Source organism: Amycolatopsis sp. NPDC033938 (assembly GCF_055575975.1).
The window spans coordinates 243,193-461,581 of record NZ_JBVIRO010000004.1; the positions used below are offsets into that span (position 1 = coordinate 243,193).

The 218,389-nt window shown below is 68.4% G+C and carries 212 protein-coding genes, 1 tRNA gene and 2 pseudogenes; 104 read left to right on the forward strand and 111 right to left on the reverse strand.

Annotated features, from left to right (window positions below):
• Nucleotides 1–108 precede the first annotated feature (108 nt).
• On the reverse strand, nt 109–1,065 hold the full coding sequence (locus ACZ5ZX_RS13965) for an ABC transporter substrate-binding protein (protein ID WP_465502372.1): 957 nt from the start codon (nt 1,063–1,065) through the stop codon (nt 109–111).
• A gap of 191 nt (nt 1,066–1,256) precedes the next feature.
• Between ACZ5ZX_RS13965 and ACZ5ZX_RS13970 the strand changes: the two genes are divergently transcribed.
• The 3 genes from ACZ5ZX_RS13970 (at nt 1,257) to mdlC (ending at nt 6,326) form a co-directional block, all read left to right on the forward strand.
• Nucleotides 1,257–3,959 (forward strand): sensor histidine kinase, encoded by a 2,703-nt coding sequence (locus ACZ5ZX_RS13970; RefSeq protein WP_465502373.1) that lies wholly within the window; start codon nt 1,257–1,259, stop codon nt 3,957–3,959.
• A 16-nt stretch (nt 3,960–3,975) separates the two neighbouring features.
• Complete coding sequence (locus ACZ5ZX_RS13975; RefSeq protein WP_465502374.1) at nt 3,976–4,653, forward strand: copper homeostasis protein CutC; 678 nt, start codon at nt 3,976–3,978, stop codon at nt 4,651–4,653.
• 89 nt (nt 4,654–4,742) lie between these two features.
• Nucleotides 4,743–6,326: a benzoylformate decarboxylase gene (gene mdlC, locus ACZ5ZX_RS13980; protein WP_465502375.1), complete on the forward strand. Its 1,584-nt coding sequence runs from the start codon at nt 4,743–4,745 to the stop codon at nt 6,324–6,326.
• Between the two features lie 77 nt (nt 6,327–6,403).
• Here the strand turns inward: mdlC and ACZ5ZX_RS13985 are convergent, their stop codons facing one another.
• From ACZ5ZX_RS13985 to ACZ5ZX_RS14005, 5 genes are all read right to left on the reverse strand, one after another.
• Nucleotides 6,404–7,270 (reverse strand): ABC transporter ATP-binding protein, encoded by an 867-nt coding sequence (locus ACZ5ZX_RS13985; RefSeq protein ID WP_465502376.1) that lies wholly within the window; start codon nt 7,268–7,270, stop codon nt 6,404–6,406.
• 21 nt (nt 7,271–7,291) lie between these two features.
• A complete protein-coding gene (locus tag ACZ5ZX_RS13990) occupies nt 7,292–8,125 on the reverse strand; it encodes an ABC transporter permease (protein ID WP_465502377.1) in 834 nt (277 codons plus the stop codon).
• On the reverse strand, nt 8,122–8,892 hold the full coding sequence (locus ACZ5ZX_RS13995; protein ID WP_465502378.1) for an ABC transporter permease: 771 nt from the start codon (nt 8,890–8,892) through the stop codon (nt 8,122–8,124). The genes ACZ5ZX_RS13990 and ACZ5ZX_RS13995 overlap by 4 nt, the downstream gene beginning before the upstream one ends.
• 8 nt (nt 8,893–8,900) lie before the next feature.
• Nucleotides 8,901–9,905, reverse strand: coding sequence for an ABC transporter substrate-binding protein (locus ACZ5ZX_RS14000; RefSeq protein WP_465502379.1), 1,005 nt, complete (start codon nt 9,903–9,905; stop codon nt 8,901–8,903).
• Between the two features lie 246 nt (nt 9,906–10,151).
• Entirely contained in the window at nt 10,152–11,108 is a 957-nt protein-coding gene (locus tag ACZ5ZX_RS14005; protein ID WP_465502380.1) for an ABC transporter substrate-binding protein, read from the reverse strand.
• Nucleotides 11,109–11,816: 708 nt separating this feature from the next.
• Between ACZ5ZX_RS14005 and ACZ5ZX_RS14010 the strand changes: the two genes are divergently transcribed.
• The 6 genes from ACZ5ZX_RS14010 to ACZ5ZX_RS14035 all read left to right on the forward strand — a co-directional run bounded on the left by ACZ5ZX_RS14010 (nt 11,817) and on the right by ACZ5ZX_RS14035 (nt 18,278).
• Complete coding sequence (locus ACZ5ZX_RS14010) at nt 11,817–14,933, forward strand: sensor histidine kinase (RefSeq protein ID WP_465502725.1); 3,117 nt, start codon at nt 11,817–11,819, stop codon at nt 14,931–14,933.
• Between the two features lie 20 nt (nt 14,934–14,953).
• Nucleotides 14,954–15,412 (forward strand): roadblock/LC7 domain-containing protein, encoded by a 459-nt coding sequence (locus tag ACZ5ZX_RS14015; protein WP_085939650.1) that lies wholly within the window; start codon nt 14,954–14,956, stop codon nt 15,410–15,412.
• A 25-nt stretch (nt 15,413–15,437) separates the two neighbouring features.
• Nucleotides 15,438–16,217: a DUF742 domain-containing protein gene (locus tag ACZ5ZX_RS14020; protein ID WP_465502381.1), complete on the forward strand. Its 780-nt coding sequence runs from the start codon at nt 15,438–15,440 to the stop codon at nt 16,215–16,217.
• On the forward strand, nt 16,198–16,806 hold the full coding sequence (locus ACZ5ZX_RS14025) for a GTP-binding protein (RefSeq protein ID WP_061985000.1): 609 nt from the start codon (nt 16,198–16,200) through the stop codon (nt 16,804–16,806). The genes ACZ5ZX_RS14020 and ACZ5ZX_RS14025 overlap by 20 nt, the downstream gene beginning before the upstream one ends.
• Nucleotides 16,807–17,267: 461 nt before the next feature.
• Complete coding sequence (locus ACZ5ZX_RS14030) at nt 17,268–17,690, forward strand: roadblock/LC7 domain-containing protein (protein WP_037318050.1); 423 nt, start codon at nt 17,268–17,270, stop codon at nt 17,688–17,690.
• A 6-nt stretch (nt 17,691–17,696) separates the two neighbouring features.
• Nucleotides 17,697–18,278, forward strand: a complete 582-nt coding sequence (locus tag ACZ5ZX_RS14035; RefSeq protein ID WP_465502382.1) for a DUF742 domain-containing protein — start codon at nt 17,697–17,699, stop codon at nt 18,276–18,278.
• Between the two features lie 49 nt (nt 18,279–18,327).
• Here ACZ5ZX_RS14035 and ACZ5ZX_RS14040 read toward each other — a convergent pair whose 3' ends face one another.
• On the reverse strand, nt 18,328–20,571 hold the full coding sequence (locus tag ACZ5ZX_RS14040) for a helicase-associated domain-containing protein (protein ID WP_465502383.1): 2,244 nt from the start codon (nt 20,569–20,571) through the stop codon (nt 18,328–18,330).
• 93 nt (nt 20,572–20,664) lie between these two features.
• Here ACZ5ZX_RS14040 and ACZ5ZX_RS14045 point away from each other — a divergent pair, with 93 nt between their 5' ends.
• The 5 genes and pseudogenes from ACZ5ZX_RS14045 (at nt 20,665) to ACZ5ZX_RS14065 (ending at nt 25,438) form a co-directional block, all read left to right on the forward strand.
• Complete coding sequence (locus tag ACZ5ZX_RS14045) at nt 20,665–20,847, forward strand: hypothetical protein (RefSeq protein WP_037318042.1); 183 nt, start codon at nt 20,665–20,667, stop codon at nt 20,845–20,847.
• Between the two features lie 101 nt (nt 20,848–20,948).
• Entirely contained in the window at nt 20,949–22,340 is a 1,392-nt protein-coding gene (locus ACZ5ZX_RS14050; RefSeq protein ID WP_465502384.1) for an NAD-dependent malic enzyme, read from the forward strand.
• A 149-nt stretch (nt 22,341–22,489) separates the two neighbouring features.
• Nucleotides 22,490–24,037, forward strand: a complete 1,548-nt coding sequence (locus tag ACZ5ZX_RS14055) for an alpha/beta hydrolase (protein WP_465502385.1) — start codon at nt 22,490–22,492, stop codon at nt 24,035–24,037.
• 17 nt (nt 24,038–24,054) lie between these two features.
• Nucleotides 24,055–24,525 carry a cyclic pyranopterin monophosphate synthase MoaC gene (gene moaC, locus ACZ5ZX_RS14060; protein WP_396563245.1) on the forward strand — a complete coding sequence of 157 codons (471 nt, stop codon included), beginning with the start codon at nt 24,055–24,057 and terminating at the stop codon, nt 24,523–24,525.
• Nucleotides 24,522–25,438: pseudogene (locus ACZ5ZX_RS14065) on the forward strand (molybdenum cofactor biosynthesis protein MoaE). The gene moaC and the pseudogene ACZ5ZX_RS14065 overlap by 4 nt, the downstream one beginning before the upstream one ends.
• 294 nt (nt 25,439–25,732) lie before the next feature.
• Here ACZ5ZX_RS14065 and ACZ5ZX_RS14070 read toward each other — a convergent pair.
• The 4 genes from ACZ5ZX_RS14070 to moaA all read right to left on the reverse strand — a co-directional run bounded on the left by ACZ5ZX_RS14070 (nt 25,733) and on the right by moaA (nt 29,123).
• Complete coding sequence (locus tag ACZ5ZX_RS14070) at nt 25,733–26,368, reverse strand: LysM peptidoglycan-binding domain-containing protein (protein ID WP_465502386.1); 636 nt, start codon at nt 26,366–26,368, stop codon at nt 25,733–25,735.
• A 457-nt stretch (nt 26,369–26,825) separates the two neighbouring features.
• Entirely contained in the window at nt 26,826–27,677 is an 852-nt protein-coding gene (locus tag ACZ5ZX_RS14075; protein ID WP_465502387.1) for a phosphatidylinositol-specific phospholipase C/glycerophosphodiester phosphodiesterase family protein, read from the reverse strand.
• A 125-nt stretch (nt 27,678–27,802) separates the two neighbouring features.
• Nucleotides 27,803–28,057: a MoaD/ThiS family protein gene (locus tag ACZ5ZX_RS14080; RefSeq protein WP_465502388.1), complete on the reverse strand. Its 255-nt coding sequence runs from the start codon at nt 28,055–28,057 to the stop codon at nt 27,803–27,805.
• 1 nt (nt 28,058) lies between these two features.
• A complete protein-coding gene (moaA, locus tag ACZ5ZX_RS14085; protein WP_465502389.1) occupies nt 28,059–29,123 on the reverse strand; it encodes a GTP 3',8-cyclase MoaA in 1,065 nt (354 codons plus the stop codon).
• A 101-nt stretch (nt 29,124–29,224) separates the two neighbouring features.
• Between moaA and ACZ5ZX_RS14090 the strand changes: the two genes are divergently transcribed.
• The 7 genes from ACZ5ZX_RS14090 to ACZ5ZX_RS14120 are packed head-to-tail and all read left to right on the forward strand — an operon-like array spanning nt 29,225 to nt 34,427.
• Complete coding sequence (locus ACZ5ZX_RS14090) at nt 29,225–29,698, forward strand: MarR family transcriptional regulator (protein WP_465502390.1); 474 nt, start codon at nt 29,225–29,227, stop codon at nt 29,696–29,698.
• Between the two features lie 33 nt (nt 29,699–29,731).
• Nucleotides 29,732–30,136 (forward strand): TOBE domain-containing protein, encoded by a 405-nt coding sequence (locus tag ACZ5ZX_RS14095; protein ID WP_061984976.1) that lies wholly within the window; start codon nt 29,732–29,734, stop codon nt 30,134–30,136.
• Nucleotides 30,133–30,894, forward strand: coding sequence for a molybdate ABC transporter substrate-binding protein (gene modA / locus ACZ5ZX_RS14100; RefSeq protein ID WP_465502391.1), 762 nt, complete (start codon nt 30,133–30,135; stop codon nt 30,892–30,894). The genes ACZ5ZX_RS14095 and modA overlap by 4 nt, the downstream gene beginning before the upstream one ends.
• Before the next feature lie 34 nt (nt 30,895–30,928).
• The gene (locus ACZ5ZX_RS14105) at nt 30,929–31,705 is read left to right on the forward strand and encodes an ABC transporter permease (RefSeq protein WP_465502392.1); all 777 of its coding nucleotides are present in this window, start codon (nt 30,929–30,931) and stop codon (nt 31,703–31,705) included.
• A complete protein-coding gene (locus ACZ5ZX_RS14110; protein ID WP_465502393.1) occupies nt 31,702–32,769 on the forward strand; it encodes a sulfate/molybdate ABC transporter ATP-binding protein in 1,068 nt (355 codons plus the stop codon). The genes ACZ5ZX_RS14105 and ACZ5ZX_RS14110 overlap by 4 nt, the downstream gene beginning before the upstream one ends.
• Nucleotides 32,770–32,779: 10 nt before the next feature.
• Nucleotides 32,780–33,574, forward strand: coding sequence for an HAD-IIA family hydrolase (locus ACZ5ZX_RS14115; RefSeq protein ID WP_037318851.1), 795 nt, complete (start codon nt 32,780–32,782; stop codon nt 33,572–33,574).
• Nucleotides 33,575–33,611: 37 nt separating this feature from the next.
• On the forward strand, nt 33,612–34,427 hold the full coding sequence (locus tag ACZ5ZX_RS14120; RefSeq protein WP_465502394.1) for a metallophosphoesterase family protein: 816 nt from the start codon (nt 33,612–33,614) through the stop codon (nt 34,425–34,427).
• Between the two features lie 4 nt (nt 34,428–34,431).
• Here ACZ5ZX_RS14120 and ACZ5ZX_RS14125 read toward each other — a convergent pair whose 3' ends face one another.
• Nucleotides 34,432–34,806 carry a YccF domain-containing protein gene (locus ACZ5ZX_RS14125; protein WP_465502395.1) on the reverse strand — a complete coding sequence of 125 codons (375 nt, stop codon included), beginning with the start codon at nt 34,804–34,806 and terminating at the stop codon, nt 34,432–34,434.
• Nucleotides 34,806–35,567 (reverse strand): PhzF family phenazine biosynthesis protein, encoded by a 762-nt coding sequence (locus ACZ5ZX_RS14130; RefSeq protein WP_465502396.1) that lies wholly within the window; start codon nt 35,565–35,567, stop codon nt 34,806–34,808. The genes ACZ5ZX_RS14125 and ACZ5ZX_RS14130 overlap by 1 nt, the downstream gene beginning before the upstream one ends.
• Nucleotides 35,568–35,706: 139 nt before the next feature.
• Between ACZ5ZX_RS14130 and ACZ5ZX_RS14135 the strand changes: the two genes are divergently transcribed.
• Together ACZ5ZX_RS14135 and ACZ5ZX_RS14140 are read left to right on the forward strand one after the other, a co-directional pair.
• Nucleotides 35,707–37,365 carry an AMP-binding protein gene (locus tag ACZ5ZX_RS14135; RefSeq protein ID WP_465502397.1) on the forward strand — a complete coding sequence of 553 codons (1,659 nt, stop codon included), beginning with the start codon at nt 35,707–35,709 and terminating at the stop codon, nt 37,363–37,365.
• 104 nt (nt 37,366–37,469) lie between these two features.
• On the forward strand, nt 37,470–38,624 hold the full coding sequence (locus tag ACZ5ZX_RS14140) for a hypothetical protein (RefSeq protein WP_465502398.1): 1,155 nt from the start codon (nt 37,470–37,472) through the stop codon (nt 38,622–38,624).
• A gap of 63 nt (nt 38,625–38,687) precedes the next feature.
• On the opposite strand, the gene ACZ5ZX_RS14145 is transcribed toward ACZ5ZX_RS14140, so the two are convergent.
• On the reverse strand, nt 38,688–39,659 hold the full coding sequence (locus ACZ5ZX_RS14145; protein ID WP_465502399.1) for a R2-like ligand-binding oxidase: 972 nt from the start codon (nt 39,657–39,659) through the stop codon (nt 38,688–38,690).
• A gap of 15 nt (nt 39,660–39,674) precedes the next feature.
• Nucleotides 39,675–40,301, reverse strand: coding sequence for a TetR/AcrR family transcriptional regulator (locus tag ACZ5ZX_RS14150; protein ID WP_465502400.1), 627 nt, complete (start codon nt 40,299–40,301; stop codon nt 39,675–39,677).
• A 95-nt stretch (nt 40,302–40,396) separates the two neighbouring features.
• On the opposite strand from ACZ5ZX_RS14150, the gene ACZ5ZX_RS14155 reads away from it, so the two are divergent.
• Nucleotides 40,397–41,050 carry an HAD family hydrolase gene (locus tag ACZ5ZX_RS14155; protein WP_465502401.1) on the forward strand — a complete coding sequence of 218 codons (654 nt, stop codon included), beginning with the start codon at nt 40,397–40,399 and terminating at the stop codon, nt 41,048–41,050.
• Here the strand turns inward: ACZ5ZX_RS14155 and ACZ5ZX_RS14160 are convergent.
• Nucleotides 40,986–41,231, reverse strand: coding sequence for a hypothetical protein (locus ACZ5ZX_RS14160; protein ID WP_465502402.1), 246 nt, complete (start codon nt 41,229–41,231; stop codon nt 40,986–40,988). The genes ACZ5ZX_RS14155 and ACZ5ZX_RS14160 overlap by 65 nt on opposite strands.
• A gap of 132 nt (nt 41,232–41,363) precedes the next feature.
• On the opposite strand from ACZ5ZX_RS14160, the gene ACZ5ZX_RS14165 reads away from it, so the two are divergent.
• On the forward strand, nt 41,364–41,750 hold the full coding sequence (locus tag ACZ5ZX_RS14165) for a cold-shock protein (protein WP_016337551.1): 387 nt from the start codon (nt 41,364–41,366) through the stop codon (nt 41,748–41,750).
• A gap of 635 nt (nt 41,751–42,385) precedes the next feature.
• On the opposite strand, the gene ACZ5ZX_RS14170 is transcribed toward ACZ5ZX_RS14165, so the two are convergent.
• From ACZ5ZX_RS14170 to ACZ5ZX_RS14180, 3 genes are read right to left on the reverse strand one after another with little or no spacing between them, the layout of a single operon-like run.
• Complete coding sequence (locus ACZ5ZX_RS14170) at nt 42,386–42,850, reverse strand: DUF2771 family protein (protein WP_465502726.1); 465 nt, start codon at nt 42,848–42,850, stop codon at nt 42,386–42,388.
• A gap of 28 nt (nt 42,851–42,878) precedes the next feature.
• Nucleotides 42,879–44,825, reverse strand: coding sequence for an MFS transporter (locus ACZ5ZX_RS14175; RefSeq protein ID WP_465502403.1), 1,947 nt, complete (start codon nt 44,823–44,825; stop codon nt 42,879–42,881).
• A 51-nt stretch (nt 44,826–44,876) separates the two neighbouring features.
• Nucleotides 44,877–45,647: a glutaminyl-peptide cyclotransferase gene (locus ACZ5ZX_RS14180; RefSeq protein WP_465502404.1), complete on the reverse strand. Its 771-nt coding sequence runs from the start codon at nt 45,645–45,647 to the stop codon at nt 44,877–44,879.
• Between the two features lie 49 nt (nt 45,648–45,696).
• On the opposite strand from ACZ5ZX_RS14180, the gene ACZ5ZX_RS14185 reads away from it, so the two are divergent.
• Together ACZ5ZX_RS14185 and ACZ5ZX_RS14190 are read left to right on the forward strand one after the other, a co-directional pair.
• Entirely contained in the window at nt 45,697–46,686 is a 990-nt protein-coding gene (locus tag ACZ5ZX_RS14185) for a DUF3027 domain-containing protein (RefSeq protein WP_465502405.1), read from the forward strand.
• Nucleotides 46,676–49,489, forward strand: a complete 2,814-nt coding sequence (locus ACZ5ZX_RS14190; RefSeq protein WP_465502406.1) for a sacsin N-terminal ATP-binding-like domain-containing protein — start codon at nt 46,676–46,678, stop codon at nt 49,487–49,489. Before ACZ5ZX_RS14185 ends, ACZ5ZX_RS14190 begins: the two co-directional genes overlap by 11 nt.
• 6 nt (nt 49,490–49,495) lie before the next feature.
• Here the strand turns inward: ACZ5ZX_RS14190 and ACZ5ZX_RS14195 are convergent, their stop codons facing one another.
• Nucleotides 49,496–49,723 carry a DUF2530 domain-containing protein gene (locus ACZ5ZX_RS14195; protein WP_465502727.1) on the reverse strand — a complete coding sequence of 76 codons (228 nt, stop codon included), beginning with the start codon at nt 49,721–49,723 and terminating at the stop codon, nt 49,496–49,498.
• Between the two features lie 80 nt (nt 49,724–49,803).
• On the opposite strand from ACZ5ZX_RS14195, the gene ACZ5ZX_RS14200 reads away from it, so the two are divergent.
• From ACZ5ZX_RS14200 to ACZ5ZX_RS14215, 4 genes are all read left to right on the forward strand, one after another.
• Nucleotides 49,804–51,261: an NCS2 family permease gene (locus ACZ5ZX_RS14200; protein WP_465502407.1), complete on the forward strand. Its 1,458-nt coding sequence runs from the start codon at nt 49,804–49,806 to the stop codon at nt 51,259–51,261.
• 67 nt (nt 51,262–51,328) lie between these two features.
• A complete protein-coding gene (locus ACZ5ZX_RS14205; protein ID WP_061984941.1) occupies nt 51,329–51,760 on the forward strand; it encodes a MarR family winged helix-turn-helix transcriptional regulator in 432 nt (143 codons plus the stop codon).
• Between the two features lie 110 nt (nt 51,761–51,870).
• The gene (locus tag ACZ5ZX_RS14210; RefSeq protein WP_465502408.1) at nt 51,871–53,130 is read left to right on the forward strand and encodes an MFS transporter; all 1,260 of its coding nucleotides are present in this window, start codon (nt 51,871–51,873) and stop codon (nt 53,128–53,130) included.
• Complete coding sequence (locus ACZ5ZX_RS14215) at nt 53,127–53,564, forward strand: hypothetical protein (RefSeq protein WP_465502409.1); 438 nt, start codon at nt 53,127–53,129, stop codon at nt 53,562–53,564. The genes ACZ5ZX_RS14210 and ACZ5ZX_RS14215 overlap by 4 nt, the downstream gene beginning before the upstream one ends.
• Here the strand turns inward: ACZ5ZX_RS14215 and ACZ5ZX_RS14220 are convergent.
• The 8 genes from ACZ5ZX_RS14220 to ACZ5ZX_RS14255 form a co-directional block, all read right to left on the reverse strand.
• A complete protein-coding gene (locus ACZ5ZX_RS14220; protein WP_465502410.1) occupies nt 53,561–54,574 on the reverse strand; it encodes a hypothetical protein in 1,014 nt (337 codons plus the stop codon). The two genes, ACZ5ZX_RS14215 and ACZ5ZX_RS14220, sit on opposite strands and share 4 nt — an antisense overlap.
• A 178-nt stretch (nt 54,575–54,752) precedes the next feature.
• A complete protein-coding gene (locus ACZ5ZX_RS14225) occupies nt 54,753–55,004 on the reverse strand; it encodes a hypothetical protein (protein WP_465502411.1) in 252 nt (83 codons plus the stop codon).
• Nucleotides 55,005–55,465: 461 nt separating this feature from the next.
• Nucleotides 55,466–56,455 carry a hypothetical protein gene (locus ACZ5ZX_RS14230; RefSeq protein ID WP_465502412.1) on the reverse strand — a complete coding sequence of 330 codons (990 nt, stop codon included), beginning with the start codon at nt 56,453–56,455 and terminating at the stop codon, nt 55,466–55,468.
• 267 nt (nt 56,456–56,722) lie between these two features.
• Nucleotides 56,723–57,481, reverse strand: coding sequence for an arylamine N-acetyltransferase family protein (locus ACZ5ZX_RS14235; RefSeq protein ID WP_465502413.1), 759 nt, complete (start codon nt 57,479–57,481; stop codon nt 56,723–56,725).
• Between the two features lie 103 nt (nt 57,482–57,584).
• Nucleotides 57,585–58,208, reverse strand: a complete 624-nt coding sequence (locus tag ACZ5ZX_RS14240) for a superoxide dismutase (RefSeq protein ID WP_061984929.1) — start codon at nt 58,206–58,208, stop codon at nt 57,585–57,587.
• A 226-nt stretch (nt 58,209–58,434) separates the two neighbouring features.
• Nucleotides 58,435–59,103, reverse strand: a complete 669-nt coding sequence (locus ACZ5ZX_RS14245; RefSeq protein ID WP_465502414.1) for a biliverdin-producing heme oxygenase — start codon at nt 59,101–59,103, stop codon at nt 58,435–58,437.
• 73 nt (nt 59,104–59,176) lie between these two features.
• Nucleotides 59,177–59,779: a TetR/AcrR family transcriptional regulator gene (locus ACZ5ZX_RS14250; RefSeq protein WP_465502415.1), complete on the reverse strand. Its 603-nt coding sequence runs from the start codon at nt 59,777–59,779 to the stop codon at nt 59,177–59,179.
• 35 nt (nt 59,780–59,814) lie between these two features.
• Complete coding sequence (locus ACZ5ZX_RS14255) at nt 59,815–61,314, reverse strand: glutamate-cysteine ligase family protein (protein WP_465502416.1); 1,500 nt, start codon at nt 61,312–61,314, stop codon at nt 59,815–59,817.
• 217 nt (nt 61,315–61,531) lie between these two features.
• Between ACZ5ZX_RS14255 and ACZ5ZX_RS14260 the strand changes: the two genes are divergently transcribed.
• Nucleotides 61,532–62,347: a TrmH family RNA methyltransferase gene (locus ACZ5ZX_RS14260; RefSeq protein WP_465502417.1), complete on the forward strand. Its 816-nt coding sequence runs from the start codon at nt 61,532–61,534 to the stop codon at nt 62,345–62,347.
• Nucleotides 62,348–62,373: 26 nt separating this feature from the next.
• Nucleotides 62,374–63,000, forward strand: coding sequence for a DUF2537 domain-containing protein (locus ACZ5ZX_RS14265; protein WP_465502418.1), 627 nt, complete (start codon nt 62,374–62,376; stop codon nt 62,998–63,000).
• Nucleotides 63,001–63,304: 304 nt separating this feature from the next.
• On the opposite strand, the gene ACZ5ZX_RS14270 is transcribed toward ACZ5ZX_RS14265, so the two are convergent.
• Together ACZ5ZX_RS14270 and ACZ5ZX_RS14275 are read right to left on the reverse strand one after the other, a co-directional pair.
• The gene (locus ACZ5ZX_RS14270; protein ID WP_465502419.1) at nt 63,305–64,561 is read right to left on the reverse strand and encodes an HNH endonuclease signature motif containing protein; all 1,257 of its coding nucleotides are present in this window, start codon (nt 64,559–64,561) and stop codon (nt 63,305–63,307) included.
• A 255-nt stretch (nt 64,562–64,816) separates the two neighbouring features.
• Nucleotides 64,817–65,491 carry a hypothetical protein gene (locus ACZ5ZX_RS14275; protein ID WP_465502420.1) on the reverse strand — a complete coding sequence of 225 codons (675 nt, stop codon included), beginning with the start codon at nt 65,489–65,491 and terminating at the stop codon, nt 64,817–64,819.
• Nucleotides 65,492–65,522: 31 nt separating this feature from the next.
• Between ACZ5ZX_RS14275 and ACZ5ZX_RS14280 the strand changes: the two genes are divergently transcribed.
• Nucleotides 65,523–65,888 (forward strand): MmcQ/YjbR family DNA-binding protein, encoded by a 366-nt coding sequence (locus tag ACZ5ZX_RS14280; RefSeq protein WP_465502421.1) that lies wholly within the window; start codon nt 65,523–65,525, stop codon nt 65,886–65,888.
• A gap of 36 nt (nt 65,889–65,924) precedes the next feature.
• Here the strand turns inward: ACZ5ZX_RS14280 and sepH are convergent, their stop codons facing one another.
• The 4 genes from sepH to ACZ5ZX_RS14300 form a co-directional block, all read right to left on the reverse strand.
• Entirely contained in the window at nt 65,925–66,770 is an 846-nt protein-coding gene (gene sepH, locus ACZ5ZX_RS14285; protein WP_465463923.1) for a septation protein SepH, read from the reverse strand.
• 189 nt (nt 66,771–66,959) lie between these two features.
• The gene (locus ACZ5ZX_RS14290; protein WP_465502422.1) at nt 66,960–68,120 is read right to left on the reverse strand and encodes an ATP-binding protein; all 1,161 of its coding nucleotides are present in this window, start codon (nt 68,118–68,120) and stop codon (nt 66,960–66,962) included.
• Nucleotides 68,117–68,776 carry a response regulator transcription factor gene (locus ACZ5ZX_RS14295; protein ID WP_465502423.1) on the reverse strand — a complete coding sequence of 220 codons (660 nt, stop codon included), beginning with the start codon at nt 68,774–68,776 and terminating at the stop codon, nt 68,117–68,119. The genes ACZ5ZX_RS14290 and ACZ5ZX_RS14295 overlap by 4 nt, the downstream gene beginning before the upstream one ends.
• Nucleotides 68,777–68,822: 46 nt before the next feature.
• Entirely contained in the window at nt 68,823–70,637 is a 1,815-nt protein-coding gene (locus ACZ5ZX_RS14300) for an alpha-L-fucosidase (protein WP_465502424.1), read from the reverse strand.
• 237 nt (nt 70,638–70,874) lie between these two features.
• Between ACZ5ZX_RS14300 and ACZ5ZX_RS14305 the strand changes: the two genes are divergently transcribed.
• The 5 genes from ACZ5ZX_RS14305 to ACZ5ZX_RS14325 all read left to right on the forward strand — a co-directional run bounded on the left by ACZ5ZX_RS14305 (nt 70,875) and on the right by ACZ5ZX_RS14325 (nt 75,703).
• Nucleotides 70,875–71,429 (forward strand): hypothetical protein, encoded by a 555-nt coding sequence (locus tag ACZ5ZX_RS14305; protein WP_465502425.1) that lies wholly within the window; start codon nt 70,875–70,877, stop codon nt 71,427–71,429.
• Nucleotides 71,426–72,526 (forward strand): peptidoglycan-binding protein, encoded by a 1,101-nt coding sequence (locus tag ACZ5ZX_RS14310; protein WP_465502426.1) that lies wholly within the window; start codon nt 71,426–71,428, stop codon nt 72,524–72,526. The genes ACZ5ZX_RS14305 and ACZ5ZX_RS14310 overlap by 4 nt, the downstream gene beginning before the upstream one ends.
• The gene (locus tag ACZ5ZX_RS14315; RefSeq protein WP_465502427.1) at nt 72,523–73,209 is read left to right on the forward strand and encodes an ABC transporter ATP-binding protein; all 687 of its coding nucleotides are present in this window, start codon (nt 72,523–72,525) and stop codon (nt 73,207–73,209) included. The genes ACZ5ZX_RS14310 and ACZ5ZX_RS14315 overlap by 4 nt, the downstream gene beginning before the upstream one ends.
• Complete coding sequence (locus tag ACZ5ZX_RS14320) at nt 73,206–74,420, forward strand: ABC transporter permease (protein WP_465502428.1); 1,215 nt, start codon at nt 73,206–73,208, stop codon at nt 74,418–74,420. The genes ACZ5ZX_RS14315 and ACZ5ZX_RS14320 overlap by 4 nt, the downstream gene beginning before the upstream one ends.
• Before the next feature lie 92 nt (nt 74,421–74,512).
• Nucleotides 74,513–75,703: a glycosyltransferase 87 family protein gene (locus ACZ5ZX_RS14325; RefSeq protein WP_465502429.1), complete on the forward strand. Its 1,191-nt coding sequence runs from the start codon at nt 74,513–74,515 to the stop codon at nt 75,701–75,703.
• Between the two features lie 129 nt (nt 75,704–75,832).
• Here ACZ5ZX_RS14325 and serC read toward each other — a convergent pair whose 3' ends face one another.
• Nucleotides 75,833–76,960, reverse strand: a complete 1,128-nt coding sequence (gene serC, locus ACZ5ZX_RS14330; RefSeq protein WP_044853910.1) for a phosphoserine transaminase — start codon at nt 76,958–76,960, stop codon at nt 75,833–75,835.
• Nucleotides 76,961–77,075: 115 nt separating this feature from the next.
• Between serC and ACZ5ZX_RS14335 the strand changes: the two genes are divergently transcribed.
• Nucleotides 77,076–77,393, forward strand: coding sequence for a hypothetical protein (locus ACZ5ZX_RS14335; RefSeq protein WP_465502430.1), 318 nt, complete (start codon nt 77,076–77,078; stop codon nt 77,391–77,393).
• Nucleotides 77,393–77,902 (forward strand): hypothetical protein, encoded by a 510-nt coding sequence (locus ACZ5ZX_RS14340; protein WP_465496862.1) that lies wholly within the window; start codon nt 77,393–77,395, stop codon nt 77,900–77,902. The genes ACZ5ZX_RS14335 and ACZ5ZX_RS14340 overlap by 1 nt, the downstream gene beginning before the upstream one ends.
• Here ACZ5ZX_RS14340 and ACZ5ZX_RS14345 read toward each other — a convergent pair.
• Genes ACZ5ZX_RS14345 through ACZ5ZX_RS14365 form a run of 5 tightly spaced genes read right to left on the reverse strand, consistent with a single transcriptional unit; the run spans nt 77,899 to nt 82,682 of the window.
• Nucleotides 77,899–79,245: a serine hydrolase domain-containing protein gene (locus ACZ5ZX_RS14345; protein WP_465502431.1), complete on the reverse strand. Its 1,347-nt coding sequence runs from the start codon at nt 79,243–79,245 to the stop codon at nt 77,899–77,901. The two genes, ACZ5ZX_RS14340 and ACZ5ZX_RS14345, sit on opposite strands and share 4 nt — an antisense overlap.
• Nucleotides 79,246–79,259: 14 nt before the next feature.
• On the reverse strand, nt 79,260–79,880 hold the full coding sequence (locus ACZ5ZX_RS14350; RefSeq protein WP_037317909.1) for a response regulator: 621 nt from the start codon (nt 79,878–79,880) through the stop codon (nt 79,260–79,262).
• Complete coding sequence (locus tag ACZ5ZX_RS14355; RefSeq protein WP_044853914.1) at nt 79,877–81,037, reverse strand: sensor histidine kinase; 1,161 nt, start codon at nt 81,035–81,037, stop codon at nt 79,877–79,879. Before ACZ5ZX_RS14355 ends, ACZ5ZX_RS14350 begins: the two co-directional genes overlap by 4 nt.
• Nucleotides 81,034–81,846, reverse strand: a complete 813-nt coding sequence (locus ACZ5ZX_RS14360) for an ABC transporter permease (RefSeq protein WP_465502432.1) — start codon at nt 81,844–81,846, stop codon at nt 81,034–81,036. Before ACZ5ZX_RS14360 ends, ACZ5ZX_RS14355 begins: the two co-directional genes overlap by 4 nt.
• Nucleotides 81,843–82,682, reverse strand: coding sequence for an ABC transporter ATP-binding protein (locus ACZ5ZX_RS14365; protein ID WP_465502433.1), 840 nt, complete (start codon nt 82,680–82,682; stop codon nt 81,843–81,845). The genes ACZ5ZX_RS14360 and ACZ5ZX_RS14365 overlap by 4 nt, the downstream gene beginning before the upstream one ends.
• Nucleotides 82,683–83,070: 388 nt before the next feature.
• Between ACZ5ZX_RS14365 and ACZ5ZX_RS14370 the strand changes: the two genes are divergently transcribed.
• Nucleotides 83,071–84,327: an HNH endonuclease signature motif containing protein gene (locus tag ACZ5ZX_RS14370; RefSeq protein ID WP_465502434.1), complete on the forward strand. Its 1,257-nt coding sequence runs from the start codon at nt 83,071–83,073 to the stop codon at nt 84,325–84,327.
• Nucleotides 84,328–84,946: 619 nt separating this feature from the next.
• Here the strand turns inward: ACZ5ZX_RS14370 and ACZ5ZX_RS14375 are convergent.
• Nucleotides 84,947–85,549: a TetR/AcrR family transcriptional regulator gene (locus ACZ5ZX_RS14375; RefSeq protein WP_465502435.1), complete on the reverse strand. Its 603-nt coding sequence runs from the start codon at nt 85,547–85,549 to the stop codon at nt 84,947–84,949.
• A gap of 78 nt (nt 85,550–85,627) precedes the next feature.
• On the opposite strand from ACZ5ZX_RS14375, the gene ACZ5ZX_RS14380 reads away from it, so the two are divergent.
• The 3 genes from ACZ5ZX_RS14380 to ACZ5ZX_RS14390 are packed head-to-tail and all read left to right on the forward strand — an operon-like array spanning nt 85,628 to nt 89,469.
• Nucleotides 85,628–87,127, forward strand: coding sequence for an MFS transporter (locus ACZ5ZX_RS14380; RefSeq protein WP_465502436.1), 1,500 nt, complete (start codon nt 85,628–85,630; stop codon nt 87,125–87,127).
• Nucleotides 87,128–87,163: 36 nt separating this feature from the next.
• Entirely contained in the window at nt 87,164–88,855 is a 1,692-nt protein-coding gene (locus ACZ5ZX_RS14385) for an SDR family oxidoreductase (RefSeq protein ID WP_465502728.1), read from the forward strand.
• Nucleotides 88,856–88,878: 23 nt separating this feature from the next.
• Nucleotides 88,879–89,469, forward strand: a complete 591-nt coding sequence (locus ACZ5ZX_RS14390) for a TetR/AcrR family transcriptional regulator (RefSeq protein WP_465502437.1) — start codon at nt 88,879–88,881, stop codon at nt 89,467–89,469.
• A 51-nt stretch (nt 89,470–89,520) separates the two neighbouring features.
• Here ACZ5ZX_RS14390 and ACZ5ZX_RS14395 read toward each other — a convergent pair whose 3' ends face one another.
• Nucleotides 89,521–90,672: a citrate synthase 2 gene (locus tag ACZ5ZX_RS14395; RefSeq protein ID WP_465502438.1), complete on the reverse strand. Its 1,152-nt coding sequence runs from the start codon at nt 90,670–90,672 to the stop codon at nt 89,521–89,523.
• A gap of 291 nt (nt 90,673–90,963) precedes the next feature.
• Between ACZ5ZX_RS14395 and ACZ5ZX_RS14400 the strand changes: the two genes are divergently transcribed.
• From ACZ5ZX_RS14400 to ACZ5ZX_RS14425, 6 genes are read left to right on the forward strand one after another with little or no spacing between them, the layout of a single operon-like run.
• Entirely contained in the window at nt 90,964–91,266 is a 303-nt protein-coding gene (locus ACZ5ZX_RS14400; RefSeq protein ID WP_037317886.1) for an urease subunit gamma, read from the forward strand.
• An 11-nt stretch (nt 91,267–91,277) separates the two neighbouring features.
• Nucleotides 91,278–91,571 carry an urease subunit beta gene (locus ACZ5ZX_RS14405; protein WP_465502439.1) on the forward strand — a complete coding sequence of 98 codons (294 nt, stop codon included), beginning with the start codon at nt 91,278–91,280 and terminating at the stop codon, nt 91,569–91,571.
• Nucleotides 91,571–93,292, forward strand: a complete 1,722-nt coding sequence (locus ACZ5ZX_RS14410; protein WP_465502440.1) for an urease subunit alpha — start codon at nt 91,571–91,573, stop codon at nt 93,290–93,292. The genes ACZ5ZX_RS14405 and ACZ5ZX_RS14410 overlap by 1 nt, the downstream gene beginning before the upstream one ends.
• The gene (locus ACZ5ZX_RS14415) at nt 93,292–93,966 is read left to right on the forward strand and encodes an urease accessory protein UreF (protein WP_465502441.1); all 675 of its coding nucleotides are present in this window, start codon (nt 93,292–93,294) and stop codon (nt 93,964–93,966) included. Before ACZ5ZX_RS14410 ends, ACZ5ZX_RS14415 begins: the two co-directional genes overlap by 1 nt.
• Nucleotides 93,956–94,663 carry an urease accessory protein UreG gene (gene ureG / locus ACZ5ZX_RS14420; protein WP_181771962.1) on the forward strand — a complete coding sequence of 236 codons (708 nt, stop codon included), beginning with the start codon at nt 93,956–93,958 and terminating at the stop codon, nt 94,661–94,663. Before ACZ5ZX_RS14415 ends, ureG begins: the two co-directional genes overlap by 11 nt.
• Nucleotides 94,660–95,364 (forward strand): urease accessory protein UreD, encoded by a 705-nt coding sequence (locus tag ACZ5ZX_RS14425; protein WP_465502442.1) that lies wholly within the window; start codon nt 94,660–94,662, stop codon nt 95,362–95,364. The genes ureG and ACZ5ZX_RS14425 overlap by 4 nt, the downstream gene beginning before the upstream one ends.
• 57 nt (nt 95,365–95,421) lie before the next feature.
• On the opposite strand, the gene ACZ5ZX_RS14430 is transcribed toward ACZ5ZX_RS14425, so the two are convergent.
• Nucleotides 95,422–96,513, reverse strand: a complete 1,092-nt coding sequence (locus ACZ5ZX_RS14430) for a lipase family protein (RefSeq protein WP_465502443.1) — start codon at nt 96,511–96,513, stop codon at nt 95,422–95,424.
• Nucleotides 96,514–96,604: 91 nt separating this feature from the next.
• Between ACZ5ZX_RS14430 and ACZ5ZX_RS14435 the strand changes: the two genes are divergently transcribed.
• Entirely contained in the window at nt 96,605–97,225 is a 621-nt protein-coding gene (locus ACZ5ZX_RS14435; RefSeq protein WP_465502444.1) for a TetR/AcrR family transcriptional regulator, read from the forward strand.
• A gap of 659 nt (nt 97,226–97,884) precedes the next feature.
• Here ACZ5ZX_RS14435 and ACZ5ZX_RS14440 read toward each other — a convergent pair.
• The 7 genes from ACZ5ZX_RS14440 to ACZ5ZX_RS14470 are packed head-to-tail and all read right to left on the reverse strand — an operon-like array spanning nt 97,885 to nt 104,711.
• A complete protein-coding gene (locus tag ACZ5ZX_RS14440; RefSeq protein ID WP_465502445.1) occupies nt 97,885–98,478 on the reverse strand; it encodes a GTP-binding protein in 594 nt (197 codons plus the stop codon).
• On the reverse strand, nt 98,456–98,836 hold the full coding sequence (locus ACZ5ZX_RS14445; protein ID WP_465502446.1) for a DUF742 domain-containing protein: 381 nt from the start codon (nt 98,834–98,836) through the stop codon (nt 98,456–98,458). Before ACZ5ZX_RS14445 ends, ACZ5ZX_RS14440 begins: the two co-directional genes overlap by 23 nt.
• Before the next feature lie 20 nt (nt 98,837–98,856).
• Nucleotides 98,857–99,282: a roadblock/LC7 domain-containing protein gene (locus tag ACZ5ZX_RS14450; RefSeq protein ID WP_005156032.1), complete on the reverse strand. Its 426-nt coding sequence runs from the start codon at nt 99,280–99,282 to the stop codon at nt 98,857–98,859.
• Nucleotides 99,279–101,960: a sensor histidine kinase gene (locus ACZ5ZX_RS14455; RefSeq protein WP_465502447.1), complete on the reverse strand. Its 2,682-nt coding sequence runs from the start codon at nt 101,958–101,960 to the stop codon at nt 99,279–99,281. The genes ACZ5ZX_RS14450 and ACZ5ZX_RS14455 overlap by 4 nt, the downstream gene beginning before the upstream one ends.
• Nucleotides 101,961–101,974: 14 nt before the next feature.
• On the reverse strand, nt 101,975–102,751 hold the full coding sequence (locus ACZ5ZX_RS14460; protein ID WP_465502448.1) for an ABC transporter ATP-binding protein: 777 nt from the start codon (nt 102,749–102,751) through the stop codon (nt 101,975–101,977).
• The gene (locus tag ACZ5ZX_RS14465) at nt 102,748–103,707 is read right to left on the reverse strand and encodes an ABC transporter permease (protein ID WP_465502449.1); all 960 of its coding nucleotides are present in this window, start codon (nt 103,705–103,707) and stop codon (nt 102,748–102,750) included. Before ACZ5ZX_RS14465 ends, ACZ5ZX_RS14460 begins: the two co-directional genes overlap by 4 nt.
• Nucleotides 103,704–104,711, reverse strand: a complete 1,008-nt coding sequence (locus ACZ5ZX_RS14470; protein ID WP_465502450.1) for an ABC transporter substrate-binding protein — start codon at nt 104,709–104,711, stop codon at nt 103,704–103,706. Before ACZ5ZX_RS14470 ends, ACZ5ZX_RS14465 begins: the two co-directional genes overlap by 4 nt.
• 394 nt (nt 104,712–105,105) lie before the next feature.
• Here ACZ5ZX_RS14470 and ACZ5ZX_RS14475 point away from each other — a divergent pair, with 394 nt between their 5' ends.
• On the forward strand, nt 105,106–105,477 hold the full coding sequence (locus tag ACZ5ZX_RS14475; RefSeq protein WP_465502451.1) for a hypothetical protein: 372 nt from the start codon (nt 105,106–105,108) through the stop codon (nt 105,475–105,477).
• Between the two features lie 62 nt (nt 105,478–105,539).
• Here the strand turns inward: ACZ5ZX_RS14475 and ACZ5ZX_RS14480 are convergent, their stop codons facing one another.
• Nucleotides 105,540–107,228, reverse strand: a complete 1,689-nt coding sequence (locus ACZ5ZX_RS14480; protein WP_465502452.1) for a purine-cytosine permease family protein — start codon at nt 107,226–107,228, stop codon at nt 105,540–105,542.
• A 241-nt stretch (nt 107,229–107,469) separates the two neighbouring features.
• Between ACZ5ZX_RS14480 and pdxH the strand changes: the two genes are divergently transcribed.
• The 4 genes from pdxH to ACZ5ZX_RS14500 all read left to right on the forward strand — a co-directional run bounded on the left by pdxH (nt 107,470) and on the right by ACZ5ZX_RS14500 (nt 111,865).
• Entirely contained in the window at nt 107,470–108,150 is a 681-nt protein-coding gene (pdxH, locus tag ACZ5ZX_RS14485; protein WP_465502453.1) for a pyridoxamine 5'-phosphate oxidase, read from the forward strand.
• A gap of 338 nt (nt 108,151–108,488) precedes the next feature.
• On the forward strand, nt 108,489–109,772 hold the full coding sequence (locus ACZ5ZX_RS14490; protein ID WP_465502454.1) for an MFS transporter: 1,284 nt from the start codon (nt 108,489–108,491) through the stop codon (nt 109,770–109,772).
• Between the two features lie 24 nt (nt 109,773–109,796).
• The gene (locus ACZ5ZX_RS14495) at nt 109,797–110,387 is read left to right on the forward strand and encodes a DUF3558 domain-containing protein (protein ID WP_465502455.1); all 591 of its coding nucleotides are present in this window, start codon (nt 109,797–109,799) and stop codon (nt 110,385–110,387) included.
• Nucleotides 110,388–110,482: 95 nt separating this feature from the next.
• Nucleotides 110,483–111,865, forward strand: coding sequence for an APC family permease (locus ACZ5ZX_RS14500; RefSeq protein WP_465502456.1), 1,383 nt, complete (start codon nt 110,483–110,485; stop codon nt 111,863–111,865).
• A 6-nt stretch (nt 111,866–111,871) separates the two neighbouring features.
• On the opposite strand, the gene ACZ5ZX_RS14505 is transcribed toward ACZ5ZX_RS14500, so the two are convergent.
• From ACZ5ZX_RS14505 to ACZ5ZX_RS14520, 4 genes are all read right to left on the reverse strand, one after another.
• A complete protein-coding gene (locus ACZ5ZX_RS14505) occupies nt 111,872–112,699 on the reverse strand; it encodes an MBL fold metallo-hydrolase (RefSeq protein ID WP_465502457.1) in 828 nt (275 codons plus the stop codon).
• A complete protein-coding gene (locus ACZ5ZX_RS14510) occupies nt 112,696–113,526 on the reverse strand; it encodes an MBL fold metallo-hydrolase (protein ID WP_465502458.1) in 831 nt (276 codons plus the stop codon). The genes ACZ5ZX_RS14505 and ACZ5ZX_RS14510 overlap by 4 nt, the downstream gene beginning before the upstream one ends.
• Nucleotides 113,526–114,089, reverse strand: a complete 564-nt coding sequence (locus ACZ5ZX_RS14515) for a TetR/AcrR family transcriptional regulator (RefSeq protein WP_465502459.1) — start codon at nt 114,087–114,089, stop codon at nt 113,526–113,528. The genes ACZ5ZX_RS14510 and ACZ5ZX_RS14515 overlap by 1 nt, the downstream gene beginning before the upstream one ends.
• Nucleotides 114,090–114,921: 832 nt before the next feature.
• Nucleotides 114,922–116,442 carry a fatty acyl-CoA synthetase gene (locus ACZ5ZX_RS14520; RefSeq protein ID WP_465502460.1) on the reverse strand — a complete coding sequence of 507 codons (1,521 nt, stop codon included), beginning with the start codon at nt 116,440–116,442 and terminating at the stop codon, nt 114,922–114,924.
• A 73-nt stretch (nt 116,443–116,515) separates the two neighbouring features.
• Between ACZ5ZX_RS14520 and ACZ5ZX_RS14525 the strand changes: the two genes are divergently transcribed.
• From ACZ5ZX_RS14525 to ACZ5ZX_RS14540, 4 genes are all read left to right on the forward strand, one after another.
• Nucleotides 116,516–117,421 carry an aldose 1-epimerase family protein gene (locus tag ACZ5ZX_RS14525; RefSeq protein WP_465502461.1) on the forward strand — a complete coding sequence of 302 codons (906 nt, stop codon included), beginning with the start codon at nt 116,516–116,518 and terminating at the stop codon, nt 117,419–117,421.
• Entirely contained in the window at nt 117,388–117,912 is a 525-nt protein-coding gene (locus tag ACZ5ZX_RS14530) for a GNAT family N-acetyltransferase (RefSeq protein ID WP_465502462.1), read from the forward strand. Before ACZ5ZX_RS14525 ends, ACZ5ZX_RS14530 begins: the two co-directional genes overlap by 34 nt.
• 11 nt (nt 117,913–117,923) lie before the next feature.
• The gene (locus ACZ5ZX_RS14535; RefSeq protein WP_465502463.1) at nt 117,924–119,153 is read left to right on the forward strand and encodes an amidohydrolase; all 1,230 of its coding nucleotides are present in this window, start codon (nt 117,924–117,926) and stop codon (nt 119,151–119,153) included.
• A gap of 69 nt (nt 119,154–119,222) precedes the next feature.
• A complete protein-coding gene (locus ACZ5ZX_RS14540; protein ID WP_465502464.1) occupies nt 119,223–119,810 on the forward strand; it encodes a hypothetical protein in 588 nt (195 codons plus the stop codon).
• Nucleotides 119,811–119,829: 19 nt separating this feature from the next.
• On the opposite strand, the pseudogene ACZ5ZX_RS14545 reads toward ACZ5ZX_RS14540, so the two are convergent.
• Nucleotides 119,830–120,191, reverse strand: a pseudogene (locus ACZ5ZX_RS14545) (Uma2 family endonuclease); the annotation flags it as partial.
• A gap of 67 nt (nt 120,192–120,258) precedes the next feature.
• Nucleotides 120,259–121,404: an acyl-CoA dehydrogenase family protein gene (locus ACZ5ZX_RS14550; protein ID WP_465502465.1), complete on the reverse strand. Its 1,146-nt coding sequence runs from the start codon at nt 121,402–121,404 to the stop codon at nt 120,259–120,261.
• A gap of 103 nt (nt 121,405–121,507) precedes the next feature.
• Between ACZ5ZX_RS14550 and ACZ5ZX_RS14555 the strand changes: the two genes are divergently transcribed.
• From ACZ5ZX_RS14555 to ACZ5ZX_RS14570, 4 genes are all read left to right on the forward strand, one after another.
• Nucleotides 121,508–122,098, forward strand: coding sequence for a TetR/AcrR family transcriptional regulator (locus tag ACZ5ZX_RS14555; protein ID WP_465502466.1), 591 nt, complete (start codon nt 121,508–121,510; stop codon nt 122,096–122,098).
• Nucleotides 122,099–122,141: 43 nt separating this feature from the next.
• A complete protein-coding gene (locus tag ACZ5ZX_RS14560; RefSeq protein WP_465502467.1) occupies nt 122,142–123,083 on the forward strand; it encodes a carbohydrate kinase family protein in 942 nt (313 codons plus the stop codon).
• A 192-nt stretch (nt 123,084–123,275) separates the two neighbouring features.
• Nucleotides 123,276–124,592, forward strand: coding sequence for a citrate synthase (locus ACZ5ZX_RS14565; protein ID WP_465502468.1), 1,317 nt, complete (start codon nt 123,276–123,278; stop codon nt 124,590–124,592).
• Between the two features lie 112 nt (nt 124,593–124,704).
• Complete coding sequence (locus tag ACZ5ZX_RS14570; RefSeq protein ID WP_465502469.1) at nt 124,705–126,054, forward strand: cryptochrome/photolyase family protein; 1,350 nt, start codon at nt 124,705–124,707, stop codon at nt 126,052–126,054.
• A gap of 63 nt (nt 126,055–126,117) precedes the next feature.
• Here ACZ5ZX_RS14570 and ACZ5ZX_RS14575 read toward each other — a convergent pair whose 3' ends face one another.
• The 8 genes from ACZ5ZX_RS14575 to ACZ5ZX_RS14610 all read right to left on the reverse strand — a co-directional run bounded on the left by ACZ5ZX_RS14575 (nt 126,118) and on the right by ACZ5ZX_RS14610 (nt 131,956).
• Entirely contained in the window at nt 126,118–127,308 is a 1,191-nt protein-coding gene (locus ACZ5ZX_RS14575; RefSeq protein WP_465502470.1) for an ABC transporter permease, read from the reverse strand.
• A complete protein-coding gene (locus ACZ5ZX_RS14580; protein WP_465502471.1) occupies nt 127,305–128,246 on the reverse strand; it encodes an ABC transporter ATP-binding protein in 942 nt (313 codons plus the stop codon). Before ACZ5ZX_RS14580 ends, ACZ5ZX_RS14575 begins: the two co-directional genes overlap by 4 nt.
• Nucleotides 128,243–128,473: a hypothetical protein gene (locus tag ACZ5ZX_RS14585; RefSeq protein ID WP_465502472.1), complete on the reverse strand. Its 231-nt coding sequence runs from the start codon at nt 128,471–128,473 to the stop codon at nt 128,243–128,245. The genes ACZ5ZX_RS14580 and ACZ5ZX_RS14585 overlap by 4 nt, the downstream gene beginning before the upstream one ends.
• A complete protein-coding gene (locus tag ACZ5ZX_RS14590; protein ID WP_465502473.1) occupies nt 128,470–128,928 on the reverse strand; it encodes a hypothetical protein in 459 nt (152 codons plus the stop codon). Before ACZ5ZX_RS14590 ends, ACZ5ZX_RS14585 begins: the two co-directional genes overlap by 4 nt.
• On the reverse strand, nt 128,925–129,470 hold the full coding sequence (locus ACZ5ZX_RS14595) for a hypothetical protein (RefSeq protein WP_465502474.1): 546 nt from the start codon (nt 129,468–129,470) through the stop codon (nt 128,925–128,927). Before ACZ5ZX_RS14595 ends, ACZ5ZX_RS14590 begins: the two co-directional genes overlap by 4 nt.
• Nucleotides 129,467–129,736: a helix-turn-helix transcriptional regulator gene (locus tag ACZ5ZX_RS14600; RefSeq protein WP_034308595.1), complete on the reverse strand. Its 270-nt coding sequence runs from the start codon at nt 129,734–129,736 to the stop codon at nt 129,467–129,469. Before ACZ5ZX_RS14600 ends, ACZ5ZX_RS14595 begins: the two co-directional genes overlap by 4 nt.
• 79 nt (nt 129,737–129,815) lie before the next feature.
• Entirely contained in the window at nt 129,816–131,396 is a 1,581-nt protein-coding gene (locus tag ACZ5ZX_RS14605; RefSeq protein ID WP_465502475.1) for a glycerol-3-phosphate dehydrogenase/oxidase, read from the reverse strand.
• Nucleotides 131,393–131,956, reverse strand: coding sequence for a TetR/AcrR family transcriptional regulator (locus tag ACZ5ZX_RS14610; protein ID WP_465464067.1), 564 nt, complete (start codon nt 131,954–131,956; stop codon nt 131,393–131,395). The genes ACZ5ZX_RS14605 and ACZ5ZX_RS14610 overlap by 4 nt, the downstream gene beginning before the upstream one ends.
• Before the next feature lie 97 nt (nt 131,957–132,053).
• On the opposite strand from ACZ5ZX_RS14610, the gene ACZ5ZX_RS14615 reads away from it, so the two are divergent.
• Entirely contained in the window at nt 132,054–133,673 is a 1,620-nt protein-coding gene (locus ACZ5ZX_RS14615) for an FAD-binding oxidoreductase (RefSeq protein WP_465502476.1), read from the forward strand.
• Here the strand turns inward: ACZ5ZX_RS14615 and ACZ5ZX_RS14620 are convergent.
• From ACZ5ZX_RS14620 to ACZ5ZX_RS14635, 4 genes are all read right to left on the reverse strand, one after another.
• Nucleotides 133,651–134,298 (reverse strand): gamma-glutamylcyclotransferase, encoded by a 648-nt coding sequence (locus ACZ5ZX_RS14620; RefSeq protein WP_465502477.1) that lies wholly within the window; start codon nt 134,296–134,298, stop codon nt 133,651–133,653. The genes ACZ5ZX_RS14615 and ACZ5ZX_RS14620 overlap by 23 nt on opposite strands.
• Nucleotides 134,292–135,386 (reverse strand): S-(hydroxymethyl)mycothiol dehydrogenase, encoded by a 1,095-nt coding sequence (locus ACZ5ZX_RS14625; protein ID WP_465502729.1) that lies wholly within the window; start codon nt 135,384–135,386, stop codon nt 134,292–134,294. The genes ACZ5ZX_RS14620 and ACZ5ZX_RS14625 overlap by 7 nt, the downstream gene beginning before the upstream one ends.
• An 80-nt stretch (nt 135,387–135,466) precedes the next feature.
• Nucleotides 135,467–136,732: a peptidase C39 family protein gene (locus tag ACZ5ZX_RS14630; RefSeq protein WP_465502478.1), complete on the reverse strand. Its 1,266-nt coding sequence runs from the start codon at nt 136,730–136,732 to the stop codon at nt 135,467–135,469.
• A gap of 128 nt (nt 136,733–136,860) precedes the next feature.
• The gene (locus ACZ5ZX_RS14635; RefSeq protein WP_465502479.1) at nt 136,861–138,582 is read right to left on the reverse strand and encodes a TIGR03767 family metallophosphoesterase; all 1,722 of its coding nucleotides are present in this window, start codon (nt 138,580–138,582) and stop codon (nt 136,861–136,863) included.
• 177 nt (nt 138,583–138,759) lie between these two features.
• Here ACZ5ZX_RS14635 and ACZ5ZX_RS14640 point away from each other — a divergent pair, with 177 nt between their 5' ends.
• Nucleotides 138,760–139,194 (forward strand): hypothetical protein, encoded by a 435-nt coding sequence (locus ACZ5ZX_RS14640; protein ID WP_465502480.1) that lies wholly within the window; start codon nt 138,760–138,762, stop codon nt 139,192–139,194.
• Here ACZ5ZX_RS14640 and ACZ5ZX_RS14645 read toward each other — a convergent pair.
• Nucleotides 139,191–139,790 (reverse strand): TetR/AcrR family transcriptional regulator C-terminal domain-containing protein, encoded by a 600-nt coding sequence (locus tag ACZ5ZX_RS14645; protein ID WP_465502481.1) that lies wholly within the window; start codon nt 139,788–139,790, stop codon nt 139,191–139,193. The genes ACZ5ZX_RS14640 and ACZ5ZX_RS14645 overlap by 4 nt on opposite strands.
• A 59-nt stretch (nt 139,791–139,849) precedes the next feature.
• Between ACZ5ZX_RS14645 and ACZ5ZX_RS14650 the strand changes: the two genes are divergently transcribed.
• Entirely contained in the window at nt 139,850–140,305 is a 456-nt protein-coding gene (locus tag ACZ5ZX_RS14650; RefSeq protein WP_465502482.1) for a hypothetical protein, read from the forward strand.
• On the opposite strand, the gene ACZ5ZX_RS14655 is transcribed toward ACZ5ZX_RS14650, so the two are convergent.
• Both ACZ5ZX_RS14655 and ACZ5ZX_RS14660 read right to left on the reverse strand, forming a co-directional pair.
• The gene (locus tag ACZ5ZX_RS14655) at nt 140,274–141,536 is read right to left on the reverse strand and encodes an ABC transporter substrate-binding protein (RefSeq protein ID WP_465502483.1); all 1,263 of its coding nucleotides are present in this window, start codon (nt 141,534–141,536) and stop codon (nt 140,274–140,276) included. The two genes, ACZ5ZX_RS14650 and ACZ5ZX_RS14655, sit on opposite strands and share 32 nt — an antisense overlap.
• Before the next feature lie 98 nt (nt 141,537–141,634).
• Nucleotides 141,635–143,272, reverse strand: coding sequence for a long-chain fatty acid--CoA ligase (locus ACZ5ZX_RS14660; RefSeq protein WP_465502484.1), 1,638 nt, complete (start codon nt 143,270–143,272; stop codon nt 141,635–141,637).
• 451 nt (nt 143,273–143,723) lie between these two features.
• On the opposite strand from ACZ5ZX_RS14660, the gene mihF reads away from it, so the two are divergent.
• Both mihF and ACZ5ZX_RS14670 read left to right on the forward strand, forming a co-directional pair.
• Complete coding sequence (mihF, locus tag ACZ5ZX_RS14665) at nt 143,724–144,035, forward strand: integration host factor, actinobacterial type (RefSeq protein WP_005155963.1); 312 nt, start codon at nt 143,724–143,726, stop codon at nt 144,033–144,035.
• A 96-nt stretch (nt 144,036–144,131) separates the two neighbouring features.
• Nucleotides 144,132–145,280 (forward strand): isochorismate synthase, encoded by a 1,149-nt coding sequence (locus ACZ5ZX_RS14670; RefSeq protein ID WP_465502485.1) that lies wholly within the window; start codon nt 144,132–144,134, stop codon nt 145,278–145,280.
• A 12-nt stretch (nt 145,281–145,292) separates the two neighbouring features.
• On the opposite strand, the gene ACZ5ZX_RS14675 is transcribed toward ACZ5ZX_RS14670, so the two are convergent.
• On the reverse strand, nt 145,293–145,982 hold the full coding sequence (locus ACZ5ZX_RS14675; protein WP_465502486.1) for a 4'-phosphopantetheinyl transferase family protein: 690 nt from the start codon (nt 145,980–145,982) through the stop codon (nt 145,293–145,295).
• Nucleotides 145,979–147,319, reverse strand: coding sequence for a cation:dicarboxylate symporter family transporter (locus ACZ5ZX_RS14680; protein WP_465502487.1), 1,341 nt, complete (start codon nt 147,317–147,319; stop codon nt 145,979–145,981). The genes ACZ5ZX_RS14675 and ACZ5ZX_RS14680 overlap by 4 nt, the downstream gene beginning before the upstream one ends.
• Before the next feature lie 126 nt (nt 147,320–147,445).
• Between ACZ5ZX_RS14680 and ACZ5ZX_RS14685 the strand changes: the two genes are divergently transcribed.
• Complete coding sequence (locus tag ACZ5ZX_RS14685) at nt 147,446–148,615, forward strand: acyl-CoA dehydrogenase family protein (RefSeq protein ID WP_465502488.1); 1,170 nt, start codon at nt 147,446–147,448, stop codon at nt 148,613–148,615.
• 211 nt (nt 148,616–148,826) lie between these two features.
• Here ACZ5ZX_RS14685 and ACZ5ZX_RS14690 read toward each other — a convergent pair whose 3' ends face one another.
• Genes ACZ5ZX_RS14690 through ACZ5ZX_RS14705 form a run of 4 tightly spaced genes read right to left on the reverse strand, consistent with a single transcriptional unit; the run spans nt 148,827 to nt 152,149 of the window.
• Nucleotides 148,827–149,168, reverse strand: coding sequence for a hypothetical protein (locus tag ACZ5ZX_RS14690; protein ID WP_465502489.1), 342 nt, complete (start codon nt 149,166–149,168; stop codon nt 148,827–148,829).
• Between the two features lie 58 nt (nt 149,169–149,226).
• Nucleotides 149,227–149,868: a TetR/AcrR family transcriptional regulator gene (locus tag ACZ5ZX_RS14695; RefSeq protein WP_465502490.1), complete on the reverse strand. Its 642-nt coding sequence runs from the start codon at nt 149,866–149,868 to the stop codon at nt 149,227–149,229.
• A complete protein-coding gene (locus ACZ5ZX_RS14700) occupies nt 149,859–151,409 on the reverse strand; it encodes an AMP-binding protein (RefSeq protein WP_465502491.1) in 1,551 nt (516 codons plus the stop codon). Before ACZ5ZX_RS14700 ends, ACZ5ZX_RS14695 begins: the two co-directional genes overlap by 10 nt.
• Entirely contained in the window at nt 151,406–152,149 is a 744-nt protein-coding gene (locus tag ACZ5ZX_RS14705) for an enoyl-CoA hydratase/isomerase family protein (protein WP_465502492.1), read from the reverse strand. The genes ACZ5ZX_RS14700 and ACZ5ZX_RS14705 overlap by 4 nt, the downstream gene beginning before the upstream one ends.
• 48 nt (nt 152,150–152,197) lie before the next feature.
• Here ACZ5ZX_RS14705 and ACZ5ZX_RS14710 point away from each other — a divergent pair, with 48 nt between their 5' ends.
• The 7 genes from ACZ5ZX_RS14710 to ACZ5ZX_RS14740 all read left to right on the forward strand — a co-directional run bounded on the left by ACZ5ZX_RS14710 (nt 152,198) and on the right by ACZ5ZX_RS14740 (nt 157,471).
• On the forward strand, nt 152,198–153,787 hold the full coding sequence (locus ACZ5ZX_RS14710; protein WP_465502493.1) for an amidohydrolase: 1,590 nt from the start codon (nt 152,198–152,200) through the stop codon (nt 153,785–153,787).
• 5 nt (nt 153,788–153,792) lie between these two features.
• Nucleotides 153,793–154,242: a GNAT family N-acetyltransferase gene (locus ACZ5ZX_RS14715; protein ID WP_465502494.1), complete on the forward strand. Its 450-nt coding sequence runs from the start codon at nt 153,793–153,795 to the stop codon at nt 154,240–154,242.
• 22 nt (nt 154,243–154,264) lie between these two features.
• Nucleotides 154,265–154,948, forward strand: coding sequence for a metal-dependent transcriptional regulator (locus ACZ5ZX_RS14720; RefSeq protein WP_465502495.1), 684 nt, complete (start codon nt 154,265–154,267; stop codon nt 154,946–154,948).
• Nucleotides 154,949–155,142: 194 nt separating this feature from the next.
• Nucleotides 155,143–155,547: a transcriptional regulator gene (locus ACZ5ZX_RS14725; protein WP_465502496.1), complete on the forward strand. Its 405-nt coding sequence runs from the start codon at nt 155,143–155,145 to the stop codon at nt 155,545–155,547.
• Nucleotides 155,548–155,557: 10 nt separating this feature from the next.
• A complete protein-coding gene (locus tag ACZ5ZX_RS14730; protein ID WP_465502497.1) occupies nt 155,558–156,622 on the forward strand; it encodes a zinc-dependent alcohol dehydrogenase family protein in 1,065 nt (354 codons plus the stop codon).
• An 85-nt stretch (nt 156,623–156,707) separates the two neighbouring features.
• Nucleotides 156,708–156,845, forward strand: coding sequence for a hypothetical protein (locus ACZ5ZX_RS14735; protein WP_465502498.1), 138 nt, complete (start codon nt 156,708–156,710; stop codon nt 156,843–156,845).
• On the forward strand, nt 156,833–157,471 hold the full coding sequence (locus ACZ5ZX_RS14740; protein ID WP_465502499.1) for an alpha-ketoglutarate-dependent dioxygenase AlkB family protein: 639 nt from the start codon (nt 156,833–156,835) through the stop codon (nt 157,469–157,471). The genes ACZ5ZX_RS14735 and ACZ5ZX_RS14740 overlap by 13 nt, the downstream gene beginning before the upstream one ends.
• Before the next feature lie 157 nt (nt 157,472–157,628).
• Here ACZ5ZX_RS14740 and ACZ5ZX_RS14745 read toward each other — a convergent pair whose 3' ends face one another.
• From ACZ5ZX_RS14745 to ACZ5ZX_RS14765, 5 genes are read right to left on the reverse strand one after another with little or no spacing between them, the layout of a single operon-like run.
• Nucleotides 157,629–158,504, reverse strand: a complete 876-nt coding sequence (locus ACZ5ZX_RS14745) for a 5-oxoprolinase subunit C family protein (RefSeq protein ID WP_465502500.1) — start codon at nt 158,502–158,504, stop codon at nt 157,629–157,631.
• Nucleotides 158,501–159,106 (reverse strand): 5-oxoprolinase subunit PxpB, encoded by a 606-nt coding sequence (pxpB, locus tag ACZ5ZX_RS14750; RefSeq protein ID WP_465502730.1) that lies wholly within the window; start codon nt 159,104–159,106, stop codon nt 158,501–158,503. Before pxpB ends, ACZ5ZX_RS14745 begins: the two co-directional genes overlap by 4 nt.
• Nucleotides 159,106–159,864, reverse strand: coding sequence for a LamB/YcsF family protein (locus tag ACZ5ZX_RS14755; protein WP_465502731.1), 759 nt, complete (start codon nt 159,862–159,864; stop codon nt 159,106–159,108). Before ACZ5ZX_RS14755 ends, pxpB begins: the two co-directional genes overlap by 1 nt.
• A 14-nt stretch (nt 159,865–159,878) precedes the next feature.
• Nucleotides 159,879–160,673 carry a putative hydro-lyase gene (locus tag ACZ5ZX_RS14760; protein WP_465502501.1) on the reverse strand — a complete coding sequence of 265 codons (795 nt, stop codon included), beginning with the start codon at nt 160,671–160,673 and terminating at the stop codon, nt 159,879–159,881.
• 26 nt (nt 160,674–160,699) lie between these two features.
• Nucleotides 160,700–161,944: an MFS transporter gene (locus ACZ5ZX_RS14765; protein WP_465502502.1), complete on the reverse strand. Its 1,245-nt coding sequence runs from the start codon at nt 161,942–161,944 to the stop codon at nt 160,700–160,702.
• 181 nt (nt 161,945–162,125) lie between these two features.
• Here ACZ5ZX_RS14765 and ACZ5ZX_RS14770 point away from each other — a divergent pair, with 181 nt between their 5' ends.
• Nucleotides 162,126–162,770, forward strand: a complete 645-nt coding sequence (locus ACZ5ZX_RS14770) for a GntR family transcriptional regulator (RefSeq protein WP_465502732.1) — start codon at nt 162,126–162,128, stop codon at nt 162,768–162,770.
• A gap of 311 nt (nt 162,771–163,081) precedes the next feature.
• Here the strand turns inward: ACZ5ZX_RS14770 and ACZ5ZX_RS14775 are convergent, their stop codons facing one another.
• From ACZ5ZX_RS14775 to ACZ5ZX_RS14790, 4 genes are all read right to left on the reverse strand, one after another.
• Nucleotides 163,082–164,308: an RICIN domain-containing protein gene (locus ACZ5ZX_RS14775; protein ID WP_465502503.1), complete on the reverse strand. Its 1,227-nt coding sequence runs from the start codon at nt 164,306–164,308 to the stop codon at nt 163,082–163,084.
• 177 nt (nt 164,309–164,485) lie between these two features.
• Nucleotides 164,486–165,721, reverse strand: a complete 1,236-nt coding sequence (locus tag ACZ5ZX_RS14780) for an ROK family transcriptional regulator (RefSeq protein WP_465502504.1) — start codon at nt 165,719–165,721, stop codon at nt 164,486–164,488.
• A 152-nt stretch (nt 165,722–165,873) separates the two neighbouring features.
• The gene (locus tag ACZ5ZX_RS14785; protein ID WP_465502505.1) at nt 165,874–167,046 is read right to left on the reverse strand and encodes an acyl-CoA dehydrogenase family protein; all 1,173 of its coding nucleotides are present in this window, start codon (nt 167,044–167,046) and stop codon (nt 165,874–165,876) included.
• Nucleotides 167,043–169,394 carry a bifunctional salicylyl-CoA 5-hydroxylase/oxidoreductase gene (locus ACZ5ZX_RS14790; protein WP_465502506.1) on the reverse strand — a complete coding sequence of 784 codons (2,352 nt, stop codon included), beginning with the start codon at nt 169,392–169,394 and terminating at the stop codon, nt 167,043–167,045. Before ACZ5ZX_RS14790 ends, ACZ5ZX_RS14785 begins: the two co-directional genes overlap by 4 nt.
• 48 nt (nt 169,395–169,442) lie before the next feature.
• On the opposite strand from ACZ5ZX_RS14790, the gene ACZ5ZX_RS14795 reads away from it, so the two are divergent.
• Nucleotides 169,443–169,850 carry a RidA family protein gene (locus ACZ5ZX_RS14795; RefSeq protein ID WP_465502507.1) on the forward strand — a complete coding sequence of 136 codons (408 nt, stop codon included), beginning with the start codon at nt 169,443–169,445 and terminating at the stop codon, nt 169,848–169,850.
• A 45-nt stretch (nt 169,851–169,895) separates the two neighbouring features.
• Here the strand turns inward: ACZ5ZX_RS14795 and ACZ5ZX_RS14800 are convergent, their stop codons facing one another.
• Complete coding sequence (locus ACZ5ZX_RS14800; protein WP_465502508.1) at nt 169,896–170,750, reverse strand: PaaX family transcriptional regulator; 855 nt, start codon at nt 170,748–170,750, stop codon at nt 169,896–169,898.
• 85 nt (nt 170,751–170,835) lie between these two features.
• On the opposite strand from ACZ5ZX_RS14800, the gene ACZ5ZX_RS14805 reads away from it, so the two are divergent.
• Genes ACZ5ZX_RS14805 through ACZ5ZX_RS14815 form a run of 3 tightly spaced genes read left to right on the forward strand, consistent with a single transcriptional unit; the run spans nt 170,836 to nt 172,355 of the window.
• Nucleotides 170,836–171,510, forward strand: coding sequence for a cytochrome P450 family protein (locus tag ACZ5ZX_RS14805; RefSeq protein WP_465502509.1), 675 nt, complete (start codon nt 170,836–170,838; stop codon nt 171,508–171,510).
• Nucleotides 171,511–171,546: 36 nt separating this feature from the next.
• Nucleotides 171,547–171,906 carry a PLDc N-terminal domain-containing protein gene (locus tag ACZ5ZX_RS14810; protein ID WP_465502510.1) on the forward strand — a complete coding sequence of 120 codons (360 nt, stop codon included), beginning with the start codon at nt 171,547–171,549 and terminating at the stop codon, nt 171,904–171,906.
• 32 nt (nt 171,907–171,938) lie between these two features.
• Entirely contained in the window at nt 171,939–172,355 is a 417-nt protein-coding gene (locus tag ACZ5ZX_RS14815; protein ID WP_465502511.1) for a nitroreductase family deazaflavin-dependent oxidoreductase, read from the forward strand.
• 210 nt (nt 172,356–172,565) lie between these two features.
• Here ACZ5ZX_RS14815 and ACZ5ZX_RS14820 read toward each other — a convergent pair whose 3' ends face one another.
• Entirely contained in the window at nt 172,566–173,750 is a 1,185-nt protein-coding gene (locus tag ACZ5ZX_RS14820; protein WP_465502512.1) for an acyltransferase family protein, read from the reverse strand.
• A gap of 97 nt (nt 173,751–173,847) precedes the next feature.
• Nucleotides 173,848–175,182, reverse strand: coding sequence for an FAD-binding oxidoreductase (locus ACZ5ZX_RS14825; RefSeq protein ID WP_465502513.1), 1,335 nt, complete (start codon nt 175,180–175,182; stop codon nt 173,848–173,850).
• Nucleotides 175,183–175,252: 70 nt separating this feature from the next.
• On the opposite strand from ACZ5ZX_RS14825, the gene ACZ5ZX_RS14830 reads away from it, so the two are divergent.
• Complete coding sequence (locus ACZ5ZX_RS14830) at nt 175,253–176,137, forward strand: LysR family transcriptional regulator (protein ID WP_465502514.1); 885 nt, start codon at nt 175,253–175,255, stop codon at nt 176,135–176,137.
• Between the two features lie 12 nt (nt 176,138–176,149).
• Here ACZ5ZX_RS14830 and ACZ5ZX_RS14835 read toward each other — a convergent pair whose 3' ends face one another.
• The 3 genes from ACZ5ZX_RS14835 to ACZ5ZX_RS14845 form a co-directional block, all read right to left on the reverse strand.
• A complete protein-coding gene (locus ACZ5ZX_RS14835; RefSeq protein WP_465502515.1) occupies nt 176,150–177,232 on the reverse strand; it encodes a methyltransferase in 1,083 nt (360 codons plus the stop codon).
• 121 nt (nt 177,233–177,353) lie between these two features.
• Nucleotides 177,354–178,178 carry an NAD(P)H-binding protein gene (locus ACZ5ZX_RS14840; protein ID WP_465502516.1) on the reverse strand — a complete coding sequence of 275 codons (825 nt, stop codon included), beginning with the start codon at nt 178,176–178,178 and terminating at the stop codon, nt 177,354–177,356.
• On the reverse strand, nt 178,175–178,798 hold the full coding sequence (locus ACZ5ZX_RS14845) for a hypothetical protein (protein WP_465502517.1): 624 nt from the start codon (nt 178,796–178,798) through the stop codon (nt 178,175–178,177). Before ACZ5ZX_RS14845 ends, ACZ5ZX_RS14840 begins: the two co-directional genes overlap by 4 nt.
• A 52-nt stretch (nt 178,799–178,850) precedes the next feature.
• Between ACZ5ZX_RS14845 and soxR the strand changes: the two genes are divergently transcribed.
• Nucleotides 178,851–179,297, forward strand: a complete 447-nt coding sequence (gene soxR / locus ACZ5ZX_RS14850) for a redox-sensitive transcriptional activator SoxR (RefSeq protein WP_465502518.1) — start codon at nt 178,851–178,853, stop codon at nt 179,295–179,297.
• Here the strand turns inward: soxR and ACZ5ZX_RS14855 are convergent.
• Together ACZ5ZX_RS14855 and ACZ5ZX_RS14860 are read right to left on the reverse strand one after the other, a co-directional pair.
• Nucleotides 179,287–180,507, reverse strand: coding sequence for an RNA polymerase sigma factor (locus tag ACZ5ZX_RS14855; protein WP_465502519.1), 1,221 nt, complete (start codon nt 180,505–180,507; stop codon nt 179,287–179,289). The two genes, soxR and ACZ5ZX_RS14855, sit on opposite strands and share 11 nt — an antisense overlap.
• Nucleotides 180,495–180,863, reverse strand: a complete 369-nt coding sequence (locus ACZ5ZX_RS14860) for a YciI family protein (protein ID WP_465502520.1) — start codon at nt 180,861–180,863, stop codon at nt 180,495–180,497. Before ACZ5ZX_RS14860 ends, ACZ5ZX_RS14855 begins: the two co-directional genes overlap by 13 nt.
• Before the next feature lie 163 nt (nt 180,864–181,026).
• On the opposite strand from ACZ5ZX_RS14860, the gene ACZ5ZX_RS14865 reads away from it, so the two are divergent.
• From ACZ5ZX_RS14865 to ACZ5ZX_RS14880, 4 genes are all read left to right on the forward strand, one after another.
• Entirely contained in the window at nt 181,027–181,359 is a 333-nt protein-coding gene (locus tag ACZ5ZX_RS14865; RefSeq protein WP_037317652.1) for a PadR family transcriptional regulator, read from the forward strand.
• A complete protein-coding gene (locus ACZ5ZX_RS14870) occupies nt 181,356–182,168 on the forward strand; it encodes an ATP-binding cassette domain-containing protein (RefSeq protein WP_465502521.1) in 813 nt (270 codons plus the stop codon). Before ACZ5ZX_RS14865 ends, ACZ5ZX_RS14870 begins: the two co-directional genes overlap by 4 nt.
• The gene (locus tag ACZ5ZX_RS14875) at nt 182,165–182,848 is read left to right on the forward strand and encodes a hypothetical protein (protein ID WP_465502522.1); all 684 of its coding nucleotides are present in this window, start codon (nt 182,165–182,167) and stop codon (nt 182,846–182,848) included. The genes ACZ5ZX_RS14870 and ACZ5ZX_RS14875 overlap by 4 nt, the downstream gene beginning before the upstream one ends.
• A 217-nt stretch (nt 182,849–183,065) precedes the next feature.
• Complete coding sequence (locus ACZ5ZX_RS14880; protein ID WP_465502523.1) at nt 183,066–183,833, forward strand: SDR family oxidoreductase; 768 nt, start codon at nt 183,066–183,068, stop codon at nt 183,831–183,833.
• On the opposite strand, the gene ACZ5ZX_RS14885 is transcribed toward ACZ5ZX_RS14880, so the two are convergent.
• Nucleotides 183,824–184,384 (reverse strand): TetR/AcrR family transcriptional regulator, encoded by a 561-nt coding sequence (locus tag ACZ5ZX_RS14885; RefSeq protein WP_465502524.1) that lies wholly within the window; start codon nt 184,382–184,384, stop codon nt 183,824–183,826. The two genes, ACZ5ZX_RS14880 and ACZ5ZX_RS14885, sit on opposite strands and share 10 nt — an antisense overlap.
• Nucleotides 184,385–184,468: 84 nt before the next feature.
• Here ACZ5ZX_RS14885 and ACZ5ZX_RS14890 point away from each other — a divergent pair, with 84 nt between their 5' ends.
• Entirely contained in the window at nt 184,469–184,957 is a 489-nt protein-coding gene (locus tag ACZ5ZX_RS14890) for a DoxX family protein (protein ID WP_465502525.1), read from the forward strand.
• A gap of 51 nt (nt 184,958–185,008) precedes the next feature.
• Nucleotides 185,009–185,170, forward strand: a complete 162-nt coding sequence (locus ACZ5ZX_RS14895) for a hypothetical protein (protein ID WP_465502526.1) — start codon at nt 185,009–185,011, stop codon at nt 185,168–185,170.
• Between the two features lie 17 nt (nt 185,171–185,187).
• Here the strand turns inward: ACZ5ZX_RS14895 and ACZ5ZX_RS14900 are convergent, their stop codons facing one another.
• From ACZ5ZX_RS14900 to ACZ5ZX_RS14925, 6 genes are all read right to left on the reverse strand, one after another.
• Nucleotides 185,188–185,895: a hypothetical protein gene (locus ACZ5ZX_RS14900; protein WP_465502527.1), complete on the reverse strand. Its 708-nt coding sequence runs from the start codon at nt 185,893–185,895 to the stop codon at nt 185,188–185,190.
• A gap of 126 nt (nt 185,896–186,021) precedes the next feature.
• Nucleotides 186,022–187,254, reverse strand: a complete 1,233-nt coding sequence (locus ACZ5ZX_RS14905) for an HNH endonuclease signature motif containing protein (protein ID WP_465502733.1) — start codon at nt 187,252–187,254, stop codon at nt 186,022–186,024.
• 152 nt (nt 187,255–187,406) lie between these two features.
• Entirely contained in the window at nt 187,407–191,390 is a 3,984-nt protein-coding gene (locus ACZ5ZX_RS14910) for a TIGR02680 family protein (RefSeq protein WP_465502528.1), read from the reverse strand.
• Nucleotides 191,387–192,619, reverse strand: a complete 1,233-nt coding sequence (locus ACZ5ZX_RS14915; protein ID WP_465502529.1) for a TIGR02678 family protein — start codon at nt 192,617–192,619, stop codon at nt 191,387–191,389. Before ACZ5ZX_RS14915 ends, ACZ5ZX_RS14910 begins: the two co-directional genes overlap by 4 nt.
• Nucleotides 192,616–194,115 (reverse strand): TIGR02677 family protein, encoded by a 1,500-nt coding sequence (locus tag ACZ5ZX_RS14920; RefSeq protein ID WP_465502530.1) that lies wholly within the window; start codon nt 194,113–194,115, stop codon nt 192,616–192,618. Before ACZ5ZX_RS14920 ends, ACZ5ZX_RS14915 begins: the two co-directional genes overlap by 4 nt.
• A gap of 87 nt (nt 194,116–194,202) precedes the next feature.
• Nucleotides 194,203–194,532 carry a hypothetical protein gene (locus ACZ5ZX_RS14925; RefSeq protein WP_465502531.1) on the reverse strand — a complete coding sequence of 110 codons (330 nt, stop codon included), beginning with the start codon at nt 194,530–194,532 and terminating at the stop codon, nt 194,203–194,205.
• 108 nt (nt 194,533–194,640) lie between these two features.
• Between ACZ5ZX_RS14925 and msrA the strand changes: the two genes are divergently transcribed.
• Entirely contained in the window at nt 194,641–195,135 is a 495-nt protein-coding gene (msrA, locus tag ACZ5ZX_RS14930; RefSeq protein ID WP_037317611.1) for a peptide-methionine (S)-S-oxide reductase MsrA, read from the forward strand.
• A complete protein-coding gene (locus ACZ5ZX_RS14935) occupies nt 195,114–195,599 on the forward strand; it encodes a molybdenum cofactor biosysynthesis protein (RefSeq protein WP_465502532.1) in 486 nt (161 codons plus the stop codon). The genes msrA and ACZ5ZX_RS14935 overlap by 22 nt, the downstream gene beginning before the upstream one ends.
• Here ACZ5ZX_RS14935 and ACZ5ZX_RS14940 read toward each other — a convergent pair.
• From ACZ5ZX_RS14940 to ACZ5ZX_RS14955, 4 genes are read right to left on the reverse strand one after another with little or no spacing between them, the layout of a single operon-like run.
• The gene (locus ACZ5ZX_RS14940) at nt 195,555–196,808 is read right to left on the reverse strand and encodes a TIGR02679 family protein (protein ID WP_465502533.1); all 1,254 of its coding nucleotides are present in this window, start codon (nt 196,806–196,808) and stop codon (nt 195,555–195,557) included. The two genes, ACZ5ZX_RS14935 and ACZ5ZX_RS14940, sit on opposite strands and share 45 nt — an antisense overlap.
• Nucleotides 196,808–200,845: a TIGR02680 family protein gene (locus tag ACZ5ZX_RS14945; RefSeq protein WP_465502534.1), complete on the reverse strand. Its 4,038-nt coding sequence runs from the start codon at nt 200,843–200,845 to the stop codon at nt 196,808–196,810. The genes ACZ5ZX_RS14940 and ACZ5ZX_RS14945 overlap by 1 nt, the downstream gene beginning before the upstream one ends.
• Entirely contained in the window at nt 200,842–202,035 is a 1,194-nt protein-coding gene (locus tag ACZ5ZX_RS14950; protein ID WP_465502535.1) for a TIGR02678 family protein, read from the reverse strand. Before ACZ5ZX_RS14950 ends, ACZ5ZX_RS14945 begins: the two co-directional genes overlap by 4 nt.
• On the reverse strand, nt 202,032–203,576 hold the full coding sequence (locus ACZ5ZX_RS14955; protein WP_465502536.1) for a TIGR02677 family protein: 1,545 nt from the start codon (nt 203,574–203,576) through the stop codon (nt 202,032–202,034). Before ACZ5ZX_RS14955 ends, ACZ5ZX_RS14950 begins: the two co-directional genes overlap by 4 nt.
• A 209-nt stretch (nt 203,577–203,785) precedes the next feature.
• On the opposite strand from ACZ5ZX_RS14955, the gene ACZ5ZX_RS14960 reads away from it, so the two are divergent.
• Nucleotides 203,786–204,499 (forward strand): hypothetical protein, encoded by a 714-nt coding sequence (locus ACZ5ZX_RS14960; RefSeq protein ID WP_465502537.1) that lies wholly within the window; start codon nt 203,786–203,788, stop codon nt 204,497–204,499.
• Nucleotides 204,500–204,551: 52 nt separating this feature from the next.
• Here the strand turns inward: ACZ5ZX_RS14960 and ACZ5ZX_RS14965 are convergent, their stop codons facing one another.
• The 3 genes from ACZ5ZX_RS14965 to ACZ5ZX_RS14975 all read right to left on the reverse strand — a co-directional run bounded on the left by ACZ5ZX_RS14965 (nt 204,552) and on the right by ACZ5ZX_RS14975 (nt 207,537).
• Complete coding sequence (locus ACZ5ZX_RS14965) at nt 204,552–205,022, reverse strand: UPF0158 family protein (protein WP_465502538.1); 471 nt, start codon at nt 205,020–205,022, stop codon at nt 204,552–204,554.
• A 21-nt stretch (nt 205,023–205,043) separates the two neighbouring features.
• Nucleotides 205,044–206,300, reverse strand: a complete 1,257-nt coding sequence (locus ACZ5ZX_RS14970; protein ID WP_465502539.1) for a plasmid pRiA4b ORF-3 family protein — start codon at nt 206,298–206,300, stop codon at nt 205,044–205,046.
• A 76-nt stretch (nt 206,301–206,376) separates the two neighbouring features.
• A complete protein-coding gene (locus ACZ5ZX_RS14975) occupies nt 206,377–207,537 on the reverse strand; it encodes a hypothetical protein (RefSeq protein ID WP_465502540.1) in 1,161 nt (386 codons plus the stop codon).
• Between the two features lie 91 nt (nt 207,538–207,628).
• On the opposite strand from ACZ5ZX_RS14975, the gene ACZ5ZX_RS14980 reads away from it, so the two are divergent.
• Nucleotides 207,629–208,855: a DUF6880 family protein gene (locus ACZ5ZX_RS14980; protein WP_465502541.1), complete on the forward strand. Its 1,227-nt coding sequence runs from the start codon at nt 207,629–207,631 to the stop codon at nt 208,853–208,855.
• A gap of 567 nt (nt 208,856–209,422) precedes the next feature.
• Here the strand turns inward: ACZ5ZX_RS14980 and ACZ5ZX_RS14985 are convergent.
• A tRNA-Arg gene (locus ACZ5ZX_RS14985) sits at nt 209,423–209,495 on the reverse strand.
• Nucleotides 209,496–209,841: 346 nt separating this feature from the next.
• On the opposite strand from ACZ5ZX_RS14985, the gene ACZ5ZX_RS14990 reads away from it, so the two are divergent.
• The 6 genes from ACZ5ZX_RS14990 (at nt 209,842) to lspA (ending at nt 214,304) form a co-directional block, all read left to right on the forward strand.
• The gene (locus ACZ5ZX_RS14990; RefSeq protein WP_061984808.1) at nt 209,842–210,495 is read left to right on the forward strand and encodes a response regulator; all 654 of its coding nucleotides are present in this window, start codon (nt 209,842–209,844) and stop codon (nt 210,493–210,495) included.
• The gene (locus tag ACZ5ZX_RS14995; protein ID WP_465502542.1) at nt 210,495–211,109 is read left to right on the forward strand and encodes a trimeric intracellular cation channel family protein; all 615 of its coding nucleotides are present in this window, start codon (nt 210,495–210,497) and stop codon (nt 211,107–211,109) included. Before ACZ5ZX_RS14990 ends, ACZ5ZX_RS14995 begins: the two co-directional genes overlap by 1 nt.
• Nucleotides 211,110–211,194: 85 nt before the next feature.
• The gene (locus ACZ5ZX_RS15000; protein ID WP_061984811.1) at nt 211,195–211,887 is read left to right on the forward strand and encodes a response regulator transcription factor; all 693 of its coding nucleotides are present in this window, start codon (nt 211,195–211,197) and stop codon (nt 211,885–211,887) included.
• Nucleotides 211,884–213,308, forward strand: coding sequence for a HAMP domain-containing sensor histidine kinase (locus ACZ5ZX_RS15005; RefSeq protein WP_465502543.1), 1,425 nt, complete (start codon nt 211,884–211,886; stop codon nt 213,306–213,308). Before ACZ5ZX_RS15000 ends, ACZ5ZX_RS15005 begins: the two co-directional genes overlap by 4 nt.
• On the forward strand, nt 213,308–213,808 hold the full coding sequence (locus tag ACZ5ZX_RS15010; protein WP_465502544.1) for a carboxymuconolactone decarboxylase family protein: 501 nt from the start codon (nt 213,308–213,310) through the stop codon (nt 213,806–213,808). The genes ACZ5ZX_RS15005 and ACZ5ZX_RS15010 overlap by 1 nt, the downstream gene beginning before the upstream one ends.
• Nucleotides 213,786–214,304: a signal peptidase II gene (lspA, locus tag ACZ5ZX_RS15015; RefSeq protein ID WP_465502545.1), complete on the forward strand. Its 519-nt coding sequence runs from the start codon at nt 213,786–213,788 to the stop codon at nt 214,302–214,304. Before ACZ5ZX_RS15010 ends, lspA begins: the two co-directional genes overlap by 23 nt.
• Here the strand turns inward: lspA and ACZ5ZX_RS15020 are convergent.
• The gene (locus ACZ5ZX_RS15020; RefSeq protein WP_465502546.1) at nt 214,282–214,665 is read right to left on the reverse strand and encodes a VOC family protein; all 384 of its coding nucleotides are present in this window, start codon (nt 214,663–214,665) and stop codon (nt 214,282–214,284) included. The two genes, lspA and ACZ5ZX_RS15020, sit on opposite strands and share 23 nt — an antisense overlap.
• 83 nt (nt 214,666–214,748) lie before the next feature.
• Between ACZ5ZX_RS15020 and ACZ5ZX_RS15025 the strand changes: the two genes are divergently transcribed.
• The 3 genes from ACZ5ZX_RS15025 to ACZ5ZX_RS15035 all read left to right on the forward strand — a co-directional run bounded on the left by ACZ5ZX_RS15025 (nt 214,749) and on the right by ACZ5ZX_RS15035 (nt 218,143).
• On the forward strand, nt 214,749–215,549 hold the full coding sequence (locus tag ACZ5ZX_RS15025; protein ID WP_465502734.1) for a DeoR/GlpR family DNA-binding transcription regulator: 801 nt from the start codon (nt 214,749–214,751) through the stop codon (nt 215,547–215,549).
• Nucleotides 215,546–216,628, forward strand: coding sequence for a galactose-1-phosphate uridylyltransferase (gene galT, locus ACZ5ZX_RS15030; protein WP_465502547.1), 1,083 nt, complete (start codon nt 215,546–215,548; stop codon nt 216,626–216,628). Before ACZ5ZX_RS15025 ends, galT begins: the two co-directional genes overlap by 4 nt.
• A gap of 72 nt (nt 216,629–216,700) precedes the next feature.
• Complete coding sequence (locus ACZ5ZX_RS15035; protein WP_465502548.1) at nt 216,701–218,143, forward strand: S1C family serine protease; 1,443 nt, start codon at nt 216,701–216,703, stop codon at nt 218,141–218,143.
• Nucleotides 218,144–218,389 lie beyond the last annotated feature (246 nt).

Below are 218,389 nucleotides of genomic sequence, written 5' to 3' on the forward strand. Positions count from 1 at the left end.
CCCATTGCGGCGCCCTCCGTGGCTAAAAAACATCCCCCCCCCCCCGCGGTTGGTGTGTGGGGGCTTGTGGTTTACCACACCCCCCCCCCACCACACCACCACCGTGCCTCAACGCGGAACCATCGCCTGGACGTCGAGCCGCGCGCCGATCATCCCGGAGTTGTGCATCAGGTCGGCGACGCGTTGCAGCCGGATGCCGTTGAGGGAGACCGGGTACGTGCCGAGTGAGATCAGTGACGCCGTGGTCCGGTCGATGTCGGAGAACGTCGGCAGCGCGTCGCGGACGATGGCCGGGTCGGCCGCCCGCACCTGCGCTTCGCCGAGCACCTTCCGGAAGGCCGCGAGCGTGCGGGCGTTGCCCTGGCCGAAGGTGCCGGTCGAGACGTAGGACGACATCGGGAAGTCCAGGGTCGCGCCGCGTGCGCCGTCGGCGAGGATGCTCGCCCCGAGTTCCTTCTCGGCCCTGGTGATGTACGGCTCGATCATCCACGCGGCGTCCACGTCGCCGCTCTGGAGCGCCTGCGGCATCCGGTCGAACGCGTGCTGCTTGAACTGAATCCTGTTCACGTCGACGCCCGCGGTGCCGAGTACCGCGCGAGCCGCGAGCACGCCGACGTCGTCGAGCATGTTCACCGCGATCTTCGGCGACTTCTTTTGCGTCGGTTCGGTGTACTCGGAGCCGGGGAGTGTGACGAGCGCCATGGTGTTGCGGCCCGCGGTGTAGGCCTCGCCCTGCAACTGCAGTGCGGTCCCGGCCGCGGCGGCGCGGAAGATGGAGACGTCGCTGGCGAACGCGATGTCGATCTCGCCCGCGGAAAGTTTGGCGATCGCCTGGTCGGCGGGGGTGTCGACGAGGGTCACGGAAAGACCGGCGGCGGTGAACTTCCCGCCGGCGACGGCGACCCTCAACGGCGCCGTGTCGATGGGGCTTCCGACGCCGACACGCAGTTCGGTCCGTTCGAGCGGGGCGTCGGAACCGCGGTCACCACCGGAAAACACTCCGCAACCGGCCATCGCCAGCAGAGCTCCTACCAGCGGAATCGCCAAGACGCGCATCATCGCCACCGCTCACCTACCGAGAGAATGTGCTCCTCCTTCTGGATCGTATGGTCCGGGCCCCATACGATCGCGTGCGGGAGACGCCGGATTGCGCGGCTTTCGATCGTTCTCGAACCTTGTTACTCTACAGTAGGTTCGGGCTCTCGTCCCCGATGTCAGCCATGGGAAAGGGTCCCGTGGTGGGAAAAGGAAACCAGGTGGCCCGTCGCGACAAGCGTCCCCGTGGGGGCGACGCGGCGGAACGGCACCCCCGCGTCGGAGGACGCTGGCGGCTGCGCAACTGGCACCTGCGTACCAAACTCTTCGTAGTGCTGCTGATCCCCGCGCTCGCGGTGGTCGCCCTCGTCGGGCTCCGGGTCGATTCGGATCTGCGCGATGCCCGGCAGCTGGCCGAATTCGCCACCCGCGGCCGGGTCGACAGCACCGTCGCCGAAGCGGTGCATCAGCTTCAGCGCGAACGAGACCTCACCGTCCGGTTCGTCGCGGGCGACCGCAAGGGCGACGTCTCCGAACTGACCGAGCAGCGCAAGCGCGTCGACGATGCCATCGGCACGTTCGATCGCACGCTCGGCGAGAGCAAGAGCAGGCTCGGCGACAAGGCCGCGACCAGTCTGCAGCTCACCAGTGACCGGCTGCGTGTGCTCACCGGACTGCGGTTTTCCGCGGAACACTCCGCTTTTCCCGCCGACGCGGTCCTGCGTTCCTACAGCGAACTGATCTCCGGTCTGCTCGACATCAGCGATTCCACCGCCGCCGACGTGTCCGATCCGGATCTCGGGAAGCTGCGCCTCGCGGGCAACGCGCTCGCGCGGGTCAAGGACCAGATGTCGGTCAAACGCGCGATCATGGCCGCCGCGCTCGCACAGGGCAGCCTCAACCGGGACCGGACGCGCGCACTGCTCGGCGCGGAGGCCGAACTCGCCGCCGCACGCAACGACTACCGCACCTTCGCGACCCCCGAACAGCAGCGGATGTACGACGACACGGTGATCGGCCTGATCGTCGACATCGGCAACGACATGGTGGAGTCGGCGCTCATCCGCGCCGAGAACGACCAGGGGCTCGGTGGCCTGGACCCGAACCAGTGGGACACCGCCGCCACGTACACGGTCAATCTGGCCCACCAGGTGCAGCAGGCGTTGCTCGTCCAGTTGCAGGAACGCACGGACACCCTTGCCGCACAAGCGAGAACGTCCGCGATCTGGGACGGCGGCATCGTGCTCGCGGTGCTCGTCGTCGCCGGGGTGCTGTCGGTGATCATCGCGCGTTCGCTGTTGCGGCCGCTGAGGATCCTGCGCCGCAGCGCGCTCCAGGTCGCCGAACACCAGTTGCCCGCGGCCGTCGAAGGGCTGCTCAGCGATCCCGAGCCCCAGCCGGAGAATCTGCGACGACGGCTGGCCGTCGCGCCGGTCCCGGTGTTCAGCCGAGAGGAACTCGGCCAGGTGGCGCGGGCGTTCGACGCGGTGCACGGCGAGGCCGTCCGGTTGGCCGGGGAACAGGCCATGCTGCGGGAGAACATCAACGCGATGTTCGTGAACCTGTCGCAGCGGAGCCAGGATCTCGTCGAGCGGCAGCTTTCCGTGCTGGACCGCATGGAGGCCGACGAACAGGATCCCGACACCCTCGCCGGCCTCTTCGAACTCGACCACCTCGCGACCCGGATGCGACGCAACAGCGAGAACCTGCTGGTGCTTTCCGGAACCGACGTCGTCCGCGAGGACAGTGGCGCGGTCGTCGCCGACGAGATCATCGGCGCGGCGCTTTCGGAGGTCGAGCACTACCAGCGCATCGAACTCGGTGCGGCACCGCGGATCGCGGTCCGCGGTGAGGCCGTCAACGACCTCGTGCACGTGGTCTCCGAGTTGCTGGAGAACGCGACCCGCTACTCGGACCAGAGCACGATGGTGCAGGTCGAGGGGCATATCACCGAACGCGGCGAATGGCAGATCGAGATCACCGACCACGGCGCCGGGATGCCGCAGGCGGAGATCGACCGGACCAACGCGCGGCTGGCGAATCCGCCGGACGTGGACGTCGAGGTTTCGCGGCGGATGGGTCTGTTCGTGGTCGCGACGCTGGCCGTCCGGCACCGTATCGACGTCCGGCTGCGGTCGGCCGACGGCGGCGGGATCACCGCGGTGGTCGTCGTGCCCGCAGGGCTCATCGTCGAGGCGCCGCAGCCCGCTCCGCTGCCGGAACCACCGCCCGCCGCCGTGGTGCCCGAGCCGGAACCCGAACCACCACTGGAAGTCCCGCCGCTGCCCGAGCCGGAGGAAAGTGTCGAGGAGTCCCGGTTCGCGCCCGTGCTGGACGCCGGGCCGCCGCGGCGCGCGCCCGTCGTCGAACGCGAGACCGCGCCGGAGTGGCCGTCCTCGGACGACGACGCGGGCAACCACCTCGAACTGGACTCGCCGACCGAGCGGATGCCGAAGTACCAGAGCGTGCTTTCGCAGTGGTTCGACCACGGCGGCCCGCGCGAAGGGCCTTCGCCCGCCGAACCCGGCCCGCCGTCTCTGCCTTCGTTCGAGCCGGTGAAAGCGTCTGAAGAGGGCGCCGCCGTCGATGAAACCGCCCCGGATCCGGACGAGCCGACCGAACCGACGCTGAAGCCGGTGACACCGAAGGAAAAGGCGCCTGAGCCCGCTCCGGAACCCGAGCCCGAGCCCGCCTGGCCGACGTCCGCCGAGCTGGAGCAGGAGGACGGCGCGGAGGACACCTGGCCGGTGTTGCCCGCCGTCGTCCCCGAGGCGCGGTCGCAGGACGACAGGCCGGAGAAGCCGCGAGGGGAGAGGCCGATACTCTCACTTTCCCCTGAAGCGGTCCGCGAACGGATGACCAGCCTGCAAGGCGGGTTCCGGCGCGGTCGCCACGCCCGGGGTGAAGACAACCCCTCGGCTTAAGCGAATTGGAAGGTCCATGAGTTCGAAAACCGGCCTGCTGGAAGTGATCGCGCTGACCGCGGCGGACGCGGAGCGCGCACAGGATGGCGGGGCCGATCGCCTCGAACTGGTCAGCGACATGGCCAGCGACGGACTTTCGCCGTCGGTCGAGACGCTGCGTGACGTACTCGCCGCCACCGACCTGCCGGTGCGGGTCATGCTGCGTGACAACCTGTCCTTCGCCGCCGGCGACCTCGACGAGCTTCGTGCGGACACCGTCCGGCTGATCGACGCGGGCGCACGGGAGTTCGTCTTCGGTTTCCTGGACATGGACAGCGAAATCGACGTCGACGCCTGCGAGACGCTGGCCAAGGAACTCGACGGTCTGCCGTGGACGTTCCACCGGGCCATCGACCGCGCACGGGATCCGCTGCGCGCCTACGACCAGCTCGCCGCGCTCGGCTGCGACACGGTGCTCGCGGCCGGGCATCCGCACGGGGTCGCGCACGGCCTTTCGGTACTGCAGCGGCTCGCCCGCCGGTCGGACGGCCCGCGGCTGCTGGTCGGTGGCGGCCTGCGGGCGCAGCAGGTGCATCTGCTGCGGGCGGGCGGGGTGCGTGAGTTCCACGTCGGCAGCGCGGTCCGGCCTGGTGGCTGGGAGTCCGATGTGGACGTCGCGGCCGTTCGCGAATGGGCGGCGCTGGTCAAGGACTAGGCCGGACGCAAGGGGTCAGGTCCAGACCACATACGGTGACTTGAGGTTGCATCTTCAACCAACGGGATCGGACCGGCTAGCGTGGGGGCATGGCTATCCGCACCGTACGTGACGCGACCAGGGAACTGTTGCGTGAACTGGGCCTGACCACGGTCTTCGGCAATCCCGGGACGACAGAGATCGCCTTCCTCACGGATTGGCCGGACGACTTCACCTACGTCCTCGCGCTCCATGAGGCGTCCGTCGTCGCGATGGCCGACGGGTACGCGCGCGCGTCACGGCGGCCGGTGCTGGTGAACCTGCATTCCGCGGGCGGCGTCGGCCACGCGCTGGGTCACGTCTTCACCGCCTACCGCAACAACGCCCCGCTCATCATCGTCGCCGGCCAGCAGACCCGGTCACTGCTGCCGGACGAACCGTTCCTCGGTGCCGTCGAGGCGACGAATTTCCCCAAGCCGTACGTCAAGTGGAGCTGTGAACCGGCCCGCGCCGAGGACGTCCCGGCGGCGCTGGCACGGGCGTATCACATGGCGACGCAGGCACCCATGGGTCCGGTGTTCGTCTCCGTACCTGTCGACGATTGGGACGTCGAGACCACGAAGCCGATCATCTCCCGGCCGCGGATCCCCGGCTTCGCGCCCGACCCGTCCGCTTTGGACGAACTGGTGTCCGCATTGGACGCCGCCGAGCGGCCGGCGATCGTGGTCGGCGCGGGCGTCGACGACGACGCCGCCGTGCCGGACGTCGTCGAACTGGCCGAGAAGGTGGGCGCCGGGGTCTGGGCTTCGCCGATGGCCGCGCGCTGCTCCTTCCCCGAGAATCACCCGCAGTTCTTCGGTTTCCTGCAGCCGGAACGGAAAGCGGTCGCGAACGCGCTGACCGAGCACGACCTCGTGGTCGTCATCGGCGCCCCGGCGTTCACCTATCACGTGTACCGGGGCGAGTCGGAGATTTCGCTGCCGCCGCTGTTCCTGGTCAGCGACGACGACCAGATCCTGGCCAGGGCCGCGGTGGGCACCGGGATCCGCTCGACGCCGAAGCTCGCGATCCGCGCGCTGCTGGACCGCGCCGCGCCGCGGGAGGCACCGAAACCCCGTACCCGGTTGGAAAAGCCCGCCGCGGTCACGCCGATCGCGCCGGACTTCGCCTACGCCACCATCGCGGAAGTCCTCCCGGACAACGCGATCGTCGTCGAAGAGACGCCGAGCCACCGCAACGAACTGCACGACCACCTGCCGATCACGGCCACCGACACGGGTTTCCTCACCGTCGCGAGTGGCACCCTCGGCTACGGTCTCCCGGCCGCCGTCGGCGCGGCGCTGGCCCGCCCGGACCGCAAGGTCGTCGCCATCCTCGGCGACGGGTCGAGCATGTACTGCGTCCAGGCACTGTGGACGGCGGCGCAGCACAACCTGCCGATCACGTTCGTGATCTTCGACAACGCGCAGTACGCCGCGGTGCGCATCCTCGGCGAGGCGGCGGGCGGGGAGAAGGTGCCGGGCGTCGACCTCGGCGGCATCGATTTCCCCGCGCTGGCGAAGAGTCTCGGCCTGCGGACGTCGGTCGTCGAGCGCGCCGAGGACCTCAAGCCCACGCTGGAGGCCGCGCTGCCGGACGAACGGCCGCATCTGGTGCACGTCCGCATCGACGCGAACCCGCGCACGCTCTACTGAGGAGCCGAAGGGCGCTTTCCCCGCATGCGATGCGGGGAAAGCGCCCTTCGTCGCTTCTTATGCGGGGAAAGTCCCCTTCAGCTCTTGGTGTGGGCCTTCGTGGCGGCGTCGGCGGCCGCGTCCTGCTGCGCGAGTTCGTACTCGGCCGCGTCCGAAGCCGCGGTGACGGCTTCCGGGGCACCACCGTGCAGCAGCCGCGCCACCTCACCGCGCAGCGTCACGAACTCCGCCGACTCGCGCGTGGTGATCTGGTCCCGTTCCGCGGGCAGTCCCACCGGCAGGTCCGCGACGATCGTGGCGGGCGACTTCGACAGCACCAGCACCCGGTCCGACAGGTAGACGCTCTCGTCGATGTCGTGTGTGACCACGAGAACCGTGCTCCCGTTTTCACGCTGGACGCGCCTTGTCAGGTCCTCGAGCTCGAACCGCGTCTGCGCGTCGACCGACGCGAACGGCTCGTCCATCAGCAGCAGGGCGGGCCGGCTCGCGAGTGCCCGCGCGATCGACACACGCTGCTGCATACCGCCCGAGAGCTGCCAGGGGTACTTCGAGCCGACGCCGGACAGGCCGACCGACTCCAGCGCCTCCTGCGCCCGTGTACGCCGCTCGGAACGGCTCAAGTTACGCCACCGCAAGGGGAACTCGACGTTCTTCGCCACCGAGAGCCAGGGGAACAGTGAGCGGCTGTAGTCCTGGAACACCACGGCCAGATCCTCCGGCACGCCGGAGACGTCGTCGCCGTGCAGGCTGACGCGGCCGGACGTCGGCTTGATCAGCCCGGCGATGCAGCGCAGGAGCGTCGACTTGCCGCAGCCCGACGGGCCCACGATGCTCGCGAGCTGACCGGCTTCCACGGTGAACGACAGGTCGTTGACCGCGACGTGCGCCTTTTCACCCGCGCCGTACCGGTGGTTCAGCCCGGAGACTTCGAGCATGGTTGACATCTTGCTGACCCTTCGAAAGAGCTAGATACGGCCGTTGCGGGTGGGCTGCCAGCGAAGCACTCTCTGCTCCACCGCGAGGAAGGCCGCGTTGAACCCGAAGCCGAGCAGGCCCAGCAGGACCAGCCACGACCACATGAGCGGGAAGTCGAACGCCTGCTGGGCGTCCATCAGTGACCGGCCGATGCCGTTGTAGGAGCCGACCAGTTCCGAGATCACCATCAGCAGCAGGGAGATGGACAGGCTCAGCCGCAGACCCGCGAAGATCTTCGGCCCGGCGGCGGGCAGGACGACCGAGCGCACCCAGTACGACCGGGGGGTCCGGAACGACTTCGCGGTGTCGACCTTCACCTGGTCCACCGACCGGACGCCGTCCACGGTGTTGAGCAGCACCGGCCAGATCGCGCCGAAGATGATCGACCCGGTCTGCATCCCCGGCCCGAGTCCGAAAAGGACGATGAACACCGGGATCAGCGCGGGCGGCGGCACCGAGCGGAAGAACGCGAAAAGCGGGCCGACGTAGTCCATCCCGGTCTTGGACCGTCCTAACGCGACACCCAGTGCGACGCCGACGACACCCGCGAGCAGCCAGCCGCCGAGCGTCCGGCCGAGACTCGGCAGGACGTTGTCGAACACGGTGTCGGTCAGGAACAGCTGGGACACCGGACCGCTGAACCACAGCTTCGCCGAGGTGGCCACGATTTCGGACGGCGGCGGGAAGAACGGGCTCCCGGCGAGCCGGGTCGACAGCTCCCAGATCCCGACCAGGGCGAAGAACAACAGCCAGTTGCGGACCAGGATGCCGATGCCCCGGCCCACGCGCCTGCCGACGCGGCTGGACAGCGTGAGGGTCGTCACGAGACAGCCTCCCGATCGACCGTGCTCCAGCGGAAGACCCGCCTGCCGATCATTTCCAGCCCGCCGTTGATGAGGAAGCCGAGTACGCCGACCACCACGGTGCCGGCGAGTACGAGGTCGAACCTGGTGGAACCGGTACTGGCCTGCATGATGAAGTTGCCGATGCCGAGTTTGGCGCCTGCCAGGAACTCGGTGCTGACCACCGCGATCAGCGCGATGTTGGCGGAAAGCCGGACCCCGGTGAATACGAACGGCGCGGTATGCGGCAGCGCCACCGACGTCATCGTCCGGAACTTGCCGGTACCGCACGCTTTCGCGGTTTCCATCAGCACGGGGTCGATCTCGCCGAGCGCGTAGATCGTGTTGAACATGATCGGCCACAACGAGGCGTACACGGCCAGCGTGATCTTCGCTTCGGGGCCGCCACCGATCAACAGGAGCACCAGCGGGATCAGCGCGACGGCGGGGATCGGCCGCAGGAACTCGATGATCACCGCGGTCGCGGTGCGCAGCCCGGGGACGCTGCCCAGCAGCAGCCCGGCGGGTACGGCGACGGCGACCGCGATGAGCAGGGCGATCGCCCACGCGAGGAACGTGGCGATCAGGTCGCGGATGAACTGCACCTCGCCGAACTGTTCGAAGATCGTCACGAGGACGACGGACGGCGGGGGGAGGAACTCTTTACGGACCAGGCCGGCCTGGACGATCACTTCCCAGATGAGGAAGAAACCGGCCAGACCGGCCAGGGCACGGAGAAGTCGTGGCACCTTTACCTTTATCCAGCTTGAGGGGCGAGCATCGGAGCGGCGTCGAGCTTCGCGGTCAGCACACCGGTCTGCAGCAGCAGATCCGGCACGCGCTGCAGGCGACGGGGGTCCAGCGTGGCCCCGAACGTCGGCAGCGTGAGCAGTGACGCGGTCTCGGCGTCGACCTTGGCGTACTTCACGATCAGCGGTTCGATCTTGGAACGGTCGGCCGAATCACGCACGGCCTTGGCCAGTGCGCGCTGGAACGCCGCGAGGGTCTTCGGGTTCTTGTCCACAAAGGAGCCGAGTGCGCCGAAGCCCGCCAGGGGGAAGTCCTGGGTGGCACCGGTCGCGATGTCGACGACCGGGGTCGCGCCCACGACCTTGGAGGCCTGGGTCAGGAACGGCTCGGGCAGGTAACCCGCGTCGACCTGGCCCGCACCGAGCGCGCCGGCGATGTTCGGGAGCGCCATCGGCACCCACGTGACCTTGCTGGTGTCGACGCCGTGGTCCTTCATCACCGAGACGGTGAGCAGGTGGGAGGCGGTGTTCTTGTCGGTGATCGCGATCTTCTTGCCCGCGAGGTCGTTGATCGTCTTGACCGGCGAGTTCGGCACGGTGACCACCGCGTTGCTCTTCGGGCTGGCCGACACGGCGTCGGCGACGAGCCGGATGTCGGCCGCGCCCTTGCTCTTCGCGACGAAGAACGGCATGTAGGTGGAGAAGGCGATGTCGACCTCACCACCGATCATCTTGGTCATCGACGCCTGACCACTGGGGGCGTCGACGGCTTCGACCTCGAGGCCTTCGGCCTTGAAGTAGCCGCCTTCCTGAGCCAGCCGCAGCGGCGCGAGGTCGACGACCGGCAGCAAGGCCACCTTGATCTTCGGCTTCTCCAGCCCACCGTCCCCACCGGACGCTTTGGACGAGTCATCGCCCCCGAGGGCACCACAGGCGCCCAACGTGGCCAGCATGAGCGCGCTCAGGGCGACACCGATGGCACCCCGTCCTCTGCGTGCACCACTCTTGCTCATGGCGTTTCGAAACAAAGCCAGCTCCTCGGAAACAATGAATCACCGTTTGGGTTTTCATCCGTGTCTTGGCTTCATTTCGCCAGGCACGCGGTCACCTTAGAGATTTGCCCACCCGCTCACAATGGGTGTCGTGAGCGGGTGATCATTTTAGGCCATTCGCCCTATTACCTGATCACCCGCTTGGACATCGCTACTTTTAGTGATCGAATTCCGGGTGAAACGACAATTCGGCGTAACCGCGTGTCATCAACTGGTGGTCTGCGGCGCGATCATCGGGCCGACGTCGATCTTGGTCTGGATGGCGCCCATCTGCAGCAGCAGGTCCGGGACCCGCTGGATCCGGCGGGGGTCCAGGGTGGACTGGAAGGTCAGCAGCGTGGTCAGCGCGGCGGTGTCCTGGTCGATCTTGGCGTACTTGACCAGCAGCGGCTCGATCTTGGAGCGGTCGGCCGCGTCCCGGGTGGCCTTCTGCATGGCGCGCTGGAAGGCGGCCACGGTCTTCGGGTTCTCCGACACGAACTTGCCGAGCGAGCCGTAGCCGGCGGTGGGGAAGTCCTGGGTGGCGCCGGTGGCGGTGTCCACGACCGGGACGGTGCCTGCCTGCTTCGCGGTCTGGGTGATGAAGGGCTCGGTCAGGAAGCCGGCGTCGATGTCGCCGTTCTTGAGCGCGTTGCCGATGTTCGGCAGCGGGACCGGCACCCACTGGACCTTGCTGGCGTCGACTCCGTGGTCCTTCATGACCGATTTGGACAGCGTGTCGGACACCGTGTTCGGCGCGGTGATGCCGATCTTCTTGCCCGCCAGGTCGCTGACGCTCTTCACCGAAGACGTCGGCAGGGTGACCAGCATCGTGCTCTTCGGGCCCGCGGAGGAGGCGTCCGCGACCAGCTTGATGTCGGCGGTGCCCTTGCTCGCCGCGATGAAGAACGGCGTGTAGCTCGCGTACGCGATGTCGACCTCGCCGCCGATCAGCTTGGTCAGCGAGACCTGACCGGTCGCGGCTTCGATGGCCTCGACGTCCAGGCCCTCGTTCTTGAAGTAGCCACCGTCCTGGGCGAGGCGCAGCGGGGCCAGGTCGATGGTCGACATCACGGCGACCTTGATCTTCGACTTCTCGAGGTTGCCCGAGCCGCCGGAAGAGGAGGAATCGTCTCCGCCGAGCAGGCCGCAGCCGCTGATCGATACCGAAACGACGGCCGCCATCGCGAAGGCGAGGGCTCCACGCCTACCCCGGCTGACGCTCAAGGCGTTCTTCGAGCTTGCAGAGCCAAGCAAGTGATGCTCCTGATCAAGGGAGGGACACGTGATGACGTGGCCGGATGTGGAATTCGGAAGGGACTCTTTGTCGAGTCACGGGCCCACTGTAGAGAACGGACACAGCGCTCACAATGGGTGGTCATCCGATGATCCCAAGTGGTAACGATCACCCGAACAGGTTGTTTGTCAGAAGTGAACACAACTGGGCGTGTTCACTCCCGTGGGTCCTTTGCCAACTGACTGGCTTTAGGTCAAGACCCGTACGGTGCTTCTCGCCGGTCTTGTCCGAAGGGTTACATCTGGGCCTGCCGTTCGCTACCCTCATGCACCGGTAGTGAGGTGTGGACCACTGATGTAGTGAAAGAGAGTGCCTTGGATGGCCGAACGCTCTGGACCTTTCCCGAGGTGCAAGGCACTCTGTGTCGAACACGGTGAACACGACCGTGCTTCACTGGTGCGTACTCGCGCACTGGCGGGTTAGGCCGAAAAGACCAATGACGCCAGGCGGGATTTCGGCCAAGTGCACCTGAGAGACTGCGTCGAAGACGACCCCCTCATTCGGAGGAACGAGCATCCCTGCCGGGCGGCAGGAGTGTGCGGGTAGTGGTCTCCGACGACCGACGCAGACAGCAGAACGGCCAGTTCGAGAACGGCATGTCCAAAATGGGCTTTCCCGGCCCGGATGAAGATGATGGTGGTGCGGCGGTGCCGAACGAAGACACCGCGGGGGTGGGAGGGGCCCCTGCGCGGGATACCGGAGACGGTCCTGGCGGGAAGGCCGGGTCGTTCCTGGGCCTGCGTAACTGGCGTCTGCGATCCAAGCTCGCGGCCGTCCTGATCATTCCGACGCTGACCGCGCTCGCGCTCGGCACGCTGCGCGTGATCGACGACAGCGGTGAGGCCACCCGGTTCCAGGACACGGCCGATCAGGTCGCGTTCGCCGACAAGATCACCCTCGTGGTGCACGAACTGCAGAGCGAACGCGCGCTCGCCGTCGCCAAGATCGCCTCCGGCGAACCGGCGCGCCAGAACGGTCTCGACGCGCAGATCGCCAAGGTCGACCGCGCGATCGACGACCTCCGTGCTTCGGCGAACCAGATCAACCCGGACGATCAGGACACGAGGGACCGCTACTCGCGTGGTCTGCAGCGGCTCGACGCCCTGCGCCCGCTGCGTGGCGCGATGAACACCTCGCTGCTGGGCGACACCCCGGTCCTCATCGCCTACTCCGGCATCCTCGACTCGCTGGTCCAGCTCGGCCGTGAGGTGACCACCGCGGTGGCCAACCGCGACGTGCTCCGGCTCGGCACCACGGTGCAGGCCATCAGTGAGAGCAAGGAGTACATCGCCCGCGGTGACGCGGCGCTGCTGATCGCCTCCTTCCGCTCCTCGTTCCCCGGTGACCTGTTCGACCAGGCCCGGTCGGCGGTGGCCAGTGGCGACGCCTCGACCGCGGCCTTCCTCGCGAACGCCAACCCCGAACAGCGGCAGCTCTACTCGGACACCTTCTCCGGCCCCGAGGTCGACGACCGCCGCCGGATCACCACGATGGCGTTCGCGCTGCACCAGCAGAACGAGCCGCCCGCCATCGACAACGTCGCGCTCGGCAACGACAGCCGCGTCGCGCTCGACAAACTGCGCGCGGTCGAGACCAACCTGCTCGGCCAGCTGCGGGCGCAGGCCGACGACCTGGCCGCCTCGGCGATCACCTCCGCCTGGATCGGCGGCGCGGTCGTGCTGCTGGCCCTGCTCGCGGCGCTCGCCCTGATGCTCGTCATCGCCCGCCTGATGCTGCGCCCGCTGCGGATCCTGCGGAAGACCGCGCTCGACGTCGCCTACACCCGATTGCCGGAAACGGTGCAAGCGATCCTGGACGACCCGGACCCGGTCAACGCCTCGAAGCGGTCGGTCGAACCGGTGCCGGTCACTTCGCGTGACGAGATCGGTGAAGTGGCGCGTTCGTTCGACGTCGTCCACGCGCAGGCCGTCAAGATGGCCGCCGAGCAGGCCCTCCTGCGCGAGAACGTCAACGGCATCTTCGTGAACCTGTCCCGCCGGTCGCAGCGCCTGGTGGAACGCCAGCTCGGCGTGATCGACCGGCTCGAAGCCGACGAGCAGGACCCGGACCACTTGGCCAGCCTGTTCGAGCTCGACCACCTCGCCACGCGGCTGCGCCGCAACGGTGAAAGCCTCCTGGTGCTCTCGGGCGCCGGTCTCGCGAAGTCGGTGCCCAAGCCGGTGCCCGCCGCCGACGTCATCGGCGCCGCGGTCTCGGAGATCGAGCAGTACGCCCGGATCGAGATCGGCATCGTCCCCGACGTCGCCGTCCAGGGCCTGACGATCCACGACCTCGTGCACGTGCTCGCGGAACTGCTGGACAACGCCACCTACTTCTCCGAGCCGGAGACGAAGGTGACCGTCCGTGCGGTGATCACCCGCAAGAAGGCGCTCGCCATCCAGGTCACCGACCACGGTGTCGGGATGACCGAGGACCGGCTCGCCGAGGTCAACCAGCGGCTCGCCGACCCGCCGGACCTGGACGTCTCGGTGACCAGGCGGATGGGCCTGTACGTGGTCGCGCGCCTGGCGCGCCGTCACGGCATCGAGGTCCGGCTCCGGGAGAACGAGGACATCGAAGGCGGCGTGATCGCGCGGGTCGTCGTGCCTGCCGAGCTGCTCACGCAGATGCGGCCCGGCTCCTCGCGCAACACCCCGCCGCCGCCGAACCGCTCGGAAACGTCGATGCCGTCGATGTCCGAGATGTCGACCTCGCTGCCCAGCATCCCGGCGTCCGACCGCGGGCTGGAGATGACTCCGCCACCGCCGTCGAAGCCGCCGTCCCACCAGCCGGTCGCGCAGCAGGGCGGGCTCGTCCCGCTCGATCAGCCGATCAGCCTGGACGACCTGGTCGCGGGCAAGAACGCGGCCGGACCGTTCCTCAGCCCGGCGACCCCTGCCGAGGAGACCCCGGCGTGGCCGACGGCCGAGGACATCTCGCCGGCGAACGGCGACGGGGCCTCCAGCGGTACGGAGACCCAGTTCGCGTCGCTCGTGCTGCCGAAGCGTGAGCCGCGGTACGTGCCGGTGAACCCGGTGGAGTCGCCGCGGCAGCCCGAAGAGTCTCAGGACTCGGGTAAGTCGGCGCTGGAGGACGACGTCCCCACCAGGCGGCTCCCGATCTACCAGTCGGTGCTCTCGCGCTGGTTCAGCGAAGGCGACGAAGCCGGGGAACCCGCGGGCTCGTCCTACGCCGAGGGCACGGAGACCGCCGAGTCGGACGTGCCAGAACAGGGCCGCCACGGCACCGACGAGGTCGCCGAGGCGGACGCGGAGACCGCCGGAGAGGCATTGCCCACTCGGACCCCGCAGAGTGTTCCGCCGGAGACGGTGCTCCAGGACAATGGCTGGCGGAGCGCGTCCGACGACGGCTGGCAGGCGGCGCAGGTCCTGTACGAAGACCGGAACGAGGAGATCACCCCGGCAGGCTTGCCGAAACGGGTGCCGAATCAGTACCTCGTCCCCGGCTCGATCGGCGGGGATGAGCCCAAGAAGGAAGACTCGTTCGCCGACAAGACCTCCGGAATGCCGGGAACGGGTGCGATCGCCCGCTCGGCGACGGCGGCCAGGAGCCGGATGGCAAGCTTCCAGAAGGGCTACACGTCGGGACGGCACGCGTTGAAGGAACGCCCGCTCGATGCGCTGGATGACAACGGCGTTCCGGTGACTGGCAGGGGTGCGGGTTCCCCTGCCGATGACAGCAGTAAGGAGTGAAAGTGACACGGGCGGGTGCGATGCAGCCGGGGGGACCGGCGCAGCCTGGCGGCCAGGCGCAGGGTAAAGGACACACGAGCAGCTTTGCCTGGCTGATCACGGATTTCGTGCACCGGGTCCCGGGCGCGGCGCATGCCGTGGTGGTGTCGGCCGACGGTTTGCTGCTGGCGTCTTCGAAGGGACTTCCCAAGGACAGGGCCGATCAACTCGCCGCTGTCGCGTCGGGGCTCACCAGCCTCGCGCGTGGTGCGGCCAAGGTGTTCGAGGGCGGCACGGTCGCGCAGACGGTGGTCGAGATGGCCAACGGCTTCCTCTTCCTGATGTCGGTGTCCGACGGTTCCTGTCTGGCGGTCCTCGGATCGCCGGAGAGTGACATCGGCCTGGTCGTCTACGAGATGACCTTGCTGGTGGAACGGGTGGGGCAACAGCTGACACCGGAGATGCGCGCGCAGCTGCAGGGCGCGTCGGTCCGCCGCTGAGCGACCGGGAACCGAGGAGAATGCCGTGGACGACGGGCGCTTGAGGGGCGATGGCCGGCTCGGTGACGACTTCTCCGGCGGGTGGTCGGAACGAGACGACGGCCGGGAGGACTGGACGTCCTTCCGGGACCGGGTCGATCGCGAATGGCGATCGCGGCGGGCACAGGGGTCGGACGAGGACCCCGTGTCCCCGGAGGAGGCCTCCCGCTGGCTGACCGAGTCGAACTCGGGAACCGGACCCGCCGATTTCAGTGTCACGGACTACCGGGAACGCCTGCTGGGCGGTCCCGGGGCCGAGCTGTTCGGTGGTGGCAGCGGTCCGCTGTACGACTCGGGCGAGTTCGCCAAGTTCTCCTTCGACAAGGAGGAGGAGCGCCGGGCGGCGGCCGCCGACCCGCTCGCCGCGGCCTTGCCGCAGCAGGCGCAGAACGAGTACGTCGACGAGCCGTACACCACCGACGTCGAATCCTCCGGCCTGGTCCGGCCGTACTTCCGCACGCGGGGACGGACCAAGCCGACGTACGACCTTGCCATCGAGGCGTTGATCTCGACCAGTGAACAGGGACGCGTGCTCGACCGGGTACGCGTTCCCGAACACCGGTCGATCTGCGACCTTTGCCTGGACACCCGGTCCGTCGCCGAAGTCGCGGCGCTGTTGCGCCTGCCGCTCGGCGTGGTCCGGGTGCTGATCGGAGACGTGGCCGGCCTCGGCCTGGTCCTGGTGCACACCGCCAGCCAGAACGTGGGTGACCGGCCCAGTATCGAGTTCATGGAGAGGGTGCTCAGTGGGCTTCGGAGAATTTGACTCCGACGCGAATGCGCCGCAGGTGGCCGGGCCGACTTCGTCGGCCAAGATCGTGGTCGCTGGCGGATTCGGATCGGGGAAGACCACGCTGGTCGGGGCGGTTTCGGAGATCGATCCGCTGACCACCGAGGCCATGATGACCGAGGCCAGTACCGGCGTCGACGACAATTCGGCCACCCCGAACAAGTCGACGACGACCGTGGCCATGGACTTCGGCCGGATTTCGCTGGACTCGGATCTGGTGCTGTACGTGTTCGGTACGCCGGGCCAGCACCGGTTCTGGTTCATGTGGGACGACCTGGCGGTCGGTGCCATCGGCGCCGTCGTGCTGGTCGACACCCGTCGGCTCGCCGACGCGTTCCCGTCGATCGACTTCTTCGAGAACCGGAAGCTGCCCTACGTCGTGGCGATCAACTGCTTCGACCGGCTGCTGCATCACCAGATCGAGGACGTCCGGCACGCGCTGACGATCTCGCCGTCCGTGCCGATCATGGCCTGTGACGCTCGGGAGCGGGAGTCCGCCAAGCAGGTGTTGATCTCGGTCGTGCAACACGCCATCGCCTACGATTCGGCGTTGCGCGCGGGATAGGCAGGACGAACAAAAGTGCCTGCTGGGTAGAAAACAGCACAAATGCCCGGGGCGGATGCGGCCGTTGGAGTGAACTCCGCAGGCTTCACCCGCTTCGGGCATCGGCGCCACCGGCCGGAGTGCACGCGGGGCGATCCCCTCGGCCCGATCCGGTGCCGCCACCGCCCGATCGGGCGGCCGAAATGCCGGTGACCTGCGCGGACACCGATTCACGCCCGGTCGCGCGACGCCACCACGGGGTGACCCACGAATGCGTGGTTCGCGATGAGTCGACGCGGTGAGCGGCTGGACGTTCACGTTCGGTTAGCGCTGTCGGCCGGGTGGCGGGCTCGACACGATCGGCGGGACGAATACGCTGGGTGGAGGCGTCTTTCGGCTCATCGGTGCTTGGTCGGTGCTGGTCAGCGGGAGAGGTCCGGACCACGCCGCCCAGGTGGTCTTGACGCAGCGAGGAGGGACTTGTGACGGCATCCGGGCAGCAGCAGAGCTCGTTCGGCTGGCTCATCACGGATTTCGCGCGCCGGGTTCCCGGTGCCGCGCACGCCGTGCTGGTCTCCGCGGACGGCCTTCTCCTCGCGCCGTCGGAAGGGCTGCCGCAGGAGCGGGCCGAACAGCTGTCCGCGGTCGCCTCCGGATTGATCAGCCTCACCGCCGGCGCGGCGCGCTGTTTCGACGCGGGCGGGGTCAACCAGACCGTCGTCGAGATGGAACGCGGGTACCTCTTCCTCATGTCGGTCTCCGACGGCTCGTCGCTCGCCGTACTGGCCGCGCCGACCTGCGACATCGGCACCGTGGCCTACGAGATGACCCTGCTCGTCGAGCGGGTCGGCCAGCAGATCACCCCCGAGCTGCGGGCGCAGCTGCAGGGCGGCGTCCGTGGGTAGCCGCCGATGAAGATCACCGGATTCACCGAGCCGGAACCGTCCGGCTGGGACTCCCTTTACCAAGGCGCCGAGCGCGAGGCCTTCGACTCCCCGAGCCGGTTCGAGCTGAGCTCGATCAGCACGGTCATGCCGCGGCGACCGCCCGCGCAGCCGGAACCGGTGCCGACGGTCCCTTCGCCGATCCGCCAGTCGCCACCGCGTCCCGCTGCCACGGGTGGCAGCGCGCCCGCTTCGGTCTATCTGCCGTCCTCTGGCTCCCGTGTCCGGCCCTACACGCGCACCGGCGGGCGCACCCGCACCGCGCACGACCTGGCGCTGGAAGCGCTGGTCTCGACCAGCGACGACGGCCGCCGGTATCGCGGCGTGCGGACCCCGGAGCACCGGCAGATCTGCGACATCTGCCTGGACACCCGCTCGATCGCGGAGATCGCCGCGCATCTGCGGCTGCCGCTGGGCGTGGTGAAGGTGCTCGTCGGCGACATGGCGGACGCGGGACTGGTGCTGATCCACCAGACGGAGCTGATCCTCGGGGACTCGTCCTCGCGTGCTTTCATGGAACGCGTCCTTCAGGGCCTTCGCGCCCTCTGACCCCTCCCCGCCGCGTTTCGTCCTCTAAATGCGTAGATCCGAAGGCGGGTCACTCCTCGACGAGGGCGGCCGAGGTGATCCGGTGCAGCGGGTAGCGTTCGTTGTCGGTCCCTTCGAGGACCCCGCCACCGACGCGCATCGGCCGCACCACGCGCTGGCTCGACGTCCCGCGTGAGTCGACGAAGCCGATCCACACCTCGCGGCGCTCCATGGTCGCCTGTGACAGCAACGCCAGCGTCGCGGACGTGTCCCCGGCGCCACCGCCCTGCGGCGCGCGCACCGTCTCACCGCGACGACGCGCCGAAGCGGCGTCACCGGCTCGGACGTGCGCGACGATCTTGCCGACCTGTTCGTCGGTCAGCCCGGCCTGCTCGCCAGGAGCCCGACGTGCGGCACGCGCCTTCGCGGGCAGCCGACGTCCGGACGGCCTGATGTCCATGACGCGCCCGTCGGGCCCTTCGGCGGCCGGAGCGAACCCAGCGGCACGAAGAGCGTCGAGGACCTCGGCGAGCGGGTACACGCTGATGAGCACGGTCGGCGCGATCATGCGCAGGCCGTACTCCGCCGCGACCGGGCTGCCCATGACCTCCGCGAGCAGCGAGGCGTCGTCACAGCGCAGGAACGACTCGGCGGCGCCACCGCGAAGCCGCCCGTGCCGCCGGGCGACGTCGTCGATCAGGTAGGTGAGGCCCTGCGGCACCGGCGTCGCCGACCGGGCCGCGAACAACGCGTGCAGTTCGCCCGCGGTCCGCCCGGTGTCGAGCGCACGCCGCACGGAGGTCTCGGTGATCCGGTAGACGGTCGCGTGCCCGGCCGATTCGATGTCGGCGACGGCGGTCATCTCGGCCGCGAGTTCGGCTTCCAGTGGTCCCGGCGCGACGACGGTCAAATCGGCCTGTACCAGGACGTGGTCCACCGGCCGCGGGAGCGCGTCGAGCATCGCCTCGACCGCGCCGGGCCGGTCCTCGGCCAGCAGGGCCCGCGTCGCCGTCGTGAGCCCGCCGAGCCCGATCAGGCCGAGGGCGGACCCTTCGGCCATCGTCCAGCGGACGGTCTCGTCCCGCAGCCGCCCGCCCCGCCGCGGCGCGCGCCAGGCGAGCGCCGCGACCAGTTCGTCGATGCTCTTCACGCCGGCGCCTTCGGGCAGCGCGGCCAAGGCGAGGAGGATCCGCCGTCGCGAGACCGGCGCCAGCGGCCGTCGCAGATCTTCCGAAAGCGGCGCGATCGGCTTGTCCTTCGCGTCCCGCCCACCGGCGAGGCCGGGCAGCCGGGGCAGTTCGAGCCAAGCCTGCGCGAGCGTCATCCAGCGCTGCGCCGTCGGCGACGCCAGCCACGTGTCCGTGAGCGTCGTCGGCACCCATTCCGGTGAAGTCGTCTCGCTGTCCGCGACCAGCCCGGCGCCGACCGCGAGCTCCGCCAGCAGGGTCACGCGGGTCTCGTCGGCGTCGAGATCCTTCGCGAGCTTCTTCAGTTCGCGGACGCCGAGGCCGCCGGACTTCAGCACCGGCGGCGGCGTCGCCGACCACGCGCGAAGCAGGTTTTCGGTCTGGCGCAAGAACTCCATCGCCTCGCCTGCGGCCGCCTCGTCCACTGTGGACAGATTATGCGGATGTACGGGGAGTTCCGGTTCGCGCAGCGACGCCGGGTCGAACACCGAGCCGCCGCGCAGGGCGATCCCGAGTTCGCGCGGCAGTTCGACGGTCTGATCGTCCCGGCGCAGCAGCAGCCCGCGGGCGAGCAGCCGCTGGACCGGGTTCTGCGCGCGCTCCAGCGGGACGTCGGCCGAGGCGTCACGGGTGCGGCCGATCGGCGGCCCGGCGGCCAGCGTCGTCAACAGGGCGCGTTCGTCCTCGCCGATCTCCGCGAGCGCGGCCGCGATGTCGGTTCCGGCGAGCGTGGACGATGACGCGCCCAGCCCGGCGGGGAACGGCCCGAGCGCGTCGCGGGCCGACGGCGGGACACGCAGTCCGTCGTCCTCGCCCCAGACGAGCGCTCGGGTGCGCAGCAGGGTCAGCGCCTCGCCGATCTCGGCGCCCACGAGCCGCGCGACCTCGGCCGCGGTGACCGGATCGGTGTCCGCTCCGGCCAGCAGCAGGGCGTCGAGCACGGCGAGGGTGAAGGTGTCGAGGTCTTCGCAGGCGCGCGCGACGGAGCCCGGCGTGCCGGCCCGGGTGGCGAGCACGATGGTGTCGGACGGTGGTGGCGTGGACAGGTCGCGACGCGTGCGCAGCAGTGCGGCGAGTGCGTCGTCGGACTCCTGGCGCAGCCAGTCCGCCAGGGAGGGCGCAGGCATAGAAGACCAGGATACCGGGCGGGTGGTGGACCGGCAGCCGCGTTCGGGCAGACTGTGCGTCGAGAACGGCTTGACCATGCTCGGGAGGACGTTGTGGCGAAGGGCGAGAACAAGAAGCGCGCGGGGATCGACCCGACGTGGCCCGGTGAAGACGGGGAGCACCCCGTCACCGAGCTGGCTTCCGACCGGCAGGGTGCGCTGTCCCCGTTCGGTGACGTGACCTTTCCCCTCGAGAGCGTGCCTTACGTGCACCCCGAGACCGAGATCAACAAGTAAGAAGTTACTGGTCAGTCACCCCCTGCGGGGCTTCGTGGCGGTCGTCACGGGAGTAGGTTTTCGATCGACCTATTCGAGCGTTCCTCAGCGGGGGTAGTGCCATGCCGGTTCCCGGTCCCGGATATTCGATCACCGTCCGGGTGGAGGCCCCCGCGTCGTCCACCGCGGCGGGTGATCTGACGACCGCCGTCGGCCGGGTCGGCGGCGTGCTGACCGCGTTCGACGTCGTCGAGTCGCATCCCGACTCGATCGTCGTCGACATCAGTGCCAACGCCCTGTCGGAGAACCACGCGCAGGACATCACGCAGACCCTGGACTCGCTCCCGGGCGTGCGGGTCCGCAAGGTCTCCGACCGGACGTTCCTGATCCACCTCGGCGGCAAGATCGAGGTCACCCCCAAGGTCGCGCTCCGCAACCGTGACGACCTCTCCCGCGCGTACACGCCCGGCGTCGCCCGCGTGTGCCAGGCGATCGCCGCGAACCCCGAGGACGCGCGCCGCCTGACCATCAAGCGGAACACCGTCGCCGTGGTCACCGACGGTTCGGCCGTGCTGGGGCTCGGCAACATCGGCCCGGCCGCCGCGCTTCCGGTGATGGAGGGCAAGGCGGCGCTGTTCAAGAAGTTCGCCGACGTCGACGCGTGGCCGGTGTGCCTGGACACCCAGGACACCGAAGAGATCATCAAGATCGTCAAGGCGATCGCCCCGGTCTACGCGGGCATCAACCTCGAGGACATCGCGGCGCCGCGTTGCTTCGAGATCGAGAAGCGCCTGCGTGACCAGCTCGACATCCCGGTCTTCCACGACGACCAGCACGGCACCGCCATCGTCGTGGTCGCCGCGCTGCGCAACGCGCTGCGCGTGGTCGGGAAGAACATCGAGGACTGCAAGATCGTGGTCAGCGGGGTCGGCGCGGCCGGTTCGGCGATCATCCGTCTGCTGCTCGGCAAGAAGCCCGGCGACGTCGTGGCCGCCGACATCGACGGCATCGTGCACTCCGCGCGCGGCAACCTCGACGAGAACCTCACCTGGATCGCCGAGCACACCAACAAGGAGCAGCAGGCGGGCACCCTGCACGAAGCGCTCGTCGGCGCCGACGTGTTCATCGGGGTCTCCGCGCCGAACCTGTTCGGGGCCGAGCAGGTCGCGACCATGAAGTCCGACGCCGTCGTGTTCGCGCTGGCGAACCCGGACCCGGAGATCGACCCGCTGGAGGCGCAGAAGCACGCCGCCGTCGTCGCCACCGGCCGCAGCGACTTCCCGAACCAGATCAACAACGTGCTCGCGTTCCCCGGCGTGTTCCGCGGCCTGCTCGACGCGCACGCGCACCACATCGACGACTCGATGCTGCTCGCGGCGGCCGACGCCATCGCGGACGTCGTGGACAACGGCAAGCTCAACGCGTCGTTCATCGTGCCGAGCGTCTTCGACAGCGCCGTCGCCCCCGCCGTCGCGGAAGCCGTGAAGAAGGCGGCCAAAGCGGCCGAGCGCTGAGCAAGCGATACCAAAGGTCCCTTGCTCCATTCGGTGTCCGCGTCATCACTGAGGCCGACCTCGTGGCCGACTTCAGGGTGACGACTCCGTACCCGCCCCGCTCATAGGCTCGATTTCGACCAAGAAGTCGATCTTGACGGGGGTTGGGCATGAAGCACTCTGTCCTGAGCAGAATCGGGACACTCACGGCCGCGGCGGTGACCGTGGCGGTACTCGTACCGGCCACGGCGTCCGCCGCGGTTTCGTCGTTGGACTGGGGGCCGTGTCCGGAGGACGTGGCCGCGCCCGGCGTCGAATGCGGCACCTTGAAGGTCCCGCTCGACTACCGGAATCCCGGTGGCGCCACCATCGACATCGCCGTGTCGAAGCTCGCCAGCACCAAACCGGCGAAGCGGCGCGGGATCATGCTGACGAACCCGGGCGGCCCCGGCGGTCCGGGGCTGACCATGCCTGCCGGGCTGCGGGCGGCGGGCATGCCGACGAGTGTGCTCGACGCGTACGACGTCATCGGGTTCGACCCGCGCGGGATCGGGCGCAGCACGCCGGTGACCTGCGATCTCAAACCCGAGCAGCAGACCAGCAACGTCCCGCCGTACGCGCGTGACGCGGCGGCGGTCGCCGAGCGGGCGACGCAGGTGGCCGTGATCGCGAAGCAGTGCGGTGAGTCGAAGACCGCGGCGAACCTGCCCTACATCACCACGGCCAACACCGCCCGCGACATGGACCGCATCCGGGAAGCCTTCGGTGAGAAGAAGCTCTCGTACTACGGCGTCTCCTACGGCAGCTACCTCGGCGCCGTGTACTCGACGCTGTTCCCGCAGCAGACCGATCGCGTCGTGATCGACAGCGTGACGAGCCCGGGCGGCCTCGATCCGGCTACCTCGCGTCGCCTGGCGGAAGGGTTCGAGGACCGCTTCCCGGACTTCGCGAAGTGGGCGGCGGCGCGGCACGCCAGTTACGGATTGGGTCGCACTCCGCAGCAGGTGACGGCGAAGTTCTACGAACTGGCCGCCAAACTCGACGGCGGGGCGGTCCCGGGTGTGGACGGCGCGGCGTTCCGGGCCGCCACCTTCGGCGGGCTGTACTCGACGAGGTCGTTTCCCATGCTCGCGCAGCAGTGGCAGGGGCTCGACGGCGAAGGAGTCTTGAAGCAAGCTGCGGAGACGCCGGGGATCGACGTGGCGCAGCTGCTGTCCGGGCAACTGCACGTGGTCTGCAACGACGCGAACTGGCCGGAGGACGTCGCGACCTATCAGCGCAATGTCGCGAAGGATCGGGTGAAGTACCCGATGTTCGGCGCGGCCGGGGCGAACATCTGGGCTTGCGCGTTCTGGCCGTCCGAGTCGATCGAGCCGCCGGTGCGGATCGGCGACCGGGGACCGTCGAACATCCTGATGGTGCAGAACCTGCGTGACCCGGCGACTCCGCTGAGCGGGGCCAGGGAGATGCGCCGCGCCCTCGGCGACCGGGCGCGGATCGTGACCGTGGACGAGGGCGGGCACGGGGTCTGGCTGACCGACGAAAACGCTTGCGGCAACAACGCCGTCAACCGGTTCCTCGTGGAAGGCAAGCGGCCGGCGCACGACACCGCCTGCGGAGTGGACAAGGGCGGGCTGTTCGACTCGATGTCCCCGCGACAGCGGCAGGACCGCGAGAAGGCACTCGACGAGGTTCGCTCGAAGCAGCGGATGTTCTGAGGACTAACCTCCTGGGCGTGAGTGAACTCAGCCACGTCGACCATACGGGCGCCGCCCGTATGGTCGACGTTTCCGGCAAGACGCCCACCGCCCGCACCGCGCTGGCAGGCGGCACCGTGCACACCACGGCCGAGGTGCTCGGCCTGCTGGCCACGGACGGCCTGCCCAAGGGAGACGCCCTCGCCACCGCGCGGATCGCGGGCATCATGGGCGCGAAGAAGGTGCCCGAGCTGATCCCGCTGTGCCACCAGATCGCGCTGTCCGGGGTGAAGGTCGAATTCGCCCTCGCCGAGACGGCCGTGCACATCACCGCGACCGCGAAGACGAACGACCGGACCGGCGTCGAAATGGAGGCGCTGACCGCGGTCGCCGTCGCCGGGCTGACCCTGCACGACATGATCAAGGCCGTCGATCCCGCGGCGACCCTCGACGACGTCCGCCTGATCCGCAAGGACGGCGGCAAGACCGGGACCTGGGAGCGGCCATGAGCCGGGCCGCGAGGGTGATCGTGGCGTCCAACCGCGCCGCGAAGGGCGTCTACGAGGACAAAACCGGCCCGGTCATCACGGCCTGGCTCGCCGAGCGGGGCTGGGACGTGCCGGACCCCGTCGTCGTCGAGGACGGCGACCCCGTCGGCGAGGCCCTGCGCGAGGCCGTCGCGACCGGGGTCCAGGTGATCGTGACCACCGGCGGCACCGGCATCTCGCCGACCGACCGCACCCCGGACGTCACGCGCGCGATCCTCGACTACGAGCTCCCCGGCGTCGCGGACGCGATCCGGGCCGCCGGATTGCCCGCTGTGCCCACGGCCGTGCTCTCGCGCGGAGTCGCCGGAGTGGCCGGGCGGACGCTGGTGGTGAACCTCCCAGGCTCACGCGGTGGTGTGAAGGACGGCCTGGGCGTACTGGACGGGATCCTCGACCACGCCGTCGACCAGCTGGCGGGCGGCGACCACCCACGGGAGGCACCACAATGAGCGTTCGGGTCGCACGGGTCGCGGTGGTCGACGAGCCGCTTTCGGTCGAGGAGCACGCCCGGCTGGTGGACGACGCGGCCGCGGGCGCCGTCGTCACCTTCGGCGGGGTCGTGCGGGACCACGACGGCGGGCGGTCGGTGGACCGGCTCGCCTACGAGGGACACCCCACCGCTTCGGAGGTGCTCGCGGAGGTCGTCGCGGACCTCTCGGCGAAGTGGACCGGCGTTCGGGCCGTCGCGGTCAGCCATCGGCTGGGCGCGCTGGCGATCGGAGACGTCGCGCTGGCTTGCGCCGTGGCCGCCGAGCACCGTGGCCAGGCCTTCGCGGCGTGCTCGGAGCTGGTGGACGAGGTCAAGGCCCGGCTGCCGGTGTGGAAGCACCAGCACTTCACCGATGGCAGCGACGAGTGGGTCAACTCGCCGTAGCGGTCGTGAACACCCTGACTCGCGCGTGGGGCCATCTCGCGCGCGGTGAGCTTGGGACTCGGCGGGGGCTGAAGGGCGCTTTCCCCGCATCGCATGCGGCGAAAGCGCCCTTCGCCGCATGCGATAAGAGGAAAGGCCCCTTCAGCCCCTGCCGCACCCTGGGCACCTTGATCGGGTACCCCTGGACGCGACAGAGCCCCACCGCCGGGGGAATGGCGCGGTGGGGCTCTGTCAGTCGCGACCTGGCCACGCGGGGAATCCCGCGGGCATCACGACTTACTGGTGCTCATGAGCTCACTTGGTGGCGAGCTTCTGACCGACGACGATGAAGTCGGCGTTCGGCACGTATTCCTTGTTCAGCTCCTGCAGCTTCTGGAAGCCGCCCTGGACGTTGAACTTGGAAGCGATCTTGGACAGCGTGTCGCCGGCCACGACGGTGTAGTCACCCGCCGGGTTGGAGTTCGCGACGTTGGTCGCGACCGGGGCCGGAGCCTGCTGCTTGGTGACCGGGGCGGTCGACTTCTTCGGGGTCACCTTCTTGGTGACCTTCGGGGCGGCCGACTTCGCCTTGGCGGGGCTGGCGGAGCCGCCCTTCTTGCCACAGTGCGGCCACGCGCCGATGCCCTGGCCCTGCAGGACCCGCTCGGCGACGGCGATCTGCTGCTCACGCGACGCGTTGGCGGCGCTACCGGTGCCACCGTAGGCACGCCAGGTGCTCTGCGAGAACTGCAGACCACCGTAGTAGCCGTTACCGGTGTTGGTGTTCCAGTTGCCGCTGCTCTCGCACTGCGCGATGGCGTCCCAGTTGGTCGCCGACGCGGGGGTCGCGGCGATGGCGAGGGGGGCGCCGACCGCGACGCCCGCGATGGCAACGCGAGCGATGTGGCGGGTGGCGGCGGACATCTTGCGGTGCTTGCCTCGGTACGACATGTGAGTAAATCTCGCTCCCTGCGCCTACGAGTCTGTGCTGAGGGAAAGACCCGTGTGGGCCTGGCCGGCCGTCTCAGGCCGGCTGACTTCGCCTGACGCACGCCGCGTCGGCTCGGTCCCCTCGTCCCTGTCCGGAAATGCTTTCGCTCGGGGTTGGGTCCGGGAATCCGTTGGACAGGGCTCGGCGCTACGGGTTCCCGGTGTTGCGTGGTCGGTCGGGGCCAACCGAAAAGCGACGGTACGTAACGAACGGCCTGATCGGAAATTATTCGAGGCGTGACCTACATCACAGTAACAGCACGCAACCCATAACGATTCGGCCGTTTATGCAGGTCAGAGGGCCGTTATCTGGCCGTTTCCTAGTCGAGATAATTCACGGATCGTGAGGCTTGCATCACGTGGATTAAGGGATGACTGGCCCATTCGTGCGCCTTCGCGCGCTATTGGGCCGCGCACTTTAGCGAGCCCTCAAGAAGTTCGCCAGTCCTGCCAGGTCGTCCGTATTCAGGTGGTCGACCCCGGCGACGACCAGCTCTTTCCACAACGCCTCGCGTGCCGGACCGGCGGCGTCCGGGGTGGCCCAGAAACGCACCCGCTGACCCGCCGCGTGGGCCCGCTTGACGATGTCGTGCAGTCTCGCGCGCTCCGCGGCGGGGAAGGGACCGTCGCCGGTCCAGGTGAACAGCCCGGTCCAGGAATCGGAGACCAGCGGGGTCAGCCGGGGGTCCGAGCCGATGTTCAGGTCGTTCTCGTCCTTGATCCGGCCGTCGTAGAAGGCGAGCCGGACCCGCTGCCCGAGCATGACGTCCTTCGGCCGTCCACCGGAGATCACCGCGGTGACCGCCCGCTTCTGAACGTGTCCGAACGCGTACAGAGAGAAGAGGAAGGAGTAGCGCGGGTCGTACAGCCGCTTCTCCAGGGCCGCGTAGGTGCTGTTCGCGTCGCCCTTGACGTCGATCAGCAGCTGGAACTCCGTCCGTTGCCGGTAGACGCCCACGCCGTGGTTGGCCAGGACGCGCTTGCGAAGCGGCTCCAGGTAGAGCGACTCCAGGGTGCGGTCCGGCCGTGTGTCCGCGAGGTCGTGCGCGACCAGCAGTTGCCCGTCCACGAGGAAGATGTCGGCCTCGACGCTGGTGAAGCCCTGGTCGAGCGCGTCGTGGAGGGGACGGGCGTGCTCGTAGTCGTTGTGGCTGTGCGCCTGTGGCAGCGGCCGGACGCCGTGTCCGTGAGCGGAGGCGGGGGCGGTCGCCAGACTCGTGGCGGCGACGGCCGCGAGCAGTGCGGCGAGGACACGGCGGGGAGTGATCACTGGCGCATCCTCGGCGGCTTCGGCGTCCGGATGGTGAATTCGGAACGGACTGCAGGTCAAAGGCCCTGGAACGCCTCGCGGGGGAGCAAGGGACCTTTGCTATCGTTTTCCCCCGTTTCCGCAGGTCAGCCGCCCGCGAACGGGGGAAGGACGTCCAGTTCGGCGGCTTCGGTCAGTGGTCGCGTGAGATCCCGCACGGCGACGCCGTCCAGCAGGTACGAGACGGCTTCGAGCAGCTTCGGCAGCTTCTCGGGGTGTAGTTCGCGGAGGCGGGCGACGGCGTCGGCGACGCGCGCGCCGTCCGGCAGGGTCACCTTCTCCTCGTCGACGCCGACGGCCGCGCGAGCCGAGGCGAAGTACCGCACCACGATGGTCACCATGTCAGCCGCCGATCGCGCTCATCGGCCGGATCGGCTGCGCGAAGCCGGCCTCGTTGATCTCGTGCCCGGCGAGCTTGCCCCACATGGTCGCCCGCCACGCGTCCGCCACCTCTTCTTCGCGCGCGCCCGCGCGCACGAGGGCGCGGAGGTCGGTTTCGTCGTTGCTGAACAGGCACGAGCGCACCGCGCCGTCGGCGGTAAGCCGCGTCCGTTCGCAGGCGCCGCAGAAGGGCCGCGTCACCGACGCGATCACGCCGACGTCGCCGGGACCGCCGTCGACCAGCCAGCGTTCGGCGGGCGCCCCACCGCGGGCGGCGGGGTACGGCGACAGCGAGAACTCCTCGCCGAGCATGCCGAGGATCTCCTCGGCGGTGATCATGTCGCGCCTGCTCCAGCCGTGCTGCGCGTCCAGCGGCATCTGCTCGATGAACCGCAGGTGGTAGCCCTCGGCGAGGCAGAACCGCAGCAGCGGCACGGCCTGGTCCTCGTTCAGTCCGCGCATCAGCACCGCGTTGACCTTCACCGGATCCAGTCCGGCCTCGCGGGCGGCGGCCATCCCGGCGAGCACGTGCGAAAGCCTGTCGCGCCGGGTGATCGTCTCGAACAGCGCGCGATCGACGGTGTCCAGCGAGACGTTGATCCGGTCCAGCCCGGCGTCGGCAAGGGACTTCGCGCGCTTCGCGAGCCCGATCCCGTTGGTGGTCATGGAAAGCCGCGGCCGCGGTTCGAGTGCGGCGACGCGCTCGACGATATGCTCCAGGCCCTGTCGCAGCAGCGGTTCACCGCCGGTGAGCCGGATGTCGGTGACACCGAGCCGTTCGACGGCGATCCGGAGCAGGAACACGAGTTCGTCGTCGGAGAGCACGTCCGCGCTCGGCATCCACTCGAGCCCTTCGGCGGGCATGCAGTAGGTGCAGCGCAGATTGCACTTGTCGGTGAGCGACACCCGCAGATCGGTCGCGACCCGGCCGAAGGTGTCGATCAGGGCGGGATTGTCCGGCCTGGGCACGGTTGGGCCGCCGCGTGTACCGGGGACACGGGGAAACCCGAGATCGACTGCTGTCATTACCACCAGACTAACCCCGAAGCGGGAAAAACCGACTGTCTAGAATGCCTTTCGTACCGGATCGCCGCTTGGCCTGGTTTCTTCCCCGAAGGGTTTTCCGGATGGCGAAATATCCGCTCTCGGCGGAGGAATTGGCCAGATTCGCCCATCTCGGCCGCGAAGGCAGCACGCTGACCGTCCTCCGGCACGCGCGCATCGCCGAACGGATGGGCCTGTCGGCCACCGACCACAAAGCACTCGAACTCATCGGACAGGCGCCGGGACCGTTGACGGCGGGCAGGATCGCTGAATTGACCGGCCTGTCGACAGGTGCTGTGACCGGCGTCATGGACAGACTCGAGAAGGCGGGTCTCGCTCGCCGCGTCCGCGACGCCGTCGATCGCCGGAAAGTGCTGATCGAGGTCGTTCCCGGTGCCATGGAACGGCACGCGCCGCTCTTCGAATCCGCGTACACGAGCATGAAGGCGCTCCTCGAACAGTTCTCTCCGGACGAGCGGAAAGTGCTCGAACGATTCCAGAGCGCGATGCTCGACGAGCTCCGCCATGAACTGCTCGGCGATTCCCCGCGTCCGTAGCTTTTCCGCATCTGCGGAAGTAGCCTCCCAGGCATGCCGCAATTCCGGTTGTCCGAGGCCGCTCGTCTGCTCGGCGTCAGTGACGACACCGTCCGCCGCTGGGTCCGCGCCGGCCAGTTGACCGCTTTCGACGACTCGGCGGGCCGCAAGGTCGTCGACGGCGCCGAACTCGCCGCGTTCGCCAAGGCGCAGGCCGAGCAGCCCGAGGACCCCTCCGGCGTCGGCCGTTCCGCGCGCAACCGGTTCGTCGGCCTGGTCACCGAGGTCGTCACGGACAAGGTGATGGCACAGGTCGAACTCCAGTGCGGCTCGCATCGCGTGGTCTCGCTGATGAGCGCCGAGGCCGTCCGCGAACTCGGGCTGCGGCCCGGCGTGCTCGCGGTCGCCGTCGTCAAGGCGACCACCGTCGTGGTCGAAACCCCGGAGGGAAGCCGATGAGGAGACTCGTCCCCGCCCTGCTCGCGCTGGCACTGGCCGCGACGGCCTGTGGTCCGGGACAACCCGTCACCGCGACGATCGAGTCGAGGACGCTCACCGTGTTCGCGGCGGCGTCGCTGACCGAGTCGTTCGGCGTGCTGGGCAAGCGGTTCGAGGCGCAGAACTCCGGCGTGACCGTGAAGTTCAGCTTCGAGGGTTCTTCGGCGCTGGTCCAGAAGCTGACCCAGGGCGCGAAGGCCGACGTGTTCGCCTCCGCCGACCAAGCCAATATGGACAAGGCCACCAAGGGCGAGGTGATCGACGGGCAGCCGTCGGTGTTCGCCACCAACCGGCTCGCCATCGCCGTCGGCAAGGGCAATCCCCAGGGCATCAAAGGCCTGGCGGACCTCGCCAAGAACGGGCAGACCGTGGTCGTCTGCGCGCCACAGGTGCCGTGCGGGGCGGCGGCGAAGAAGGTCCAGCAGGCCTCCGGGGTCACGCTCAAGCCCGCCAGCGAGGAGCAGGACGTCAAGTCGGTGCTCGCGAAGGTGCGGTCCGGCGACGCCGACGCCGGACTCGTCTACGTCACCGACGCGACGTCGGCCGCCGCGCAGGTCGACAAGGTCGACTTCCCGGAGTCGGCGGATGCGGTCAACAGCTATCCGATCGCGGTGGTGAAGGACGCTCCCGAGACCCAGCTCGCCCGGCTGTTCAGGGACTTCGTCCTCGGCGCGGAGGGCAAGCAGGAGCTGGCGAAGGCCGGTTTTGGCGCGCCCTGACCCCGCGTTCAGAGGACGAAACGCGGCGACCAGGGTGCCGTGGGTGCTCTGGCCGCCGGCGGTCTGCGCGCTGGCGCTGGTGGTGCTGCCGGTCGTCGGGCTGCTGGTGCGCTCGGACCTCGCCCGCTTCCCGAGTCTTATCGCCTCGTCGTCGTCGCTGAACGCGCTCAAGCTCTCGCTCACCACCGCCGGACTGTCCACTGTGGCCTGTGTGCTGTTCGGGGTCCCGCTCGCCGTGGTGCTCGCGCGGTCGGGGGCGCGCGGCGTCCGCGTGCTGCGCGCGGTGGTGCTGCTGCCGCTGGTCCTGCCGCCGGTGGTCGGCGGGCTCGCCCTGCTGTACCTGCTGGGCCGCAAGGGTTTCTTGGGCATCCTGGTGACCACCCTGACCGGCGAGCAGGTGCCGTTCACCACGGCCGCGGTGGTCATCGCGCAGACGTTCGTCGCGATGCCGTTCCTCGTGGTCAGTCTCGAAGGCGCGCTGCGCGGCGCCGGTGACCGCTACGAGCGGGTCGCCTCGACGCTCGGCGCGAAGCCATGGACGGTGTTCCGCCGGGTCACGCTGCCGCTCCTGATGCCTGCGCTGGGCTCGGGGATCGTGCTCAGCTTCGCGCGGGCCTTGGGCGAATTCGGCGCCACGATCACCTTCGCCGGCAGTCTGGAAGGCGTCACCCGGACCCTCCCGCTGGAGGTCTACACCCAGGCCGAGGTCGACGTCGACAGCGCCGTCGCGCTGGCCCTGCTGCTGATCCTGGTGGCCGTCGCGGTGATCGCGCTCGCCCGGCCGCGCGCGCTCGAAGGAGTCCGGTCGTGACCCTTTCGGCCGAGATCGGCCTCCGGCGCGGCGACTTCGAACTGTCCGTCGAGTTCGAAGTACCCGACGGCGGTGTGCTCGCGCTGCTCGGACCGAACGGTTCGGGAAAGTCCAGTGTGCTCGGTTGCCTCGCCGGGCTGCTCCGGCCCGATCGGGCGCGGATCACCCTGGCCGGCCGCGGTCTGACGGGTCTGCCGCCGCACGCGCGCGGCATCGGCCTGCTCTCCCAGGACGCCCTGCTCTTCCCGCATCTGTCCGCTTTGGACAATGTCGCCTTCGCACCCCGGTCGACAGGTGCGGGGCGCGCCGAGTCGGGAAGGCGCGCGCGGGAGTGGCTGACCGAAGTGGACGCACTGGAACTCGCGGACCGCAAGCCCGCGCAGCTCTCCGGCGGCCAGGCTCAGCGGGTCGCGATCGCGCGGGCGCTGGCGGCCGAGCCGGGACTTCTGCTGCTCGACGAGCCTTTCGCCGCACTCGACGTCGACGCGGCGCCCGCCATCCGTGGGCTGCTCCGGCGAGTGCTGCGCTCGGGGCCGCCGACCGTGCTGGTCACCCATGACCCGCTCGACGCCCTCGCGCTGGCCGATCACGTCGCGGTCCTCGACGACGGCCGGATCGTCGAACGCGGAGAGACCCGCAAGGTGCTGGCCGCGCCGCGGACGGCGTTCACCGCGCGGATCGCCGGGCTGAACCTGGTGCCCGGCGTCGCGGTCGAAGGCGGTTTGCGCACGTCAGGCGGGTTGCCGCTGGCCGGGATCCCGGCGGAGGACGTCGACGGCGGTCAACCGGCGGTCGCGGTGTTCGCGCCCAGCGCCGTCGCCGTGTACCTGAAGGACGGTGCGCATCGGGGCAGCCCGCGCAACACCGTCGAGGGAGTCGTCGACGCGCTCGAACCACACGGACCGGTGATCCGCGTCCGGACGCGCGGGGACGACTGGGCGGCCGGGCTGGCCGCCGATCTGACCCCCGCCGCGGTGGCCGAACTGGCGCTCGAACCCGGGACACCGGTCAATCTTTCGGTCAAGGCGGCGTCCGTGGCTGTTCACGCGGCTCCCGATCACTAGGGTGGAAGACATGAACGAGCGCCGTTGGACGTACCTCAGCGACATGGATGGCGTGCTGGTCAAGGAGGAGCACCTCGTGCCCGGCGCGGACGAGTTCCTCAAGGAGCTGCGCGCCAACGACATCGGGTTCCTGGTGCTGACCAACAACTCGATCTATACCCCGCGTGACCTGCGGGCGAGGCTCGAGCGGACCGGTCTGGACATCCCCGAGGAAGCCATCTGGACCTCCGCGCTGGCGACCGCGAAGTTCCTCGCGTCGCAGCGGCCGAACGGCTCGGCGTTCGTGATCGGCGAGGCCGGGCTCACCACCGCGCTGCACGAAGTCGGCTACGTGCTGACCGAACGCGACCCGGACTACGTCGTCCTCGGTGAGACGCGCACGTACAGTTTCAGCGCGATCACCCGCGCGATCCGGCTGATCGAGGGCGGCGCGAAGTTCATCGCCACCAACCCGGACGCCACCGGCCCCAGCGTGGAGGGTTCCATGCCCGCCACCGGCTCGGTCGCCGCGCTGATCGAAAAGGCGACCGGCCGTTCGCCGTACTACGTCGGCAAGCCGAATCCGCTGATGATGCGCTCGGCGCTGCGGCGGCTCGGCGCGCATTCGGAGTCGACGCTGATGATCGGCGACCGGATGGACACCGACGTCCACTCGGGAATCGAGGCCGGGCTGCAGACGATCCTGGTGCTGACCGGCATCTCCAGCCGGGAGAGCGCCGAGCACTATCCGTACCGGCCCACCATGATCATCGACTCGATCGCCGATCTCGTCGGCCGCACCGGCGACCCGTTCGGCGAAGGCTGAGGGGCGCGGCGGCGAGCGGAGGGCTTATCGTCACAAGATGCACGACGATCAGCCCGCGTCCCCGACCTACGTGGTCGGTGACGTGCACGGACACCGGGACGAGCTGGCCGAAGCGCTCCGGGAGAAGGGGCTGCTCGACGCCGACGACGATTGGGCCGGCGGTGAAGCCACCCTCTGGTTCCTCGGCGACTTCGTCGACCGGGGGCCGGACGGCGTCGGCGTCATCGACCTGGTGATGCGGCTGGAACGCCAGGCGGCCAAAGCGGGCGGGCACTGCGGGACGCTGCTGGGCAACCACGAGATCCTGCTGCTCGGGATGTACCACTTCGGCGACACGGAGGTGCCGTCCGACTTCGGGCCGCGCAGCTTCGCCCGCAGCTGGGAGATCAACGGCGGGCTGCTCGGCGACCAGGACAGACTCACACCGCAACACATCGAATGGCTGACTTCTCGCCCGATGCTGACGCTGGCCGCGGACCACCTGCTGATGCACTCGGACACGCTCGAGTACCTCGGCTGGGGCGACGACATCGAAGAGATCAACACACGCGGCCGCGAAATCCTCGAAGGCAGCGACATCCAGGCGTGGTGGGACGTGTGGCGGCGGATGACCACGCGGTACGCCTTCCGCGGGCCGGAAGGCGCCGACGTCGCGCAGCAGCTGATGGACCGGCTCGGCGGCGAGCGGATCGTGCACGGGCACAGCGTCATCGCCGACCAGCTCGGCATCCACCCGGCGCAGATCGAGGGACCGTACCTCTACGCGGGCGGGAAGGCGCTGGGGATCGACGGCGGATTGTTCGTCGGCGGCCCCTGTCTCATCGTTTCGCTGCCGTGGGAGCCAGAGGACTGAGCCGTTATGGCAGCTCGACGATCTCCTTGCCGAGCGGCATCAGCGAGACCCGGATCATCTTGAAGTTCGCCACGCCCAGCGGGATCCCGATGATCGTGATACACAACGCGACACCGGTCAGCACATGCCCGATCGCGAGCCAAAGCCCGGCGAAGATGAACCAGATGACGTTGCCGATCGTCGACGCGGCGCCGGCGCCGCGTCGGTCGACCACCGTCCGGCCGAACGGCCACAGCGCGTAGGCCGCGATCCGGAACGACGCCAGTCCGAACGGGATGGTGACGATCAGGACGCAGCAGATGATGCCGGCGACGAGGTAGCCGAGTGCCATCCACAGGCCGCACAGCACGAGCCAGATGACGTTCAGGATCAAGCGCATCAGACGTGCAACTCCCCACTGGCCACGGTGACCGCCTGCCCCGAAAGAAGGACGCGGTCGCCGTCGAGGTTCATCCGGACGATGCCACCGCGTGCGGAAGCCTGCTCGCCGACGAGCTTCTCCCGGCCGAGGCGAGCCGCCCAGTACGGCGCGAGGACGCAGTGCGCGGAGCCGGTGACCGGGTCTTCGTCGATGCCGACTCCCGGCGCGAAGAACCGGGTGACGAAGTCGATCCCGTCGACGTCACCCGGCGCGGTGACCATCAGCCGTCCGGTCCAGTGGGCGCGCAGCGCGGCGAGATCCGGTTCGAGGGAGCGGACGACGGAGGCATCGTCCGTCACCGCGAAGAGGTTCTGGTGACTCCGCCCCACGTATTCGAACTCACACCCGGGCAGGATCGACGACAGATCGTCGTCCGACTCGCGGGGCGGATCCGACGGGAAGTCCATCGACACCCAGCCGTCCTCGGCCCGGCAGCGCAATTCGCCGCTTCTCGTCGTGAAAGTCTGCTCGCCGCCCAGGACATGCGTGGTGGCCAGCGTCGCGTGTCCGCACAGGTCGACTTCGGTCTCCGGCGTGAACCAGCGAAGCGACTTCGGGCCTTCGCCGCCGACCTCGACGAAGGCCGTCTCGGCGTGCTTCAACTCGGCCGCGACGGACTGCATCCAGCTCGCGTCGCCCGGCGAGTCCAGGAGCACGACTCCGGCGGAGTTGCCGGCGAAGGCCTCGGAGGTGAAGGCGTCGACGATGTAGAGGCGCATGTCCTCGACGATATCCGGAGCGGGTGAACCCGGCCTCCGGGTTTTCCCTGAGGTGGCGCGGGTCTCCACTTGCAGGTGGCCGGGGTCACCCGCGCTTCTTAAACTCGACGCGTCGCTACCGCCGAACGCAGGAGTTTCCATGGCCGACACCCCCGCCTTGCCAAGCTACGCATCGGGAATCTCGGACGCCCCGCTGCTGGGGGACACCATCGGCGACAACTTCGACCGGACCGTCGCCGCCTTCGGTGACCGAACCGCGCTGGTCGACCGCGTGGCGGGAAAACGCTGGACCTACACCGAATTCGCCGTCGAAGTGAACGCGCTCGCGCTCGGGCTGCTGGACCTCGGCATCGCGAAGGGCGACCGCGTCGGCATCTGGTCGCCGAACCGCTGGGAATGGACCTGCGTCCAGTACGCCACCGCGAAGATCGGCGCGATCCTGGTCAACATCAACCCGGCGTACCGTTCGCACGAACTCGAATACGTGCTGAACCAGGCCGGGATCAAGCTCATCGTGGCCGCGAACTCGTTCAAGACCTCGGACTACGCGGGCATGATCGCCGAGGCGGGGCCGAACTGCCCGGCATTGGAACACGTCGTGCTGCTCGACAGCCCCGCGTGGCCGTCACTGCTGGAGATCGGCGGCAAAGCCGACCACGCGCCACTGGCCAAGCGCCAGAGCGAACTCTCCGCGGACGACCCCATCAACATCCAGTACACCTCCGGCACCACGGGCTTCCCCAAGGGCGCCACGCTCAGCCATCACAACATCCTCAACAACGGCTACTTCGTCGGCGAACTCTGCAACTACACCGAAGCCGACAAGATCTGCATCCCCGTTCCCTTCTATCACTGCTTCGGCATGGTGATGGGCAATCTCGCGGCGACCAGTCACGGCGCCTGCATGGTGATCCCGGCGCCCGCGTTCGAGCCGAAGGCCACGCTGGAAGCCGTCGCGGCGGAGAAATGCACGTCGCTGTACGGGGTTCCGACGATGTTCATCGCCGAACTGGCCGACCCGGACTTCGATTCCCACGACCTTTCCTCGCTGAGGACCGGGATCATGGCGGGTTCGCCGTGTCCGGTCGAGGTGATGAAGCAGGTCATCGACCGGATGGGCATGACGGAGGTGTCGATCTGCTACGGCATGACCGAGACCTCACCGGTGTCCACCCAGACCCGCGCCGACGATTCGGTGGAGCGGCGGGTGTCGACGGTCGGCCGGGTCGGGCCGCATCTGGAGATCAAGGTCGTCGACCCGGAGACCGGGCTGACCGTGCCGCGTGGTGAGCCGGGTGAACTCTGCACACGCGGCTACTCGGTGATGCTCGGTTACTGGGAGCAGGCGGACAAGACGGCCGAGGCGATCGACGCGGCGCGGTGGATGCACACCGGAGACCTCGCGATCATGGACGCCGACGGGTACGTCAACATCACCGGCCGCATCAAGGACATGGTCATCCGCGGCGGGGAGAACCTGTACCCGCGGGAGATCGAGGAGTTCCTCTACACGCACCCGGACATCCTCGACGCGCAGGTCATCGGCGTCCCGGACGAGAAGTACGGCGAAGAGCTGATGGCGTGGGTCCGCATGCGCGAGGGTGCGGCGCCGCTGACGGCCGAGGCGGTGCGCGAGTTCTGCGAAGGGAAGCTGGCGCGCTACAAGATCCCGCGCTACGTCCACGTCGTCGAGGAGTTCCCGATGACGGTGACCGGGAAGGTGCGCAAGGTCGAGATGCGGGAGCAGTCGATCAGCCTGCTGGGCCTGGAAGGGGCGGCCGCCGCGGAACACGCCTGACAAGTTGACACTTAAGGGCAACCTGTCACTTTTCTCGGGCGTGTCCCCAGTGCGGCAGTCGGTCTCGCAGAGCGCGGGGCCATGGGGAGCCGCCTAGGGGAACCATGAACATCCAACAAGGCAAACGTCTGCTCACCTTGGTCGTGGCGGCGGTGGCCCTCCCGCTGTCCGTCCCCGCGGTGGCGGCCGCGGCGACCGGGCCGATCGATCTCGGTCTCCTGCCCGGTGACGAGCGGACCGACGTGACCGCGGTCGGGGACCGAGGTCAGCTCGTCGGAGAATCCTGCAGCACCGAGCCGCACACGCACTGGTGCACGGCGGTGAGATGGGACCGGAGCGGCAAGATCTCCGTGCTGCCGTCGCTGGGCGGCGGCTACGGGTCACCGAAGGCGATCAACGGGAGCGGAGTGGCCGTCGGCACTTCACTCGACCACGGGCTGAACAACCGGGCCGTGCGCTGGGCCCCGGACGGCGCGGTCACGGAACTCCCCGCGTTGCCGGGCGGCCGGACCTGGGAAGCCCACGGGATCAGCGCCCTCGGTGTCATCGTGGGATCGGGGACGGACGACACGGGCAAGGAGCGCGGACTGCGCTGGGACCCGTCCGGAAACGTCACGATGCTCGCCGCCCCACCGGTGGCGGGCAGCTACTCCGCGTCCGCGATCAGCCGCGACGGCCGGTTCATCGGCGGGCGGCTCTACGGGGACGACGGCAGCATCCGGGTCCTGCGCTGGGACGCGTCCGGGGCGGTGACCATGCTCGGTCCGGCGACCGAGGACAGCTGGTTCGGCGGCCTGAACGCCTCCGGCGAGATCGTCGGCCGCACCACGATCAACGACCGGTACGCGGCCGTGAAGTGGACCACCGACGGCCGCATGATCGAACTCGGCTGGGCGAACCCGTATGCCACGGAGGTCTACAAGGTCAACGGTTCCGGGGTCTCGGTCGGAATGGGCTACGTCGACTCCCCGAACGGTTCCCTCTCCACTCCGGTGCGGTGGGCCGCCGACGGCACGATGACCCTGCTCTCCACGGCCGGCACCGGCGGCAACGCCATGGACATCGACGGGCGGGGGCGAGTCGTCGGCATCGCGGGCAACGCCGCGCTCTGGGACGCGAACGGGGTGCGGACCGACCTCGGCACGCTGCCGGGCGGTGGGTACAGCCGGGCGGAACTGATCGGCCTCGACGGGACGATCGCGGGCGGCGCGGTCGCCGCGGACGGCAATTGGCACGCCGTCTACTGGCCGGCCAGGTGAAGGTTGATGGTCCGTGAAGGCCTCCTTGAGGGACTCAGAGTCCCTCAAGGAGGCCTTCACGGACTAAGCCGTCACGGCGGCCGCAGCCGCGGCGATCGCCTTCGCGTCTTCCTCGCCGAAGGTCTCTTCGAGGTTTTCGGGCGAGTAGTCGAGGTCGATCTGTTCCACCGGCATCCCGCGCGCGGACTCGATCGCGCCCAGCCGACGCTGCGCGCGGTCGGCGGCGTACTGGATGATCTCCTGCGGATCGTTGTCGAACGGGATCTCCTCGAACTGGTCCTGTACCCACTGGATCATGTTGAGCGCGTGGGGAAGCAGCTCACCCATCCGCTGCCGCACCGCGTCCCACAGCGAGTCGTCCGCGGCCACGTGGCGGCGGCAAGTGAAGGTTCCCCAGGCCATGTGACGGCGTTCGTCGTCGCCGATGCGGCGTACCAGTTCCTGCATCCCGGGCAGGATGTCGTGCTGGGTGCAGATCAGCTGCCACGAGTAGTACCCGGTCAGCGCGAGACTGCCTTCGATGACGTGGTTGTAGGTGACGCTCGCGCGGATCTGGTTGAGCGGACTGGGATCGTCCTCCAACGCGCGCAGGGATTGCGGCAGCTCTTCGTAGAAAAGCTTGCGGTAGTGGGGATTCTCCGCGACGTACGGATGCAGGTCTTCGGTCAGCCCGACGGCGTCCATCCAGCGGCGGAACACCTCGGTGTGCTTGGCCTCTTCGAAACAGAACTGGGTCAGGTACATCTCGTCGCCGAAGCGGCCGGTCGCGGACATCGCCCGCATGAACGGCTGGATGTCCTCGGTGACCGCCTCTTCGCCCGCGATGAACTGTGCCACCAGGTACGTCGCCGACCGCTGCTGTTCCGGGTTGAGGGAGTCCCAGCCCTCGCGTTCACGGGAGAAGTCGATGTCGGCGGGGTTCCAGAACTTCTTGTTCCCCTTGACGAACAGCCGAAGCGGGAACGAGTCCCAGTTCAGCCCGCCCTTGCGCAAGGAGGAAAAACCTGTCCGCAGCTCGGAAAGCGTATCGGTCATGACGTCCCCTTCGTGTCACTCCATTGTGGACGAATCGGTGGTCAGCATTCGGATGGCGGGTGCCAGGACGGCGACCACTGCGGCCGCCGCCTCGTCAGCCGAATGGGTCGGCATGACGAGATGGGACAGGGAAAGCCGCACGACGGTCTCCGCCAGCAGCGCGGCCGAATGAGCCGAGAGCGACGGTTCGAACTCGCGGTACTTCCCGGCCGCGACCTCGGTGGCCGCGGTCAGGATCGGCTCGCCCTTGGTGGTGAGCAACGGAAGGAGGTCCTCGCCGGCTTCGGTGCCCATCGTTCGAGTACCCAGCGTGGTCGCGACGAGCCGGTTCTCCCGGGCGTGCTCGATCGTGTAGACGACGGCCTCGCGGATCCCGCCGAGGAGGTCTTCCGCGTGCTCGACCCGTCGCCGGATGCCCTCCAGGAACTCCGACGTCGTCCGGAGCACGACGGCCTGGGCCAGCGCCGCCTTGTTTCCGAACTCGTTGTAGACGGTCTGCCTGCTCACCCCGGCGCGCGCGGCGACGTCCGCCATGCGCAGCGCCGTGTAGCCGCGCTCCGGGAGCAGTTCGGTGGCGGCGTCGAGCAGTGCCTCCCGCAGAGAGGCCTTGGTCCGATCGGAGAAGCTCGTGATCTCGCCCACATCTCCAGCTTGACACAGATCAAGCCCATGTCAAAGGAGTTGACGGACAACCGCCCTGTGTAAATCAGTCGGTGGTGGCGGCTACCGTGGCGGGCGTGGGCATCACCGTGGGGTTCGACCTCGACATGACACTGATCGATCCGCGGCCTGGCATGGTCGCGGTGATGAACGCGCTCGGCGTGGAATCCGGCCTGCCGCTGGACGGCGAGTACTTCGCGGCCAACCTCGGCCCGCCACTCGACGACAGCCTGCGGGGGTTCGGGGCGCCGGAGGAGCGCATCCCGGAACTGGTCACGCGGTTCCGCGCGATGTACCCGGAGGTCGTCGTGCCGGTGACGGTCGCGCTGCCCGGCGCGGCCGAAGCGCTCCACGCCGTCCGCGAGGCGGGCGGGCGCACGGTCGTCGTCACCGGGAAGTTCGCACCCAACGCGAAACTCCACCTCGACGCGCTCGGCCTCGAGGTCGACGTGCTGGTCGGGGAGTTGTGGTCGACGGAGAAGGCCGCCGCGCTCACCGAGCACGGCGCCCGTGTCTACGTCGGAGACCACCTCGGTGACGTCCGCGGCGCGCTCGCGGCGGGCGCGGTGCCCGTCGGGGTCACGACGGGCCCGTGCGGCAAGGCCGAACTGCTCGCGGAAGGAGCCGACGTGGTGCTCGACTCGCTGACCGAGTTCCCCGGCTGGTTCAGCTCTTTCGGCGAGCTTCGCGAACCAGGGCGATCAGACCGAGCGCCAGACCCAGCGGGGTGATCACGCCTGCCGCGGCGGAAAGCCACACCGGCAGGTTTTCCAGCCCGAGGGCGAACAGGATGAACACGGCTGTGACGGCGATCATGCCGATCGCGAACAGGCCGATGCCCAGGCGCATGAGGATCGGTTTGCCCGGCTTTCCGGGGACGGCCACAGCGGCCTCCTTTACTGCGGTCTCCATGAAGCAGAGGGTATCCGCCGGTATCCGCTTCTCCACAGGGCATGTGGCGAGATAGGCTTATGGGACGCGCGCCCTGGGTACGCCCCCGGGCGCGTTCGTTGTGAGCGGGACAGCAAAGGACTGGTGAGGGAAGTGCCGACCGGCAAGGTCAAGTGGTACGACGCGGAGAAGGGTTTCGGTTTCGTCACCCAGGATGGGGGCGCCGACGTCTACATCCGCAAAGCCGCGCTGCCGCAGGGCGTCGAAGGGCTCAAGGCGGGTCAGCGCCTCGAGTTCGGTGTCGCCGACGGTCGCCGCGGCCCGCAAGCGCTCTCCGTCCGGCTGTTGGATCCGCCGCCCTCGGTCGCCGAGGCGCGCCGTCGTCCCGCCGAAGAGCTGCACGGGCTCATCGAGGACATGATCAAGCTGCTCGAGCTCAAGGTGCAGCCGGACCTGCGGCGCAACCGCTACCCGGACCGCAAGAACACCAAGCAGATCGCCGAGATCATGCGCGCCGTCGCCCGGGACCTCGATCCCTGATCGGCGCCTCGTCTTAGCGCGTGAAGGCCCCCTTCCCTCGGCTGAGCTGAGGGAAGGGGGCCTTCACGCGTCGATGAAGGACTCGGGACGTTGAGTGTCCCAATTCCTTCATCGACGATCCCGAGCCGACCGACCGGGGCAAGGCCCCTGGCGGTCGTGCGAAGGGTGAACGACGCCGGCGACCAGCCTTGGCTCGCAAGTAGCCGACTAATCGCGAGGGCTTTCACGCGCATCGGCCGCCCGCCGCTTACTCAAGCGCCATGAAAGGTCCTTTCCTTGCAAAATTTGCAAGGAAAGGACCTTTCATGGCACTCACGGGTGGCTGTCGGCCGGGTCGGGTCGGCACGGTCCGTGAAGGCCTCCTTGCCTACCCTGAAGGTAGCGAAGGAGGCCTTCACGGACCGTACCGACGCCTGACCTGGACGAGGGTGGTTCCGCGGGCATCGTCGCCTGGTCTCGTCCCTTGATCAATGGAAGATCCGGGACACTCAACGTCCGGAATGTTCCCCACCCGGACCGCACCGGCAACCCACACAAGCTCCACACCAGTGGATAAGCAAAGGCGAGCCCCTCAAGGAGCCCGCACCTTTCAGCAGAGATCAGGTGCCCGCGCGATAGCAAAGGTCCCTTGCTGCTCAGGCGGCGGACGGTTCGACCTGCAGCGACCAGATCGCGGTGGTGATCGCCTCGGCGTCCTCCGGACGTCCGGTCTGGCTGATCACCGAAGCCTGCGCGACCTCGACGACGAGGATCTGGTCGTCGGGCTTGGGTGTCGTCACGGTGTAGGCGAACCGGTCCAGCGACGTGATGATGTCCTGCTTCAGTTCCTGCGGCTCGCCCTTGCCGTTCACGTACTGCACGGTGACCTTCCACGGTGTTTCCGCGATCGCGCTCGGCACGGAGATCTGCACCGGCTTCCCCGGCCGGACGCGCAGCTTGCCCGCGGCGTCGGGGCGGGTCGTGCACTGGGCGCTCTTGATGTCGCAGGACGCCAGCGGCGTGACGTTCACCGTCTTCCCGTCGGCGAAGAAGGTCACCTCTTCGGGGCCGGGGGCCGAGCAACCGGCCACCACGAAACCACCCGCCGCGAGCAGGGCCAAGATACGAAGTCGCCGCATACGGTGAAGATTACGAGCCCGGCCGCCACCGGGAGTCACCGGCCTCCGACGGGACCGGTGTTTCGCTGGTCGGCTGCGGGCGCAGCGGCCGGTCGCCGCCGAGACCCGGGATCAGCGAGGTCCCGCGCCGGACCATGAACGTCTGCGTGAACCCGACGGCCAGCAGGATCGACAGCACGAGGAACCCGATCCAGTACGTCGGCGGCAGCAGCAGGCCGACGGCACCGCCGAAGCACCAGGACATCTGCAGCACGGTCTCCGACCGTCCGAACGCCGACGCGCGCGACTCCTCCGGCAGGTCTTCCTGGATGACGGCGTCGAGGCTGATCTTCGCCAGCGCGCTCGCGGTGGCGCCGACGAGCGCGACGATCGCCGCCGTCGCCAGCCCGGCCGCCACGGTGGCGATGATCGCGATGCCAAGGCAGGCGCCGACACAGGCCAGGATCACCTGATCCGGTTTGCCGAAGTGCAGCCGCGAACCGAGCGCGTTCCCCAGGAAACCACCGGCACCGGCCGCGGCGCCGATGATGCCGAGCAGCAGCAACTGGTCGAACGGGCTCTGCCCGCTGCCCTCTGCCTGCGCCTTCACCGCGAACGCGGAGAACATCATCAGGAACCCGGTCAGCACGCGGACGGTGCCGTTGCCCCACAACGAGACCACGATCTGCCGCCCCATCGGCTGCCGCTGCTTCTTGACCCGCCGCTCGGGGTGGGCGGACAGCGAAGCGGGCACCTCGCCCTCGGTCTTCTCGACCCACGACGGGATGCGCATCGACTGCACGGCGGCGGCGACGCAGATCAGCATGGTGAACCACAGCGCGCCCTGCGAACCCCAGATCGCGTTGACCCCGCTCGCCAGCGCGCCGAACGCGCCGGCGGCGACCAGACCGAACACCGTCAGCCGCGCGTTGGTCTTGGACAGCGTGATCTCGGGTGGCAGCACCCGCGGGGTCACTGCCGCTTTGAGCACGGTGAACGACTTCGAAAGCACCATCATGCCCAGCGCCGCCGGGTACAGGAGCCAGTCGTCGAAGTGCAGTGCCATCACGATGGCCATCAGCGCCTGACCGGCCGAAGACACGCACATAGCGAGCCTGCGGCCGCGCTGGATCTTGTCCAGCGCCGGGCCGATCACCGGCGCGACCAGCGCGAACGGGGCGATCGTGATGAGCAGGTAGAGCGCGACCTTGCCCTTGCTCTCCCCGCTGGTGGCGGCGAAGAACAGCGTGTTGGCCAGCGCGATCGCCATCGCGGCGTCGCTGGCGTAGTTCAGCATCACCGCGTACGTCAGTGAAGTCAGGCCCGATTTGTCGGCGCCGTCCGCCTTGGTCGCCCGCTGGAACGCGCCGACGGCCTGTCCGGTGAGCTGACGGCTGCGCATCGCCGCGACCCGGGTGACCGTGATCTTCTTCGGCATCCGCGGCAGCGGCCCCGCCTGCGGCGGAACCGCGGTCGTCGGATGCTCCTGCGGGAATTCCTCGGCGACCCGCGGTTCACCCGCGTAACCACCGGTGTCGTAGTGCTCGTATTCGCCGCTGCCGGGCGGGTGCTCGTCGTAGAACCCGCCCGGACGACGCCGGACGGGTTCGGTCTGCCGCTGCGAAGGATCGGGATACGGCCGCGCGCCGCGGGGCGGCGTCCGCGGCGGCGGCGGCGGGGTGCGAGGCGGTGGCTGGTGCCCCATCGGGATCGCGCTGGTGCGCGCCTCGTCGGCGGTCGGCCCGGCCGGATGCGGCTGGTAGTGGGGCTGGTGATTCGGCTGGGGCCGGCCCGCGCTTGGGGTAACGGGCGGAACCGGCTGCTGCTCGACGCGGGTCGGTGGCGGCGTCGCCCAGTCGCGCGCTCGCGCCGCGCCGGGCTCCGGCGTCCACTTGCGCTTGCTCTTGCGGCCACGCTCCTTGCCCGACCGGCCGGAACGTGTGCCGTCGGGTCCAGAGTTCGTGCCGAAGATTCCCACCCTTCAATCCTGCCTTACGCAGGGACCGCTTCGCGCGTTCACCACTGCTTTCTAGGCGACCGGGACGAACTTCACCCGGAACATCTTGGGCCAGAGCTTGCCGGTGATCAGGAATTCGCCGGTCCCCGGCACCGCCGCGATGCCGTTGAGGACGTCGGCGGAACCCCGCTCGCCCGCGTTGAGCAATCCCGAAGCGTCGATTTCGCCGGTGACGCGTCCGGACGCGGCGTCGATCCGCAGGATCTTCTCCGTCTGCCAGACGTTCGCGTACACGGAGTCGCCGACGCACTCCAGTTCGTTCAACTGGTCACGCCCGACGTCAACGCTGCCCGTCGGCGCGAACGTCACCGGATCGCGGAAGGTGAGCTTCGACGAGCCGTCGCTCATCACCAGTTGCCCGGTGCCCTCGCGGTGGCAGAGGCCCCAGCCTTCGCCGGTGTAGGGCACGCGACGGCGTTCGGCCAGCGTCTTGGCGTCGCGTTCGATCGCGACGCCGTCCTGCCAGGTGATCTGCCAGACCGTCGGCCCGAGCACGGTGATGCCCTCGCCGAACAGGCCGGGAAGTTCCTGCCGGACCGACGGCGCCGCACCCGCGGGCCCGGCCCGCATCGACGACTTCCCGACCAGGCCGGTCCCCTCGTACAGCGTCTCGCCGGAGAACTCGAGGCCTTGGGTGAAGGCGGCGGGATCGTGCGGCAGTGAGGAGAGCACCCGCACCTTGAGCTTTTCGGGCGCGGGCGGGCGCGCCTGGGTCACCGGCGCGGCGGCGCAACCACCGAGAACGGCGGCGAGGAGGAGCGATGTGGTCAGCAGCGTGCGCACGCGGACAGCCTGACATGGACGGCGAGAAGGCGTGCGGCAGAATGGGGGTATGACCCTGCTGTTGACCCTGGACGACGGCTCTATCCAGCGCAAACTCGCCGAGGCGGTCGATCTCGCCCGCGACGCGGTGCTGGCGGACGCCGGTCCCGATCAGGTCGGCGCGCACGTCGGCGTCGAACGTGAGGACGCGGTTTCCGCCAGTCACCTGTTCGAGGCGACCGTGTCGGGTTATCGGGGTTGGCGCTGGTCGGTGACGGTCGCGCTGGCCGGTGAGGACCAGCCGATCACGATCAGCGAGGTCGTGCTCATCCCCGGTCCGGACGCGCGGGTCGCCCCGGCGTGGGTGCCGTGGGACCGCCGGGTGCAGGCGGGCGATCTCGGCGTCGGCGACATCTTCCCGACGGAGAAGGACGACCCCAGGCTCGCCCCGGCGTACCTGGCGTCCGACGACCCCGCGGTCGAAGAGGTCGCCATGGAGACCGGGCTCGGCCGCGTCCACGTGCTCTCCCGGTACGGCAGGCTCGATGCCGCCGCCCGCTGGCACGGCGGTGAATTCGGCCCTCGGTCGGATATGGCGCGCAGCGCGCCGGACGTCTGCGGCAGCTGCGGGTTCTTCGTTCCGCTCGCGGGGTCGCTCAGCGCGGCCTTCGGCGCGTGCACCAATGACATCTCCCCGGCGGACGGCCACGTCGTCGACGTCGAGTACGGCTGCGGCGCGCATTCCGAGATCGAAATCGAGGTGACCTCGTCGGTGCCGGTGGCGGAACTGGTCTACGACGACTCGCTGATCGACTACGAGGCCGCGCCGGAAGCCCCTGCCGAGCCTGAGGTCGCGGCCGAGCCCGAGGTCGCGGAAACCCCGGAGCCGGAGCCCGCCGAGGCGCCTGTGGTCGATGAGGCCGAGGCCCCGGTCGCCGAGGTGCCCGAGACCGCCGAGGTCCAGCCCGAGGTCGAACCCGAGGTCACCGAGACCACTGACACCACCGAGGCCACCGCCGACGAGGCACAGGTCGAAGCCGAAAGCGCCAGTGAGCACTGACCCGTTCGGCACCGAGCGGTTACGCGCCGCCGTCCTGCGCGCGTGGGCGGATTCGCCGACGCGGTTCACCGAGGACACCAACACCGAGAACGATCTCCGCGTCGGCGGCTACCGTGACCGGCTGTTCGTCGAACTCGCGCAGAACGCCGCCGACGCCGCCTTGGCCGACGGTGAGCGCGGCAGGCTTCGGGTGTCCGTTGTGGACGGTGAGCTGAGGTTCGCCAACACGGGCGCGCCGCTGGACGCCCGCGGTGTCGAATCCCTTGCCTCGCTTCGTGCTTCCGGCAAGGGCGAGGATACGGTCGGCCGCTTCGGTGTCGGTTTCGCCGCCGTGCTCACGGTTTCCGACGCACCGCGGATCGTTTCGACGACCGGTGGCGTCGCGTTCTCCGCGGCCCGCACGCGAACCGAGGCGGCCCGCGCCGGCGACGTTCCCGTCCTCCGGCTGCCGTGGCCGGTTTCGGCCGGCGAACCGCCCGTGCCGGAAGGTTTCACCACCGAGGTCCGGCTGCCGGTACGCGACGGCGTCGATCTCCCCGCCCTGCTGGCGGAGCTGGCGAGCGCCGTCGGTGATCTCCTGCTCACCTTGTCCTGGCTGGAGAGCATCGAGATCGAAGGCGGTGTCTGGCGCCGGACCGATCTCGGCGACGGCGTCGTCGAACTCTCGTCGCCGGACGGGTCCGCCGACCATTGGCAGGTGCACCGCGGCGAGGTCGTCTGGGCGGTCCCGCTGGACGGATCCGGTTCGCCGCGGCCGCTCGGCGAAGACGTCCTGCACGCGCCGACCCCCACCGACGACGAACTTTCCCTCCCCGCGCGGCTGATCGCGACGCTGCCGATCGAGCCGTCGCGTCGTCGCGCGCTGCCGGGGCCGGAGCTGACGGCGGCACTGAAGAACGCCGCGCGTGAGTACGTCGAGCTCGTGCGTTCCTTGCCAGCCAAGGAACGGCTGGCGCTCGTACCCGGCGGAGGCTTCCCGCGTTCCACTGTGGACGGAACGCTGCGCGAAGCCATCCTCGAGAACCTCACCGACTCGCCTTGGCTGCCCGCGCAAGCGGGTGACGATCTGCCGGGGCGGCAGGCACGAGTCCTGTCGGTCGACGTTCCGGGGCTGGCGCCGCTGCTGGCCGATCTCGTGCCCGGACTGGTTTCCCTGTCCGGTATGGACCTTCGCGCCGTCGGTGCGCGGTCGCTATCGCCTGCCGAAGCCATCGAACTGCTGACCGGGATCCAGCGCGAGCCCTCATGGTGGCACTCGCTCTACGACGTCCTGCTCCCGGCGCTCGAAGCGCACGATCTCACCAAGGACGACCTCGGCGCCTTGCCGGTGCCGATGTCGGACGGCCGCACGTTGCCCGGTGTGCGTGACGCGCTGCTCGTCGGCGGTTCGGCCGAGCTGCTCGAACTGCTGTCCGATGTGGACATTCTCGGGCTGAGGCTCGTGCATCCGGTCGCCGCGCATCCGTTGCTGGAACGCTTGGGCGCCAAGCATGCCGAGGCAGGTGACCTGCTCGAAGCCGACGCGCTGAGCGCCGCCGTCGAGCGCAGTGTCGAAGACGTCCGGTCCGGTTTGGACGGTATGGCGCTCGCGGGCGCGGTACTCCGCCTGATCGCCGAAGTCGGCGACGACGCCCCCGAATGGGCGGGTGCGCTGGCCTTGCCCGGCGAAGACGGCTGGCGGCGGGCGGACGAACTCGTGCTGCCGACTTCACCGCTCGGCGACGTTTTCGACCCCGAGGTCTTCGAAGAAGACGGACCTTTGTCCATTCTGGACGAGGAATTCGCCGAGGATTGGCCGGTGGCCACGCTCGTCGCGGTCGGCGTCCTCGATTCGTTCGCGATCGTTTCCGACGACGATCCGCTGGAACCCGAGCACGGCCTGCCCGACGAACACGACTGGTGGGACGCACGGGAGAAGCCGCCGTCACGGGTGCTCGCCGTCCGCGATCTCGACCTCGTCGCCGACGACGCCTGGCCCGAGGCGCTGCGGCTGCTCGCGGCCCGCCCGGAAACCTGGCGTGCCCTCACCGAACCCGGTGGGCACACCGGCTGGTGGCTCGCGCGGTACGCGCTTTTGGCCGGACACGCGCCGCTCGACTGGCGGATGCCCGAGGCGGCCGCGCTGGCCGGACTCTATGACGTCGTCCCGGATTCGGGGCTGAGCAAGGAGATCCTGCTCGCCGCCGGAGTACGGACCGCGCTGACGGCCGACACCGCCGAAGACGTCGAAGATCTCCTTGAGCGGCTGGGAGACCCGGAGCGCGCGGTGAGCCCTGGTCTCGCTTCACGGGCGCACGCGGCGCTCGCCGAGGCCGAAGTGGACATCGACGCGCCGGATCGCGTCCGGGTCGCGGACGGTTCGGCCGTCGACGCCCGGAACGCCGTCGTACTCGACGTCCCGTGGTTCGCCGCCGTACTGGCGCCGGACCGGATGGTCGTCACCGCGAGCGGTGCCGGGGCGCTGGCGGAGTTGCTGGATCTGCCGGTGGCGAGCGGTCTCGACGCCAAGGTCACCGACGACGGCGAATACGTGCCGTGGAGGGAGCTTTCCGCGTTGCGGCTGGCCGCCGATCAGCTGGGCGTCGAACTGCCCGACGGCGGGATGCTGCTGCACGAAGCGCTGACGGTGGCCTTCGAGGACGCCGAACGCGACGTCGCCTGGTGGTCGGACGGCAGGCTGCACGCCGCCGACACCCCGGAAGGTCTCGCGCGGGCGTTCGCCTGGGCCACGGACCGGTGGGCCGACCGGCACGTCCTCACGGCCCTCCTCGACGATCCCTCGCCCTCCGCCCTCCTGAACTGAAACGCATCAGAAGCGCTGGGCGCCCTTCGAACCGCGACGGGCCGCGGCGCGCTGCCAGGCGATGATCGCGAGACCGATGAAGCCGAGCACGACGCCGGCGAGCGACGTCTGCACCCAGATGCCGTCGGTCACAAAGAACAGGACCACGGTCGCGACGGCCCAGAGCGAGGTACCTACGATCACGACCGGCGTCAGATCGGTCAGCCGCTTCGGCAGCTCCGGCGTATGCCGCAATGAACCGTTTACTTCCCCGGAATTGATCGATTCGCCCACGTGGGGAAGGGTACCCGGCAACGGGCGAAGGGTGGTACGCGATGGCGGAGCAGCGCACCCGGTCCACACTGGACCGGTACTTCAAGATCAGCGAGCGCGGCTCGACACCGGGGCGTGAGATCCGCGGCGGGATCGTCACCTTCTTCACGATGGCCTACATCGTGGTCCTCAACCCGCTGATCATCGGCAGCTTCTCCGCTTCCGACGCCGGTGCGCACAAGGACGTCGTCGGGAACATCCTCCCGGTCCCGCAGGTCGCCGCGGTGACCGCGCTGGTCGCCGGTGTGCTGACCATCATCATGGGGCTGGTCGCGAACTACCCGTTCGCCATCGCCACCGGCCTCGGCATCAACAGCCTGGTCGCGGTCACCCTCGCCTCGCAGATGACCTGGCCCGAGGCGATGGGCCTGGTGGTGATCGAGGGCCTGGTCATCGTCCTGCTGGTGTTCGCCGGGATCCGCACGGCGGTGTTCAACGCCGTGCCACCGCAGCTCAAATCCGCGATCGCCGTCGGCATCGGCCTGTTCATCACGCTGATCGGCCTGGTCGACGCCGGCTTCGTCCGCCGCGTCCCGGACGACGCGAAGACCACCGTGCCGGTCGGGCTCGGCATCAACGGCTCGATCGCCTCGTGGCCGACGCTGGTGTTCGTCGTCGGCCTGCTGGTCACCGGCATCCTGGTCGCGAAGCGGGTCAAGGGCGCGATCCTGATCGGTGTCCTCGCCTCGACCGTGCTGGCGATCGTCGTCGAGTCGATCACGAAGGTCGGCCCGTCCAAGGGCGTCAACCCGCAGGGCTGGAACCTCGGCTACCCGGCGCTGCCCGATCAGGTCCTCGGCCTGCCGGACCTCTCACTGGTCGGTGACATCTCCTTCGGCGCCTGGACCCGGCTGCCGATCATCACCGTCGTACTGCTGGTGTTCACCCTGGTGCTGGCGGACTTCTTCGACACCATGGGCTCGATGACGGGACTGGCCAAGGAGGCCGACCTCCTGCCGCCGGACGGCAAACTCCCGAACGTCGGCAAGGCCCTGTTCGTCGACGGCCTCGCGGGCGCGGCGGGCGGCTTCGCGTCGTCGAGCTCGAACACCGTCTACGTCGAATCCGCGTCCGGTATCGCCGAGGGGGCCAGGACCGGCCTCGCGAACGTCGTCACCGGCGTCCTCTTCATCGCGGCGATGTTCTTGACCCCGCTCTACCAGGTCGTCCCGGTCGAGGCCGCGGCTCCGGCGCTGGTCGTCGTCGGCGCGCTGATGATGAGCCAGGTCAAGGAGATCGACTTCTCCGACTTCACCATCGCGCTGCCCGCTTTCTTGACCATCGTGGTCATGCCGTTCACCTACTCGATCGCGAACGGCATCGGCGCGGGCTTCGTCAGCTACGTCGTCATCCGCGCGGTCACCGGGAAGGCGAAGGGTGTGCACCCGCTGATGTGGGCCATCGCGGTGATGTTCGTGGCCTACTTCGCCGTCGGCCCGATTCAGGCTGTGTTCAACTGACCAGCGGTTTTGCCACCCGTGGGCGATCTCACGGGCTTGAGAGCCGATCGTGAGGTATGCTAACTATATGTCCGGAGACACGCACGAGCGCTCACTGGCGAGCCGCCTGCGTCTCGCGGTGGTACGGCTCAATCGACGGCTACGGGCACAGCGCGCCGGTGACGGCATCTCGCTGACACAGGTGTCCGCTCTGTCCACGTTGCACAAATGCGGTGCGCTGACCCCCGGCCAGCTGGCCGCGAAGGAAGGCGTGCAGCCCCCGTCGATGACGAGGGTGATCGCCGCGCTCGAGGAGATGGACTACGTCGAGCGCAGGCCGCATCCGACGGACGGCCGCCAGGCCATCGTCGAGTTGTCGGACCGTGGCCGGGCCTACGTGATCGAGCAGATCACCGCGCGGGAGATCTGGCTGGACAAACAATTGGCGGAGTTGAGCGCGGGGGAACGCGAAGTGCTTTCTCGCGCCGCCGAGATCATCGACAGGATGGCGGGGAACTAGCAGCGGTGACGACCACGGGTAGCGAAACACAGTGTCCTTCGAAGACCACCGCTACTCGCGAACCCGCTCCACCACCGCCCCCCTCCGGCAAGGACAAGCCGCGCGGGAGCATGTTCTCCTCGCTGAAGGTGCGCAACTACCGGCTCTTCTTCACCGGCCAGGTCATCTCGAACATCGGCACCTGGATGCAGCGCATCGCGCAGGACTGGCTGGTGTTCACCCTCAGCGGCAACAACCCGATCGCGCTCGGCATCGCGGTCGCGCTGCAGTTCCTGCCGACGCTGTTCCTCTCGCTGTGGGCGGGGGTGCTGGCCGACCGCGTCGACAAGCGGCGGCTGCTGATCGGTATCCAGATCGCCGTGCTGGCGCAGGCCGTCATCCTGGGTGTGCTCGACCTGAGCGGGATCGCGACGCTCTGGCAGGTCTACCTGCTGTGCTTCACCCTCGGGGTGACGGCGTCGCTGGAAGTGCCCGCGCGGCAGTCGTTCGTCGCCGAGATGGTCGGCAGGGACAAGGTCACCAACGCCGTCGCGCTCAACTCCTCGATCTTCAACATGGCCCGCATCGTCGGTCCGGCCATCGCGGGTTTCGCGATCACCTGGGTCGGCACCGGCTGGTTGTTCATCGCGAACGCGCTGAGCACGGGTGCCGTCATCGCCGCGCTGGCGATGATGAACCCGGCCAAGCTCTTCCGCGGCCCGGCCATCCCGCGAGAGAAGGGGCAACTGGTCGAAGGGCTGCGATACGTCCGGCGGCGCAGTGACCTGATGACGGTGATGGTGCTGGTGTTCTTCGTGAGCACCTTCGGCATCACGTACTTCACCTCGCTGCCGATCGTCGCGGCGAACGTCTTCCACACCAACGCCGACGGCTACGGCCTCCTGTCGACGCTGGTCGCCGTCGGTACCTTCACCGGCGCGCTGATGTCCGCCCGCCGCAACACCCGCGGTGGTCCGCGCGTGCGGCTGCTGCTGATCTCGGCGTTCCTCCTCGGCGCGTTCGAGGTGGTCACCGCCTTCATGCCGACCTACCTGACCTTCGGTCTCGCGCTGATCCCGCTGGGCTTCGCTACGATCACGTTCTTGAACACGGCGAACGCGCTGGTGCAGACCGCGGTCAGCCCGGAGATGCGCGGCCGCGTGATGGGCCTGTACGTCCTGGTGCTGATCGGTGGCAACCCCGTCGGAGGGCCGATGACCGGCTGGATGGCCGACGCCTTCGGTGGGCGATCGCCGTTCTACATCGGCGGCGCGATCTCGGCGCTCGCCGCCGTGGTCTGCGCTGTCGTGCTGATCCGGCGCGGCGGGGTGCGCCTGCCGGTGCGGCGGTTCGGCAACGGACTGCGGGTGCTGAAGCGGGAGCGGGTGTGAACACGCTCGGGGTCACCCCGGCGGTGACGACGTGGAACGACGGCGAGGCCCGGTTCCTGGACTGGACGATCGACGGCGTCGCCCTGCGGGAACTCGTTCCCATGCAGGAGCAGACGCCGTTGTCCCTGGACGATGATCGATCGCGTGAGTGGGCCGTCGAGAACCTGTCACGTTTGCTGGGCCTGCTGCCCGGTGACTTCGACGACGGGCGGGTCGCGCTGCTCTTCTGCCCACTGTGCGGCGACCTCGGCTGCGGCGGGTACAGCGTGGAAGTCGTCTTCGGTGACGACGAGGTCGAGTGGCGGGCCTTCGGCTGGCAGTACGACTACGAGCCGTTCGAGCCGTCGGAGGAATACCGGTTCACCGGGGCCAGATTCGACCGGAAGGCGTACGAGACACTGCTCGGCGACCTCTTGTCGCGTTACCGGGCCTAACGGCCGAGCAGCGGCGGAACCGCCTTCTCGGCGAGGGCGCTCAGATCGCCGGTGCCCTTGAACTTCAGCGTCTCCCCGGCCGGATCGGCGGTGAGCTGTACGACGACGGTCTCGTCGGTGACCTGCGCCGGCAACCCGGCGATCGTCGTGGTCGGGGGGACGACGGTGGACCGTTCGCTGTAATCCGCGGTCACACCGTTCAGCTCGCAGCCGGCGAAGAAGATCGGTTTCGCTCCGTCCGGCGGCACCCCGAGCGCGCGGCCGAGTTCCCCGCACAGCAGCCACGAGATCACCGGGAGCGGCCGGTCCTTGATCGGCCCCGGCTCGGTCTTCTCCAGTGGGATCTGGCCGTCTTTGCCGATTTTCGGCAACTTCGGTCCCGGCGGGGTCACGACGGCGATGAGCGCTTCGGCGAGCGCCCTCGCCGTCTTCTCGGTTTCGGGGAGCTTGACGATCCTGCCGCGGAGCGACACGTGCAGCACCGGCGTCGCGCCGTTGTGCGGCGCGACCTCGACGAGTTCGACGCTCAGGTTGGTGCCGTCCTTGTCCGTGGCGACGACCGCGAGCTTGCCGGCGACCGTGGTCTTCGTGGGCAGGCCCCGGCTCGAGTCCTCGGGTAACGCCGGGACCATCTGCACACTGACGTCGAGTTTCGTGGTGACCGCGCGGCAGGCCGTGCCCGCCTCCCGAAGCGTCCGCCCGCCGAGGAGCTCCTCCCAGCGCTGCTCCGGGAGCGCCTGGCACAGCACCTGCGCGCCGGTTTCGTCCGTCAGTGCCGCGACCATCTCACCCGTCGGCATCGTGACCGGGCGGAGCGCCAGCCCGGACTTGGACGGCCAGACCGCGGGCAGCTCGGCCCCGGGCTCGTCGTCTTCGTGCAGGACGCTGATCGCGACGAAGATCCCCACACCGAACAGCAAGAGGACACTCGTCAGCGCGCAGCCCGCCCAGATCCACATCGGACGGTCGGTCTTGCGCGCGATGGCGCGGTAGTCGTTCGGGGTGGCCACGGGGTGAAGCTAGCTCTTCGTGGCGCGCCTGTCCTGCGAAACGCCAACTCGATAGGGCAGATCCGGGAGTTGGGCCTTCGAGCCAGGTTGCGGTAGGCTTGAATCAGCGCTGGTTACTAAATCGGCGAAGTGGACCCGGCAGCCTTCCGGACGGTGGGTGGGCCGGGTTTCGTGCATCTCAGACCATTCGGACCTCGTCCACCATCTCTCGTACGCGGTTCTCGACAAGCGCCTCAAGGCAGCCTTCACGCTGACGACGCCGATGATGAGCGGAAGCGTCGTAGATCGTCACCGTCGGCGCGACCCCGGCGATGGTGTCCAGAATGCGTTTCCGGCGTCCGTCGCTCTCGTGAGTGAAATGCAGACGGCGTTGCCCGGGAAGCACCAGACTTCGCATGGCGCGCCGGGCGGACGTGAGGTGGCTGGTCATCCGGTCATTGTTCCGGAGAGGACTGACAAGAAGATCATCGGCTGAGTGTGATGTCCTTGCGTGTAGGCAAAAGCCGAGGGTCGGGAAGCTGCCCGACCAACCTCTCGTGAGTGGGTTCTATTTGAGGGGTAAGCCAAACCTGGCGTGTCCCGGCGCGGAACTGGGCTGACTGACGGAAGCCGGGCCGCGCCCCCCCAGTGTCCACAAGGGACGCTTTTCTGAAGAAGGTTGTCCGACTTGGGTGGTTTGTGCGGTTCCGCGCGGGGTCGTGAGTGGCAAATAGGGTTAGAACCCGAATCGCCACTCACGACCCCACGCGGAACCGCGCATAGCGTCATCAATCGGACACCGAGCGTCCGAAAGACGTCCCTGTGGACAGTCACGCGACGCCCCCACCTCAGCGGGGAGTTCCTCGCCTGCCGCCAGGCAGCGAGCCGATTACGCCACGTTTTCCTTGCCACTCAAGAGCCGAGCAGGGGGACGATCATCTTCTCGGCCAGTTCCCGAAGCTTGGTCTTCGAACCGCCCAGCCACGAGAACTGCAACCCTTGCCGGGAACCGTTGTCCGTCAACAGAACGCTCAATTGCCCGGAGCTCTCCGAAGCGGGACGGCCTGCCACCGGCTCGCCTCGGAGTTCCGAAAGGACAGCGGTGTGCTCGACCCGGACGGCCGTGTCGTCCGCGGCGAGCGCCGTGCATTTCCCGTCGATGTACGGCTCCGGGGCCTCGGCGGTGACTCCCAGCGCGCGCTGGAGTTGCGTGCACAGCTTCCACGAGATCTCGGGCAGCGGAGCGTCGAGGATGCCCGCGCCCGGCTCGACGATCTTCCGTTCGATGACGTCCCGCTCGTCGGCGGCGGGCAGTTTCGGGCCGGGACCGAAAGCTCCGGCGAGGACAGACTCGGTCAGCCCGAGGAGCATGGCTTCGCTCTGGTCGTTCTGCGGCGGCACCCGTGTCCAGCTGGTCTCGATCCGGAGCACGCGCACGTCGGTGTCGGACAGCTTGACCTCCACGAGGGACAGGGAGCCGCCCACGACGACCGTCGCCGGGCGTCCGGCGACGGTCACCTGCTTGCGCGTGCCCAGTCCGGTCGAGTCGGCCACGGGGGTCCGGCTCAAGGACATCCGCACCCAGCTGTCCAGGCCGACGACATGGCACGACTCGCCGTGCTCCACCTCGCGCGCGACTTCGCCGCCCATCAGCTGCTTCCAGCGTTCCGCCGGGGTCGCCTGGCACAGCACCTGCGCGGTGGTCTCCCGCGGCAGCGCCAGCAGGAACTCGCCGGAGGGCATCGGTACCGGGCGCAGCGGACGGCCGTTCGCCGTCGGCCACTGCTTGGGCGGTTCCTTCGGCCCGAGCCCTTCTTCGTAGGTGTCGACCTTCGCCATGCAACCCGCGCTGAGGCCGGCGATCAGGAACACGACCAGACTCTTGAAACCCCATGTGGTCACGCGCGCACGCTAACCGAACAGAGCCGGTCAGGGGTGCTGAACGGCTACATGGGAACAGTCTGCCGTCACTCGGAAGGGTGAGATCGGCGTCTCTCCGCCGAACCCCTTGCCGGGGTAGATGAGGTTAGGCTAACCTCATACATGTCCGCTTCGTGGTGGGAGCGGCAGTCAGTTCGGGAACGGACGAAGCCCCGCAACCGGGTCAACCCCCGGAGGCGGGGCTTCGTTCATGCCGGAGGTTCATGGTCGAGGACCTCACCGGTCTGGTCAAGGCCGTACCGGCACCCGGGAGAGCTCGATGCCGAACTCCTTCCGGTAGATCTCCAGGATCTCCGGATCACTCGAAAGCCTGGTCTCCTCGCGGACGCCGTACGTCGTGACGATGAGCTTGTCACCCGCCAGCGTGACCCGGCCGTGTTTGCCCGGCAGCGAACAAGTCGGCCCCTGGGTGAAATGCGATTCCGGCGACGTCGCCTGCCAGAACGCCGTCGGGACGAACTCGTCCAGCGCACGCGGACGCCGTTCGATCCGGTACTGGGGCTTGCCGTCCCGGAGGACGTCGATGTCGCCGTACGGCGCGTCGAGGATCAGGAACTCGCCCTCCGGGTCGGCTTGCGCCTCGGTGGCGGTCAGCCGCAGCGGGAACCGGCTGAACCGGCCGAAGCCGACGTCGGCCAGCCACGGCTCGTCCAGCTCGACACTGATCGCCGCGTGGTCGAACGGCGGCCCCAGCGAGCCGTCCGGCCGGAACACCTTCGCCGACTTCAGGGTGACGTCGAAACCCAGCTCCCGCAGCAGCTCGGCGAAGAGGCCGTTCAGCTCGTAACAGAAACCGCCGCGACGTCGCCGGACGATCTTGTCGAACAGCGCGTCGGTGTCCAGGACGATCGGCTCGCCGAGATGGATGCTCAGGTTCTCGAACGGCACCACCGCGAGGTGGCGTTCCTGCAGCATCCGCAGCGTGGCGACGTCCGCGGTGGCGGGACGGTCGAGACCGAGGCGATCGAGATATGCGGCGACGTCCATGTGTTCACCTTCGCACCTCGACTTCACTGGAGGTCAAGTTTCCGCCCGGCGACGAAAAACGGGGCCCTCCCGGAAGGGAGAGCCCCGTTTTCGTGGTGAGTGCTCAGCCGAGCAGCAGACCGTTGCCGCCGGCGACGGCGTTGTCGAACCGCTTGGAGATCTCGGCCCAGTTGAAGATGTTCCACAGGGCCTCGACGTACTTCGGCTTCACGTTCTTGTAGTCCAGGTAGAACGCGTGCTCCCAGACGTCGACCAGCAGGATCGGCGTGGTCGGCAGGACCAGGTTGTTGTGGTGGTCGCGCAGCTGCTGGGTGATCAGCGTCTTGCCGATCGGGTCCCAGGAGAGCGCGGCCCAGCCGTTGCCCTGGATCGTGGTGGCGACCGCGGTGAACTGCGCCTTGAACTTGTCGAAGGAACCGAACGCCTCGTCGATCGCCGCGGCCAGCTCGCCGGTCGGCTTGTCGCCGCCTTCCGGGGACAGGATCTTCCACCACACGACGTGGTTGGCGTGTCCCGCGAGGTGGAACGCCAGCGTGGTCTGCAGGCCGACGATGTCGCCGAAGTTACCGGCGTCACGGGCTTCGGCGATCTTGTCGAGCGTGTCGTTCGCGCCCTTGACGTAGGTCGCGTGGTGCTTGCTGTGGTGCAGCTCGTTGATCTCGCCCGAGATGTGCGGCGCGAGGGCCGCGTAGTCGTAGTCGAGTTCGGGCAGCTCGTAGCGGGCCATTGGCCCTCCTTCTGTCTTCGACACAAGTTTCCATTGACGAACTTAGTCGTCTTCACCCGTTCGCGGCGACCGGGGGCGCCGCGTTTCTCCCCAGGTGAAACGACTTGTCCTTAGCGGCTGTACCCGTTGGGGAGGCCGCTTGAAACCCACTCTGCTAGCTCCAGTTTGGTGGAGGTCAATGAGGTGTGACGGCGATCATCGAAGGAAAGCCGGAATTTTCACTCGCTCAGGCAGCCCGATAAGCGTCCAGCTCGTCCGCCAGTTCGTCGAACACCGCGATGTTGCATTCGAAGGCCGTGATCGCCTCGTCGATCAACCGCGCGCGCTCGTCCTCGTTCCAAGGTGCCGAGTTCAGCAGCTCGCGGTAGTCGTCCCGGAACTTGGGCGCGCTGCCCAGCTGGTCGAAGTGGTAGAACAGCGAACCCGCCTCGCTCACCCCGTACTTGCGCTCCAGCAGCCGACGGATGACCTGGCCACCGGCGATGTCGCCCAGGTAGCGGGTGTAGTGGTGGGCGACGAACCCGCCGGACCAGTCCGACGCCTCGGCCACCCGCCGCGCGTACCGCTCGGTCGAGGCCAGCGGGCGGACGGTCTCGCGCCAGTCCGGGCCGACGAGGTGTTCGAGGTCGCGCTCGAGGCTCGGCAGCCGACGCAGCTCCTCGAAGACGAACTTGCCCGCCACCGGGTCTTTCGCCAGCTTGTCGGCGGCCTGCTCGATGGCCTGGTAGATGAAGTAGTACTGGATGGCCAGCCGGGTGTACCCCTCGAGCGACAGTTCACCGCCGAGCAGCGCGTTCATGTACACGGAGTGGTTGGCCCGCTCGTGGGCGGGCAGGGTGGAGGCGCGCAGGGTCGCGGAGAACGGCCCGGATTCGACGTCGGTGGTCACCGGCATGGACAGAGCCTCCAAGCATCGATCTGACATACTGTCAGAAAGAGCGTAAGGCACAAGTGCGGGTTAGGCTACCCTAATTTTCGGGTTTTTCCCGGTCATCCCGCATTCCGACGGCTCTGAGCACGAACCGGACGGCTCCTTCGATGGCGTCATCCAGCCTTTCGGGTGGTACGTCGACGACGTGACGGCTGCCGAGCGCGGCGGTGATCATCGGGATCAAGAGGTCGGGGTCCTCCTCCGGCACCCCCTCGGCCAGGATCTCGCGCAACTGGCCGGTGATGGGGTCGGCGTGCGCGCTGATCCGCCGGTACGCGGCGGGCGCCAGCGCCGAAGCGAGTGCCGTCCCCGGCGGCAGGTGGTACTCGGCCAGCACCCGCAGCTGCAGCCGGACGAACGTCGAGAGCTTCTCGACCGGGGTGTCGGCGGTCGCGACGGCAGCCTTCAGCCTTTCGACGTACCGTGTCGCCTCGTCCTCGACGAAGGCGACCAGCAGGCTTTCCTTGTCGGGGAAGTGGTTGTACATCGCCGTACGGCCGAGGCCTGCTTCGGCGGCGACACCCGCGAGTGTGATCGCGTCGAAGCCGCGCTCGTAAAGCTGCCCGCGCAGGACGTCGAACACCCTGCTGCGGACCTCGCGCCGGTGTTCCTCCAGCGACCGGCCGATGATCTTGGGCAAGAGCCACCTCCCTGGGTGACCACCTTAGGCGCCGGTCAGGCCTCGAGCGACCAGGTGTGCACCGGCGTCTCGGTCGCCGACAGCTCCAGGTACCGGCCCAGCATCCGGTGCAGCGCGGTCTCCCGCTCGGCGCCGCGCTCCTCAGCGCGCAGGACGTACTCGCGCTGCCAAGCCGCGCCGGTCCGCCTGGTCAGGCATCGCTGCTCGATGACACCCAGATAGCGCTCCCTCGCCTCGTCGGAGACATCCGATCGGCGTAAGCCTTCGTGCGCCAGCGGAAGCAGGACCCGCAGCACCAATTCGTCCGGCGGGATCCAGCCGATACCCGGCCAGTACAGCTGCGCGTCGAATCCTCGGCGCGCCCCGGCGTACATGTTCTCCTCCGCCGCCTGGAACGACATCTGTGTCCACACTGGACGGTCGGCTTCGGCCAGCGCCCGCTGCGCGCCGTAGAAGAAGGCGGCGTTCGCGACCATGTCGATGACCGTCGGGCCGGCGGGGAGCACCCGGTTCTCCACCCGCAGATGCGGCAGGCCGTCGACGACGTCGTAGACCGGCCGGTTCCAGCGCCAGACGGTGCCGTTGTGCATCCGCAGTTCGGTGAGTTTCGGGGCCTGGCCGGAGTCGAGCGCTTCGACCGGGTCCTCGCTGTCGGTTTCGGGCAGCAGGCCGGGGAAGTACCGGACGTTCTCCTCGAACAGGTCGAAGATCGACGTGATCCACCGCTCGCCGAACCACACCCTCGGCCGCACGCCCTGGTTCTTCAGCTCCTCCGGCCGGGTGTCCGTCGCCTGCAGGAACAGCGGGATCCGCGTCTCGTGCCAGAGTGCCTTCCCGAGCAGGAACGGCGAATTCGCGCCGACCGCGATCTGCACGCCCGCCAGCGCCTGCGCCGCGTTCCAATGCGCCGCGAACTCCTCCGGCGCGACCTGCAGATGCAGCTGGACCGAGGTGCAGGCCGCCTCGGGAAGGATCGACTCGGAGTAACTGCGCAACCGCTCCGGCTGCCTGCCCGGCAGCGGCGCCCCCTCCATCGAGAGCACGGTGCGCTCGCCGCGCGCGGCGAAGATCCGGTCGTTGAGCAGCGAATACCTGGCGTTGTTCGTGAGCCACTTCTGGTCGAAGTGCTCGTGCCGCAGGGTCGGGAGGATGCCGACCATCGCCAGCGAGGCGCCGGATTCCTCGGCCTTGCGCGAGGCGGCGCCCAGATACGCGCGGAGGTCGTCCTCCAGCTGCAGCGCGGACTCGCCGGCCAGCGGCCGGGGCGGCACGTTGAGCTCCAGGTTGTGCTGGCCGAGTTCGGTGGTGAAGGAGGGGTCGTTCAGCGCTTCGAGCACCGTCGTGTTCGTCATCGACGGGCGCAGTTCGGCATCGACGAGATTGAGCTCGACCTCGAGCCCGATGTTCTTGCGCGGGAACGAAAAGCTCCCGTCGGTGAGCATACGGGCGAGCGTGTCGAGGCAGCGCTGGACTTTCCGGCGGTACCGTCCGCGATCCTGCGGTTTGAACGGGTCCGCCGAAAGGTCCTTACCCATGTTCGTCGAGCTCCTCTTGGCCAAGATCCGCGGGGTTCCAGGCGGGACTGCCAGGCGGCCCAACGGTTTCACGGCTCGTAGTCGCCCGGCTAGCGGCCAAACTGGTGCTCTCTGTCACTAGGGGTTAACTTACAGCAAAAAGCAGCCGTTCGTACCAGCGAACGCTGGACGATCGGACCAGTTCGGCTCGCGGAGAGTGCGATGACACACTCTCCCGGTGGCAGAACTGATCACCATCGACGACCGGGACGATCCCCGGCTCGACGATTTCCGCGACTTGTCCACAGCCGATCGGCGTCCCGATAGGCCAGGTGGGCGGGGCTTCGTAATCGCCGAAGGCACCGTCGTGGTGGAACGGCTGCTCAAATCCCGCTATCCGGTGCGGGCCTTGCTCGGCGTCGAGCGGCGGTTCCGGGAATTGGGCGCCGGACTCGACGGTGTCGACGCCCCCGGCTACGTGACCTCGGCGGAGACGATGGCCGACGTCGTCGGCTTCCACCTGAACCGCGGGATCCTCGCCGTCGCGGACCGGCCCGTTCCACCGCCGGCCGTCGAGGACGTCATCGACGGCGCACGTGTGCTCGCGGTGCTGGAAGGCGTTGGTGACCACGAGAACCTGGGCTCGCTGTTCCGCAACGCGGCCGCGCTGGGTGTCGACGGCGTCCTGCTCGGTGCCGGCTGCTCGGACCCGCTTTACCGGCGAAGCGTCCGCGTTTCGATGGGGCACGTCCTGCGCGTCCCGTTCGCCACGTTCGGAGCCTGGCCCGATGACCTCGATCTCCTGCGGGAAAACGGTTTCCGTATCGCTGCCCTCACTCCTCGTGCGGATTCCGTTTCGCTGCGCCAGTTACGGGACCAAACGCCGCGGAAGGTCGCGCTGATGCTGGGTGCGGAAGGCCCAGGCCTGACCGACGCGGCCATCGCCGCCGCCGACGTCGCGGTGCGGATCCCGATGCCGGAGGGCGTCGATTCGCTGAATGTCGCCACGGCGGGCGCGATCGCGTTCTACGAGACGCGTCCACCGCTATCGTGAGCACCCGAGCGAGCATAGGAGAACCCATGGAATTGCGGATCCGTGAGGGACGCGCGGTGCTGGCCGGGCCGGGCGGCGACAGCGCGCGAGAGGTCGACCCGCATTCCCTCGCGATTGGTTCAGACCTCGCTCAGGCATTGCACGAGTGGGCACGCGTCGCGTCCGCCGTCAGCACCGTCGCCCGCCCCGGCGATCCCGGCGCCGAAGCCGCCTCCGTGGTCTCCCAGCGAGGACGCCAGCTCGCCCAGCGGCTCGCCGCCGCGATGGGCACCTCGGTCCGCTTCGTCGACCCCGTCTCCGGCGACGGTGTCATCGTCGACCCACCCGCCCCGGCCCCTCGCAGCGAACTCGCGCGGCGGCTTTTCGGCACGCCGGACCCCGGCGGGGAACCGACCCCGTGGCTGACCGGCCTGACCGTTTCCGCGTTCGTCGCGGCCGTGGTCGTAGTGGCGATGCTGGCGCTGGCGAACACCCTCGCGAGGGAGACCAACAGCTGGTTCGCGCTGCTCGCTTCCGCCGTCGTGACCGGCGGGATCACGCCTTCGCTGTGGCTCGCGCGGCGGGTGCCGATCGTGCGGTGGGCTTCTTTCGGTGCCGCCGCGGGGATCGGGATCGCGTGGATCGGCGTGTTGATCGTCGTTTTCCAGGGGTGACGACGGTGCGGGGGCGCTAAGGTGACCAGCCTCGTTAAGGTCTCCATGAAGTCTTGCGAAAGTGGCCTTCGCAACATTGAGCCCCCAGGGCACGCCGCGGTTGACTTATTGAGGGTGTCTGGCCGGGCGGTCAGTGATGTTCTCGCGACATGAGAAGCAGCGGGGGCGGCAACATGGCGTCCATAAAGGACATTTGATTTCGCGTCCGCCCCGAAGGAGGGGCGTGTGGCTCGGTGCCGGTCTGTGGGCATGACGAGGGGCCCGTCGCCGGTGTGGCTGGCGGGCTCCTCGGGTCGTGCGGGGGTTAGGCGGCGTGGTGGAGGGTGTTGCGCCGGGGTCTTCGTAGCGGGTCTAAATATTGGGGCGGTGTGAACTCGGGTAGCCCGTCGGCCGCCATGCGGACTTCCCAGTCGCCGTGGTGGATCAGTCGGTGGTGGAAGCCGCAGAGCAGGGTGAGATTCCGCAGGTCGGTGGGTCCGCCGTCGGCCCAGTGATCGATGTGGTGGGCGTGGCAGTGTTTCGGCTGCCGATGACAGCCCGGAAACGCACAACCCCGGTCGCGGATGTTCAGTGCCCGTCGTTGGCCTGAGGTGACGAACCGTCGCAGCCGCCCCATGTCCAACGGTTCCCCGGAAGCGCTCAACACCACCGGCAACATCAAGCAATCACAGGCGGCCAGTCGTGCCTCGCGGGCGGTCATCTCCCCGACGAAATCCAGACACGCCGTGCCGATCCCGGACTTCAACTCTTCGAGCCCGATGGTGACATGGAGCAGGGTCCGGTAGCCGCTGGTGCCGGGCTGGTCCGGGCACGCGATCGCCAGATCCAAGACCTCCGCGAACGCATCACCCTGGCGCTCCGCCTTCGTGCGGAGGTCGGCTTGGTCGAACTCATCGACCGGGCGTGGTTTGGCGTAGGCGTCGAGTACGGCCGCGGTCCGGGCACCCAGCTCATCATCCAGCAACCCCGAGAGTTTCCAGAACCCGTCCTTGCGGCGCTCCAGGCTGACTTCCCGCGACGGTTGGGCCGGTTCGGGATCCTTCGGCTCCTTGCCGTCGGGGTCGAGCCACCCCAGCAGGTTGGCTTCAGCCTTCGTCAGCTCCCGAGGTCCCGCCTCCCGGGCAAGATCAGCCAGGACCTTCTCCGCATACTCCCGATCCTCTACGGCCGTATCCGCCGGGATCTTCTTCAAGATCTCGAGGATCTGATCGATCCGATGCTCCCCGATCACACCCTCCGCAGCCGCCGCCGCGGTCGCCGGAGCCAACGCCGGAATCTCCGTGCCATCCAACGCACGCGTCGGGTTCAACGCGATCGCCCGCCGCACGACCGCGCCCGCCTCACCCCGGGTCAACCCCGCCACATCAGCAAGCCACGACGCCGTCGAACCATAGCCATACAAGTCTTTCGGACCCCGGGACTCGACCTCCGCCACAAACTGCCCCAGGGCGGCGGAGGCAATCCGGATCACCTGCAGGGTCTGCCGCACACCATGGGCAAGCTCCAGCCTGCCGGCACGCCACAACTCCTGCGGGAGTTCAGGAAGAAAAGTCTCGGACACCCCTCAATAATACCAAACAATGCTCGAACAGGTGTTCGTAATTTTACGTAACAATGAACCGGCCGCATTGACCACTGATGGATGATTTGAGAGATCTACGGGAGTCGCTCTCCGTGTCGTCAGGGGTGCCCGGCCGACCGGCGCTGGCTGCGGGGTCGTGCGACTTCGGTGCCATGATGGCGCGCGAATGCCCGTTCGCCTGTGTCGCAGTCTGTCCGTAAAGCGCATAACCGTGAAATTCGGCGATCTGCGTGATCAGCTCAAAGGACATCTGAATTCGCGCGCGAGCCAGCCTGCTCTGGTGGTGCGCGGGAACAGATTGGTGATGAAGGCCGCCGGGATGGCGCCGACGAAGGCCGCCAAGAACAGCAGGGTGGCCATCGGGCTCTCGAATTCGACGGGAGCGCCGACGACCACGCCCGCGATGGTGAGCAGGACGATGACCACGGCAGGCGCGATGTAGTTCAGCCAGTGGTAGCGGAAGCCCCGGAGGCCGGTGGGTGGCGGCAACGGGAGCCGCGGCGGCACGGGACTCCGGCTGAACAACAGGATTCGATCGGTCGAATCGCCGAAATCGGCCGTGACGCGCAGACCTTCCGTCGCGGCGACTTCGGTGGCGCGACGGGCGGAGAGTTTCGCGTGTTTGAGGCTGATCCAGACGTGGTCCGAGCCGGTGAGCTGGTTCAGCAGCCAACGTTCCCGGTCCGCGTCAGGCAGGTCGGGGCCGTCGAAAACGGGGACCGGCGAGGAGAACCGGAAACTCAGGCAACCCTGGAACATCGTCGGGATCTCCAGGTAACCGCGGCTTCTGGCGATCTCACGGAGGCTGTCGGGGTCGACTTGCCATTCCATCGGCGACACGTGGACGTACGGTGCCCCGACGAACACTTCGGAACGTAACCGGTGAGTGCGGACCAGCCAATCCTGCATCGGAATCCCCCTGGCCGAGGATACTGATTCCATGGCCGGTGATCCGCTCATTTCACTCAGGCGTCTGTGTCTCGCGCTGCCGGAGACCTCCGAACGGCTCAGTCACGGCGAGCCGACGTGGTTCGTTCGCGGCAAGAAGACGTTCGTCATGTACGCCGACCGCCATCACGACGACAAGCTGGCCTTCTGGTGCCCGGCCCCGGCCGGAGCGCAGGAGGAACTGGTGGCCGCCGAGCCGGAGCGGTTCTTCCGGCCGCCGTACGTCGGGCATCGGGGGTGGCTCGGGGTGCGGCTGGACGTCGACGTCGACTGGGCCGAGATCGAACGGATCGTCACCGACGCGTATTGCCTCGTGGCGCCGAAATCCCTGATCGCACAGGTCCCCGGACGCACGTAATGGCCCCTCCACCGGAAGGGGCCATTACGTGCGAAGTCAACCTCGCTGGGATCGGACGCCTAGTAAGACGTCCTCCCAGGATGGAACGATGGGGTGGTTCTTCTTCCCCTTCGCCCGGGGGGCTGGTTCGGCCACTTCCTCCGGCTCGTCAGCCGGAAGTGGTGACTCGACATCTTCCTCGGGTTCCGCGATGGGCGCGTCGATCACTTTCGCGACCGGCTCGTCGGGAACCGAATCCAAGGTGGGCTGGATGACCGCGTCCCTGCCGGGGTCCAGCGCCCGCACCGTGCGCGGGGCGCGGTAGGCGTTGGGGTTCAGCAGGACTTCGGCGTTCTCGTCGAGCGCCTGCACGGTGCCGCCGTGCGCGCCGGGGGAGAAGGACCAGTGCGCGCGGTTGTCCGAGCGGCCGGCCTTCCAGCTCAGCACGACGACCCACTTGCCGTCGTCGCCGCGCCAGGAGTCCCAGGTCGCCTGGCTGTAGTCGTGGCCGCGGAGACCGAACGAGTGCGCCATGACCTCGCCGAGCGTCTGCACGTCGGGGCCGTCTTCGCGGATCGGGTGCGCGCGCTGGGCCAGTTCCGCCGTCCGCGAGCGCTCGAGCAGGACCGGGTACGCGAACCGCTCGACACGCTGCACGGAGACGCCGGCGCTGCTCGCGACCTGCTCCACGGACTCACCGGCCCGGATTCGTGCCTGGATCTCGCGTGGCCGCATTTGGCTCTCCAACTCGATCTCGATCTGGCCGAGGCGGGTGATGTCACCCCTCGCCGCCGCTCGCAGCCTTTCGTCCGCGGGGAGCAGGAAACGCGTGCGGCTCGCCGGGTCCTCGCACACGATGGACTTACCGTCCTCGTGCAGCCCGACCACCCGTAGCGCTCGCATTCTCGCCTCCCCTGCTCTTCACCTTTGTGGGTGTCCACGGTAATCCGGCGCGTCGGCTTGACGTGTGAGGCGCGCCGATGTCATGTGTCCTGCTCACTATTTTGTTCATGGCAGCAAGTGCATTCTGCTGGAGCAAGCCGCGGTCCGCCGTGTGACGCGCTGGACACGCACAGTCACGATCGGGGGAATCTACGGCAGGCGCACCCGGACGACCAGTCCGCCGCCCCGGCCGCCGGGTTCCGCGCCCGCGGTCCCGCCGTGCGCCTGGGCGATGGACCTGACGATCGACAGTCCCAGTCCGGCGTTGCGCGAGTCGCCGGTGCGGTCGCCCGAAAGCCGCCGGAACGGCTCGAACAGCGCGGGTACGGCGTCCAGCGGGACCTGCGGCCCGGTGTTGCGCACCACCAGCGCCGGATCGCCGCCGATGTCGACATGGACCCAGCCGCCCTCGCGGTTGTAGGTGATGGCGTTGTGCACGAGGTTCGTGACCAGCCGCTCCAGCAGCACGGGGTCGCCGGACACGGTCCGCGGCCGCAGCCGCGACTCCACGGTGACACCTGCCTCTTCGGCCATGTTCGAAGCAGAGCGGATCACCGTCGCCGCGACCTCGTCCAGCCGGACGGGGCCGCGCGTGGCCAGGCCGCGATCACTGCGCGCGAGGACGAGCAGGCCCTCGATCATCCGTTCGCTGCGTTCGTTGGTGTAGATCAGGTGCTCGCCGAGTTTCCGGAGCTCCGGGCTGACGTCGGGATCGGCCATCGCCACCTCGACCAGCGTGCGCTGCACCGCGAGCGGGGTGCGCAGTTCGTGGGAGGCGTTGGCGACGAAGCGTTTCTGGCTGTCGAACGACACGGCGAGCCGGTCGAGCATGCCGTCGAAGGTGTCGGCGAGCTCCTTGAGCTCGTCGTCGGGGCCGTCGAGATCGATCCGCCGGTCGAGGTTCTCCGCCTCGAGTTTCCGCGCGGTCGAAGTGATCGCGTGCAGCGGCCGCAGCACGCGGCTCGCCATCAGCCAGCCGAGCAGCACGGCGAGCGCGCCGGCGATCGCGAGCGCCACCAGCGACTGCCACAGCAGGGTGGAAAGGACGTCCGAGCGGTACTCGCTGAGTGAGGTCGCGACCAGTTGAGTGGCTTGTGCGCGCTCGGCGGGCAGGAAGCTCGTCGTGTCCAGGGGGTATGCGCGCTGGACCGAGATGCCCGCCATGCTGTCGGTCGCGAACGCGGCCGAATCCGGCAGCGTCGAACTCACCAGCAGGTAGTTGACGATCAGCAGCGCGAGTCCGACGAGCAGGAAGGCACCACCGTAGAGCGCCGTCAGCTTGGTGCGGATCGACAGCCGGAGCGGTTTCACGAGCCGAGCCGGTAACCGGCGCCGGGCACGGTCTCGATCAGCGGCGGGTCACCGAGTTTGCGCCGCAACGTCATCATCGCCACCCGGACGGCGTTCGTGAACGGATCCGCGTGCTCGTCCCACGCCTTCTCCAGCAGGTCCTCCGCGCTGACCACGGTCCCTTCGGCGCGCATGAGCACCTCCAGTACCGCGAATTCCTTGGGGGACAAGGGAAGGAACCGGCCGTCGCGGGACGCCTGGTGCCGGGGCAGGTCGAGGACGACGCCGCCGCGTTCGAGCACCGGCGGCAGCGCCGGCCGCGCGCGCCGCGACAGCGCCTGCACCCGCGCGACGAGTTCGGCGAACGCGAACGGTTTCGTCAGGTAGTCGTCGGCGCCGAGGCCGAGTCCCGCGACCCGGTCGGTGACGTCGGCGGCGGCCGTCAGCATGAGGACCCGCGCCTCGCCGCCGGTTTTGAGCACCGCGGCGCAGACGTCGTCGCCGTGCACGACCGGGAGGTCCCGGTCGAGCACGACGACGTCGTAACCGTGCACCCCCACCCGGTCCAGGGCCTGCTCGCCGTCGTAGCAGACGTCGACGGCCATCGAGAACCGTCGCAGGCCCTCGGCGATCGTGTCCGCCAGGAGCCGCTCGTCTTCCACTACCAGCACTCTCACCAGGTCAGTCTGCCCCGGGAGGGGGTAAGCACGGGATAAGCGTGGATCAGCCTGCCGGGTGCAACTGCCGGGCCGGGATCACCTGCTGGGTGGTGTTCGGGCTGGACCACAGCAGTTTCATCGACGCCTCGCCGCCACGTTCGGTCTGTTCGAGCCGGATCGCGTACGACCTCCCGGCGACCAGGTCGATGGTCGCTTTGTCGACACTCGGGCCGTGCGGGGTCATGTTGTCGATCAGGAGTTTCCCGTCGACCCAGAGCCGAACGGTGTCGTCTGAGACGGTGGTGAACGTGTACTTCCCCGTGTCCCGGGCGGTCACGTCGCCGGTCCACCGCGACGAGAAGGTCTCGGCCGGGATCTTCGCGTCGGGCGACCCGGTGAACTTCCAGTTGTGGTTCACGCCCGGCTCGATCCGGCGGACCGTCGGCGAGCCGGCGAAGTCCGCGTTCGGCCAGTACTCCGCGGTCAGCCCGGTCCCGCGGCCGACGGGTGCCTGCGGCAGCGGATCGACAGTCAGTTCGATGACGGTCGCGATGTCGTTCGTCCGGCCGCCCGACGGCGTGAGCTTCACGCTTCCGGACGACTGCTCCACCTTCACGCGCTGCCCGCTGCCGAGGACCCGTGCGTCGCGAACCCGGAACGGGGCCAACGCGTCGAGGGTCAGCGAACCGCCGGAAGCGGGCCAGTCGAAGACCGACGCGTACAGCTTGTCGCCGCGACGGCTCACCACGCCCCAGCCCGGTTCGGCGACCAGGCCCGGCGCGCTCGCGCCGTAGACCGCGGAGGACTGCTTGGCCGTCCGCAGCCACTGTCCCATCTGCTTCAACCGGTCGACGGATTCCTGCGGGACGCGGCCGTTGCGATCAGGTCCGACATTGAGCAGGAAATTACCGCTGCGACCGGCGATCGAAAGCAGTTTCCTGGTCAGATCCGCCGGGGATTTCCAGTTGTGGTCCCAATCCGTGTAACCCCAGCTACCGTTGAGGGTCATGCACGATTCCCAGAGCTGAGCGTCGACGGGCTTGTCCGGGATCTCCTGTTCGGGAGTCCCGGTGTCGCCGTCGACCACCCGGCGTTTGCCGACGCGGTTGTTGACCACAATGGACGGATCGAGGCCGCGAACGTAGGCCTCCAACTCCTCGCCGTCCTTTTCGGTCCACGGGTTGTTGGGCCGGTCGGCGCTCCATTCGCCGTCGAACCACAGCACCGCCGGATGGTAGTTGTCGACGAGTTCCTTGAGCTGGGCGTACATCCGCTCCTTGTACTTCGGGAAGGTCGCCGGATCCGGGAAGTCGGGATCGTGCCAGTCCCAGATCGAGTAGTAGAAACCGAGTTTGACGTCCCGTGCGGCCGTGGCGCGTTTCAGTTCGGCGAGGATGTCACGGTTCTTGTCGAACGAAGAATGGTCGCGCAGGTTGAACTTGTTGACCTTGGTCGGCCACATCGCGTAGCCCTCGTGGTGTTTCGAGGTGATCACCACGTACTTCTGGCCCGCGTCCTTGGCGGTCTGCGCGATGGCGTTCGCGTCGAATCCGGCGGGGTTGAACTTCGCGGCGATCTGCTCGTATTCGGCGCGCGGGATCTGGCAGTTCCGCTGGATCCATTCCGCGTCCTGGCACACGGTTCCGTCCGGGCGCTGGTACTTCCCTTGCAACTGGGAGTACGCGCCGAAATGGATGAACTGGCCGAACCGGTCTTCGCGCCACCAGCGCGTCCGGTCGGCGGTGAACGGGTCGTCGTAGGCGTAGTCGGTCCCGGGTCCGGTGGGCGGTGGAGCGGCTTCCGCGGCGGCGGGCGTGACGCCCAGCGCGGTGGTCGCGATGACGAGGGCCACGAGGGCCCGGAGTGGCTGGCGGCGCATCTTGCACTCCTCTTCGCTGAGGTGTGGACCGTCGGGACTCTAAGGAAGACATAGATCGGATGTGAACCCCCGGAAGGCTGCTTAAGCCGCTAGTTCACCCGGAAAGACGGCAAATAGATCCGATCTCTGTACCGCTGAGTGGGACTGTAAGCGCGGCATAAGCGACTTCGCTTACCGCCCCGGAATCGCCCGCTCCGTAGAACTCCACCTCACGAAGACGATCGAGGAGGAGCAGCGATGCGGAAACGACCGATGGCGGCACTGGTCGCCTTGGCGGTCCTGACGCTGGTGGCCGGCTGTGGCGGCGACGGGGACGGCGGCGACAAGGTCGCCTCGATCTCCTCCCCGCCGAGTGCCGCGGGCGGAGACGGGAAGCAGCAGGCCGACAACGTGTCCGACGAGGACAAGATGCGCAACTACGCGAAATGCATGCGCGAGCACGGGGTCGACATGCCGGATCCCAAGACCGATGGTGACGGGCAGGGCTCGATCACCATCGAGGCCGGTGGCGAGGGCAGGCTCGGCGACGACAAGCTGAAGGCCGCGGGCGACGCGTGCCGCAAGCTGCTGCCGAACGGCGGCGAGATCAAGCCGCCGTCGCCGGAAGAGCTCGACAAGATGCGCAAGGAAGCCAAGTGCATGCGCGAGCACGGCATCGACTTCCCGGATCCCGACCCCACGGGCAAGGGAGCGATGGCGCTCGGTACCGCGGATCAGGACATGAAGAAGTTCGAAGAAGCGGCGAAAGCCTGTGGTCTCGGCATGAGCATGAGGGCGGCTCCGGCGAAATGAGCGAACACGAAGGACCCGGCGGCGTACGGCGTTCGCGCCGGGCTCGCTGGTACGTCGTCGCGGCGGTCCTCGTCGTCGTGGTCGGGACGACCTCGGTGGTCGTGATGACCAGGGTGACGTCGGAAGCCGGGCAGGTCGGGCAGGCGCCGCCCCCGGTGGAGACCGCGAAGGTCGAGAAGACCGATCTGCAGGAGGAGGAAGAGGCGAGCGGAACCCTGGGCTACGGCGCGGAAAACTCCCTCGCCGCGCGGAAACAGGGCACCATCACGTCTCTTCCGGCCGCGGGCACGGTGCTCTCCAGGGGCAAGGCGGTGTACGGCGTCGACGCGAAACCGGTGCCGTTGTTCTACGGCACCTTGCCGTTCTTCCGCGATCTCGCGGACGGCGCGACCGACGGCCCGGACGTCAAGCAGCTGGAAGAGAACCTGAAGGCGCTCGGCTTCGGCGGGTTCGGCACGCCCGACAAGAAGTTCACCTCGGCCACCGCCGCCGCGCTCAAGAAATGGCAGAAGTCGCTGGGCGCCGAGCAGACCGGCACCTTCGGCCAGGGCGACGTCGTCCTCGCTCCGGGCGAGATCCGGGTTTCGCAGCTCGCCGCCCAGCTCGGCGGCCCGAGCGGCGGCGAACTCCTGAAATACACGGGAACCGGACGCGTCGTCGAGGTGAAGCTCGACGCCGCCAAACAAGCCATCGCCAAGGAGGGCGACAAGGTCGGGATCGACCTCACCGGCGGGAAGGCCGCGACCGGCACGATCACCGAGGTCGGCAAGGTCGCGGAGAACGGCAAGGACTCCGCCGGACAGGACAACGGCAAGCCGACGATCAAGGTGAAGATCACCCTGGACGATCCGGGCGCGGCCGGCTCGCTCGACTCGACGCCGGTCTCGGTGCGGTTCACCAAGGAAGTCCACAGTGGAGTGCTGGCGGTGCCGGTCGGGGCGCTGCTCGCGCTCGCCGAGGGTGGATACGCCGTCGAGGTGGACGAAGGCGTCAAACGACGGCTCGTCGCGGTGAAGACCGGTCTCTTCTCCGGCGGCCGCGTCGAGGTCACCGGAACCGGCCTCTCCGCCGGGATGCGGGTGGTGACGACTTCATGACCCCGGTGCTGGCCGTGCGCGACGCCTCACGCACCTATCCCGGTGAGGTGCGCGCGCTGCACGAAGTGTCACTGTCCATTGAGGACAGGGAGATGGTCGCCATCGTCGGGCCGTCCGGTTCGGGCAAGTCGACGTTGCTGCAGCTGATGGGCACGCTCGACCGGCCGACCACCGGCGTCATCGAACTGCGCGGGCACGACGTCGCTAAACTGCCCGACCGCAAGCTTTCGGCGTTGCGGTCACGCTGGATCGGGTTCGTGTTCCAGCAGTTCTTCCTCAGTGAGGGGGTGAGCGCGGTCGACAACGTCGCCACGGGACTGCTGTACGCGGGGGTGCCGCGACGGAAACGGCGGGAGCGGGCGCTCGCCGCGCTCGACCGGGTCGGTCTCGCGCACCGGGCAGGCCATTTCCCGAACGAGCTTTCCGGCGGGGAGCGGCAGCGGGTGGCGATCGCGCGGGCGGTCGTCAACTCGCCGTCGATCCTGCTGGCCGACGAACCCACCGGGAACCTCGACACGGGCAACGGCGCGGCGATCCTGAACCTGCTCGCCACATTGAGCTCGCAGGGGACGACCGTCGTGATCATCACGCACGATCGGGAGATCGCGGCGGGCGTCCCACGGCGGATCGAGTTGCGTGACGGCCGGATCCGGCTCGACACCGGGACGGGGGAGACGGTGTGAGCGCACCCGTCCTCGACAAGACGCCGGATCCGGCCCGGCTCGGCCCGCGTGACGTGCTGACCCTCGGCGCGCACGGGATGCGGACGCGGCCGATGCGCGCGGTGCTGTCCGCGCTCGGCATCGGGATCGGGATCGCCGCGATGGTGGCGGTGCTCGCGATCCCGGCTTCGGGCGCGAAGGCGTTGCAAGACCAGCTGGCCGCGCTCGGTACCAACCTGCTTTCGGCCGGGCCGGGCAAGACGATGTTCGGCGGCGACGCGACCCTGCCGGACAGCGCGGTGCCGATGGCGAAACGGATCGCCCCGGTGACGGCGGCGTCCGCGATCGGGACCACCGGCGGGACAGTGCGGCGTACGGACAAGATCGCCAAGGACGAGACATCCGGTCTCGGCGTCTACGCGGCGACGCCCGATCTGCTCGACGTCGTCGGCGGATCGGTCCGGGCGGGGCAGTTCCTCCGAGACGCCACCCGCGACTATCCGGTCGTCGTCCTCGGTTCGGTCGCGGCCGCGCGGCTCGGGATCGACCACCTCGACCCGGCCAAGCCGCCGCAGGTGTTCATCGGCGGGCACTGGTTCACCGTCGGCGGGATCCTCGGGCCGATGCCGCTCGCGCCGGAGATCGAGCGGTCGGCGCTGGTCGGCTGGGACGTCGCGAAGCGGCTCCTCGGCTTCGAGGGGCATCCGAGCACCGTGTACGTCCGGGCGAAGGACTCGCAGGTCGAAAACGTCCGTTCGGTGCTCGCGCAGACGATGAACCCGGAGGCGCCCAACGAGGTCGAGGTACGCCGTCCGTCCGAGGCGCTGGAGGCGCAGAAGCTGACGGAGAACACCTACAGCGCCCTGTTCCTCGGGCTCGGCGGGGTGGCGCTGCTCGTCGGCGGTGTCGGGGTGGCCAACACGATGGTGATCTCGGTGCTGGAACGGCGCCGGGAGATCGGCCTGCGTCGCGCGCTCGGGGCGACGAAACGGCAGGTCAGAGGTCAGTTCCTGGCCGAGTCGGTGCTGTTGTCCGGCTTCGGCGGGATCGCCGGGGTGCTGGTCGGGGTGCTGGTGACGTCCGCGTACGCGCTGAGCCAAGGCTGGCCGGCCGTGCTCCCGGTCGGCGCCCTGCTCGGCGGGGTCGGGGTCTCGGCGCTGGTCGGTGCCGTCGCCGGGGCGTATCCGGCGATGCGCGCGGCCCGCCTCCCGCCCACCCAGGCCCTCGCCTAGAACGCGTTTCGTCCTCTGGATGCGGTGGTTCGTGCTGCCGACTACCGCATCCAGAGGACGAACTGCGAGGTGGCGGTGGGTAATCTCGCCAGGTGCTGGTGGGATTGTCGGGGCGGAGACTCGCGGGGGCGCTGATCGCGCTCGAAGTGATCGTGGTCGCCGTGCTGTTCACGCTGAAGGTGTTCGACGGCCAGGACCTCGAGGTCTACGTCGGCGGCGCCCGGCTGCTCCTCGACTCGGGCGACCCGTACGGCACCTGGGTGCAGACGCACGGGGGCTGGCTGCCCTTCACCTACACGCCGTTCGCGGCGGCGGTGTTCCTGCCCGGCACCCTGCTGTCCGCCGCGCTGGCGACGAGGCTGGTCGGGCTCGCGTCGATCATCGCGGGCGGGGCCGTCGTGTACCTCTTCGTCGCGACGCTCAACGGCTCGCTCACCGACCGCGCCGACGTCCGCGGCCGCGCCATCGCCGTACTGGCGGCGATCGGGGCGCAGGCGGCCGGCGGGTTCATGGAGCCTGTCCGCTCGACGCTCGGCTTCGGCCAGATCAACACCCTGCTGATGTTGATGGTGGTGCTCGACGCTCTGCTGCCGGGACGCGCGCGTAGCAAGGGCCTGCTCATCGGCGTCGCAGCCGCGATCAAGCTGACCCCGGCCGTGTTCATCCTGTTCTTCTTGTTCCGCAAGGACTTCCGCTCGGCCGCGCGGGTCGTCGCCGGATTTCTCGGCGCGGGGCTGCTGATGTGGCTGATCGCGCCGGGAGCGTCGGCGAAGTTCTGGACGAACATCCTCTTCGACACCAGCCGCATCGGCGATCGCGGTTACGTCGGGAACCAGTCGCTGCGGGGCATGCTGGCGCGGTTCGGGCTCGGGTCGGCGGAGGACGTCGTCTGGGTGCTGGCCGCGCTGGTGGTGGTCGCGCTGACCGCGTTCGTGATCGTGCGGGTCGCGGAACCGGTGTACGCGCTGACCGCCTGCGCGATCGGCGGGCTGCTGGTCTCGCCGGTTTCCTGGACGCACCACTGGGTCTGGTGTGTGCCTCTGCTGGCGCTGCTGGTGTGGATGCGGTCGGTGGGGTCCTACGTGCTCGCGGCCGTGACGGTGGCGCTGTTCGTCGTCGCGCCGATGTGGCTCGCGCCGCGGCCCGCCGGGAGCTTCGGCTGGTGGCTGGCGACGGAATCCTTTGTGCTGTACGGACTTTTGCTGCTGGTGCTGGCCGCGGTGCGCCCCAAGTCCGTGAAGGCCTCCTTCCCTACCGTCAGGGGCCCGGCGAAGTCGGGATAAGGGCGATTCCGGCCGCCGATCCCGGCATCAGCTGACCCGTCAGTCCCCTGCCCGTAAGCGCGTGAAGGCCCCCTTCCCTCGGCTCAGCCGAGGGAAGGGGGCCTTCACGCGCGAAAAGACAGCTAAAGCTCAGCCCAGGCGCTCGACGACGTACTCGATGCTCTGGGTCAGCTTCGTGATGTCCTCGGGGTCGATGGCCGGGAACAGGCCGACGCGCAGCTGGTTGCGGCCCAGCTTCCGGTACGGCTCGGTGTCGACGATCCCGTTGGCGCGCAGCACCTTCGCCACCGCGGCGGCGTCGACCTCGTCGGCGAAGTCGATGGTGCCGACGACCTGCGAGCGCAGCGACGGGTCGCTCACGAACGGCGTCGTGTAGCTGGTCTTCTCGGCCCATTCGTACAGCCGGGTCGAGGAGTCGCGGGTGCGCGAGGTGGTCCATTCGAGACCGCCGTTCGAGTTCATCCACTCGATCTGGTCGGCCAGCAGGAACAGCGTCGACACCGCGGGGGTGTTGTACGTCTGGTCCTTGCGCGAGTTGTCGAGCGCGGTGGTCAGCGACAGGAACTCGGGGATCCAGCGGTCGCTCGCGCCGATCTCGCCGATGCGCTCGACCGCGGCGGGCGAGGCCAACGCGATCCAGAGGCCACCGTCGGAGGCGAAGGACTTCTGGGGCGCGAAGTAGTAGACGTCGAAGTCCTCGGCCTTGACCGGCAGGCCGCCCGCGCCCGAGGTGGCGTCGATCGCGACGAGCGCGCCTTCGCTGCCTTCAGGGCGGCGGACCGGCACCGCGACACCCGTGGAGGTCTCGTTGTGGGCCCAGCCGACCAGGTCGGCACCGGCCTCGTAGGCGATCTCGGGCGCGCTGCCCGGGTCGGCCTTGACGACGATCGGGTCGGCGAGGAACGGGGCGCCCTTGGTCACCGTGGCGAACTTCGAGGAGAACTCGCCGTAGGTGAAGTGCTGCGCACGCTCCCGCACGAGCCCGAACGCGGCGGCGTCCCAGAATGCGGTCGTCCCGCCGTTGCCGAGGACCACTTCGTAGCCTTCGGGCAGGGAGAACAATTCGGACAGACCCGCACGCACGCGGCCGACGAGGGACTTCACCGGCTTCTGACGGTGCGAGGTGCCGAGGTAGGTGGCACCGGATTTCGCCAGGTTGGCGAGCTGCTCGTCACGGACCTTGGACGGTCCGCAGCCGAAGCGGCCATCGGCCGGCTTGAGGTCCGCGGGGAGGGTCAACTCAGGTGCGTCGGTCATGGGCCCAGTCTCTCAGGTCGGGACGGGCCTGCTGACAGTTGGTGCCGTCTGTCCGGCATATGGGATCGAGGATCTCGCTGTCGCCCTTGCCGACCGACGGGTAGCTTCTCGCCTCATGGCGACAGTGCACGAACGATTCCCCCGGCCCCCCGAGGCGTTGTGGCAGGCCCTCCCGAACGGGGTCACGGCGGTCAAAGGGAAGAACCCCTACTACGACGCGGCCGCGGGCTACGTCACCTTCTCCACCAGCATGGGCCTCTTCAGCTACGGGCAGACCGTCACGGTGAAGGTCGAGCGGACGTCCGAGGGCTCCGGGCTGGCGATCCAGACGAGCTTGAAGTTCGGTTTCATCGACTTCGGTGAGGGCAAGCGCATCGCCCGCAAGTTCATCGCGGCCGTCGGCGCCTCCGTCGGGCACACTCCGGCTGTCTGATGCCTGATCCCTGGGGCCCGCGGTGGGGCTTCCTGCTCTTGTACCTCCTCCTGTTCGTCATCCACTGGGCCTTCCGCGACTGGGACGACACGGCCACCATCGGCGCGATCGTCGGTTTCGTGGCGATGCTGGTACTCGTGTTCGTCCCCGGTCTGCCGCGCTGGATCCACGGCGACCTGCCGGGGGAGGTCTCCGCGCCCAGGTTCGGCCAGTGGTGGACGGCGCTGCGGCTCACGATCCGTCGTCGCAAAGGCGTCACGGACGTCGTGCTCGGTCCTTGGGCACGGGTCACCGCGACGTCCGCGCCGGAGACGGATCCCGTGCGCGGCTGGGCCGTCCTCGACGGGCACCCGGCGAAGTTCGTCATCGAGGACTGCCCTGACGAACTCGCCGAGTCGCTGCGCGGAAGCCGCCGGATGTGGGTCGTCGGCGACGCCCACTACGGCGATGTCCTGGTGTGCGCGGCGGGCGGCCGTGAGTTCACGACCGCCGCGTTCCGGTTCCGCTAGCGCCAGCCGTCGGGGTCGACGCCGCCCGGGATCGGCGCGGCCGGGTCGAACGGCGTGCGCGAGAAGATGAACGTCACGAGGTCGAGGTGGTTCGGCTTGCCGTCCGAGCCCCGCCCGACCTTCAGCGTTTCGCCGGCGTAGTACCCGTCGAGGCCGATCCAGACGTCGTCACCGAGCGGTGTGAACCGCGACGCGCGGCCGGGGCCGTCGGTCGGCGCGAGCGAGAACAGGCCGTCCGGGAGCAGCCGCAGGTGGTACGGCGTCGGTCCCCAGTGCCACAGCCCGGTCAGCTCCAGCAGCTTCGGGTCCACAGTGGACGGTTGCCATTCCGTGGGCATCGCCGGTTCGTGCTCTTCGGTCAACGTCATCAGGTCGAGGCACAGCTGCGTGATGCCGACACCGGCCGTCGAGTTCGTCAGCACCAGCGCGCCGATACCGGCGTCGGCGTCGACCAGCGAGCAGGCGAGGAAGCCCGGCATCGACCCGGTGTGCCCGGCGAGCCGCCTGCCCTGCGTGCGGACCAGCATGACGCCGAGGCCGAATCCGGTCGTCCAGGTGTCGCCGTCGTCCACGGTGACCATTTCGCGCATCTCCGCGACGGTCTCCTCGCTCAGCACGCCGCCGGTGTGGCCGCCGAGGAACGCCGTCCAGCGGCCGAGGTCGGTGACCGTCGACCACAGCTGGCCCGCGGGGGCCATCGCGCCCGCGTCCGGCGACGGTTCCGGCAGGAGGAGGTCGGCGAAGGGGTGCACGGCGAATCCGCTCGCGTGCGCGCCTTCCGGATGCGGCGAGGTCCGGTTCATGCCGAGCGGGCCGAGGATCTCGGCGCGGACGACGTCGAGCCACGACCGCCCGCGGAGCCGGCCGACCAGCTCGCCGAGGACGCCGTAGCCGACGTTGCTGTAGTGGAACCGGCTGCCGGGACGGTGCCGCGTCGCGCCGTCTTCGAGGCTCGCGACGAGCGCGTCCCAGTCGGCGCCCACCGTGCGCTCCCACCAGGAACCGGGCGATTCCGCGGTCAGGCCCGAGGTGTGCGAGAGCAGCTGCGCGATGGTCGCCGAGCCGAACGCGGTACCGGGGAGGTGCCGTTCGAGCGGGTCGTTGAGGTCGAGCGCGCCTTCGTCGCGCAGGCGCATGACGGCCGTCGCGACGAGCGTTTTGGTGATCGACCCGAGCCGGTACTGCGTGTCGTTGCCCGGTGTCTCGCCGTCGACGCGGCCACGCGCCCCTGACCAGGCGATTTCCCCGTCGCGGACGACGGCGGCGACGAGGGACGGGGCACGGCACGAGGATTGCTCGTGCGCCAGGCGGCGAAGCAGCGCCAGTTCGGTCGTGGCAAGCATGGGCTGCATTCTGCCTACCCGAGCAGGCCCAGTCGCATGGCGGTGGTCACCGCGGCCGTCCGGTCCGAAACGTCCAGTTTCCCGAACACCCGCAACAGGTGCGTCTTGACCGTCGCCTCACTGATGTGGAGCGCCCGGCCGATGTCGGCGTTGGTGTCGCCTTGCGCGACCAGCCGCAGCACCTCGATCTCGCGCGCCGACAACGGCGACGACGTCGGATTGCGCACGCGGTTCACCAGCTTCCCGGCGACCGAAGGCGCCAAGACCGTCTCACCGCGCGACGCGGCCCGGATCGCTCCGGCCAGCTCCGTGCGCGAAGCGTCCTTCAACAGGTAACCGGAGGCTCCCGCTTCGACCGCGCGCAGGATGTCCGCGTCCGTCTCGTACGTGGTGAGCACGACGACCCGCTGACCCGGCCTGTCGGCGAGGATCTTCCTGGTCGCGCCGACCCCGTCGAGACCGGGCATCCGCAGGTCCATCAGGATCACGTCCGGCTGTTTGACCCGGCTCAGCGCGACGGCCTCGTCGCCGGAACCCGCTTCGCCGATGACGCTCAGATCCGGTTCGGCCTCCAGCATGCCGCGCAGGCCTTCCCGCACCACGGGGTGATCGTCGACCAGCATGATCGTGATCACGCGGGCACCTCCAGTTCCAGCGTCGTCCCCGCACCGGGTCCGCTTTCGAGCTTCACCCTGCCACCGACCTGATCCGCCCGCGTGCGCATCCCCCGCAGGCCGAAGCCGCCGCTGGGCTCGGCGGGGTCGAATCCCGTGCCGTCGTCGGTCACCCCGAGCCGGACCCGTCCGTCCACAACGGACAGCCGGAGGGAGACCCTGGTGGCGCGGGAATGCTTGCGGATGTTGCTCAACGCCTCCTGCGCACCTCGCAGGAGGACGACCTCGGTGGCCATCGGCAGCGACGGCAGCGGGCCTTCGATCGCTATCGTCGCTTCGATCCCGGCCTCCTCGGTGAGCCGTTCGACCTGACGGCGCAACGCTTCTTCGAGGGACGCGGCGGCGAGGGCCGACGGTACCTCCGCCGCGACCATCGCCCGCGCCTCGGCCAGGTTCTCCCGCGCCGTCCGCGCGGCCAGCTCCAGATGGCGCCGGGCCGCCTTCGGATCGGTGTCCATTTCGGACTCGATGGCCTGGGTGAGCGTGACGATACTGGTGAACCCCTGCGCGAGCGTGTCGTGGATCTCGCGGGCCATGCGCTCGCGTTCGGCGGCCGTGCCCGCCTCCCGCGAGAGCCGGGCGACCTCCGCCTGACTGGCCTCCAGCTGTTCGATCAGCGCGGCCCGGCCTTTGCTCTGCTCGATGATGCCCGTGGTGTAGCGCCCGGCGAGGAGGCTGAAGACGATCAGGATCGCGGTCATCGGCAGCAGGATGCGCAAAGCGGGCTGATCGAGACCGCCGCGGGCGATCGACGACACGGGGCCCAGCAGCACCGCGAACGTGGTGAGGATCGACGCCGTCCTCGTCGTCAGCGTCATGTAGAGCACCGGACAGGCGAAGAACAGGATGAAACTCGACGTGGTGGAAGCGAAGGTGGCGCCCGTGAGGAGGGCCATCAGGATCCCGACGAACAACCAGGGCGTGTACTCGTAGTCCGGGCCCTTGATGAGGTGACGCCCGCGGACGAGGTAGGCCACGCCGACGCCCGCGATGCACAGCACCGCGATCGTCTTGGCGGTGGCCGTCCCCTCTTCGAAGAGCACCAGGGCGATCGTCGCGGCGAAGGTGATCGCGAAGAGGACCTCCCAGAGCCAGAAGAACCGCTCCCAGGCGTTCATTTGCCTTCGTTCGACCAGCGGAACGTCAGTTTCGCCAGCAGCAGACCCGCCACGCACCACGCCCCCAGCACCAGAGCCACCATCGGAAGTTCCCATGTCCCCGCCATTTCCTGTGTCGCCGCCTCGGCCGGCAGGAACACCGAGCGGAAGCCCTGGCAGATCCACTTCACCGGGAAGAAGGAGGCGATGGTGACCATAACCTTCGGCAGGTTGGTGATGGGCGTGACGAACACCCCGGAGATGAACTGCAGCGCGATGTAGATCAGGTTGGTCACCGCGACCGCGCCGCTGACCGACTTGGTCACCGAGCTGAGCGCGATGCCCAGGAGCGTGCAGCTGGTGATGCCGAGCAGGAAGACCCACACCGCGGTGAGGATCTTGGCCGGATCGGTGGGCAGGCTCAGGTCGAACAGAAGGCTGCCGACGATCGACATCAGCACGACCTGCGCGACACTCGAAACACCGACGAGGATGATCTTGCCGATGAAATAGGACGCGGCGGGCATCGGTGTGCCGCGCAACCGTTTGAGCGCTCCGGCTTCGCGGTCGGACGCGAGCCCGATGCCGATGCTGGTGAACGACGTCGAGACGATGCCGGAGCCGATCATGCCCGCGGCCAGCACCTGACCGGTGGTGATCGCCATGCCCGGCATCGAGGAGTTGAGCATCGAGCCGAGCAGGATCATCAGCAAGGACGGGAAGGCGAAGGTGAAGATCACTTGTTCCCGGATGCGGAAGAACTGCCTGAGTTCGGCGGCGCCCCGGATGAGGCCGAGCGAGAAGGTGCCCGGCAGGGTCAGCGTGCTCATCGGGCTTCTCCGATCAGGTCGAGGTAGGTCTCTTCGAGGGTGGGGCGGTGGACGGTCAGCTCCGACGGCTCGCGGCCGTCGGCGGACAGTTCGCGGATGAGCTTGGCCGGGAAATGGGTCCGCTCCTGGTGGCTGCCGTGTTCGTCGGCCCAGCGGACGGTGGCTTCCGCGGTCGCGCGGCCGCCCAGCGTCTGCGGTGTCCCCTCGGCGACGATCCGGCCGCGCGCGATCACCGCGACGCGGTCGGCGAGCGCCTCGGCCTCGTCGAGATAATGGGTGGTGAGCAGGATCGTGGTGCCTTCGTGGGCGAGGCTCTGGATCAGCCCCCAGAACTGGCGCCGGGCCTCGGGATCGAACCCGGTCGTCGGCTCGTCGAGGAACACCAGCTCGGGCCGCCCGATGATCCCCAGCGCGACGTCCACGCGGCGCCGCTGTCCGCCGGAAAGGTTTTTGACGCGGGCGCCCGCCTTCTCGGCGAGCCCGACCTTCTCGATCACTTCGTCGACGTCACGGGGATTCGGGTAGTAGCGGGCGAAGTGCCGGATGGTCTCGGCGACGGTGAGCTCGGCGGCGTCGTTGGCCGTCTGCAGCACGATCCCCAGCTTCGCGCGCCAGGCCCGGCCCGCCTTGCCGGGGTCCTCGCCGAGGACGTCGACCTCGCCGGAGGTCCGCTTACGGTGTCCTTCGAGGATCTCCACCGTCGTCGTCTTGCCCGCTCCGTTGGGGCCGAGCAGCGCGAACACCTCGCCCTGCTCGATGTCGAGATCGAGGCCTTCGACGGCCAGGTGACCCGGGTACTCCTTGCGCAACCCGCGCACCTTCACTGCGGTTTTCATACGTAGATCGTGCTTCGGCGGACCCTGCCCACGGGACGTCCGCTGGACTGAACCCGGCTGTCAACCGTTCGATGGACACCGGTGTCATGTCACGCACGGGGCGGGGTGGTTGCCATCGTCGGTTCGTGTCTAGAAACCGCTCCGGCCTTTTTCGCGGCAGCCATTCCGTCAGCGAAGGAGACCTCACCTGTGCCCAGCTCCGTTCGGGGCCGCAACCGGCTCTTCCAGGCCGCAGCATTTGACTTGCCACTCAATAAGAAAGCGATGCGGTGTCGCGTAACGTGGCCGCCTGACCTGGTGCTACCACTCTTCAGTGGTCAATGTGGCCGGTTCATTGTCGCTTAAAATTACGAACACCTGTTCGAGCATTGTTTGGTATTATTGAGGGGTGTCCGAGACCTTTCTTCCTGAGTTGCCGCAGGAGTTGTGGCGTGCCGGCGGGCTGGAGCTTGCCCATGGCGTGCAGCAGACTCTGCAGGTGATCCGGATTGCGTCCGCCGCGCTGGGGCGGTTTGTGGCGGAGATCGAGTCTCGTGGCCCGAAAGACTTGTATGGCTATGGTTCGACGGCGTCGTGGCTTGCTGATGTGGCGGGGCTGACCCGGGGTGAGGCGGGCGCGATCGTGCGGCGCGCGATCGCGTTGAACCCGACGCGCGCTCTTGATGGCACGGAGATTCCGGCGTTGGCTCCGGCGACCGCGGCGGCGGCTGCGGAGGGTGTGATCGGGGAGCATCGGATCGATCAGATCCTGGAGATCTTGAAGAAGATCCCGGCGGATACGGCCCCAGAGGACCGGGAGTACGCGGAGAAAGTCCTGGCTGATCTTGCCCGGGAGGCGGGACCTCGAGAGCTGACGAAGGCTGAAGCCAACCTGCTGGGCTGGCTCGACCCCGACGGCAAGGAACCCAAGGACCCCGAACCCGCCCAACCGTCGCGGGAAGTCAGCCTGGAGCGCCGCAAGGACGGCTTCTGGAAACTGACCGGCCTCCTCGACGACGAACTCGGTGCCCGGACCGCGGCCGTGCTCGACGCCTACGCCAAACCACGCCCGGTCGATGAGTTCGGCCAAACGGATCCCCGCACCAAGGCGGAGCGCCAGGGTGACGCCCTCGCCGAGGTGCTGGATTTGGCGATCGCCTGCCCGGACCAGCCCGGTACCTCTGGCTACCGCACCTTGGTGCACGTCACCATCGGGCTCGAAGAGCTGAAGTCCGGGATCGGCACGGCGTGCCTGGACTTCGTCGGGGAGATGACCGCCCGCGAAGCACGACTCGCCGCCTGCGACTGCCTCATGCTGCCGGTCGTTCTCAGCGCCGCTGGGGAACCCCTCGATATGGGGCGGCTGAGACGGTTCGTCACCCCCGGGCAACGACGGGCACTCAACATCCGAGACCGGGGCTGTGCGTTCCCCGGCTGTCACCGGCAGCCGAAACACTGCCACGCCCACCACATCGATCACTGGGCCGACGGCGGACCCACCGACCTGCGGAATCTCACCCTGCTGTGCGGTTTTCATCACCGACTGATCCACCATGGCGACTGGGAAGTCCGCATGGCCCCCGACGGGCTACCGGAGTTCACACCGCCCCAGTATCTGGACCCGCTACGAAGACCCCGGCGCAACACCCTCCACCGCGCCGCCTAACCCCCGCACGACCCGAGGAGCCCGCCAGCCACACCGGCGACGGGCCCCTCGGCATGCCCGCTGCCCGGATCGGTCGCTTCTCGGCATCGGTAAGCGTTGTCGGCGGTGAGCTCGCGGTCGTGTCTGGGTTCGAGGATGACGGCTTTGAGGCGGCGCTCGCGCGGGTGTTGTCGGATCGCGCGGGCCGCAGTCTCCGGGCAGCGCATCGGGGAGCCGGGAGCGATCAGCATGGCCAGAGGTGGCCCGCATCCGGCCAAGGGCTTCGGGTCAGGCTTCTCTGGATCGGCAAGCATTGTCGGCGGTGAGTCCGCAGCCGTTTGCGGTGCCCTGCTGGTCTCTGGGTTTGAGGATGACGCGGGACGCATCCGCCTTGTCTCCAGTCAGCGGCATCGGGGAGCCGGGAGCGATCAGCACGGCCAGAGGAAGCCCGTTGTCGTCGACAACCCGCAGCGTCCGACCAAGGGCTTCCGCTTGCGGCTCGCGATCTTGCCAGAGAGCTCCTGCACATGTGCGGGGAAAGGAGACGTAGTGGTCGGTGACGGATAGGGATCATATTGAGGGGTAAGCCAAAAGTGGCTTGTCCTGAGGGCCTTCAGGACATCACGCTTCGCCTTACCCCTCAATAAATGCGGGGACGGCTGGGCGTCAGAAGCGTGCGTACGGACGTTTCCAGCGACGGAAGCAGGGCGGCCGGATCGGCGGAGGTGAGCATCCGGTTCGCGAAGCCGTCCGACAGGGCGAGGACGGCATCGGCCAGGTCGCTCGCCGAGAGATCATCGCGGACATCGCCGGCCGACTGAGCCTCCGAGATGTACTGCGCCGTGATCTCCTGTAGTTCGTCGTAGCCGGTGCGGATGAATTCGGCCCACGACGGCAGGACTGCGGCGCGGGCGGTGAAGGCGTTGACCACGATCACCTCGGCCCGGCGCTGCTCGTCGAGCGGCATCGCCTCGATCAGCAGGCGCAGCAACAGGTCCAGCAGATTGCCGGACTGATCGAGGGTCTTCCAGCGCTGTTCCAGGAACTCGCTTGTCAGGTCGAGGGCGAAGCGGAACAGTTCCTCCTTGGTGGAGAAATACTTCTGCACCGCGCCCGCGGAGACGCCGGCTTCCGTCGCGACCGAGCGAACGCTGACTGCCTCGACGCCGTCGCGCGCGACGATGCGCAGGAGGGCGCCGGCGATCTCTCGGCGGCGCTCGGCTCGGTCCACGATCTTCGGCACTGGCGCATCCTACTTTCGCACGGCTCCTTGCCCGGCTGGCGTCTTTAGAATACGTTTGTACCCTAACAGGGGGTCGGGATGGATGAAGCGTTAAGGAAGCGGCGCGCGGGAGAGAACCACCTCGCGGCCGCGTTGACCAAGGGGCCGGCGGAGGTTCTCGATTTCCTCCTGCCGTTGTGGGTAGGGAGCCAGCTCGGCGCGTCGGCCGCCGAGGTCGGCGCGCTCACCGCGCTGGAGACACTGGTGTCGTTCGTGGTCAGGCCGATCGCGGGTTCGCTCGCGGACCGGTACGACCGCGGGCGGGTCGCGGCGGTCGGTGCGGTCCTCTATGGACTGTCCTTTGTGGTCTATGCCGTGACGCCGGGTATCGGTATCGCCTATCTCGCGGCGGTTCTGGGCGGCGCGGGCGGCGCGTTGTTCTGGGTCGCGTTGCGTGCCCGCGTGGGGGAGGGGCTCGCCGGGGACGACGGCGTGTTCAGCAAGCTCTTCGCGGCCGAGGGCGTCGGGACGTGGATCGCGTTCGTGGTCGCACTGACCGCGATCGCCTGGATCGACTACCGCGGCGTCTTCTGGCTCGGCGCGGCGGCCTGCGTGGTGGCGGCGGTGGTGCTGCTGAACGCGAGGCCCGCGCCGGTACGAGAGGAAGGCGCGCCACGGTTTCTGGAACTGGGCAGGCGCATGCGCCCGATGCTCGCACTCGTCGCGTTGACCGCGATGGCCGAGGCCGGGGTCGCCCTGCTGCTCCTGATGCACCTGCAACGTGGGCACCGGTTGCAGCTCGGCGAGATCACGGCCGTGTTCATCCCGGGGTTCATCGTGTACAGCTTCCTGCCGGACCATCTGCACGGATTCGTCCGCAAGGTCGGCCGGACCAGGGTGCTCTCGTTGGCGATGGTGGCGAGCGCGGTCTTCGCCGCCGGGTTGTCCTTCGCGCCGAACGCGGGGGTGCTCGCGGTCATGTGGATCCTGTCCGCGGCGGCGTTCGCGGCGGCCGTCCCGGTGGAGCAGGCGGTCGTCGCCGAGGCGGCCGGGCTGAGCCTCGGCCGCGCCATGGGGATCTACGAGAGCGCGGCACTACTCGGAGCGACGATCGGGACGTTCCTGGCGGGCCAGCTCTACGGCTCGGACGCCGGTTGGCGCATCGCGTGCTTCGGCGCGGCGGCGCTTTTGCTCTTCGGATCGCTGGTGGTCCGTCGCGCGGTCCGGCGGGTCGGAGTCGCGGAGTTTCCCGTGGAACCAGCGAAAACGCCGTCACAAAAGGAAAAACCGGCCGTCAGCATGGGCGGGGAGAGCTCGCAAGCGGCCGAATCGGTGAAGGCCGATGCGAACAAGCGCGCGAACCCGCTCCGGAATTGGGCGGCGCACGCGGTGATCTACGTCCTCGCGCAGGCGGCACTGGCGACGGCCGGGTACAGCTGGCCCGTCGAGGCGGTGTTCGGCGGACCCCACGCGGCCGAGTGGTACTGGAACTCGAGTGGTCACTGGCTGTTGAACCTCGGCCGGATCTGGACCTTCGTCTTCGTGATCGACACCGTGTGGTCGCTGGGTCGCGCGGCGCTGAAGAAACGACCTTATTGACATGTTGTCTAACATGACACTATGTCTCATACGTGGGTGACGGCCAGTGACGGTGTCCGCCTCTCGGTCCGAGTGACCGGTGTCGACGACGCGCCCACGGTGGTGCTCGTCCACGGTTACCCGGACAACGGCTCCATGTGGGACGGCGTCGCCGCCCTGCTCGAACGCCGGTACCGGGTCGTCGTCTACGACGTCCGCGGCGCGGGTCGGTCGGACAAGCCTTCGGGACGCGCGTCCTACAAATTGGACCAGCTGTCCAGCGACCTCGCCTCGGTCATCGACGAGGTCCGGCCCGAGGGCAAGGTCCACCTGCTCGCACACGACTGGGGCTCCATCCAGACCTGGCACGCCGTCACCGGCGATCGGTTGCGCGGACGGCTCGCGTCGTTCACCTCGATCTCCGGGCCGAGCCTCGACCACGCGGGCGCGTGGTTCCGCGCGCAGCTGCGTCCAAGCCCGAAGCGGCTCAAGAACGCACTGGCGCAGGGACTGCACTCCACGTACATCCTCGGCTTCCAGATCCCCCTGATTCCGCAGTTGCTGTGGCGCACCGGGGTGATGGGCACGCTGATCGGCCGGATGGATCCGGCGGCCGCCGCTCCGTCCACTTCGGACGGTTTGTACGGGCTCAACCTCTACCGCGCCAACATGTTCACCAGGCTCTCGCGGCCGCAGCCGCGTAAGGCCGAGATCCCGGTCCAGGTGCTCGCGCCCACCGGCGACAAATTCGTCACCACGCCGCTGCAGACCGAGGTCGAGCGGTGGGCCCCGGACCTCCGGGTCCGCCGGATCGTCGGCACACATTGGGTGCCCCGGGAGAAGCCGGAAGTGATCGCTTCGGCGGTGGGCGAGCTGATCGACCATGTCGAAGGCGGTGAGGAGAGTCGCGCGCTCAAGCGGGCCCGCTCGACCGGGTTCGCGCACAAGCTTGTCGTGGTCACCGGCGCGGGCAGCGGGATCGGCCGCGCGACGGCGCTCGCGTTCGCGGACAAGGGCGCCGACCTGGTCATCACCGACATCAATGGCTCGGCCGCCGCGGACACCGCGAAACTTCTGCGGGACAAGGGTGTCACCGTCGGTGAGTACACAGTGGACTCTTCCGACGCGGAGGCGGTCGAGAAGTTCGCCCAGCGGGTGAAAGAAGAGTTCGGGGTCCCGGACATCGTCGTGAACAACGCGGGGATCGGCCTGTCCGGCCCGTTCCTCGACACGACGGTCAAGGACTGGGAACGTCTCATCGACGTGAACCTCTGGGGCGTCATCCACGGCTGCCGCGTCTTCGCCGAGCAGATGCGGGATCGCGCCGAAGGCGGCCAGATCGTCAATGTCGCGTCGGCCGCGGCGTACCTGCCCTCGAAGATCCTTTCCGCCTACGCCACCACGAAATCCGCCGTGCTGACGCTGAGCGTGTGCCTGCGCGCGGAACTCGCCGCCGAGAACATCGGCGTCACCGCGATCTGCCCCGGCATCGTGAACACCAACATCACCAACACCACGCGGTTCGTCGGCGTCGACGACATCGAACAGAAGCGGCGCCAGAAGTCGAGCAGCAAGCTGTACGCGAAACGCGGGTTCGGCCCGGAGAAGGTCGCGCGCGACATCCTGCGCGCGGTCGAAAAGGACAAGGCGATCCAGCCGTCGACCCCGGAGGCCAAGGCCGCGCTCGTCCTCTCCCGGCTCACCCCCGGACTGCTGCGGGCCGCGGCGAAACTGGACGTCACCCCGTGACCTCGGCCAGACGACCTCGCCGGATGTCGCCGCAGGCGCGCCGCGAGGACCTGATCCGCGCCGCGCTGGACCTGTTCGGCTCGCGCGCGCCCGAACTCGTCACCGTCGACGACATCATCGCCCGCGCCGAGGTCTCGCGGCCGTTGTTCTACCGTTACTTTTCAAGCCTGCGGGAACTGCAGGTCGAGGCGCTGAAGACGGTCACCGAAGGGCTCATCGACGGCCTCGCCGGCCTGGAGGAGGGCCCGCCAGAGGCGCGGCTGCGTGCCGCGGTCCGCGGGCTGATCGACGTCGCCGATCACTACCGCGCCGGCTACGTCGCCCTGCTGCGAAGTGGTTCGGTGATCGCGACGTCGGAGACGGACGCGGCGATCGACGAGGTCCGCAACCGTGCCGTCGAGCTGATTCTCGACGCGCTGGGAGTGTCGGAGCCCTCGCCTATGCTGCTGCTGACTTTGCGCTGCTGGACCGCCGTGGTCGAGGGCGCCCTGCTGAGCTGGCTGCAGGAACGTGCCTTGCCCCGGGAAGTGCTCGACGGCTGGCTGGTCGATCAGCTCACGGCGATGCTGGCGACGACCGCGCTGCACGATTCCTCGGTCCCGCAGCTGCTATGAAAGGTCCTTTCCTTGCAAAATTTGCAAGGAAAGGACCTTTCATAGCGCGCTTCAGGAGTGCTTCGTGACCAGTTCCCAGCCTTCGACCTCTTCCGGCTGACGCGGCTCCGGGCCGACGTACTTGGCCGAGGGGCGCACGAGGCGGCCGGTCTTCTTCTGCTCCAGGATGTGCGCGGCCCAGCCCGCGGTGCGGGCCGAGCTGAACATCGCGGGCATCATATGCGGCGGCACCTGGGCGAAGTCCAGGATGACGGCCGCCCAGAACTCGACGTTGGTCTCGATCGGGTGATCCGGGCGGCGTTCGCGCAGTTCCTTCAGCGCGACCTGCTCCAGCTCCGCGGCCGCCTCGTAGCGCGACGCGCCGAGCTCCTGGCAGGTGCGGCGCAGCACGCGCGCCCGCGGGTCCTCCGCGCGGTACACGCGGTGCCCGAAGCCCATCATGCGTTCCTTGCGGTCCAGGATGCCCTTGACCAGGCCGACCGCGTCACCGGTCTTCTCGACCTCTTCGATCATCGGCAGCACCCGCGCCGGCGCGCCACCGTGCAGCGGGCCCGACATGGCGCCGATCGCGCCGGACAGCGCCGCGGCGACGTCGGCGCCGGTCGAGGCGATGACGCGGGCGGTGAAGGTCGAAGCGTTGAGACCGTGCTCGGCGGCCGAGACCCAGTAGGCGTCGATGGCCTTGACGTGGGCAGGGTCGGGCTCGCCGCGCCAGCGGACCATGAACCGCTCGGTGATCGACTTCGCTTCGTCGACCCTGGTCTGCGGGACGGCGGGCTGCCCGATGCCGCGGGCGGACTGGGCGACGTAGGAAAGCGCCATCACGGACGCGCGGGCCAGCTGGTCGCGCGCCTCCTCGTCGCTGATGTCGAGCAGCGGCCGGTAGCCCCAGATGGGGGCGAGCATGGCGAGCGCGGCCTGGACGTCGACCCGGACGTCGCCGGTGTGCACCGGCAGCGGGAACGGCTCGGCGGGCGGTAGCCCGTGGCCGAACTGACCGTCGACGAGAAGGCCCCAGACGTCACCGAAGGTCACCTTGCCGGCGAGGTCCTCGATGTCGACACCGCGATAGCGCAGCGCGCCACCGTCACGGTCGGGCTCGGCGATCTCGGTCCGGAAGGCGACCACGCCTTCGAGACCCGGTCGGAAACCGTCGTCGACCTGGTCGGACGGCTGATTGGTGCTGATCGTGGAGGTACTCACTGTGGTGAAACCTTTCGATGCGCATTCCCCGGCTTTGTGTTTCACGCGTGGACGGGATACACGCAGCGAAGGCGCGCCTCATCGCACGGATGGACAAACCTTGCTCCACGTCGGTGCCTGGGGCAATCGAAAGATGTGGTGGTTTCGGTCACGATTACGAGAACGATTCAGTGAAAACCGCCTTCGTACGCGAAGAGTTACGGCTTCGTTCACTTTCCGTGTACCGGCGCGCAGGTAAATCCTGTGTTTCGAGAACCGGCGCCGCCCGGTTTCCGGTGATAGACCTTTGTCATGCACTTGAGCCCCCAGGAGCGGGACAAACTGCTCATCCACGTCGCGGCGGACGTAGCTCGCAAACGCCTGGAGCGCGGGGTCCTCCTGAACTACCCCGAGGCGGTGGCCTTGATCACCGACCACGTTCTCGAAGGCGCCCGCGACGGCCGGACGGTCAGCGAACTCGTCGCCAGCGGGCGATCCGTGCTCAGCCGGGCCCAGGTACTCGGCGGCGTGCCGGAAATGGTCGATTCGGTCCAGGTCGAAGCCACCTTCCCGGACGGCACGAAGCTCGTCACCGTGCACGACCCGATCGTCTAGAAGGGGGACGGGTGCGTCCAGGAGAGATCATCACCGGTGCCGGACCGGTCGAACTGAATCCCGGCAGGCCGCGGGTCCGGCTGCTCGTGCGGAACCTCGGCGACCGGCCCGTGCAGGTCGGCTCGCACTACCATTTCGCGGCGGTCAACCCGGGCCTCGAATTCGACCGTGAAGCCGCGCGCGGGCATCGTCTCGACGTCCCGGCGGGGACGTCCGTGCGGTTCGAACCGGGCGTCGAACGCGAAGTCGACCTCGTCCCGCTGGCCGGGAACCGCGTGGTGCCCGGATTGCGCAAGGAGTCCTGATGCCGTCGATCGACCGTGAGCGCTATGCCGAGCTCTTCGGCCCCACGACCGGCGACAGGATCCGCCTGGCGGACACCGATCTGCTCATCGAGGTCACCGAAGATCGCAGCATGGGGCCGTCCGGCAGCGGCGACGAGGTGCTGTTCGGCGGTGGCAAGGTCATCCGCGAATCGATGGGCCAGGGCATGGCGACCCGGGCCGAAGGCGCGCCGGACCTGATCATCACCGGCGCGGTGATCCTCGATCACTGGGGCATCGTGAAGGCCGACGTCGGGGTCCGCGACGGCCGGATCGTCGGGATCGGGAAGGCGGGCAACCCGGACACGATGGACGGCGTCGACCCGGCGCTGGTCATCGGCCCGTCGACGGAGGTACTGGCAGGCAACGGGAAGATCCTCACCGCGGGCGGGATCGACTGCCACGTCCACTTCATCTGTCCGCAGCTGACCGACACCGCGCTCGCGTCCGGGCTGACCACGCTCGTCGGCGGCGGGACCGGCCCGGTCGAGGGCAGCAAGGCCACCACCGTCACGCCCGGAGCGTGGAACCTCGGCCGGATGCTGCAGGCGATGGACGGCCAGCCGGTCAACGTCCTGTTGCTGGGCAAGGGGAACACCGTCCGCCACGACGCACTGCGCGAACAACTCGCGGCGGGCGCGGGCGGGTTCAAACTGCACGAGGACTGGGGAACCACCCCGGCCGCGATCGACGCCTGCCTCACCGTCGCCGACGAATCCGGCGTCCAGGTGGCGATCCACACCGACACGCTGAACGAGGCGGGCTTCCTGGAGTCCACTGTGGACGCCATTCGTGGCCGGTCGATCAACGCGTACCACACCGAGGGCGCGGGCGGCGGGCACGCGCCGGACATCATCCAGGTGGCCGGGCTGGCGAACATCCTGCCGTCGTCGACGAACCCGACGCGTCCGCACACCGCGAACACCCTCGACGAGCACCTCGACATGCTCGTGGTCTGCCACCACCTGAACCCGTCGGTGCCCGAGGATCTGGCGTTCGCCGAAAGCCGCATCCGGCCGACGACCATCGCGGCCGAGGACGTCCTGCACGACATGGGCGCGATCTCCATGATGAGTTCGGATTCGCAGGCGATGGGCCGGATCGGCGAGGTGATCATCCGGACCTGGCAGACCGCGCACGTGATGAAGCGACGTCGTGGAGCGCTGCCCGGTGACGGCGCGGCCGACAACCTGCGCGCTCGTCGCTATGTCGCCAAATACACGATCAACCCCGCGATCGCGCACGGGATGGATCAGGAGATCGGCTCGGTGGAGATCGGGAAACTCGCCGATCTCGTGCTGTGGGAACCGAAATTCTTCGGGGTCCGGCCGCATGTCGTGCTCAAGGGCGGTTTCCCGGCGTGGGCGGCGATGGGCGACGCGAACGCGTCCATTCCGACACCGCAGCCGGTGCTCGCGCGGCCGATGTTCGGCGCGGCGCCTTCGGTCGCCGCCGCGAGCAGTTTCCATTTCGTGGCTCCGGAAGCTCTGGAAAGCGGGGTCGCCGAGCGGTTCGGCATCACGCGGAAGCTGGTCCCGATCTCGAACACCCGCTCCCGCGGCAAGGCCGACATGGTACTCAACGACGCGACGCCGGACATCAGGGTGGAGCCGGACAGCTTCGCCGTGCACGTCGACGGCGAGCTGATCGAACCGCAGCCGGTGACGGAACTGCCGATGGCGCAAAGGTACTTCTTGTTCTGATGGACCTCTCCGCGATCGTTCTCGCCGACTCCCGGTTTCCCGGGGGCGGCCACGTCCATTCCGGCGGCCTCGAAGAAGCCGTCGCCCGGAAGCTGATCACGCACGAACGCGACCTGCCCGGATTCCTCTCCGGCCGGTTGCGGACGGCGGGTTCGCTGGCGGCGGTGTTCGCCGCGGCTTCGGCGCACGCGGCCGCGCGGAATGTCCAGAGTGGACATTGGCGGCGGCTCGATCTCGAACTCGACGCCCGGACCCCGTCACTCGCGCAGCGGGAGGCGTCCCGTGCGCAAGGGCGGGGGACGGCGCGGGCGGGTAAAGCGGCATGGCCGTCGCCGGTACTTGCTCAGCTGCTGAAGGAGACTCCGCGGCCGCATCATCCGGTGATCGTCGGTGCGCTGGTCGGGGTTCCGTTCGACGCGGCGATGGCGGTGGCCTATCTCGCGATCAGCGGACCGGCGAGCGCGGCCGTCCGGCTGCTGGGCCTCGATCCCTTCGCCGTCAACGCCGTCGTGGCGAGGCTTTCCGCCGAAGTCCGGGAAGTTTCCCTGCGTGCCGCCGAGGTCGCGGGGAGCGATCCGGCCGATCTCCCGGCGCCCGGGTCCCCGGCGCTCGATCTGTTCGCCGAGGCACACGCCCGGCATCACAAGGAAGAGGTGCGTCTCTTTGCCAGCTGAGCATGGCCACGGACACGGTCACGTCCACCCGGTCAACTTCGACCCCACGGCCGCGGAACCCGATCACTACGAGCAGGCGCCGACCGCGGGCCGCGCGTACCGGATCGGCATCGGCGGGCCGGTGGGCAGCGGGAAGACCGCGCTCACCGCGGCGCTGTGCCGGGCGCTCGGCGACGAGGTGAACCTCGCCGTCGTCACCAACGACATCTACACCACCGAGGACGCGGACTTCCTGCGCAAGGCGGGCGTGCTCGATCCGGAGCGGATCGAAGCCGTGCAGACCGGCGCGTGCCCGCATACCGCGATCCGCGACGACATCACCGCGAACCTCGACGCCGTCGAGCGGCTGGAGGAGCGGTTCCCCGGGCTGGACCTGGTGATCATCGAGAGCGGCGGCGACAACCTGACGGCGGTGTTCAGTCGCGGGCTCGCCGACAGCCAGGTCTTCGTGGTCGATGTCGCGGGTGGTGACAAGGTGCCGCGCAAGGGCGGGCCGGGGGTCACCACGGCGGATCTGCTCGTCATCAACAAGATCGACATCGCGCATCTGGTCGGCGCGGACATGGACGTGATGACCTCGGACGCGCACCGGATGCGCGGTGAGCTGCCGGTGATCACCCAGTCCCTTGTGGACACCCCGAACGCGCCCGACGTCGCCGCCTGGGTCCGTTCGCTGCTCCCGGTCCGCGCGGGGTGAAGGCGCACGCACGGCTGGTCGCCCGCTGTGAGGGTGGCCGGACCGTCCTGCGTGAGCTGCGTTCGATGGCGCCGCTCACGCTCCTTCCCAAACGGGGCACCGGCGCGACGGCGATCGTGCATCTGGTCAACTCGGCGACGTCACCCTTGGGTGGCGACGAACTGAAGCTGACCGTCCGGGTCGGGCCGGGTGCCTCGCTGCGGATCTCCGGGGTGGCCGCGACGATCGCGCTCCCCGGCCTGCACGGCGAGGGGAGTTCGTCCCTTGTGGACGTCGAGGTGGACGAAGGCGGTTCGCTGGAGTACCTGCCGGAGCCGACCGTCGTCACCGCCAGGGCCCGGCATTCCGCGGTGCTCACGGCGTCCTTGGCCGCCGGTGCTCAGCTGCACACGCGGGAGGTGCTCGTCCTCGGCAGGGCGGGGGAGCGGCCGGGTTCGCTGGTGACCACGCAACACGTGACGCGAGGCGAGGTCCCGGTGCTGCGGCAGACGCTGGAGATCGGTGACTCCACTTTGGACTCCAGCCTCGCGCATCTGGCCGGGCGGAGGGTGCTGGCGACCGATCTGGTCGTCGGTGGGCCGGAACTGCCCGCGGCTTCCGGTGACTGGTGGTCCCGCACCCCGCTCGCCGGCGGTGGCACCCTCACGACGTCACTGGCCCCGGACGCCGTCACCGCGCTCAAGCCGCTCGAAAATCCGTGAAGGCCTCCTTCCCTACCCTGAAGGTAGGGAAGGAGGCCTTCACGGACCGACTCCCCGTCAGAACTTCGTGCCCAGCCAGGCCATCGCGACCGGGCCGCCGGTGGAGACGCCGCCGATGTGTTCCAGCAGTGGGAATTCCTGCCAGGTGACGTCGGCGCCGAGTGCGCGGTAGCGGTCACGCAGCCCCTTGCCGACCGACAGCGGGATCAGTTCGTCCAGTGACGCGTGGTACAGGTAGACCGGCGCGCCGGGCTTGGTCTTGCCCGCCAGATTCTCGCCGAGCCGGGCCTGCCAGCGCGGGTCGGATGAAACATTCGGCACGGTCGTGAAGTCGTTGAGCCGAGCGAAAGGCGCCGCCGCGCCGAGTTCGACGGTGCACGCTTCCTTGACCTTCGCGACGGCCTGCTCGCCCTTCGCGTTGAGCACGTCGTTGAACGGCAGTTCCGGGTACGCCGTCGAGTAGCCGACAGCGGCACCGAGCACCAGACCGAACGCCGGACCGCCGTCGTTGAACTTCAGGACCGCGTTCAGATCCGCCGGGACCCCGCCTTCCGCGACGCCGACGAGGTTGACGTCGGGAGCGTAGGACGGCTGCAGTTCGCCCGCGAACGCCGCGGCCTGACCGCCTTGTGAGTAACCGAAAACGCCGACCGGGCCGGTCTTGGACAGGCCGGCGTCGGGCACCCTCGCGGCGGCGCGGGCCGCGTCGAGGACGGCCCGGCCTTCGGACTGGCCGACGGCGTAGGTGTGCGTGCCCGGGGTGCCGAGGCCTTCGTAGTCGGTCACGACGACCGCCCAGCCACGCGAAAGTGCTTGGCTCATCAGGAGGACTTCGTTCTCGGACCCGTTCGTCAGCCGGGTCGACGGCGCGCAGCGGTCGCCGAGACCGTGGGTGCCGACGGCGTAGGTGACCAGCGGGCGCGGCCCGTTCGTCCAGGGGGTGTGGGGGACGAGCAGGATGCCCGACACCGTGTTCGGCTGCCCTGTCGCCGAGGTGGAGCGGTAGAGGAGTTTCCAGGCCTTCGCCGGGGCGGTGGCGATGACCGGCTTGTATTCGACCAGATCCCCCGGCGCGCTCGGCGCGGCTTGCGCGGCCGGGGCGCCGATCAGGGCGGCGGTGAGAGCTGCGACCAGAACTGTCCGAAGCACCGTTGCCTCCAGTTTGGTAATTAAGATTTTCGCAATGTAGGCGGTGTTGGTAGCATCTGGCAATCCCTATTACCGAATCGGGGGAGGTCGAGTGGCCCGCACGTACGGCGGGGTCGCACCCGAGCAGCGGCGCGCCGAACGGCGTGAACGCCTGCTTTCCGCGGCCCTGGACCTGTTCACCTCGACGGGCTACCAGCAGGCGAAGATCACCGAGTTGTGCACGCGAGCCGGCGTCTCGACGCGGAACTTCTACGAGGAGTTCGAGAGCAAGGAGCAGGTGCTGCTGACCCTGCACGAGCGGATCAACGCCCTCGCGCTGGAGCACGTCACCGGCGTCCTGGACCGGCTGGAGAACGCCGACGCGGTCACCCGGATCGGGACCCTGCTCGACGTCTTCGTCAGCACGGTGACCTCGGATCCGCGCATGCCGCGGCTGAACTACGTCGAGGCGGTCGGGGTCAGCGCCGCTTTGGAGGCGCAGCACCAGGAATGGGTCGACCGGTGGGCCGCGTTCATCGAAGCCGAAGCCCGGCACGCCGCCCTGCACGGCGTCGCGCCGGACCGCGACTACCATCTGACGGCCGTCGCGCTCGTGGGCGCGGCGACCGGGCTGCTGCGCGAGTGGCAGGCGCACACGCCGCCGTTACCCGTCGCCGACGTCGCAGCCGAACTCCGGGCCCTGATGCTCGCCGCCATCACCCGGCCGGCCTGAGGCGCCCGCGTTTCGTCCTCTGGTGGTCTTGAGTGGCAGGGGTAAGGCAAAGGTGGAGTGGCCGGCTGGCTGCCGTGAAGATTCCCTTACCTACCCCGAAAGTCGTGAAGCCTGGCGTCAGGCGAGGAGCTCCCCGCTGAGGCGCGGTTCTGCGCGGGGGGTCGTGAGTGGCAATGAGGGTTTTATCGAGGGGCATGGCGTGCCCCGGCGCAGGACCGGGCTGACTGACGGAAGCCGGGCCGCGCCCCCCAGTGTCCACAAAGGACGCTTTCGGAAGAAATTTGTCCGACTTGCGCGACTTGCGCGGTTCTGCGCGGGGGGTCGTGAGTGGCAATGAGGGTTCTAACCCTATTCGCCACTCACGACCCCCACGCGGAACCGCACATAGCGCCATCAACCGGACACCGAATCTCCGAAAGATGTCCCTTGTGGACAGTCGCGCGACGTGCCCCGCCTCAGCCGGGAGCTCCTCGCCTGCCATCAGGCAGCGAGCCGATTACGCCAGGTTGCCTTACCCCTCAATTGAGCCCTCGTTGCCACTCACGACCCCCTTCAGGACCGTGCATGCCTGTCGCCAGGTAGTGAAGGCCTCCTTCACTACCGTGAGGGTAGGTAAGGGTCCCTTCACGGCAGCTGAGCCATATTTGCCTTGTCCCTCGTCAGGAGGCGGCGGAGGCCCGGCGGAAGGTGTTGTGCAGGACGGCCAGCAGCGCGTCACGGACCGAAAGCCGCTGCCGCGCGTCGAAGGTGATCAACGGGACGTCGTCGCTCACCGCGAGCGCCCACCGCACATCCTCGAGGTCGTGCTTGAGGGAACCGTCGAACACGTTCACCCCGACGACGAACGGCAATCCGGCCTTCTCGAAGTAGTCGACGGCCGGATAGCAGTCGTCGAGCCGCCGGGTGTCGACGATGACCAGCGCGCCCAGCGCGCCCAGCACGAGGTCGTGCCACATGAACCCGAACCGGTCCTGGCCCGGGGTGCCGAAGAGGTACAGCTTCACCTCTTCGTCGATGGTGATGCAGCCGAAGTCCAGCGCCACGGTCGTGGTGGTCTTCGACGGCACGTCTCCGCCCGCGTCGTCGACGGCCGCCCCGGTCGAGGTCATCGCCGCCTCGGTGGTCAGCGGTTTGATCTCCGAGATCGCCCCGACGGTGGTCGTCTTGCCGACCCCGAACCCGCCGGCGATGACGATCTTGACCGGTGTCGGCGGCTTGGCCGACGCCGGTTCAGCGAATTGCTTCGAGTCCACGAATGACCCTTTCGATCATGCCGAGGTCCTGGGTGAGGGTTCCGGTCGGCCGTCGGAGTACGACGTAGCCGAGTGCGGCGAGGTCCGCCACGAGCACCCTGGCCACGCCGATGTGCAGGCCGAGCATCGCCGCCACTTCGGCGACGGATTTCGTTTCCCGGCAAAGGGAAACGATCTCCCGTCGTTCGAAGGTCAGCCTCGACTGCGAAGCCGCCCCGAGTCTGCTCGTGAGCACCTGAGCCTCGATTTCGAGCGTGCCGTCCACCGGCTGTGCGCGGCCGGCGGTGAGCAGATACGGGCGCAGCAGCGAAATGTCCTGCTCGCCACCCCGGGGGCGAGGTACCTGATCGTCGCTCATTCCCTTGTCCCCTCGTCCTTTCAGCTGCCGACGCTCTTCTTGAGTTCCTCGATCAGCGCGGGGGTGAGCACCTCGGTGGCGCGGTTGGCGAACATCGCCATCTCGTAGGCGATCGTGCCGAGGCTGGCCTGCTTCGTGGCGAGCACGCCGAGCGAGCAGCCGATGCTGATCGTGCAGACCAGCAGGTAACCCTGTTCCAGCTCGATGATGATCTTGTCGGGTGAACCGAGCGGGTGGCTCTCGGAGACACCGTGCGCCAGGCCGAGCATCGCCGAGCAGATCGCGGCCAGCCGGTCGGCGTTGGCGCGCTCCAGCTCGGACGACATCGCGATCAGCAGGCCGTCGGCCGAGACGGCGATCGCGCCCATCGCGCTCGCCGTGTTCTGCGCGAAGCGCGTCACCAACCAGTTGAAGTTCCGGGCTTCGACGCTGACTCCGGTCGTCATTTCTTGCTCTTCTCTCTCTGTTCCATCGCCGGGTTGACGGCTTTCTCCAACCCGTCACTGAAGGCGTCGAACGCGGCACGCTCGGCCTCGGGGTCACGCATGCCCTTGGGCTTGGTGGTGTTCAGTGCCGCCCGCGCGGTCTGGTGGCGCGCGGCCGGTCCCTTCGCCAGGCCCGGTGCCAGCTGGGCACCGGGGACCCGCCGGGTGAGACCGCCGCGCGAAGCGGCGGGCACCGGTGTCGGGGTCGGCATCGGCATCGGGTTGCCCGCCGGTGGACTCACCGGTGGCGGCGAAGCCTGGGGCGGCACGGTGTTAGTTGGAGTCCCAGTGTTCGAAGAAGTCCCAGTGGCCTTCGCGAGCCCTGCTTCGAAGCCGTCGAAGGCCGCTTTGGCCGCCTCCGGATCATGCCTGGACTTCTGCCGCGACGGTGCTTCGGGGGCACCGGGAAGCTGCGCGCCCTTGACCCGCCGCCGCAGTCCGCCGCGGGTCTCCCCGGAATCGGCGGCGGTCAGCGTCGGCGCGGGCGCCTGGTACACCGGGGCCGGGGCCGGGGCTGGAATCGGCGTGGGTTCCGGCATCGGCTCCGCGATCTCCCCGTCGGTCTTACGGAACCACCGGAAGTCCTTGGGGCGCTGGCCGTCGCGCGGGATCATCCCGGCGATCGCCAGCGTCGGCAGCTCCCGGGCGGACGATTTCTCCCGCGCTTGGGGCTGGGCGGGCTCGTCGACCGGTTCCGCCGTCGGCCAAGCGGGCGGCGGAACGCTCTTCTGCACCGGTGCGCGGTAGGTCAGCAGATTCGGCGGGACGGTGATCCGCGCCGTGATGCCCCCGCCCGCCTCGGTCTCGGTCAGCTCGACCTTGAGCCCGTGCCGCCGCGCGAGGCGGCCGACCACGAACAGGCCGAGCACACTGGTCGGCGCCAGTTCGAGCCGCTCGCGTTCGACCAGCCGCCGGTTCTCCTCGGCGAGCCGTTCTTCGGTCATGCCGATGCCCTGGTCCACGATCACGATCAGGCAGGAGCCGTCGGGCAGCACCTTCGTGCCGACGTCCACAAAGGACTCCGGCGGGGAGAACGACGTCGCGTTCTCCAGCAGTTCGGCGAAGATCAGCACCAGGTCCGAACCGAACGGCGACGACAGCAGGACGTCGCCCATCGAGCCGAGCCGGACCCGCTGGTAGTCCTCGATCTCCGCGAGCGCCGAACGCAGCGCCGTCGACAGCTCGATCGGACCGGAGATCCTTGCTTCGTCCCGGTTTCCCGAAACGACGAGGAGGTTGTCCGCGTTGCGGCGCAGGCGGGTGGAGAGGTGGTCGAGCCGGTAGAGGCTCGCCAGCAGGGCGACGTCCTGTTCGTTGCGCTCCAGTTCGTCGACCAGCGCCAGCTGCCTGCCGACCAGGTTCTGCGTCCGCTTCGCGACGTTCGCGAACATGAGACCGACGTTGCGCCGCGTGACGGCCTGCCGTTCCACCAGTTCGGCCGCGGTCGCCTGGACCCGGTTGAACGCCTCGGCTAGCTTCCCGAGTTCGTCCTGGGAGGAGACGTCGATGGTGGCGAGCCGGGGCGCGAGTTCTTCGGCCTGTTCGGTGTCGGAGACGCGGACCAGTTCGGTACTCGCGAGGTCGGCGACCGACGTCGCCGCCGTGGTCAGCTTCCGCAGCGGATCCGCGATCGACCGGCTGACCGCGATCGCGAGACCACCGACCAGCAGGAACAGCACACCGGCGCCGATACCGATCGTCCACGCCAGGTTCTGCGCGGCGTCGGCTCGCGCGGTCGCGGCGTCGGCGATACCGGCGGTGACCTCGTCCTGGACGAGCCGTCGCTGGTTCGACTGGGCTTCGACGGCACCGAGGATGTCCGGCAGTATCGCCTGCACCGCCTGCGGCGTCCTGGCCTGCGGGATCTTGGCTTCCAGCGCGTCGACCCGGCGGCCCGTCTCGCCCTGGTCGACCGAGACGACCTCGGTGGACTGCGTGACGTCGGCCTGCTGCACGAATCGTTCGAGGAACAGCGACGCCTGCTGTTTCGCGTCGTCCAGCACCGGCTCCCCGGATTCGGGAGTGACCAGGACGATGATCAACGCCATACCGCGCAACGAGTACTCCTCGTTCGCGCGCAGCAGCGCGTCGAGCGCCGTCAGCTGACGGGTGCCCTCCGCGTCACTGGTCTGCTGCGGCACCAGGCGAAGCGCGTTGATGACCGCGTCGATCACCGCGTGGTACGTCCGCGCCACGCTGTCCAGTGAGGCGCCGCGCCGGAGCGCGTTCGCGCGGATCTCGTCCAGCGAACCGATCCGGACCAGCGCGGCGGCGAGCTCTTCCGGCGCGTCGGAACTCAGCTGTGCCCGGACCTGGTTCACCGTGTCGGCGACGACACCCTGCTGCCGCACCATCGCCGAACTGCCCGCCGACGTCGACGCGATGTAGTGCGCCGTCAGCAACCGTTCCCGCTGCAGTTCCCACGCCAGCGCGCCCAGCGCGCGAGCCTGCGCCGCCACGTCGGCCGTGGTGCGGGCGGACCGCGCGTCGTCGATTTCCCCGGCGACGTAAGGCACCGACACCAGGACCACCGCGGTCAGCGGCAACATCAGGAGCAGGTTGAGCTTGCCCCGGATGCCGAGTCTGCCGAGAAACCCGGAGCGCGACTTACGCTCCGGCCGCGTTTTCCCGTGCCTCATGGTCACCTTTCTCCTCAACTCCGCCCGAGATGTCCGCGGTGCTGCTCCCGGACGAGGTCTTCGATGGACGCGCGCAGCGCGAGGAACTCCGGCGCGCGTTTGACCGAGAGGTCGCGCTCACCGGGTAGATCGACCACGATATCGGCGGCGACCCTGCCCGGATCCGACGCCAGCACCACGACCCGCCGCCCGAGGAACACGGCCTCTTCGACGTCGTGGGTCACCATCAGCACCGTCGTCTGGGTGTCGGTCCAGATCCGGCGGATCAGGACCTGCATGTCCTCTTTGGTCTGGACGTCGAGCGCGCCGAAAGGTTCGTCGAGCAGCAGCACCGCTGGCTCGCACGCCAGCGCCCGCGCGATCGCGACCCGCTGCTTCTGCCCGCCGGAAAGCTGCTTGGGCAACGATTTCCGCAGCCCTGCGAGCCCCGTCTCCTCGAGATACCAGTCCACCCGGCGAGCGCGTTCGGCCTTGTCGAGGCTCAGCAGTTCGAGTCCGAACGCGACATTGCTCTCCACCGAGCGCCACGGATACAGCGCCCCGTGCTGGAAGACCAGTCCGCGATCCGGGCCCGGCCCGGTCACCGCGTCGCCGTCGAGGGTGATCAGCCCCTCGGACGGTTCGGTCAGCCCGGCGATCAGCGAGAGCAGGGTCGACTTGCCGGACCCGCTCGCGCCGACGACGCAGACGAAGTCGCCGCGCGCGATGTCGAGGTCGATCCCGTCGAGTGCCCGGGTGGTCTTGCCTCCGGCGGTGTAGTCCTTGGCGATGCCCTTGAGTTCCAGTGTCACGCCGCCCACTTCCCGACCCGCGTCCGCAGTTGCCGGAGCGCGACGTCGATGATCAGGCCGAGCAGGCCGATCACGATCAGCAGCGCGAAGATCCGGTCGGTCTGGGTGAACCGCTGCGCCCGCATGATCCGCAGGCCAAGCCCGGCGGTGGCGTTGATCAGCTCGGCGACCACCACGAAGTTCCACGCGGCCGCGGCGTTGACGCGGGTCGCGTCGATCATGCCGGGCAGCGCGTGCGGGACGATCACCTTGCGCAGCACCTCACCGCGCCGCGCCCCGAGCGTGTAGGACACGTCGATCAGCGAACGCGGCACTCCGCGGACCGCGTCGGCCGTCATCAGCGTGTTGAAGAAGACCGTGCCGAGGAACAGGACGGCGACCTTCGACGGCTCACCGAGACCGAGCCAGATCATCAACAGCGGGATGAACGCGCTCGCCGGCAGGTAGCGCAGCATCGCGATGACCGGCTCGAACAGCGCCAGCCCGGCGTTGAAGGTCCCCATCACGATGCCGAGCGGCACCGAGACGAGCACCGCGAGCCCGAAGCCGAGCAGCACCCGCTGGGTGGTCGCCCAGAGGTCGCTGAACAGTTCGCCCGACTCGATCATCTTCACCAGCGCGTCGAACACCGCGACCGGTGTCGGCAGGAACAGGGGCTTGACGACCTGCAGCGCGTTCAGCGTCACCCAGATCAGCAGCGGGATCGCGAACGACAGGACCGCCAGCGTCCACCGCCACCGCGCGGAAATCGGCGTCCTGAGGGAGAACAGCGGGGAGGCGTTCGGTTTGAGGCCTGCCCGGCGGGGCAGCGGCGACCAGTCCGGCCGCGCGCCGCCTCGCCGACGGTCCTCCTGCGCTTCGGCGAGCCGCTGCTCGTCGTCGAGGTGACGCGCTTCGGCCTCTTCGGCGGTCTCCGTCCGCTGAACGGACGAACGCGCCGAGCCCGTGGTGCTCACGGCACCGACTTGACGTACTGGTCGTCGAACAGCCCGTCGATGTTGGGCCGGGCCGGGGCCAGCCCTGTGGAGACCATGAAGTCGGCGATCTTGCCCGCCTGGAAGTTCAGATGCGCGGGGGTGACGCCCGGGGTGAACGCGTCGAGGTTCTGCTGTTTGGTGAAGATCGTGGTGCCGGCGTCGTAGGTCTTGTACTCGTCGGTCGTCACGGCGCCGCGCTTCGCCATGATCTGGACGGCTTCGTCCTTGTTCTGCTTGATCCAGTCGATCGTCTGGAACCAGGTGGTCACCAGCGCCTGGACCTCCTTCTTGCGCTCCTTCGACATCTTCTCGGAAACGACGAGGTGGTCCGGGATGGCACCGGGGAACTCGGCGGACGTCGCGATCGCGCGGCTGCCGGGGCGCTCGAGCGCCTTCGAAGTGAATGGGGCGAACGCGGCGACGGCGTCGACCTGCCCGCCGACGAAGGCGGCCGCGGCGGCGTCGGTCAGCAGCGGGACCAGCTCGACGTCCTTCTCGGTCAGCTTCGCCTCCTGCAGGGCGAGCAGCAGGAGGTAGTGGTCGACGGTGCCCTGCTCGACGGCGACCTTCTTGCCCTTGAGGTCGGCGACACCGGTGATCCCCTCACGGGCGATGATCTTGTCGTTGCCCGTGGAGTTGTCGTTGACCAGGACGACGGACAGCTTCGCGCCACCGCTGACCGAGGCGAGGGTGTCGTTGAGGGTCTGGCTGTTGGCGTCGATCGCGCCGGAGGAAAGTGCGTTGATGCTTTCGGTGTAACTGTCGAACCACTTCAGGTCGACGTTCACGCCGTTCTTCTCGAAAAGGCCTTTTTCCTGGGCCACCGCCCACGGGAACCAGCCCGGCCAAGCGCTGTAACCGATGGTGACCTTGGTGCCGGAAGCGGCTGTGCTGGTGTCCGAACAAGCCGAAAGGGCTGTCACACCGGCCAACGAAATGGCGCACAGCAACGCCGTCATGAGACGGCGGGAACGGGAAATCACAACGCACTCCTGGGGAAGGGGAGTAACACGGGCCTGGAAAGTTCCGGTGGCTCGAGCGCAGGAGTGATCGACCGGCGTCGAACTCCCTGGCGGAAGTACGGCCGGCAATAAGCGGATGGAGCGGCCGCACACCCGGCCGTCCCACCCTGAACCTCTAAACACTCTGGATAGAGGTGATCACCCCGTTGCCCTCGGCGGCGATCCTATCGAGCGGCGCAAGGTCTACCTAGTGTGATCATCGGCTCTTTGCTCGATTTGCTGTCACATTCTGCTAAATCCGGCCCGTTCCGCCCCAAGGGGCGAGGTCTGGACCGGTGGGCAACCCGGGGTACGGCGGCGCGCGTACACCAGGTGGCCGGTGAATCCCAGCCGGCCGATCTGGAGGGAGTGGAAGATGAAAATTCGTTCGGCCGCGTTGTGCGTCGCGGGTGCGGCGCTGGTGTCCACGATGGTCGGAGCGGGACCGGCGAACGCGACGAGACCGTCCAGTCTCGTCATCAGTCCGGGCAGCGTCGTCGCAGGTGGGACGGTGACCGCGGATATCTACTGCCTGCGCCCGTCGGGTGCCGGGGAGCTCGCGACGACCCTCGTCGCGGACGGTCTCGCGGCGCCGATTCCCTTGCGCGTAGTGGGAGACGGCGGCACCGGCGGGATCGGTGTCGCGTTGCGCGGCGACGGTCCCGTGGGGACGGTGCCGGGCCGGTACACGGCGTCCTACGACTGCTGGGGCTGGATTGTTCGCGCGGAGTTCACTGTCACGAACTGACAACGCGACCTCGCCAGAGGTGAAGGCCGCCGCCGGATTCCGGCGGCGGCCTTCACCGCGTCTCACGGACGGGCCGCCGGCATCGTGGGCATCGGCAGGTCCACCGGTCCCGCTGTCCGGCACATGTCGTGGCAGGTCGCGTCGAGCGTGCAGCACAGCGAGCAGATGGCTCCGGACTGCTTCGCGCAGTCGGCGATGTCGGGCAGTTCGAACTCGTCCTGGCACACCGAGCAGATATGTGTCGCGCGGAGTTCCTCCGGCGTTAATTTCTGTCGAATGACAGAATTAGGACGGGCCAGATAGGTCCTGCCCTTCGTGGCGATGGCGATGGCCGGGACGAGCACCATCGCGACGACCAACGCGAGCAACGGGCTGAATGCGGACAGGAATTGTCCGAAAGCGCCGAAATAGGCGGCGATCGAAATGGTGGACGCGACGATCATCGAACCGAATCCGACCGGGTTGATCTTCGGCAGATAAGCCCGTTTGAATTCGATGTACCTCGGTGAGAGGCCGAGCGGTTTCACGATGACGAGATCCGCGCAGACCGCGCCTATCCAGGCGATTGCCACGTTGGAGTAGAAGCCGAGGATCTTGTTCAGGAAGGCGAACGCGCCGAATTCCATCAAGGCGAGCGCGATCCCGCAGTTCACCAGTACGTACCAGACCCGGCCCGGGTGACGGTGCAGAACCCGGGAAAAGAAGTTGGCGAACGACAGCGATCCGGAATAGGCGTTCGTCGTGTTGATCTTGATCTGGCTGACCACGACGAACAGGGCGGCGAAGGTCAGCGCCGCCGGGCCGAGCGCCGGCTTGACCGCCTCCAGGTAGGGCGCGATCGGCTCCAGCGCGTGTGCCTTCCCGACCACGCCGAGGGCGAGGAAGGCCAGCAGCGCGCCGCCGATCTGCTTGGCGGCGCCGAGCACCACCCAGCCGGGGCCTGCCGCGAGAACGGCTCCCCACCAGGCCCGTTTGTTCGAGTCCGTCTTCTCCGGCATGAACCGGAGGTAGTCGGCCTGCTCGCCGATCTGCCCGATCAGCGACAGCGCGACCCCCATGCCGAAGCCGAACCCGATCGCCGAGAAGCCGGAGCCCGCGCCCTCGGTCCCGCCGAACGAGGCGAACTCCGCGAACTTGCCCGGCTCCCGGATCGCGACCACCACGAACGGGAGGACGAGTCCGGCGATCCACAGCGGCTGGGTCCAGGCCTGCATCTTCGCGACCGCGCCCATCCCGTACAGCGCGAACGGCAGGACGATCAGCGTCGAGAGCAGGTAGCCGATCGGCAGCGGGATGCTCAAGGCCAGCTGGAAGGCCTGCGCCATGATCGAGCCTTCGAGCGAGAAGAAGATGACGGTGAAGCTCGCGTACACGAGCGACGTCAGCGTCGAACCGAAGTAGCCGAAGCCCGCTCCGCGCGTCAGCAGGTCCATGTCGACGCCGTACTTCGCGCACGCGTGCGCGATGGGGACGCCGGTCACGAAGATGACCAAGGCCGCCGCGAGGATCGCGAGCACGCCGGAGGTGAACCCGTAAGAGAGGACGATGCTGGCGCCGATCGCGAAGTCGGCGAGGTAGGCGATCCCGCCCAGCGCCGTCGTCGCGACGACGAACGGCGACCAGCGGCGGAACGAGTGCGGGGCGAAGCGCAGTGAGTAGTCCTCGCGGTTCTCGTTGGCGGCGAGCGGGGCGTAGGTGCGCTTCGGCGGAGCGGTCTCCGGAGATCCGGTGGTGGGCAGCGTGCCGGTCATGAACCTGCCTCCGTGGTGGTGGGGGAAGGAGAGCACGCCGAAAGTAGGTCCGGCCTTTATCGATCAGGGTCCGGCAGGTAACCACCGGGTTACGGCTTGCGGTCCAGCGGTTACACACTGATGACCGCGCCCGGGTGGCGGGAGTCACCGTTCAGTGGGTTTCGCCGCCGCGTCCGAGGCAATACCGTCGGCGGCAAAGCCGAAGTCACAGATGCCCCGACCGGGTACGGAGGTTTGGCGGATGATGCCGGAGATCAAGGATGGCGTGGACGACGACGCCGTCGTGCGCCTGCCCGGAATGCGAGTGGCCTACGAAGGAGGCGCCTTCGACGAGTCCGCGCTGGCGGAGACGTGGTTCGCGCAGCTGCAGGACTGGCTGAACCAGGCCGTCTCCGCGGGAGTCGCCGAACCGAACGCGATGGTGCTCGCCACGACCGACCCGGAGGGCAGGCCGTCCTCCCGGACCGTCCTGTGCAAGGGCCTCGACGAACGCGGCGTCGTGTTCTACACGAACTACACGTCGACGAAGAGCCACGACCTGACCGCGACGCGCTACGCGTCGGTCACCTTCCCGTGGTACCCCCTGCAGCGTCAGGTCCACGTACGCGGCGAGGTGGAGAAGGTCAACGTCGCCGAGACCACCGAGTACTGGAGGTCGCGGCCGCGGGGTTCGCAGCTCGGGGCCTGGGCTTCGCCGCAGTCCCGCGTCGTCGACGGCCGCCGTGCCCTCGACACCGCGCTTCACGGCATCGAGCGCCGCTTCGCCGACGTCGAGAACATCCCGGTCCCGCCGCACTGGGGCGGGTGGCGCATCCGGCCCGACGTCGTCGAGTTCTGGCAGGGCCGCGAGGACCGCATGCACGACAGGCTCCGCTACGTCCGGACCGACGACGGCTGGCAGATCGAGCGCGTCGCGCCGTAATTTTTGTCGCGCGCTTCCGCAAACGCGCCGAAGGGGCGCCGTTCCGCATCAACGTCACGTTGAGAGGGAAGGCGCCCCTTCATCGCGTTTCCGGGGGCCTTCGGCCCAAAAGAGGGCGCGCGACGGTGAAGTCTCCCTGTCGCGCTGGCGCGCTCCCGGGAGACCGTGGGGTCGCCGAGTCTCGGTGCGGTTGCGGAGGGGGCTGAAGGGGCCCTTCGCCGCGTGAGATGCGGCGAAAGCGCCCTTCGCCGCGTCTCACGCGGGGAAAGGGCCCTTCAGCCACCCGGTGACTTAAATCGCGCGCGAGTGGTTAGTTAGCGCGGCTAAGCTGTCGGGTTGTGAGTGACGACGTGGGGGTTGACCAGCGCAAGGGTGTCCGCAAGCTGTTCGGTTCGATCGTCGTCGACACCCGCCCGCTCAAGATCCCCGCGTTCCGCCGCCTCTGGCTGTCCACCGCGGTCACCGCCATCGGCTCCCAGCTCACCGCGGTCGCGGTCCCCAAACAGGTCTTCGACCTCACCGGTTCGTCGGCGTATGTCGGCCTGACCGGCCTGGTCGCCCTGGTCCCGCTGCTCGTGTTCGGCCTCTGGGGTGGCGCCATCGCGGACGCCGTCGACAGGCGCAAGCTCCTCATCGTCACCAACGTCGGGGTCACCGTCACCTCGGCGGTCCTGTGGCTCCAGGCGTTCCTGAACGTCGGCTCGGTCTGGCTCGTGCTCGTCCTGCTGGCGGTCAACCAGGCGTTCTTCGCGATCAACATGCCGACTCGCAGTGCCGTGGTCGCCCGGCTGGTGCCGGACAACCTGATCGCGTCCGCGACCGCGCTGAGCAGCACGATGGCCACCTTCGGCGCGGTCTTCGGCCCGCTGCTCGCCGGTTCGCTGATCCCGGTCCTCGGCCTCTCGACGCTCTACCTCATCGACGTCATCGCGTTGACCGCCACCCTCGTCGCGGTCTGGAAGCTGCCCCCGATCCCGCCGCTCGGCGAGATCGCGCGCCGCGCCGGGCTCCGCGACATCATCGACGGCTTCCGCTACCTGGCGACGCAGAAGATCCTGCTGGCCTCGTTCCTCCTCGACATCATCGCGATGGTGGCCGGGATGCCGCGCGCGCTGATCCCCGAGATGGCCGAGCGCACCTTCGGCGACCCGCCGGGCGGCGGCCCGGCCCTGGGCTGGCTGTACGCCGCGCTCCCGGCGGGCGCGATGCTGATCGGTCTCTTCTCCGGCTGGCTGACCAGGATCCGCAAGCAGGGGCTCGGCGTCATCATCGCAGTCTGTGTCTGGGGCGCCGCCGTCATCGGTTTCGGCCTCGCGCAGTCGTTGTGGCTGGCCGTCTTCTTCATGGCGCTCGCCGGCGCGGCCGACATGGTCAGCGCGATCTATCGCATGTCGATCCTCCAGATCGCCACCACCGACGAGATGCGCGGACGGCTGCAGGGCGTGTTCACCGTCGTCGTCGCGGGCGGGCCGAGGATCGCCGATCTCACCCACGGCTGGGCGGCCGCCGGGGTCGGCACGGCCGCCGCGGCTTCCGGCGGCGGCGTGCTGGTCATCGTGCTGGTCATCGCGGCGGCGCTGCTGATCCCGTCGTTCTGGCGGTACCGGGCCCCGGTGGACTGATCGGCCGGGGCTATCGTCGGGCCCATGCGTATTTCACGGGCGATCGTCCTGTTCGCCGCTGTCATCGCGACCGTCACCGCCTGTTCGTCCGGGGACGAGAAGTCGGACAACGCGGCCAAGCCGTCGAGTCAGGCCCCGGCCCCGTCGCCCTCCGCCGCGCCGAGTTCCTCGGCCGCGCCCACCGGTGGCGCCGGTTCGAAGGAGCCGTGCGCGCTGCTGCCCGCCGAGGCCGTCGGGAAGGCCGTCTCGCTCGAAGGCGTCACTTCGGCGCCGGGACCGGTGCAGGACAACGCCGCCAACGGTGGCAAGGCCAAGAGCTGTGTCTATTCGGCCGCCGGCAAGCAGATCGGCGCGCTCGCGGTGACCCGCTTCGAGGGCAACAAGATCAAGCCCGCCGAGATGGTCGCCGCGCTGAAGAAGGCGAAGCCGGGCGCGAAGGACGTCGCCGGTGTCGGCGAGGGCGCCGTCTACTACACCGACGAGAACAAGACCGCGACGCTGGCGGCCGCCGAACTCGTGAACGAGGTTCCGGTGCTGATCAACTACACCGGGCCGACGAAGATGACGCAGGAGATGATGGCCCCGCTCGTGAAGACCGCGGTCGACGCCAACTGAGCGGATTACCCCGAAGCGCGTTTCGTCAACCCGTGACGAAGAACTGACCAAATCGGACTGTCGGCCACAGAGGTGATGCGGCACACTATTGCCGCATGGCGGACACGACAACAGAAGAGACCGGTCCGACCGGTCAGCCGAGCCTCAAACGGGTCATGGGTTCCAAGCTCCTGCTGTTCTTCGTGGTGGGGGACATCATCGGGACGGGCGTCTACGCCCTCACCGGTCAGGTGGCGGGCCGGGTCGGCGGCGCGCTTTGGTTGCCGTTCCTGATCGCGTTCGTGGTCGCGTTCATGACCGCGTTCAGCTATCTGGAACTGGTCGGGAAGTACCCGCAGGCGGCGGGTGCGGCGCTCTATACGCACAAGGCGTTCAAGATCCGCTTCCTCACCTTCATGGTGGCGTTCGCGGTGATGTGCTCGGGGATCACGTCGGCCTCGTCGGCGGCGAAGGCCTTCGGTGACACCTATCTCAAGGAGTTCATCACCGCGCCGATGCCGTGGGTGGCGATCCTGTTCGTGATCGGTCTCGCGCTGATCAACTTCCGCGGGGTCTCCGAGTCGGTGAAGGCCAACGTGGTGCTGACCTGCATCGAGATCGGTGGCCTGCTGATCATCATCGGGGTCGGCGTCTGGGCGGTGCTCAACGGCAACGGGGACGCCTCGCGGCTGGTCGAGTTCGACACCGAGAACCAGACCATGCTGGTGGCGATCACTTCGGCGACGTCGCTGGCGTTCTTCGCGATGGTCGGCTTCGAGGACTCGGTGAACATGGCCGAGGAGTGCAAGGACCCGATCCGGATCTTCCCGAAGGCGATGCTGTGGGGCATGGTCATCGCCGCGACCATCTACATCATGGTCTCCGTGACCTCTTCGCTGCTGGTCCCCGCGGACGATCTGGCGGCGGCCAAGAGCAGCGCGCTGCTGAAGGTGCTCGACGTCGGAGCGCCCGGCTTCCCGCGCGAGGTCTTCTCCGCGATCGGTCTCTTCGCGGTGATCAACTCCGCGCTGATCAACATGCTGATGGCCAGCCGCCTGCTCTACGGCATGGCGAACCAGCGGATCATCCCGAAGCAGCTGGGCATCGTGCACCCGTTCCGCCGCAGCCCGTGGGTGGCGATCGTGTTCACCAGCCTGATCGCGATCGGCCTGGTCTCCTTTGTGGACATCGGCGTGCTCGGCGGCACGACGGCGTTGCTGCTGCTCGCCGTCTTCGCCATCGTCAACGTCGCGGTCTTGGTGCTGCGCAAGGAAAAGTCGGCGCACAAGCATTTCCGCGCGCCGACCATCGTCCCGGTGCTCGCCGCGATCTTCTGTGTCTACCTGGTGACGCCGTTGTCCGGGCGGCCTGCCCGCGACTACAAGGTCGCCGCGATCCTGCTCGGCGTCGGCGTCGTGCTCTGGGGGATCAACTGGCTCATCATGCGGGCCACGCACAAGGAAGAGGACCGGCAGCTCGCCGAGCCGCCGGTCGGCTGACCACTCCTATCCGCGGCTGAGTGACTGGTACTCCACCGGGCTGTGTGCCGAGAACACGGTGACCTCGTCGGCGTGTTCTCGGCTCAGCTCGCGCAGCCGCTCGACGTTCTCCAGCCGCGGTTTGCGCAGGGTCTGCACCATGTTCTGGAACGCGGTCATCCCCGGCGGGCAGTGCGGTTTCACCGGATCCAGCTGACCGTGGAAGAAGTACGCGTCGCCCGCGTGCAGCAGCCAGCCGTCACCGGTGTCGACAGCCACGCCGGTGTGTCCCTTGGTGTGCCCAGCGAGCGGTACGAGCAGGATCTCCGGCGGCAGCCCCTTGAGTTCGCGGACGGCCTGGAAACCGAACCACTCGTCGCCGGCCTCGTCGTACTTGCTCCACAGTGGACGGTGGGCGAACTGGTTGGCGCGGAAGCGGAGTTTCTCGCTCTGATTGGACGGTGACGTCGCCGCGTCGTGTTCCGCGGTGCGGACGTGCACGACGGCGTTCGGGAAGTCCGCGAGCCCGCCGGCGTGGTCGACGTCGAGGTGGGTGCAGATGATGTGCCGCACGTCCTCCAGTTTGTGGCCGAGCGCCTCGACGTGGTGGGCGGCCGTCTCCTCCTCCACCGGCTTCGCGCCGACCATCAGGGTGAACGGCGTGCCGAGCCAGTCGCCTGGCCGGGCGACGCCCTGACGGCCGAATCCAGTGTCCACCAGCACGAGGCCGTCGCCGGTCTCGATGAGCAGGCAGTGCGCCACCAGCTCCGCGCGGCGCAGCAATCCCGGCTGGCCGTCGAGCAGTTTCCCTCCCGGTGCGCGCATCGTGCCGCAGTTCAGGTGGTGGACCTTCATATCCTGCTCCTCTGGCTGAGCCGCTCGAATGCGGTGGCGTCGTGCGCGGCGAAGACCGTCACCTCGTCACCGTTGTTACTCACAAGTTCGCGCAGCCGGCGCTGGTTGTCCAGTCGTGCCGTCTTCTCCGTCTGCATGTACGACTCGAAGAAGCCGAGTGCGAAGGGGATGTGAGGCTTTTCCTCGAGTTCGCCGTTGTGGAAGACGGCGTCCCCGGCGTTGAGCAGCCAGCCGTCGCCGGTGTCGACCGCGACCCCGGCGTGCCCGCGGGTGTGCCCGGCGAGCGGGATGATCAGGACGTCCGGCACCCCATCGAGTTCGCGAACGGCGTCGAAGCCGAACCACGGCTCGCCGTCTGCGCGGTAGGACTTCCAATCCGGGCCGTGGCTGAACTGGACCTTCCGGTAGCGGCTCGCCTCCTTGCGGTCGATCGGCTTTTCCAGCGCCTCGAGCTCCCGCGCGTGGACGTGGACCCGCGCCTGAGGGAAGTCGACGAGCCCGCCCGCGTGATCGAGGTCGAGGTGGGTGAGCACGATGTCGCGCACGTCGGCCGGGTCGAAGCCGAGCTTGCGAATCTGGGTGGTGGCGCTGAGATCGTCGTCGCTGACCGGATTGATCAGGCGGACGAAATCGGCCCCGAGCCATTCCGCCGGGCGGGTGACGGTCGGCGTGCCGACGCCGGTCTCGACGAGCACGAGGCCGGTCTCGGTCTCCAGCAGAAGGCAGTGGCAGATCAGTTCCGCGCGGCGGAAGAGGCCGGGCCTGCCGTCGACGAGTTTGCCGCCGATGGGCCGCAGGGTTCCGCAGTTGAGGTGGTGGACACGCATCAGGGCAGCTCCCGTTCGAGTGTGGTGCGGAGATGAGGGGCCATCGCGCGCAACGGCGCGGTGTCGTGCAATGTCTTGGCCAGCAGCAAGCCACCCTCGATGGCGGCGAGGACGACGGTCGCCAAGTGGTCCGCCCTGTCGGTGTCCAGCGCCTCGGCGATGACGGTGTGCCAGGAGGTGTAGCCGTCGGCGCAGGCCTGGCGGATCGCCTCACTGTCACCCGACGCGTCCAGCGCGATCGTCGCGAGCGGGCAGCCGCGCTGGAAATCCGACTCCTCCAGCGAAGTCGCCAGCGCTTCGACCACGTTCTCGATGCCGGTGACGATGTCGGGCGAGTTCGCGGCGATCGTGCGCAGCTGATCGCAGAGCCGGTCGGCGGACTGGCGGATGGCCTCGGCGGCCAGCTGTTCCTTGCCGCCGGGGAAGTGGAAATAGAGCGATCCCTTGGGCGCGCCGACGGCGGCGACGAGCTGGTTGAGACCGGTGGCGTGGTAGCCCTGCTGGTGGAAGAGCTCGGCGGCGGAGTCGAGCATGCGCTGCCGGGTGTCGGTACGGCGGACCATGCGGCCGACTGTAGCTCAAACTATGACGACCGGTCTAGTAAGTGAAGGGTCCGGACTCCGCGTGTCGTTAGCCCGCCGCGAAGGGCACGGTTGATGGTCTCGCGTCCGGTTGAGGCCGGGTCGTGAGTGTTGGTGATAGAGCCCAAAGGTGGCGTGATCGGCTTGCTGCCGTGAAGGCCCCCTTACTTACCCTCAAGGTAGTGAAGGAGGCCTTCGCTACCTGGCGACAGGGAGGACGGGCGCATCTCGAAACCGCCCAAACTGCTCAAGTTGGACACTTCCCGTCTATTCAGTGTCCAATTGATGCCGGTATACGCAGTTCGCATCGGGGTTGTGAGTGGTAAGTGTCGTTAGGGCGCCCCTCTTTTAGGTACCTACTGGTGGCATGTGGACTTGCTGGCTTGGGGAGCGCGTGAAGGCCCCCTTCCCTCGGCTCAGCCGAGGGAAGGGGGCCTTCACGCGCGGCCGGTGTGACAGGTGGTGCTGCTGAGGCTCGTGACGGCCGTCCGCGACGAGAGGCGACTCAAATGTGGCGTGTCCTGAAGGACCCCGTTGAGACGTTGAAGGTCTCAACGGGGTCCTTCAGGACATCGCGCTTCGAGGCTGGGGCTGCGGTGTTCGCGACACGGGCAGCGGGCGCCGACCGCGCCATATTTGCCTTACCCCTCAATAACACTCATGGCCCACTTGCGGAACCGTGCAAATTAGCCAAATCGAGCGCCTGCACCTCGAAAAGTGTCCCCTGTGGACGGTGGATCTCTTTGGCGAGTACGCCACCACCTCAACTTCAGCACGCCCACCTTCGCCTTATTGGGGGGTGAGGCGAAGGTGGCTATCTAGCGTTCGCGGCCCCGATGGCGGATCCCGAGCCACCGAGCCGCTGCCGCAAGTCACGCTTGAGCAGTTTCCCCGAAGCGTTCTTCGGCAGCTCCTCCACGAAATGGACCGATTTCGGCACCTTGTGCGCCGCCAGCGACTTCTTGGCGAACTCGATCAGTTCCGCTTCCCCGACCGGATCCTTCGTCACGACCACGGCGGTGATCGCCTCGATCCAGCGTTCGTGCGGCAGGCCGACGACGGCGACCTCGGCGACGGCGGGATGCGCGTACAACGCGTCCTCCACCTCACGCGACGCGACGAGCACGCCACCGGTGTTGACGACGTCTTTGATCCGGTCGACGACGAACAGGTAGCCCTCCTCGTCCTGGCGCACCAGATCGCCGGAATGGAACCATCCGCCCACGAAAGCCTCCGCCGATTCCTCTGGTTTGCCCCAGTATCCGGTGCACAGCTGAGGGGAGCGGTAGACGACCTCGCCGAGTTCGCCGGGCGGGACGTCGTTCATCTCGGTGTCCACCACGCGCGTTTCCACGAACAGGACGGCGCGGCCGACGGAATCCGGTCGCGCGTCGTGCTCTTCGGGACGCAGGACAGTCGCGAGTGGACCGATCTCCGACTGGCCGAAGCAGTTGTAGAAACCGACTTCCGGCAGTCGCGAACGCAGTTTCTCCAGCACCGGAACCGGCATGATCGACGCGCCGTAGTAGGCCTTGGTGAGGCTGCTCAGATCCGCGTCCGCGAGGCCGGGGTGATTCGCGAGTCCCACCCAGACGGTCGGCGGGAAGAACAGCGAAGTGACGCCCTGGCGCGGGATCCGTGCGAAGATGTCGCCGAGATCGGGAGACTCGACGAGATGGTTCGTCGCGCCGACAGCGAGGCCGGGCATGAGGAACACGTGCATCTGCGCCGAGTGGTACAGCGGCAGCGCGTGCAGCGGCACGTCGCGGTCGCTCAGGTCGAGCGCGGCGATGCACGACGAGTACTCGTGCACCAGCGCGCGGTGGGTGAGCATCGCGCCTTTCGGCCGTGAGGTCGTCCCGGAGGTGTAGAGAAGCTGCACGAGGTCTTCGTCGGTGACGCCGGATTCCTCATGTGGGACAACGGTTTCGTCGAGGGCCCAAGCCAATGCGTCCATGGTGGACATCTGTTCGGTTCCGGCGTGCTCGGCCAGTGCGGGATCGACGAAGGCGACGGCGGGTTCGGACTGGGTGAGCAGGTACTCGAGTTCCGCGCCGCGCGCGTTGAAGTTCACCGGCACGTGCACCAGGCCGGCCCGCGCGCAACCGAGGTACAGCAACAGATAGGCGTCCGAGTTCTTGCCGAAGGCCGCGACGCGGTCACCGTGGACGAGCCCGCGTTCGAGCAGTTTCGCCGCGACCCGGCCGGCCGCGCGGTCGAGTTCGGCGTAGGTCCACACGCGATCGGCGAACGTGAGCGCGACCCTGTCCGGGACACGCCGCGCGCTGCGCTCCAGGACGCGGCCGACGGTGCTGGGGTAGCCGGGAACGGTCATCGCGGCGGTCTCCTTCGTCCGGGCGTGGCGCTCACACACTACTTCGGACAAGGTCGCCGGTAACCTCGTCCGCATGGCCAATCCCACCGGAGAGCAGTTCGAGATCACCCGCGGCAACGCCCGCGCCGTCGTCACCGAGATCGGTGCCGGGTTGCGCGCGTTCGAGGTCGGCGGGGTGCCGTACGTCGAGGCGTTCGCCGAGGACGAGAAGCCGCCGAAGGGCGCCGGGCAGGTGCTGCTGCCTTGGCCGAACCGCACCAAAGGCGGTCAGTGGGTCTACCAGGGCGAGAAGCAGCAGCTCGCGATCACCGAAGAGGCACGCGGCAACGCGATCCACGGGCTGACCCGGCACGAGGAGTGGGAGCTGCTCGAACACGCCGAATCGTCGATCACCCTGGCCATCGACGTGCCGGTGCAGGAGGGCTGGCCGGTGCCGCTGCGCGCGACGATCACCTACGAGATCTCGCCGCGCGAACTGGTCGTGACGCACGAGATCCGCAACGAGGGCGAGAGCCCGATCGGCGTCGGGCTCGGTACGCACCCCTACTTCCGCATCGGTGACGTGCCCACCGACGAGCTGACCCTGACGCTGCCCGCGAGCCGTGTCCGGCCGTACCTCGGCGACGAGCAGATGCCGTACGCCGACGAGCAGGACGTCGAGGGCACCGAGTACGACTTCCGGTCCGGCAAGGTGCTCGCGGGCGTCGACCTGGACACGGCGTTCGGCGGGTTGAGCGCCGCCGAGGACGGCAACCACCACTACGTTCTCTCGCACGAAGACCAGGAACTGCTGGTCTGGGCCGGGCCGGACTTCCGCTGGGCGCAGGTCTTCACGCCGGACGACCTGGTCGGCCGCGGCCGGGCGGTGGCGATCGAGCCGATGACCTGCCCCGCCGACGCGCTCAACACCGGCACCGACCTGATCGAGCTGGAGCCCGCCACGTCGTGGAGCGGCAGCTGGGGAATCCGGGTGCGCTGATGACCTCATCGCCGCTGCTCCGGCTGGGGCCCGTGGACGCGGGTGAAGTGCTCACGTTGCAACGCGCGGCCTACGTGCCGGAGGCGAGGGCACACGGCACCCTGGACCTCCCACCGCTGCTGGAGACCTTCGAGCAGGCCAAGGACGCGCTGGGCGATCCCGCTTGTTTCGCCTGGGGGATCAGGGAAGCCGGGCGGCTGGTGGCGAGCGTCCGGATCGTCGTGGACGGCGAAGCCGGTCTCGTCGGCAGGCTCATCGTGGCCCCGGATAGGCAGGGGCACGGGCTCGGCAGCTCGTTGCTGCTCGCGGCCGAAGCGGCCTCGCCGCCGACGGTGACCGTGTTCCGCCTGTTCACCGGGGACCGGAGCGTCGGCCCGCTGCGGATGTACGCGAAGCTCGGCTACGTCGAGACGCGCCGGACACCCGAGGCCCACTACGAGCTGGTCCACTTTGAAAAGCCCCGCGCGCGCCCGGCGGGGCCAGTTCGTTAGCGTGTCAAAGTATGTCGAACAAAGCACTGGTCAAGGCCATCGTCGGTGGTTACGTCGTCCCCGTCGACGGTGAACCGATAGACGGCGGCACGGTCCTCATCGAGAACGGGAAGATCGCCGCGGTCGGCACCGACGCCGACGTCGACGTCCCCGACGACGCCGAATTGATCGACGCCGCGGGCGCCTGGGTGCTGCCCGGGTTCATCGACGCGCACGCCCACCTCGGCGTCCACGAGGACGGCGAAGGCTGGTCGGGCAACGACACCAACGAGATGACCGACCCCAACGGCGCGCGGTTCCGGGCGATCGACGGGATCGACCCGTACGAGCCCGGCTTCGACGACGCGCTCGCTGGCGGCGTCACCAGCGTCGTCATCAAGCCCGGCTCGGGGAACCCCATCGGCGGGCAGACGATCGGCCTCAAGACCTGGGGCCGGACCGTACTCGACATGATCTTCGCCGAGGAAGTCAGCGTGAAGAGCGCGCTCGGCGAGAACCCGAAGCGGGTCTACGGCGAGAAGAAGCAGACGCCGTCCACCAGGCTCGGCGTCGCGTCGACCATCCGTGACGCGTTCACCGCCGCGCGCAACTACGCCGCGCAGCGCGAGCACGCCGCCGGTGAGGGCAAGCCCTTCGACGTCGACCTGACCAAGGAGACCTTGGCCAAGGTGCTCGACGGGGAGCTGTTCTGGGACCAGCACGTCCACCGCGCCGACGACATGGTCACCGCGATCCGGCTGGCCGACGAGTTCGGCTACAAGCTGGTGATCAACCACGGCACCGAAGGTCACCTGATCGCGGATCTGCTCGCCGAGCGGGACGTGCCGGTGATCCTCGGCCCGCTGTTCACCACCAAGTCCAAAGTGGAGCTGCGCAACCGCACCCTGCGCGCGCCCGGAATCCTCGCCAGGGCGGGTGTCCGGATCGCGATCACCACGGACCACCCGGTCGTGCCGATCAACTTCCTGGTGTACCAGGCGGCGCTGTCGGTGAAGGACGGGCTCGACCCGGAGACCGCGCTGAAGGCACTGACCGTGAACCCGGCCGCGATGCTGAACCTCGACGACCAGGTCGGCTCGCTCAAGCCGAGCCTCGACGCCGACGTGGTCATCTGGTCGGGTGATCCGCTGGACGTGATGAACCGGGCCATGCGGGTGTTCGTGCGCGGGCGCGAGGTCTACCACTTCGACGAGGCGACCGGGGTGGGTGTCACCGAGGAGCGCCGGTACCGCGAGGGCTGATTTCGGGCCTTGCCAGAAGTAACCCACCTGTGCTGTCATGTGTTACACACTGGGGAGGATGTGTAACACATGAAGCGCTGGGTTCTTGTCCTGGTGATCGGCTTCGGCTTCCTGGGCGTCTGCCTGCTGTGGGCGGGCGAAGACTCGAGCGCCGTCAAATGCGACGGCAGGCTCATGTCGTACGGCGACGTCTGCGAGACCAGACAGGGTGACCGCGTCATCCATACGGAGACCTACGACGAGGCGAAGAAGGGTGCCGAAATCCGTGAGAGGGCCTTCCGCACTCACGGTTGGTGGGTGGGCGGAGTCGGGGTCACGCTGACCGGGCTTGGCATGACGATGTTGATTCGCAGGCGGCGGCGTTTGTCGCGGGCCGGTGCGACGGCACCCCAAGGCGGGCACGGGCGGCCGCAGTGGCAGGCGCAGCAGCAATGGCAAGGTCAGCCTCAGTGGCAAGGTCAGCCTCAGCCGGGATTCCCGCCGCAGCAAGGGAATCCGCAGCCGTACGTGAACCAGGCGGTCCAGCAGTACCCGCAACAGCAGCAGTACCCGCAACAGCCGCAGCCCGTTCAGCAGTATCCGCAGCAGGGCGGCTGGCCGCAGCAACCACCGCAACAGCAACCGCCGCAGCAGCAGTTCGGCCCGACCGGGCACTGAGCCGTTACGCCAGCAGCCGGTCGACGATCCAGTAGTGCGGGATTCCCGCGTCGGCGTACTCGCCGTGTTTGGTCACGTAGTCGGTGCGTTTCGAGCCCGGTGACACGATCTCGACCACGATGACGACGTCGTCCGCGTGATACATCGTGTCCTCTTCGTCGATCCGCTCGCCTGCTTCGCGGTGGGCGATGATCAGATCCGGTCGCCTGGCGAAACCCGGCTCGCCGGACGGCACCAGTCCCAGATCGACGTCGATGTCCTGGACGAATTCGAGGTGATCGGGCAACTGGGCTTCAGTTGTCTCGCCAAGGCGAGCTCGGTGAATCCGGAATCGGGCTCACCGAGCGCCGCGTACTCCGCGACCGACAGCAGGTGTTCCAGGAAGCCGACCTTTCCGAGTGTCTCACGATCATCACGTGACCACCGGTGACGATACCAGCGCGGAGAGTCAGCCCTTGCGTAGTTCCCGCGCGATCACCATGCGCTGGATCTGGTTCGTGCCCTCGAAGATCTGCGGCACCTTCGCCTCCCGCATGTACCGCTCCACCGGGAAGTCCTTGGTGTAGCCCGCGCCGCCAAGCACCTGCACCGCGTCGGTGGTCACCTTCATCGCACCGTCGGTCGCGACGAGCTTCGCGATCGACGCCTGCCGCTGGAACGGCAGCCCGCGGTCGCGGCGGCGCGCGGCGTCGAGGTACATCGCGCGCGACGTCTCGACGGTCGCGGCCATGTCGGCCAGCAGGAACTCCAGTCCCTGGAACTCGATGATCGGCCGCCCGAACTGGGTGCGGCCCTTCGCGTACTCCAGCGCCTCGTCCAGCGCGGCCTGCGCGAGGCCGACGGCGCACGCGGCGATGCCCAGCCGTCCGGAGCTGAGCGACGAGAGCGCGATCTTCAGGCCCCGGCCCTCTTCGCCGATCCGCCGGTCGGCGTCGACGGTGGCGTCTTCGAACATCAGCTGGGCGGTGGTCGAGCCGGTGAGGCCCATTTTCCGCTCGGGCGGCGCGGCCGAGAGGCCCGGCGTCGACGCGTCGACGAGCAGGCAGGAGATGCCCTGTCCGCCGTCGTCGCTCGTGCGCACCATGGTCGTGTAGAAGTCGGCCTCGCCCGCATGGGTGATCCACGCCTTCGTGCCGTTCACGACGTACTGGTCGCCGTCGAGCCGCGCGCGGGTCGAGAGGGCCGCCGCGTCGGAGCCGGCGTGGGTTTCCGACAGCGCGTACGCGCCGAGCAGGTCGCCCTCCAGCATGCCGGGCAGCCAGCGGTCGCGCTGCGCGTCGGTGCCGTGGTGTGCCAGCGCGAAGCAGGACATCGTGTGCACGGAGAGCCCGACGCCGACCGACATCCACGCCGCCGCGATCTCCTCGAGAACCTGCAGGTAGACCTCGTACGGCAGGTCGCCGCCGCCCCAGCGCTCCGAGTACGGCAGCCCGAGCAGGCCTGCCTGTCCGAGCAGCCGGAACTGCTCACGCGGGAAATGCGCGGTCTCCTCGTACTTGCCCGCGATCGGCGCCAGTTCCTCCCGCGAGATCTCCTTGGCCAGGTCGATCAGATCCTGGGCCTCGGTGCTGGGCAGCAGACGGTCCGCCGGCATGGCTCCTCCGAGCTGAGCTGTACTCAAAACAGTACTGTGGGCTGATTCAGAGTACAGTAGAAGCGGCTGGGGGTACACCTTTCGCGTAAGGGATAGTGATCAGATGACCCCTCGCCGCCAGCCAACCGCGCGCCAGCGAGCGCTGCTTTCGGAACTGGAGACGATCTTCCTCGCCGAGGGGTTCTCCCAGTTCACGCTGGACGACCTCGCCGCGAGGCTGCGCTGCTCGAAGTCGACCCTCTACGCGCTCGCCCCCAGCAAGGAGCAGCTGGCGGTCAAGGTCGTCGCCCACTTCTTCAAGGGCGCCGTCGAACTGCTGGAGGAGCGGATCGCCGGTATCGACGACCCGCGCAAGATCCTCGGCGAGTACCTCGCGGGCATCTCCGAATACCTCAATCGCGCTTCGGCCGCCTTCATGACCGACATCGCCGAATTCGCCCCGGCGCGGGACGCGTATCAGCTCAACAGCCGCGCCGCGGCGCAGCGGATCCGGTCGTTCATCGATCGCGGTGTCACCGACGGTGTTTTCCGCGAGGTGCACGCGCGGCTGATCGCGGAAATGGCGGGATTGATCATCGAGGGAATCCAGACCGGGGTGGTCGGTCAGCGCGCCGGGGTGACCGACGCGGAGGCCTTCACCGCTTTGTCGGAACTTCTTCTCGGTGGGCTGGCGACAAAAAATGTCTTGAAATGACAATTCTGGTGGTATGAGTACCGCCTCGGCTAGCATCGCGCCCGTGATCGTGGTGGGTGGAGAGGCGCTGGTCGACCTCATTCCTGGTGAACCGTTGGATTCCACTGTGGACGGTGGGCTGCGCGCGCTGCTGCCGCGAATGGGTGGTGGTCCGTACAACGTCGCGCTCGCCGCCGGGCGGCTCGGTGTCCCGACGGGCTTCTTCTCCCGGGTGTCGAACGACCGGTTCGGGGTCGCGCTGGTGGACCGGCTGCACGCTTCCGGTGTCGACACCGCCTTGCTGCAGCGGGGAAACGAGCCGACGACGCTCGCCGTGGTCGCCCTCGACGAGAAGGGTTCCGCGCAGTACACCTTCTACACCGAGGGCACCGCGGACAGGCTGGTCGGCGATCCCGGCGCGCTGCCGGAAAATGTGACGGCGCTCTCGCTCGGCACCCTCGGCATGGTCCTGGAACCGGGTGCGAGCACGTACGAAACGGTGTTGCGCCGCGAATCCGCCCGAGGCGTCCTGACCGTCCTCGACCCGAACATCCGTGAGGCGTTGATCACGGACCCGGCGGCGTACCGGGCCCGGTTCGAGTCCTGGCTGCCGCATGTCCGGCTGCTCAAGATCTCCGACGATGACACGGAATGGCTCGCCGAGGGTGCCGATCCGGTCGACGCGGCAAAGGTCTGGACCTCTTACGGGGTCGATGCCGTGGTGCTCACCCGGGGCGCGCAAGGGTTGTCCGTCATCACACAGGCGGGCGAAATCGCGCGAGTTCCGTCACGCCGAGTCGCCGTCGTGGACACGATCGGTGCGGGCGACACCGTCCAAGGCGCCCTGCTGGCGTGGCTGTACTCGAACGAGGTGCGCGACCTGTCCACAGTCGACGCCGACGGCTGGCGTTCGGCACTCGAATTCGCGGCGAAAGCGGCGTCGATCACGGTCTCGCGGAGTGGTGCGGAACCGCCGACGGCCGCGGATATGGCGTCCGCCGTGTGAACCTGGTCCCAAAGGGGCTGTTGTGAGCAACTCACCCGCTGCGCGTTGACCCCATTCTCGACTAGCGTGGAGGGGAATTCATACCCCAGCGGGGCGGTGTGCAGCGAGGCCGTGGGTCACGCGCGTGAAAGAGGGCGTACCTGTGGAACCTACAGGCGCCGCCGGCCCGTGCTGAACGTGAGAGGGACTTACATGTCCGACGCGACGACGGCTGCGGGGCAGTCCGGCGAAACCGCGACGCTGCGCCTGCCCAATGGCGAGCACGAGTTCAAGGTGATCCACCCGGTCGAGGGTGCGCCTGGGATCGAGCTGGGGAAGCTGCTGGCGACGACCGGGTACATCACCCACGACCCGGGGTTCGTGAACACCGGCGCCGCGTCCTCGGCCATCACCTACATCGACGGTGACGCCGGCATCCTGCGCTACCGCGGGTACCCGATCGAGCAGCTGGCCGAGAAGTCGACCTTCATCGAGGTCTCCTACCTGCTCATCTACGGCGAGCTGCCCACCGAGACGCAGCTGGCCGAGTTCACCGAGAAGATCCAGCGCCACACCCTGCTGCACGAGGACCTCAAGGCCTTCTTCAGCGGCTTCCCGCGTGACGCGCACCCGATGCCGGTGCTGTCCAGCGCGGTATCGGCGCTGTCGACCTTCTACCAGGACTCGCTCAACCCGTTCGACGAACCGAACGTCGAGCTGTCCACCATCCGGCTGCTGGCCAAGGTCCCGACCCTGGCCGCGTACGCGTACAAGAAGTCCGTCGGGCAGCCGCTGCTGTACCCGGACAACTCGCTCGGCCTGGTCGAGAACTTCCTGCGGATGACCTTCGGCTTCCCGGCCGAGCCCTACGAGGTCGACCCGGACGTCGCCAAGGCGCTCGACCTGCTGTTCATCCTGCACGCCGACCACGAGCAGAACTGCTCGACGTCGACCGTGCGCCTCGTCGGCTCCTCCGAGGCGAACCTGTTCGCCTCCATCTCGGCCGGCATCAACGCGCTCTTCGGCCCGCTGCACGGTGGCGCCAACAGCGCGGTGCTGGACATGCTCGAGGGCATCCAGGCCGAGGGCGGCGACGTCGCGAACTTCGTCACCCGCGTGAAGAACAAGGAAAAGGGTGTCCGCCTGATGGGCTTCGGGCACCGGGTCTACAAGAACTACGACCCGCGCGCGAAGATCATCAAGAACACCGCGGACGACATCCTCTCCAAGCTCAAGGGTGGCGACCAGCTGCTCGACATCGCGAAGAAGCTGGAAGAGACCGCGCTCTCGGACGACTACTTCATCGAGCGGAAGCTGTACCCGAACGTCGACTTCTACACCGGTCTGATCTACCGGGCGCTCGGCTTCCCGACGAAGTACTTCACCGTGCTGTTCGCGCTCGGCCGCCTGCCGGGCTGGATCGCGCACTGGCGCGAGATGATCCAGGACCCGGCCACCAAGATCGGCCGCCCGCGGCAGATCTACACCGGCTACGCTTCGCGGGACTACGCGCCCATCTCGGAGCGCTGATCCCCTCCGGCAAGCGCCATGAAAGGTCCTTTCCTTGCAAAATTTGCAAGGAAAGGACCTTTCATTGCATCCGGGCGTGCGAGGACCGGAGCCCGCGCTTAGGGTTTCCGGGGTGACCAGAGAAGCCCCCGTAGTGCTGTGGTTCCGCCGCGACCTGCGCCTCGGCGATCACGCGGCCCTGCTGGAAGCCTCGAAGCACAGCAAGCACGTCCTCGCGCTGTACGTCCTCGACGACGCGCTCCTCAAGCCCTCCGGCGCTCCGCGTGTCGCGTTCCTGCACGGCTGCCTCAAGGCGCTCGACGAGCAGCTCGGCGGACGGCTGATGCTCGTCAAGGGCGACCCGGTCAAGGAGGTCGTCAAGGCCGCGCGCGAGATCGGCGCCTCCGCCGTGCACGTCAGCGCGGACACCGGACCGTACGGCCGCCGCCGGGACGCCGAAGTCGCGAAAGCGTTGGCGGAACACGACATCGCGTGGACCGAGACGGGATCCTCCTACGCGATCACGCCCGGCCGGATCACCAAACCGGACGGCGACCCCTATCGCGTGTTCACCCCGTTCTACCGTGCCTGGGCGCGCCACGGCTGGCCGCGGCCCGCGGACACCGGAAAGTCCATAGTGGACTGGGTGCAGCCGCCGCGTTCGGTGAAGCTCCCGAAATCGCCGTCCCTGAAGGGAATGGAACTGCCGGAGCCGGGTGAGAAGGCCGCGCTGGAACGCTGGCACGAGTTCCTCGACGACGGGCTCGAAACCTACGACGAGGATCGCGATCGCCCGGATCGTCCCGGCACGACAAGACTTTCTCCGTATCTGCGCTGGGGATGCGTGCACCCGCGCACCTTGCTCGCCGACATCGCGGGTAATGAGGGGGTGGGCGCGAAATCGCTGCGCGGCGAGTTCGCCTGGCGCGAGTTCCACGCCGACGTGCTGTGGCACCGCCCCGAAACCGCGCGGAAGAACTACGACTCCCGGTTCGACGCCATCGAATACGAGAAGGACGACGACGCCTTCGAGCGCTGGTGTGCGGGACGAACCGGCTTCCCCATCGTCGACGCCGGGATGCGGCAGCTGCTCGCCGAGGGCTGGATGCACAACCGCGTCCGGATGATCGTGGCGAGTTTCCTGGTCAAGGATCTGCACCTGCCGTGGTGGCTCGGCGCCCGGCATTTCATGCGGCATCTGGTCGACGGCGATCTCGCGTCGAACCAGCTGAACTGGCAGTGGGTCGCCGGGAGCGGCACCGACGCCGCGCCGTACTTCCGGATCTTCAACCCTACGACGCAGGGGGAGAAGTTCGACCCGTCCGGCGAGTACGTCCGCCGCTACGTCCCCGAACTCCGCTCCCTGCAAGGGAAAGCCGTGCACAAGCCCACGGACGTTCGCGACTACCCCGCCCCCATGGTCGACCACGCCCACGAACGTCAGGTCGCCCTGGAGCGCTACGGCGCCATCAAAGGTTCCTGAACGCGCGTGAAGGCCCCCTTCCCTCGGCTCAGCCGAGGGAAGGGGGCCTTCACGCGCAAAGCGTCAGCCCTTCAGGGCTTCGGTCAGCTTGATCCGGCTGCCGACCCGCAGGACGCTGTTCTGGTAGATCCGCGCGCCAAGCCAGGTGAACAGGGCGATCGCGCCCACGGTCAGCCCGAGCGACAGCGCGACTTCCCAGATCTCGACGGTCCCGGCCGCGATCCGCGCGGGCATCAGCACCGGGGAAAGCAACGGCACCAGGGAAAGGATCTTCGTGCCCGTCCCGTCCGGCGCCTGCGCCAGCAGGTTGAACCCGACGATGAAGCCGAGGATCAGCACGATGTTGACCGGGCCGATGACCGACTGCGTGTCCTCCTGGCGGGAGACCAGTGAGCCCATCGCGCCGTACACCGTGGCGTACAAGAGGAATCCGAGCAGGTACCAGACCACGCCCCACAGCAGCGCGCTCGTCGCGACGCCGGACAGCGTCAGGACGTCGGTGGCCGAAGCGACGATCAGTCCGGCGCCGCCGATGATCACCAGCTGGGCCAGTCCGACCAGGCCGAGTCCGATCACCTTGCCCAGCAACAGATGCCACGGCCGGACGGTGGACAGCAGGATCTCCACGACCCGGCTGGACTTCTCTTCGACCACGCCCTGCGCGACCAGCGTCCCGTAGGTCACGATGCTCATGTACAGCAGCACGGCCACGATCAGCCCGATCACCATCCGCTGCGACCGCTCGGGGTCCGGCGGTTTGATCGAGTCGACCTCGACCTGGGTCTGGTTGACCGTTCGCATCACTTCTTCCGGCGTCCGCTGAGCCTCGGAAAGGATGCCGTTCAGCACTTCCTGCTGGGACACGCCGTTCAGCACGGCACGCAGTTTGGTGTCCAGTTCGGACTTGACGAGCACCTTGAGCTCGGTGGCGTTGCCGGACAGCAGCGCGTCGAGGTCGCCGTTCTCGACCTGCGACCGGCCCTGCGCCGGGTCGGCGACGGTGACGGTCTCGATCTTCTCGCCGAGTGCCGCTCCCGCGGTCTGGAGCTGTTGTGCGATCCCGGCGGTCTGGCCGGTGAGCCCGACCTTGCTCTTGTCCTCGTTGCTGATCAGCGTGGACTGCAGCAGGACGTAGCCCATCAGCATGACCAGCAGTACGGCGGTGCCGATCACAAAGGACCTGGTGCGCAGGCGGGTGTTCAGCTCACGTTTGGCGATGAGCCAGACCGCGCGCCACGAAGAGACGGTGTTCATGCGGAAACTCCTTGTGCGGCAGGCCGTTCGGCGGCGGGCTTCTCGGCGACGGCGTCGCGGAACAGCTCGGTCAGCGAACGCCTGCGCTTGCTGAACTCGGTGACCGGGCCGGTCGCCAGCGCCGCGGCGAGCACGGCCTGATCGTCGGCGTGGTCTTCGAGTTCGAGAACCGTCGTCTGCCCGTTCTGCTCGACGACCCGCGCGCCGGGGACGGCCGACGCCCAGCCGGCTGCCGCGTTCGGCGCGGTGACCACGAGGCCGTTGCCCGCGCCGGCCGTCAGGTCCGCGACGGTGCCGGAGGCGACCATCCGTCCACTTCGGATGATGCCGACCCGGTCGCACAACCGCTCGACCAGATCCAGCTGGTGACTGGAGAACACCACCGGCACCCCGGTCGCGGCCTTCTCCCGCAACACACCGCTCATCACGTCCACGGCCAGCGGGTCGAGTCCGGAGAACGGCTCGTCGAGCACCAGCACCTTGGGGTCGTGCACCAGCGCGGCCGCCAGCTGCACGCGCTGCTGGTTGCCGAGGCTCAGTTTCTGGACCTCGTCCTTACGGCGTTCGCCGAGACCGAGCCGGGAGATCCAGTTCTCCGCGCTGCGGTGGGCGTCGTTGGCCGACATCCCGTGCAGCTCCGCGAGATAGACCAGTTGCTCCAGCACCTTCATCTTCGGGTACAGCCCGCGCTCTTCCGGCATGTACCCGATATGGGTGCGGGTCTCGTGCGTGATCGGCGTGCCACCGAACCGCACCTGCCCGGAATCGGCGGACAGCACGCCGAGGACGATCCGCATCGTGGTGGTCTTGCCCGCCCCGTTGCTGCCGACGAACCCGAACAGTTCGCCGGGCTGGACCTCGAAGCTCACCTGATCCAGCGCGACCTTCGCGCCGTACTTCTTGGAGATCCGGTCGATCTCCAGTTTCCCCTCGCTCATTTCCACTTCCCCTCCTCGAAATACCGCACCAGCGCCGTCAAACCCCGATGGACGCCGGAGAGCGTGCGGTTTCGCTGGATCACTCCATCCAGCTTGACGTTGCCCACCACCGAAGTGGCCCGGTACACCAGGACCGCCCGTCCGGCGCCGGCGACGATCCCGCCCGCCACCAGCGCGACGGCGACCACCCCGATGGACACCTTGTAGCGCTTCCTGTCCCCGGTCATCCCGGAGCCACCCCCTCGTCGAAGTCTTCGGGATCGTCGTCCGGCAGCTTCCAGGCGAGCCAGAGCGCCGGCAGCGACGTTCCGAAGACGAGTAACGCCGCCGTCATCGCGGCCAGCAGGGAACCGGCATCCGGTTGCGCCGCCGCGTAAAGCCCATAGCCGAGGTCCACCACCATAAGGAGGCAGATCCCTTGGAAGGCGCTGTAGTGCGCCCTGTCACGTAAAAGCAGCTCACGTTCGTCGAGGTCGCCCGCCGCCGAACCGGGTCTGCCGACGGCCTTGCGCAGGACCGCCGCGGTGCCGACGCAGAGACACAGTCCCGGCCCCATCAGGCCGACGGCGAACCACAGCGTCGGTTCGCGGAGCAGGGCCGCCCCGGCGATCACGACGAGATGGCCGATCACGGCGGAAACGGCGAGGCGGCGGCGGTCCGACCGCGTCCGGGTGACGGTCACGTGGGGTTCACCTCTTCGAAGTCTTCGGGATCGTCGTCCGGCAGCGTCCAGCCGAGGATGACGCCGGACAGCGTGGTGCCGGTGACCAGCAGCGCACAGGTCATCATCGCGCCGCGGGCGCCGCCGTTGTCGGTGCCGGCGACGATGAGGCTGTAGAGCACCGAAACGAACATCAGCACCACCAGCACCTGGTAGCTGACGAAGGTGACACGGTGGCGCCATTCCCGCTCGCGCTCGTCGAGCCGCAAGGAGAAGCCGCCGCTCATCTTGCCGGTGAGGATCCGCAGCAGGTAGTGGGCGAGCCCGGCGATCACGGCGCCGCCGAACCAGGCCAGGACGAAGTACAGTTCCGGTTGCCGGTGGAACAGGGTCGCGCCGACGATCAGGATCAGGTCGCCGATCACCACGAGCACACTCAAGGTGCGGCGGCGTTTGCGCGTCCGCCAGGCGGGCAGCCGCCGGGCGCGTTTGCGTTCCACTTCCTCCCAGCGTTCCTGCTGTCGTTCCCAGTAGGCCGCGAGACGGCCCTGCTTGTCACTCATGTTCCCCCCTCCCGGTAGACCTGAGTGGACAGTGGCGTGAACGGTTCGCGGCTGAACACGGCCTCGACCGGGAGGTCGAAGACCGCGCAGATGCGGAACGCCAGGTCCAGGCTCGGGTAGTGATCTCCCCGTTCGAGCGCGCCGATGGTCTGCGGGTTGACTTCGACCGCCGCCGCGAGGGCGGCCCTGCTCAACCCGCGCTCCGCCCGGAGCACCGGGAGCCGGTTGTAGATCGGCAGTTCTTTGCCGCGTCTGACCGGGCTCATAGAACATACTGTTGCAAAAACCCAACGACTCGTCAAGCTGAGGGTACAACTCACCCGCGTTTAGCGGGCTAAACGCGGGTCAGGAGAGGCCGGCGAGCGACTTGTCGACAAGTTCCTGGACGCGGGGCCGGGCGGCGTCGGCGTCCGCCGCGACCAGGCTGAGCCGGGTCCGGCGCTCCAGGACGTCCTCGACGTCGAGCGCGCCCTCGTGTCGCACGGCCCAGACGACTTCGGCCGCGCTGATCTCGGTACCGGCGGACAGGGGCAGGCCCAGTTCCGGATCGACCTCGCCGAGCGCCGCGATCCTGGGCGCTTCGGTGCCGTACTTCGCGACCAGCCGGGCCGGCGCGTCCACAGTGGACAAACGACTCCGTGGGGCCGCGCCGAGCAGGGGGAGCCTGGACGTGGTCGACGGCCCGGCATGGAGCCCGGACCGGTTCAACGCGGCGTCGACGGCGTCCTCGGCCATCTTCCGGTACGTGGTCAGCTTGCCGCCGACGACGGTGAGCACGCCGTCGGCGCCGGTCACCACCGCGTGTTTGCGCGAGAGATCGGCACTCCTTCGACGGGCTCTCAGCGGGAGTGAGTGCTTCGAGCCGAGCCCGCCGTCGCCCTCGACCAGCGGTCGCAGCCCGGCGAAGGAGCCGTCGACGTCGGCGCGGGTCAGCGGGCGGGTGAACGCCGTCGACGCCACTTCGAGCAGGAAGTCCACATCGGACTCCGGCACGGTCGGTACGCGCGGGATGGGGCCGTCGATCGGTTCGTCGGTGACACCGACGAAGACGCGCCCGTCCGCTTGCGGCAACAGGAAGACGAACCGGTTGTTCTCGCCGGGGACGGGCACGTTGACCGACGTCGCACCGATTTGGGCGGCCCCCGAAGCCAGGATGAGGTGTGAACCGCGAGAGGGCCGCAGCCGCACCGATTCCGCCAGTTCGCCTGCCCAGACACCGGTCGCGTTGATCACCTGACCGGCGTGGATCTCCACCTCCTGCCCGGTGAGCCTGTCGCGGGCCAGCACCGAACCCGCGTCGAGCCGGAGCGCCTCGACCCTGGTCAGGATCTTCGCGCCGCGCGACGCCGCCGTGCGGGCGAGGCTCACCACGAGCCGCGCGTCGTCGGTCAGCGCGCCGTCGTAGGCGAGCAGCGCGCCGCGCAGGCCCTGTGGTGACAGGCCGGGAGCGAGTGCCAGCGCCTCCGCGGCCGGGATCGACCTCGGCCTGGGCAGCACCGACGCCGGGGTTCCGGCCGCGCGGCGAAGACCGTCACCGGCGACCAGGCCGGTCATGATGAACGCCTGCTGACCGCGGGAGGTCTTGCGGTACATGGGGAACAGCTGCGGGATCGCCCTGGTGAGATGCGGCGCGGTGCGGGTCATCAATATCCCGCGTTCGACGGCGCTTTCGTGCGCCAGCGCCAGGTCGCCCTTGGCGAGGTAGCGGAGCCCGCCGTGGACGAGCTTGCTCGACCAGCGCGAGGTGCCGTAAGCCAGGTCGTACGCCTCGACGAGGGCCACCGAAAGCCCGCGCGCGGCCGCGTCCAGCGCGATCCCCGCGCCGGTGACGCCGCCACCGATCACCGCCAGGTCGACCCGCTCACCGCCGGCCAGTGCCGCGAGTTCCCGCTCGCGGCGGCGGGCGTTGAGCGAGCCCGGGGTCACGGTCGCAGCGCCGCGTCGAGCACCTGCGCGAATTCCGTCATCAGGTCGTTCTCGTTGACGTCCGCGGTCGCGGGGCGCAGCGAGAAGGCGAAGGACTGGATGAGCAGCAACAGGGTGCGCGCCTGCGCGGGCAGGTCGCCCTTGCGGATCGAACCGTCCTCGTGGCCGGACTTGAGCAGGTGCAGGATCACACCCTCGGCGAAACGCTGGGTCTTGCCGAGCCGCTCGACGATGTAGGGCAGGACGAGTTCGGGATCGAGGTCCAGCAGCGTGCGGAACAGCGGGTCGCCCGACAGCGCGGCGACGGCGGCCGCGGAACTGTGCACCAGCCGTTCGCGGAAGTTGGCCGGTTCGGCGCCCGGTTCGGCGGCGCCTTGCAGGAGGCCGCCGAACTCGCGGGTCATGAGGGTGGCGAGCACGCTGCGCACGTCCGGGAACCGGCGGTAGACGGTCATCCGGCTGACCTTCGCGGTCCGCGCGATCTCGGCGAGCGTGGTCCGCCTCACGCCGACGGCGAGTACGCATTTCTTCGCCGCGTCGAGCAGAACGTCGTCGGACACGCGTGTCGAGGCCTGGCGGGATCGGGTATCCGCCAGTGCCGAAACGCCTGTTTCCGCAGGTGAGTGACGTTTTACGTCCATATGTAACACTGTAGTCGTGACGGAGCCTATTGACCACCTGTTAAGACGAGCGTGGACGCCCGAGGCCGGTGACGCGGCCCACCTTCCGGCGAAGGCGCTCAGGTGGCTCGTCCAGCGTATCGGCCCGCTGGGCCCGGCGGCGCCGTTCGCGGGGATTTCAGCCCTGTCCGTGCCGGATTCGGCGCTGGGCGAACAACCGAAACAGGACCTCGAGGCGGTCGTCGGCGCCGAGCACGTGCTGCTGGCGCCCGGGGAACGGCTCGCGCGGGCGAGTGGCTTGTCCTATCTGGACCTGGTGCGGCGCCGGGGGTTCGGTGACTTTCCGGTGCCGGACGCCGTCGTCCTGCCGGGAGATCCCGGCGAAGTCCAGTCGGTACTGGAAATCTGCGCACGGCACGACGTCGGTGTCGTCCCGTTCGGCGGCGGGACGTCGGTGGTCGGCGGGGTTTCGGCGTTGCGCGGGGACAAGAGCGCGGTGCTCGCGCTCGACCTCACCCGGCTCGACGAGCTGGTCTCGCTCGACCCGGTGTCGCGGATCGCGGTCCTGCAGGCGGGGGTGACCGGCCCGGCGGCCGATCGGCTGCTCGCCGCGCACGGGTTCACTCTCGGGCACGTGCCCCAGTCCTACGAACGCGCCACCATCGGCGGATTCGCCGCGACCCGGTCCGCCGGGCAGGCTTCGTCGGGTTACGGCCGGTTCGAGGACATGGTCGCGGGTGTCCGGCTCGCCACCCCGCGTGGCGAATGGAAACTCGGTGTCGCGCCGGCGTCGGCGGCCGGACCCGACCTGCGGCAGCTCGCTGTCGGCAGTGAAGGCACGCTCGGCGTGATCACCGAGGTGGCCCTCCGCGTCCGCCCGGTGCCGGAAGTACGCCGCTATGAGGGTTATGTCCTCGACGGCTGGGAGAACGGCACCGCCGCGGTGCGTGAACTCGCCCAGCGGCACGCGCTCGCGGACGTCACCCGGCTGTCCGACGCGGACGAAAGCGAGGTCTCGCTGGCGCTCAACGGCGGCTGGAAGACCAAGGCGCTGCGCCGGTATCTCCGTGCGCGCGGGGTTTCGAATCCGTGCCTGCTGATCGTCGGCTGGGAAGGCGCGTCGAAACGCGAGGTCGCGCGGCGGCGTCAGGACACCACCCGGGTGCTGGAGCCGTTCGGCGCCGTCCGCATCGGAGCGGCGCTCGGCGAATCCTGGCGGCGTGGCCGGTTCTCCGGTCCACGGCAGCGGGATGCCTTGCTGGACAACGGCGTCTGCGTGGAAACCCTGGAGACGGCCGCGTACTGGGCCGAACTGAGCGACCTGCGCGACGCCGTGCGTGCCGCGCTCACCGCCACGCTCGGCAGGGCGATCATCATGTGCCACGTCTCCCACGCCTACGAAACGGGCGCGTCGCTGTATTTCACCGTGCTCACCGCACGGGACGAGGACGACCCGATCCGGCAGTGGCGGCGCGCCAAGGCCGCGGCGTCGGAGGCGATCACCGGGATCGGCACCATCTCGCACCACCACGCCGTCGGCGTAGACCACGCGCCCTACCTGGCGGCGGAAATCGGGGAGATCGGGGTCGAGGTGTTGCGAGCGGCGAAGAAGGCCGTCGACCCCTCCGGGATCCTCAATCCCGGGAAGCTTCTCTGACCAGCGTCCCGGCGTCGACCAGCGTGCAGTCCAGGCCGTGTGTCTCGGCGGGGATGCCCTGCAGTGCCGCGGCCCGGCGTTGTTCGAGGTCGGCGACGCGGATGTGCCTGCCGTCCACGAGGATCGGCAGCCGGATGTCCGCGGCGCCGACATAGGCCACCACGTCGTCGAGCACGGTGCCGTCGTCGAGGGTGATGGCGGGCGCGGTCAGCCGCACCAGGTTGTAGCGCCGGCCGTTGCCTTCGCATCGGTGGAGGACGGCGAGCTGATCGGGTGTCGCGAACCAGACGGAGTGCTCCTCGACGACACCCGGTGCCGCGGCGAGGGTGGCGGGCCGCTGCCCGTCGCGGAACCGCAGGCCGGACGCCCAGACCGCGGCGAGGTCGCTGCAGCGCGCGTGGCAGACGACGACAGGACCGGTCAGGCCCATGTTCTCCCGCAGCCAGGTGATCTTGGCCGGACACGCGTTCGAGCCGTAGGCGAGCACGGCCTGACGTTCGCGCCAGCCCTCCGGCGCGGTGTCGAGGCTGTGCCCCGCGCCGTCGAAGTGGACGAACGAATGCCCTGGCCGCGCTCCCGGGTACGGGTCGGCGGGGAAATCGGCGTCGGTGAAGAGTTTCACCACGTCACCACGCTACGGAGGACGTCACCGTGGTGCATGCGTTCGAAGGCCTTCTCGACGCCGTCGAGCGGGATCCGTTCGGTGACGAACTTGTCGAGTGGAAGCCTGCCCTGGAGGTAGAGGTCGATCAGCATCGGGAAATCGCGTGAGGGCAGGCAATCGCCGTACCACGACGATTTGAGCGAGCCGCCGCGGGAGAAGAAGTCGATCAGCGGCAGCTCCAGGCGCATGTCCGGGGTCGGGACGCCGACGAGCACGACGGTGCCCGCCAGATCGCGGCCGTAGAAGGCCTGCCGCCAGGTTTCCGGCCTGCCGACCGCGTCGATCACGACGTCCGCGCCGAAGCCGTCGGTGAACCCCTGGAGCGCTTCGACGACCTGGTCTTCGTCGAGCCCCTTGCTGTTCAGCGTGTGCGTGGCACCGAACTCCTTGGCCCAGGCCAGTTTCCGGTCGTCGGTGTCGACGGCGACGATGGTCTTCGCCCCGGCAAGGTTCGCTCCGGCGATGGCGGCGTCACCGACACCGCCGCAGCCGATGACCGCGACGGAATCGCCGCGGCCCACCGCGCCGGTGTTCAGCGCCGCGCCGAGACCGGCCATCACCCCGCAGCCGAGCAGTCCGGCGACGGCGGGTTCGGCGGCGGGGTCGACCTTCGTGCATTGTCCACTGTGGACAAGCGTTTTTTCGAGAAAGGCGCCGACGCCGAGCGCGGGTGACAGGGCGGTGCCGTCGGCCAGCGTCATCGGCCGGTCGGCGTTGAACGTCGAGAAGCAGTACCAGGGCCTGCCCCGGCGGCAGGCCCGGCAGGTGCCGCAGACCGCGCGCCAGTTCAGGATCACGTAGTCGCCGGGTTCGAGGTCCGTGACGCCCTCGCCGACGGCCTCCACGAAGCCGGCCGCCTCGTGGCCGAGCAGGAAGGGGAATTCGTCGTTGATCCCGCCCTCGCGATAGTGCAGGTCGGTATGGCAGACACCGCACGCCTTGACCGAGACGACGGCCTCGCCGGGCCCGGGATCGGGCACGATCACGGATTCCAGCGAGACCGGTGCGCCCTTGGCGCGGGAAACGACGCCTTGGACCTCGTACGGCATGCCCACCTCCGGGTAGTCGACTCCGAAGCTTGCCACGGAACGACCCCGGATCGCGACATCCGCATGGGTGGGGAATTGATTCAGTGCGGAGTGATGATGTAGACGATCCCGCCAGGACCGCCGGAGACGCCGCCATTCGTGTTGTACCGCTTGGTGCGCTGCCAGATCGTCTCGAACTGGTGTCGCTTGTAGACATGCCGGACCCGGTCGTTGCTGCTCGCGGCCGGATCGTTCGCGATCACGTCACCGTCCTTCGTGAAGCCGACGACGACCATGATGTGCCCGGCGGTGCCGTAGCCCGCGCCGTCGAGTTCCTCGGCCTTGAACGACTGTGAGGTGATCACCGGAATGCCGCGCGCGATGTAGTTTTCGAGTTCGTTCAAGGAGTGCAAACGGGTGATGTGGCCGCGCAGACCGAGCGAAGCGGCATACGCGGTGTTGAACGGCCAGTTGCCGGTTCCGTCGTATGCGTAGTCGAAGGTGTAGCGGGCGGCGTACGCGACGGTCGGATCGACGTAACCCTCCGGGATCCACGCCATGTCCTCGCGCTTGGGCCGTTTGCCCCAGTACTCGGCGACCATTTCGGTGGACGTCGGGCTGCACCAGTTCTCCCCGCCGCCGCCGTATTCGGGGAAGTGTCCTTTGTGGAGGTTCTGGGCGTATGCGGGCACCTTGAGCTCGATCCCGGTGGCGCGGCCCGGTTTCGTCGCCTTGACCTCGAACCGGTCCGGGACCAGGGACGTCATCGCCCCGATCGAGGTCACCGACGGCGTGGCGCGCGACCCGGCCTCGCGGTACAGGCTGATCCGCAGCTGGTACGACCGGAGCGCGACGCCGGCCTTCATGACCAGCGTGTCCACGTCGACGGCCGCGTTGGCGTCGCTCTGGCCGTCGACGCTGGTGCGTTTGATGTCGGTGTCGCCGCTCGCCCAGTGGCCCATGACGTACCAGGTGGTCTCGGTACCCGTGGCGGTACGGCCCTTCGCCTCGATCTTGAGCCAGGTCTTGGCCGGTGTCTTCGCGTTCCACGAGGCGACCAGCTGCGAAGCGTCGAAGCCCTGCGTATGACTCCTCGACGTCCATTGGCCGTACTCGTAGGTCTTCGTGGTGCCCAGCACGGGTTCGGTGTGCTCGATGGTGCCGATCGGGCGGCCGATACGCAGTGCGCCGTGTTCGAGGTCGAGCCCTTCCAGCCTGCCGTCACGGAATCCGTGGTGACCGGACCATTCGTGGTAGTCGATCGACTCGTCGTCGTCCGGGCGACCCGGGCTCGCGTCCGCCGTCTGCGCCGTCACCACGGTCATCGTCGCTATCGTCAGCAGTGTGAGCAGCCCTCGCACGCGCATCCCGGCTCCATCCCTCGTGTCCACCCAGTAGGCAAGGGATTTTCGCCGGTCACGCGAAGTATGTAAACACTCGTCCACCGGACGTCGGCATTTCGTCCTCTGAATGCAGGGGCCGGCGAGCGGTCGGATCAGGCGAGGGGGTTCGGCAACAGGAGTTCCGTGTTCTGGTCTTGGGCGGTGCCGACGGCGCCCAGTGAAGCGTGGATGTCGTTGTACGAGAACTCCCGGTACAGCGACGCAAGCGCTTGCGTGGAGGTGTCGGAGTACTCCACCGCGTAGGGCGCTTCGGCCTCGATCAGGGTGGTGAACAGCGACAACGTGCCGTCGGCGTTGTCGGCGACCTCGATGATCCGCGCGTGTTGCGGGAAGTCGATATGCGACGCCGTGTTGATCTCCCAGAAGCCCTGCTTCGCCGTCTTGCCGGGGTGCGGGGTGATCTTGTTGCGATGCGTGTGCCCGTTGACCCACGCCAGCACGTTCGGGAACCGGTGCAACAGCGAGACGAACGTGTCGCCGTTGAGCCGTGGCTCCAGCGGATGCCGCGCGTCCGGCAGCACGTTGCCCATCGTGTCGCTGGTGTGGTGGCTGAACAGGATGAACAGCTCGTCCGTCACGTTCTGCGTGACCTTGCGCCCGAAGAAGTCGTAGTACGTCGAACTGTTGCGCCTGAGCGTGTTCTCCACCCAGGTGAACTGCCCGAGCCCGATCGAGCCGTCGGCCAGTCCGGCCATTGTCGTGGTGTCGAGGCTGATCCCGATGACACCCGGCGCGATGCGGAAGGTGTAGTACACGTTCCGGCCGTCGGCGTTGTCGTCGCTGAACCCGTGGCCCACCGGACCCGGCCCGGTGTTGGCGGCGTCGAGGTGGTGCCGCACGAATTCCGCGGTGCTGAACGGCCGCCGCCGCTCGTCCGGGGTGATCTCGCGGATCGTGCCCGAACCGCCGAACAGCTCCGTGATCGGGACACCGGAGCCGGAGTTGATCGCGTTGGCGAGTTTTCGCGACGTCGTCTCGTCTTTGCCGATCACCTTGAAGCGGCCGGTGTACCAGGCGGCCATCCCCGGCAGATCCGGCAGCGAGCCGACGATGCTGTCGTCGTGGTTGCCGAAGGTGCAGAACCACGGGACGTCGAGACCGGGTGAGGTGAAGGTGTTCGACGCCGCGCCGAGCAGGCCGGGCAGCTGCGGAAAACCCTTCTTCGTGTACTCGTCGTCCAGTGCCTTGCCGGGATTCCAGTAGTGCGAAGACCCGGACGTCTGGACGCCTTCGTGCCGGTTCGGGTCACCCGAGGTCGGATTCACCGTGCCGCCGTTGAGCACCTTGAGGAACCACTCGAGTTCGATCAGTTCGTGGTTGTCGGTGTTGTCGCCGGTGGTCACCATGAAGTCGATCGGCCTGCCGGTGAACGGGCCCGCCTTCAGGCTGTTCACCCGTTCGACGAGCGCCGTCGTCGCGACCGGGCCGAGCGTCTCCTGTGGCCGGTGCGCCGAACCGATGAACGGGTGCAGGTACTCGAACCGTGCCGGGCTCTCGGCGTCGGTGAAGTGCAGGTCGGTGAACTGGGCGAACGTGGCCACCGCGCGGCGGCGGTCGTCGCGGCCGGACTTCGGGGCGGCGAGCTCGCCCCGGACCACGAGCGGCCAGCCGGGACCCGCGGTCAGCCGGGTGTAGCCGGGGCCGCTTTTCAGTGGTGCGGCGGCGGATTCGAGCGTGGTACCCGCGGTGCGCACCGCGCGGCCGGTGGTGAGCGCCAGTGCCCGGTCGAGGGCGTTGGCGGTCGGCGTGCACAGCAGGAGGCCGACGCCGGCGGCGCCCGCCGCGGTGAAGGTGCGCCTGGAGATGTCGGACATGGCGGTGCCCCCAGTCGTCGCGGGTGGATGTCGTGGAAGGACGATGCCGGAAGACGTTAGCCGTGGGGTGAACGCCAGAAAAGGGTAATGCGAAAATTTGTCACGTTCGGCCGAATACCAAAGCATTCCCCGCCGCGCTCGTTACGCTGGTCGCTTGGCGAGTGAGGAGGTGGCCCGGTGGGAGCTTCGGCCTGGTCGGTCCGTGGCCGGTTCGACGGCGATCCGGAAGCGGCGCTGGACGCGATGAAGGCGCGCGTCTTCGAAGAGGGCGATTACCGCTGGGAAGACGACGAGCTCGGCCGCCCGGATTCGCTCGAGGAGCTGTACGAGGTCGAGAGCGTCCAGGAATCCGGGACTCATTCCGTGCTCGACGTCCACGAGTTCATCAGCGCCACGGGTGAGGACGACTTCGGCACGATCCGGCCCTTGACCGACGCCGAACTCCTCATCGCCTTCGGTACCGAGGAGCCGTCCGTGGCCACCTTCGACGAACTCGACAAGGCGGGACGGCTGCCCTACGAACGCCGTCCGCGCTGGAGCGCGAACTGTGCGCTGCTCTACGAGGACGACGTCGCCGTCGAACTCGCGATTTGGGGCTGTTCGGGGGATTAGAGCCGGGCTTCCAGTCCGTCGAGGATCACCTCGACGCCGAGCTCGAACAGGTCCTCGCTGCTCTGCTTCGCGAAAGCCGGACCGAGCCTGCGCACGTGGGGGTAGGCCGCTAGTCGTTCGAGGAAGCCTTCGTCCGGCCGCCGTGCGGGGAGGGTTTCCACCGAGGCGAGCACGTGTGCCGTGAGCAGTCGCGAAATACCCGCCGTGTCCTCTTCGGAGAAGCCGGCCTCCAGCAGGATCCGCGCGGTGGTTTCGATATGGCCCAGCCGATGCGGCCCGGTCGGCGGCCGTTCCCGCAGCAGCGTTGCCGCGTCGCGGTGGCTGAGCAGCAGGGAGCGGAACTGGCGGAGTCCGCTCGCGAGCTGTTCGCGCCATGGCAGGGCCTGGTCGATCTCGAAGGCGTCGGCACAGATGGCTTCGGCGACGAGGTCCAGCAGTTCCGCCTTGTCCTTCACGTGCCAGTACAGCGTCGGTGAGCTGACGCCGAGTTTCGCGGCGAGCCTCCGGGTGCTCAAGTCCGCGAGACCGGTCTCGTTCAGCAGCTCGACGGCGGCTTCGGTGATCTTGTGCTTCTCCAGCGAGCCTTTACGTGCCACCCCGCCGACTCTATCAGTGATAGATTTGTCTCTATCACTGATAGAGATCGGGGGAAGTGATGCTCTGGACACCGAAGACCCGCCTGGTCACCGTGCTCTTGTCGGTCGTGTTCGTACTCGGGACGGCGCTGCAGAATTTCGTCATCATCGATTTGGACCTGATCGAGCGGAGCATGCGGCTCAAGGGCGCGCCGACCGAGGACGCACCGGCCTATCTGAGCGCGTTGCGGCTGGTGGGGAACATCTTCATCGCCGGCAACGCGCTCGGTCTGTTCGTCTGGTTCCGTTGGCGATGGCTGTTCTGGCCGGTGCTCGCGATCAACGTCGGCCAGGCTTGCGGCGTGTTCGTCGTGCCGTTCGAGGTGCACCGGGCGGCGATCGAAGAGTACGGCTGGCCGGGTGTCCTGCCGTCCGTGGTCACCGACGGCGGAGCGGTGGTCCTGTCGATCGTGCTGATCGTCGCCTACGTCCGTTCGCGGTGGTTCACGCGGACAGGCGACCCAGTTCGGCTTTGACGGCTTCGATCGCCGTCTTCGTCTCGGCGGCCGGATCGGCGCCGTCGCGGGCGATCCGGCCCACCGCGTCGACGAGCGCGGTGTTCGCCGCCGGTGTCCACAGTGGACCGGCGGCGCGGCCGTTCTCCTTGACCAGCCGGGCGGCGTCGTTCGCCGGGGCGAGCTTGTCGAGGACGCTCAGCCGTGCGGGCAGGTGGAAGCCGAACTTCGTGGCGAACTCCTGCTGGAAGTCGGTCCTTTCCAGCCACAGCCACTTGACGAAGTCCTTGGCGGCGTTGGGGTTCAGGCTCTTCGAGTGCACCATCGCGCTCATCCCGCCGACCGGGACCGAAGCCGCGCCCGCCGCGTCGAGCCGGGGAAAGGGCAGAACGCCGACGTCGTCCTTCATGGTGTCTTGGATCTTCGGCAGGTTCGCCAGCCAGGTCCACTGCATCGCGGCGAGGCCGTCGATGAACGGGATCGGATCCGCCCAGTCCACCGGGGCGCCCAGCAGCAGCGAACCGTTGAGGTCACGCAGTTTCCCGAACACGGTCGCGGCGCGCGGATCGTCGAAGCCGACGGACTTGCCGTCCTTGACGTAGTCGAGACCCGCGGCCCACAGCAACGGTCCGGCGAGTGCCGCCGCGCCCGCGTCGTTGCCGGCGAACAGGCCCTTGACGCCGTCCTTGGACAGTTTCCGCGCCGCGTCGACGAGTTCGTCGAGTGTCTGCGGCGGCTTTACCCCGGCCTCCTGCAGGAAACTCTTGCGGTAGAAGAGAACCTGGGTGTCTAGCGCCTGCGGGATCCCGTACGTCTTGCCGTCCACAGTCTGGGCCGCGAGCACCGAAGGATTGAAGTCGCCGCGCACGGGCGCGAGGATGTCGTCAAGCGGGACCAGAAGATTCTGCCGGACGCGGTCGAGGGTGACCTGGCCTTCGAAGATGTCCGGAACCGGACCGGCCTGCAGCGCCGCGGCGAGTTTCGTTTCGTAGTCGTCGGGATTCCACTGCACCGCGACCTTGGACTTCTGGTACGCGGCCGCGTACCGCGTGACGGCTTCCTGCACCCCGGGTTCGGGATAGGGGTGGTACCACTGCGAAAGGTCGACAGGCTTCGGCTTCGGCCGGGTCGCGGCGGCGGAGTAGGCCGTGGAGGGCGGTGGTTTTCCCGATTGGACGGTGTTGGACCCGCAGGCGGAGAGCGCGGTCGCTCCCGCCAGCGCAAGGAACGCGCGCCTGCTTGTCTTACGCACCAATGAAACCCTTCGCCAAAGCCGTGAAGCGCATCTTGGGGGACAGCGTCCCTCAAGATGCGCTTCACGGAAGGGCAGGCGCGCGGGAGATTAACCCGTTAGAGCTGACTGATGTCGAGCTTTCCCTCGGAGTGGAAGGCCCGCAGCCGCTTCTTGTCGAACTTGCCGACGCTGGTCTTGGGGACTTCGTCCACAAAGGTCCAGTTCTCCGGCAGCTGCCACTTCGCGACCTTGTCGGCCAGGAAGGCGCGCAGTTCCTCGGCCGTGACGCTCTGGCCCTCCTTGACCACGACGGCGACCAGCGGGCGCTCGTCCCACTTCTCGTCGGGGATGCCGACGACGGCGGCTTCGGCGACCGCCGGATGCGCCATCACCTGGTTCTCCAGGTCCACCGACGAGATCCACTCGCCGCCGGATTTGATGACGTCCTTAGCGCGGTCGGTCAGCGTGAGGTAGCCGTCCGGGCTGATCTTGCCGACGTCGCCGGTGCGCAGCCAGCCGTCGTGGAACTTCTCCGGGTCGGGCTCCTCGTCGCTCGTGCCGCTGTAGTACGACGCCGCGATCCACGGGCCCTGTACTTCGAGTTCGCCGACGCTTTCGTTGTTCCACGGCAGTTCCTCGCCGTTGTCGCCGATCAGCCTGGCGCTGACCGACGCCGGGAACCGGCCCTGCGTGTAGCGGTACTCCCAGGCCTTCTCGCCGGTCGCGGCCGCCGGGGGACGCGCGACGCTGCCCAGCGGCGACGTCTCGGTCATGCCCCAGGCGTGCAGGATCGGCACGTTGTAGCGGTCTTCGAACGCGTGCATCAGCGACGGCGGCGCGGCCGAACCGCCGACCACGACCTCGCGCAGGTGCGAGATGTCCTGGGGGTTCGCGTCGAGGTGGGAGAGCAGGCCCTGCCAGATGGTGGGGACGGCGCCGGCGAAGGTCGGCTTCTCCGCGTCGAGCATCTGCGCGATGGGGGCGGGCTGGAGGAACCTGTCCGGCATGAGCAGCGAAGCGCCGACCATCAGCGCCGCGTACGGCATGCCCCACGCCATCGCGTGGAACATCGGGACGATGGCGAGGGCCTTGTCGTGCTGGGCCAGCCGCATGCTGTCGGACATGGTGACCTGCATCGAATGCAGCCAGATCGACCGGTGGGAGTACGCGACGCCCTTCGGGTCACCCGTGGTGCCCGAGGTGTAACACATCGCGGCGGCCGACCGTTCGTCCACCTCGGGCCAGTCGAAGGTGTCGGGCTGGCCGGCCAGCAGTTCGCTGTAGGAGTGCACCTGGACGCCTTCGGGCGCCGGGAGGGTGGAGGGGTCGCCGTTGGCCACGATGACGTGACGCACCGTCTTCAGTTCCGGGAGCTGCTTGGCCAGCAGCGGGACCAGCGTGCCGTCGACGATGACGACCTGGTCCTCCGCGTGGTTGGCGACGAAGACCAGCTGCTCGGGGAACAGCCGGATGTTCAGCGTGTGCAGCACCGCGCCCATGGCGGGGATGGCCAGGTAGGCGGCCATGTGCTCGGCGTTGTTCCACATGAAGGTGCCGACCCGCTGGTCACCGGTGATACCCAGGCTCCGGAGGGCGTTGGCGAGCCGCGCGGCGTGCTTGCCGAGCTCACCGTAGGTCTCGCGACGGGCTTCTGAACCGGTCCAGGTGATCACCTCGCTCTCGGAGTGCACCGTCGTGCCGTGGCGGAGCAGCCTGGCCAACGACAGCTGTCCGTCCTGCATCGTGCTCAACATCGTGTACTCCCGCGCTGCTCGTTCTCCGGTGAACTGGGGTTGCGCCGACTCTAATCCGGGTGGGGTGAACTGGTCAGTAACGTCGCAGGCAACCGTTCGGTCACAGTGTCGCGCTAACGGGTGGCCGCCGGTTCGGGTCAAGATCGTCAATAATTCGTCTTTTTCTTACCGTCAAACGAAAAATGGCTAACAGTGTGAAGTGGCGGTATCGCTCATAAGGGTGATGAACGCCATCGAATCGCCGCCCGAAAGGCGTGTTTCCGCAGGCTGGGGCGGGTTGCCCAGGGCGTGGTCGAGGGGTAATAAGTGCGTGTCGGTTTCACGGCCACGGAACAGGTGGCGTTTACTGGGGCCGTGGTACAGAGACGGCTGGCCAGCGCTTGCGGCTGCAAGCACGGGTAAATGGCCGTCGGCCGCGAAAGCGGAGACCTGAGATGAAAGGACTACTACGTTGGCTCTGCCCACGTTGACTCCGGAGCAGCGCGCCGATGCCCTCGCCAAGGCGGCTGAGGCTCGCAAGGCGCGCTCCGAGCTGCTTGCGTCGATCAAGTCCGGCAAGGAGAGCATCGACAAGGTGCTCAAGCAGGCCAAGGAGAACAAGACCATCGGCAAGACGAAGGTCACGCAGCTGCTGAAGGCCGTGCCCGGCCTGGGCGCGGTCAAGGTCGCCGCCCTGCTGGAGCAGGCCGGAATCGACCCGGACCGGCGCGCCGCCGGCCTGGGCGAGCGGCAGCGTGAGGCCCTCCTCGAGGCGCTGAAGTAACGCACGCGGGCTGTCCGAGGGAAGGTGTTGCCCGAGAGGCTGTTGCCCGGGCAACACTTTCCCCTGGTCTCAGCCGGAGCCTGGGAGGCTGGTGGGGTGACGACCAGTACCGCACCGGCGACCCCGGCAGACCTGGCCGCCCGCTACGAGCGGGGCGACTTCCTCCTGGCCACCGCGCGGCACGCGCTCCTCGCGAGCGGGGCCGCGGCCACCGCGACCGAAACCGATCCGGCGCGGCTGTCCCGGGCATTGCCCGGGCTGTTCGCCGAGTCGGGTGCCCCGATCGCGGTCGGTGTGCTGCCCTTCGACACCAGCGAGGGCACGTCCACGCCGGGGCATCTGGTCCTGCCGCGCGCGGTCCATCGCGCGTCGTCCGGCCAAGCCGCCGTACCGCCGCGAACTGCGCTTCCGCAGCCGGTGAAGGTCACTCCGGTGCCTGAACCGGAGGCACATCTGGCCGCCGTCCGCGCGGCCGTCTCGGCGCTGCGCGAACGCGACCTGCGCAAGGTCGTGCTGGCCCGTGCGCTCGACCTCGATTTCGCCGGAGCCGTTCCGGTCACCGACGTCGTCCGGAACCTCGCGAACGGCAACCCCCGGCACACCACGTACGCCGTGCAGCTGCCCGGCGGGCGCACGCTCGTCGGCGCCACCCCTGAACTCCTGGTGTCCCGCACCGGCGGCTCCGTCCTGTCGCGGCCGCATGCCGGGTCGATGCCCCGGTCGGCGGACCCGGCGATCGACAAGGCCAATGGTGAGGCGCTTCTGGCGTCCGAAAAGGACCACCTCGAACACGCCGTGGTGGTGGAATCCGTCGTCGAGATCCTGCGGCCGTTCTGCCGCACGCTCGACGTCCGTGGCCCCGAACTGGTCTCGACGCCGGCGATCTGGCATCTCTCGACGACCGTCACCGGTGAGCTGCTCGACCAGGACGTCACCGCGCTGAATCTCGCCGCCGCCCTGCACCCGACGCCCGCCGTCTGCGGCACCCCGACCGACGCGGCCCGCTCGCTGGTGGGGGAGCTCGAACCGTTCGATCGCGCGTACTACGCGGGCGCCGTCGGCTGGGTCGACGCGGCCGGAGACGGCGAATGGGCCGTCGGGATCCGGTGCGCGGAGATCGCCGACACCTCCATGCGGCTGTACGCCGGTGGCGGCATCGTGCCCGCTTCCGACCCCCAGACCGAGCTGGACGAGACGTCGGCGAAGTTCCGCACCCTGCTGGCCGCGATGGGCCTGGAGATCTAGCTCCCCCCGCGTTCAGAGGACGAAACGCGTCTCGCTCACCGAGATTTCGTCGGAAGTGAGGAGTGCGACGGCGGCCCGGTAGCCCTCGGCCGCCTTCAGGTCCACGAGCCGCGTCCGCGCCGGGTCGAGGGCCGGGTCACCCGAAGAGACCAGCCGCGCCTCCTCGTCGTGCCCGGAGAACGTGATGCTCTGCAGCGGGATCTTCAGGCCCTTCCCGGTGGCCTTCATGACGGCTTCCTTGCGCGTCCAGTAGGTGAAGAACGCCGTCGTCCGCTGTTCGGGGAGCAGACCGGACACCGCCGCCCGCTCGGCCGGACTCAGCGCGTACTCGATGAGCGAATCGTCGGCCCGCCTCGTGGCGGTCTCGACGTCGAGGCCGACCGGGGTGCCCGCGGTGGCCGCGACGCCTATGAGGTCGCCGGAATGCGAGATCGACAGCATCAGCGGCGCGCCGGGCACCCTGGGGCGGCCGTGCGGTTTGCCGCAGTCGTCGCAGGTCGCGTCGAAGCTCACGTCCTCGACGGCCAGACCGAGCCGCTCGGCGGTGATGGTCTTCGCCAGCACACGGCCGGTCAGGAACCGGCGTTTGTCGATGTCCTGGCGATAGGTGTCGTACCGGCCCTGCTCGAGCTTGTCGAGCAGGGCCAGGAACCGGGGCTCAGCGGACAGGGGCTCCGACCAGCGGACCGCACATTCGATCACACCTCCTTCTTACCCGATTCCGCATCGGCTTCACTCGAATTCTCATCGAGCAGCGTCGCTTCGTCGAACGGCGACTCGCCGTTCAGGGTCCGGTCCAGCTGGTCGCGGTCGATCTCCTTGGTCCAGGTGCCGATGAGCACGGTCGCGACGGCGTTGCCCGCGAAGTTCGTCAGCGCGCGGGCCTCGGACATGAACCGGTCGATGCCGACGATGAACCCGACCCCGTCGACCAGTTCCGGCCGGTGCGAGGACAGCCCGCCCGCCAGCGTCGCGAGCCCGGCGCCGGTGACCCCGGCCGCGCCCTTCGACGCGATGATCATGAACACCAGCAGGGAGATCTGCTCGCCGATGGTCAGCGGTTTGTCGAGCGCGTCGGCGATGAAGATGGACGCCATCGTGAGGTAGATCGCGGTGCCGTCGAGGTTGAACGAGTACCCGGTCGGCACGGTGATCCCGACGACTGGTTTGGAGACGCCGGCGTGCTCCATCTTCGCGATCAGCCGCGGCAGCGCCGATTCCGACGACGACGTCGAGAGGATCAGCAGGAACTCACGGCCGAGATATTTCAGCAGCTTGAAGATGTTGACCCTGGCCAGCAGGCCGATGATCAGCCCGAGCACCACGAACACGAACAGCGCGCAGGTGATGTAGAAGCCGAGCATGATCACCGCGAGGCTCTGCAGTGCCTTCCAGCCGGTCTCGCCGACGACGGCGGCGATCGCGCCGAACGCGCCGATCGGGGCCGCCCACATGATCATCGCGAGGATCCGGAACACGAGCCGCTGGATGTGCTCGATGCCGCGGCGGATCGGCTCGCCCTTCGTGCCCAGTTTCTGCAGCGCGAACCCGGCGAGCAGCGCGACCAGGAGCGTCTGCAGCACCTCGCCCTCGGTGAACGCCGAAACCAGCGTCTTCGGGATGATGCCGAGCAGGAAGTCGACCGTGCCCTCGCTCTTGGCGATCTGGTCCTGGCCCTTTTCGGCGATCTCCGGGGTCAGGTGCAGTCCGGCGCCGGGCTGCAGCAGATTGCCGACGACCAGGCCGATGACCAGCGCGACCGTCGACATCACCAGGAAGTAGCCGATCGCGAGCCCGCCGACGCGGCCGACCTTCGCGGCCTTCGCCACCGAGCCGACGCCGAGCGCGATCGTGCAGAAGATGATCGGCGAGATCATCATCTTGATGAGGTTCACGAAGCCGGTGCCGAGCGGCTTCAGTTCCTTGCCGACCTGCGGGAACAGGATGCCGACCGCGATGCCGAGGAGTACGGCGGCGATCACGGCCAAATAGAGGTAATGCGTCCGGTCCCGCTTCGTCGCGGGTTCCTTCGTGCTCATGGGTGCCCTTCGACGAGGTGAGAACAGGTTGCGAAAACTTATGACAGGTTCTCGGTGTTCGACAACCGAAGCGGTACCCTTGGCCTAAGCAAGCGCTTAGTAATGTCGAGGAGGAGCGGGCCGACCATGGATTTCTCTCTCAGCGTCGAGGAACGCGAAGTGCGCGACTGGGTCCGCACGTTCGTCCAGCGTGAGCTGATGCCGCGTGAGCAGGAGGTGCTCCGCCGCGAACGCGCCGGTGAGCCAGGGCTCACCTCCGACGAACTGCGCGAGCTGCAGCTGAAGGCCAAGGAGTCCGGGTTCTGGGGCGTGCAGACGCCCGAGGAGTACGGCGGCATGGGCCTGTCCGCGGTGATGACGGCGTTACTGGAGGCCGAACTCGGCCGCACGTTCGTCCCGTTCCGCTTCGGCGGCACGGCGGACAACATCCTGTACTACGCCAACGACGAGCAGAAGGAGCGCTACCTGCTCCCGACGATCTCGGGCGAGCGCAAATCCTGTTTCGCGATCACCGAACCCGGCGCGGGCTCGGACGCCAAGGCCATCCGGACCTCCGCCCGCAAGGACGGCACCGACTGGGTCATCAACGGCGAGAAGACCTTCATCACCGGCGGTAACGAGGCCGACTTCGTGATGGTCTTCGCGATCACCGACCCGGAGAAGGGCGCGAACGGCGGCGTCACCTGCTTCCTCGTCGACCGCGACGCGGGCTGGAAGTCCGAGTACATCGACACCATGGGCGAATGGGGTCCGGCGTCGCTGGTCTTCGAGGACGTCCGCGTGCCCGAGACGCAGATCCTCGGCGAACTCGGCCACGGTTTCGACCTGGCCATGCAGTGGATCGGCGCCGGCCGCTACCTGCTGCCCGCCCGCGCGATCGGTTCGTGCGAGCGGCTGATCTCGATGGCCATCGAGCACGCCAACACCCGGGAGACGTTCGGGCAGAAGATCGCCGAGCGCCAGGCGATCCAGTGGATGATCGCGGACTCCGGCGTCGAGCTGGAGGCGCTGCGCTGGCTGGTGCTGCACGCTGCCTGGCAGGTCGACCAGAAGCTGGATTCCCGGCACGCGCAGTCGATGGCGAAGCTCTACGGCGGGGTGAAGGCGAACGAGATCGTCGACCGCGTCCTGCAGATCCACGGCGGGATGGGCTACACGCGGGAACTGCCGGTCGAGCGGTGGTATCGCGAACTGCGGCTGCTGCGGATCTACGAGGGCACCGACGAGATCCAGCGCCGGACCATCGCCCGCAACCTGCTGAAGGGGCACGTCAAGGTCGGCGGAACCCTGGGCTGAGACGTGGGTACAGGTGGTCGTGAGTGGCGATTCGGGTTAGAACACGAATCGCCACTCACGACCAACCCGGCCCACTCCCCAGCGCCACCCCTGCTGCGCGAAGGCTCCCTTCACGGCCGGCCGCTGCCGGGCTCACCTGCCCGGATGCTATGAAAGGTCCTTTCCTTGCAAAATTTGCAAGGAAAGGACCTTTCATAGCGTCGGTCTCTCTCTAGCTCTCGTCCTCGTCGTCGTCCTTCTGGTTCCGCATCGCGATCGGGACCCCGGCCAGGTCCTCTTCGTTGCAGAGAAGTTTCACGTCGTAATACGGCGAACCCTTGCGGTCGTCATAGTCGAGATGGACGGCCAGTACATCGACCGGTTCCCCGAGCCACTCCTGAGCCTGGCGTAGCCATGTCGCGCACCGTTCGAGCGCCGTGGGCAGGTCGTCGTCGCGGAAGCCCACCGGGCGGTAGGGGACGTCCTGCACCTGATCACGGGGGTTCGAAGGCACCGGCAACGCCGGCGAGAGACCCGAGTCGTCCAGTTCGAGTTGGATCGTTTGCTCAGTCACCCTTCGAGCGTCCCCCAGACAAGCCGTCTGAGCAAGGCGTACGGACCTAAAGTCGCCGCTAAACGGGCACTCGCCACACTCCTGAGACCACTTCACGGCAGTTTTGCAGGTGGGCGGGCCCCAGCGGTTCAGCGCAGCCGAGCGCCCGAAGCGCCAGTTCGGCGTAGTGCGAGGCCAGCTGGTCCAGGGTGAGCGGCCCGTGCGGCGAGTACCAGCGCGCGACCCCGCTGCACATCTCCACCAGCGCGAGCCGGGTGACCGAAGGCTGACCGGTGTGGAAGACACCTGCCGCGACACCGTCTTCGATGGCGTCCGCCCACAGCCGTTCGTAGGCGTCGCGCAGCGCAACCACCTCGGCCCTGGCCGCGGGGGTGAGCGCGTGGACCTCGTTGTCCACCACGCGGGTGTCATCCGGCTGGATGGCGTGCGCGAGGACGTGCAGCGCCACCAGGGATCCGAGCCGCGACACGGGATCGGCCAGTCCGGCGGTCGCCTGCTCCGCCGCGTCGAGCAGCCGCCGCAGCGACTCGTTCATGATGGCCACCAGCAGATCCTCTTTGGTGCCCATGTAGTGGTAGAGGCTGGCGGACGACAGCTCCGCCTCCTGGGCGAGGTCCCGGATGCCGGTGCCGTGGAAACCCTTGGTGGCGAACAGTTTCACCGCCGCCTGGCGGACCCTTTCGCGAGTGCTCACAGCCATGAGCCGGTGGTCCTGTCCCACGACCCGGCACGCGGGTCGGCCACCTTCTTCAGCTCGCCCTTGGCGACCCGTTCCGACGGGGTCATCGGCAGCTCCTCCCGCACCGCCCAGAACCGGGGAACCTTGAAGTAGGCCAGTTTCGCCGAGCAGAACTCCGCCAGTTCGGCCGGTTCGCACTCGTGTCCCTCGTTTTCGTCGAGGACGATGTACGCCTTGACCTCCTCGCCGCGGATCTCGTCCGGTACCGCGACGACGGCGGCGAGCTTGACCGCCGGATGCAGCTGCAGGGCCCGTTCGACCTCGTCGGCGGAGATGTTCTCGCCGCTGCGCCGGATCATGTCCTTGGTGCGGCCCACGTAGTAGACGCGGCCCTGGTCGTCCATTGTGGCCAGATCGCCGGTGTGGAACCAGCCGCCTTCGAACGCGCGTGCGGTGGCTTCCGGGTCGTCGTGGTAGCCGTGCATCAGGCCGACCCCTCGGATCAGGAGTTCGCCGGTTTCGCCGCGTGGCAGGGGTTTGCCGTCCGCGTCGGCGATCATCACCTCGCGGGTGGGCGCGGGCCTGCCGAGGCAGCCGGTGCCGATCGTCTCCTCGTGATCGGGCGGGTACATCCGGATGTCACCGCCGGTTTCGGTCATGCCGAAGGCCTCGTACCACGGCGTGTTCCAGCGGGCTTCGAGCGCGGCGTGCAGGTCGCGCGGGATGGCCGACGCGCAGATCGCGCGGACCTGGTGCGCGGTGTCCAGTTCGCTTTCCGGCTGCCGCAGCAGGAGTGTGGGCATCAGGCCGAGGCAGTAGAACCAGGTGACGCCGTGTTCGCGGACCTTCTCCCAGAACGTGGACGGGTGGAAGCGGTCGAGCACCACCAGCGTCGCGCCGCCCGCGAGCCCCAGCGCGACGTTCCACTGTGGATCGATGTAGTGGAACGGTTGCGCGGTCAGGATGACGTCGTCCGCGCCGACCATGGGGAAGTCCGTCGCCAGGCTGATGGACAGGGTCGTCCAGTAGCGGTTCGGCAGGACGCAACCCTTGGGGGCGCCCGTGGTGCCCGAGGTGTACTGGATGTTGACCGGGCGCTCGCCTTCGGACCAGAAGGTCAGCCAGGCGCCGTCCTGGGGCGCCACGAGTTTGCCGGGGGTCAGCACCCGTTCCAGCGAGGTCTCCGGCGCGATCTTGTTCAGCAGCTCCAGGAACTCTTCGGCGGCGACGGCGAACCTGGCGCCGGAATGCCGGAGTACGTGGGCGCCGTCGAACTCGCGGTAGCCGGTGTTGACCGGGACGAGGACGCCGCCGATCTTGGCCAGCGCCAGCCACAGCAACGGGAACTCCGGCTGGTTCCGCAGCATCACGGCGACCCGGTCGCCCGGTTCCACGCCGAGCTCCAGGAGCGCGAGGGCGAACTCCGTGCTGCGCCTGTCGACGTCGGCGAAGGTGAAGCGTTCGCCGGTGGCGTCGAAGATCCACGCCGTCTTGCCGGGCCACAGTGCCGCGGCGCGGGTGGTCAGTCCGAGGAGGGTGTCGATCCCGGCGAGCGAGGTCATGTGCGGCTCCGGAACGCTTCGGCCGAGGCCGCGACCTCGGCGGAGTGCTCGGTGATCAGCGCGTGGCTGACTTCGAGTTCGAGTGCGGCGTCGAGTGAACTGTCGATGCCGGAATCGAGGGCGCGTTTGGCCATGGTGGCCGCGGCGGCCGGATGCGCGGCGATCCGGCTCGCCCAGCCGAGCGCGGTGGCCATCAGTTCGTCGGCGGGCAGGGCGGCGTTGACCAGGCCCAGTTCGTGCGCCTTGGCGCCGCTCACCCGCTCGCCCAGCAGGAGCAGTTCCTTGGCCTTCAGCGGGCCGACCAGCAACGGCAGCAGCCGTGACGCGGCACCCGTGACGCTCAGGCCCAGCGAGACCTCGGGGAAGGCGAACACCGCGTCTTCGGCGGCGAGGATCAGATCGCAGCCCATCGCGAACTCGGCGCCTGCGCCGATCGCGTAGCCGTGGACAGCGGCGATGACGGGCTGGCGGAGCCCGCGAAGGCGGCGTGTCACGTCCTGTAGCCGGTCGAGTCGCGGGCGTGAATCACCCTCGGGGGTGGGCTCTTTGAGATCGTGCCCGGCGCAGAACGCGCGTCCGCGACCGGCCAGCACCACCGCTCGCGCGTCGGACCGGGCGACCGCGTCGAGCGCCTCCAGCAGGTCGTCCACCAGTTCGGCGACCACCGCGTTGAGCCGTTCCGGACGGTTCAACCAAATCACTGCGGTGCCATCGTCGAGTTCGTAGTCCACGGTGCTCATGACGCCGAGCCTAGACGAGGCGATCGATCGATCGATAGGGTCAAAACCATGCGGGTCGACACGGTCTACGAGAACGCCCGGTTCCTCACTGGAACGGAGGAATCCGCGGCGCTTGCCACCCTGAACGGGCGCATTGTCGCCCTCGGCGACGATGCGGCCGCGCTTTCCGCGAAGCGCCGGGTCGATCTCGGTGGCTCCGTGGTGGTGCCCGGTTTCCATGACGCGCACAACCACATGGCCTGGTTCGGGATGGCGCTCGACGACGTCCCGCTTTCGGATTGCCGCAGCGTGGACGAGGTGTACGAGGCCGTCGCGCGGCGCGCGGCCGGGCTGCCGCCGGGCTCGTGGATCATCGGCAGCGGCTACGACCAGAACAAGCTCGAAGGCGGGCATCCGACGAGGTACGGCCTCGATCGCGCCGCCCCGGGATTCTTGGTGCGGCTGAAGCACACGTCGGGGCATATGACCGTGGTCAACTCGGCGGTGCTGGAGCGGCTGGACCTGGGAAACGTGCCGGTTGGCGGCGACGTCGTCCGCGACGAGGACGGTGCGCCGACCGGTCTGCTGCGGGAGCAGGCCCAGCTGTTGTTGCGGCCGCTGACCTATCCGACGCCGGTCGAGCGGGTCGTCCGCGGGCTGGACAGGGCGAGTGAGCGCTACCTGGCCGAGGGGATCACGAGTGTCCAGGAGGCCGGGATCGGCGGGGGCCTCGTGGGGGAGACCCCCGCCGAACTCGCCGCCTACCAGCTCGCCCGCGACCGCGGGGTGCTGCGGGTGCGGAGCACGGTGATGGTCGCGGCGAGTGTGCTGCATGAGCTGGATGCGGGCGCGGGCTTCGGGCTGGACCTGGGGATGCGCACCGGTTTCGGCGACGAATGGCTGCGGATCGGCGCGATGAAGCTGTTCGCCGACGGTTCGCTGATCGGCCGCACCTGCGCGATGCACGAGCCGTTCGCCGGGGAACCGGACAACGTCGGCTACTTCCAGGTGCCCGAGGACGAGATCGCGCGGACGATCGCCGCCGCGCACCGGGCGGGCTGGCAGATCGCGACGCACGCCATCGGCGACCGCGCGATCACCGTCGTGCTCGACGCCTACGAAGCCGCGCTGAAGACTGATCCGCGGCCCGATCACCGGCACCGCATCGAGCACTGCGCGGTGCTGCGGCCCGAGGAGCTGAAGCGGCTGGCCTCGCTCGGGCTGATCGCCTCACCGCAGGGCCGCTTCGTCAACGAGATCGGCGACGGGATGCGGGCCGCGCTCGGCCCCGGCCGCGAGCCGTGGTGCTACCGGCTCAAGAGCCTGCTCGACGCGGGATGTGTGCTCCCCGCCAGCTCGGACCGCCCGGTCGTCGAAGGCGCACCGCTGCTCGCGCTCGCGGACATGGTGCGGCGGAAGACGGCGTCCGGTGTGGTGCTGGGCCCCGATGAGCGGCTCACGCCGGCCGAGGCGTTGCGTGCCTACACCTACGGCTCCGCGTACGCCGCTTTCGCCGAGAAGGACCTGGGCACGCTGGAGCCGGGCAAGCTCGCGGACTTCGCCGTGCTCTCGGCCGACCCGACCGACGAGTCCACTTTGGATTCGATCCACGTCGTCGCCACCGCCGTCGGCGGCGACATCGTCTACGAACGGAGCTGAAACGGATGCCGGTACGGGACGCCGTCGCGGACGACATCGAGGAGATCTGCGCGCTCATCGAGGAGCACGCGGTCTACGAGGACAAACACGATCTGAAGCTCGACCGCCAGGAGATGGCCGGGTTCCTCTTCGGGCCCGATCCGAAGGCATGGGTGCTGCTCGCCACCCCGCCGGACGAGCCGGGCAAGGTCGCGGGCTTCGCCTTCTGCAGCTGGAACTTCTCCACGTGGGAGGCCAAACCGGGGATCTGGCTGGACGACCTGTTCGTCCGTCCGGAGCACCGCCGCTTCGGCCTCGGGCGGGAACTGCTCGACGAGCTGAGCGCCCGCACGCCGGGCCGGGTCGAATGGGACATGCAGGAGGGCAACGAGAAGGGTGAGGCGTTCTACGCCCAGCTCGGCGCCGAACCCGTCCCCGGCTGGATCCGGTACCGCTGGCGGCCGCACGCGGAGTGAGCCACGCCGTAAACTCCAGGGCATGGGTGAAGGGGCAAGCCGCAGGTCGTCGTCCGTTGAGGACTACGTCCGGGTGATCTACGGGCTGGTGGAGCGCGGTGAGGCCGTCACCAACACGTCGCTGGCCGGACGGCTGGAGGTCAGCCCGTCGTCCGCTTCCGGCATGGTCACCAAGCTGTCCCAGCTGGGGCTGGTCGCGCACGTCCCGTACCGCGGGATCGAACTCACCACCGAAGGCAGGCTGCTCGCCCGCTCGGTGCTCCGCCGCCACCGGCTGATCGAGACCTACCTGGTCTCCGAGCTCGGCTACACCTGGGACGAGGTGCACGCCGAGGCCGACGCGCTCGAACACGCGGTGTCGGACAGGCTCGTCGAGCGGATCGCGGCGAAGCTCGGCAACCCGGTACGAGACCCGCACGGCGACCCCATCCCCGCCCCCGACGGCAGCGTCGAGGAGCTGCCGATGCGCATCCTCGACGACCTCCCGCCCGGCGCGGTCGGCGAGATCGTCCGCGTCTGGGACACCGATCCGGAACTCCTGCGCTACCTCACCGAGCACGCCATCGGCCTCGGCGAGCGGATCGAGGTCGTCGAGCGACAGCCCTTCGGCGGCCCGATGGTGGTCAAGGTCGGCTCGCCGCCGGACGCGGCGACGCACGCCATCGGCAAGGAGATCGCACAGGCATTGTCGGTCGAGCTGCGCTGAACCGCGCCCTGTGTCCACTGTGGACACATTTCGGCCGCGTCGCGCGGTGGGAATTTTCCCTACGTCCCTGCATAATTCGCGTCCGCGACACGTCACCCGCCTGCCGGGCGGATAGGTGATCCAAGACCCTTCCGATCATGTGTTCGCGCGCCTAGGCTGCGCTATTCCGGGTGGCTAGCGAGCGTACGAAGGCGATGACAATGACCGGTCAGCGGACACACACCATCGACCGGGGGGTGGCGGAAGGACGTGAACTCAGGCGGCTGCTGGAGAACGGGCCGTTCGCGGACGCCCTCAGGGCGGCGATCAGGGCGAGGGGTCTCGGTCTCGACCGGATCCGGTACCGGCTGCGCGGACGGGGGTGTTCGGTCAGTCTCGCGACATTGAGTCACTGGCAGTCCGGGCGCTGCCGCCCCGAACGGCCGGAATCCCTGCTGGTGCTCAAAAACCTCGAGGAGGTCCTCGGGGTGCCGTCGGACTCCCTGTCCCGGCTTCTGGGCTCACCGCGGCCCTCGCGCTCGCCGCGCGGACGGGCGGTCCGGTGTACGGTGCCCGGCGAGAGCCTGGTGCCGCAGCGAGGCCGGGAGACGCAGACGTAGAGGAGAGCCGGTGCGGGCGGTCGTCTTCGAAGAGTTCGGGGTGCTGCCCGAGGTACGCGAGGTGCCGGATCCGTCCGTGCCGCCCGGCGGGGTGGTGATCGCCGTCGACGCGACCGGGGTGTGCCGCAGCGACTGGCACTCCTGGCAGGGTCACGACGCGTCGGTGAAGCTGCCGCACGTCGCCGGGCACGAACTCGCCGGCCGGATCGCGTCGCTCGGCGAGGGCGTCCGCGGCTGGTCGGTCGGGGACCGCGTGACCGTCCCGTTCGTCTGCGCCTGCGGCACCTGTGCCCAGTGCGCGGCCGGTGACCAGCAGATCTGCGACCGCGAGTTCCAGCCGGGCGCGACCCACTGGGGTTCGTTCGCGGAGTACGTCGCCATCGAGAACGCCGAGGTCAACCTCGTGGCGCTGCCGGATTCGCTGTCCGCCGCCGAGGCGGCCGCGCTGGGCTGCCGGTTCGGGACGGCGTTCCGCGCGGTGCTGCGCCAAGGCGGGGTCCGGCCTGGCCAGTGGGTCACGGTCTACGGCTGCGGCGGGGTCGGTGTCTCGGCGATCCTGCTCGCCGTCGCGGCAGGCGCTTCGGTGGTCGCCGTCGACCCGTCTCCGCAGGCCAGGGCGCTGGCGTCGCGAATGGGCGCGGCCGTGACCGTGGACGCGTCCGCGTTCGAAGGCCACGAAGCCGTCGCCGCGCACGTCCGCGACCTGACCGGCGGCGGCGCGCACGTCTCGCTCGACTGCCTCGGCTCGCCGACCACGTGCGCGGCCTCGATCGGCAGCCTGCGGAAACGCGGACGGCATGTCCAGGCCGGGCTGATGCCGCCCGCGCAGGGCATCGCGCCGATCCCGATGCACCGGGTGATCGGCGGGGAGCTGGAAATCGTCGGCATCCACGGACTGCAGGCGCACGAGTACCCCGAGATGCTGCGGGTGGTGGAGACCGCCGGGATCGATCTCGCCGGGATGATCGGCAAGCGGGTCGGCCTCGACGACGTCCCCGCGGTGCTGGCTGCGATGAACGACCCGGTCCCCGCTCAGGCCGGGGTGACCGTGGTCGAATTCGGTGATTCGCTGTGACCGGGTGAACGCGGTGTGGTCAACCGGCCGATCGGAGTAGTCCGAAAGGTGGCTTCTCTCGGCTGAATGTGGCAGCTTCCCCGCTGTGACAGCCACGGACACTCCGTCTCGCCCGCGCTTCTTCCCGCGGGTGCTGAGATGGTTCGCCGTGGCCGGGGTCATGCTCCGGGGCCACCGGATCATCGGCGCTCGGCCTGGCAAACTCGACCTGTGGACGCGCTGATCCCTCGCCCGCGCGCCGAAGTCGCGCCCGGTGCCGTGCATATCCCCGACTGGCTCGATTTCGACGCGCAACGCCGGCTGGTCGAAGCCTGTCGTGGCTGGCGTGGCTACCGGCAGACGCGGCTGCCGAACGGCGGCGTGATGTCCGTGCGGACGGTTTGCCTCGGCTGGCATTGGCACCCGTACCGGTATTCGAAGGTGACCGACGACGGCTCCCCGGTGCTGCCGTTTCCCTCGTGGTTGGGCGATCTGGGCAGGCGGGCTGTCTCTGACGCCTACGGGGTTCCGTCGTACGAACCCGACATCGCGCTGGTGAACTTCTACGACTCCGCGGCGAAGATGGGGATGCATCAGGACAGGGACGAGGCGTCGCTGGAGCCTGTCGTGTCGCTGAGCCTCGGGGACGCTTGCGTCTTCCGGTTCGGGAACACGTCCGATCGCGGGCGGCCTTACACCGACGTCGATCTGCGGTCGGGGGATCTGTTCGTGTTCGGCGGGGAGTCGCGGCTGGCCTTCCACGGGGTGCCTCGCGTCTTGCCGGGCACCGCTGATCCGGCGTTGGGGCTGGTGGGGCGGCTGAACCTCACTTTGCGGGTCTCGGGCCTTACGAGTGGTGATTCGGGCTAGAGCGAACCTCTCTTAGGTACCTACTCGTGGCCTGCGGGACCGGCTCGTGGGGGAAGCGCGTGAAGGCCCCCTTCCCTCGGCTGAGCCGAGGGAAGGGGGCCTTCACGCGCAGCCGGTGTGACTGACTGGTGGTGCTGTTGCGGCCGTGCCTTACGGATCAATAACCCTTATTGGCACTCACGAGACGGAACCGGACCCGTTGCCCCGGCCGCACCTGCGCGGCCACATCCAGGTCCGCCTCCTCGACCACCGCGATCACCGGATAGCCCCCGGTCACCGGATGGTCGGCCAGGAACAGGATCGGCTGCCCTGAAGGAGGGACCTGCAACGCGCCGGGCACGGCGGCCTCGGGCGGCAGCTCACCATCGCGCGCCCGCGAAAGCTCGGGCCCTTCCAGGCGTACACCCACCCGATCGACATCGGCGGTGGCCACGAACGCGGAAGTGATCAAAGTGGACAGTGCGCCGGGTACGAACCAAGACATCCGAGGCCCCACGGTCACCCGCAGCACCGGCTCCTCCGCCAGCGGAGCAGCGGGTGCGAGGTCGACGCCGGGATGAGGCAGAACCCGGTGCCCCACCGGCAAGGTCATTCCGGCGGACAGCACGGGCGGGCCCAGTTTGCCGAGGGTGTCGGTCGCCCGGGAACCCAGCACCGGAGCGACGTCGACACCGCCCCGCACGGCGACATAACAGCGCAAACCCTGGGCGGCCGTGCCGAGGACGAGTTCGTCGCCAGTGCCGACCGGGATCGGCGAGTTCGGGCCGAAAGCCCGGCCGCCGACGGTGATCGAGCAGGGCGCGCCGGTGACCGCGACGGTCGCGGGCGCCGGGAAGCGCAGCACGAGGCCGCCCAGGACGCATTCCAGAGCCGCGTTGCCTTCGGGGTTCCCGACCAGCCGGTTGGCCAGCCGCAGCGAGCCCCGGTCGGCGGCGCCGGACCGGCCGACGCCGATCGCGGCCAGCCCCGGCCGTCCGAGGTCCTGAACGGTGGCGAAGATTCCCGGGCGGACGACTTCGATCTTCGCGGTCATGAAGTGAACCGGATCCGCGTGCCCGGCGACAGCAGGTTCGGCGGCTCCCGGTCGACGTCCCACACCGCCAGGGTGGTCCGCCCGATCAGCTGCCATCCACCCGGCGAGGCGTGCGGGTACACCGCCGTGTACTCGCCCGCGATCGCGACCGAACCGGCGGGCACCCTGGTGCGCGGGCTCGACCGGCGCGGCAGGTGCAACGCCGGATCGAGTCCGGTCAGGTAGGCGAAACCCGGTGCGAAGCCACAGAACGCCGAGACATAGGTGCCGTCCTCGTGCCGCCGGACGACCGCTTCGGCCGACATACCCGCCGCTGCCGCGACGTCGGCCAGATCCGGGCCGTCGTAGCGCACCGGCACGACGATCTCCGCCGTCTCGCGCGGTGATACGTCCACAGTGGACCGGTCGAGGATCGCGCCGGCGAGGCGGTCGTGGTGCGTCCGGCCAGGGTCGAACCGGACCAGGAGCGTCCGCGCGGCCGGGACCAGCTCCACGACACCGTCCAGCGGATCCTGCTCCAGTGACGCGTGCAGCCCGAGCACCTCCGACGGGTCGTCGAAGTCGACCATGGCCGCACGCGCCCCGTAGGGCTGCACTCGCATCATGCGGCTTCGAGGAACGAGCCGAGGTGGACGCCCGACGCGCTCAGTCCCGCGCGGATCCGTCGCGCCAGCTCGACGGCGCCGGGCGTGTCACCGTGCACGCACAGCGAATGCGGCCGCAGCGTCAGCTCGCTTCCGTCGTCGGCGATGACCTTGCCGGTGGTGGCCATCGCGACCGCCCGTCCGGCCACCTCGTCGGCGTCGTGCAGGACGGCACCCGGCAGTTTCCGTGACACCAGAAGGCCTTCCGGTGTGTACGCGCGGTCGGCGAAGGCCTCGGCGTACGCGGGGAACCCGGCTTTTTCGGCCTGCTTGGCCATTTCCGAGTCCGGCGGGCACAGCAGCGCGAGCGCGGGGAAGAACCGGCGGATGCCTTCGACCACCGCGGCCGCCTGCTCCGGATCCACGGAAGCGGTGTTGTACAACGCCCCGTGCGGTTTGACGTACCGCACCCGCGTCCCGGCCGCCCGCGCGAACGCATCGAGCGCGCCGATCTGGTAGAGCACGTCGTCGGCCAGGTCGGCGGGGGCGACGTCCATCGCCCGCCGTCCGAATCCGGCCAGATCGCGGTAGGCGACGTGGGCGCCGACGACGACACCGCGTTCCGCCGCGCGCTCGCAGACCCGCCGCATCACCGAAGGGTCACCGGCGTGGAAACCGCACGCGACGTTCGCACTGGTGACGATGTCGAGCATGGCGTCGTCGTCGCCCATCTTCCAGGCGCCGAAGCCTTCGCCCAGGTCACTGTTGAGGTCAATACGGCTGAGATCCATCAGGCCACCCTGAACTCACTGTCGAGTTTGTCGGTCACGAACATGTAGCCCGGCGCGTGCGTGATCGCGAACGGCGGCCGCGAGGCCATCAGCGCCGCCTGCGGGGTCACGCCGCACGCCCAGAACACCGGCACGTCACCGGGTTCCGCCTCGACCGGATCGCCGAAATCGGGTTTGCCGAGGTCGGCGATGCCGAGCGCGCCGGGGTCACCGACGTGCACGGGCGCGCCGTGCACGGACGGCATCGCACGGGTGATCCGCACGGCGTCGTCGACGCGGTCTTCGGGGATCTGCCGCATCGAGACCACCATCGGCCCGTGCAGCCGCCCGGCCGGGACGCACTCGCGGTTCGTCACGTACATCGCCACGTTGCGGCCCTGGTCGACGTGCCGCAGCGGGATCCCCTCGGCGGCCAGCGCCGATTCGAAGGTGAAACTGCAGCCGATCGAGAACGCGACCATGTCACTGCGCCACAGCCCGCTCGCGTCCGAGATCTCGCCGGACAGCGCGCCGTTCTGCCACACGCGGTAACGCGGCAGGTCGGTGCGCAGATCCGCGCCGGGCGCCAGCCGCGTCGACGGGTCGCCCGGATCGCTGACGTCGAGCACCGGGCAGGGCTGTGGATTGCGCTGGCAGAACAGCAGGACGTCGTAGGCCCAGTCCTCGGGCACGGCGATCAGGTTGGTCTGGGTGAACCCGTTCGCCCAGCCGGTGGTCGGGCGGGCGGTACCCGCGCGGAACAGGGCGCGGGCCTCGCCGGGGGTCATCGTCGCCGGTTCGTCGAAGGTGGTCATCGCGGTGCCTCCTCTTCCGATTGTCGTCACAGAAGTTCGCGCCCGCGAGTCTCGGGCAGACCGAGCAGGGCCAGTACGGCGATGCCGTAGCCGACCGCGCCGAACACCATCGCGCCGCCCGCGCCGAGGAAACCGACCACGGCGGGGAAGGTCGCCCCGATGGCCCGGCCGAGGTTGTAGGTGAAACCCTGCCCGGTCCCGCGCAGCGCCGACGGGTACAGCTCGGCGAGGAACGCGCCGAACCCGCTGAAGATCGCGGACATCGAGAACCCGAGCGGGAAGCCGAGGAACAGTACGAGCGTGTTCGCGCCCGCCGGGATCTGCGTGTAGGCGATGATGAGACCCGCCGACAGCACGGAGAACAGCAGGAAGGTTTTCTTGCGGCCCAAGAGATCCGTGAGATAACCGCCGGTGACGTAGCCGATGAACGCGCCGGAGATCAGGAACGCCAGGTAGCCGCCGGTCCCGATGACGGTGAGGCCGCGGGTGGTCTTGAGGTAGCTGGGCAGCCAGGTCGCGAGCGTGTAGTAACCGCCCTGGACACCGGTGGCGAGCAGTGCGGCGAAGAACGTCGTGCGCAGCAGATCCGGTTTGAAGATGCCCGCGAGCGAACCGCGTTCCTTCTTCGTGACACGGGCCGCTTCCGCGACGGGGGCGTCCTGGACGTTGCGGCGGACCCACAGCACCAGCAGCGCGGGGATGACGCCGGTCCAGAACATGACGCGCCACGCGATGTCCGGGCTCCAGATGCTGAAGACGACGGTGTAGACGACGACCGAAAGGGCCCAGCCGACAGCCCACGCGCTCTGCACGAAGGCGACCGTGCGGCCGCGGTACTTCGCCTGCGAGTACTCCGCCACCAGCGCGGCACCGGCGGCCCACTCACCGCCGAAACCGAGCCCCTGCAGGGCGCGGAAGATCAGGAGCGTCTCGAAGTTCGGCGCGAACCCGCAGAGCACGGTGAAGATCGTGTACATCGCGATGGTGATCTGGAGGGTGCGGACGCGACCGATGCGGTCGGCCAGTACGCCGGCGCCGATGCCGCCGATCGCCGAGACCACCAGCGTCGTCGTGCCGAGCAGACCGGCTTCGCCACCGGAGAGGCCGTAGTAGGCGGTGATGGCGGCCAGGCCCAGCGGCAGCGTCTGGTAGTCGAACGAGTCGAGCCCGTACCCGCCGAACGCGCCGACGAAGGCCCGGCGGCCTCGCGAACCGAGCGTGCGGAACCAGGCGAAGGGGCGTGTGTCTTCGGTGGTGGCTGTCGCGTCCATCGGCACCTCCAGTGGGTGAGCTCATCGTGGCACGGGTCACATGGATAGCCACTGTAGGTATTGTTCAACAATTCCACAAGAGTATCCTTGGCTGGCTCTCTTGTGCGCAGGTAGGATCGGTCACGTGACGATCGCGGAGGGTGGTCCTGCATCGGTGCGAGGACTCGAAGCGGATCGCGGCATGATCAGCCGCACCAGCACCGCCGAGCGGGTCGCGGGCGTCCTGCGCACACGGATCGCGGAAGGGTTCTTCCTGCCGGGGGTGCGGCTTTCGGAGCACGACATCGGCTCGGCGCTCGGCGTCTCGCGGAACACGCTGCGCGAGGCGTTCCGGCTGCTCACGCACGAGCGGCTGTTGACCCATGAACTCAACCGAGGCGTTTTCGTGCGGGTGCTCTCGGTCGAAGACGTCGTCGATCTCTACAAGGTGCGCAAGGTCGTCGAGTGCTCGGCGGTCCGCGCGGTGACCGAGAAGCCGCCGACGTTCGCGAAGCTCGCGCGCATGGTCGAGGACGGCAGGCTCGCCGAGCGGAGCGAGCGGTGGCAGGACCTCGGCACCGCGAACATCCGGTTCCATTCGGCGATCGCGGAACTCGGTGGCAGCGAACGGATCGACGAGCTGATGCGCGGCATCTTCGCCGAGCTGCGGCTGGTGTTCCACATGATGGCCGACCCGCGGCGCTTCCACGAGCCGTACCTCAAACGCAACGCGGAGATCCTCGAACGGATCGAGGCAGGCGACGGCGCCGGTGCCGAAGCGCTTCTCGCGCAGTACCTCACCGACGCCGAAAACCAGCTCGTCGAGGCCTACGCGGAACGCGCCTGAACGCGTTTATTGAGAGGTAGCGCGAACATGGGCGGGTTGGTGCCCGCCGGGGCGGGATGAGGTCTTCGTGGCCTGGGGTGTCGTGAAGGCTCCCTTTGGGACGTTGAACGTCTCGAAAGTTCCCTTCAGAACGGGGATCCGGCCGCGTCGCGGAACCGGTGTCCCCAATGTGGCTTTGGGGACACTCAAGGTCTCCAAAGCCACATTGGGGACACCGAACGCGCCCACTAATTGAGACGTAGGGCGAAGTGGCACGCACGCTGTCGCGACATGGCGCATTTAGCGGGCTAAACGCGGGGCATGGGGCTGGGTCAGGGCGTGGTCCACTTCTGGTTGGCGGTACCGGCACAGGTCCAGAGCTGAAGCCGGGTCCCGTTCGCGGAGCTGTTCCCGGTGGCGTCGAGGCACTTGTTCGCCTGCGGGTTGACGATGTCCCTCGCTCCGCTGATCGTCCACTTCTGCGCGCCGGAACCGTTGCAGTCCCAGAGTTGTACCGGCGCGCCGTCGGCGGTCGAGCCGCCGGAGACGTCCATGCACTTGCCCAGTGCGCGGATCGTGCCGTCGCCGCCGACGGTCCAGTTCTGGGCGGCGTTGCCGTTGCAGTCGGTGAGCTGGATCGGCGTTCCGTTGGCGGTGTTCGCCCCGGCGACGTCGACGCATTTGCCGCCGATACCGGTGATCCGCCCGGTGTTCCCGGCGGTGTCGCTGGAGTTGACGCGCACGTAGTCGACGACGAGGCGCTGCGGGAAGACGGTGCTGGAGTTCGGGTCACCCGGCCAGTAGCCGCCGACGGCGAGGTTCAAGATCAGGTAGAAGGGGTGGTCGAAGACCCAGCGGTTACCGTTGAGATCGGCAGGAGTCCTTGTCTGGTAGAGGTTTCCGTCCACGTACCACTTGATCTGGTTCGGCGCCCAGTCCACGGCGTAGGTGTGGAAGTCGTCGGAGAAGTTCGGGCCGTTGTAGGCGGCGCCGATACCGCCCGCGCCGGAGTAGCCGGGGCCGTGGATGGTGCCGTGCACCGTGTTCGGCTCGAAGCCGACGTTCTCCATGATGTCGATCTCGCCGCTGTTGGGCCAGCCCACGTTGCCGATGTCGGCGCCGAGCATCCAGAACGCGGGCCACATTCCCTGCCCGCGCGGCAGTTTCATCCGCGCTTCGAACCGGCCGTACGTCTGCGTGAACTGACCCTGCGTGGACAGTCGGGCCGAGGTGTACTCACAGCGGCCGTACCAGCAGTTGTAGTTGCCGGGGTTCTCCTTCTTCGCGGTGATGACCAGGTTGCCCTGGCCGTCGAGCGCCGCGTTGTCCGTCCCGGACGTGTACCACTGGCGCTCGTGGTTGTTCACGTTGTCGCCGGTCTCGAAGTGCCACTTCGAGGTGTCGATCCCGGCGCCCGCGGGACCGGTGAAGTCGTCGGTGAAGGTGGCGGCCAAGACCGCGGCCTCGGAAACCGGAGCCTGGGTCGTGGCCGGAAGTGAACCGAGGAGGACGCCGACAGCGAGGAGCGCCGTCCAGCGGATTCGCGATGAGATGGACATCGTTGTCGCCTCTCTGACCGTTGGGGACCCCGCGCGGCAGCGGACGCGGGAGAACGGAAAGCGCGTGGCAGAACTACTTTGTTGTGCCTGGCAACAAAGTATGCATGGTCTCTACCACTGCGGCAAGGCATCGGCGTCAGTAATTTTCCACCTCGAATTAAGGCGGCGCGGAAGGGGTCAGGCGGCCGTCCCGCGCTTCGATCCGGCGGTCCGCGGGTCCGCGCCCTGCTCCAGGAGAGCGGCGACCGGGAGCGTGGCGGCTCCTATGGCGACGGCGTCCGGTCCGAGCCTGCCGAGTTCGATCTCGGTCTGGTCGAACACGTGCTTCAGCGCGTGCTCGCCCGCCACGCGCCGGATCTCGGACAGGTGCCCCTCGCCGAGCGCGAGCCCGGCCCAGCCGCCCAGCACGATCCGCTCCGGGTTGAACAGGTTGATCAGGTTGCCGATCCCGGCGCCGAGGTACCCCGCCGTCTCCTCCAGCACCTTGGCCGCCGTCTTGGACTTACCGGCCGACTCCAGCAGGGCGGCGAACTGCGACTGCTCGTCCTCGCCCGCGGCGGTTTTTCCGCCACGTGCCTTGCGATAGCGCGCGAGGACACCCTCCGCGCCGACGTAGGACTCCAGGCAGCCCCGCGATCCGCAGCGGCATTCCTGTCCGCCGTAGACGATCGTCGTATGACCCCATTCGCCCGCGCTGCTGGTGGAACCGCGATAGGTGGTGCCGTCGGTGATCACGGCCGCGCCGACCCCGGATCCGATCAGGACGATCACCGCGTGCCGGGCGCCACGTCCGGCGCCGAACCACATTTCCCCCTGCCCCTGGGTTTTCGCGCCGTTGTCGACGAACAGCGGCAGCTCGACCCCCTCCGCGCGCAGCAGATCCGTCAGCGGGACCGCTTCCCAGCCGATGGTGGGCGCGTGGACGCGGAGTGCTTCCCCTTGCTCGACGGTGCCGGGAACGCCGACGCCGACGCCGAGCACGGTCGCCTCGTCGACACCCGATTCCGTGATCACTTCCCGGAGCCCGGACGCCACCAGGGCGACGGCCGCCGCCGCGTCGGGCCGCGGCGAGGCGAAGGGATGTTCGACGGTGGCGATCCGGTTCATGGTGAGGTCGAACAGTTCGACCTTCACCCCGGTCTCGCCGATGTCCACGCCGGCGACATTGCCGTACGCGGGGTCGACGCGGAGCAGGACGCGCGGCCTGCCGCCGTCGGACTCGACCAAGCCTGCTTCGACGATGAGGCGTTCTTCGCCGAGCTCGGCGGTCACGTTGCTGACGGTCGCGGCGCTCAAACCGGTCAGACCGCTCAATTCGTGGCGGCTGAGCGGGCCGTCGAAGTAGAGTTTCGACAGCAGGAGGGAACGGTTGTGCCGCCGCAGGTCACGGACGGTGGTGCGCTTGGCAGGCATGCGGTACCCATCTTGTGGCGGCGAAGCTTCCAGGATGCCCCACGACCTTAGCCTCTGCCATGTATTAACTGGTGAAATAAGGCGGCGGACCCACCCGATCGAAGCCGCCTGGCGCGATCACGGTCTGGTCGAGCGGACGCTGGTTCTGCTCGTCACGCAGTGGTACCTCGACCGCCGTCCGGCGAAGAAGAAGCCAGCGATCGCGCGATGATCGTCCGCTGCACCTCGGAAGCGCCTTCGTAGATACGCGGCGCGCGGACCTCGCGGTAGAGGTGTTCGAGCAGATGCCCTCGCCGCAGCGCCCGCGCGCCGTGGATCTGCACGGCGGAGTCGACGACGTACTGGGCTGTTTCGGTGGCGAACAGCTTCGCCATCGCGGCCCGCCCGGCGAGGTTCCGCTCGCCCGCGTCGTAGGCGGCGGCCGCCGCGTAGACGAGCAGCCGGGAAGCCTCGGTCCTGGTCGCCATTTCGGCGAGGGTGTGCGCCACGGTCTGCTGCTTGAGCAGCGGTCCGCCGAACGCGATCCGGGTCTGGGCGTGGGAGACGGCGGCGTCGAGCGCGGCCTGGGCCATGCCGACGGCGAACGCGCCGACACTCGGCCGGAACAGGTCCAGCGTCCGCATCGCGACGCCGAAGCCGCGGTCCTGTTCGCCGAGCAGTTCGTCCCGCTCGACCCGGACGCCGTCGAAGACGAGGGTGCCGATCGGGTGCGGGCTGACGAGATCGAGATGCTCGCCGGAGAGCCCGGCGCGATCGGCGGGGACGACGAACGCCGAGACGCCGCGTGAGCCCGCTTCCGGCGTGGTGCGGGCGAAAACGCTGTAGAAATCGGCCTCGGGGGCGTTGGAGATCCACATCTTCTCGCCGGTCAGGCGCCAGCCGTCGCCGTCGGGCTCGGCGGAAAGTTCCAGGGCCGCCGCGTCCGAGCCCGCGTTCGGTTCGGTCAGCGCGAAGGCGGCGACGGCGTCACCCGCGGCCACCGCCGGAACCCACTTCGAGACTTGCGCGTCCTGCCCGGACTGCAGTACCGGATACGTGCCCAAACCCTGCAGGGCCAACGCGGTCTCGGCCTCGGTGCTCTGGCTCGCGAGGGATTCCCGCAGGATGCAGAGATCAGTCGCGGCCGCCTCCCGGCTCGGGCTGCCGCCGTCGACACCGGGGAACAGCCGGGAAAGCAGGCCGAGAGCACCCATTTCCTTGAGCAGCGGCCGGTTCACCGCGCCTTCGGTACCGGATTCGGCCAGCGGACGGAGTTTCTCGGCGCCCAGCCGCCGCACCTCGTCGGCGAAAGCCTGCTGTCGAGGATTCAACGCGAAGGCGGTCATCGATCGCTCCCAGGTCGCCAGCGGGCGTGTGCCGTGCCGGGTTCTCCCGAGCGCAACAGTTCCAGCCGTGGTTTCGGTCCGTCGGTCCGGCCGCCCTGCGGCTTCCTGCTGCCCGCCGCGTACTGCTTCGGCCACGGCATCGGATAGCCCTGTTCGGCGGCGGCATGGAGTGTCCACTGTGGATCGTAAAGATGGGTCCGGCCGAGTGCGCACAGATCCGCGCGGCCCGCGAGGATGAGCGAGTTGACGTCGTCGTAGGAGGAGATCGCGCCGACGGCGATCACCGCGATCCCGTATTCGCGCCCGATCTCGTTGCGGATCCGGTCGGCGTAGGGCGTTTGGTAACTGCGGCCGTACTGAGGTTTCTCCTCGCTGACGACCTGGCCGGTCGAGACGTCGATCCCGGCGGCGCCGTGCTCGGCGAACGCTCGGGCGATCTCGACGGCGTCGTCGATGTCGATCCCGCCTTCGTGCCAGTCTGTCGCGGAGATGCGGACCGTCATCGGCCGCTCGGCGGGCCATGCCGCGCGGACCGCGTCGAAGACTTCGAGCGGGAAGCGCAACCGGTTCTCCAGCGAGCCGCCGTATTCGTCGCCGCGCCGGTTGGTGAGCGGGGACAGGAAGGACGAAAGCAGGTATCCGTGCGCGCAGTGGAGTTCGAGCAGGTCGAATCCGGCGCGCGCGGCGGCACGGGCGGAGTCCGCGAACTGATCGCGGATCTCCGCCAGCTCGGGTTTCGTGAGTTCGCGCGGGGTCTGATTCGCTTCGCTGTACGGGATCGCGGACGGGGCGCAGATCTCCCAGTTCCCCTCCGGCAGCGGCTGGTCGATCCCGTCCCACATCAGTTTCGTGGAGCCCTTGCGGCCGGAGTGGCCCAGCTGGACCCCGATCCGCGCGGGTGTGTTCCCGTGCACGAAGCCGGTGATCGTGGCCCACGCCCGCTCTTGTTCCTCGGTGTACAGACCGCCGCAGCCGGGGGTGATGCGGCCGGTCTCGGAGACGCAGACCATCTCGGTCATCACCAGCCCGGCGCCGCCGAGCGCCTTGCTTCCCAGATGTACCAAGTGGAAATCGGTCGGTACGCCGTCTTCGGAGGAGTACATGTCCATCGGCGAAACGACGACGCGGTTCGGCAGGTCCAAATTCCCGATCCGGAACGGCTGGAACATCGGCGGCCGGACTTCCGTGTCCAAAGTGGACGCGAACCAGGTGTCCAGCTCCGCGGCGAACTCGGGATCGCGCAGCCTGAGGTTGTCGTAGGTGACGCGGCGGCTGCGGGTCAGGATGTTGAACGCGAACTGCGCCGGATCCTGATGCGTGTACTGGCCGAGGTTTTCGAACCACTCCAGGCTCGCCTGCGCGGCGCGCTGGGTCGACGTGACGACGGGGCGGCGTTCGGTCTCGTACGCGCTCAGGGCGCTGCCGGTGTCGGGCTGTTCGTGCAGGCAGGCGGCGAGCGCGAGCGCGTCCTCCATGGCGAGCTTCGTACCGGAACCGATGGAGAAGTGCGCGGTGTGCGCGGCGTCGCCGAGCAGGACGACGTTCTCGTGCCGCCAGCTCGCGCAGCGCACGGTGGCGAACGCGGTCCACTTCGAGTTGTTGGCGAACACCTGGTGCCCGTCGAGGACGTCCGCGCACAGTTCCCGGATGAGGGCGATCGACTTCTCGTCGCTTTCACCCGGGGCGAGCGAGGTCGCGGCGATGCCGCCGAACGCGCGCTGCCAGACGTCCTCGTGCAGTTCGAGGATGAACGTGCTCGCGGTGTCGCTGTAGGGATAACCGTGGATCTGCATGATCCCGTGCGGGGTTTCCAGCACGTGGAACTTGAAGGCGTCGAAGACCAGATCCGTGCCGAGCCAGATGTACTTGCAGCGGCGGGTCTGGATGTCCGGCCGGAAGCTCTCGGCGAAAGCGGTGCGGGTCGGCGAGTTGACGCCGTCCGCCGCGACGACGAGGTCGTACTCCGCGCTCGCCTCGGCAGCGCTCGGCGCCGCGGTGCGGAACCGCACGTCCACGCCGAGTCCGGCGCAGCGCTCCTGGAGGATGCCGAGCAGCCGTTTGCGGCTCATCGCGGCGAACCCGTGCCCGCCGGAGGTGTGCACCGTGCCGCGGAAGTGGACGTCGATGTCGTCCCAGCGCGCGAACTCGCGCCGCATGGCGGCGTGGATGGCCGGATCGGCGTGCTCGATGCCGCCGAGGGTCTCGTCGGAGAACACCACCCCGAACCCGAAGGTGTCGTCGGGCGCGTTGCGCTCCCAGACGGTGATCTCGTGATCGGGATGGAGCTGTTTCGCCAGCGTGGCGAAGTAGAGCCCCGCCGGGCCGCCGCCTAACACCGCGATACGCACGTCGCTCAGGGTATGTCGCGGTATGTACGACCGTCAACGATACGGGATATGCTCACCGGTATGGAGCGCATCAATCCGCCCGAGCTCGGCCGCCCTTCCGGCTTCTCGCACGCCGTCGCGGCGAGCGGGCGGTTCGTCTTCCTCGCCGGTCAGACGGCGTTGGACGAGCAGAACCGCATCGTCGGCGACGGCGTGGTCGAGCAGTTCGAACGCGCGCTGTCCAATCTGCTGACCGCGTTGCGCGCGGCGGGCGGGCAGCCGTCGGATCTGTGCAGCGTGACCATCTACATCGTCGACATGGACGATTACCGCGCCCACGCGCGCGAGATCGGCGCGGTGTGGAAACGGCTGGCCGGGAGCGAATACCCGGCGATGGCGGGGATCGGTGTCAGCCGGCTTTGGGACGCCGAGGCGCTGGTCGAGGTGCAGGGCTTCGCGGTGGTCGCGGACGTGTGATGAACGGGACTTTCATCGCAAAATTTGCCAGGAAAGTCCCGTTCATCACACGTCGGGCAGCGTATGCGAGACGTGCGCGGCCGCGGCCTCGCCCAGCCGCGAATGCAGCGTGAAGAAGAGGTCCGCCGCCCGGATCCCGGCCCAGCCGGACGGGAGCAGCTCGGCAGGCAGGCCAGGGTCGAGGTAAGGCAGCCGCCGCCAGTCGGTCAACACCCGGACGTAGTCGGCGAACGCTTCGGCCTCGTCTGTGGTCTTGCGCCGCTGCCACCGGCGCAGCGCGGGCGTGTGCTCGTCGAGGAAGGCGGTGTACAGCGCCTCGAGCTGGTCGAGGTCCCACCACTCGCGGATCTTCTCCCGCACGTCACCGAACGCGAGATGTTCGGCGTGGAAGAGATCGGCGTAACCCTCCAGTTCGAGCCGTCGCAGCATGTCGGAGGTCGCGTCGCGCAGGTGCGCCGGCGCGATCCAGACGCCGGACGACGCGGTCCCGAAGCCGAGCCGGGCGAGCTGTGTGCGAAGAACGTGCCTTTTGTGCCGTTCGGCCTCCGGAACGGAGAACACCGCGAGCAGCCAGCCGTCACCGGGGGTGGCGCGTTCGCGGCGGAAGATCCGCTCGTCGCCTTCGCGCAGGATCGCCAGCGCGGTCTCGGAAAGTTCGTACCCGGCCGCACCGTTCCGGCGGACCGCGGAAAGGATCCCGCGCCGCTTCAGCCGGGAGATCGACGACCGGACGGCGGGTTCCTCGACGTCCACGCCGGCCAGCAGGTCGATCAGGGACCGGACCGAAAGCCAGCCGCCTTCACCGCGTGAGTACAGGCCGTACACGGTCACGATGAGCTGGCGCGGTTGCGCCGTTCGCCCCGCGCCGTCGACTTCGGTTGCCTCCGACACGGCCGTCACCCGGTCACCATAACAACGAGCCACCCGCTTCCGGTCCCTCGGCGTTTCGGCCGTGACCGAAGTGTTCCGCACTTAACGTCACGGTATGGAGAATCCGCTGATCGAAGCGCCCGTGCCGCCGGTGCCCCACGACGTCGAGCCCGGTGGTGTCCGGTGGCTGCGGGCGAACGTCGCCCGGTTCAGCCGTCCGGAGGACCACTCGCGGCGGCGCGCGTTCGTGCTCGCGGACTTGGCGCCGATGGGGTCCTTGCGGGACAAGGCCTTCACGTTCGCCCGGGAACTACGGCACGAAACGGTCGACCGGATCGTGTGGACGGTCCCGGTCGCCGTGCTGGCGGCCGAACTCGGGCTGCCGGACGTTTCCCGCGACATCGCGACGGTTTCCGCCTGCTACCACCCGCATACCGAACCCGGCCTCGACGCCGACGAGGCCATGGCGCGGCTGATCGAGGTCTGCGGTGGCGAGGCCGACGAGCGGACGGCCGCGCGGATCGGGCTGCTGGTGCAGGCCTGCGACGCCACGGCGAAGCTGATCACCAAGGCGTTGGCCGCGCACCGGCCCGGCGAGGACGCCGCGAGCCTGCTCGATCGTGTCCTCCGGGAGGATCCGCCGGTCCGGATCACCCGACGGTGGGTCGGCGGCGAGGTCGTCGAGGTGGATATCTCGGATCGGCCGTTCGGAGCAGGGCCGAAGCGGTGCCCGGGGCAGGCGCAGGCACTCGCGGTGGCCACGGGAATTCTCGACGTCCTCCTGTGCTAATACTTACCCCGGTCATCTGGAACTGGGGAGTTTTCCATGCTGTATTTCAATGGTCTATTCGGCGTTCTCACACTCGGCCTGTGGATTTTCTGCATCGTCGACGTGATCACCACCGACGAGGGCTCGTGCCGCAACATGCCCAAGGGGATGTGGCTCCTGCTGGTGCTGCTGGTCCCGCTGATCGGCTCGATCGTCTGGCTGGTCGCAGGCCGTCCGCAGCATGCCGTCCGCGCCCCGCGTGGCCGGTACGAACGCGAGTCCCCGGCGTTCCCGGAATACGACCGGCCTGGCCGCTTCGCCGCGACGAGCCCTGAGGACGACGAAGAGTTCCTGCGCAAGTGTCGTGAGCGCGCGGAAGCGCAGCGGCGCAAGGCCCGCGAGAGCGGCTCTGAGTAATCTCGGTGGAGAGAACGACACTGGAGGAAAGAATGTCCGACACGCTCGACTGGAACAAGAACATCATCAAGGAGTTCCGCGAGAACGACGGGAAGGTGGGCGGCCCGTTCGAGGGCGGCTCCCTGCTGCTGCTCACCACCATCGGCGCGAAGAGCGGCGAGCCGCGGACGTCGCCGCTCGCGTACGCGGAGGAAGACGGCAAGTACATCGTCGCCGCGTCGTACGCCGGAGCCGACAAGAACCCGGCCTGGTACCACAACATCCTGGCGAACCCGAAGGTCACCATCGAGGTCGGCACGGAGAAGTTCGAGGCGACCGCGACAGTCGTCCTCGAAGACCGCGCCGAGCGCGACAGGCTCTACGCCAAGATGGTCAGCCTCATGCCGGGCTTCGCCGACTACGAGCAGAAGACCGACCGGGTCATCCCGATCGTCACGATCTCCCGCTGACCCTGGCGGGCAGGGCGAAGGCGTAACTCGCGTGCCTGGATCCGCACTGGGGTGTCTCGGCTCTGAGCACGCGAGTTACGGCGTCAAGCACGCGAGTGCGGTGCCACGTCACCCAGGCCGCATCCCGCCCGAACATGCCACATTCGACTTACCTCTGAATGCGGTGGTTGCCGAACGCCGGCTACCGCGTTCAGAGGACGGACGCGGGGGTCAGCGCGCGGCGCTGGGTGCTTCGACGGCGGCGCTGGGTGCCTTGAGTTCGGCCTCGGCCGCACGCAGGGCCTTGCGTTCCTGGCGGCGCGCGATCAGCTTCTTGCCGGTGGTGATCATCGGCTGCTCCACCCAGCGGTGGATCAGGTCCGCGATCCCCAGCCCGACCGCGAACACGGTCAGCGCGCTGATCATCCGGTGCTCGCCCAGCGGCGGGATCGCCGCGACCACGGCGAAGTGCACCGGACCCTGCAGCAGGTAGAGCGAGTACGACCGTTCACCGACGAAGCGCATCGGCCTGGTCGCCAGCAGCCAGCGCAGCGAGCCCGGCGAGACCAGCACGACCAGCAACATCGCCGAGAGCAGACCGTAGGCGATCAGCAGGCCCAGGTTGCTGTCGGTCTTCCACCACAGGCTTTCCATGTTGACGTGCAGGACGGCGAACGCGCCGAACACCGGGATCGCCGCGAGCGGGTGGGTCAGCGGTTTGATCACCGCGTAGGACCGGCGGTAGTGCATCGCGATCGCCAGCACGCAGCCGATGAGCAGGATCGCGTAGTGCACGGTCGACCGGTAGATCGGCACCTGCGGGCCGTCGAGCACCCAGCCGCTGGTGACGCCGACCAGTCCGGCCATCAGCGCGAAAGCGGCGATCGCCAGTGCCAGCTTGCGCCAGGCCGCGGCCAGCCCGACGGCGCCCGCGACCACCAGCAGGAACGGCCAGACCAGGTAGAACTTCTCCTCGATGCCCAGCGTCCAGGAGCCGCTGAAGAAGTTGTCCGCGCCGTTCGGCTTGCTGCCGGGCAGGAACTCGTTGAAGAACGTCAAGTAGTACTTCAGCGCGTGCGGGAACTCGCGGGCGAAGAACTCGCCGCGCAGCCACACGAACACGATGATCCCGCCGAGGATCACCAGGTACGGCGGCAGGATCCGGAACACGCGGCGCAGATAGAACGCCGAAAGCGAGATCCGTCCCGTCCGGTCCTGCTCACGCAACAGCAGCGTCGTGATCAGGAACCCGGACAGCACGAAGAAGATGTAGACACCCACCCAGCCGGACAGCCAGCTCCACTTCGGACCCGCGAAGTGGAAGAGGATCACGATGGTGGCCGCGATGGCGCGCAGCCCGTCGAGGGCGGGAAAGCGACGCATGGCGAGGAACTCGTCATGGCCCAATGTGCGCACAGTGCCCCCTAATGGCGGTGTCGGCCCGGAAGTATACGGGGACCGCTCACTGTGCCTTCGCCCCGGATGGAGGCCTCCTACCTGCGGATTTCGGAGATCACCCAGCGTCACGCGCCGGTTCGACGTTATGCGTCAGCCGGAACCGGTTCGCCGGGTCGACGGCCGCCTTGATCTCGGCGAGACGCCGCAGATCCGCCGGGGAGTACACCTTGGACGCCTCGTCGCCCGCGCCGCTCTCGCCGTAGACGAAGGTCAGCAGCTTGCCGGTCGACCAGGGCTTCAGTGCGTCGAACAGCTTCCCGTGCGCGACCTTGATCTCGGGCAGCCCGGCGTCATCCACTACGGACAGTGCGCGCACGGTGAAGGCGGCTTCACGGTCCCAGCCGACGCCAGGGTGCTCGGGCGCGTCGGACAGCGCGCCGCCGAGCAGGTCCAGCAGGATGACGGTCGGCACTGGGGCACCGGGGCCGGCGTGTTCGAGGATCGCGTCGAGCATCGCGTCGTTCAGTTCGGACACGGTGACGTTGTCGGCGCGGTAACCGTGCGGGAACGGTGGCTCGTTCGCGATCGAGCCGGATTCGGTGAACGGGATCTCGGCGAGCGTGTCACCCAGCACCGGGGCGGCGGCGCGCAACGGCGCGACGAGGCGTTCACCCTCGGCGGCGTCGCCGAGGTAGGCGATCCGGATCTGGGCGACGTGCTCTCCGCACAAGGGCTCCGGCACCATCGGCAGATCCGGCATCGGGACCATGGCCAGCGACGACGTCATCTCGCGCGGCATCCCGGCCGCCCAGTCGCGCCAGGCGCGGAGCACCGTCGCCAGCGATTCGGTGCCGAACTGCAGGCTTCCGCCATACAGATGGGTGACGGGGACGAGCCGGAATTCGAGCGCGGTGACGATCCCGAAGTTGTCGCGGCCGCCGCGCAGTGCCCAGAACAGGTCCTGCTCGGTGTCCGGGGTGGCGCGCCGGAGTTCGCCGTCGGCGGTCACGACCTCGATGGCGGTGACGTGGTCGGCGGCGAGACCGTATTTCCGCCCGAGCAGGCTGAACCCGCCGCCGAGGGTGTAGCCGACGACGCCGACGCCGGGGAACGAGCCGCTCAGCGGCGCGAGCCCGTGCCCGGCGGCCGCCTCGATGACCGCTCCCCAGCGGACGCCGGCGTCGACCCTGGCGATCTCACCGTCGACGCGGATCCCGGTCATGCGTTGCGTGGTGATCAGCACGCCGCCTTCGAAAGGGACGCCCACACCGTGCCCGGTCGAGTGGACGGCGACCGGCAGATCGTGCTCGGCGGCGTATCGGACCGCCTCGACGACGTCGGCGGCCGAAGCGGCGGCCACGATCACATCGGGACGCCGGGACACCGCGGTCTGGAAGCCGGTGAGTTCGTCGTCATAGCCGGAGTCGCCGGGGCGGAGCATCGTGGTCATGGGACCAGCCTGGTCTCGATCCGACCAGAAGTCCAAGATCTGGTTTGTCTGGCAACTAGAATCATCGGTTATGGAACTGCGCCAGCTCGAATACTTCGTCGCGGTGGCCGAGGAAGCGAACTTCACCCGCGCCGCCGAGCGGCTGCACGTCGCCCAGCCCGGGGTCAGCGCCCAGATCCGCCGTCTCGAACGCGAACTCGGGCAGCCGTTGCTCGACCGGTCGGCCCGTGCGGTGCGGCTGACCGAGGTCGGCGCGGCCGCGCTGCCGCACGCGCGGGCCGCGCTCGCCGCCGTCGCGGGGGTGCGGCAGGCGGTCGACGAACTCACCGGACTGGTCCGCGGCCAGGTCTCGATGGGCATGGTGTCCTCGCGCGGGCCGGTCAACCTGCCGGATCTGCTGGCGCGGTTCCACGAACGCCATCCCGCGGTGGACATCACGCTCGCCGAGGCGACTTCCGACATCCTCCTCGCGGGCGTCGCCGACGGCCGGTTCGACGTCGCGCTGATCGGGCTCGCCGGTGAACCGCCGCCGGGGATCGGCTTCGAGGTCGTCCTTGACGAACCGTTGGTCGCCATTTCCGGGCCGGACGATCCGCTCACCTCGCGAGCCACGATCACCCTGTCGGACTTGGAAAGCCGGTCCCTGGTGAGCCTGCCGAAGGGCACCGGAATGCGTGCGATCGTCGACGCGGCGTTCCTCGCCGACAGCGCGCAACCGAGGGTGACCCTGGAGGCGGGCGACCCGAACGTCGTCGCCGAACTGGTCGGTCGCGGGCTCGGTGTCGCCGTAGTGCCGATGTCGCTGGCGACCTACTACACGAAGCTGCACGCCATGGAGATCACCCGGCCCGCCGGGCTGCGGGCGAAACTGGCGCTGGCCTGGCGGACGGAGGGGCCGGTCAGCCCCGCCGCCCGCGTGTTCATCAGTCAGGCACGGGCGTTGCTCGCGTTGTGAGGCGCCCAGTTGTTAAGCGCCTGTTGTTAAGCGCCACAGCGAAGTCACCTCCTTCGCGCGCGCGGCGTGCAGCGGATCGCGCGGATCGGTGGCCCGCGGATGCTTCGGCCGGGTGTCTTCCCGCCCCCGGACTTCGAGTCCGGAGCGCCGGAACGCCGCGAGCAGCTGGTCACGCGTACGCAGGCCCAGCAGCTCGGCGAGGTCGGACAGGATCAGCCAGGCCTCCCCGCCGGGGGTGAGATGCCGGGGCAGCCGGTCCAGGAAGGCGTGGAGCATCCGGCTGCCCGGGTCGTAGACGGCCCGTTCGAGCGGGGTGTGCGCGCGGGCCGGCAACCAGGGCGGGTTGCAGACGACCAGCGGCGCACGGCCTGGCGGGAACAAATCCGTCTCCAGGGTTTCGATTCCCTCGAAGCCGAGGCGCTCGAAATTCTCGCGTGCGCAGGCGAGCGCGCGAGGTTCGGTGTCCGTCGCCACCACTCGTTCGACCCCGCGACGGGCGAGGACCGCGGCGAGCACGCCCGTCCCGGTGCCGATGTCAAAGGCCAGTTCCGTCGCGGGTAACGGGGTTTTCGCCACCAGGTCGACGTACTCGCCGCGGATGGGGGAGAAGACCCCGTGATGCGGATGGATTTTCGCGCCGAGCGCCGGGATTTCGACGCCCTTGACCCGCCACTCGTGCGCGCCGACCACGCCGAGCAGTTCGGGCAAGGACACCAGCGACGCGGTTTCCGAAGGCCCGTAGACCTCGGTGCAGGCCGCACGGACGTCCGGACCGCGACGCAGCGGCAGGACGTGTCCCGGTTCCAGCGGGACCAGCAGCCTGCCGAGGATCCGCGCTCGGCGTGCTTGGTGATTTCGCTTGTCCTGAAACGATTTCCCGGCCGCCGATGGACAGCGGCGGCCCATCGCGGCGAGCAGGTTCCGTGCGTTCGGGAAATCACCGCGCCAGCTGAGACCGGTGCCTGACACGGCGAGCCGATACGCCTCGTCGGCGGTGAGCTCGTCGCCGACTTCGACGACGCGGCGTGGTGGATTCGTACCGGTGGTGGTCAGCCAGCGCCGACCACCACCGTCCATTATGGACAGGGGGTTCATGGGTTTCCGTTCCTGTTTCCGCCCACGGCGAAGAGACCCGCGGGCGTGTTCCGTCGGGCGTTTCAGGAACGGCGGCTAGTGGACGGCCGCGGCATGAACCGGTGTCGACACGAATCCGATACTACCGGAAGACGGCGGCGTGGTCGGCCGCCCAGACCTCGAAGTCCAGCGCCGGCCTGCCGGTGACGTCCTCGACGGTCGAGGTGACCTCACCGGGTTTTTCCACCAGCGCGCGGAACGCGGTCAGCATCGTGTCGACGACGAAGTCCGGCATGTTCGCGAGCATGGCCGCTCTGGTCTCTTCCACGGGAGTCTCCTCCCACCGCGCCGGGCGCCCCGAGGCCTCGCCGATGATCCGGACCTGTTCGATCTGGGTGAGCGGTCGCGTGCCCGTGAGGACGTACTTCGCCTTCGCGTGCCCGTCGCCGGTCAGTGCCTCGACGGCCACCGCGGCGATGTCGCGTTCGTGGATCAGTGACATCGCCGCCTCACCGTACGTCCCGCGGACGACACCGCCGGAGCGGATCGACGGCGCCCAGGCGAGTGCGTTGGTCGCGAACCCGTGCGGCCGAAGGAAAGTCCAATCCACGCCGGTGTTTTCGATCGCCTTCTCGACGACCCGGTGCCAGGCGCCGATGGGATTTTCCTGTTCCGCCAAGGAATCGTCGACGGCGCCGGTGGAAAGGAAAACCACGCGCCGCACCCGTTCGCCCAGCAGCGACACCGTGGGCAGGAGCGCTTCGGCGGAGCCGGAGAGCATCAGGAACACCGTGTCGACGCCGTCGAGCGCCGGTGCGATCGTTTCGGGTTTGGCCAGGTCGCCGCGGACGCCGTCGCCCGGTGGGTTCCGGCTCAACGCCCGGACCGGAATGTCCCTCGCCCGCAATTGGCCGGTTATCTGTGCGCCGACGTTCCCCGTCGCGCCGGTCACCAGGATCGGCTTCATGCCGCCACCGCCGACATGACCGGGCGGTACCGCTTGACCGTCGAGCTCTTCATGCCCGGGTGCTCGCGGACAGCCTTCCAAGCGTCTGTCGTACCGATGCCACCGTTGTCGCCTGGCGCCTCCAACGCGGCGATATGGGCTGCTTCGCTGACCCATTCGGCGTAGTTCAGCATCCGGCGGCCGTCGGTGCTGAGGTGGAAGAAGCCCGAAACGCCGCCGGGAGCCGGAGTGGGCTCCGAGTCCAGCGCCGCGAAGACGAGATCGACCCACTCGCGCTGCTGGCGCTCGTCGGCACGGTCGAACTCGACCGAGACGACCACGAGCACCCCGGGTCCGCCCTCGCCGCGTCCGCCGCGGTAGAGGCGGTACACCGGTGCGCCGTCCAAGTCCTTGATGGCGTCTTCGCTGGTCCACTGCTCGTAGGTGAAGGCGCCGTCATGGCCGACTCCCTCGTACGCGGTGACGGAGACGAGGCCTTCGGCTCCGTTCGCTCGCGCCTCGAACGCCGCCCGCGCCGCGTCGGCACCCGGGTGTTCCCGCGCCACCGCGACCAGGCCTTCCGCCGGTGTCGGCCAATATCCCTTGTGGATGGTCATTTTCGCGATCCCCTGTTGTGTCATGCCTCCAGCCTGAAACTTAAACAAGGGTTCAAGTCAAGCTAGGATGGCGGACATGACCGAACTGCCGTCCGAACTCACCATCGGGGAGCTGTCCCGGCGCAGTGGTGTCGCCACCTCCGCCCTGCGGTTCTACGAGCGCCAGGGTCTCATCAGCAGCAGGCGTACCAGCGGAAACCAGCGCCGGTACCCGCGGGCGACGCTGCGGTTGGTCGCGTTCATCCGCGCGTCGCACACCCTCGGCATCCCCTTGGAGGTGATCGGCTCAGTGCTCTCCTTCCTGCCGGAGGGTGCCGCGCCGGACCACGCGTTCTGGCGGCGCGCCTCCGAATGCTGGAGCGCCGAACTCAACAAACGCATCGAGCAGCTGGAGTGCATGCGAGACCGGTTCACCGAATGCATCGGCTGCGGCTGCCTGTCGTTCGAGCAGTGCGTGCTGGTCAATCCCGCCGACTTCCTCGCCGCGAAGGGGCCGGGCCCTGCCCGGCTGATCAAGGACTGACCGCGGCCAGTTTCCGTTCCAGCAGACGGCGTTCGGCGCTGTTCTCCGCTTGCCGGATCGCAGCCTCGTACGCCAGCGCCGATTCCGCCTCGCGGCCGAGCCGGTGCAACAGGTCGGCGCGGATGGCGTGGTACAGATGGTATTTCTCCAGCCGCAGGCCGTCGACGACGTCGAGTGCCGCGCCGGGACCGTCCACCTCGGCCACTGCGACGGCCCGGTTGAGCGCGACGATCGGGGTCGGGTTCATCGTCAGCAACAGGTCGTACAGCTGGACGATCTGCGACCAGTCCGTGCTTTCCGCGTCGGCGGCGTCGCTGTGGACGGCGTTGATCGCGGCCTGGATCTGGTACGGCCCCGGCTGATTCCGCCGCAGGCAGGCGCGGACCAGCGTCTGCCCCTCGTCGATCAGCTCCCGGTCCCACCGCGACCGATCCTGTTCGGCCAGCAGTACGACATCACCGTCCGTGCCGGTGCGGGCGGCGCGGCGGGACTCGGTGAGCAGCATCAGCGCCAGCAGCCCGGTGACCTCGGGTTCGTCAGGCATCAGTTCGGCGAGCAGCCTGCCGAGCCGGATCGCTTCGGCGCACAGGTCCTCCCGCACCAGCCGTTCACCGGAACTGGCCGTGTAACCCTCGTTGAACACGAGGTACACCACGGCGAGCACCGAACGCAGCCGATCCGGCAGATCGGCGTCTTCCGGGACGCGGTACGGGATCTTCGCGTCGCGGATCTTGCCCTTCGCCCGGACCAGCCGCTGCGCCATCGTCGTTTCGGGAACGAAGAAGGCGTGCGCGATCTCGCCGGTGGTCAGCCCGCCCAGCAGCTTCAACGTCAGCGCGACCTGCGCGGTGACGGCGAGCGCGGGGTGGCAGCAGGTGAAGATCAGCCTCAAGCGGTCATCACGCACGGAACCCTCCTCCTCTGCTTCGTCGCCCGCATGGATCAGCGCGGCTTGGGCGTGTTTGTCGTCGCGCGCGGCTTCCCGGCGCAACCTGTCGATGCCCTTGTTGCGGGCGGTCGTGATGATCCAGCCCGCCGGGCTCGGCGGCAGACCGGTGGACGGCCACCGGTCCACCGCCGCGGCGAACGCGTCCTGGACCGCCTCTTCGGCGATGTCGATACTGCCGAAGACGCGGACCAGGACCGCGACCGCGCGCCCGTACTCCTCGGTGAAGACCCGGGCGATGTCCTCGCTGGTCAGGGGACGCACGAAGGGTCTTTCTCGCCTTGGAACGGCCGGACCTCGATCGGCAGGTAGGTGATCTCGGCGATCCGGCGGCCCCAGCCGAGCGCGGCGTCCAGATCCGGCGCCTCGACGATGGTGAACCCGCCGAGATGCTCCTTGCCCTCGACGTACGGACCGTCCGTCATCACGATGTCGCCGCTCTCCTTGGCCTGGAGCACCGTCGCGGTGGTCGGCGGGTGCAGCCCGGCGGCGAACACCCAGGCACCCGCTGCCCGCATTTCTTCGTTGAGCGCCTGGAGCTTGCGCGCGATCGGTTCGAGGAACTCCGGTGGCGGGGTGGGGCCGTCGGGCTGGTACAGGCTGATGAGGTACTGGGTCATGGCGTCCTCCTTGCTCGGAGCGGTTTGTCACCCCCTATACGAAGGGCGTCCGGCCGATTCGACAGCGGCGGCGATATTTTCCCGGATTTTTCTTCGCCGACGTATTGTCGCAGGTCAAACTAGCTTGTAGTGCTATCTAGGTAGTACTGCTACATTGCTTGTCGTGGATCAGGACCGGCGAGGCCAGTGGTTGCGGGGAGTGCTGGCGCCCTGCGTGCTGGCGCTGGTCGCCGAGCGCGAGTCCTACGGCTACGAGCTGGCCCAGTCGCTCGACGCCGCCGGGCTCGGCCCCATCCAAGGCGGCACGCTCTACCCGGTGCTGTTGCGGTTGCAGCGGTTCGGCCTGGTCACCGCGAGCTGGCGGGACGGGACGGCCGGGCCCGCGCGCAAGTACTACCGGATCACCGCCGCAGGCCGGGAAACGCTGCGGCACGCCACCGCCGACTGGCAGGAGTTCTCCGCCGGGGTGGCCTCGATCTTGCGGGAGGGAAGATGAACCACGACGCATGGCTTTCCGCGCTGGCGCATGAACTACGCCGTCGCGGCGTCGGGGAGGACGCCGCGCGGCAGGTGGTCGCGGAGGCCGCGGTGCATCTACGGGAAAGCGGCGGGGATCCGATGCGGGTCTTCGGGCCGCCTCCCGCGTACGCCTCGGCCGTGGCCGAAAGCGTGGGGCGTCCCCGGCGCCGTCCAGGCGAGGTGCTGCTGGAAGCGCGCGGCATCACGAAGAAGTACGGCCGCCAGACGGTGCTGAACGGGGTGGACCTCGTCGTGCGGTCGGGGGAGGTCGCCGCGGTGATCGGCGCGAACGGCTGCGGCAAGAGCACTTTCCTGAGTATCTGCGCCGGGCTGACCGGCGCGGACAAGGGCGAGGTCCGCGTCCGCGGTTCGCTCGGCTACTGCCCGCAGGACGGGGGCACGGCGGACTTCCTTGACGCGGGTGAGCATTTCGTCCTGATCGGGGCGGGCCGCGGGATGAGCCGCGAGGAGTCGGTCCGGATCGGCGGTGCCCGCGCCTCGGCGCTGGACTGGACGCCGGGACAGGGAAAACAGGCGCGGCATCTCTCCGGCGGGACACGGCAGAAACTGAACCTGGTGCTGGCCGGGCTCGGCGAACCGGACGTCCTCCTGCTCGACGAGCCCTACCAAGGGTTCGACAAAGGCACCTACCTCGACTTCTGGCACCAGGTCTGGCAATGGCGGGAGGCGGGCAAGGCCATCGTCGTGGTCACCCACCTGCTCAACCAGCTCGACCGGGTGGACACCGTGCTCGAACTCTCCCCGGCCCGGAAGGCTGTCGCGTGAAGAAGGTATTGACGGTCGCCGAAATGGCGCTGCGCGAACTCCTGCGCCGCCGGGCGGTCCTGCTGATCCTCCTGCTCCTGCCGCTGGTGTTCTACCTGAGCAGGCGGGGTGACCATCTCGGTCAGTCGATCCGGTTCGTCTGCCTCGGCCTCGGCTGGGCGCTGAGCACCGCCGCGCTGTTCGCCGGCAGCGCGAGCCGCGCCATGGAACCCCGGCTGCGGCTTTCGGGCTACCGCTCCCACCACCTGTACCTCGGCCGGCTGAGTGCACTGTGGACGGTCGGGCTGGTCTTGTCCGCGCCGTATTTCGGGTTGATCCTCGTCGACCAGCACGATGTCCGGTACGGCTCGGTCGGCCTGATCATGGTGCTGACGGTCGCCGTGGCGGCGCCGTTCGGGCTCGCGCTCAGTTCGGTGCTGCCGCGCGAACTCGAAGGGACACTGGTCCTGCTGGTGGTCGTCGGCCTGCAGATGATGGCCGACCCGTCGGGCCTGATCGCGCGGCTGCTGCCGTTCTGGTCGAGCCGGGAGATCGGGACCTACGCCATCGACCACACCGACTCCGGCTATCTGACCAGGGGGATCGCGCACGGGGTGATCTCGATGGCGGTGCTGCTCGCGGCGGTCGCCCTCGCTTCGGGATTCCGGCTGCGGCGCCGCTCGCATCTCAAGTTCGTTTAGCCGTTTTCTCCAGTAGCCGGGCGGTTTCCCGATGGAGCCGCTCGGCTTCTTCGGGGGTGGCGTTGTCGAGTTCGCCGCTCTCGTACTCGGCGTGCTCGCGGCCTGAGGTCCTGGCTGGTACTGCCGGACCTAGGTTGGGCAGACCGTTCCACCTCTCCGCCCTAGCCGGTTTCCTGGACTCAGAACGCGACAACGAGTCCACTTAGGAGAGACAGAGATGACGAACCCCCCGGCACGGCACGCGAACAGGGTCGCCGTCGTCACCGGCGCCTCCAGCGGTATCGGCGAAGCGACCGCGCGGCGGCTCGCTGCCTCCGGCGCGGCGGTCGCGCTCATCGCCCGCCGGACGGACAGGCTGGAAACGCTCGCCAAGGAGATCGAACAGGATGGCGGTACCGCACTCGTGCTCGCCGCCGACGTCGCCGACGCCGACGCGATGCGGGCCGCGGCGGCCGAGGTCGAAGCGAAGCTGGGCCGTGCCGACCTGCTGTTCAACAACGCCGGCGTGATGCTGGCCGCGCCGATCGACGAACTCGCGACCGGCGACTGGCAGCGCATGATCGACGTCAACATGGCAGGCCTGATGAACGCGATCGGCGCCTTCGTCCCGCAGCTGGTCGCTTCGGCGGACGAAAAGGGTGTGGCCGACCTGGTGAACACCTCGTCCATCGGCGCGCAGGCCGTCTTCCCGTCCTTCGCCGTCTACGTGGCGTCGAAGGCGTTCGTGACGCACCTTTCGAAGAACCTTCGCGCGGACCTCGGTCCGAAGGGTGTGCGGGTCGCGGCCGTCGAGCCCGGTCTGGTCAAGACCGAGCTGCAAGGCCACGTCACCGACCCCGGCGCACTCGAATGGCTGGACGGCGTGCGCGAGACGCTGACCTGGCTGGAGCCGGACGACATCGCCGAGACCGTGGCGTTCCTGACCTCGCTTCCGGCGCGGGTGAACCTCCAGCAGGTCACCGTGATGCCCACCGGTCAGGTCTGAGCCGAGGTTCCGGGGAAGAGGAGCCGGGCGATCGCGCGGGCGGCGGTGTCCGAATCCTCGAGGTGCTCGGCGCGTAGCGCGCCGGTGAGCCACAGGTTCGCGAAACCGTGCATCAGCGACCACGCGGCGACTCCCGCCATCCCGTCGTCGCTGACCGACGACGCTCCGCTGGTCAGCAGGTGCCCCGCGCGATCGCGGGCGGCGACCAGCGCGGCGTCGTCCTCGCGGTGGAGTTCGGGGCGGAACATCACCTCGAAATGCGCGCGATGCTCGATCGCGAACCGCACGTAGGCCACCCCGACCTCCACGAAGTCACGCGTGCCCTCCTCGGCGGTGGTGAGGGCGTCCGCGAGCAGCCCGAACCCCTCGGCGGCCAGTGCGGTGAGCACCCCGGCCTTGTCGCCGAAGTGGTGTACCGGCCCGGCGTGGGAGACACCCGCGCGCCTGGCCAGGTCGCGGAGGCTGATCCCCGCGGGGCCGTGTTCGGTGATGGCCGCGACGGCGGCGTCGAGGACGGCCCGGCGGAGGTCGCCATGGTGGTACGGACTCATGCCGATGAATCTAGTCATTGACAAGATGGGCCGCAACGGCGCATCTTGTCAGTGGAAAGATTCCTCGTCCGGAAGGTGTCGGTCATGGACCCCGGTCTCGTACCCGTACTCATGTTGGTCGTCGTCACGGCGACGTTGTTCCTGCTCGGGGTGGCGGGCGTGCGGCGTCTGCGGCCCTGGCCGGTGGCCGTGCGCGGCGGCGTCGCGGCGCTGTTCGTCACGACCGGCCTCGCGCACTTCATCGGCATGCGCGAGGAGCTCATCGCGATGGTGCCGCCCGCGTTGCCCATGCCCGGATTGCTGGTCACGGTCACCGGTGTCCTCGAACTGGCGGGCGCCGCGGGGATGCTGTGGTCGCGTACGGCGCCGTGGGCGGCAGGCGGGCTGACCGTCCTGCTGCTGGCGATGTTCCCGGCGAACGTGCACAAAGCTCTGAACGGGCCGGTGACCTCGACGATGGACGAACTGGTGCCGCGGAGCCTGATGCAGGTGGTCTTCCTGGTCGCGACGGTCTCCCTGGTGGCGCATTACGCGCGTACGCCGACCAGTCCCTTTGCCCAAAGGAGACCTTAAGTCTTTCCCAAGTGCGGGCCGTGCGGTGGAGTACGGCCCTACCATCTGGGAATGAAGATCTCATTGTGGATCGGATTCTGTGGGCTGTGCATCCTCGCCGGGCACATGCTTCTCGGTGCGGTCGGTCTCGTGCTGCTGATGAGCTGTCTCCCGGCGGGACACGATCACGAATCCGGTGACAGAACAGGGAAAGCGCCCGCGCGGCTGGTCTGAAGGCCGCACGGGAGATTTCACCCCATGGTGCTCGCGAAAGCGAGCGCGCCCAGTGCCGGAATGGCCAGCGCCGTCAACAACACCGTCTTCCGATCCGGTTTGGGACTTTCCAGAAATGCTTGGACACCGGCCGGAACCAACGCGACGCAAAGCCCGGCGGTACCGATGATCGACACGATTTCGGTTCCCTTCAACACGCCCAGCGGCAGAAGCCCCATCGTGGCCAGCGCTGTCGATCGCACGATGTCGAGCACTTTCGCGCGATAAGCGGCGAAGGCGAGCAGATACCAGCCGAACATGATGGTGAACGAAAGAAAACTGAACAGGTGCAGGTCCTGGTACGACTCGCTGACCACGCTCTCGGCGAAGCCGGCGCCGCGTCGTCCGGTGAGGCCCAGGGCGGCCTGGTCGATCCCGGCATGGAAGGTCCGCTCGAAGAGTCCAATAAGGACAAAGATCCCTGCCCACGCGGCCAGCGCCGGTCTGGTCCGCCCGATCTTCGTGGCGAGCGCGACGACCGCGGGCCACAGCAGGACGGTGCCCGCCAGGAAACAGGTGTAGGCGGCGGTCATCAGCGCGGGATGTTCGCTCATCGCCCTGAGCTGGCTGGGGAAGAAGAAGTCGAATCGCGAGCGCAGCAGTGTTCCGGTGAGGAGCAGGATCGGGCCCAGCACCATCGAGACCGCGGCGACGCGGCGGCCGGGGAAGACGAAATCGGTTGCCATACCGGTAAGTCTGTCGATCCGGACGTCCGCGCGGATCGGCCCGCGGTCGGACTCCGGCGGCTCAGACCGTGGGTGGACTGGTCGTTGGAGCCTGCTTGAGCTGTCGCCGTTATCCGGCAACGGGGCTCAGAACGGTGGTGGTTCGTCGTCCAGGGGGCTTTCGGTCCGGGGTTCGTGGAGTGGTGGTGGTGTGCTGTCGTAGCTGTGGCCGGTCGGGGTGGTGATGGTCAGCGTCCCGTCCGCCGCGAGGCGATAACTCCAGCCGGGTTCGTCTTTGAGCCGGTGGTCGCGGCGGCAGAGGTCGACCAACTCATCAGCGTTGGTATGACCACCGAACTGCCACGGCACCACATGATCCAGATCGCAGGCCTGCGCCGGACGACCGCACCCCGGTCTTCGACACTCACGATCCCGCACCCGCACAAACTCACCCAACCCCGCCGTAGGGCGATACCGGTCCCGGCCCAGGTCCAGCACCTGCCCCGACAACGGATCCGTGATGATCCGGCGCAACACCGTGTCCGGCCCCGTCGCGATGTGCCGCGCCAGCCCCGCCGGAATATGGCCATGCCCGGCCAGCTCCGCCGGATCATTGTTCACCCCGAGATAGGTGAACAAGTCCATGTACAGGAACACTTCGGTGCGTTCACTCGTGCCGCCCTGCCCGCCGAGCAGCAGATCGAGCGCGACATCAGCACGCAACTGATCCAGCGTCCGGGTCTCCCCATCCTTCCGCAGGGCGCGGGCTTCACGGTCGATCCGCCGGTAAGCCGCGGTGACCTTCTCGGCGGGACCGTCCTCAACCTCGATCGAGGCGACCCCGGTCTCACCCTGCCGCAACCGGAGACGACGCCCCTCCCGATTCCGCCGAGCACGCTTATCCGCGCCATCACGATCCACCATGTTCGCCGCGTGATTCGCCGCTTTCCGGATCTGGTCGGCATTCCTGCCCGGCAGCCGATCCTCCAGCACAGCATCCACGGCACGCGCGTTCTCATCCGACAACCACGCGGTGGCGGCGGCGACCTTCATCGCACCGAAACCAGACAGCTTCCCCCGATCCATCAACGCCAGCGTGCAAGGCAGACGCGTGGTCAACGCGGCCGCGGCGGAGACCAGCGCACCCGCGTGATTGTCCATAAAGGACAACTCGACCGCGACTTCCTGAACCACACTCCGCGCGCCCCCACGATGCCGGTTCAGCTGGGCCAACGCCCGGAACCGGACCGCCTCCAAGCGCGCGATCCCCGCCGACGCCGCCTTCGCGACAGCGACGGAATCCTTGTCGTCCAACGAATCTACGGAAGCATTGACCAACTCCAAAAGGTCAGGATCAACAATTTCCTCGAGAAGCGCCACAGGCGCCGCCTTGTAGGTATCCACCCGACGAACATACGATCGACCACCGACAGTTTCCGATCACGCGCCCACCGTGAGGCATTACCGATTTCCGGCAATGCCTCACGACCCGCCACCTGTCAGGACAGCCGCTCAGCCTAATACCCGGCAGGCTAATGCCCGGCAGGCTGGAGGTCGTGCCCGTTCCAGGTGAACCGGGCCGTGGTCACCGCGTCGTCACCGTCGCCGCCGGTGATCAGCTGATGGATCCCGACGCCGCTGAGTTCGGCGTAGGTGCACCATTCGTGGTCCGAAGTCAGCATCAGGTCGAGGTCGAGCGCGGACAGCAACCCGAACACCTGCCCCCGGTTGGTGGTGTCGACGCCGACGAACACCTCGTCGAGCAGGATCACCCTCGGTGCCTCCGGCACGGCCTGATAGTGCGCGGCGACGGCGGCGAACAGCGGCAGGTGCAACGCGATCGCCTTCTCCCCACCGGAAAGCGCGCCGTGCAGTTTCTTGGTCAGCAGCTGCCAGCCCGCTCCGTTGGCACGGTCCACCTTGACCACGAACCGGTGCCAGGAGGTGTAGTCGAAGACCTGCGCGAGCTGCTGCTCCCAGCTGGTCGCGGTGTCGTCGGCCTTCGCCTGTTCGACGCGTTCACGGAAGAACTTGTGCAGTGATGCGCGGTCCTCGGTGGTCAGCTGATCCGGATCCTTCAACAGCAGGTCCCGCGCGGTCTTGGTGCCCGGCGGCAGGTCCGGGGAGACCTGCCAGACCAGCCGGACGGCGACCCGCGACGCGGTCCGCACCCGTTCCAGGCGCGCGTTCATCCCGTCGACGAGGTCGTTGGCCTGCCGGATACGGGCGGCGAGATGACGGCGGGTGTCACCGGTCAGCGTCTTGTCGAACAGGTCGCTTTCGCGGTCGGTGATCTCGTGCCTGCTCTGTTCCGCCTCCGCGTAAAGGATCTTCAGCAGTTCGGCCGCGCCGACCCGCAGCCCGTCGACGACGGCGGTGAAGATCTGGACGTCTTCGTCGGTCTCCAGATCGAGTTCCGCGCGCGAACTGAGCGTGTTCCGGCAGGTGTGCACGGCCTCGGAAAGCCGGTGCAGCGCCTCGCCGAGGTTGCTCGGGGCATGCGGCACGGACGGCCACGCCGCGGCGACCAGGCGGGCCGTGTCGAGTGCGGACCGCACCCCTTCGGACGCGGACAGGGTGGCTTGGAACTTCGGCAGGTCTTCGATCCCGCCGTCCGCCGGGAAGACCCCGGTGGCGAGCTTCCGGAACCGGTGCGCGGCCGCGTCCTGTTTGGCCGCGGCGTCTTCGCGGGCGTTCGCGTCGGTCGTGCGCTGGACACCGAGCGCGCCCAGCCGGACGGCCAGGTCCGTGGCCGTCCGGTTCGCGGTACGCAGTTCGTCGCCGAGTTCGCGCAGTTTCGTGCGCAGGGCCTCGATTTCGGCGAGCACTTCGCGCTGCCCGGTGCCGACGGTGCCTTCGATCGCTTCCAGCATCGCGGTGAGCTTGGTGCGTTCGGCCTCCGCCTCGGCGGCCTCCTCCTCGCGCCGGGCCGCGTTCGCCTCCGAGCGTGCCGCCTGCTCGGCGAAGGTCTCGGCCCGCTGGGTCGCCGTGAGCAGGACGCCGTGCTCGTACAACCAGTTCTCACCCTGGTCGGAGTAGGTGCGCAGCGCCGTGGCGAGCGCGGTCAGCGGTGCGCGTTCGGTCGGCAGCCCGCTTTCCGAAGCCTGTGCGGTCAGCTCGTGCAGGGCGGTCTTGGCCTCGACCTCCAGTGCGGAGACGGTCGCCTCGCGCTGCCGGACGGCGGTGTCCGCGGCGGTCAGGTCGGCCTCGGCCCTGGTCAATTCTCCAGTCGCGGCAAGAAGATCTTCGTGACTGGGCCGAGCGGCGCGTTCGATCTTGATCAGCTCACGCCTGCCGCGCAGGGCGGCCAACTCGCCTTCCAGCTCGGCGATCGTCTTCTCCCGGGCGGAAATCTCGTCCCGCAGTTCGGCGATCCGGAGTTCTCGCGCGTGCAGCCGAGCCGAGGAACCGATGTAGGTGGCCCTCTTCTTCTCCCAGCTCCCGGCAAGGCTGCCCATCCGCCAGCTGCCGTCGGCGCCGATCGCGGCGGGCCCCGCGGGCAGCGTGTCGTCGAACGCGATCACTTCCAGTACCCGCCGGATCTTCGCCGGGGAGAGTTCCGCGTCGAGTTCCGGTACGAGGACGTCGGCGAGCGAACGACCCGAGACCACCGGCAGTGTCCCGGTTTCCGCGAGGACGTCATGTCCCTCGACGACACCGTGGGAGTTGATCCAGGCGTCCAGCAGACCGGCGCCTTCGAGCGCTGCTTCGATGCCGGCGTGGGCGTCTTTCCCTACCGACGCGGCGAAATCGACAAGTCGCCACAGCGGTGCGCCGCTCATCTCGGTCCGGTCCGCCGTCCGGGTGCGCGGCGACGCGGGGGTGAGGACGTCCTCCGTTTCGAGCACACCGGCCTCGACGAGGAGTTCGTCGTGCTCGGTGCGCACGGCGGCCAGCGCGGCGCCCGTCACCGTCTCCTGCCGGATGATGTCTTCGAGTACCGTCTCGGCGACCACGCTGACCTTCTCCAGCAACGCGGCTTCCGCTTCGGCCTCCCGCACGAGCGCTTCCACGTCGGGGAAGCGCAGCTCACGGCAGCCGATCGCCCACTCGGCGAGCCTGGTGCGCAGATCGCTCAGCGCGAGTTCGCGGGTGGCCGTCGTGAGATCCAGTTTGTCCTGCGCCGCCGCGAAATCCGACCTCGCCTGGTCCAGATCCGCTTCGGCCTGATGACGACGGCTGACGGCGCGTTCGTGTTTGTCCAGCGTCTTGGCGACGGCCTCGACCTGGTCGCGTTTGCCGCGGATCGCGGCCTGCAGCAACGGACGGAGCCGGGCCGGTTCGGCCAGTCCCGCGACGAGTTCGTCGTGCACCCCGGCCAGATTCGCGCGGGTCGCGGCGGCACGGACCTCGGTCTCCTGCGAGCGGACGAGGTCCGCCTGCCGTTTCGCGAGCTGCCTCGCCGCTCGTGACCGCTCCTCGTCGGCGTCCGCTTCGGCACGGAGCCGGTCGGCGTCCGCGCGGAGCGATTCCGCCTGTTCACGCGCGGAACTGGTCCGCTGCCGCAGCTTGTCGAGTTCCTGACCCTTTTGGTACGACTCGGATTCGGTCAGCCCCGAGATGCGGGCCTCGGCTTCTTCGACGTCCTTTTCGAGCTGTGCCGCGCGTTTCCCGGCGGCTTCCTTTTTCGCGGCGACCTCCTCGTACTCCTCGGCCGACCGGCGGGCGGCCGCGGCGAGTTCGTCGAGTTCGGTGGTCGCGGCGATGAGGTTCGCGGCACCCGCGCGCAGGACACGCTGGGCGTAGGTCTTCTGCCGCGCGGCGAGCGCACGGGTCGCGTCGACCTCGGTCTCCAGCGAACCCAGCCGTTCGCGCTGCGCGTCGAGCCGTTCGAACCCCTCGGCGAGGTCCGCGATCTCCTGCTGCCCCAACGGCGGGAGCGCGCGGGAGAGCAGGTTGGACAGCAGGCTCGGGTCGAGCCGCTGCGAAAGTTTGGGCATCCGCAACTGGAGGAGCGCCGTGATCAACGCGTCGTAGCGCTGTTCGCTCAAGCCGGGGAACAGTTTCGTGCGGATCTCGGTGCGGTATTCGGCCGCGCCGGCGTGCACTGTCCCGCGTTCGCCGAGGTGCTCCGCCAGCGCGTTCTTGGTCAGCGGCTGACCCGCTTCGTTGACGAGCGGAAGGCCGTCACCGACGCGCAGTCCGGTGGTGAAGAAGTCGGCGTGCACCGTGCTGGTGTGCGTGCTCGCCTGCAGCCGCGCGCCGCAGGTGAACCACTTGTCCTCGCCCATCCGGAATTCGAGCCAGACATACCCGACGCGCGTGGCGCCGGAAGCGCCTTCGCCCATCAGGTTCCAGTGCATGCTGCGCTCGCTGGTGCCGAAGGTCGACAGCCGGTTGGCGCGCAGGCTCGCGTCGAACAGGAACGGCAGCAGCAGCTCCAGCGCCTTGGACTTCCCGCTCCCGTTGGGGCCGCGCAACAGCAGGCGCCCGTCGTGGAACTCGAAGATCTCGTCGTAGTAGCGCCAGATGTTGAGGATGCCCGCGCGGGACGGGATCCACCTCGTCACGGTCACGTAGCCTCCTCTTTTCGGCCGGGGTCACGGTCGGTGTATCTCGCGGCGGCCGGGAGCGGACGGACGAGTTCGGCTTCGACGCGGACCAGCCCGAAACCGGTCAGCACCGCGAGCGCGTCCACGGTCAGCCGTCGCACGCCGTCCTTGCCGCGGTAGGTCTTGGCCCAGCGCGGGAACCGTTTCAGCAGTTTCGCGGTGGCCTTCTGCAGATACTCGGTCGTTCTCGGCTCGTCGAGCGCGTCGAGCAGCAGGAGCGCGGCGACCTTGGCGTTGCTGCCGTCGTCCGGGAACTTCTCGTCGGTGGCCAGCCCGTCGACGTCGACGAGCAGCACGCCCTCTGCCCGCTCTTCCAGGACGAATCCGCCCTGTTCCGCGGCGCGCCGCAGCAACTGGCGTCCGGTCGGCGACGCGAGGTACGCGCGCTCCTCCGCGGTCAGTTCGTCGAAGTACAGCACGGGATCGTCGACGAGACGGCGGAAGACCGAATGCCGGAGCCAGAGGTTCCGCTGGACGTCGGACGCGTTCGGCGTGTCCTCGTGGCGCCCTGCCGAAAGGCCGTAGCGTTGCTCGTACGACACCGCGTCCAGCAGTTCCTCGAACCGCAGCGCGACGTCGTCGGCGGGCACGGCGAGCTGCGACGGCCCGACCGGGGCCGCGAGCATCCGCAGCAGCAACGTCGCGTCGACCCGGAACAGCACCTTCGCCGTCGCTTCGTCCACAAAGGACTCCGGATCGCCGTCGGCGACGGCCAGGACGCCGAAGGACTCCAGCAGTTTGAGGACGTCCACGAACGCGATGCGCTCGGCCCTGGCGGCGACGTCGAACGTGGTGACGAGGTCGTCGGCGGCACTCGCACGGCCGACCCGGTCGGCGAGCAGGCCGATGGTGGTCACCGGCACCGTGAGCAGTTCGGCCGCCACCACGCAGAGCAGGACGTAACGGCGCCGGTCGAACGGTGCCCGCCCGGACCGCAGCCGCCGGGCGGGACGGCTGGGATCGGCGGCCGCGCGGACCTTGACCAGCCGGGCGTAGCCGAGCCGGGGTTCGACGGTGAGCGTCCAGCCGCAGTAGTAGTCGAACCATTGCCGGATGGGCTCGCGGCGGCGGCGGACGAGGTCGAAGGTCTCGGGGGAGCCGCGTTCGCCGATCAGCGGCGAGGCCAGCATCGCCCGGATCCCGCGTGCGACCTCTTCGCGCTCCGCGATGACCAGCTGGTTCGTCAGGCTCACGCGCCGCCTCCGGCCGTGCTGATCTCGATCTCGTAGTCGGGTCCGCGGAAGACGCCGCTCGTGGTGGTCAGGCGCGCGACCGCGCCGTTCCGCGGCGGACGCAGGATGATCTCGATCTGACCGTCGGACGTCGTGCTCCGCCGGGCGCCGCCGGTGCCGGGAGTGCTGCCGAGCGCCTGGCCCAGCAGATCCAGCAACCGCTCGAAAACGGTGTGGTCCAGCTTCTCGAACGCCGAAAGCCGCACCACGCCGCCGGTGTCGAGCATGTTCCACGCCGCCTCGAGTTCGGCGCGTTCGGCGATCGCCTGCTGGACCCGCGCCGCCCGGATCGCGGAGACGTCACGGACCCTGCCGGTCCGGGTGAACCGCTCGGTACGGCCTGCGGAGCGGAGCAGTTCGGAAACCTCGACCGCGGGCGCGTCGAGCCACGACGCCGTCGTGCTGACCACCTCGGGGTCCGCGTGCGCGAGATGCGCGTGCCGCGCGGGACTGAGCCCGAACATCGTCGACCACAGGCGATGCAGGTCCTCCTGCGCGGGAACGACGGTGAACCACCGCGCCAGCTCACGGAAATCGGCGACCGCGCTGCTCGCCCGCCGCCGAGACTCGGTGATCCGGTCCAGGACCTGCAGCAGAGTGATGATCGCCCGCCGCGCGACCTGGTGGAGGTCCTCGACCCGCGGCGCCGCGCCGTCTTCGGGGAAGAACCACGCGCGAAGCCCGTCCCAGCGCGCCTTGCGCACTTCGAGCCAGCGTGGTGCCTGCTCCGCGCTCGGCAGGGCCGCGCCGTTGAGCGCCCGCCGGTGCAGCACCGCGACGCCGTACTCGTCGATCTCCTTGATACGGGTGGCGATGGTGTGCGTGTGGTGCTCCAGGTCGTTGAGAAACTCCTGGAGATACGCGACCGTCGAGGCCTTGACCTCGTGAAACGTCGAGAGGTCGGCTTCGGCGCGCAGGAGACGCTGGAGATCACCGTTGAACCGCTTCGTGTTGTCGCGGAACGCTTCGAGGTGACTTTCGGCTTCGGCCAACGTGCTGAAGACGCGCCTGTCGGTGCCGTCTTCGAGCTGCTTCACGAGCTCACCGAGCCGCTCACCCAACGCGTCGAGCGTCGCCGTCTGCAACGCCCCGGTGGAATTGAGCACTTCGTTCGCGCGAATGATGCCCGCGTACGCCGCTTCACCCTGCCGCGTGAGCGAATACTGAAGGTTCCGGCGCTCGTACTCGGAGGCCGTCCGGTAGTCGCCCGCGTGATTCTGGACGACGTCGAGATGGCCTTGGGCCCGCAGCTGGTCGAGTGCCTTGACCAGGTCTTCGTCGTCGAGCGTCTCCAGCCAGCCGACCGCGCGCAGCCTGGTGCGGAGGTCGTCGATGCCGAGCGCCGTCTCGAGCCGTTCGTTCGCCTCGCCGAAGGCGTGCAGGATCGCCAGGGGAAGCCCGGACCTGCTGCCGTCGGTGAAACGGAACATTTCGGGCGGTACACGGATCGGATCCATGCGGCCTCCGGCGGATGGTGCGTGGAGCTACACGTTAGGGGGTCACCCAGGCGAGTCCGAACGGCCCATCTTTTTCACGCTGCGTGCTCAGGTGGTGAACAGCTCGAGGTGCACGGTCGTGCCGTCGATCTTCACCTTGCGGTAGACATGGCGACCGTCGACGAGCCTGTCGTCCTCCTTGACGCCGGGGGCGAAGTTCGACGCCCTGAGCAGCTCGGGAACGTCCTCCGCCGGAAGAGTGAGGACCACCTGGTACCTCGTGTCGATACCCCTGTCGGACTTCGTCTCCAGCACCTTGCCGCTCGCGGGCATCGAGATCCCGCCGAACCGGAACGCCTCCTCGGGCGTCGGGGGCGCTTCAGTGCCGGTCGAACACGCTGTCAAAAGCAGGGCCAGTGCCGCGAGCAGGATCTTCACCTACCGTGAGACGCACCGCGGACGTAAGCGTTCCGTCACACTTGGACGGGGATGACAGGGACGGCCGGACGCGTTGTACTGGTTGTCAACGACCAGAGGAGATCAACAGTGACGGAAAAGGCTGTTCTCGCGGGCGGCTGCTTCTGGGGTATGCAGGACCTGTTCCGCCGGCACCCCGGAGTCGTCTCCACCAGGGTCGGCTACACCGGCGGCGACGTGCCGAACGCGACCTACCGCAACCACGGCTCGCACGCCGAAGGCATCGAGATCGTCTTCGACCCGGCGCAACTGTCGTATCGGCAGATCCTGGAGTTCTTCTTCCAGATCCACGACCCGACGACGCGTAACCGCCAGGGCAACGACATCGGCACCAGCTACCGCTCGGCGATCTTCTACACCGACGACACCCAGAAGCAGATCGCCGAACAGACGATCGCCGACGTCGACGCCTCCGGCAAATGGCCGGGCAAGGTCGTCACCGAGGTGACCCAGGCCGGCGACTTCTGGGAAGCCGAGCCCGAGCACCAGGACTACCTGGAGCGCATCCCGAACGGCTACACCTGCCACTACGTGCGGCCGGAATGGCAGCTGGGCGAGCGCTGATCGTCGCGCTGCACGTCTCATCCGTGCACGCTTACGAGGGCCGTCCTTCCGACGGCCCTCGTCCCGACCCTGCCCCGGCCTCGCGCGAGCACGTCGAGGTGCGCGCTGGGCTGGGGCTGGTGGGGGACCGGTACTTCGGCCACTCCGCCCATCGCGAAGCCGCGGTGACGCTGTTCTCGGCGTCCGTTCCTGGTGACCCGCTCTTGGCTCGGCGGAACATCGTGCTTTCGGGGTTCGACGTGGACGCTTTGCCTCGGGGCTCTGTTGTCACGTTGGACTCCGGCGATGGTCCGGTGCGGTTCGAGGTCCACCGGCCCGCTAATCCCTGCGCTTGGATGGACGTCGTGTACCCGGCTGGGACTTTCGCCGCTCTGCGCGGGCGCGGCGGCAAGCGATGCGTGCCGCTGGACGATGGCGTTCTACGGGTGGGGCCGGTGGAGATCTCGGTACGCGAGAGCGCGTAGGTCGTCCAACAATGCGGGGAGAACCAGCTCCTCTTCGACACGAGTCCGGCGTCGCTCAAGGGCCGGCCGTAGTTCCGGATCCCAGCTCGCGTCCACCGGCCTGCCTGCCAAGGGGCCACCGGCCGCGGTCGTCGCGGTGTACGTCGCGGCGTCGAATCGCCACGGTCGCCAGGCAATCCGGTCTCGCAGGGTGTTGCCGATCCGGACGCCGCCCCAGTCGAAGTCTCCGTGATACCTGAACCGGGCACCATCCGCCGCGAGGAGGTCGAGCAGGCGCCATACCGCGGCCGATGGCTGCCCGTTGACACAGACGAGGGGTGGGCAGCCGGGACCCAGTTCGTCGGCCGCGGAGGCGAGGACGATCGGGTTCTCGCAGACCGACACGATCCCGTCCCCGACGCCGAGGCTCGCGGTGTTCAACTGGCGCAGCGTCAAAACACACGGTTCGCCGGATTCCTTGGACAGCGCCAGGATCCGGCCGGTCACCGTGCCGGTACCGCCGGGCAGACCGAGGCACAACACCGAGGAGGACAGCTCGTCACGGTGTACGCCGGCGGCGGCCCAAGAGCGACGGCGTTCGCCCGCCGAGCCGTCTCCAGCGGGCGGGGTGCCGCGCAGGCATCTCGCCGCCGACAGGACGATCGTCGCCAAAGGGCGCCCGTCGTCCAAGCCGTGCGCGTCGCCAGTGGTTTCGGCCGCGAGCCGTCCCAGCGCGATGCCTTCCGCAGGTAACTCGGCGAGTACACGGATCGTCGTGGTGATCAACGCCGACGCGGTCTCCGGATCCGAGGCCAACCTCCGGACCATCCCGGTCGAGTCCAGCCATCCTCGCCACGCTGCCAGCTCCGGACGTCGCGCGACCAGTCCGTCCAGCGGCTCGAAAGCCGCCGCCCATGCGGCCGCCTCGGCGGTCCGGTCCGGCACGGTTCCGATCAGCAGCCGTGCCGCGTCGGCGAGCCCGCCCGGCGCCGAACCACTCCGACGGAGCACCGCGTCGACTTCGTCGAGAGAAACACTCAGGGAAGTACCGGTACCGGCCCTGCGACCGAGCAATCGCTCGACGGCCCTGCGCTGGTCCTGACTCGCCGAGCCGAGGGTGACGGTTCCGCTCAACGGTTTGCCGTTGCTCATCCGGCGGCGCAACCGGTCGAGCAGCCACGCCGTGTCCTCACCGCCCAAGAGCCTGCGGAGGCGATCAAGATCGGTCATCAGGCTGTCGGGACATAGGGGAGCGGTCGTTCCCGCTGGACACGCTCGCGGCCGTCCCACCGCCAAGGGGTCACCAGCACGGCGTCGATACCGTCGCGCCGCGCGAGGTGGGCGATGGCCAGACCGGGCACCTGCGGGTAGCAACCCCATTCGCGTTCGCTGGTCATCACGACGTCGAGATCGAACGCGGCGAGCAGGCCGAGACACTTGGCCCGGGAGTCGTCGTCGACACCGGCGAACGCTTCGTCGAGCGCGACAAGCCGAGGGGTGTGGGGATTGGCCGACGACGAGTAGAAGGAAGACGCCGCGGCGAAGAGCGGAACCGACGCGGCGAGCACCCGTTCACCGCCGGAGGCCGGCCCGGTCGCGGACCGCCATTGACCGTCCTGGTAGCGCTGGATCGCGAATTCGTGCCAGGACCGGTAATCCAACGCGCGGGTGAGCTGCTCGACCCAGCCGCCCGCCGCGTCTTCGGCGTGCTCGCGGTTGATCTGCTCCTGCAGGAACCCGCCGACCGCGGTCCGGTCCTCCACACTCCAGGCGTCGGCAGTCTGCCGTAACAACCGGTCTCGCACCCTGTCCAGTCCATCGGGCGCCGTTTTCGAGGTACGCCATTGCAGCCGCAGGCGCATTCCGGTGGACGTCGGCCGGGCATCCAGATCGAGGTTGATGGACCGGACCTGATCCTCTGCGTTGCCGATCAATTCTTGTAGCGTGCCCGCCACTTCGTTGATGAGGTGGTTCTCCAGGATCTCGCGTTCCTTCGCCGAAAGCAGGTTCGCTCGCTGCTCGTTCTCCACCTCCAAAGCGGCCACCAGCGTGGGGATGTCCTGGGTGCGACCTTGGAACAGCACGTCGACGACGATGATCCCGTCTCTTACGGTCATCCCGACCGAATGGCCGTGCCTGGACAGTGCGTCGGTCAGGAGCTTGTGTTCGGCCGACACGCGCTGCTGCACCAGCTCCCAAGGCCGGTCCGCGTCGTCCACGCCGTCCAGTGCGGCGTTGATGGACCGCGCGAGGGCGACAGCCGGATTGGGCGCCCACTCCTTGGCGGGATCCGGGAACTCCAATTCGGGAAGGGCCGTCGTCAACAGTCCGGTATTCGCGAAGGCCCGCAGCTCACCGATGGCTTGGTCACGTTCGGCCACGGCGGTCGAGATCGAATCGCGAAGCGTCTCGCGCCGCCCGTTGGCCGTACCCCGTTCTTCGCGCACGACTTGTTCGTCTTGTCGCACCTGCTTCTCGCGGGCGTCTCGCTCGTCGAGTTCCGCGCCGACCGCGGCCAGCTTCCGGTACAGCTCGTCGACTCCCGCGCCCGCGGTCTCGACGAGCACGCGGTGACGTTCCGCCATGACTTCGGCTTCGGCGCGGGCTTCGGCGGCCGCCTCCTGTGCGTCACCGTGGTGTTCGGCGGCGGCTCGCAGTTCGTGCTCGGCCTCGGCCGATGCCGCCAGCGCCCTGGCCAGTGCCCGCGCGGCAGGCCAAAGCCCGGCCAGGGCGACCCGGTAGTCGCCAACGGCTCTCTGTACTCGGGCCAGTTCCTCGAGGTCCGTCGGCAGACCGACATCACCGGCGAATTCGATGACCTTCCCGCGAGCATGCTCGGCCGCGTCGGCACATTCTTCGGAAACTGCGACGGCTTCGCTGAGGCGGACGTCGATCCGGCGTTTCGACTCATGCTCGCTGGAGAGCCTGACATGAGCGTCGCGGAGCTCGTTGTCTCGCGGTTGAGCCCGGTGCTCCGCGGTGAGGGTGGCTCGCCGGGCAGCCAGGCTGTCGAGCGCGTCCGCCACTTCGGCAAGGCGCCGATCCAGCCGGGCGACCTCTTCCCGCAGCCGCCGGACGCGTTCCCGGCGCGCGGCCTCACGCGCGCCCTCGCCCAGGTAACCGGCCGTGTCCTTGTGCCACGCCCCGCTCAGCACACCGACGGTGAACCTGCCGTCCACCGCGACCCAGGTGTCCGCACCCGGGCCGAGACCGATCGCGCGCAGAACCGATTCGACCACGTCGTCAGCCAACGCCGCGGCCTGTGGGTCGGCCCGGTCCACCGCAGGCGTGAGCACAGCGGTGAGGCCGCCGGACGGTGCGGGATCGCCGGGCTTGACGACCACGTCGCCGGTCAATGTGCTGTGCAGTTCACCGTCCGGGGTCACCCAAGCGTCCAGAACGCCCGCGGCCTCCAAAGCCGCTTCGAGTCCGGCTCGATGCTCCGCGTCGACGCCGGGGAGGAAGTCCACGACCTTCCACAAGGGAGCGCCTGGGCGACTGGCCCGTGCTTCTTCGTCACGGGTGTACGGCCTTGGCGGAGCGTCGTGTCCGCCCGCTTCGAGCCGTGCGATCTCCTCGATGTTCGCTTGCCGCTCGCTTCCCGCCGCTGCTCGCTCGGCGTCGAGGGCGGCTTGCTCGCGGCCTAGTTCGCCGGTCGCCCGGAGCACGGCTTCTTCCACGGCCGACGCCGCGGGGTTGGCACCGGTGAGCGTCTCGGTCCACGCGTCCAGCGAGTCGACCACTTCGTCCACATCGGACAGAGTGAGCTGCTTCGTGTTCGCCAGATAGGAGCGGTAAGAGGCGACGAGCTCGGCACCGCGTTCAGCGATACCTTCCTCGGCCGCCGTGATCCGTTCGGCGGCACCCTGCTGCTCGGCGGTGACCCGGTCCACGTTTTCGCGTGCCGAACGCAACGCGGCCTCGGCCTGTGCCGCGGCGTTGAGTAACCGTTGCAGCTGCTCGACAGCCTTGGTCTGCCGTTCGATCAGCGCCTGCCCGGCCCGCTCGTCTTCGTCGGCGATAACCGCGGCATGTCCCTCGGCCACGTACGCGGCCTCGGCGGCTTCTCGAGCGGTTTCCTTCGCCTGTTCCAAAATCACCGAGTCGGCTTCGGTCGTTCGTCGCGCTGTTTCGGCTTGCTCTTCACGGAGCCGGAGATTCTCGACGGCCGACGTCAGGTCGCGTTCGCGCGACGCGGCGAATCTGCTGAGCTTTTCGGCTTCTTCCCCCACCTGTTTCAGGGTCTCGGCATCCCGCATTTCCGGGCTGCTCCGCAGCGCGGCACGGCGTGCCTCCAACTGGGCTTTCGCCGTGGTCAGCTCATCGAGCCGTCGTTGTGCTTCTTCGAGTGCCTGCGTCGCCTTTTCGTAAGCGGCCTCGGCTTCCCCCAGCTCACGTCCGAGCTGTTCGTACCTGCTGTGGGTGTGGCGGACCGGCGCCGCCCGGCGTTTGGCCGCGATCCGGGAATAGCGCCGATAATGGGTGAGGAACTGTTCCGCCGCCGTCTTGGCTTCGGCGAGAGCTCGCAGGGTCTCCCGCTCCTCGTCCAGCCCTCGGAAAGCTTCCGCCACCGTGGCCACCAAGGCCGGGTCGAGCGGCGGGAGCGCCTCGGTGAGCGCTCGGGAGAGCAGTTTCTCGTCCGGTTTCTTCGACAACTGTGGTTGTCGTAGCTGGATAAGGAGATTGACGAGGGCTTCGTAGCGATGCGTTCCCAGTCCGAACAAGGCCTCGTCCACCGCCCGCCGGTATTCCGACGCGGTGTCGTACACCTGGCCATGCCCGTCGACGGCGTCCTTGAGCTTCTCCCTCGTCAACGCCACGCGGGTCGGGTTCACCAGGGAGAGATCCCGGCCGATGCGCTGGTCGGTGACGAAGAACCAGTGCCTGGCGATACCGCGGCCGGCGACGGCCTTCAGCCCGCAGCCGATCGTCCGGTATTCGGTGCCCCCATCGGGAAGAGCGCGGCCGAATTCCAGCCAGGTGTAGCCGAGGCGTTCGTTGTGCGGATGTTTCCCGCCGAGCAGCAGGTTCCATTCCATCCGTTTGTTGCGATCGCCGTCCGGCTCGACCCGGTGCGCCGACAATTCGCCGTCGAGCAGGAACGGCAGGGTGAGGGCGAGCACCTTGGATTTGCCGGTCCCGTTGTTGCCGCGCAACAGCAAGCGGCCGTCGTGGAAATGGAACTCTTCGAGGTCGTAGTAGAACAGGTCGACCAGTCCGGCGCGGAGCGGCTGCCAGCGGGCCCTGTCCGGGAGGGGCAAGGTCATTTCCGGGTCCTCCTCTCCCGAATGGTGGGCGCGTCGAGCCGATAACGGCCGATCGCGGGCAGTGCGCGCACCATCGGTGGCTCCCCAGTGGAATCCTCGACGAGCCTCAGCGCGCGCAGCTTGTGCAACGCGATGGCGAGAAGTTCCTCGTCCGCGCCTTCTTCGGTGACTCCGCGCCGCCAATAGGTGGCGTGCTCACGGGCGATCTTCCTGACATACGCCAGCACCCGTTCGATCGGCACCGGCTCGTTCCGTGCCGCGAGATACTCGGCGACGAGCAAAGTGACGTGACCGTCGGTGCGCTGCTCCGGCATGCGCACATCGGTCAATTCGTCGTCGGGGTCGACCATCGCGATGCCCTCCGCGCGGACTTCGGCGACCAGTCCGGTGGCGTCCTCGATCCGGCGCGTGATCGCGTGCCGCTGGCTGGTCAGGTACGCGCGTTCGTCTTCGGTCAATTCGTCGTAATAGACCACTGGATCGTCGAGCAGGCGGCGGGTGAGCCGGTGGCGTAAGGCTCGATTGCGCAAGTCGTCGGTGTCGGCGACGGGCTCGTGGGCGAGTTCTTCCAGCCTGGTTTCGAAATCGGCGGCGTTGATGGTCGAAGGGCCACGGCCACTGGTCAAGAGCGTGGCCAGCACCCGGCGTTGCACGTCGTACAGGACGTCTCCGTTGTCGCTCAGGTAGGCGTCTTCCTCGCCGGCGACGCGTTCGAGTACACCCCAGGTGAGCAGCAAGCGGACCGCGGCGACCAGATCCGAACGTTCGTCACGCCTGCTCAGCGTGAACGAGACGCCCGCGTCGACGAGTTCGGGTTCACTCGCCGCGGCGAGCACGCCTTCGGCGAGGCGGCCGAGGGTGATCTGCGCGTCGGCTCGCTCCAGGACTGCCAGTGCCAAGCAGAGCAGGACGTATCTGCGACGGCCGAACGGTGGTTTGCCTTTGCCGTCCGTCGCCGGATGGGTCCGGTCGGTCAAGGTCGGCGCGGTTTTGAACAGCCGCGCGGATTCGGCGCCGACCGTCAGCCGCCAGCCCGTCTCCGTGGCGAGCCAATCGCGCAGTTCCGCCGCGTGGCGTCGGACCAAGCGCAGTACTTCGTCGTCCGCTCCCGCTGTCAGCAACGGTTTGGCGAGCAGCGCGCGCAGAGCTTTTCGTTTCTGCGCGACGCTTTCGTCAACGGGTGCGGTCACGCGATCGCTTCCACTCGGCCGCGGCCGACCAGGTCGACGATCTCGATCAGATGTTCCGGCCCGCTCAACACGCCGTCCTCGGTGTCGATGCGCACCGTTCCGCCACCACGCACGAGGGCAAGCCGGATCTCCATCGTGCCGTCGCTCGTGGTCGTACGGACTTCGTGGTCGCCAGGGGCGCGGGCCGAGAGCGCGTCGCCGAGAAGACCGAGGAAAAGCCGGAAGGCCCGCGCGTCGAGCTCACCCAGAGCCGACAGCCGCGTCGGCCCCGGCGTGGCCAGCCGCGCACGCGCTTCGGCGACCTGCTCGGATTCCAAAGCCGCCTGTTCGGCGAGAACGCGCCGCTGCTCCGTGCGGTCCGCGACCCGGTTGGGCTGCCCGCGTCGCTCGTAAGATCCGGTTTTGCGCAGTTGCGGGCTGATGTGCACCCCGGGTGCCTCCCGCCACGCGGTACTCGGAGCAGGCTGCGCTTCTTCCCACCTGGCAACGGTTTCGTGGTCGGCAGTGAGGTGTCTCGCGGAGCTGAGCCCGAACGCCGTCCGCCACAGGCGATGCGCCGCGCCGTCGTCCGGGGCCTCGGCGAACCACCGCGCCAAGGTACGGAAGTCCGCCGAGCGATCGGAACGCCCAGACCGGCGTTCGTTGAGCGCGGCCACCGTGTCGATGAGCTGGGTGATCGCCGTGACGGCGGCGCCACGAAGCAGTCGCGCTTGTGACTGGCGGCGAGAATCGGCCGAGACGAACCAGTCGTGCAGCCCTCGCCAGCGATTTCGCCAAGTGTCATAACAGCTTTCGATGGCGGCGGCGTTCTCGTGATCGTCCGGCGCGACATCCGCCGCCTCACGCCGGGCAGCGACCATGAGCAGCTCTTCCACGCCGATTTCCTCGACCCGGCCGAGCAAAGTGGCGATCTCCGCACCCCGGTTGGCGAGGTCGGCGATGAACCGGTTCACATAGTCGATCAGCCGCTGCTTGTAGGCGACGAACGCCTCCACGTCCCCGTCGGCGAAGTCGATGACACGGCGTAGCGACGCCATGAACGCCTGCGCGTTGTCGGCCAAGCCGGTGAACCGCTCGGCGAGCGCGAGCAGCAGCAGATGGACCTTCGCCGGGTCGAGCTCTCGCGCGCCCGCCAGCTCCACGAGCGCCCGCAGTTGCGCCGCGATGTCCTCCAGCGCTACCGACTGCAACGACCCCCGGCGGCCCAGCGCCTGGTCATAGACGGCAAGTGCCTCTTCAGCGGCCTGGCCCGCCGCGGTGAGCTGGTAGAGATAGCGGGCGCGATGGAAGTCGGCGACACTGGTCACCCGGCTCGTATCCGGGTCGGCGCGCAGATTGCCCCAGTCGACGAGCTTGTCCAGCGCGTCCGCGACCTGCTCGATGTCGCCCGGCCTGCCCAGGTCCGTCGTGACGTCCTCGGGGCGCATATGCACGATGAACCGGTCCCGCGCCCGCGCGAACGTCGACAGGACGTCGCGATAGAGCGCCGCGTTCGGCGCGCTGAGGTGCGCGAACGGCTGGGGCTCCTGTCGGTCGGTCACGATCCCATTATGGGGAGGGCGCCGACAGTTCCGATGGCACCCCACCGGGCGCCTGGTCAGCACGCTTTTCGCGCGCGACCACCTGGCTGTTCACTCTTTCGGGGTAACTGCTTCAGGATAGCCAACCATCGGAAAGTGTCAGACGTGTCTGGTCCACTGGTCGCTCGATCGCGCAGGTGCTGGCGGCGCATGGGGAGAAGGGTTCGCGAATGGCGGAGGACACTGGGTGGCGGACGCTGCCCGACGGCCGAAGAATCAAGTTGCGGAACAAGGGTACCGGCGCGGCGGTAGCCGTCGCCGCCGCGATCGTGGTCGCCGGTGCGAGCGGTGGCCTAAGTGGTCTGGGAGGTGTCGGCGGCGGCTCTGGTGGTCAAGCCCTGGAGGGTAACTTGGCCGGCGATGTCGCCGATTCTCTTCCTGGCGGCTCGCTCAAGACGCGGAAGGCCGAGGCACAGAAGTCGGCGCAGCGGGGAAAGACGGATGAAGCCTTGAGCCGGTTCAAGCTCAAGCGGCTCAACCGCGGAACCGAGCACAAGATCGAGTGCGTCGCGTCCTCGAGCGGAAAAGTTCGGGAATTCCTGGTCCGTACACCTTGTACGTCGTTGGACCGGATGTTGATGGCTGTTGGTGATGGCCACGGCAACGCGGCCGTAATCTCGGTCGTACGTGTCGGTTTCCGCAGCAAGAAGCAGGCTTTGGCGTTCGAGAAGGTCGAGGCGGTCCATGGCAGCGGGGACATCCGGCCGTTGGAGATCGCCGCGGTGCTCGGCCTGGCCGACGTCCGCATCAGCGGCCTGCATTACTCCTCGCGTCCGGAGGGGTACGGGATGATCGTGGCGGAGACGGACACCGCGACCGGTCACGTGGACACCGCCACCCTGGAGGCACTCGTCGATGTCGCGGTCTACCTGCCGGTGAAGTAGCTGAGCTTGGGGCAGCAGCACGGAAACCGTCGAGTGGAACGCGGTCAGCCGGTCAGGGCAGGACTGGATCCGGGTGTTCGGAGAGGAACCGGTCAGCTTCGGCACGGTCGACGAGGGTCTTGTCGGCAAGCCACTCCACCGCACGACGGTTCGCCCGGTTGTCCCGGAACGCGTACCAAACCTGAATGAGTTCCGGATACTCCTCGTGCAATTCGTCCTTGAAATGGCGGAAGGCGCCCTTGCCTCGAATGGCCCGTTCAAGCCGGCGACTTGCGCGGTCGTCACTGATGCCTTCCGCGAAGTCCGCCATGTCCTCGTACCAGACATAGGACGGCAAGGGGTCGATCGCGATCAGGTCGACGTCGTCGAGGTCGACCGGATTCTCGCCGTCTATCCCGCCCTCGCGGGTCCAGTAACCCATCTCGCCTGTCCGCGGATCGACCAGGTGACAGTGCTCGTAGTCGGTCTGGTCCTGCAGTGCCATACCGATCTCATCGAGATCGAACTTGTCCAAGCCGAGCATACGGCCAGCGTAACCGCCGGATCACCGGCCGGGAGCGACATATTCGCTGGACGCCACGGCGGTGAGGCGCTGGTTGGCCTCGTCGACGGTGAAGCGCGCGGGGTCGAATTGGCCGGGGTCGTCGAGGCCGAGCCAACCGAGTAGGTCCTGGTGCTCCTTGTGGCCGGGATCGCCGAGGATCTGGATCAGCCGTGCGTAACCCCCGGTGCCTCCGACATCCTCCGGCGGGCACGCCGCTTGGCCCGCGACACATCGGGGATAACGCCCGTCGGACGTGGCGACCGTTGCCGCCTCGACCAGGATCTCGTGGTCCCAGCTGTCGCCGAAGTCGTAGTTGTACAAGAGACGGCCACCCGGCTTCACCAGGTCGTCCAGCCGCACTTTTCGTTCGTCACGGTATTGCAGCTCGGGTTCGGCCTGGCCGTAGTAGACCTCCCCATCGAGGAAGTGGTGCAGGTGGTAGTTCTCCCACCCCATCGCGGCCTGGATGACGACGTGCAGCCGGTCGAGCGGGATGGCCGCCGGAACCAGTACCCGCCGCCACACCGGGAGTTCCTCGATTTCCAGCAAGGTGATTTTCACCTGGTAGATCGGATCGCCGGCTTCCGGCAAGCCCAAGAGCCGTCGCATGCCCGACCGGCCGAGTTCGGTCAGCTCCGCGGATTCGTTCCGGAGGTCCGCCGCCCCTAACCGCTGCAGGGTCTTGAGCGTTCGCTTGGTGTCGTGGTCGGTCGTGATACGCAAGGTCTCGAGTTGGAGTTCGGTGAGATCATCCAGGATGTAAGGCGCGCTCACCACGTTCCAGACGGTCATGCACAAACTCGCGATATCGACGGCGCCGTCCGCGTTGTACAACATGGTCAATGCCGTACGGCTGCCGTCGGCGAACTCCGGACGCAGCAGCGACTCGCCGAATCCGGTGTGCAGGAATGCCTGGCCAAGCTGGTCGAACCCGGTGAACAGCGTGAGCCACAGCGCCTGCGGGTCACCGAGCAGAGCCTGGTTCTTCTTCACCGGCACCAGTCGCTGCCCCGTCTTGCGGACCAGGCGAGCCACCTTGGCGCACTCCACGACGAGCATTAGATCGAGCAGGTCCTCACTCGACCTGGTCCGGAACACGCGATCGCCGATGGCCGGGTCGATCACGTCATCGGTACCCAGCAAGGGCACCAGCGTCCGGGCATCAGTCAAAGTGAGACGACCGGTCTGGGTGAGCTTGCGGCCCGCGCCCACCCATTCGGTGAACGCGCGCACCTGCTCGACCAGTGGGGACTTCACCGAGAGATCCAATGCCTCACCTTTCCGGATTCGCCCGGGCAGCTTAGTGGTACCTGTTCACAGCTTCTCGGTGGCTTCAAATACCTGCCCGGTCAAGCCGGTCCATGAGACTGGGTTTGCGAGCATGCGTTCTACGTAGCGCGATGCTCCGTTCCTTGAACAAGTCACCGCGACCATCGCGTTCGGCAAGAGCGTGGAGATCGCCGAGCAGCGTTACGGCGGTGTCGTACTCACCAGGCTTTCGGGTGGCGATCATCGCATCGACGCGTGACCACGCGGCTTCCTCGTCGAGAGCCAGCTCGTCCAGACGCCGTTCGCGGGCGACGGCACGTGCCTGCTCGCGGTGCTCTTCCTTCTCGGCGAGCCGGGCGGCTTCACGCCGTCGCCGGTCGGCCCGCAACCGTGCCGCGTTGTCGAGGAGGTCGGCGACGGTTCGCCGTGGTGGAGCGGTGATGGGCTCGCTGTGTTCGTCACGGAACCGGCGAAGCAGCTCCATCCTCACGGTCACGCCGTGCTCTTCGACGATCCGTGACAAGATCGCGTCTTTCTCACCGAGTGGCAGGTTCGTCACCCAGGCCGCGAACTGGCCGAGGTCAACCGAGGTATCGGCGAGGGGCGGGCTCGTCTCGGCCGCGCTCGCGAGCAGGTCGTCGTCGACCCGGAGGAAGTCGGCGAGCGCTCGTTGAGGCGCGGTGAGCGTGGACAGGCCGGGTGGCACGGGCGGCTCGAGGTCGTTGTCCGCGTCGGGCTCGAAGGCGTACTCGTCTCGTTCCCAGACACCGTAACCAGCCAACCAGGCGAGATAGAGGGGGCGGAGATCGCCCGCCGCCAGTTCGGCGCGGACTCCGACGAATGCGGTCAGCCTTGCCTCGGCCTCGTAGGTGAATTCGTCGGATTCGTCCTCGCTCGTCAGATCCAGCACCAGGAACTCGTCCGTCGTACGGGCCGACAGATAGGGGTCGACGCAGTAGTCCTGGACCGCCTCGGCATCCAGGAGGCGACGAGGCAGGCGGAGCATGAGCCGGTGTGTTCCCCAGTTGGCCACGTACACATGCGCGTCGTAGTACTGCTCCATCAACCGGTTCGGGTCGCCGTGGAAGTCACCCCAGTGATACTCGTTGACGAAGCTGGTGGCGGTGATCCTCGCGCGGGTGGACAGGGAACGGACAGCAGCCTGCTGACGTTCGTCGAGCGGCCGATCGATCGCGAGGAATTCGTAGTACTGGTACTCGCTCATCGCCTTCCTCACCGTCCACGTTCGTTGTCGTCGACGCGCCAGGGTAGCCACCTCCGAGGCGGGTCTGACGCGGCGATATTGAATGACGTTCATGGCGAGCGCGGAAGTCGAGCGGATACGGCGGTTGATCGATGGGCTCCGGCGGGATCGCCGGACGCATCCGTATCACGGTCGACGCGAGTACGCCCAGCTCGCGATGGAGGTTGCCGCCGCGTGTGAGAAGTTGATCGAAACCGAGCCTGCGGCGGTGCCTGCTCTCGCGCGGCGCGCGGTCGACCTGGTGACGGCAGTGCTGATGTACATGCACGACTCGTCCGCCTACCTCCACACGCTGATGGGTGTACACGCGAGGGCCTGCTCGGCGGCTCCGCCCGATCCGAAGCGGCTGGCGGCGTGGCTGGCGAAGTTGCGACTCGATGGACCCGGCTGGCCGGACTTCGAACTGCGTGACTACGCGGAAGCGCTGGGCGATAAGGGCCGTGCTGAACTGGCCCGCCTGGTAGAAGACCGTGCCAGGACCGCTGAGCCGGAACCGCACGGCAAGGCGCCATTCGGTGTCCGCGTCCTGCGTGAGCAACTGGCTGAGCTCTCGGGCGACGTCGACCACTACATCACGGTGCTGGCCGAAGAACTCCATGCCCCACCTCAGTACCGCAAGATCGTCGAAGCGCTGCGAAACGCCGGGCGTCCCGCTGATGCCGAGAACTGGGCGCTACGTGGACTTGCGACCGACAACTCGATCGGCAAAGACAAGCTCCGCGATGTCTATGTGGACCTGCTGCTCGAACGCGACGCGATCGACGAAGCGGTCGCCATTCGGTGGCGGCTGTTCGACCAGCACCCCACCCAAGCTCACTACGCCGACCTGCGCCGCACTGCCGAACGCACCGGCGACTGGCTGGACTTGCGAGACAAGACGATCGAGCGGATACGCGAGGCCGGCGCCGCACAGCCCGGTTTTGTCGACCAGCTCATCGGCGTGCTCATCGAGGAAAACGACCTGGACGAAGCGTGGCAAGCGGCTGTCACTCATGCCGACGCTCTGTCCGAGTCACGCTGGCAACAGCTCGTCGAGCTACGTCAACCCACCCACCCGGGGGACGTCATCGGGCCATGGCAATGGCTCATCCAGCAGCGACTGGACGCCAGCACCGACAAGTACCGGTACGGCAAGGCCATCAAAATGCTCTGGAAGCTCCGTGACGCCTATCGGGCCGCGGACGACGAGAGCGGTTTCGGAACCTACCTGGATGGCTTGCGAGAGCAGCACAAGCGTAAGACGTCATTCATCGCGAAGCTCGATAGCGCCGGTTTGTGACAGGCCCGCGAGTGAGCAGAGCCTTGTAGGTGTTCTTGATCAACGCGCCGAAATGCAGTTCGTCCGCCGTTCGGACCTCGGAGTCCTTGGAGTTCTCGCGTACCGGACGCCACCGACCGTGGACTGTCCTGCCTGGAACAGGAGTGGCGTCCGTCGTGGCGATGGTTCGCACAGATTGACGGATGACCCGGTACTTCACGACCACGTTCCAGGCCCCCCGCCCTTTCGGCAGATGGTCCAATGTGGACATCCTTCGAGCGAAGGCGTAGGGCAGTTCCTGCAGGATGTTCTCGGTGAAGGCGAACCCGAGGCATTTCCCTCGTAGACGGTGGCGTCATGCGATCCTCAGCGCGTCGAACCGGCCTCGTTCGAGTAGCTGGGCTAGATCGATCCGCATCCCGAGGATCGGTGTACTCCAGCTGACGGCTGTCCGATGGGGTGCGAGCGGCAAGGGAATATTTCGTATGTGTGAAAGCCCTCGGCCCGCCCAGTCCCCGCGGCGAGCCTAATGCGGATCATCCCGCGGTGTGTCCCGGCAAATGGTTGATCTCGGCGAAGTCGATGAAGTGCCCCCGGCAGGATTCGAACCTGCGACACCCGCTTTAGGAGAGCGGTGCTCTATCCCCTGAGCTACGAGGGCATGTACTGCCACGCGCAGCTTACCGGGTCACCGCCCCCAGGCGAACACGAGGGCTCAGTCACACGGAGCACCCGAACGGCGGTAGCGCTCAGCCGAGTACCGCAACGAGGCCGGTGAGCAGGCCGAACCTGGACACTGGCCGTCTAGTGACACCCGACCTGCGGATCGGTCGACGAGCAGCCACACTCTCCACCAGCAAAACAGGGACTGAATCGAGCCCTAGATCGACACAGATGACCCGCAGGGGTCACTCGTACGTGTCTGGTTTCGAAACCCTGAACAACAGTAGGTAATCTTCGTTAACGGGACGCGGTACCCACGCTCCCCCGGCTGCCGGAGGGCTTAGTTGATCAAGCTCATGTTCGCCGACGACGAGGAACTGGTCCGTTCGGGCCTGCGTGCCATGATGTCCGGCGCTGCCGACATCGAGATCGTGGGCGAGGCGAGCGACGGGAGATCAGCGGTCGAGGTCGCCCGGCGGTACCACCCTGACGTCGCGCTGCTCGACATCAAGATGCGGTCCCCTGACGACGGCATCCGCGCGCTCCGGGCCATTCTCGCGTTGCCGGATCCGCCGACCGTGGCCATGTTGACCACGTTCGACATCGACGACTACGTCAGTCTCGCGCTCCGGCTCGGGGCCAACGGCTTCCTGCTGAAGGACATCGACCCGGCGGCTCTCCTCCGGGCAGTGAGGGACCTCGCTAGGGGCGGCGCGGTGCTCGACCCTGGTGTCGCGGCGCGCATGGTCCAGTCGCATCGGGACGAGCAGCGGGCCGCGCAGCCGGCGCGCAAGCTGCTCGCGTCGTTGTCCGATCGGGAGCGTGAGGTGGTCGGCCTGATCGGGCAAGGACTGTCCAACGCGGAGATCGGCGGGCGGCTTCACCTGTCCGAGGCCACGGTCAAGGGTTACGTCTCGGCCGTCCTGTCCAAGATCGGCGCGGCGAACCGGGTACAGGCCGCGCTGCTGGCCTATCGCGGTGGCCTGCTCGACCAGTAATGATCCTCACCGCGCTCGAGTTCCTCGGCTTGATCGCGTTCGCGGCTTCGGGTGCGCTCGCGGCGGTGCGGTCCAGGTTGGACGTCTTCGGAGTGGTCGTCGTGGGGCTCACGACGGCCCTCGGCGGCGGGATCATCCGTGACGTCCTGCTCGGGATCACGCCGCCCACCACCCTGCGGACGTGGCCGTACCTCGCGGTCTGTGGTGGGACGGCGCTGGTCGTGTTCGTTTTCCATCCGCAGATCGCGAAGCTGCGGCGTGGCGTGCTCCTCGCCGACGCGCTGGGGCTCGGGGTGTTCGCGACGGCGGGTACCACGATCGCGTTGAACGCGGGTGCCACTCCCTACGCGGCGTGCCTGATCGGGATGACGACGGGTATCGGTGGTGGTGCGGTGCGTGATCTTCTGCTGCGCGAAATCCCGCTCGTGCTGCGGAAGGAGATCTACGCGGTCGCGGCGCTCGCGGGGGCCGTGCTGGTCGTGATCGGTCACGCTCTGCAACTGCCGCCGGGGCCGGTGACGGCCATAGCAGCCGCGGCCGTCGTGGGGGTCCGGATGCTCGCTTTGTGGCGTAGATGGAACGCACCTGTTGCGAAAGGGCCCGAGACCGGCTGAAACGTCTTGCGGAGTGCCGGATTTCCTTTGTTTGTTCTGTGTGTGTTCTTAGGCGAGTCTCAGCACGCTGCGTAAGACTGTCGTCATGCGCATCCTCGTAGTGGACGACGACAGGGCCGTCCGTGAATCACTCAGGCGATCCCTTGAGTTCAACGGGTACCAGGTCGAACTGGCCGGGGACGGCGCGCAGGCCCTGGAAGCGATCATCGCCAACAGACCCGACGCGATGGTCCTCGACGTGATGATGCCGCGGCTCGACGGCCTGGAGGTCGCCCGCCGGTTGCGCAGCACCGGTGACGACCTGCCGATTCTCGTGCTGACGGCACGGGACACCGTCTCCGACCGGGTGTCCGGTCTCGACGCCGGGGCCGACGATTACCTGCCGAAGCCCTTCGCGCTCGAAGAGCTTCTCGCTCGCCTTCGCGCGCTGTTGCGCCGGGCGATCCCGGATCCGCAGGCCGGGCAGAACGCCGAGCTCCTGTCGTTCGCGGACCTCACCTTGGACCCCGGGACGCGTGAGGTGCGCCGGGCCGGCCGGGAGATCAGTCTCACGAGGACCGAATTCGCGCTGCTGGAGCTGTTCCTCTCCTACCCGAAACACGTCCTGACTCGCAGCCGGATCCTGGAGGAAGTATGGGGATACGACTTCCCGACGTCGGGCAACGCGCTGGAGGTCTACGTCGGCTATTTGCGCCGAAAGACCGAGGCTGGGAACGAACCGAGGCTGATCCACACGGTCAGGGGAGTGGGGTACGTGCTGAGGGAAACCCCGCCGTGACAGACCCGGCCCAGGTCGCCGACGGGTCCGAAAAGGATCCGCGCGGCGACCGCTGGGGCACGCGGCGCTTCTCGCTCCGCGGCCGGGTGACGCTGCTCGCGGCCGCTTCGGTGGCGGGCGCGGTGGCCTTGGTGTCACTGGGCGCGTATCTCGTCGTGAAGGACAACCTCTACCAGCAGGTCGACGACAACCTGCTCGCCCGCGCGCAGGCCGCCGTCGACTCGCCGCAGGTGCAGACCGAGTTGCAGCAGGTGCCCGGCGCCTTCCTGGCCAGCGCGGACCTGCAGATCGGCCAGCTGACGGTCGGCGAGAAGATCCGGCTGACCTATCCGCAGTCCGGAAGCCGCCCGCCCTACGGCGCGGACGAGATCGCGGTCGCTTCGGGGACTTCGCCGTTCTCGCTGCGCACCGACCCGAAGACCGACAGCCGGGTCGTCGCCCTCCCGCAGGGCGCCGGCCAGGCGATGGTGCTCGCCCAGTCGCTCGGCCCGACCAAGCGCACCCTGAACGAACTCTCCGTGGTCCTCTTCCTGATCGGCGGCGCCGGGATCCTGGTCGCCGCGGCGGCGGGGACGGCCGTCGCGAGAGCGGGCCTGCGGCCGGTCGACAGGCTGACGTCGGCGGCGGAACGCGTCGCCACCACGGGTGACCTGCGGCCGATCCCGGTGAGCGGAGACGATGAACTCGCCCGCCTCACCCAGAGTTTCAACACGATGCTCGGCACGGTCGCCGAATCGCAGGAACGGCAACGACAGCTCGTCGCCGACGCCGGCCACGAGCTCCGGACCCCGCTGACGTCGCTCCGCACGAACCTGGAACTCCTGTTGTCCGCGAGCAGGCCGGGGGCGCGCACGCTGTCCGATGAGGACCGCAGCGACATCGAGGCCGACATCCGCGGCCAGCTCGACGAGCTGACCCAGCTGATCGGCGACCTCGTCGAGCTCGCGCGCCAGGACGAGCCGCGGATCGAGCACGAGCGGGTCGAGATGGTCGACGTCGTCGAGCGCGCGCTCGACCGGGCGCGCCGCCGCGCCGGTGAGATCGAATTCGACGTTTCGCTGCAGCCGTGGGTGCTGACCGGCGACACCAGCGCGCTGGAACGCGCGGTGCTGAACCTGCTGGACAACGCGGTCAAGTTCTCACCGGAGGGCTCGACGGTCGGCGTCCGGCTGTACCCGGTCGGCGACGGCACCGCGGTGCTCGAGGTCGAGGACTCCGGACCGGGGATCGCCGACGAGGACCTGCCGAAGGTGTTCGACCGCTTCTACCGCTCGTCCGAGGCGCGGACGCTGCCCGGTTCGGGGCTCGGCCTCGCCATCGTGCAGCACGCCGCGCAGCGGCACGGCGGCGACGTCTACGCGGGACGCGCTCCCGCGGGCGGTGCGCTGATGACCCTGCGAATCCCGGGAGCCCCTGCCTGATGGGTGATTACGACAAGGGACTGGAACTGCTGCGCCTTCTCGGCGGCGTCGAGGACCCCGCCGTGCTGGAGCTCTTCGAAAGCGTCGGTGCGACGGACTTCGGCGCGGAGGCCGTCGCTTTCGTCTACGGCGGCGTCTACCAGCGTCCGGGGCTTTCGCTCGCGCAGCGGCAGCTGGTGACGGTCGCGGCGCTGGAAGCCTTGGGGTACGCGGAGGCGCAACTCCGGTTCCATCGGACCGCCGTGGTGAACGTCGGTGGTGACCTTGACTCCGGCGACGAAACGACCCGGCGGCTCAAGCGGATCGCGGTGTACACGGCGAAGGGCGGGGTGGCGCCGGAGCTCGCCGACGTCCTTCGTGAAGCAAAGGACGCGGGGGAGTTCGGGGCGGCCGTCGAGGCGATCCTGCATCTCGCGGTCTACGTGGGTTTCCCCGCCGCGCTCAACGCGTTGGGCGCCGCCCGTACTCTAACGAGTGATGAGCACCGAGAACGCGCCTGAGCTGCCGCCCCGCCGTCTGCTGTGGACACTGCTGGTGGCCGCGGTGCTGCTGGCGGCCGATCAGCTGACCAAATGGTGGGCCGTCGACGCCCTCACCGATCGTGCGCCGATCCCGGTGATCGGCGACTTCATCCGCTTCCGGCTGCTCTACAACCCGGGCGCGGCGTTCTCGCTGGGCGCCGATTCCACCTGGGTCTTCGCGATCCTGGCCGCCGCGGCGGTGATCGCGCTGCTGTGGATTGCGCGCAGGGTCCGCTCGGCGGGCTGGGCGATCTCGCTCGGGCTGCTGCTCGGCGGCGCGACGACGCATCTGGGAGACCGGCTGTTCCGTGAGCCGGGCTTCGCACGCGGTCACGTCGTCGACTTCATCGACTACAACGGCTGGTTCGTCGGGAACGTCGCGGACATCGCGCTGTTCTTCGGCGCGGTTTCGCTGTTCGTGCTCAGCTTCCGCAACGTCCCGATCGACGGCGTCAAGCAGACGGCGTCGGAGTAACCAGACAGAACTCGTTTCCTTCAGGATCGGCGAGAACGACAAGCCCGTCTTCGGGACGGGCGAGCACCTTCGCGCCCAGTGCCACGAGCCGTTCGACGTCGTCGCCGGTCACGTCCAGGTGCACGCGGTTCTTGGCGACCTTCCCCTCCGGGACCAGGTTGAAGAACAGCCGTGGTCCCGATGAGGCTTCCACGAGCACCGAAGGATCGTCTTCCGGGCCGGAGAATCCCAGTGAGCGGAGCCGCTCAAGCTCCTCTTCGTCATAGGGTGCGACTTCGTAGCCGTCGAGCACCGCCGCCCAGAAGCGGGCGAGCGAAGCCGGATGGTGGCAGTCGAAGACGACGTCGCGAAGCACGGCCATGTCTCCATGCTGACAGGACGGTTCGGCTCGTCGCGCGATGTTTATTCGTGTAGGATTTTGTGTAGTTGATCCAGGGAGGATTCGTGCTCGCGCGGCAACGACAGGCGGTGATCCTCGAAGAGGCGCGCCGGACCGGGGCGGTCCGGGTCAGCGACCTCGTCACGAGGCTCGGCGTCTCCGACATGACGGTGCGCCGCGACCTCGACGTGCTCGCCGGCCGTGGCCTGGTCGAAAAGGTATACGGCGGCGCCACCTCCATTGTCGGCAAAAGCACCGACGAGCCCGGTTTCGAGGCCAAATCCGTCCGTCAGCGCGTGCAGAAGGAAGCGATCGCCGCCGTCGCGGCCGGGCTGGTCCGGCCGGGCACCGCGATCGGCATCTCCGCGGGCACCACCACCTGGACGCTGGCCAGGGCACTCGACGGGATCCCGGGGCTGACGATCGTCACGAACTCCATCCAGGTCGCCGACGTACTGCGCGGCGAGAGCCAGCCGGAGCGCACGGTGGTCCTCACCGGCGGTGTCCGCACCCCGTCGGACGCGCTGGTCGGGCCGGTCGCGGTGCAGAGCCTGCGCTCGCTGCACCTGGACGTCGTCTTCCTCGGGGTGCACGGGATGGCCGACGGCCCCGGTTTCACCACCCCGAACCTCACCGAATCCGAGACCGACCGCGCCCTGGTCGAAGCGGGCCGCAAACTGGTCGTGCTCGCCGACCACACCAAATGGGGCATCGTCGGGATCTCCACCATCGCCGGGCTCGAAGAGGCCGACGTCGTCGTCTCGGACGACGGTTTGTCCGACAAGGCAAGGGAAACGCTCACCGAACAGGCAGGTGAGCTGATGATCGCCGAAACGGCGGAGACGGCTGAGGCTGAAGAAGCGTGAAACGCACGGTAAGGCACCTGGCCGACGGCCGGGAAATCATCTATTTCGACTCTCCCGGCGCGCCGGAGCGCACCGCCGAGGACACCCGTGATCTGCCGCGGGTCGCGGCGGCGTCGGAGATCCGGCGCGATCCGCTGACCGGCGAGTGGGTGGCGATGGCCGCGCACCGGCAGACGCGGATCTACAAACCGCCGGCCGACCTGTGCCCGTTGTGCCCCACGAAACCCGGGAAGCCCAGCGAGATCCCGGAGCCGGACTACGACGTCGCGGTGTTCGAGAACCGCTTTCCCTCCTTCGCCCGCAACGTCATCGGTGACTCGTCCACAGTGGATGGTGCCGGGCTGGTGCCCGTCGCGCCGGGGGTCGGCCGCTGCGAGGTCGTCTGCTTCACCAGCGATCACGACGGTTCTTTCGCCGGGCTGACGGCCAAACAGGTCCGCGCGGTCGTCGACGCCTGGGCCGACCGCACCGCCGAACTGTCCGCGATGGACGGAATCGAACAGGTCTTCCCGTTCGAGAACCGCGGTGAAGAGATCGGCGTGACGCTGCACCATCCGCACGGCCAGATCTACGGCTACCCGTTCGTCACGCCGAAGACCGAGCGGATGCTGGAAGTCGCCCGCGCGTACGAGGCCGAGCACGGCCGTCCGGTGCTGGGCGATGTGCTGGCCGCCGAGCGGGAATCCGGCATCCGGGTCGTGGTCGCGGGGAAGCACTGGACGGCGTTCGTGCCGCCCGCCGCCCGCTGGCCGGTGCAGGTCCAGATCGTGCCGCATCGCCAGGTGCCCGACATCCCCGCGCTGTCGGACGCGGAGCGTGACGAGTTCGCCGACGTCTACCTCGAGGTCCTTCGCCGTTGTGACGGGCTCTACGACCGTCCGCTGCCCTACATCGCGGCCTGGCACCAGGCGCCCGCCAAACGCGATCGCGAACTCGGCTGGCTGTACCTGGAGGTGTTCTCGGTGCTGAGGTCGAAGGACAAGCTGAAGTACCTGGCCGGTTCGGAGTCCGGGATGGCCGTGTGGATCAACGACGCCACCCCCGAGCAGATCGCCGAGAGGCTGCGCGCCACCCACTGATGAGGCCATACTCATGAGCGACGCACAGCTTTGGCTCAGGAACCTCTCAGGACCATCCCGCAAGGTAGAGACATGACCGAGAACGATCCCAGCGGCCAGAACGCCGAGCAGGCGCGGCCCGCCGGCGCTCAGCCGGACGCGGAACAGAGCGCGAGCTGGGCGGCTCAGCCCGCTCCTTCGCAGCCTGACGCGACCGGCCTCGGCGGCCATGCCGCACCCCAAGGTGGACAGGCCTACCCCACGGAACAGCAGTACAACCCGTGGTCGCCCCAGGCGCAGCAGACCCAGACGCAGCAGACGGCGACCTCCGAGCACCAGGCGCAGGGCACCTACACCCAGGGACAGCAGCTTCCGGGGCAGCAGGCGCACTATGGGCAGCACGCCCAGCCGGGTCCGTCGGTCTACGCGGTCCCGCAGCAGCGACAGGCGTCGAAATCCACTTCGGGCAAGCTGCTCGCCGGTGTCGCGGCGATCGCGCTGGTCGTCGGCGGGGTCGCGGGCGGCACCGTCGGCTACCTGACCGGCGACGCCTCCGGCGGCAACTCCGTGAACGCGCTCGACGCGCCGAAGCCCGCCCAGCAGACGGGCAACGTGCCGGCGGGATCGGTCGAGTCGGTGGCGCAGAAACTGTCGCCGAGCGTGGTCGAGCTGCAGGTTTCCGGCCGGTCCGGGGCGGGCGAGGGCTCCGGCTTCGTGCTCAGCACCGACGGCTACGTGCTGACCAACAACCACGTCGTCGAAGTCGCCGTGGGTGGCGGGCAGATCCAGGCGGTGTTCCAGGACGGCAAGAAGGGTACGGCGACCATCGTCGGCCGCGACCCCACGACGGATATCGCCGTGGTGAAGGTCAGCGGCGTCAGCGGCCTGACCCCGGTGGAGCTCGGCCGGTCCGACGACCTGCGGGTCGGGCAGCCGGTGGTCGCCATCGGTTCGCCGTTCGAACTGGCCGGCACGGTCACTTCGGGCATCGTCAGCGCGCTGAACCGGCCCGTGAGCGCCGGTGGCAACGGTGACCAGACCACGGTGATGTCGGCGGTGCAGACCGACGCGGCGATCAACCCCGGCAACTCCGGCGGCCCGCTCGCGAACATGTCCGGCCAGGTCATCGGGATCAACTCGGCGATCTACAGCCCGAAGTCCGCGCAGAGCCAAGGCGGCGAGAGCGGCGGCAACGTCGGCATCGGCTTCGCCATCCCGATCGACCAGGCGCGCCGCACGGCCGACGACATCATCAACACCGGCCAGGCGACGCAGACCTTCATCGGCGCGCGGGTGCAGACGGTGCCGACAGGCGGAGCGCAGCTCGGTGAGATCTCGCCGGGCAGCCCCGCGGAGAAGGCGGGCCTCAAATCCGGCGACGTCGTGACGAAGCTGGACGACCGGCCGATCCCCAACGCGGACGCGCTCGTCGCCGCGATCCGCACGCGGGCGCCGAACGACAAGGTCAAGTTCACGCTCAGCGGTGACAGGGTGGTCGAGGTGACCCTCGGCGGCCAGCCGGTCACCCCGAACTAGGTTCCCCCTATCGCTCGGCCGCAGTGCGCGGCCGAGACCAAACCCCGGCTCGAACCCCCAGCGGGCCGGAACCAAGAGGCCACGTGTGACCGGCTGCCAATCCCGGTCACACGTGGCCCTTTTTTATTGAGGGGCAGGGGCAGGGGCAGGTGGCGCGTCGGTACAGGTGGTCGTGAGTGGCGATTCGGGTTCTAACCCGAATCGCCACTCACGACCAACCCGGCCCCGGGCACCCCCAGCCAAAGG

Bases quoted from the DNA above. Each gene is read 5' to 3' on its own strand.
- ACZ5ZX_RS14710 (WP_465502493.1), top strand. From the start codon at position 152,198: ATGCGGGTCGACACGGTCTACGAGAACGCCCGGTTCCTCACTGGAACG.
- ACZ5ZX_RS14400 (WP_037317886.1), top strand. From the start codon at position 90,964: ATGCACTTGAGCCCCCAGGAGCGGGACAAACTGCTCATCCACGTCGCG.
- ACZ5ZX_RS14205 (WP_061984941.1), top strand. From the start codon at position 51,329: ATGTCCGGAGACACGCACGAGCGCTCACTGGCGAGCCGCCTGCGTCTC.
- ACZ5ZX_RS14805 (WP_465502509.1), top strand. From the start codon at position 170,836: ATGGAGAATCCGCTGATCGAAGCGCCCGTGCCGCCGGTGCCCCACGAC.
- ACZ5ZX_RS14785 (WP_465502505.1), bottom strand. From the start codon at position 167,046: ATGACCGCCTTCGCGTTGAATCCTCGACAGCAGGCTTTCGCCGACGAG.
- ACZ5ZX_RS14300 (WP_465502424.1), bottom strand. From the start codon at position 70,637: ATGCGCCGCCAGCCACTCCGGGCCCTCGTGGCCCTCGTCATCGCGACC.
- ACZ5ZX_RS14055 (WP_465502385.1), top strand. From the start codon at position 22,490: ATGAAGCACTCTGTCCTGAGCAGAATCGGGACACTCACGGCCGCGGCG.
- ACZ5ZX_RS14880 (WP_465502523.1), top strand. From the start codon at position 183,066: ATGACGAACCCCCCGGCACGGCACGCGAACAGGGTCGCCGTCGTCACC.
- ACZ5ZX_RS14520 (WP_465502460.1), bottom strand. From the start codon at position 116,442: ATGACCGTTCCCGGCTACCCCAGCACCGTCGGCCGCGTCCTGGAGCGC.
- ACZ5ZX_RS14480 (WP_465502452.1), bottom strand. From the start codon at position 107,228: ATGACCGGCACGCTGCCCACCACCGGATCTCCGGAGACCGCTCCGCCG.
- ACZ5ZX_RS14360 (WP_465502432.1), bottom strand. From the start codon at position 81,846: ATGAGCACGCTGACCCTGCCGGGCACCTTCTCGCTCGGCCTCATCCGG.
- ACZ5ZX_RS14940 (WP_465502533.1), bottom strand. From the start codon at position 196,808: ATGACCGATCTTGATCGCCTCCGCAGGCTCTTGGGCGGTGAGGACACG.
- ACZ5ZX_RS14115 (WP_037318851.1), top strand. From the start codon at position 32,780: ATGAACGAGCGCCGTTGGACGTACCTCAGCGACATGGATGGCGTGCTG.
- ACZ5ZX_RS14765 (WP_465502502.1), bottom strand. From the start codon at position 161,944: ATGGACGCGACAGCCACCACCGAAGACACACGCCCCTTCGCCTGGTTC.
- ACZ5ZX_RS14860 (WP_465502520.1), bottom strand. From the start codon at position 180,863: ATGACCCAGTACCTCATCAGCCTGTACCAGCCCGACGGCCCCACCCCG.
- ACZ5ZX_RS14935 (WP_465502532.1), top strand. From the start codon at position 195,114: ATGGCAGCTGGGCGAGCGCTGATCGTCGCGCTGCACGTCTCATCCGTG.
- ACZ5ZX_RS14225 (WP_465502411.1), bottom strand. From the start codon at position 55,004: ATGACCAGCCACCTCACGTCCGCCCGGCGCGCCATGCGAAGTCTGGTG.
- ACZ5ZX_RS14010 (WP_465502725.1), top strand. From the start codon at position 11,817: ATGTCCAAAATGGGCTTTCCCGGCCCGGATGAAGATGATGGTGGTGCG.
- ACZ5ZX_RS14265 (WP_465502418.1), top strand. From the start codon at position 62,374: ATGGAATTGCGGATCCGTGAGGGACGCGCGGTGCTGGCCGGGCCGGGC.
- ACZ5ZX_RS14835 (WP_465502515.1), bottom strand. From the start codon at position 177,232: ATGAACCCCCTGTCCATAATGGACGGTGGTGGTCGGCGCTGGCTGACC.
- ACZ5ZX_RS14390 (WP_465502437.1), top strand. From the start codon at position 88,879: ATGTCGCCGCAGGCGCGCCGCGAGGACCTGATCCGCGCCGCGCTGGAC.
- ACZ5ZX_RS14315 (WP_465502427.1), top strand. From the start codon at position 72,523: ATGACCCCGGTGCTGGCCGTGCGCGACGCCTCACGCACCTATCCCGGT.
- ACZ5ZX_RS14125 (WP_465502395.1), bottom strand. From the start codon at position 34,806: ATGCGCTTGATCCTGAACGTCATCTGGCTCGTGCTGTGCGGCCTGTGG.
- ACZ5ZX_RS14525 (WP_465502461.1), top strand. From the start codon at position 116,516: ATGGCCAATCCCACCGGAGAGCAGTTCGAGATCACCCGCGGCAACGCC.
- ACZ5ZX_RS14140 (WP_465502398.1), top strand. From the start codon at position 37,470: ATGAACATCCAACAAGGCAAACGTCTGCTCACCTTGGTCGTGGCGGCG.
- ACZ5ZX_RS14650 (WP_465502482.1), top strand. From the start codon at position 139,850: ATGCTCTGGACACCGAAGACCCGCCTGGTCACCGTGCTCTTGTCGGTC.
- ACZ5ZX_RS14135 (WP_465502397.1), top strand. From the start codon at position 35,707: ATGGCCGACACCCCCGCCTTGCCAAGCTACGCATCGGGAATCTCGGAC.
- ACZ5ZX_RS14380 (WP_465502436.1), top strand. From the start codon at position 85,628: ATGGATGAAGCGTTAAGGAAGCGGCGCGCGGGAGAGAACCACCTCGCG.
- ACZ5ZX_RS14660 (WP_465502484.1), bottom strand. From the start codon at position 143,272: ATGTTGAGCACGATGCAGGACGGACAGCTGTCGTTGGCCAGGCTGCTC.
- ACZ5ZX_RS14235 (WP_465502413.1), bottom strand. From the start codon at position 57,481: ATGGACGTCGCCGCATATCTCGATCGCCTCGGTCTCGACCGTCCCGCC.
- ACZ5ZX_RS14130 (WP_465502396.1), bottom strand. From the start codon at position 35,567: ATGCGCCTCTACATCGTCGACGCCTTCACCTCCGAGGCCTTCGCCGGC.
- sepH (WP_465463923.1), bottom strand. From the start codon at position 66,770: ATGCGAGCGCTACGGGTGGTCGGGCTGCACGAGGACGGTAAGTCCATC.
- ACZ5ZX_RS14475 (WP_465502451.1), top strand. From the start codon at position 105,106: ATGAAAATTCGTTCGGCCGCGTTGTGCGTCGCGGGTGCGGCGCTGGTG.
- ACZ5ZX_RS14185 (WP_465502405.1), top strand. From the start codon at position 45,697: ATGACCCTGCTGTTGACCCTGGACGACGGCTCTATCCAGCGCAAACTC.
- ACZ5ZX_RS14245 (WP_465502414.1), bottom strand. From the start codon at position 59,103: ATGCCGGTGACCACCGACGTCGAATCCGGGCCGTTCTCCGCGACCCTG.
- ACZ5ZX_RS14210 (WP_465502408.1), top strand. From the start codon at position 51,871: ATGTTCTCCTCGCTGAAGGTGCGCAACTACCGGCTCTTCTTCACCGGC.
- ACZ5ZX_RS14000 (WP_465502379.1), bottom strand. From the start codon at position 9,905: ATGAGCAAGAGTGGTGCACGCAGAGGACGGGGTGCCATCGGTGTCGCC.
- serC (WP_044853910.1), bottom strand. From the start codon at position 76,960: ATGACCGACGCACCTGAGTTGACCCTCCCCGCGGACCTCAAGCCGGCC.
- ACZ5ZX_RS14540 (WP_465502464.1), top strand. From the start codon at position 119,223: ATGAAGCGCTGGGTTCTTGTCCTGGTGATCGGCTTCGGCTTCCTGGGC.
- ACZ5ZX_RS14090 (WP_465502390.1), top strand. From the start codon at position 29,225: ATGGCGAAATATCCGCTCTCGGCGGAGGAATTGGCCAGATTCGCCCAT.
- ACZ5ZX_RS14720 (WP_465502495.1), top strand. From the start codon at position 154,265: ATGGGTGAAGGGGCAAGCCGCAGGTCGTCGTCCGTTGAGGACTACGTC.
- ACZ5ZX_RS14845 (WP_465502517.1), bottom strand. From the start codon at position 178,798: ATGACACAACAGGGGATCGCGAAAATGACCATCCACAAGGGATATTGG.
- ACZ5ZX_RS14795 (WP_465502507.1), top strand. From the start codon at position 169,443: ATGCTCACCGGTATGGAGCGCATCAATCCGCCCGAGCTCGGCCGCCCT.
- ACZ5ZX_RS14885 (WP_465502524.1), bottom strand. From the start codon at position 184,384: ATGAGTCCGTACCACCATGGCGACCTCCGCCGGGCCGTCCTCGACGCC.
- ACZ5ZX_RS14830 (WP_465502514.1), top strand. From the start codon at position 175,253: ATGGAACTGCGCCAGCTCGAATACTTCGTCGCGGTGGCCGAGGAAGCG.
- ACZ5ZX_RS14120 (WP_465502394.1), top strand. From the start codon at position 33,612: ATGCACGACGATCAGCCCGCGTCCCCGACCTACGTGGTCGGTGACGTG.
- ACZ5ZX_RS14495 (WP_465502455.1), top strand. From the start codon at position 109,797: ATGCGTATTTCACGGGCGATCGTCCTGTTCGCCGCTGTCATCGCGACC.
- ACZ5ZX_RS14050 (WP_465502384.1), top strand. From the start codon at position 20,949: ATGCCGGTTCCCGGTCCCGGATATTCGATCACCGTCCGGGTGGAGGCC.
- ACZ5ZX_RS14200 (WP_465502407.1), top strand. From the start codon at position 49,804: ATGGCGGAGCAGCGCACCCGGTCCACACTGGACCGGTACTTCAAGATC.
- ACZ5ZX_RS14555 (WP_465502466.1), top strand. From the start codon at position 121,508: ATGACCCCTCGCCGCCAGCCAACCGCGCGCCAGCGAGCGCTGCTTTCG.
- modA (WP_465502391.1), top strand. From the start codon at position 30,133: ATGAGGAGACTCGTCCCCGCCCTGCTCGCGCTGGCACTGGCCGCGACG.
- ACZ5ZX_RS14705 (WP_465502492.1), bottom strand. From the start codon at position 152,149: ATGAGCACCGTGGACTACGAACTCGACGATGGCACCGCAGTGATTTGG.
- ACZ5ZX_RS14700 (WP_465502491.1), bottom strand. From the start codon at position 151,409: ATGACCTCGCTCGCCGGGATCGACACCCTCCTCGGACTGACCACCCGC.
- ACZ5ZX_RS14965 (WP_465502538.1), bottom strand. From the start codon at position 205,022: ATGCTCGGCTTGGACAAGTTCGATCTCGATGAGATCGGTATGGCACTG.
- ACZ5ZX_RS14015 (WP_085939650.1), top strand. From the start codon at position 14,954: ATGCAGCCGGGGGGACCGGCGCAGCCTGGCGGCCAGGCGCAGGGTAAA.
- ACZ5ZX_RS14005 (WP_465502380.1), bottom strand. From the start codon at position 11,108: ATGGCGGCCGTCGTTTCGGTATCGATCAGCGGCTGCGGCCTGCTCGGC.
- ACZ5ZX_RS14550 (WP_465502465.1), bottom strand. From the start codon at position 121,404: ATGCCGGCGGACCGTCTGCTGCCCAGCACCGAGGCCCAGGATCTGATC.
- ACZ5ZX_RS14895 (WP_465502526.1), top strand. From the start codon at position 185,009: ATGAAGATCTCATTGTGGATCGGATTCTGTGGGCTGTGCATCCTCGCC.
- ACZ5ZX_RS14515 (WP_465502459.1), bottom strand. From the start codon at position 114,089: ATGGTCCGCCGTACCGACACCCGGCAGCGCATGCTCGACTCCGCCGCC.
- ACZ5ZX_RS14695 (WP_465502490.1), bottom strand. From the start codon at position 149,868: ATGGCTGTGAGCACTCGCGAAAGGGTCCGCCAGGCGGCGGTGAAACTG.
- ACZ5ZX_RS14095 (WP_061984976.1), top strand. From the start codon at position 29,732: ATGCCGCAATTCCGGTTGTCCGAGGCCGCTCGTCTGCTCGGCGTCAGT.
- ACZ5ZX_RS14345 (WP_465502431.1), bottom strand. From the start codon at position 79,245: ATGCTTGCCACGACCGAACTGGCGCTGCTTCGCCGCCTGGCGCACGAG.
- ACZ5ZX_RS14900 (WP_465502527.1), bottom strand. From the start codon at position 185,895: ATGGCAACCGATTTCGTCTTCCCCGGCCGCCGCGTCGCCGCGGTCTCG.
- ACZ5ZX_RS14240 (WP_061984929.1), bottom strand. From the start codon at position 58,208: ATGGCCCGCTACGAGCTGCCCGAACTCGACTACGACTACGCGGCCCTC.
- ACZ5ZX_RS14355 (WP_044853914.1), bottom strand. From the start codon at position 81,037: ATGAACGCCTGGGAGCGGTTCTTCTGGCTCTGGGAGGTCCTCTTCGCG.
- ACZ5ZX_RS14280 (WP_465502421.1), top strand. From the start codon at position 65,523: ATGGCCGGTGATCCGCTCATTTCACTCAGGCGTCTGTGTCTCGCGCTG.
- ACZ5ZX_RS14995 (WP_465502542.1), top strand. From the start codon at position 210,495: ATGATCCTCACCGCGCTCGAGTTCCTCGGCTTGATCGCGTTCGCGGCT.
- ACZ5ZX_RS14455 (WP_465502447.1), bottom strand. From the start codon at position 101,960: ATGAGGCACGGGAAAACGCGGCCGGAGCGTAAGTCGCGCTCCGGGTTT.
- ACZ5ZX_RS14945 (WP_465502534.1), bottom strand. From the start codon at position 200,845: ATGACCTTGCCCCTCCCGGACAGGGCCCGCTGGCAGCCGCTCCGCGCC.
- ACZ5ZX_RS14450 (WP_005156032.1), bottom strand. From the start codon at position 99,282: ATGACGACCGGAGTCAGCGTCGAAGCCCGGAACTTCAACTGGTTGGTG.
- mdlC (WP_465502375.1), top strand. From the start codon at position 4,743: ATGGCTATCCGCACCGTACGTGACGCGACCAGGGAACTGTTGCGTGAA.
- ACZ5ZX_RS14890 (WP_465502525.1), top strand. From the start codon at position 184,469: ATGGACCCCGGTCTCGTACCCGTACTCATGTTGGTCGTCGTCACGGCG.
- ACZ5ZX_RS14145 (WP_465502399.1), bottom strand. From the start codon at position 39,659: ATGACCGATACGCTTTCCGAGCTGCGGACAGGTTTTTCCTCCTTGCGC.
- ACZ5ZX_RS14600 (WP_034308595.1), bottom strand. From the start codon at position 129,736: ATGAGCCCGGTCAGACGCGGCAAAGAACTGCCGATCTACAACCGGCTC.
- ACZ5ZX_RS14580 (WP_465502471.1), bottom strand. From the start codon at position 128,246: ATGAGCGAGGGGAAACTGGAGATCGACCGGATCTCCAAGAAGTACGGC.
- soxR (WP_465502518.1), top strand. From the start codon at position 178,851: ATGACCGAACTGCCGTCCGAACTCACCATCGGGGAGCTGTCCCGGCGC.
- ACZ5ZX_RS15035 (WP_465502548.1), top strand. From the start codon at position 216,701: ATGACCGAGAACGATCCCAGCGGCCAGAACGCCGAGCAGGCGCGGCCC.
- ACZ5ZX_RS14625 (WP_465502729.1), bottom strand. From the start codon at position 135,386: ATGCCGTACGAGGTCCAAGGCGTCGTTTCCCGCGCCAAGGGCGCACCG.
- ACZ5ZX_RS14595 (WP_465502474.1), bottom strand. From the start codon at position 129,470: ATGAGTGACAAGCAGGGCCGTCTCGCGGCCTACTGGGAACGACAGCAG.
- ACZ5ZX_RS14870 (WP_465502521.1), top strand. From the start codon at position 181,356: ATGAACCACGACGCATGGCTTTCCGCGCTGGCGCATGAACTACGCCGT.
- ACZ5ZX_RS14445 (WP_465502446.1), bottom strand. From the start codon at position 98,836: ATGAGCGACGATCAGGTACCTCGCCCCCGGGGTGGCGAGCAGGACATT.
- pxpB (WP_465502730.1), bottom strand. From the start codon at position 159,106: ATGCGAGTGCAGCCCTACGGGGCGCGTGCGGCCATGGTCGACTTCGAC.
- ACZ5ZX_RS14960 (WP_465502537.1), top strand. From the start codon at position 203,786: ATGGCGGAGGACACTGGGTGGCGGACGCTGCCCGACGGCCGAAGAATC.
- ACZ5ZX_RS14410 (WP_465502440.1), top strand. From the start codon at position 91,571: ATGCCGTCGATCGACCGTGAGCGCTATGCCGAGCTCTTCGGCCCCACG.
- ACZ5ZX_RS14275 (WP_465502420.1), bottom strand. From the start codon at position 65,491: ATGCAGGATTGGCTGGTCCGCACTCACCGGTTACGTTCCGAAGTGTTC.
- ACZ5ZX_RS14365 (WP_465502433.1), bottom strand. From the start codon at position 82,682: ATGAAAACCGCAGTGAAGGTGCGCGGGTTGCGCAAGGAGTACCCGGGT.
- ACZ5ZX_RS14840 (WP_465502516.1), bottom strand. From the start codon at position 178,178: ATGAAGCCGATCCTGGTGACCGGCGCGACGGGGAACGTCGGCGCACAG.
- ACZ5ZX_RS14685 (WP_465502488.1), top strand. From the start codon at position 147,446: ATGGATTTCTCTCTCAGCGTCGAGGAACGCGAAGTGCGCGACTGGGTC.
- ACZ5ZX_RS14575 (WP_465502470.1), bottom strand. From the start codon at position 127,308: ATGAACACCGTCTCTTCGTGGCGCGCGGTCTGGCTCATCGCCAAACGT.
- ACZ5ZX_RS14745 (WP_465502500.1), bottom strand. From the start codon at position 158,504: ATGACCGCGAAGATCGAAGTCGTCCGCCCGGGAATCTTCGCCACCGTT.
- ACZ5ZX_RS15010 (WP_465502544.1), top strand. From the start codon at position 213,308: ATGGGTGATTACGACAAGGGACTGGAACTGCTGCGCCTTCTCGGCGGC.
- ACZ5ZX_RS15000 (WP_061984811.1), top strand. From the start codon at position 211,195: ATGCGCATCCTCGTAGTGGACGACGACAGGGCCGTCCGTGAATCACTC.
- ACZ5ZX_RS14160 (WP_465502402.1), bottom strand. From the start codon at position 41,231: ATGGAGACCGCAGTAAAGGAGGCCGCTGTGGCCGTCCCCGGAAAGCCG.
- ACZ5ZX_RS14585 (WP_465502472.1), bottom strand. From the start codon at position 128,473: ATGACCGGGGACAGGAAGCGCTACAAGGTGTCCATCGGGGTGGTCGCC.
- pdxH (WP_465502453.1), top strand. From the start codon at position 107,470: ATGATGCCGGAGATCAAGGATGGCGTGGACGACGACGCCGTCGTGCGC.
- ACZ5ZX_RS14080 (WP_465502388.1), bottom strand. From the start codon at position 28,057: ATGGTGACCATCGTGGTGCGGTACTTCGCCTCGGCTCGCGCGGCCGTC.
- ACZ5ZX_RS14715 (WP_465502494.1), top strand. From the start codon at position 153,793: ATGCCGGTACGGGACGCCGTCGCGGACGACATCGAGGAGATCTGCGCG.
- ACZ5ZX_RS13985 (WP_465502376.1), bottom strand. From the start codon at position 7,270: ATGTCAACCATGCTCGAAGTCTCCGGGCTGAACCACCGGTACGGCGCG.
- ACZ5ZX_RS14920 (WP_465502530.1), bottom strand. From the start codon at position 194,115: ATGGATCCGATCCGTGTACCGCCCGAAATGTTCCGTTTCACCGACGGC.
- ACZ5ZX_RS14255 (WP_465502416.1), bottom strand. From the start codon at position 61,314: ATGGGTAAGGACCTTTCGGCGGACCCGTTCAAACCGCAGGATCGCGGA.
- ACZ5ZX_RS13975 (WP_465502374.1), top strand. From the start codon at position 3,976: ATGAGTTCGAAAACCGGCCTGCTGGAAGTGATCGCGCTGACCGCGGCG.
- ACZ5ZX_RS14975 (WP_465502540.1), bottom strand. From the start codon at position 207,537: ATGAGCGAGTACCAGTACTACGAATTCCTCGCGATCGATCGGCCGCTC.
- ACZ5ZX_RS14070 (WP_465502386.1), bottom strand. From the start codon at position 26,368: ATGTCGTACCGAGGCAAGCACCGCAAGATGTCCGCCGCCACCCGCCAC.
- ACZ5ZX_RS14340 (WP_465496862.1), top strand. From the start codon at position 77,393: ATGCCTGATCCCTGGGGCCCGCGGTGGGGCTTCCTGCTCTTGTACCTC.
- ACZ5ZX_RS14725 (WP_465502496.1), top strand. From the start codon at position 155,143: ATGACAATGACCGGTCAGCGGACACACACCATCGACCGGGGGGTGGCG.
- ACZ5ZX_RS14780 (WP_465502504.1), bottom strand. From the start codon at position 165,721: ATGCCTGCCAAGCGCACCACCGTCCGTGACCTGCGGCGGCACAACCGT.
- ACZ5ZX_RS14500 (WP_465502456.1), top strand. From the start codon at position 110,483: ATGGCGGACACGACAACAGAAGAGACCGGTCCGACCGGTCAGCCGAGC.
- ACZ5ZX_RS14760 (WP_465502501.1), bottom strand. From the start codon at position 160,673: ATGACCACCTTCGACGAACCGGCGACGATGACCCCCGGCGAGGCCCGC.
- ACZ5ZX_RS14770 (WP_465502732.1), top strand. From the start codon at position 162,126: ATGATCAGCCGCACCAGCACCGCCGAGCGGGTCGCGGGCGTCCTGCGC.
- moaA (WP_465502389.1), bottom strand. From the start codon at position 29,123: ATGACAGCAGTCGATCTCGGGTTTCCCCGTGTCCCCGGTACACGCGGC.
- ACZ5ZX_RS14415 (WP_465502441.1), top strand. From the start codon at position 93,292: ATGGACCTCTCCGCGATCGTTCTCGCCGACTCCCGGTTTCCCGGGGGC.
- ACZ5ZX_RS14815 (WP_465502511.1), top strand. From the start codon at position 171,939: ATGTCCGACACGCTCGACTGGAACAAGAACATCATCAAGGAGTTCCGC.
- ACZ5ZX_RS14635 (WP_465502479.1), bottom strand. From the start codon at position 138,582: ATGTCCGACATCTCCAGGCGCACCTTCACCGCGGCGGGCGCCGCCGGC.
- ACZ5ZX_RS14310 (WP_465502426.1), top strand. From the start codon at position 71,426: ATGAGCGAACACGAAGGACCCGGCGGCGTACGGCGTTCGCGCCGGGCT.
- ACZ5ZX_RS14810 (WP_465502510.1), top strand. From the start codon at position 171,547: ATGCTGTATTTCAATGGTCTATTCGGCGTTCTCACACTCGGCCTGTGG.
- ACZ5ZX_RS14535 (WP_465502463.1), top strand. From the start codon at position 117,924: ATGTCGAACAAAGCACTGGTCAAGGCCATCGTCGGTGGTTACGTCGTC.
- ACZ5ZX_RS14565 (WP_465502468.1), top strand. From the start codon at position 123,276: ATGTCCGACGCGACGACGGCTGCGGGGCAGTCCGGCGAAACCGCGACG.
- ACZ5ZX_RS14035 (WP_465502382.1), top strand. From the start codon at position 17,697: ATGAAGATCACCGGATTCACCGAGCCGGAACCGTCCGGCTGGGACTCC.
- lspA (WP_465502545.1), top strand. From the start codon at position 213,786: ATGAGCACCGAGAACGCGCCTGAGCTGCCGCCCCGCCGTCTGCTGTGG.
- ACZ5ZX_RS15020 (WP_465502546.1), bottom strand. From the start codon at position 214,665: ATGGCCGTGCTTCGCGACGTCGTCTTCGACTGCCACCATCCGGCTTCG.
- ACZ5ZX_RS14980 (WP_465502541.1), top strand. From the start codon at position 207,629: ATGGCGAGCGCGGAAGTCGAGCGGATACGGCGGTTGATCGATGGGCTC.
- ACZ5ZX_RS14335 (WP_465502430.1), top strand. From the start codon at position 77,076: ATGGCGACAGTGCACGAACGATTCCCCCGGCCCCCCGAGGCGTTGTGG.
- ACZ5ZX_RS14825 (WP_465502513.1), bottom strand. From the start codon at position 175,182: ATGACCACGATGCTCCGCCCCGGCGACTCCGGCTATGACGACGAACTC.
- ACZ5ZX_RS14505 (WP_465502457.1), bottom strand. From the start codon at position 112,699: ATGAAGGTCCACCACCTGAACTGCGGCACGATGCGCGCACCGGGAGGG.
- ACZ5ZX_RS14775 (WP_465502503.1), bottom strand. From the start codon at position 164,308: ATGTCCATCTCATCGCGAATCCGCTGGACGGCGCTCCTCGCTGTCGGC.
- ACZ5ZX_RS14305 (WP_465502425.1), top strand. From the start codon at position 70,875: ATGCGGAAACGACCGATGGCGGCACTGGTCGCCTTGGCGGTCCTGACG.
- ACZ5ZX_RS14680 (WP_465502487.1), bottom strand. From the start codon at position 147,319: ATGAGCACGAAGGAACCCGCGACGAAGCGGGACCGGACGCATTACCTC.
- ACZ5ZX_RS14040 (WP_465502383.1), bottom strand. From the start codon at position 20,571: ATGCCTGCGCCCTCCCTGGCGGACTGGCTGCGCCAGGAGTCCGACGAC.
- ACZ5ZX_RS14510 (WP_465502458.1), bottom strand. From the start codon at position 113,526: ATGCGTGTCCACCACCTCAACTGCGGAACCCTGCGGCCCATCGGCGGC.
- ACZ5ZX_RS14630 (WP_465502478.1), bottom strand. From the start codon at position 136,732: ATGCGCGTGCGAGGGCTGCTCACACTGCTGACGATAGCGACGATGACC.